At 63.6% G+C, this 228059-nt stretch carries 200 protein-coding genes, 5 tRNA genes and 4 pseudogenes (1 of these 209 only partly in view); 88 read left to right on the top strand and 121 right to left on the bottom strand.

What is annotated here, in order from left to right:
• Positions 1-184: 184 nt before the first annotated feature.
• Positions 185-919 carry a phosphoadenylyl-sulfate reductase gene (locus tag A4C63_RS18935; RefSeq protein WP_015269712.1) on the top strand — a complete coding sequence of 245 codons (735 nt, stop codon included), beginning with the start codon at positions 185-187 and terminating at the stop codon, positions 917-919.
• A 69-nt stretch (positions 920-988) separates the two neighbouring features.
• Here the strand turns inward: A4C63_RS18935 and cysB are convergent, their stop codons facing one another.
• The 3 genes from cysB to A4C63_RS18920 form a co-directional block, all read right to left on the bottom strand.
• A complete protein-coding gene (gene cysB / locus A4C63_RS18930; RefSeq protein ID WP_010953293.1) occupies positions 989-1963 on the bottom strand; it encodes an HTH-type transcriptional regulator CysB in 975 nt (324 codons plus the stop codon).
• Between the two features lie 128 nt (positions 1964-2091).
• Positions 2092-2589, bottom strand: coding sequence for a universal stress protein (locus A4C63_RS18925; RefSeq protein ID WP_063914023.1), 498 nt, complete (start codon positions 2587-2589; stop codon positions 2092-2094).
• A gap of 125 nt (positions 2590-2714) precedes the next feature.
• A complete protein-coding gene (locus tag A4C63_RS18920; RefSeq protein ID WP_063914022.1) occupies positions 2715-3662 on the bottom strand; it encodes a putative 2-dehydropantoate 2-reductase in 948 nt (315 codons plus the stop codon).
• Positions 3663-3893: 231 nt separating this feature from the next.
• On the opposite strand from A4C63_RS18920, the gene A4C63_RS18915 reads away from it, so the two are divergent.
• Positions 3894-4970, top strand: a complete 1077-nt coding sequence (locus A4C63_RS18915) for a 3-deoxy-7-phosphoheptulonate synthase (RefSeq protein WP_063914021.1) — start codon at positions 3894-3896, stop codon at positions 4968-4970.
• Between the two features lie 46 nt (positions 4971-5016).
• Here A4C63_RS18915 and A4C63_RS18910 read toward each other — a convergent pair whose 3' ends face one another.
• Positions 5017-5298 (bottom strand): GNAT family N-acetyltransferase, encoded by a 282-nt coding sequence (locus A4C63_RS18910; protein ID WP_025338432.1) that lies wholly within the window; start codon positions 5296-5298, stop codon positions 5017-5019.
• A gap of 506 nt (positions 5299-5804) precedes the next feature.
• Between A4C63_RS18910 and oprI the strand changes: the two genes are divergently transcribed.
• Positions 5805-6056, top strand: coding sequence for an outer membrane lipoprotei OprI (oprI, locus tag A4C63_RS18905; protein WP_003259780.1), 252 nt, complete (start codon positions 5805-5807; stop codon positions 6054-6056).
• A gap of 132 nt (positions 6057-6188) precedes the next feature.
• Here the strand turns inward: oprI and A4C63_RS18900 are convergent, their stop codons facing one another.
• The 3 genes from A4C63_RS18900 to A4C63_RS18890 all read right to left on the bottom strand — a co-directional run bounded on the left by A4C63_RS18900 (position 6189) and on the right by A4C63_RS18890 (position 8232).
• Positions 6189-7166: a L,D-transpeptidase family protein gene (locus tag A4C63_RS18900; RefSeq protein ID WP_063914020.1), complete on the bottom strand. Its 978-nt coding sequence runs from the start codon at positions 7164-7166 to the stop codon at positions 6189-6191.
• Between the two features lie 111 nt (positions 7167-7277).
• The gene (locus A4C63_RS18895) at positions 7278-7568 is read right to left on the bottom strand and encodes a hypothetical protein (RefSeq protein ID WP_063914019.1); all 291 of its coding nucleotides are present in this window, start codon (positions 7566-7568) and stop codon (positions 7278-7280) included.
• A 58-nt stretch (positions 7569-7626) separates the two neighbouring features.
• A complete protein-coding gene (locus tag A4C63_RS18890) occupies positions 7627-8232 on the bottom strand; it encodes an arylesterase (RefSeq protein WP_063914018.1) in 606 nt (201 codons plus the stop codon).
• A 10-nt stretch (positions 8233-8242) separates the two neighbouring features.
• Here A4C63_RS18890 and A4C63_RS18885 point away from each other — a divergent pair, with 10 nt between their 5' ends.
• Together A4C63_RS18885 and A4C63_RS18880 are read left to right on the top strand one after the other, a co-directional pair.
• Positions 8243-8926 carry an ABC transporter ATP-binding protein gene (locus A4C63_RS18885; protein WP_016714756.1) on the top strand — a complete coding sequence of 228 codons (684 nt, stop codon included), beginning with the start codon at positions 8243-8245 and terminating at the stop codon, positions 8924-8926.
• A complete protein-coding gene (locus tag A4C63_RS18880; protein ID WP_063914017.1) occupies positions 8926-11433 on the top strand; it encodes an ABC transporter permease in 2508 nt (835 codons plus the stop codon). The genes A4C63_RS18885 and A4C63_RS18880 overlap by 1 nt, the downstream gene beginning before the upstream one ends.
• 126 nt (positions 11434-11559) lie before the next feature.
• Here the strand turns inward: A4C63_RS18880 and greB are convergent, their stop codons facing one another.
• The 4 genes from greB to A4C63_RS18860 form a co-directional block, all read right to left on the bottom strand.
• Entirely contained in the window at positions 11560-12033 is a 474-nt protein-coding gene (gene greB, locus A4C63_RS18875) for a transcription elongation factor GreB (RefSeq protein WP_063914016.1), read from the bottom strand.
• An 11-nt stretch (positions 12034-12044) separates the two neighbouring features.
• Positions 12045-12353, bottom strand: coding sequence for a hypothetical protein (locus A4C63_RS18870; RefSeq protein ID WP_063914015.1), 309 nt, complete (start codon positions 12351-12353; stop codon positions 12045-12047).
• A 223-nt stretch (positions 12354-12576) separates the two neighbouring features.
• Positions 12577-13014, bottom strand: a complete 438-nt coding sequence (locus A4C63_RS18865) for a DoxX family protein (protein ID WP_015269705.1) — start codon at positions 13012-13014, stop codon at positions 12577-12579.
• Between the two features lie 113 nt (positions 13015-13127).
• Positions 13128-14534 (bottom strand): transglycosylase SLT domain-containing protein, encoded by a 1407-nt coding sequence (locus A4C63_RS18860; protein ID WP_063914014.1) that lies wholly within the window; start codon positions 14532-14534, stop codon positions 13128-13130.
• A gap of 158 nt (positions 14535-14692) precedes the next feature.
• On the opposite strand from A4C63_RS18860, the gene A4C63_RS18855 reads away from it, so the two are divergent.
• The 3 genes from A4C63_RS18855 to A4C63_RS18845 all read left to right on the top strand — a co-directional run bounded on the left by A4C63_RS18855 (position 14693) and on the right by A4C63_RS18845 (position 17631).
• On the top strand, positions 14693-15490 hold the full coding sequence (locus A4C63_RS18855; protein ID WP_063914013.1) for a TatD family hydrolase: 798 nt from the start codon (positions 14693-14695) through the stop codon (positions 15488-15490).
• A 218-nt stretch (positions 15491-15708) separates the two neighbouring features.
• Positions 15709-17187: a methyl-accepting chemotaxis protein gene (locus A4C63_RS18850; protein WP_063914012.1), complete on the top strand. Its 1479-nt coding sequence runs from the start codon at positions 15709-15711 to the stop codon at positions 17185-17187.
• Between the two features lie 75 nt (positions 17188-17262).
• A complete protein-coding gene (locus A4C63_RS18845; protein ID WP_063914011.1) occupies positions 17263-17631 on the top strand; it encodes an Mpo1-like protein in 369 nt (122 codons plus the stop codon).
• A 132-nt stretch (positions 17632-17763) separates the two neighbouring features.
• Here A4C63_RS18845 and A4C63_RS18840 read toward each other — a convergent pair whose 3' ends face one another.
• The 3 genes from A4C63_RS18840 to A4C63_RS18830 all read right to left on the bottom strand — a co-directional run bounded on the left by A4C63_RS18840 (position 17764) and on the right by A4C63_RS18830 (position 19714).
• Positions 17764-18561, bottom strand: coding sequence for an acyl-CoA thioesterase II (locus A4C63_RS18840; protein ID WP_063914010.1), 798 nt, complete (start codon positions 18559-18561; stop codon positions 17764-17766).
• A gap of 77 nt (positions 18562-18638) precedes the next feature.
• Entirely contained in the window at positions 18639-19418 is a 780-nt protein-coding gene (locus tag A4C63_RS18835; RefSeq protein ID WP_063914009.1) for a CHAD domain-containing protein, read from the bottom strand.
• Positions 19419-19435: 17 nt separating this feature from the next.
• Positions 19436-19714: a hypothetical protein gene (locus tag A4C63_RS18830; RefSeq protein ID WP_056800193.1), complete on the bottom strand. Its 279-nt coding sequence runs from the start codon at positions 19712-19714 to the stop codon at positions 19436-19438.
• A 178-nt stretch (positions 19715-19892) separates the two neighbouring features.
• On the opposite strand from A4C63_RS18830, the gene A4C63_RS18825 reads away from it, so the two are divergent.
• Complete coding sequence (locus A4C63_RS18825; RefSeq protein ID WP_063914086.1) at positions 19893-20933, top strand: patatin-like phospholipase family protein; 1041 nt, start codon at positions 19893-19895, stop codon at positions 20931-20933.
• Positions 20934-21092: 159 nt separating this feature from the next.
• Here A4C63_RS18825 and A4C63_RS18820 read toward each other — a convergent pair whose 3' ends face one another.
• From A4C63_RS18820 to A4C63_RS18770, 11 genes are all read right to left on the bottom strand, one after another.
• On the bottom strand, positions 21093-22964 hold the full coding sequence (locus A4C63_RS18820; protein ID WP_063914008.1) for a SurA N-terminal domain-containing protein: 1872 nt from the start codon (positions 22962-22964) through the stop codon (positions 21093-21095).
• Positions 22965-23147: 183 nt separating this feature from the next.
• Complete coding sequence (locus tag A4C63_RS18815) at positions 23148-23420, bottom strand: HU family DNA-binding protein (protein WP_003259401.1); 273 nt, start codon at positions 23418-23420, stop codon at positions 23148-23150.
• A gap of 152 nt (positions 23421-23572) precedes the next feature.
• Positions 23573-25969 (bottom strand): endopeptidase La, encoded by a 2397-nt coding sequence (gene lon, locus A4C63_RS18810; RefSeq protein WP_015269697.1) that lies wholly within the window; start codon positions 25967-25969, stop codon positions 23573-23575.
• 164 nt (positions 25970-26133) lie between these two features.
• Positions 26134-27417: an ATP-dependent Clp protease ATP-binding subunit ClpX gene (clpX, locus tag A4C63_RS18805; protein WP_025338419.1), complete on the bottom strand. Its 1284-nt coding sequence runs from the start codon at positions 27415-27417 to the stop codon at positions 26134-26136.
• A 108-nt stretch (positions 27418-27525) separates the two neighbouring features.
• Positions 27526-28167, bottom strand: a complete 642-nt coding sequence (gene clpP, locus A4C63_RS18800) for an ATP-dependent Clp endopeptidase proteolytic subunit ClpP (protein WP_003250240.1) — start codon at positions 28165-28167, stop codon at positions 27526-27528.
• Positions 28168-28258: 91 nt separating this feature from the next.
• Positions 28259-29572 carry a trigger factor gene (tig, locus tag A4C63_RS18795; RefSeq protein ID WP_063914007.1) on the bottom strand — a complete coding sequence of 438 codons (1314 nt, stop codon included), beginning with the start codon at positions 29570-29572 and terminating at the stop codon, positions 28259-28261.
• A gap of 246 nt (positions 29573-29818) precedes the next feature.
• The gene (locus tag A4C63_RS18790) at positions 29819-30118 is read right to left on the bottom strand and encodes a DUF6388 family protein (protein ID WP_063914006.1); all 300 of its coding nucleotides are present in this window, start codon (positions 30116-30118) and stop codon (positions 29819-29821) included.
• Between the two features lie 453 nt (positions 30119-30571).
• Positions 30572-30647 (bottom strand) — tRNA-His (locus A4C63_RS18785).
• 44 nt (positions 30648-30691) lie between these two features.
• A tRNA-Leu gene (locus tag A4C63_RS18780) sits at positions 30692-30776 on the bottom strand.
• Between the two features lie 52 nt (positions 30777-30828).
• Positions 30829-30904 (bottom strand) — tRNA-His (locus tag A4C63_RS18775).
• Between the two features lie 41 nt (positions 30905-30945).
• Positions 30946-31022 (bottom strand) — tRNA-Arg (locus A4C63_RS18770).
• 271 nt (positions 31023-31293) lie between these two features.
• Here A4C63_RS18770 and folD point away from each other — a divergent pair.
• Positions 31294-32148 carry a bifunctional methylenetetrahydrofolate dehydrogenase/methenyltetrahydrofolate cyclohydrolase FolD gene (folD, locus tag A4C63_RS18765; protein ID WP_063914005.1) on the top strand — a complete coding sequence of 285 codons (855 nt, stop codon included), beginning with the start codon at positions 31294-31296 and terminating at the stop codon, positions 32146-32148.
• A 185-nt stretch (positions 32149-32333) separates the two neighbouring features.
• Here the strand turns inward: folD and A4C63_RS18760 are convergent, their stop codons facing one another.
• Genes A4C63_RS18760 through A4C63_RS18735 form a run of 6 tightly spaced genes read right to left on the bottom strand, consistent with a single transcriptional unit; the run spans position 32334 to position 38253 of the window.
• Complete coding sequence (locus A4C63_RS18760) at positions 32334-34073, bottom strand: ABC transporter substrate-binding protein (RefSeq protein ID WP_063914004.1); 1740 nt, start codon at positions 34071-34073, stop codon at positions 32334-32336.
• A 39-nt stretch (positions 34074-34112) separates the two neighbouring features.
• A complete protein-coding gene (locus A4C63_RS18755) occupies positions 34113-34385 on the bottom strand; it encodes a DUF2160 domain-containing protein (RefSeq protein ID WP_013971877.1) in 273 nt (90 codons plus the stop codon).
• A gap of 12 nt (positions 34386-34397) precedes the next feature.
• Complete coding sequence (locus A4C63_RS18750; RefSeq protein WP_063914003.1) at positions 34398-35198, bottom strand: carbohydrate ABC transporter permease; 801 nt, start codon at positions 35196-35198, stop codon at positions 34398-34400.
• 3 nt (positions 35199-35201) lie between these two features.
• Positions 35202-36065: a carbohydrate ABC transporter permease gene (locus tag A4C63_RS18745; protein WP_063914002.1), complete on the bottom strand. Its 864-nt coding sequence runs from the start codon at positions 36063-36065 to the stop codon at positions 35202-35204.
• Positions 36062-37159, bottom strand: coding sequence for an ABC transporter ATP-binding protein (locus A4C63_RS18740; protein WP_063914001.1), 1098 nt, complete (start codon positions 37157-37159; stop codon positions 36062-36064). Before A4C63_RS18740 ends, A4C63_RS18745 begins: the two co-directional genes overlap by 4 nt.
• Positions 37159-38253: an ABC transporter ATP-binding protein gene (locus tag A4C63_RS18735; protein ID WP_063914000.1), complete on the bottom strand. Its 1095-nt coding sequence runs from the start codon at positions 38251-38253 to the stop codon at positions 37159-37161. The genes A4C63_RS18740 and A4C63_RS18735 overlap by 1 nt, the downstream gene beginning before the upstream one ends.
• Positions 38254-38478: 225 nt before the next feature.
• Here A4C63_RS18735 and A4C63_RS18730 point away from each other — a divergent pair, with 225 nt between their 5' ends.
• From A4C63_RS18730 to A4C63_RS18720, 3 genes are all read left to right on the top strand, one after another.
• On the top strand, positions 38479-40227 hold the full coding sequence (locus A4C63_RS18730) for a sigma-54-dependent Fis family transcriptional regulator (protein ID WP_063913999.1): 1749 nt from the start codon (positions 38479-38481) through the stop codon (positions 40225-40227).
• Between the two features lie 182 nt (positions 40228-40409).
• Positions 40410-41474, top strand: a complete 1065-nt coding sequence (locus A4C63_RS18725) for an ornithine cyclodeaminase (protein WP_063913998.1) — start codon at positions 40410-40412, stop codon at positions 41472-41474.
• Between the two features lie 180 nt (positions 41475-41654).
• On the top strand, positions 41655-42134 hold the full coding sequence (locus tag A4C63_RS18720) for an Lrp/AsnC family transcriptional regulator (protein WP_063913997.1): 480 nt from the start codon (positions 41655-41657) through the stop codon (positions 42132-42134).
• 7 nt (positions 42135-42141) lie between these two features.
• Here the strand turns inward: A4C63_RS18720 and A4C63_RS18715 are convergent, their stop codons facing one another.
• The 3 genes and pseudogenes from A4C63_RS18715 to A4C63_RS27085 form a co-directional block, all read right to left on the bottom strand.
• Positions 42142-43830 carry a bifunctional diguanylate cyclase/phosphodiesterase gene (locus A4C63_RS18715; protein WP_063913996.1) on the bottom strand — a complete coding sequence of 563 codons (1689 nt, stop codon included), beginning with the start codon at positions 43828-43830 and terminating at the stop codon, positions 42142-42144.
• Positions 43831-43843: 13 nt separating this feature from the next.
• On the bottom strand, positions 43844-44890 hold the full coding sequence (locus A4C63_RS18710; protein ID WP_370464287.1) for a methyl-accepting chemotaxis protein: 1047 nt from the start codon (positions 44888-44890) through the stop codon (positions 43844-43846).
• A 237-nt stretch (positions 44891-45127) separates the two neighbouring features.
• A pseudogene (locus A4C63_RS27085) lies at positions 45128-45409 on the bottom strand (PAS domain-containing protein); the annotation flags it as partial.
• A 492-nt stretch (positions 45410-45901) separates the two neighbouring features.
• Between A4C63_RS27085 and A4C63_RS18700 the strand changes: the two are divergent.
• The 4 genes from A4C63_RS18700 (at position 45902) to A4C63_RS18685 (ending at position 49803) form a co-directional block, all read left to right on the top strand.
• On the top strand, positions 45902-47212 hold the full coding sequence (locus A4C63_RS18700; protein ID WP_003260726.1) for a C4-dicarboxylate transporter DctA: 1311 nt from the start codon (positions 45902-45904) through the stop codon (positions 47210-47212).
• A 44-nt stretch (positions 47213-47256) separates the two neighbouring features.
• Positions 47257-47961 (top strand): FadR/GntR family transcriptional regulator, encoded by a 705-nt coding sequence (locus tag A4C63_RS18695; protein ID WP_063913993.1) that lies wholly within the window; start codon positions 47257-47259, stop codon positions 47959-47961.
• A 16-nt stretch (positions 47962-47977) separates the two neighbouring features.
• The gene (locus tag A4C63_RS18690; protein ID WP_063913992.1) at positions 47978-48646 is read left to right on the top strand and encodes a GntR family transcriptional regulator; all 669 of its coding nucleotides are present in this window, start codon (positions 47978-47980) and stop codon (positions 48644-48646) included.
• Positions 48647-48741: 95 nt separating this feature from the next.
• Positions 48742-49803, top strand: coding sequence for a hypothetical protein (locus tag A4C63_RS18685; protein ID WP_063913991.1), 1062 nt, complete (start codon positions 48742-48744; stop codon positions 49801-49803).
• Positions 49804-49924: 121 nt separating this feature from the next.
• Here A4C63_RS18685 and A4C63_RS18680 read toward each other — a convergent pair whose 3' ends face one another.
• Positions 49925-50353 (bottom strand): PACE efflux transporter, encoded by a 429-nt coding sequence (locus A4C63_RS18680; protein ID WP_063913990.1) that lies wholly within the window; start codon positions 50351-50353, stop codon positions 49925-49927.
• Between the two features lie 102 nt (positions 50354-50455).
• Between A4C63_RS18680 and A4C63_RS18675 the strand changes: the two genes are divergently transcribed.
• The 3 genes and pseudogenes from A4C63_RS18675 to A4C63_RS27075 all read left to right on the top strand — a co-directional run bounded on the left by A4C63_RS18675 (position 50456) and on the right by A4C63_RS27075 (position 53363).
• A complete protein-coding gene (locus A4C63_RS18675; RefSeq protein ID WP_063913989.1) occupies positions 50456-51334 on the top strand; it encodes a LysR family transcriptional regulator in 879 nt (292 codons plus the stop codon).
• A gap of 97 nt (positions 51335-51431) precedes the next feature.
• Positions 51432-52508, top strand: a pseudogene (gene mcpA / locus A4C63_RS27080) (methyl-accepting chemotaxis protein McpA); the annotation flags it as partial.
• A gap of 114 nt (positions 52509-52622) precedes the next feature.
• Positions 52623-53363: a methyl-accepting chemotaxis protein gene (locus A4C63_RS27075; protein ID WP_370290711.1), complete on the top strand. Its 741-nt coding sequence runs from the start codon at positions 52623-52625 to the stop codon at positions 53361-53363.
• A 98-nt stretch (positions 53364-53461) separates the two neighbouring features.
• On the opposite strand, the gene A4C63_RS18665 is transcribed toward A4C63_RS27075, so the two are convergent.
• From A4C63_RS18665 to A4C63_RS18655, 3 genes are all read right to left on the bottom strand, one after another.
• Entirely contained in the window at positions 53462-54526 is a 1065-nt protein-coding gene (locus A4C63_RS18665; RefSeq protein ID WP_063913987.1) for a hypothetical protein, read from the bottom strand.
• A gap of 67 nt (positions 54527-54593) precedes the next feature.
• On the bottom strand, positions 54594-54971 hold the full coding sequence (locus A4C63_RS18660) for a RidA family protein (protein ID WP_063913986.1): 378 nt from the start codon (positions 54969-54971) through the stop codon (positions 54594-54596).
• 12 nt (positions 54972-54983) lie between these two features.
• Complete coding sequence (locus A4C63_RS18655) at positions 54984-56120, bottom strand: FAD-binding oxidoreductase (protein ID WP_063913985.1); 1137 nt, start codon at positions 56118-56120, stop codon at positions 54984-54986.
• A gap of 115 nt (positions 56121-56235) precedes the next feature.
• Here A4C63_RS18655 and A4C63_RS18650 point away from each other — a divergent pair, with 115 nt between their 5' ends.
• Both A4C63_RS18650 and A4C63_RS18645 read left to right on the top strand, forming a co-directional pair.
• Positions 56236-56829, top strand: a complete 594-nt coding sequence (locus A4C63_RS18650) for a helix-turn-helix domain-containing protein (protein WP_063913984.1) — start codon at positions 56236-56238, stop codon at positions 56827-56829.
• Positions 56830-57090: 261 nt separating this feature from the next.
• On the top strand, positions 57091-57876 hold the full coding sequence (locus A4C63_RS18645) for a sulfite exporter TauE/SafE family protein (protein WP_063913983.1): 786 nt from the start codon (positions 57091-57093) through the stop codon (positions 57874-57876).
• Between the two features lie 3 nt (positions 57877-57879).
• On the opposite strand, the gene A4C63_RS18640 is transcribed toward A4C63_RS18645, so the two are convergent.
• Together A4C63_RS18640 and A4C63_RS18635 are read right to left on the bottom strand one after the other, a co-directional pair.
• Positions 57880-58419, bottom strand: coding sequence for a histidine phosphatase family protein (locus tag A4C63_RS18640; RefSeq protein ID WP_063913982.1), 540 nt, complete (start codon positions 58417-58419; stop codon positions 57880-57882).
• Positions 58420-58608: 189 nt separating this feature from the next.
• Positions 58609-60843, bottom strand: coding sequence for a TonB-dependent siderophore receptor (locus A4C63_RS18635; protein WP_063913981.1), 2235 nt, complete (start codon positions 60841-60843; stop codon positions 58609-58611).
• 333 nt (positions 60844-61176) lie between these two features.
• Here A4C63_RS18635 and A4C63_RS18630 point away from each other — a divergent pair, with 333 nt between their 5' ends.
• Positions 61177-62406 carry an MFS transporter gene (locus tag A4C63_RS18630; protein WP_063913980.1) on the top strand — a complete coding sequence of 410 codons (1230 nt, stop codon included), beginning with the start codon at positions 61177-61179 and terminating at the stop codon, positions 62404-62406.
• On the opposite strand, the gene A4C63_RS18625 is transcribed toward A4C63_RS18630, so the two are convergent.
• Complete coding sequence (locus tag A4C63_RS18625) at positions 62403-64211, bottom strand: ABC transporter ATP-binding protein/permease (protein WP_063913979.1); 1809 nt, start codon at positions 64209-64211, stop codon at positions 62403-62405. The two genes, A4C63_RS18630 and A4C63_RS18625, sit on opposite strands and share 4 nt — an antisense overlap.
• A gap of 902 nt (positions 64212-65113) precedes the next feature.
• Between A4C63_RS18625 and rhtA the strand changes: the two genes are divergently transcribed.
• Together rhtA and A4C63_RS18615 are read left to right on the top strand one after the other, a co-directional pair.
• Complete coding sequence (rhtA, locus tag A4C63_RS18620) at positions 65114-66001, top strand: threonine/homoserine exporter RhtA (RefSeq protein WP_063913978.1); 888 nt, start codon at positions 65114-65116, stop codon at positions 65999-66001.
• 190 nt (positions 66002-66191) lie between these two features.
• Positions 66192-66473, top strand: a complete 282-nt coding sequence (locus A4C63_RS18615; protein WP_025338390.1) for a hypothetical protein — start codon at positions 66192-66194, stop codon at positions 66471-66473.
• A 38-nt stretch (positions 66474-66511) separates the two neighbouring features.
• Here the strand turns inward: A4C63_RS18615 and A4C63_RS18610 are convergent, their stop codons facing one another.
• Positions 66512-68320, bottom strand: a complete 1809-nt coding sequence (locus A4C63_RS18610) for an aminopeptidase P family protein (RefSeq protein WP_063913977.1) — start codon at positions 68318-68320, stop codon at positions 66512-66514.
• 211 nt (positions 68321-68531) lie between these two features.
• On the opposite strand from A4C63_RS18610, the gene A4C63_RS18605 reads away from it, so the two are divergent.
• Entirely contained in the window at positions 68532-69644 is a 1113-nt protein-coding gene (locus A4C63_RS18605; RefSeq protein WP_063913976.1) for a DUF3182 family protein, read from the top strand.
• Positions 69634-70404, top strand: a complete 771-nt coding sequence (locus tag A4C63_RS18600) for a S9 family peptidase (protein ID WP_063913975.1) — start codon at positions 69634-69636, stop codon at positions 70402-70404. The genes A4C63_RS18605 and A4C63_RS18600 overlap by 11 nt, the downstream gene beginning before the upstream one ends.
• On the opposite strand, the gene A4C63_RS18595 is transcribed toward A4C63_RS18600, so the two are convergent.
• The gene (locus A4C63_RS18595; RefSeq protein WP_063913974.1) at positions 70383-70763 is read right to left on the bottom strand and encodes an antibiotic biosynthesis monooxygenase; all 381 of its coding nucleotides are present in this window, start codon (positions 70761-70763) and stop codon (positions 70383-70385) included. The two genes, A4C63_RS18600 and A4C63_RS18595, sit on opposite strands and share 22 nt — an antisense overlap.
• A 107-nt stretch (positions 70764-70870) precedes the next feature.
• Positions 70871-71854: a GlxA family transcriptional regulator gene (locus A4C63_RS18590; RefSeq protein WP_063913973.1), complete on the bottom strand. Its 984-nt coding sequence runs from the start codon at positions 71852-71854 to the stop codon at positions 70871-70873.
• 82 nt (positions 71855-71936) lie between these two features.
• Here A4C63_RS18590 and A4C63_RS18585 point away from each other — a divergent pair, with 82 nt between their 5' ends.
• On the top strand, positions 71937-72485 hold the full coding sequence (locus A4C63_RS18585) for a cysteine hydrolase family protein (protein WP_063913972.1): 549 nt from the start codon (positions 71937-71939) through the stop codon (positions 72483-72485).
• A 145-nt stretch (positions 72486-72630) separates the two neighbouring features.
• Here A4C63_RS18585 and A4C63_RS18580 read toward each other — a convergent pair whose 3' ends face one another.
• A complete protein-coding gene (locus A4C63_RS18580) occupies positions 72631-73194 on the bottom strand; it encodes a helix-turn-helix domain-containing protein (RefSeq protein ID WP_063913971.1) in 564 nt (187 codons plus the stop codon).
• Positions 73195-73278: 84 nt separating this feature from the next.
• On the opposite strand from A4C63_RS18580, the gene A4C63_RS18575 reads away from it, so the two are divergent.
• From A4C63_RS18575 to A4C63_RS18545, 7 genes are all read left to right on the top strand, one after another.
• Positions 73279-74229 carry a DMT family transporter gene (locus A4C63_RS18575; protein WP_063913970.1) on the top strand — a complete coding sequence of 317 codons (951 nt, stop codon included), beginning with the start codon at positions 73279-73281 and terminating at the stop codon, positions 74227-74229.
• A 150-nt stretch (positions 74230-74379) separates the two neighbouring features.
• The gene (locus A4C63_RS18570) at positions 74380-77295 is read left to right on the top strand and encodes a monovalent cation/H+ antiporter subunit A (RefSeq protein WP_063913969.1); all 2916 of its coding nucleotides are present in this window, start codon (positions 74380-74382) and stop codon (positions 77293-77295) included.
• Entirely contained in the window at positions 77295-77639 is a 345-nt protein-coding gene (locus tag A4C63_RS18565; protein ID WP_013971840.1) for a Na+/H+ antiporter subunit C, read from the top strand. The genes A4C63_RS18570 and A4C63_RS18565 overlap by 1 nt, the downstream gene beginning before the upstream one ends.
• Complete coding sequence (locus A4C63_RS18560) at positions 77636-79315, top strand: monovalent cation/H+ antiporter subunit D (protein WP_063913968.1); 1680 nt, start codon at positions 77636-77638, stop codon at positions 79313-79315. The genes A4C63_RS18565 and A4C63_RS18560 overlap by 4 nt, the downstream gene beginning before the upstream one ends.
• A complete protein-coding gene (locus tag A4C63_RS18555; RefSeq protein ID WP_025338379.1) occupies positions 79312-79800 on the top strand; it encodes a Na+/H+ antiporter subunit E in 489 nt (162 codons plus the stop codon). The genes A4C63_RS18560 and A4C63_RS18555 overlap by 4 nt, the downstream gene beginning before the upstream one ends.
• The gene (locus tag A4C63_RS18550; protein WP_003259015.1) at positions 79797-80075 is read left to right on the top strand and encodes a K+/H+ antiporter subunit F; all 279 of its coding nucleotides are present in this window, start codon (positions 79797-79799) and stop codon (positions 80073-80075) included. The genes A4C63_RS18555 and A4C63_RS18550 overlap by 4 nt, the downstream gene beginning before the upstream one ends.
• A complete protein-coding gene (locus A4C63_RS18545) occupies positions 80072-80437 on the top strand; it encodes a Na+/H+ antiporter subunit G (protein WP_063913967.1) in 366 nt (121 codons plus the stop codon). The genes A4C63_RS18550 and A4C63_RS18545 overlap by 4 nt, the downstream gene beginning before the upstream one ends.
• Before the next feature lie 12 nt (positions 80438-80449).
• Here A4C63_RS18545 and A4C63_RS18540 read toward each other — a convergent pair whose 3' ends face one another.
• The 13 genes from A4C63_RS18540 to A4C63_RS18475 all read right to left on the bottom strand — a co-directional run bounded on the left by A4C63_RS18540 (position 80450) and on the right by A4C63_RS18475 (position 99925).
• Positions 80450-80662 (bottom strand): hypothetical protein, encoded by a 213-nt coding sequence (locus A4C63_RS18540; RefSeq protein ID WP_003259019.1) that lies wholly within the window; start codon positions 80660-80662, stop codon positions 80450-80452.
• Positions 80659-81129, bottom strand: coding sequence for a hypothetical protein (locus tag A4C63_RS18535; protein ID WP_063913966.1), 471 nt, complete (start codon positions 81127-81129; stop codon positions 80659-80661). The genes A4C63_RS18540 and A4C63_RS18535 overlap by 4 nt, the downstream gene beginning before the upstream one ends.
• Positions 81130-81537: 408 nt before the next feature.
• Positions 81538-81732, bottom strand: coding sequence for a hypothetical protein (locus A4C63_RS18530; protein ID WP_063913965.1), 195 nt, complete (start codon positions 81730-81732; stop codon positions 81538-81540).
• A 178-nt stretch (positions 81733-81910) separates the two neighbouring features.
• A complete protein-coding gene (locus A4C63_RS18525) occupies positions 81911-82315 on the bottom strand; it encodes a TraR/DksA C4-type zinc finger protein (protein WP_003259022.1) in 405 nt (134 codons plus the stop codon).
• A gap of 564 nt (positions 82316-82879) precedes the next feature.
• A complete protein-coding gene (locus A4C63_RS18515) occupies positions 82880-83653 on the bottom strand; it encodes an enoyl-CoA hydratase (protein ID WP_063913963.1) in 774 nt (257 codons plus the stop codon).
• A 13-nt stretch (positions 83654-83666) separates the two neighbouring features.
• On the bottom strand, positions 83667-84794 hold the full coding sequence (locus A4C63_RS18510; RefSeq protein WP_063913962.1) for an acyl-CoA dehydrogenase: 1128 nt from the start codon (positions 84792-84794) through the stop codon (positions 83667-83669).
• Positions 84795-84802: 8 nt separating this feature from the next.
• Positions 84803-85996 carry an acetyl-CoA C-acyltransferase gene (locus A4C63_RS18505; RefSeq protein ID WP_063913961.1) on the bottom strand — a complete coding sequence of 398 codons (1194 nt, stop codon included), beginning with the start codon at positions 85994-85996 and terminating at the stop codon, positions 84803-84805.
• 11 nt (positions 85997-86007) lie between these two features.
• Positions 86008-86775 (bottom strand): SDR family NAD(P)-dependent oxidoreductase, encoded by a 768-nt coding sequence (locus tag A4C63_RS18500; RefSeq protein WP_063913960.1) that lies wholly within the window; start codon positions 86773-86775, stop codon positions 86008-86010.
• 13 nt (positions 86776-86788) lie between these two features.
• Positions 86789-88435, bottom strand: coding sequence for an acyl-CoA synthetase (locus A4C63_RS18495; protein ID WP_063913959.1), 1647 nt, complete (start codon positions 88433-88435; stop codon positions 86789-86791).
• A gap of 128 nt (positions 88436-88563) precedes the next feature.
• Complete coding sequence (locus A4C63_RS18490; RefSeq protein ID WP_063913958.1) at positions 88564-93111, bottom strand: NEL-type E3 ubiquitin ligase domain-containing protein; 4548 nt, start codon at positions 93109-93111, stop codon at positions 88564-88566.
• A gap of 255 nt (positions 93112-93366) precedes the next feature.
• Positions 93367-97896 carry an NEL-type E3 ubiquitin ligase domain-containing protein gene (locus tag A4C63_RS18485; protein ID WP_063913957.1) on the bottom strand — a complete coding sequence of 1510 codons (4530 nt, stop codon included), beginning with the start codon at positions 97894-97896 and terminating at the stop codon, positions 93367-93369.
• A 78-nt stretch (positions 97897-97974) separates the two neighbouring features.
• Complete coding sequence (locus tag A4C63_RS18480; protein WP_063913956.1) at positions 97975-98997, bottom strand: AraC family transcriptional regulator; 1023 nt, start codon at positions 98995-98997, stop codon at positions 97975-97977.
• Between the two features lie 64 nt (positions 98998-99061).
• The gene (locus A4C63_RS18475) at positions 99062-99925 is read right to left on the bottom strand and encodes a LysR substrate-binding domain-containing protein (protein WP_063913955.1); all 864 of its coding nucleotides are present in this window, start codon (positions 99923-99925) and stop codon (positions 99062-99064) included.
• Positions 99926-100037: 112 nt separating this feature from the next.
• Between A4C63_RS18475 and A4C63_RS18470 the strand changes: the two genes are divergently transcribed.
• Positions 100038-101144: a 2-aminoethylphosphonate--pyruvate transaminase gene (locus A4C63_RS18470; RefSeq protein ID WP_063913954.1), complete on the top strand. Its 1107-nt coding sequence runs from the start codon at positions 100038-100040 to the stop codon at positions 101142-101144.
• Between the two features lie 34 nt (positions 101145-101178).
• The gene (gene phnX / locus A4C63_RS18465) at positions 101179-102006 is read left to right on the top strand and encodes a phosphonoacetaldehyde hydrolase (protein ID WP_063913953.1); all 828 of its coding nucleotides are present in this window, start codon (positions 101179-101181) and stop codon (positions 102004-102006) included.
• Between the two features lie 115 nt (positions 102007-102121).
• Here the strand turns inward: phnX and A4C63_RS18460 are convergent, their stop codons facing one another.
• Positions 102122-103186, bottom strand: coding sequence for an AI-2E family transporter (locus tag A4C63_RS18460; protein WP_063913952.1), 1065 nt, complete (start codon positions 103184-103186; stop codon positions 102122-102124).
• Between the two features lie 133 nt (positions 103187-103319).
• Between A4C63_RS18460 and yegQ the strand changes: the two genes are divergently transcribed.
• From yegQ to A4C63_RS18445, 3 genes are all read left to right on the top strand, one after another.
• Complete coding sequence (gene yegQ / locus A4C63_RS18455) at positions 103320-104654, top strand: tRNA 5-hydroxyuridine modification protein YegQ (RefSeq protein ID WP_063913951.1); 1335 nt, start codon at positions 103320-103322, stop codon at positions 104652-104654.
• Between the two features lie 106 nt (positions 104655-104760).
• A complete protein-coding gene (locus A4C63_RS18450; RefSeq protein WP_063914085.1) occupies positions 104761-105189 on the top strand; it encodes a DUF411 domain-containing protein in 429 nt (142 codons plus the stop codon).
• The gene (locus tag A4C63_RS18445; protein WP_063913950.1) at positions 105189-105623 is read left to right on the top strand and encodes a YqaA family protein; all 435 of its coding nucleotides are present in this window, start codon (positions 105189-105191) and stop codon (positions 105621-105623) included. The genes A4C63_RS18450 and A4C63_RS18445 overlap by 1 nt, the downstream gene beginning before the upstream one ends.
• A 100-nt stretch (positions 105624-105723) precedes the next feature.
• Here the strand turns inward: A4C63_RS18445 and A4C63_RS18440 are convergent, their stop codons facing one another.
• From A4C63_RS18440 to A4C63_RS18415, 6 genes are all read right to left on the bottom strand, one after another.
• Positions 105724-106305 (bottom strand): DinB family protein, encoded by a 582-nt coding sequence (locus A4C63_RS18440; protein WP_063913949.1) that lies wholly within the window; start codon positions 106303-106305, stop codon positions 105724-105726.
• A gap of 14 nt (positions 106306-106319) precedes the next feature.
• Positions 106320-107426 carry a cell division protein ZapE gene (zapE, locus tag A4C63_RS18435; RefSeq protein ID WP_063913948.1) on the bottom strand — a complete coding sequence of 369 codons (1107 nt, stop codon included), beginning with the start codon at positions 107424-107426 and terminating at the stop codon, positions 106320-106322.
• 190 nt (positions 107427-107616) lie between these two features.
• A complete protein-coding gene (locus A4C63_RS18430) occupies positions 107617-108765 on the bottom strand; it encodes a PQQ-dependent sugar dehydrogenase (protein WP_063913947.1) in 1149 nt (382 codons plus the stop codon).
• Positions 108766-108788: 23 nt separating this feature from the next.
• Positions 108789-109106, bottom strand: coding sequence for a hypothetical protein (locus A4C63_RS18425; RefSeq protein WP_063913946.1), 318 nt, complete (start codon positions 109104-109106; stop codon positions 108789-108791).
• Between the two features lie 208 nt (positions 109107-109314).
• Positions 109315-110280 carry an agmatinase gene (gene speB, locus A4C63_RS18420; RefSeq protein WP_063913945.1) on the bottom strand — a complete coding sequence of 322 codons (966 nt, stop codon included), beginning with the start codon at positions 110278-110280 and terminating at the stop codon, positions 109315-109317.
• A 25-nt stretch (positions 110281-110305) separates the two neighbouring features.
• The gene (locus A4C63_RS18415; RefSeq protein ID WP_063913944.1) at positions 110306-111385 is read right to left on the bottom strand and encodes an extracellular solute-binding protein; all 1080 of its coding nucleotides are present in this window, start codon (positions 111383-111385) and stop codon (positions 110306-110308) included.
• Positions 111386-111487: 102 nt separating this feature from the next.
• On the opposite strand from A4C63_RS18415, the gene A4C63_RS18410 reads away from it, so the two are divergent.
• Entirely contained in the window at positions 111488-112378 is an 891-nt protein-coding gene (locus A4C63_RS18410) for a LysR family transcriptional regulator (protein WP_063913943.1), read from the top strand.
• A gap of 114 nt (positions 112379-112492) precedes the next feature.
• On the opposite strand, the gene A4C63_RS18405 is transcribed toward A4C63_RS18410, so the two are convergent.
• Positions 112493-114919: a TonB-dependent receptor gene (locus A4C63_RS18405; RefSeq protein WP_063913942.1), complete on the bottom strand. Its 2427-nt coding sequence runs from the start codon at positions 114917-114919 to the stop codon at positions 112493-112495.
• Positions 114920-115150: 231 nt separating this feature from the next.
• Positions 115151-116272, bottom strand: coding sequence for a sigma-70 family RNA polymerase sigma factor (locus A4C63_RS18400; protein ID WP_063913941.1), 1122 nt, complete (start codon positions 116270-116272; stop codon positions 115151-115153).
• 135 nt (positions 116273-116407) lie between these two features.
• Between A4C63_RS18400 and A4C63_RS18395 the strand changes: the two genes are divergently transcribed.
• A complete protein-coding gene (locus tag A4C63_RS18395) occupies positions 116408-116890 on the top strand; it encodes an LEA type 2 family protein (RefSeq protein ID WP_063913940.1) in 483 nt (160 codons plus the stop codon).
• An 18-nt stretch (positions 116891-116908) separates the two neighbouring features.
• On the opposite strand, the gene A4C63_RS18390 is transcribed toward A4C63_RS18395, so the two are convergent.
• The gene (locus A4C63_RS18390; RefSeq protein ID WP_025338356.1) at positions 116909-117172 is read right to left on the bottom strand and encodes a hypothetical protein; all 264 of its coding nucleotides are present in this window, start codon (positions 117170-117172) and stop codon (positions 116909-116911) included.
• A gap of 129 nt (positions 117173-117301) precedes the next feature.
• Here A4C63_RS18390 and A4C63_RS18385 point away from each other — a divergent pair, with 129 nt between their 5' ends.
• A complete protein-coding gene (locus A4C63_RS18385; protein ID WP_063913939.1) occupies positions 117302-117622 on the top strand; it encodes a YqjD family protein in 321 nt (106 codons plus the stop codon).
• Positions 117623-117644: 22 nt separating this feature from the next.
• On the opposite strand, the gene A4C63_RS18380 is transcribed toward A4C63_RS18385, so the two are convergent.
• Positions 117645-118262 (bottom strand): tRNA-(ms[2]io[6]A)-hydroxylase, encoded by a 618-nt coding sequence (locus A4C63_RS18380; RefSeq protein WP_063913938.1) that lies wholly within the window; start codon positions 118260-118262, stop codon positions 117645-117647.
• A gap of 154 nt (positions 118263-118416) precedes the next feature.
• Here A4C63_RS18380 and A4C63_RS18375 point away from each other — a divergent pair, with 154 nt between their 5' ends.
• Complete coding sequence (locus tag A4C63_RS18375) at positions 118417-119280, top strand: universal stress protein (protein ID WP_063913937.1); 864 nt, start codon at positions 118417-118419, stop codon at positions 119278-119280.
• A 131-nt stretch (positions 119281-119411) separates the two neighbouring features.
• On the opposite strand, the gene A4C63_RS18370 is transcribed toward A4C63_RS18375, so the two are convergent.
• The 9 genes from A4C63_RS18370 to A4C63_RS18330 form a co-directional block, all read right to left on the bottom strand.
• On the bottom strand, positions 119412-119615 hold the full coding sequence (locus A4C63_RS18370) for a formate dehydrogenase subunit delta (RefSeq protein ID WP_063913936.1): 204 nt from the start codon (positions 119613-119615) through the stop codon (positions 119412-119414).
• Complete coding sequence (fdhF, locus tag A4C63_RS18365) at positions 119612-122494, bottom strand: formate dehydrogenase subunit alpha (RefSeq protein ID WP_063913935.1); 2883 nt, start codon at positions 122492-122494, stop codon at positions 119612-119614. The genes A4C63_RS18370 and fdhF overlap by 4 nt, the downstream gene beginning before the upstream one ends.
• Positions 122491-124059: an NADH-quinone oxidoreductase subunit NuoF gene (locus tag A4C63_RS18360; protein ID WP_063913934.1), complete on the bottom strand. Its 1569-nt coding sequence runs from the start codon at positions 124057-124059 to the stop codon at positions 122491-122493. The genes fdhF and A4C63_RS18360 overlap by 4 nt, the downstream gene beginning before the upstream one ends.
• A complete protein-coding gene (locus tag A4C63_RS18355; RefSeq protein WP_063914084.1) occupies positions 124053-124535 on the bottom strand; it encodes a formate dehydrogenase subunit gamma in 483 nt (160 codons plus the stop codon). The genes A4C63_RS18360 and A4C63_RS18355 overlap by 7 nt, the downstream gene beginning before the upstream one ends.
• Positions 124536-124999: 464 nt before the next feature.
• Positions 125000-125575, bottom strand: coding sequence for a hypothetical protein (locus A4C63_RS18350; protein WP_063913933.1), 576 nt, complete (start codon positions 125573-125575; stop codon positions 125000-125002).
• 117 nt (positions 125576-125692) lie between these two features.
• The gene (locus A4C63_RS18345; protein WP_063913932.1) at positions 125693-125980 is read right to left on the bottom strand and encodes a DUF3077 domain-containing protein; all 288 of its coding nucleotides are present in this window, start codon (positions 125978-125980) and stop codon (positions 125693-125695) included.
• A gap of 103 nt (positions 125981-126083) precedes the next feature.
• Positions 126084-126341: a hypothetical protein gene (locus A4C63_RS18340; protein ID WP_063913931.1), complete on the bottom strand. Its 258-nt coding sequence runs from the start codon at positions 126339-126341 to the stop codon at positions 126084-126086.
• A gap of 413 nt (positions 126342-126754) precedes the next feature.
• A complete protein-coding gene (locus A4C63_RS18335; protein WP_063914083.1) occupies positions 126755-127387 on the bottom strand; it encodes a hypothetical protein in 633 nt (210 codons plus the stop codon).
• A gap of 11 nt (positions 127388-127398) precedes the next feature.
• Positions 127399-127689, bottom strand: a complete 291-nt coding sequence (locus A4C63_RS18330) for a hypothetical protein (protein ID WP_063913930.1) — start codon at positions 127687-127689, stop codon at positions 127399-127401.
• A 288-nt stretch (positions 127690-127977) separates the two neighbouring features.
• On the opposite strand from A4C63_RS18330, the gene A4C63_RS18325 reads away from it, so the two are divergent.
• The 5 genes and pseudogenes from A4C63_RS18325 to A4C63_RS18310 all read left to right on the top strand — a co-directional run bounded on the left by A4C63_RS18325 (position 127978) and on the right by A4C63_RS18310 (position 131635).
• A complete protein-coding gene (locus A4C63_RS18325) occupies positions 127978-128538 on the top strand; it encodes a nucleotidyltransferase family protein (protein WP_063913929.1) in 561 nt (186 codons plus the stop codon).
• A 108-nt stretch (positions 128539-128646) separates the two neighbouring features.
• Positions 128647-129723 carry an FAD-binding oxidoreductase gene (locus tag A4C63_RS18320; RefSeq protein ID WP_063913928.1) on the top strand — a complete coding sequence of 359 codons (1077 nt, stop codon included), beginning with the start codon at positions 128647-128649 and terminating at the stop codon, positions 129721-129723.
• A gap of 110 nt (positions 129724-129833) precedes the next feature.
• Complete coding sequence (locus tag A4C63_RS25885) at positions 129834-130340, top strand: GNAT family N-acetyltransferase (protein WP_082888368.1); 507 nt, start codon at positions 129834-129836, stop codon at positions 130338-130340.
• 331 nt (positions 130341-130671) lie between these two features.
• Positions 130672-131271 (top strand): annotated as a pseudogene (locus A4C63_RS18315) (N-acetyltransferase family protein); the annotation flags it as partial.
• Positions 131272-131275: 4 nt separating this feature from the next.
• On the top strand, positions 131276-131635 hold the full coding sequence (locus tag A4C63_RS18310; RefSeq protein WP_063913927.1) for a cupin domain-containing protein: 360 nt from the start codon (positions 131276-131278) through the stop codon (positions 131633-131635).
• Positions 131636-131849: 214 nt separating this feature from the next.
• On the opposite strand, the gene A4C63_RS18305 is transcribed toward A4C63_RS18310, so the two are convergent.
• Positions 131850-132710 carry an OST-HTH/LOTUS domain-containing protein gene (locus A4C63_RS18305; RefSeq protein ID WP_063913926.1) on the bottom strand — a complete coding sequence of 287 codons (861 nt, stop codon included), beginning with the start codon at positions 132708-132710 and terminating at the stop codon, positions 131850-131852.
• Positions 132711-133006: 296 nt separating this feature from the next.
• On the opposite strand from A4C63_RS18305, the gene A4C63_RS18300 reads away from it, so the two are divergent.
• Both A4C63_RS18300 and A4C63_RS18295 read left to right on the top strand, forming a co-directional pair.
• On the top strand, positions 133007-133879 hold the full coding sequence (locus A4C63_RS18300; RefSeq protein ID WP_063913925.1) for a GNAT family N-acetyltransferase: 873 nt from the start codon (positions 133007-133009) through the stop codon (positions 133877-133879).
• Complete coding sequence (locus A4C63_RS18295) at positions 133879-134772, top strand: polysaccharide deacetylase family protein (RefSeq protein ID WP_063913924.1); 894 nt, start codon at positions 133879-133881, stop codon at positions 134770-134772. The genes A4C63_RS18300 and A4C63_RS18295 overlap by 1 nt, the downstream gene beginning before the upstream one ends.
• A gap of 18 nt (positions 134773-134790) precedes the next feature.
• On the opposite strand, the gene A4C63_RS18290 is transcribed toward A4C63_RS18295, so the two are convergent.
• The gene (locus A4C63_RS18290; protein WP_063913923.1) at positions 134791-136320 is read right to left on the bottom strand and encodes an FAD-dependent oxidoreductase; all 1530 of its coding nucleotides are present in this window, start codon (positions 136318-136320) and stop codon (positions 134791-134793) included.
• Positions 136321-136655: 335 nt separating this feature from the next.
• The gene (locus A4C63_RS18285) at positions 136656-137693 is read right to left on the bottom strand and encodes a sterol desaturase family protein (RefSeq protein WP_063913922.1); all 1038 of its coding nucleotides are present in this window, start codon (positions 137691-137693) and stop codon (positions 136656-136658) included.
• Positions 137694-137936: 243 nt separating this feature from the next.
• On the opposite strand from A4C63_RS18285, the gene A4C63_RS18280 reads away from it, so the two are divergent.
• The 5 genes from A4C63_RS18280 (at position 137937) to A4C63_RS18260 (ending at position 146126) form a co-directional block, all read left to right on the top strand.
• On the top strand, positions 137937-140348 hold the full coding sequence (locus tag A4C63_RS18280) for a TonB-dependent receptor (protein ID WP_063913921.1): 2412 nt from the start codon (positions 137937-137939) through the stop codon (positions 140346-140348).
• Positions 140349-140658: 310 nt separating this feature from the next.
• The gene (locus A4C63_RS18275) at positions 140659-141528 is read left to right on the top strand and encodes a GyrI-like domain-containing protein (RefSeq protein WP_063913920.1); all 870 of its coding nucleotides are present in this window, start codon (positions 140659-140661) and stop codon (positions 141526-141528) included.
• A gap of 202 nt (positions 141529-141730) precedes the next feature.
• Complete coding sequence (gene dusA, locus A4C63_RS18270) at positions 141731-142741, top strand: tRNA dihydrouridine(20/20a) synthase DusA (RefSeq protein ID WP_063913919.1); 1011 nt, start codon at positions 141731-141733, stop codon at positions 142739-142741.
• Positions 142742-143142: 401 nt separating this feature from the next.
• A complete protein-coding gene (gene tal, locus A4C63_RS18265) occupies positions 143143-144069 on the top strand; it encodes a transaldolase (protein WP_063913918.1) in 927 nt (308 codons plus the stop codon).
• 206 nt (positions 144070-144275) lie between these two features.
• Complete coding sequence (locus tag A4C63_RS18260; protein ID WP_063913917.1) at positions 144276-146126, top strand: alkaline phosphatase D family protein; 1851 nt, start codon at positions 144276-144278, stop codon at positions 146124-146126.
• A gap of 266 nt (positions 146127-146392) precedes the next feature.
• On the opposite strand, the gene rssC is transcribed toward A4C63_RS18260, so the two are convergent.
• Both rssC and rssB read right to left on the bottom strand, forming a co-directional pair.
• A complete protein-coding gene (gene rssC / locus A4C63_RS18255) occupies positions 146393-146875 on the bottom strand; it encodes an anti-sigma factor antagonist RssC (protein WP_051098867.1) in 483 nt (160 codons plus the stop codon).
• Positions 146872-148056, bottom strand: coding sequence for a two-component system response regulator RssB (gene rssB / locus A4C63_RS18250; protein ID WP_063914082.1), 1185 nt, complete (start codon positions 148054-148056; stop codon positions 146872-146874). The genes rssC and rssB overlap by 4 nt, the downstream gene beginning before the upstream one ends.
• A gap of 281 nt (positions 148057-148337) precedes the next feature.
• Here rssB and A4C63_RS18245 point away from each other — a divergent pair, with 281 nt between their 5' ends.
• Positions 148338-148637 carry a PilZ domain-containing protein gene (locus A4C63_RS18245; protein ID WP_063913916.1) on the top strand — a complete coding sequence of 100 codons (300 nt, stop codon included), beginning with the start codon at positions 148338-148340 and terminating at the stop codon, positions 148635-148637.
• Positions 148638-148790: 153 nt separating this feature from the next.
• Here A4C63_RS18245 and A4C63_RS18240 read toward each other — a convergent pair whose 3' ends face one another.
• Positions 148791-149498, bottom strand: coding sequence for a VacJ family lipoprotein (locus A4C63_RS18240; RefSeq protein ID WP_063913915.1), 708 nt, complete (start codon positions 149496-149498; stop codon positions 148791-148793).
• Positions 149499-149699: 201 nt separating this feature from the next.
• On the opposite strand from A4C63_RS18240, the gene A4C63_RS18235 reads away from it, so the two are divergent.
• A complete protein-coding gene (locus A4C63_RS18235) occupies positions 149700-150266 on the top strand; it encodes a hypothetical protein (protein ID WP_063913914.1) in 567 nt (188 codons plus the stop codon).
• 122 nt (positions 150267-150388) lie between these two features.
• A complete protein-coding gene (locus A4C63_RS18230; protein WP_063913913.1) occupies positions 150389-150652 on the top strand; it encodes a DUF4404 family protein in 264 nt (87 codons plus the stop codon).
• A gap of 125 nt (positions 150653-150777) precedes the next feature.
• Here the strand turns inward: A4C63_RS18230 and queF are convergent, their stop codons facing one another.
• Complete coding sequence (queF, locus tag A4C63_RS18225; protein WP_063913912.1) at positions 150778-151608, bottom strand: NADPH-dependent 7-cyano-7-deazaguanine reductase QueF; 831 nt, start codon at positions 151606-151608, stop codon at positions 150778-150780.
• A 264-nt stretch (positions 151609-151872) separates the two neighbouring features.
• On the opposite strand from queF, the gene cinR reads away from it, so the two are divergent.
• Together cinR and A4C63_RS18215 are read left to right on the top strand one after the other, a co-directional pair.
• Positions 151873-152553 carry a two-component system response regulator CinR gene (gene cinR, locus A4C63_RS18220; protein WP_063913911.1) on the top strand — a complete coding sequence of 227 codons (681 nt, stop codon included), beginning with the start codon at positions 151873-151875 and terminating at the stop codon, positions 152551-152553.
• Positions 152550-153944, top strand: a complete 1395-nt coding sequence (locus A4C63_RS18215; protein ID WP_063913910.1) for a heavy metal sensor histidine kinase — start codon at positions 152550-152552, stop codon at positions 153942-153944. Before cinR ends, A4C63_RS18215 begins: the two co-directional genes overlap by 4 nt.
• A 133-nt stretch (positions 153945-154077) precedes the next feature.
• Here the strand turns inward: A4C63_RS18215 and A4C63_RS18210 are convergent, their stop codons facing one another.
• From A4C63_RS18210 to A4C63_RS18200, 3 genes are all read right to left on the bottom strand, one after another.
• Positions 154078-155319 (bottom strand): lipoprotein-releasing ABC transporter permease subunit, encoded by a 1242-nt coding sequence (locus tag A4C63_RS18210; protein ID WP_063913909.1) that lies wholly within the window; start codon positions 155317-155319, stop codon positions 154078-154080.
• 61 nt (positions 155320-155380) lie between these two features.
• On the bottom strand, positions 155381-156064 hold the full coding sequence (gene lolD / locus A4C63_RS18205) for a lipoprotein-releasing ABC transporter ATP-binding protein LolD (RefSeq protein ID WP_169774647.1): 684 nt from the start codon (positions 156062-156064) through the stop codon (positions 155381-155383).
• Positions 156065-156071: 7 nt separating this feature from the next.
• A complete protein-coding gene (locus A4C63_RS18200) occupies positions 156072-157322 on the bottom strand; it encodes a lipoprotein-releasing ABC transporter permease subunit (protein ID WP_015269543.1) in 1251 nt (416 codons plus the stop codon).
• Positions 157323-157415: 93 nt separating this feature from the next.
• Between A4C63_RS18200 and A4C63_RS18195 the strand changes: the two genes are divergently transcribed.
• Both A4C63_RS18195 and A4C63_RS18190 read left to right on the top strand, forming a co-directional pair.
• A complete protein-coding gene (locus tag A4C63_RS18195; RefSeq protein WP_063913908.1) occupies positions 157416-158000 on the top strand; it encodes a PilZ domain-containing protein in 585 nt (194 codons plus the stop codon).
• A gap of 31 nt (positions 158001-158031) precedes the next feature.
• Positions 158032-158748, top strand: coding sequence for a glycerophosphodiester phosphodiesterase (locus tag A4C63_RS18190; protein WP_063913907.1), 717 nt, complete (start codon positions 158032-158034; stop codon positions 158746-158748).
• 48 nt (positions 158749-158796) lie between these two features.
• Here A4C63_RS18190 and sthA read toward each other — a convergent pair whose 3' ends face one another.
• From sthA to A4C63_RS18175, 3 genes are all read right to left on the bottom strand, one after another.
• Positions 158797-160191 (bottom strand): Si-specific NAD(P)(+) transhydrogenase, encoded by a 1395-nt coding sequence (gene sthA, locus A4C63_RS18185; RefSeq protein WP_063913906.1) that lies wholly within the window; start codon positions 160189-160191, stop codon positions 158797-158799.
• A 202-nt stretch (positions 160192-160393) separates the two neighbouring features.
• On the bottom strand, positions 160394-161392 hold the full coding sequence (locus A4C63_RS18180; protein WP_063913905.1) for an FAD:protein FMN transferase: 999 nt from the start codon (positions 161390-161392) through the stop codon (positions 160394-160396).
• A 210-nt stretch (positions 161393-161602) separates the two neighbouring features.
• Positions 161603-163066 (bottom strand): glyceraldehyde-3-phosphate dehydrogenase, encoded by a 1464-nt coding sequence (locus A4C63_RS18175; RefSeq protein WP_031324543.1) that lies wholly within the window; start codon positions 163064-163066, stop codon positions 161603-161605.
• A 167-nt stretch (positions 163067-163233) separates the two neighbouring features.
• Between A4C63_RS18175 and mfd the strand changes: the two genes are divergently transcribed.
• The 3 genes from mfd to A4C63_RS18160 are packed head-to-tail and all read left to right on the top strand — an operon-like array spanning position 163234 to position 170578.
• A complete protein-coding gene (gene mfd / locus A4C63_RS18170; RefSeq protein ID WP_063913904.1) occupies positions 163234-166683 on the top strand; it encodes a transcription-repair coupling factor in 3450 nt (1149 codons plus the stop codon).
• Positions 166684-166692: 9 nt separating this feature from the next.
• Positions 166693-167265 carry a CsiV family protein gene (locus A4C63_RS18165; protein ID WP_063913903.1) on the top strand — a complete coding sequence of 191 codons (573 nt, stop codon included), beginning with the start codon at positions 166693-166695 and terminating at the stop codon, positions 167263-167265.
• 4 nt (positions 167266-167269) lie between these two features.
• Positions 167270-170578, top strand: a complete 3309-nt coding sequence (locus A4C63_RS18160) for a DEAD/DEAH box helicase (RefSeq protein WP_082888367.1) — start codon at positions 167270-167272, stop codon at positions 170576-170578.
• 195 nt (positions 170579-170773) lie between these two features.
• Here the strand turns inward: A4C63_RS18160 and nagZ are convergent, their stop codons facing one another.
• From nagZ to A4C63_RS18145, 3 genes are read right to left on the bottom strand one after another with little or no spacing between them, the layout of a single operon-like run.
• The gene (nagZ, locus tag A4C63_RS18155; RefSeq protein ID WP_172827539.1) at positions 170774-171772 is read right to left on the bottom strand and encodes a beta-N-acetylhexosaminidase; all 999 of its coding nucleotides are present in this window, start codon (positions 171770-171772) and stop codon (positions 170774-170776) included.
• A gap of 22 nt (positions 171773-171794) precedes the next feature.
• Positions 171795-172319: a L,D-transpeptidase gene (locus A4C63_RS18150; protein ID WP_063913901.1), complete on the bottom strand. Its 525-nt coding sequence runs from the start codon at positions 172317-172319 to the stop codon at positions 171795-171797.
• A gap of 40 nt (positions 172320-172359) precedes the next feature.
• Positions 172360-173073: a TetR/AcrR family transcriptional regulator gene (locus A4C63_RS18145; RefSeq protein WP_063913900.1), complete on the bottom strand. Its 714-nt coding sequence runs from the start codon at positions 173071-173073 to the stop codon at positions 172360-172362.
• A gap of 215 nt (positions 173074-173288) precedes the next feature.
• Here A4C63_RS18145 and lexA point away from each other — a divergent pair, with 215 nt between their 5' ends.
• Positions 173289-173897 carry a transcriptional repressor LexA gene (gene lexA / locus A4C63_RS18140; protein WP_063913899.1) on the top strand — a complete coding sequence of 203 codons (609 nt, stop codon included), beginning with the start codon at positions 173289-173291 and terminating at the stop codon, positions 173895-173897.
• A 13-nt stretch (positions 173898-173910) separates the two neighbouring features.
• Positions 173911-174387, top strand: a complete 477-nt coding sequence (gene sulA, locus A4C63_RS18135) for an SOS-induced cell division inhibitor SulA (RefSeq protein ID WP_063913898.1) — start codon at positions 173911-173913, stop codon at positions 174385-174387.
• A 49-nt stretch (positions 174388-174436) separates the two neighbouring features.
• Here the strand turns inward: sulA and A4C63_RS18130 are convergent, their stop codons facing one another.
• From A4C63_RS18130 to A4C63_RS18100, 7 genes are all read right to left on the bottom strand, one after another.
• Positions 174437-174670: a hypothetical protein gene (locus A4C63_RS18130; RefSeq protein ID WP_004376430.1), complete on the bottom strand. Its 234-nt coding sequence runs from the start codon at positions 174668-174670 to the stop codon at positions 174437-174439.
• Positions 174671-174720: 50 nt separating this feature from the next.
• The gene (locus A4C63_RS18125; protein ID WP_063913897.1) at positions 174721-175236 is read right to left on the bottom strand and encodes a DUF6586 family protein; all 516 of its coding nucleotides are present in this window, start codon (positions 175234-175236) and stop codon (positions 174721-174723) included.
• 188 nt (positions 175237-175424) lie between these two features.
• On the bottom strand, positions 175425-178034 hold the full coding sequence (gene topA / locus A4C63_RS18120) for a type I DNA topoisomerase (protein ID WP_063913896.1): 2610 nt from the start codon (positions 178032-178034) through the stop codon (positions 175425-175427).
• A 100-nt stretch (positions 178035-178134) separates the two neighbouring features.
• The gene (locus tag A4C63_RS18115; RefSeq protein WP_023661154.1) at positions 178135-178386 is read right to left on the bottom strand and encodes a DUF1653 domain-containing protein; all 252 of its coding nucleotides are present in this window, start codon (positions 178384-178386) and stop codon (positions 178135-178137) included.
• Positions 178387-178462: 76 nt separating this feature from the next.
• Entirely contained in the window at positions 178463-179638 is a 1176-nt protein-coding gene (fadA, locus tag A4C63_RS18110; RefSeq protein WP_013971712.1) for an acetyl-CoA C-acyltransferase FadA, read from the bottom strand.
• Between the two features lie 31 nt (positions 179639-179669).
• Positions 179670-181817, bottom strand: a complete 2148-nt coding sequence (fadB, locus tag A4C63_RS18105) for a fatty acid oxidation complex subunit alpha FadB (RefSeq protein WP_063913895.1) — start codon at positions 181815-181817, stop codon at positions 179670-179672.
• Positions 181818-182428: 611 nt separating this feature from the next.
• Positions 182429-182866 (bottom strand): hypothetical protein, encoded by a 438-nt coding sequence (locus A4C63_RS18100; protein WP_063913894.1) that lies wholly within the window; start codon positions 182864-182866, stop codon positions 182429-182431.
• A 110-nt stretch (positions 182867-182976) separates the two neighbouring features.
• Here A4C63_RS18100 and A4C63_RS18095 point away from each other — a divergent pair, with 110 nt between their 5' ends.
• Positions 182977-183417, top strand: coding sequence for a universal stress protein (locus A4C63_RS18095; protein WP_056806485.1), 441 nt, complete (start codon positions 182977-182979; stop codon positions 183415-183417).
• A 125-nt stretch (positions 183418-183542) separates the two neighbouring features.
• Here A4C63_RS18095 and A4C63_RS18090 read toward each other — a convergent pair whose 3' ends face one another.
• Positions 183543-185471 carry an ATP-binding cassette domain-containing protein gene (locus A4C63_RS18090; RefSeq protein WP_063913893.1) on the bottom strand — a complete coding sequence of 643 codons (1929 nt, stop codon included), beginning with the start codon at positions 185469-185471 and terminating at the stop codon, positions 183543-183545.
• A gap of 221 nt (positions 185472-185692) precedes the next feature.
• On the opposite strand from A4C63_RS18090, the gene A4C63_RS18085 reads away from it, so the two are divergent.
• Positions 185693-187618, top strand: coding sequence for a transglycosylase SLT domain-containing protein (locus A4C63_RS18085; protein WP_063913892.1), 1926 nt, complete (start codon positions 185693-185695; stop codon positions 187616-187618).
• Between the two features lie 129 nt (positions 187619-187747).
• Here the strand turns inward: A4C63_RS18085 and A4C63_RS18080 are convergent, their stop codons facing one another.
• Entirely contained in the window at positions 187748-188551 is an 804-nt protein-coding gene (locus A4C63_RS18080; RefSeq protein WP_063913891.1) for an MOSC domain-containing protein, read from the bottom strand.
• A 56-nt stretch (positions 188552-188607) separates the two neighbouring features.
• Positions 188608-189543 (bottom strand): chemotaxis protein CheV, encoded by a 936-nt coding sequence (locus A4C63_RS18075; RefSeq protein ID WP_063913890.1) that lies wholly within the window; start codon positions 189541-189543, stop codon positions 188608-188610.
• Between the two features lie 351 nt (positions 189544-189894).
• Here A4C63_RS18075 and A4C63_RS18070 point away from each other — a divergent pair, with 351 nt between their 5' ends.
• The 3 genes from A4C63_RS18070 (at position 189895) to A4C63_RS18060 (ending at position 192222) form a co-directional block, all read left to right on the top strand.
• Positions 189895-190404, top strand: coding sequence for a hypothetical protein (locus A4C63_RS18070; RefSeq protein WP_063913889.1), 510 nt, complete (start codon positions 189895-189897; stop codon positions 190402-190404).
• A 272-nt stretch (positions 190405-190676) separates the two neighbouring features.
• Positions 190677-191573, top strand: a complete 897-nt coding sequence (locus A4C63_RS18065; RefSeq protein WP_063913888.1) for a sensor histidine kinase — start codon at positions 190677-190679, stop codon at positions 191571-191573.
• Positions 191563-192222, top strand: coding sequence for a response regulator transcription factor (locus tag A4C63_RS18060; RefSeq protein WP_063913887.1), 660 nt, complete (start codon positions 191563-191565; stop codon positions 192220-192222). The genes A4C63_RS18065 and A4C63_RS18060 overlap by 11 nt, the downstream gene beginning before the upstream one ends.
• Here A4C63_RS18060 and yegS read toward each other — a convergent pair.
• Complete coding sequence (gene yegS / locus A4C63_RS18055; RefSeq protein ID WP_063913886.1) at positions 192206-193093, bottom strand: lipid kinase YegS; 888 nt, start codon at positions 193091-193093, stop codon at positions 192206-192208. The genes A4C63_RS18060 and yegS overlap by 17 nt on opposite strands.
• Positions 193094-193418: 325 nt before the next feature.
• Here yegS and A4C63_RS18050 point away from each other — a divergent pair, with 325 nt between their 5' ends.
• Entirely contained in the window at positions 193419-194666 is a 1248-nt protein-coding gene (locus A4C63_RS18050; protein WP_063913885.1) for a glycosyltransferase family 4 protein, read from the top strand.
• Here A4C63_RS18050 and glp read toward each other — a convergent pair.
• Entirely contained in the window at positions 194655-195842 is a 1188-nt protein-coding gene (gene glp, locus A4C63_RS18045) for a gephyrin-like molybdotransferase Glp (RefSeq protein ID WP_172827538.1), read from the bottom strand. The two genes, A4C63_RS18050 and glp, sit on opposite strands and share 12 nt — an antisense overlap.
• Before the next feature lie 22 nt (positions 195843-195864).
• Positions 195865-196404, bottom strand: a complete 540-nt coding sequence (gene moaB, locus A4C63_RS18040) for a molybdenum cofactor biosynthesis protein B (RefSeq protein WP_063913883.1) — start codon at positions 196402-196404, stop codon at positions 195865-195867.
• A gap of 188 nt (positions 196405-196592) precedes the next feature.
• Between moaB and A4C63_RS18035 the strand changes: the two genes are divergently transcribed.
• Both A4C63_RS18035 and A4C63_RS18030 read left to right on the top strand, forming a co-directional pair.
• Positions 196593-196814: a YgdI/YgdR family lipoprotein gene (locus tag A4C63_RS18035; RefSeq protein ID WP_063913882.1), complete on the top strand. Its 222-nt coding sequence runs from the start codon at positions 196593-196595 to the stop codon at positions 196812-196814.
• 81 nt (positions 196815-196895) lie between these two features.
• Positions 196896-196972: transfer RNA gene (locus A4C63_RS18030), tRNA-Pro, on the top strand.
• A gap of 112 nt (positions 196973-197084) precedes the next feature.
• Here A4C63_RS18030 and mqo read toward each other — a convergent pair.
• From mqo to A4C63_RS18015, 4 genes and pseudogenes are all read right to left on the bottom strand, one after another.
• Positions 197085-198659 (bottom strand): malate dehydrogenase (quinone), encoded by a 1575-nt coding sequence (mqo, locus tag A4C63_RS18025; protein ID WP_063913881.1) that lies wholly within the window; start codon positions 198657-198659, stop codon positions 197085-197087.
• Between the two features lie 307 nt (positions 198660-198966).
• Positions 198967-199671, bottom strand: coding sequence for a methyl-accepting chemotaxis protein (locus A4C63_RS27070; RefSeq protein WP_371106105.1), 705 nt, complete (start codon positions 199669-199671; stop codon positions 198967-198969).
• 228 nt (positions 199672-199899) lie between these two features.
• Positions 199900-200010: pseudogene (locus tag A4C63_RS27065) on the bottom strand (hypothetical protein); the annotation flags it as partial.
• Between the two features lie 765 nt (positions 200011-200775).
• Positions 200776-202539 (bottom strand): ABC transporter transmembrane domain-containing protein, encoded by a 1764-nt coding sequence (locus A4C63_RS18015; protein ID WP_063914080.1) that lies wholly within the window; start codon positions 202537-202539, stop codon positions 200776-200778.
• A gap of 213 nt (positions 202540-202752) precedes the next feature.
• Here A4C63_RS18015 and A4C63_RS26585 point away from each other — a divergent pair, with 213 nt between their 5' ends.
• Positions 202753-202926 (top strand): PA1571 family protein, encoded by a 174-nt coding sequence (locus A4C63_RS26585; protein WP_170929323.1) that lies wholly within the window; start codon positions 202753-202755, stop codon positions 202924-202926.
• 176 nt (positions 202927-203102) lie between these two features.
• Here the strand turns inward: A4C63_RS26585 and pdxB are convergent, their stop codons facing one another.
• From pdxB to rlmM, 3 genes are all read right to left on the bottom strand, one after another.
• Entirely contained in the window at positions 203103-204245 is a 1143-nt protein-coding gene (gene pdxB / locus A4C63_RS18010) for a 4-phosphoerythronate dehydrogenase PdxB (protein ID WP_063913879.1), read from the bottom strand.
• A gap of 60 nt (positions 204246-204305) precedes the next feature.
• Positions 204306-204548 carry a sulfurtransferase TusA gene (gene tusA / locus A4C63_RS18005; RefSeq protein ID WP_016500764.1) on the bottom strand — a complete coding sequence of 81 codons (243 nt, stop codon included), beginning with the start codon at positions 204546-204548 and terminating at the stop codon, positions 204306-204308.
• 411 nt (positions 204549-204959) lie between these two features.
• Complete coding sequence (gene rlmM / locus A4C63_RS18000; RefSeq protein ID WP_063913878.1) at positions 204960-206024, bottom strand: 23S rRNA (cytidine(2498)-2'-O)-methyltransferase RlmM; 1065 nt, start codon at positions 206022-206024, stop codon at positions 204960-204962.
• Between the two features lie 216 nt (positions 206025-206240).
• Between rlmM and acnA the strand changes: the two genes are divergently transcribed.
• The 3 genes from acnA to A4C63_RS17985 all read left to right on the top strand — a co-directional run bounded on the left by acnA (position 206241) and on the right by A4C63_RS17985 (position 211707).
• Positions 206241-208982 carry an aconitate hydratase AcnA gene (acnA, locus tag A4C63_RS17995; RefSeq protein WP_063913877.1) on the top strand — a complete coding sequence of 914 codons (2742 nt, stop codon included), beginning with the start codon at positions 206241-206243 and terminating at the stop codon, positions 208980-208982.
• 184 nt (positions 208983-209166) lie between these two features.
• Positions 209167-209943, top strand: coding sequence for a CPBP family intramembrane glutamic endopeptidase (locus A4C63_RS17990; RefSeq protein ID WP_063913876.1), 777 nt, complete (start codon positions 209167-209169; stop codon positions 209941-209943).
• A 198-nt stretch (positions 209944-210141) separates the two neighbouring features.
• Complete coding sequence (locus A4C63_RS17985) at positions 210142-211707, top strand: PAS domain-containing methyl-accepting chemotaxis protein (RefSeq protein WP_063913875.1); 1566 nt, start codon at positions 210142-210144, stop codon at positions 211705-211707.
• Positions 211708-211948: 241 nt separating this feature from the next.
• Here A4C63_RS17985 and A4C63_RS17980 read toward each other — a convergent pair whose 3' ends face one another.
• The 5 genes from A4C63_RS17980 to A4C63_RS17960 form a co-directional block, all read right to left on the bottom strand.
• Positions 211949-212833, bottom strand: coding sequence for a pseudouridine synthase (locus A4C63_RS17980; protein ID WP_063913874.1), 885 nt, complete (start codon positions 212831-212833; stop codon positions 211949-211951).
• A 51-nt stretch (positions 212834-212884) separates the two neighbouring features.
• Entirely contained in the window at positions 212885-213193 is a 309-nt protein-coding gene (locus A4C63_RS17975) for a hypothetical protein (RefSeq protein ID WP_063913873.1), read from the bottom strand.
• Between the two features lie 65 nt (positions 213194-213258).
• Positions 213259-213690: a D-Ala-D-Ala carboxypeptidase family metallohydrolase gene (locus A4C63_RS17970; protein ID WP_063913872.1), complete on the bottom strand. Its 432-nt coding sequence runs from the start codon at positions 213688-213690 to the stop codon at positions 213259-213261.
• 87 nt (positions 213691-213777) lie between these two features.
• Positions 213778-214017, bottom strand: a complete 240-nt coding sequence (locus tag A4C63_RS17965) for a glutaredoxin family protein (RefSeq protein WP_063913871.1) — start codon at positions 214015-214017, stop codon at positions 213778-213780.
• Positions 214018-214089: 72 nt separating this feature from the next.
• Entirely contained in the window at positions 214090-215298 is a 1209-nt protein-coding gene (locus tag A4C63_RS17960) for an ammonium transporter (protein ID WP_063913870.1), read from the bottom strand.
• Between the two features lie 313 nt (positions 215299-215611).
• Between A4C63_RS17960 and A4C63_RS17955 the strand changes: the two genes are divergently transcribed.
• The 8 genes from A4C63_RS17955 to dacB all read left to right on the top strand — a co-directional run bounded on the left by A4C63_RS17955 (position 215612) and on the right by dacB (position 224727).
• A complete protein-coding gene (locus A4C63_RS17955; RefSeq protein WP_063913869.1) occupies positions 215612-215926 on the top strand; it encodes a YqjD family protein in 315 nt (104 codons plus the stop codon).
• A 9-nt stretch (positions 215927-215935) separates the two neighbouring features.
• The gene (locus A4C63_RS17950) at positions 215936-216310 is read left to right on the top strand and encodes a phage holin family protein (protein ID WP_013971683.1); all 375 of its coding nucleotides are present in this window, start codon (positions 215936-215938) and stop codon (positions 216308-216310) included.
• Positions 216307-216636 carry a hypothetical protein gene (locus tag A4C63_RS17945; RefSeq protein WP_063913868.1) on the top strand — a complete coding sequence of 110 codons (330 nt, stop codon included), beginning with the start codon at positions 216307-216309 and terminating at the stop codon, positions 216634-216636. The genes A4C63_RS17950 and A4C63_RS17945 overlap by 4 nt, the downstream gene beginning before the upstream one ends.
• Before the next feature lie 189 nt (positions 216637-216825).
• Positions 216826-218157, top strand: a complete 1332-nt coding sequence (locus A4C63_RS17940) for a deoxyguanosinetriphosphate triphosphohydrolase (RefSeq protein WP_063913867.1) — start codon at positions 216826-216828, stop codon at positions 218155-218157.
• Between the two features lie 282 nt (positions 218158-218439).
• Positions 218440-219057: a response regulator transcription factor gene (locus tag A4C63_RS17935; protein ID WP_063913866.1), complete on the top strand. Its 618-nt coding sequence runs from the start codon at positions 218440-218442 to the stop codon at positions 219055-219057.
• A gap of 8 nt (positions 219058-219065) precedes the next feature.
• Positions 219066-222698, top strand: a complete 3633-nt coding sequence (locus A4C63_RS17930) for an ATP-binding protein (RefSeq protein WP_063913865.1) — start codon at positions 219066-219068, stop codon at positions 222696-222698.
• Between the two features lie 41 nt (positions 222699-222739).
• Positions 222740-223084, top strand: a complete 345-nt coding sequence (locus tag A4C63_RS17925) for a YggL family protein (protein WP_004376110.1) — start codon at positions 222740-222742, stop codon at positions 223082-223084.
• A gap of 185 nt (positions 223085-223269) precedes the next feature.
• Complete coding sequence (dacB, locus tag A4C63_RS17920; protein ID WP_063913864.1) at positions 223270-224727, top strand: D-alanyl-D-alanine carboxypeptidase/D-alanyl-D-alanine-endopeptidase; 1458 nt, start codon at positions 223270-223272, stop codon at positions 224725-224727.
• Between the two features lie 130 nt (positions 224728-224857).
• Here dacB and A4C63_RS17915 read toward each other — a convergent pair whose 3' ends face one another.
• On the bottom strand, positions 224858-227248 hold the full coding sequence (locus A4C63_RS17915) for a diguanylate cyclase (RefSeq protein ID WP_063913863.1): 2391 nt from the start codon (positions 227246-227248) through the stop codon (positions 224858-224860).
• Positions 227249-227342: 94 nt separating this feature from the next.
• On the bottom strand, positions 227343-228059 hold the 3' portion of the coding sequence (rlmKL, locus tag A4C63_RS17910) for a bifunctional 23S rRNA (guanine(2069)-N(7))-methyltransferase RlmK/23S rRNA (guanine(2445)-N(2))-methyltransferase RlmL (RefSeq protein ID WP_063913862.1). It continues 1476 nt past the right edge of the window; 717 of the gene's 2193 nt are visible here — the last part of the coding sequence; the start codon falls outside the window, past its right edge — the gene reads right to left on this strand; the stop codon is at positions 227343-227345.

Here is a 228059-nt window from a genome sequence, read left to right as displayed (position 1 = left end):
CTTCGCGGGCACGCCCGCTCCCACAGGGTACAGCGCACATCTGTCATGCTTGCACGCATCCTGTGAGAGCGGGCGAGCCCGCGAAGCAGCCACCACCGACTCCAAGTCCGTCTACCCCGCCATTTTTTGTTACCATCACCTTACTACGAGCGCACAGCGCCACAGCCACGATGGAAACCGCCTGATGAGCCAACCCTTCGACGTCGCCGCCTTGGCCGCGACCTATGCCAACAAGTCCCCGCAGGACATCCTCAAGCTTGCCTTCGAGCACTTTGGTGATGACCTGTGGATCTCCTTCAGCGGCGCCGAGGACGTGGTGCTGGTGGACATGGCCTGGAAGCTGAACAAGCAGGTCAAGGTGTTCAGCCTCGACACCGGCCGCCTGCACCCGGAGACCTACCGGTTCATCGACCAGGTGCGCGAGCAGTACAACCTGCCGATCGAAATCCTCAGCCCCGACCGCGCCAAGCTCGACCCGTTCGTCAAGGAAAAGGGCTTGTTCAGCTTCTACAAGGACGGCCACGGCGAATGCTGCGGCATCCGCAAGATCGAGCCGCTGCGCCGCAAGCTGGCCACCGTAAGCGCCTGGGCCACCGGCCAGCGCCGCGACCAGAGCCCGGGTACCCGTAGCCAGGTGGCGGCAGTGGAAATCGACAGCGCCTTCTCCACCCCCGAGCGCACCCTGTACAAGTTCAACCCGCTGGCGCAGATGACCAGCGAGGAAGTGTGGGGTTATATCCGCATGCTGGAGCTGCCGTACAACAGCCTGCATGAGCGCGGCTTCATCAGCATTGGCTGCGAGCCCTGCACCCGCCCGGTGCTGCCAAACCAGCATGAGCGCGAAGGGCGTTGGTGGTGGGAAGAGTCGACGCAGAAGGAATGCGGGTTGCACGCTGGCAACCTGATCAGCAAGGCATAAACGACTGGGGCCGTTGTGGGAGCGGGTTCACCCGCTCCCACAGGGGCCTGAGGCCCCTATATTTCTGGATCAGTGCACCGGCAGTTCGACGCCTTCGAACAGTTCTTCCAGCTCTTGCTTGTTATGGCACTGAATGGCCTTGGCCATCACTTCACGGGTCAGGTGCGGGGCAAACTTCTCGATAAAGTCGCACATGAAGCCACGCAGGAAAGTGCCACGGCGGAAACCGATCTTGGTGATGCTGGCTTCGAACAGCTCGCTGGCATCCAGGGCCACCAGGTCGCTGTCCAGCTTGGCGTCCACGGCCATGCCCGCGACGATACCCACGCCCAACCCCAGGCGCACATAAGTCTTGATCACGTCGGCGTCTGCCGCAGTGAACACCACCTTCGGCGTGAGACCACGGTGGTTGAAGGCCTCGTCCAGCTTCGAGCGCCCGGTGAACCCGAATACATAGGTGACGATCGGGTATTCGGCGACGGCTTCCAGGGTCAGCTTCGGCAGCTTGGCCAGCGGGTGCCCTTGCGGCACCACCACGCAGCGGTTCCACTTGTAGCACGGCATCATGATCAGGTCGCCGAACAGTTCCAGCGCCTCGGTGGCGATGGCGAAGTCGACGGTACCGTCCGCGGCCATCTCGGCAATCTGCATGGGCGAACCCTGGTGCATGTGCAAGGACACTTCCGGGTACTGCTTGATGAAGCTGCTGATCACCGGCGGCAAGGCATAACGCGCCTGGGTGTGAGTGGTAGCGATGGACAGCGTGCCCTTCTTCTCGTTGGAGAACTCCTGGGCAATCTGCTTGATGCTTTCGACCTTGCGCAGGATTTCGCCGGCGGTATTGATGATGCGCTCACCTGCCGGAGTGACGCGGGTCAGGTGCTTGCCGCTGCGGGCAAAGACTTCAACACCCAGTTCATCCTCGAGCAGGCGGATCTGCTTGCTGATACCTGGCTGGGAGGTATACAGGCTCTGCGCCGTCGCGGAGACGTTGAGGTCATGGTGCGCCACTTCCCAGATGTAGCGCAGTTGTTGAAGCTTCATAGGTTCCCCTCGGTTCAGCGATGAGTCCGCGGCAGCAGGCGGCGACGATATATAACTATATTAGTGGTTCTGGAAAGAAATCTAGAACTATTTTGTTACATACCCCCGGAAATAGCCTACGGCTATCTTCATGCTTTCCTACGCCCCAAATGCTGCGCCAGCGGCACCATGTACACCGGCACCGGCGACAGCTGCAGCAGCCGCACCGCCGTGCGCCCCAATGGCACATCCACGCCGGCGCCGGCACTGTGGCTACCGAAAATCAGCAAGTCGACACTCAGCCGCTGCGCCTGCTCGAGGATCACCTGCGCCGGGTCGCCCTGACGTACCCGCACGGCCCTGATCACCGCCAGGTCGGCCTCCTCGCCCAGCTCGTCTCGAAAGTTTTCCAGCACGCGCTGCTCGATATTGGCCATCACCGTGTTCACCCCCTGGCTGTGCAGCTGGTCGAGCGTCTGTTCATCAAGGTAGCTTTGCAGGAGGGATTCAGCGAACTGACCCATGGGTTCTACCGCGTGGATCACATACAACTCGGCGCCGAATGTGCGCGCCAGCGCCAGCGCGTGCTGCATGACAAAAGGGGCGTAGACACCGAGGTCGGTGGCGTACAGCATGGAGTGGATCATTCGACCTCCTCGACTGCCACTGCGGCAGAGCAAGCTTCAGCTTAGCAGCGCGCCGGACACGCGCTTTGCCGTCCGGCGTGCTGCTGCCGCGGGCTGCAGAGCCCCGGCGAGGCCAACGCCCCCCCTTAGCGGGGCTGCTTGCCGCGGTCGATAAAGGCCAGCGCCTGATACAGCATTTCCATTCGCGGCAAGTGGCAGCCTGCCGCACGCGCCTGCGCCAACGGCTCGGCATAGATGGCCTGCAGCTCCAGCGGGCGCTTGTGGACATGGTCGTGGTACATGCTGGGCCAGTAGTCGGGCATGCGCTCGGTCACCTGGAACAGGTGCTCGGCATACCCCTCGGCCAACACATGGCCACACGCCGCCGCGCCCTGCACCACCTCGGCCATCAAGGCCTGGACAAGGGCGCGACTATGGCTGTCTGCCATCAGTGGCGCGGTACTGGCGCCGAGCAGCACCGACAGGCCGTTGTAGGGCACGTTCCACACCAGCTTCTGCCAGCGTGCCTGGGCCAGGTCGGGCATGGCCTGCGAGTCGATGCCAGCGGCCTGGAACAGCCCCGCGCCTTCATTGACCAGCGCGACACCGCCATCGCTGGCCGGCCCGCTGTGGTAACCGAGGTTGACCGCGCCCAGGGCCTGGTGGCGGATCACGCCGGGCGCCTGGCGGTTGACGCAGATGAAACACAGACCGCCAAGCAGGTGCATGTCACTGCGCAAGGCGGGGCGCAACTGCTCCTCCACGCCCAGGCCGTTCTGCAGCAGTACCACCTTGGCGCCCGGCGCGGCCACCTGCACGATCAGCGGCGCCAACTGGTCATTGCTGGTGGCCTTGGCCCCTACCAGCAGCCAGTCGCAGGGCGGCATGTCGGCGGCACTGGCATAGGCCTGCACCTTCATTTGCAAGGTGCCGTGAACGGCACTGTCCAGCGCCAACCCTTGCTCGCGGACAACCTCGTACTCGCTGCGCAACAGGAAATGCACATCGAAGCCGGCCCGGGCCAGCATCAACCCATAGAAGCCGCCGATGGCGCCACTGCCAATGATGCCGATACGTGGTGTGTGCGGATGCATGCCGATCTCCAGGTAAAAGTCAGCCCTCTTTTTACACAGGTTGTGCAGCGCTGGGCAGCCCGTGCGCGGCAAACACCTGCCATCTCGGAAAAACCCCACACGGACTGGGCCTGGCCCATTGTCGCGCCACCTGTAACGCGCTAAGGTTCGGCTCCCCGCTGCGATTATTCTTGCTGCTGGGCCGCACGGGGATAGTTGGCGGCCGGCACCCGTGACCTGACGAGTAACACGATGGCTGATTTACCGATCGATGACTTGAACGTTGCCTCCAACGAGACCCTGATCACACCCGATCAGCTCAAGAAGGAAATCCCCCTCAGCGCCAAGGCCCTGCAGACCGTGACTGCCGGCCGTGAAGTGGTGCGCAATATTCTCGACGGCAAGGACCATCGCCTGTTCGTCGTGGTCGGCCCTTGCTCGATCCACGACATCAAGGCCGCCCACGAGTACGCCGAGCGCCTGAAAGTGCTGGCCGAGGAAGTGTCCGACACGCTGTACCTGGTCATGCGCGTGTATTTCGAAAAACCGCGCACCACCGTCGGCTGGAAAGGCCTGATCAACGACCCGTACCTGGATGACTCGTTCAAGATCCAGGATGGCCTGCACATCGGCCGCAAGTTGCTGCTGGACCTGGCCGAAATGGGCCTGCCGACCGCCACCGAAGCGCTCGACCCGATTTCCCCGCAGTACCTGCAAGACCTGATCAGCTGGTCGGCCATCGGCGCCCGCACCACCGAATCGCAGACCCACCGCGAGATGGCTTCGGGCCTGTCCTCGGCAGTCGGCTTCAAGAACGGCACCGACGGCGGCCTGACCGTTGCCATCAACGCCCTGCAGTCGGTGTCCAAGCCGCACCGCTTCCTCGGCATCAACCAGGAAGGCGGCGTGTCGATCGTCACCACCAAGGGCAACCCGTACGGCCACGTGGTACTGCGCGGCGGCAACGGCAAGCCGAACTACGACTCGGTCAGCGTCGCCCTCTGTGAACAGGACCTGGCCAAGGCCAGGATCAAGGCCAACATCATGGTCGACTGCAGCCACGCCAACTCCAACAAGGACCCGGCCCTGCAACCGCTGGTAATGGAGAACGTCGCCAACCAGATCCTCGAAGGCAACCAGTCGATCATCGGCCTGATGGTCGAAAGCCACCTGAACTGGGGCTGCCAGTCGATTCCGAAGAACCTGGACGAGCTGCAGTATGGCGTGTCGATCACCGATGCCTGCATCGACTGGTCGGCTACCGAGAAGACCCTGCGCAGCATGCGTGCCAAGCTGAAGGATGTGCTGCCGCAGCGTAAGCGCGGCTGATACAAGAAAGCGGGGCGCGAAGCGGCCCCGCTTTTTTTTTACACAATCAAACCTTGCTCGAATGCCGCTGCTGGCGCTCCATGTAGCGCTCCACGTACGAGCAGGACGGAATCACCGTGTAGCCCATCTGCTCTGCGTACTCCAGGGCCCGCTCGGTCAGGGCGGCAGCAATCCCGCGGCCTCGCAGGGCGTTGGGTACGAAGGTGCGATAGATGTCCAGCGTCTGCTTACCCAGATCCATGTACGTCAGATAGGCACGATGACCGTCCACGTTGGTCTCGAACTGATGACCGGCCTGGTCATGGTGGATGGTCAGCGCTTCGCTCATCACTACTCCTCGCAGGTCTTCTCGGCAGACCCATACCTTAACCGATGGTGGTTTATCCGGCACAGAATCCTCTACGCCACCTGTTGCCCCTTCGACCACTGGACGATTGCAATCGTTCGGATCCTCTGGCACTCACAAGATAGTAGGCGCCGCAGGCGGGATTGCTCAAGGTGGTGGCGGTTAAAAATGGCGACAACGCAGCCAGAGCGACTCTTGCTTGCACGCCAGCAGCCACCGGATGTACTAGGGCTTAAGACGCTGAAGGACAGTTAAAGTCACCGTTAGTTCAGCAAAAAAGTTCCTGTACTACAATCGCTTGCGATCCCTGTACGTTTTTTTCACAGACGTGTCGCAAATCTTGTCGGAAAGGCGTCAAGCAACATTTTTTTTGCAGTTCTTGCGCTTAGTCAGTTTACTTACTACAAGTAATGGGTACTATGTACGCCGGCCAGTTTCTCTTTTCCGAGAGATGGCTATTTAATAGAAAGTCCTTGAAGGGGAACACGATGAACAACGTTCTGAAATTCTCTGCTCTGGCTCTGGCCGCAGTTCTGGCTACCGGTTGCAGCAGCGTATCCAAAGAAACCGAAGCTCGTCTGACTGCGACTGAAGACGCAGCAGCTCGCGCTCAAGCTCGTGCTGACGAAGCCTACCGTAAGGCTGATGACGCACTGGCAGCCGCTCAGAAGGCTCAGCAGACCGCTGACGAAGCCAACGAGCGCGCTCTGCGTATGCTGGACAAAGCCAGCCGCAAGTAATAGTCCTCACGGATTGTTATGGAGCCGACCCACTTGTGGGTCGGCTTTTTTATTGCCCGCGCACAAGGCAAACACGCCAGACAGAAACAAAAAGGCCTGCACTAAGGCAGGCCCTGATGCGTCGCAAAAACCCTACTGCAGTTCGGGCGGAATGCTCGAAACCATCGGTGCACCACCCTGGCTTGCGGTCGGCACGGCAATTTCCACCGGCATGCCATCTTCTGCCGCGACCACGTCACGCACCATATCCCAGTTCATGCGTAGGTTATTGGCCAGGTCTTCACGCTTGAGCAAGGCGTTGATAACAGCGGTATGTTTGTCGACCACCGACGGATTACCCTGGTCGTCCAACGGCGTGTGCGCCTCCAGATAGACCTTGCCGCCACTGATACCGAACTTGTAGGGCTCGTTGATGATGCGCACCGGCGTACCCACCGGCACCATCTTCGACAGTTCCAGCACGTTGTTGTTGAGCATGCGGAAGCAACCGTGGCTGGTACGCATGCCAATGCCGAACTTCTTGTTCGAGCCGTGGATCAGGTAGCCCGGCACGCCAAGCGTGAACTTGAACGGCCCCAGCGGGTTGTCTGGGCCGGCCGGCACCACGCTCGGCAGGATGTCACCGTCCGCCGCATGCTCTTTGCGGATCGACGCTGGCGGGGTCCAGGTCGGGTTCGGCGTCTTGGCAGTGATCTTGGTGTTGGCGATCGGCGAACCCCAGCCTTCACGGCCAATGCCCAGCGGGAAGGTATGCACCACGCTCTGCCCTTTCGGGAAGTAGTACATGCGGTATTCGGCCAGGTTGATGACGATGCCCTCACGCGGGCCCGGCGGCAGGATATAGCGGGTCGGCAGGACAATCTCGGTGCCCGCACCTGGCAGCCATGGGTCTACGCCCGGGTTGGCGGCGATCATTTCCAGGTAGCCGAGGTCGTTGGCAGTGCCGATATCGGCGAACGTGTCCTCGTACTTTGCCTTGATCACCTGCACCTGGCCGATGATGTCTTCACCGGGGGGTGGCAGTGGCAGCTCCAGCGCAGCAGCGGGGCCTGCTACCAGCAGGGCGGCCAGGGACAGGCTACGGGTGACGGCAGGAAAGCGCGGCAACATCCGGTAAATCCTTCGAAAGGTGGGTCAAGAGAATCGATTGTACACCCGCGCCGATGCAAGCGGGAGGCATTGGCGCCATGCAAGCGTTTCAGATGATGAAAGGCGTGGCGTTCAGCCGCCCTGCAGCTCCGGCCACACCGGGCGCATGCCACGCCGCTGGGCATCGAGGATGGCGCGGCACAGGTCGCACAGGCGGCCGTCGCGGTAGATCGAGCGCGGCACCCCCGACCAGCGCGGTTGCGCCGGCAGCAGGCCACCGCACAGGGTACGGTCGACCGGCACGCCCAGCTCGAGCTGGCGGGCCACCAGATGGACGCGGATTTCCTGGCAGGCGAACAGGTCGAGCTGCTCATCGGGCTCGATCAGTTGGTAGGCATACAGGGACCAGGCAGGGCGCGGCATCGGTGGCACTCGAAACGGGGGGCGCAACATTAGCCGAAAGCCGGCGCCGTTTAAAGCGTCACAGCAAGGGTTTTATCGCCGGCCAGGCATTTTCCAGCAGGCGTTGCTGGGCGGCCTGGGCCGGGTGAATGCCATCGGCCTGCATCAATTCAGGCACGCCCCCTACCCCCTCGAGGAAAAACGGCACCAACGGCACCTGCTTTTCTGCCGCCAGCTGTTCATACACCTGGGCGAAGGCGGTGGTGTAGCGCACGCCATAATTGGGTGGCAGGCGCATACCCAGCAGCACCACCTTGGCACCGGCCTTGCGCGCACTCTCGATCATCGAGGCAAGATTTTGTTGCAATTGCGCTGGCGGCTGCCCGCGTAGGCCATCGTTGCCCCCCAATTCCAGCAGCACCAAGCTCGGCTTGTGCACTGCAAGCAGCGCCGGCAGCCGCGCCTGGCCACCTGCACTGGTGTCGCCGCTGATCGATGCATTGACCACTTTGTCGTCGAAACCTTCGTCCCGCAGGCGGGTCTGCAACAGGGACACCCAACCCTGGCGGGTATCCAGGCCAAAACCGGCGCTGATACTATCGCCGACAACCAGCAGTGTTCCCGCCGCCGCGCTCTGGGCCAGGCAATACAGGGCCAGGCCGGCACTCAACCACCACACTCGCATCGGATTCTCCATGGGCCCCAGCATTCTCGTTGCGCAGAACCTTAGCAAAGTGGTCCCCAGCGCGGAAGGTGACCTGACCATCCTGCACGCGCTGTCCCTCGACCTGGCCCAGGGCGACAGCCTGGCCATCGTCGGTGCCTCGGGCTCGGGCAAGTCGACCCTGCTCGGCCTGCTCGCCGGCCTCGACCAGCCCAGTGCCGGCAAGGTCATCCTCGCTGGCCACGACCTGGGGCCGCTGGATGAAGACCAGCGCGCGCGGGTGCGCGCCGAACATGTGGGCTTCGTGTTCCAGTCGTTCCAGCTGCTCGACAGCCTCAACGCCCTGGAAAACGTAATGCTGCCGCTGGAGCTGGACGGCCGCCGCGATGCCCGCGAACACGCGCGCACCCTGCTCGAACGGGTCGGCCTGGGCAAGCGCCTGAGCCACACCCCGCGCCAGCTGTCGGGCGGCGAACAGCAACGGGTGGCCATCGCCCGTGCTTTCGCCGCGCAACCGGCAGTGCTGTTCGCCGACGAGCCCACCGGCAACCTCGACAGCCACACCGGCGAGCGCATCAGTGACCTGTTGTTCGAACTGAACAAGGAGCGCGGCACCACCCTGGTGCTGGTTACCCATGATGAGCGCCTGGCACGGCGCTGCCGCCGCCAGATCCGCCTGGATGCGGGCCGCCTGGTGGCCCCGGTGGAGGCCTGATGACCCACATGCCGCTGTCCCGCCTGTGCGGCCTGGCCCTGCGCCAGTTGCTGCGCGACATTCGCGCCAGCGAAGTGCGCGTGCTGTTCTTCGCCCTGCTGGTGGCAGTCGCGGCCAGCACTGCCATCGGCTATTTCGGTGCCCGCCTCAACGGCGCCATGCAACTGCGCGCCAGCGAGTTTCTCGGTGCCGACCTGGTGCTGCAGGGCAGCGCCCCGGCCCGCGACCCGCAGATTGAGGCTGGCAAGGCGCTTGGCTTGCGCCACGCCCAGGTGGTCGAATTCACCAGTGTGGTCGGCGGCGACAACGGCATCCAGCTGTCCAGCGTCAAGGCTGCCGATGGCGCCTACCCGTTGCGCGGGCAAGTGCGCAGTGCCGCGGCGCCCTATGCCGCCGAAACCCCGGGCGGCGGCCCGGCACCTGGCGAGGCATGGGTCGAACCGCGCCTGCTGGCGGCACTGGGGCTGAAGGTTGGCGACAGCATCGACGTGGGCATGAAAACCCTGCGCATGAGCCGCGTGCTGACCTACGAACCGGACCGCGCCAACAACTTCTACAGCCTTACCCCACGGGTAATGATGAACCTGGCCGACCTGCAAGCCACCGGCGTGGTCCAGCCGGGTAGCCGGGTCACCTACCGCGACCTGTGGCGCGGCGATGCCGAAGCGCTGGTCCAGTACCGCGAGGCACTGAAAAAAGACCTGGCCGCCAACCAGCGCCTGCGCGACACCCGCGATGGCAACCAGCAGATCGGCGGCGCCCTGGGCAAGGCCGAACGCTACCTGAACATGGCCAGCCTGGTGGCAGTGCTGCTGGCAGGCGTCGCCGTGGCCCTGTCGGCCAGCCGCTATGCCGCACGCCGCCTGGACGCCAGCGCCCTGCTGCGCTGCCTGGGCCTTTCGCGCCGCCAGGCACTGGGCCTGTACTGCCTGCAATTAGCCATGCTCGGCCTGGCCGCCGCGCTGGCCGGCGCCCTGCTCGGCTGGCTGGCCCAGCTGGGCCTGTTCCGCCTGCTGCATGGCCTGCTGCCAAGCGTGGTGCCCGCAGGCGGCATCGTCCCGGCCCTGGCCGGCATCGCTACCGGGCTTGTGGCCCTGGCCGGTTTTGCCCTGCCGCCAATTGCCGCCCTGGGCCAGGTGCCGCCGCTGCGCGTGCTACGCCGCGACCTGCTGCCGATACCGCCCAGCAGTTGGCTGGTGTACGGCGCGGCGTTGTTCGCCCTGGGCCTGATCATGTGGCGCCTGAGCCTCGACCTGCTGCTCACCTTCGCCCTGCTCGGTGGCGGCCTGGTCGCCGCGCTGCTGCTCGGTGGCCTGCTGCTGCTCGGCTTGCGCAGCCTGCGCCAGTTGCTGGCCGGGGCCCCACTGACCTGGCGCCTGGGCCTGGGCCAACTGCTGCGTCACCCCATGGCCGCCGCCGGCCAGGCCCTGGCCTTTGGCCTGATCCTGCTGGCCATGGCCCTGGTTGCCCTGCTGCGCGCGGAACTGCTCGATACCTGGCAAGCGCAGCTGCCCAAGGATGCGCCCAACCATTTCGCCCTGAACATCCTGCCGGATGACCGTGAGCCCTTCGCCCAACGCCTGCAGCAGGTCAACGCCACCTCGGCGCCGCTGTACCCGGTGACCCCCGGCCGCCTGGTGCGAATCAATGAGCAACCGGTGCAGCAGGTGGTCAGCAAAGACTCGGCAGGCGAGCGCGCCGTGCAGCGCGACCTCAGCCTGACCTGGGCGGCCGAACTGCCCGAAGGCAATGCACTGACGGCCGGCAACTGGTGGCAGGCGTTGCCAGCCGAAAATGAAATCCCCGGTGTGTCGGTGGAGGCGGAACTGGCCAACAGCCTGAAGCTGCAACTGGGTGACCTGCTGACCTTCGACATCGGCGGCCAGCAGCGCCAGGCGCGGGTAAGCAACCTGCGCAGCGTGCACTGGGACAGCTTCCAGCCGAACTTCTACATGATCTTCCAGCCCGGCACGCTGCAGGGACTGCCGACCACCTACCTGACCAGCTTCTACCTGGCACCGGGTCATGACCTGGATGTGGTGGCGCTATCACGGGCATTCCCGGCGGTGACCATCCTCCAGGTGGACGCCTTGCTCGAACAGCTGCGCAGCATCCTCGCCCAGGTGACCCTGGCGGTGGAGTATGTGTTGCTGTTCGTGCTGGCAGCCGGGCTGGCAGTGCTGTTCGCTGGCTTGCAGGCGACACTGGACGAGCGCATCCGCCAGGGCGCCTTGCTGCGTGCGCTCGGCGCGGCGCGGCCATTGCTGGTCAGGGCGAGACGGATCGAGTTCGGCTTGCTCGGGGCGGCGAGCGGCTTGCTGGCGGCGGTCGGGTGTGAGCTGATTACCCTGGTGCTGTACCGCTATGCCTTCGACCTGCAATGGAGCCCACATCCTTGGTTGCTGGTATTACCGCTGGCAGGGGCGCTACTGGTGGGCGGTGCGGGGGTGCTGGGGACGCGGCGGGCGTTGAATGCCAGCCCGCTGGCGGTTTTACGCGAGAGTTGATGACAGCCTGTGCCGGCCTCTTCGCGGGTAAAACCGCTCCCACAGGTCCGACACAGGTTTCAAGTCATGTGGTGAACCTGTGGGAGCGGGTTTACCCGCGAAGAGGCCGGCACAGTCAATATCAACTCACTGGCCGTAAGTGATGCTGTTCACGTACCAGGTCGCTTCACCAGTAGGCGTGTGCACCACCACCTCGTCACCCTCCTCCTTCTTCAGTAAGGCGCGGGCCATGGGCGAGTCGATCGAGATGTAGTCATTGCGCCCATAGATCTCGTCATAACCGACAATGCGAAACTTCATGGTCTCGCCCTCGTCGTTCTCGATCTCTACCCAGGCACCGAAAAACACCTTGCCCTCCTGCTGCGGCGAGTAAGCCACCACCTTCACATCTTCAAGACGCTTGCGCAGGTAACGCACCCGACGGTCGATCTCGCGCAGCAGCTTCTTGTTGTACTGGTAGTCGGCGTTCTCGCTACGGTCGCCCAGCGACGCCGCCCAGGTAACCTTCTGGGTAATCTCCGGGCGATACACCCGCCACAGGTGGTCCAGTTCTTTCTTCAGCGCCTCATGGCCTTCCGTGGTGATGATGTTGGTACTCAACAGCGCGCTCCTCAGCGGCGGGTAATCAGGCCCTGGCGCGCAATGCGGGTGATGTGGCCGATGATTTCGGCGGCCTCGTCCGGCGCCGGGGCCTGGATCACGGCCAGGTCGAAACGGTCATTGCCATACTGCGCGAGGTGGCAGCCGGTATCGGCAAACTGGATCAGAAAGGCACGCGCCTGGCCCTTGCGCCGGGACAGGCCTTCGAGGTGACGTAAAAGAGTGGGCTGATGCTGGCCGCCGAGCAGGATGCGCGGTGTGCGGGACGCCTGGCTGGCAGGCAAAGGGCTCAAACAGACACTGGTACGTGGGCAACTCATGGAGCTTCTCTCCGCCTCGCGAATCCCGCTGGGCAGCGGTGGGAGGCGTCACCGAACCAGCGCTTTAGCGGTATTTCGGATGACCCGCAGAGGGGCTTTCCTGCGCCCCGCAAGTAGCTGTTTAAATCGGCGCAGACGGTATGCTAGAGCTACAAGCGGCAAGATACAAGCCTCAGGTCGAAAGTGATCGGCCTGGGGCTTGTAGCTTGCTGTTTGCGGTGTATCAGCGGGCGATCAGGCGGTCCAGCGAGAAGCGGCCAGCGCCTTCGATCAGCACCGCGACGGTGCCGGCCAGCAGGGCCAGACCGAACTCATAGCCGTTGTTGGACATGAACAGGCCGTTGCCGATGTGCACCGAGAGGATCGCCACTACCAGGGTTACAGCCAGCACCAAGGCCGCCGGGCGGGCCAGCAGGCCGATCACCAGGGCCAGGCCGCCGAAGAACTCGGCACTGCCGGACAGCAGCGCCATCAGGTAACCCGGGGCCAGGCCGATGCTCTCCATCCACTGGCCGGTGCCTTCCAGGCCATAGCCACCGAACATGCCGAACAGTTTTTGCGCACCATGCGCGATGAAGATGATGCCGACCAGGATACGGATGACGCTCAGGCCAGCGCCGGCGCGGGTAGAGAACAGGGCGTTGAGGGTAGCGTTGTTCATGTCTTAGTTTCCTTGAAGCGGGGAAGTTGTGTTGGGATGGGCGCCATCATAATCAATTCAATAGATATGAAAATCGCAAAAAACCCAACACAACAATCGATAAAATCGATTTATTAACGCTTCGCCACACGCTCAAGCGCGGCACGCTCCCGGTTGAACGCTACAAAGTACTTGTTGACGCTGTTGACGAAGTTGACTGGCCCCATGCCCACCTGCTCCATGGCGATGCGTTCGGTCTGAAAGAACCACTGGTCGCCATTCAACCCACGCCGCCGCGCCTCTGCGCGCATGGCCTGAACCCGCTCGGGCCCCAGGTTGTAGGCCGCCAGTACGAAAGCCATGCGCTCGCGTTCGTTGATCTTGGCGCTGGCAAAGAACTTGCGGCGGATCAGCGCCAGGTAGCGGGCGCTGGCCTGGACATTGCCATCCACCGTGGCGGTGTTGCTCACCCCTACGCGCTGCGCTGCCGAAGGGGTGATCTGCATCAGGCCATGGGCCCCGCCGGTACCGCGCGCAGCCGGGTTGAGCGTCGATTCCTTGAAAGCCAGCGCGGCCAGGTTGAGCCAGTCGATCTGCTGCGCTTCACCGTGTTTCTGCAGCACCGCCCGCAGCGCGGTCAGGCGCTGGCGATTCTTGCTGGCCAACGGGTCGCGCACCCGATACTGGCGGCGGTAGATGCGCTCGAACGCGGCATCCTGGTTGTCCGGCGCGCGGTAGCCCTGCAGAAAGCGATCGACCGTGGCCAGCAACTGCGGCGCATCGCGCCCCACATACCAGCGCATGGCTTGGGGCGCCCCCAGTTGCACGCGGCTGTCCAGGCGCAGGCGCGGCATCACCCGGGCCCAGCGCCGGGCGATCGGCTGCTCGACCACGGTCAGGTGATAAATGCCGGCCTGGACCATTTCCAGCACATCCTCCACCGCCAGGGTCGAGTCGACCCACTCCACCTTGATCGGCGCGCGCTTGCGCAGCGCCAGTTGCTGATTGACCTGCTGGATCAACGGGCCGGCGGCACTGGCGCTGGTCAAGGCCACGGTACGCCCGGACAACTGCTCGACATGGCTGAAACTGCGTTCGCCCTTGCGCCCCACCAGCAGCAGCGGCACCTGGTCGAGCACCGGCGCGCTGCTGCTGACCCCGCGCACCATGCCGGGGTCGAGCAGCTCGCCCGGCGCGGCCAGGTCACCCTCGCCACGGGCCAAGGCGCCCAGCAGCTGCTCCTTGGCCCGCGGAATCAGTTTGAGTTGGATCTCTTGGCCGTCGGCAGCGCGGGCATTGAGGTAATGCTCCAGGGCACGCAGGCGATAGTATTCGATGCCAACCGGCTCGCCCTTGACCTCACCAGAGCTGTTGCGGCTCTGGTTGACCAGCACCCGCAGCACCTGGCTGGTGCGAATCTGTTGCAGGTCGCGGACCTTGGCCGACGGGATGTTCTGCTGCGGCCCTGGCGCGCGCGCGTTGGCAGGCCCGGTCAAGGTCAGCCCAAGCGTCAGCAGGAAAATGAGCCAGCATCGCAGCATGCGAAAACGTGTCCGTGGTCGGTGGGCGGCATCCATGGGGTTGCACCGCCAAGAGAGAAATGACGGTAAAAGACCACGGCAACAGCATGAAGTTCTTGGTTTTTTCAGAAAAACGCGGTTTTTGCTATGCTGGCCGCCCCGCGGCACGAGGTAGCACCATGCAACTGATCGATATCGGCGTCAACCTGACCAACAGCAGTTTCCACGACCAGCAGGCGGCAATCGTCGAGCGTGCCCTTGAGGCCGGGGTCACGCAGATGGTGCTGACGGGCACCAGCCTGGCGGTCAGCGAACAAGCGTTGGAACTGTGCCAGCAACTGGATGCGAGCGGCGCACACCTGTTCGCCACGGCAGGCGTACACCCCCATGATGCCAAGACCTGGGATGCCGGCAGCGAGCGCCAGTTGCGCCAACTGCTGAATGAACCGCGGGTGCGTGCCGTGGGCGAATGCGGCCTGGACTTCAACCGCGACTTCTCCCCTCGCCCGTTGCAGGAGAAAGCCCTGGAGGCCCAACTGGCATTGGCTGCCGAGTTGCGCCTTCCGGTGTTCCTGCACGAACGCGACGCCAGCGAACGCCTGCTGGCGATCCTCAAGGATTACCGCGACCACCTGGCCGGCGCGGTGGTGCATTGCTTTACCGGCGAGCGCGACGCGTTGTTCGCCTACCTGGACATGGACCTGCACATCGGCATTACCGGCTGGATCTGCGACGAACGCCGCGGAACCCACCTGCATCCGCTGGTGGGCAACATTGCCGAGGGGCGGCTGATGCTGGAGAGCGATGCGCCTTACCTGCTGCCACGCAGCTTGCGGCCCAAGCCGAAGAACGGGCGCAACGAGCCGGCGTTCCTGCCGGAGGTATTGCGCGAAGTGGCCTTGCACCGGGGTGAGTCGGCCGAGCATACGGCGGCGCATACCACGGCAACGGCGCGGGCTTTTTTCCAACTCCCCTGAACCTGACGCGATCCTTTGTAGGAGCAGCCTTGTGCTGCGAAGAGGCCATAGAAGCCACAACATTCGGTTCACCTTACCGACCCCTTCGCAGCACAAGGCTGCTCCTACAAGGGCTGGTGCTGGCTGTTGATATACATCAACAAACTCCATGGCGAATGCAGGCACAATGATGGCACCTTGCCAATATTGTTTCCGCTCAACTCAGAGAAGACCTGCCCATGGGTGCCTGGCTTAGCAATGTTTCCCTGAAGTACAAGTTCTGGGCCGTCAACGCGGTGGCCTTTGTCACGACCTTGATGCTGGTGCTCTATGCCGTGCACCTGGAGCAGCGTGCCCGCGCCGAGGCCGCGCAAGCCCAGGCGGCCGCGCAGGCCCAACTGCTGGCTGCCTGGCCGGCCGGGCAGCCGCTACCCCGCCTGGCCAATGTCATCAGCTGGTCGGCCGGGCAAACGCCTACCTTCGCGGGTGCCCCCCTCGAGGCCCTGCGCAACGCCCAAGGCTGGGTCGAACTGCCCGCCGCCCAGCTCTTCGGCAACAACCCGTTACAGGGTGCGCAGGTGCTGCGCAACGGCGATCAGCAAATGGCCGTGCTGGCCCAGTCGCCGAGCCTTCGCCAGGTGTTCTTCGACCGTTTCAGCAACTACGCAGTGTGCGTACTGGTCCTGATGCTGGCCATGCTCGGCGCCTCACAGCTACTGATCCGCTTCCTGCTCAGCCAGCTCAACACCCTCAAGGACGTGATGCTGCACGTGGAAAAAACCGGCGACCTGTCGGCCCGCGTGCCGCTGGCCTGTGGCGACGAGGTCGGCCAGATGGCCGGGGCTTTCAACGCCATGCAGGCGACCTATCACCGTGTGGTCAGCACCGTCGCCCACACCGCCGCGCAACTGGACTCCGGTGCCGCGCGCCTGGCCGCGAGCATGAGCGACGTGCGCCACGGCATGCTCGGCCAGCAAAGCGAAACCGACCAGGCCGCTACCGCCATCAACGAAATGTCGGCGACGGTGCACCATATTGCCCAGCATGCCGGCGCCACCCGTGACCTGTCACAAACAGCCGACACCCTGGCCGGTAGCGGCCAGGAAGTGGTCAGCCGGGTGCAGGATTCGATTTCCGGGTTGTCCAGCGGCGTGCAGCAAACCGCCGAGATGATTCGCCAACTGGCCGAAGACAGCCAGAAGATCAACGGCGTGGTCAGTGTAATCCATAGCATCGCCGAGCAGACCAATCTGCTGGCGCTCAATGCCGCCATCGAAGCAGCGCGCGCCGGTGACCTGGGCCGCGGCTTTGCCGTGGTGGCCGATGAAGTGCGCAACCTGGCCAAGCGCGTACAAACCTCCACCGACGAGATCACCACCATGGTCTCGGCCCTGCAGTCGGGCACCCGCGATGCAGTGGAGTTCATGCAGGAAAGCTCGTACAAGGCCGACGACTGCGTCAGGCAGGCCCAGGAGGCCGGCGAAGCACTGGCCGAGATTACCGGTGCCGTGGCGCAGATGCGCGAAAGCAACACCCAGATTGCCGTGGCCGCCGAGCAGCAAAGCCAGGTGGCCGAAGAAATGAACCGCGCCGTGGTGAGCATTCGCGATGTCACTGAACAGACCGTGCAGCAGACCGTGGGCTCGGCGACCACCAGCAGCGAACTGGCGACCCTGGCCGGCGAACTGAACAAGGCCATCGGCCAGCTCAAGCTATAGTCACCATAGCCAGCCTCGATTGGCCCACACCCGGGGGCCGCACTAAGCTTTGGGCATGACCGAGAGGAAATGCCCATGAGCAAACGTCTGCCCAACCTGCCCACCTGGCAATGGCGCGGCTACCACCATAACCACCGCCACCCGACCAACCTGGTGCTGCACCTGATCGCCGTGCCGCTGTTCATTCTGGGTGCGTTGCTGATCTTGTCTGGCCTGTTCGGCCTGGATCTGGGCCAGATTGCCGTTGGCATCATTGCCTTGATCGCCGGCCTGGGCCTGCAGCGCCAGGGCCATCGCCTGGAAGCCGAGCAGCCCGAGCCCTTCGCCAACCGCAAGGACGCCGTGCAACGCTTGCTGACCGAGCAGTTCATCACCTTTCCGCGCTTCGTGCTGAGCGGGGCCTGGTGGAAGGCCTGGCGGGAACGGCATAAACATCGGCGCTGATGCCATTGGGGCTGCTCTGCTGCCCAATCGCGACGCAAGGCCGCCCCCACAAAATCGCGCATGGCCTGAAATTTACGCGATCCCTGTGGGAGCGGCCTTGTGTCGCGAAAGGAGCGCAACGCGCTCCCCCGGTCAGGCAAACACGGTAACCGTCTGCCGGCTCAAGGCCAGCAACTCGCCCTGCGCCGTCCTCAAGGTAGCAGCGGCATGCCCATAACCATCCCGCGCATGTTCGGTTTCCACGCAGTAACGGCACCAGTCCAGGGTCGACAACTGCGCCGTGGGCTGCATGAATTCGATGGTCCAGGTCAACGTACTGCCGGCAGCGGGCTGTTTGAGAAATGGCATCAGGCTCGGTGGCCAGGCATCGACCAGCGCCAGCAGGTGCGCCTCGTTGACCGGCTCTTCGGTCACCCCGCGCAAACGCACCCAGCCACCCATCTGGCGCGATTGATTGCCACTGAACGGCAACCCGCCCACCGCCCAGCGCAAGGCCACATGCTGCATGAACTCCGGGGTAACGCCTTTGATATGGGGTAGCTCGGGGGCCGCGTCTTCGAGCGCTTTCATTTCCATGGCCGGCAACGCCGGTACATCGACCACCGACGGCCGCCCTGCGCCGAAATTGCCCTGCACCAGGGTCACCACCTGGCCGTCCTGAACGGCGCGACCCAGCAAGGTGCTGACTGCCTTGCCTTCACGCAGCACCTCCACGTCGAAGCGGATTGGCACATCCGCCGCGGCCGGCGCCACAAAGCTGATGGCCAACGAACGCACGGGGCGGTCATCGGAGATTTTCTGGCGCATGGCTTCATACACCATGGCCGCCATCAGCCCGCCAAAGGCAGCGCGGCCCTGGGCCCAGCTGGGCGGGACGCTGACAGCATCTGGGTTGGCCCGCACGGCGTCGAGCAGTTGGTTGAAATTCATTGGCCGGCTCCTGCCTACAGCGAAAAAGGTCTGCCCATCCTAGCCAGCAAACCCTTGCCGATCAGCCCGCATATCGGTCATTTTTCGGGCTTTCGCCGCGCCAACGCCTGCTGCAGGGCATCCAGCGTCACATCCGATTGGCGCTCGGCCTCGAGCAATTCCTGCTCCCAGGCGACCTTGCACGGTGCCAGGTCGGCATGATCGCGCGCCTGCAGCAACCATTGCAGGCGATCATGCCAGTCGCCCAGGTCGCCCTGGGCCTGCTTCAGCAAGCGCCGCAATTGCTTGCCCGCATGGTCGAGCTGCGGGTAGGCCTCGTCGCCGTAGCGCACACGCTTGATCAGCAAGCGCAGGCGGTGGCGGTCGTGGGCCGGGTCCTGCAGCGCTTCGTGCAACGTGCGCCACTGTTTGACCAGGCGCTTGTCGATACGCTTTTCCAGCGCCTTGACCAGGCCCTCGCGGCCGGCTGCACGCAGGAACAGCGGAAACGCGTCGACTATCGCCAGCACCCGCGCCAGCTGAGGGCTGACGGCAACGCTGGCGAAGGTCCTGCCACGCCCTTCCAGGCGCCGCTGCCCGGCCTCGGCAAAACCACGCCTGATCAGTTCGGCCGCCAGCACCTCTTGGTCACGCAACGGCGTGGTCAGGGTACCCAAGGACTTGGCGGCGTCCTCCAGTTGCTCCACCCCCGGCAGCCCACGCAGCGGCCGCAGCAGGCTGCGCAGGCGCCGCAGGGTGGTGCGCAGGTCGTGCAAGGCCTCACTGTCGGTATCGGCAGCCAGGCGCTCGCGGCAGGCCAGCAGGCGCACCTGCAAGGCCACTATCTGGGCGACCACATGATCGAGCATGGCAGACATTGAAAGACGCTCCTTGGTCAGCGCCCGGCGCGAGACTCACGAATGTAGAAGCGCGCCTTTTCGGCTTTGTTGGTACAGCTTTCATAACCTTCGAACTGCTGCTGGGTCTTGGCTCCGGTCAGCAGCGACAAGGCCTTGGAGTAACTCACGGCACCGGCAAAGCCTTCGGCCTTGGCAAGATCCAGCTCCTTCCAGGCGGCATCCAGTTGGGTCGCACAACTCTCGCGGTAGGCCGTCTTGCCCGCGCAGCCAGCAAGGGCCAAGGCAATCAGTGGAAGGCAGATCCAGGCTTTCATCAGTAATACCTCAATGGAAAAAACGGTGGCTGTTCGACGCCCCGGCAGCTGAAAAGTGCCCTGCCCAGCCAGTTTTGCCTAGCCAGTTTTATTACAGTAGCTCAGCGCGATGTACATTGAAGCACAGGCAGCGATGGGTGCATTGTAGGACCATGGTTGCACTGGCCGGGGAATGTTCATGAGCAAACGCGTGGCACTGGTACTGGGATCGGGCGGAGCCCGGGGGTATGCACACATCGGCGTGATCGAGGAAATCGAGCGCCGCGGCTATGACATCGCCTGCATCGCCGGCTGCTCCATGGGCGCGGTGATTGGTGGCATCTATGCCGCCGGCAAGCTGGAAGACTACCGCAACTGGATCGAGAGCCTCGACTACCTGGATGTGTTGCGCCTGGTCGATGTCAGCTTTCGCCTCGGCGCGATTCGCGGCGACAAGGTGTTCGGGCAAATCCGCAAGATCGTCGGCGAGATCAACATCGAGCAATTGCGCATCCCCTACACGGCGGTTGCAGCCGACCTCACCAACCAGCAGGAAATCTGGTTCCAGGAGGGCTGCCTGCACCAGGCCATGCGCGCTTCGGCGGCCATCCCCAGCCTGTTCACGCCGGTGATGCAGGGCAACCGCATGCTGGTCGACGGCGGCATCCTCAACCCACTGCCGATCGTGCCGGTAGTGTCCAGCCACTGCGACCTGATCATCGCGGTCAACCTCAACGCCACCAACCAGAAGCAGTACCAGTTACCGGTGATCGAACGTCCGGCGGCGTTCAAGATGCGTTTCGATGCCCTGCTGAGCTCACTGGGGTCGCGCTTGCCGTTCCGGCGCAAGCCGGCGGAGGAGCTGATCCGCATCGAGCAGGAAATCGTCGCCGAAGGGCTGGCGCCGCCGAACCCGTGGCTGGCCGATGCCGCCGCCCCGGAAGGCCAGCAACCGGCGGCGGCGCCGGAGCGCGAAGGCGCGCCGAAGTCGGCGACCGGCTCGTTCATCGTCGACAACGTGGGGCCCGCTTCGCTGCTGGATTTGATCAACCAGAGTTTCGAAGTCATGCAAACCTCGCTGGCGCAGTACAAGATCGCCGGCTATCCGCCGGATGTGCTAATCAACGTGCCCAAACGGGTGTGCCGGTTTTTCGAGTTCTACAAAGCGCCGGAGCTGATTGCTTTGGGGCGGGAGATTGCGCGGGATACGCTAGATAACTATGAAGGGGTGAAGCGCTAGGCCTTGTGCTGCCTGTGCCGGCCTCTTCGCGGGTAAACCCGCTCCCACAGGTATTGCGCCGCGTTCAAGGTCAACGCGGTACCCGCGAAGAGGCCGGTACAGACAACAGAAACGAAACAGGCCGCACTGGGCGGCCTGCTCGTTCATGCATCCATCACCTTAGTAACGGGTGATGTCCGCCTTGGCTTCCAGCTGCTTGCGGTACGCCGCAAAGTCCTGCTGGCCAGCACGCGACGCGAGGTAGCGGCGGATCTGCTGCTTCTCTTCGTCGGTGGCAGCAGCGCCTTCGTTGACACCCTTGAGCTGCAGTACCACCAGGCTACCGTCACGCAGCACCACGCTGCCATATACCGGCTTGTCCTTGGCCTGCGGCTTGCCCAGGCGGAACAGCGCCTGCAGCTCGGCCGGGTCGATACCGTCCTCACCACGGGTGACTGCTTCATAGGCCTTCCAGCCCTGCCCTTCGTGCACGCTGCCCGCAGCGACGGAACCGTCACGCAGGCCGGCAATCAGCTTGTCCGCCTTGGCCTTGAGTTCGGCAGTTGCCTTCTCCTTGGCCAGGTGTTCGCTGATGTTCTTGGCCACGGCTTCCAGCGGCAGTTGCTCCGGCTTGCGGTGCTCCTTGACGCGCAGCACCACGGTGGTTTCCGGGTCGAGCTCGATGGCGGTGCTGTTGGCACCCTCCTCCAGCACTTCTTCGGAGAATGCGGCCTGCACTACCGAACGGTTGGCAGTGATGCCTTCGCCACCCTCGCGGCCGAAGGCTGCAGAAGTTTGCACCTTCAGGTTCAGGTCCTGGGCAGGCTGGGCCAGGTCGGAAGCCTCGTAGGCGGCATCCTGCAGCTGCTTGCTGGCATCGACGTAACGCTGCTCGACCAGCGGGATCTTCAGGTCACGGGTCAGCTTGTCCTTCAGGCTGGCGAAGCTCGGCACTTCCGGCGCCTGCACGCCCAGCAGCTTGATCAGGTGGTAGCCGAACTCGGTGCGCACCGGCGCCGAGACCTGGCCATCCTGCAGCTTGTACAGCGCATCCTCGAACGCCGGGTCGTAAACGCCCGGGCCGGCGAAGCCAAGGTCACCACCGCTATTGGCCGAACCCGGGTCCTGGGAGAACTCCTTGGCCAGCGCGGCGAAGTCTTCACCCTTGGCCAGGCGCTGTTCGATCTCTTCGGCGCGGGCCTTGGCCTGGGCGTCGGTGACCTTGTCGTTGACCTCGATGAGGATGTGCGCGGCATGGCGCTGCTCGGCGAGGTTGGCGATTTCCTTCTCGTAGTGGGCCTTGAGTTCTTCGTCGGTCACCTTGACCTGGTCGAAGAACGCCGACTTCTTCAGCTCGACATAGTCGATCACCACCTGGTCAGGCGACATGAACTCCTTGGCGTGCTGGTCGTAGTGCGCCTTGACCTCTTCATCGCTGACCTTGACCGCGGCCGGGTCGGCCTTGAAGGTCAGAGAGGCGAAGTCACGGGTCTGCTTCTCCAGGCGGGCAAAGGCATCGACCTGTTGGTCGGTGACGAAGCTGCTGCCAGCCAGGCCGGTGCGCAGCTGGCCGATGAGCATTTCCTCGGCGAGCATGTCGCGGAACTGCATGCGGCCATAGCCCATCTGGCGAATGACCTGGTCGAAACGGTCGGCACTGAACTTGCCGTCCACCTGGAATTCCGGCGTCTGCAGGATCACCTGATCCAGCGCGGCCTCGGAGAAGGCAAACTTGGCATCCTCGGCGCCTTGCAGCAGCAACTTGCGGCTGATCAGGCCCTTCAGTGCCTCTTCGCGCAGCAATTTGTCATCCAGCAGCGCCGGGTCGAAATCCTTGCCCAACTGTTGCATCAGCTGACGGCGCTGCATGTCGGCTGCCTGGCTCAGCTCGTTCTGGCTGATGGTCTGGCCGTTCACCTTGGCGGCGTCCTGGCTATGGGTGGCGGCCTGGAAAATGGCTTCGAAGCCGGTCAACGCCATCAACACGACGATAAGGCCGATGATGGTCTTGGCAATCCAACCTTGTGAATTGTCCCTGATATTTTGCAGCATGCGTCCCCCAGAAACGGCTGTACCACTGCGTCGACAACCGCGGAGCGTGGGTAGAAACCTGATAAAAGAAAGGCGCATCCGAGGATGCGCCTTTTCTTAGCAAACGTGTCAGGCGGGAACATTTGCGCCCCGCCATCACCGTGCTCGGACCTGGCAAGGCCAGGTCCGGCTGAAAGAGACGACTTAGTTGACGGCGTCTTTCAGGCCTTTGCCAGCCTTGAAGCCTGGAACCTTGGCGGCAGCGATCTTGATCGCGTTACCGGTTTGCGGGTTGCGGCCGGTGCGCTCTGCACGCTCCTTGACCGAGAAGGTACCGAAGCCAACCAGTACCACATCGTCACCTTGCTTCAGGGCGCCGGTGACGGATTCGATGACTGCGTCCAGCGCACGGCCGGCTACAGCTTTCGGGATGTCAGCAGATGCGGCGATAGCGTCAATCAGTTCCGACTTGTTCACTCTAAGTCCCCTTATTTCTCAATTGAGTTTGTTTCTAAGTATGTAATGAAAAGCTTATGAAACGTGCGCTGGGTGGCCTGATGACAATAGCGTGCCGCTTTATAGCAAGGCCCCGAAAAAACTGTCAAGGAAAGCCCCCCAGCCAAAAACTACTAATGCGTGCTGATTCTTTCCTTAGCATCGCCGTCGCGCTTTTCATCTTTCGCGACAATCTCCGGAGCCACATCTGGCAAGGGCTCCGGGGCGTATTGCAGCGCAATTTGCAGGACTTCGTCAATCCATTTGACTGGTTTGATCTGCAGATCCTGTTTGATATTTTCCGGAATCTCCTTCAGATCGCGAACATTCTCCTCGGGAATGATCACCGTCTTGATCCCGCCACGGTGTGCCGCCAGCAGTTTTTCCTTCAACCCGCCAATGGCCAGCACCTGGCCACGCAGGGTGATTTCGCCGGTCATGGCCACGTCGGCACGTACCGGAATCTGCGTCAGCGCTGACACCAGCGCGGTGCACATGCCGATACCGGCACTCGGGCCGTCCTTCGGCGTGGCGCCTTCAGGCATGTGGATATGCACGTCGTGCTTCTCATGGAAGTCGGCGGCGATCCCCAGGCTGCGGGCGCGGCTGCGTACCACGGTCTGCGCGGCGGTGATCGACTCGACCATGACATCGCCAAGAGAGCCGGTCTTGATCAGCTGGCCCTTGCCGGGGATGACCACGGCTTCGATGGTCAGCAATTCGCCGCCCACCTGGGTCCAGGCCAGGCCGGTAACCTGGCCGATCTGGTCCTGCTGTTCGGCCAGGCCGTAGCGGAACTTGCGCACGCCCAGCAGGTGCTCCAGCTGCTCGCTGGCCACCTTGACCTTGACCTGCTTCTGCCCGGTATGTTCCTTGACTACCTTGCGGCAGACCTTGGCGATTTGCCGCTCCAGGCCACGCACACCGGCTTCGCGGGTATAGAAGCGGATGATGTCGCGGATCGCCGAGACGTCGACTTCCAACTCGTCCTTCTTCAAACCGTTGGCCTTGACCTGCTTGGGCACCAGGTACTTGACCGCGATGTTGATCTTCTCGTCCTCGGTGTAGCCCGGCAGGCGAATGACTTCCATCCGGTCGAGCAGCGCCGGCGGGATGTTCATCGAGTTCGAGGTGCACAGGAACATCACGTCCGAGAGATCGTAGTCGACCTCCAGGTAGTGGTCATTGAAGTTGTGGTTCTGCTCCGGGTCGAGCACCTCGAGCAGTGCCGAGGCCGGGTCGCCACGCATGTCGCTGCCCATCTTGTCGATTTCGTCCAGCAGGAACAGCGGGTTGCGCACCCCCACCTTGGTCATCTTCTGGATCAGACGGCCAGGCATGGAGCCGATGTAGGTACGGCGGTGGCCACGGATCTCGGCCTCGTCACGCACACCACCCAGGGCCATGCGCACGAACTTGCGGTTGGTGGCAGCGGCGATCGACTCGGCCAGCGAGGTCTTGCCGACGCCGGGCGGGCCGACCAGGCACAACACCGGGCCGCGGATTTTCTTGACGCGCTTTTGCACGGCAAGGTACTCGAGTATGCGTTCCTTTACCTCTTCCAGGCCATAGTGGTCGGCATCGAGGATTTCCTCGGCCTTGGCCAGGTCCAGGCGCACCTTGCTCTGGGCCTTCCACGGCACCTGCACCAACCAGTCGAGGTAGGAACGGACCACGGTGGCCTCGGCCGACATCGGCGACATCTGCTTGAGCTTGTTCAGCTCAGCCTGGGCCTTGGCCAGCGCGTCCTTGGGCAGGCCAGCGGCTTCGATGCGCTTTTTCAGCTCCTCGACTTCGTTGTGGCCTTCGTCACCATCGCCGAGTTCTTTCTGAATGGCCTTCATCTGCTCATTCAGGTAGTACTCGCGCTGGCTGCGCTCCATCTGCTTCTTGACCCGACCGCGAATGCGCTTTTCGACCTGCAGCAAGTCGATTTCGGCATCCAGCAGCGCCAGTACGTGCTCGACACGGGTCGGCAGGTCGACGATTTCGAGAATTTCCTGTTTCTGCTCGATCTTCAGGGCCATGTGCGCGGCCATGGTATCGACCAGGCGCCCAGGCTCTTCGATGCTGTTCAGCGAAGACAGCACTTCGGCAGGGACCTTCTTGCCCAGCTGCACGTACTGCTCGAACTGCGACAGCAGCGTGCGCACGAACACTTCCGACTCGCGCTCGGCGGCGTCGACTTCGTCGATCAGGGAAACTTCGGCACGGATGTGCCCTTCTACTTCGCTGAAACGCTCGACAGCGCCGCGCTGCTCGCCCTCGACCAGCACCTTGACGGTGCCATCGGGCAGTTTCAGCAATTGCAGCACTGTGGCAACGGTACCGACGCGGTACAGGGCGTCCTCGCCCGGGTCATCGTCGGCCGGGTTTTTCTGGGCCAGCAGGAGGATCTGCTTTTCGCCCGTCATCGCCGCCTCAAGGGCTTCGATGGACTTTTCGCGCCCCACGAACAGCGGGATGACCATATGCGGGTAAACAACGACATCGCGCAATGGCAAAAGAGGCAAGTCGAGGGTGGTCTTCATGATTTCGCCTCTACAGCGGCCTTATGGCCGGAAACCGGTGGAAATGATGCTTGGACCTAATGTGGGGGCACGCTTGGGAAATTACAAGCGCTAGCGCAGGAAAAGCAGAAAGGGGCCCGTAGGCCCCCTTCTTGCTTGCAACCGTCAACCGGCCATTGCCTGGATCAGGCGTCTGGCGCGGCCTTGGCTTGCGGCTCGCTGTTCTCGTAGATCATCAGCGGCTGCGAGGTGCCATCGATGACGCTCTCGTCGATCACCACCTTGCTGACATCCTTCTTCGAAGGAATCTCGTACATGGTGTCGAGCAGCACGCCTTCGAGGATCGAACGCAGGCCACGGGCGCCAGTCTTGCGCTCCAGGGCCTTGCGCGCTACGGCCTTGAGCGCATCGCTGCGGAACTCGAGGTCGACGCTTTCCATCTCGAACAGCTTGGCATACTGCTTGGTCAGGGCGTTCTTCGGCTCGGTGAGGATCTGCATCAACGCAGCCTCGTCCAGTTCGTCGAGGGTTGCCAGTACCGGCAGACGGCCGACGAATTCCGGGATCAGGCCAAACTTGACCAGATCGTCCGGCTCGACCTCACGCAGGGACTCGCCAACCTTCTTGCCCTCTTCCTTGCTGCGTACTTCGGCGCCAAAACCGATGCCACCCTTGGTGGAGCGGTTCTGGATGACCTTTTCCAGGCCCGAGAAGGCGCCACCGCAGATGAACAGGATGTTGCGGGTATCGACCTGCAGGAATTCCTGTTGCGGGTGCTTACGGCCACCTTGCGGCGGAACCGAAGCCACGGTGCCTTCGATCAGCTTCAGCAGTGCCTGCTGCACCCCCTCGCCCGAGACGTCACGGGTGATGGACGGGTTGTCCGACTTGCGCGAGATCTTGTCGATCTCGTCGATGTAGACAATGCCCATCTGGGCCTTTTCCACATCGTAGTCGCACTTCTGCAACAGCTTCTGGATGATGTTCTCGACGTCCTCACCCACGTAACCGGCTTCGGTCAGGGTGGTGGCGTCAGCAATGGTGAACGGTACGTTCAACAGGCGTGCAAGGGTTTCGGCGAGCAGGGTCTTGCCCGAGCCGGTCGGCCCGATGAGCAGGATGTTGCTCTTGCCGAGTTCGACTTCGTCACCCTTCTTGTCACGCTGGTTCAGGCGCTTGTAGTGGTTGTACACCGCTACGGCAAGCACCTTCTTCGCGCGCTCCTGGCCAATGACATACTGGTCCAGGATACCGCTGATTTCTTTCGGCGAAGGCAATTTGTGCGCGCTGCTCTCGGCCTGGGCTTCCTGCACCTCCTCACGGATGATGTCATTGCACAGGTCGACGCACTCGTCGCAGATAAATACCGAGGGCCCGGCAATCAGTTTGCGCACTTCGTGCTGGCTTTTGCCGCAGAAGGAGCAATAAAGCAATTTGCCGCTGTCCTCGCCGTTACGGGTGTCAGTCATTCGATCGATCCAATCCGGTAGGCTTGCAACACAAGATGAAGGCAATTGCGGGCTTTTTCAAGTCCGCAGGTAGGCGCTTTCCGCGCCCACCTGCTCTGGCACCCCGGTTCAGGAGGCCAGTTGCCGCTTGTCGTAGACCGAGTCGATCAGGCCGTACTCGGCCGCGCGCGAGGCGCTCATGAAGTTGTCACGTTCGGTGTCGCGCTTGATGGTCTCGAGCTCCTGGCCGGTGTGGTAGGCCAGCAGTTCGTTCAGACGGGCCTTGATATTGAGGATTTCCTGGGCGTGGATCTCGATATCGGTGGCCTGACCCTGGAAGCCGCCCAGCGGCTGGTGGATCATCACACGCGAGTTCGGCAGGCAGTGACGCTTGCCCTTGGCACCTGCAGCCAGCAGGAAGGCACCCATGCTGCAGGCCTGGCCGATGCAGATGGTCGAGACGTCCGGTTTGATGAACTGCATGGTGTCGTAGATCGACATGCCGGCGGTGACGGAACCGCCCGGCGAGTTGATGTACAGATGGATATCCTTGTCCGGGTTTTCCGCTTCAAGGAACAGCAGTTGCGCCACGACGAGGTTGGCCATGTAGTCCTCTACCGGGCCAACCAGGAAGATCACACGCTCCTTCAACAGGCGCGAGTAGATGTCGTAAGCGCGTTCGCCACGGGCGGACTGCTCGATAACCATCGGGACCAGGCCGCCTGCGGCCTGGATGTCAGAGCTCTGCTGAATATAAGAATTGCGGGACATGTCCTGCGCTCACTCCCAAATAGTCATGGCTTGAATACGCACAAGCCAGCGCGAAGGCTGGCTTGTGGGGGTTTCCTACGAGAGAAGCCTGTTACTCAGCGGCGGCTGGAGCCTGTGCTGGTTTAACGGCATCTTCGTACGAGACCGACTTGTCGGTCACAGTCGCTTTCTGCAGAACAGTATCTACAACTTGTTCTTCCAGCACAACCGAACGGACTTCGTTCAGTTGCTGGTCGTTCTTGTAGTACCAGGCGATGACCTGCTCAGGCTCTTGGTAAGCCGAAGCCATTTCCTCGATCATTTCGCGAACCTTGCCTTCGTCCGGCTTCAGCTCGAACTGCTTGACCACTTCGGCCACGATCAGGCCCAGGACCACACGGCGCTTGGCTTGTTCTTCGAACAGCTCGGCCGGCAGTTGCTCAGGCTTGATGTTGCCACCGAACTGCTGAACAGCCTGCACGCGCAGACGGTTGACTTCGTTTTCCAGCAGGGCTTTTGGCACTTCGATCGGGTTGGCAGCCAGCAGACCGTCCATGACCTGATTCTTCACCTTGGCCTTGATGGCCTGGCGCAGTTCACGCTCCATGTTCTTGCGAACTTCGGTGCGGAAGCCTTCCAGGGTCGATTCCTTGATGCCGAACTGGGCGAAGAACTCTTCGTTCAGCTCTGGCAGCACAGGAGAGGCAACGCTGTTGACGGTGATGGTGAACTCGGCGGCTTTGCCAGCCAGGTCCAGGTTCTGGTAGTCCTCAGGGAAGGTCACGTTGACTACGCGCTCTTCACCACCCTTGGCGCCAACCAGGCCGTCTTCGAAGCCAGGGATCATGCGGCCGGAGCCCAGTACCAGCTGGGTGCCCTTGGCCGAACCACCGGCGAACACTTCACCGTCGACCTTGCCGACGAAGTCGATGTTGACCTGGTCGTCATTCTGCGCAGCGCGCTCGACGGCCTCGAAGCGGGTGTTCTGCTTGCGCAGCACTTCCAGCATGTTGTCCAGGTCGGCGTCAGCCACTTCGGCGCTCAGGCGCTCGACGTTGATCGACTCGAGGCCGCCAACGGTGAATTCCGGGAACACTTCGAAGATGGCGACGAATTCCAGGTCCTTGCCCTTTTCGAAGGACTTGGGCTCTACTGCAGGGGCGCCAGCCGGGTTCAGCTTCTGCTCAACGATGGCTTCGTAGAAGGAAGCCTGGACCAGGTCACCGAAAGCCTCTTGGCGAGCATCGGCCTCGAAACGCTGACGGATCACGCTCATCGGCACTTTGCCCGGGCGGAAGCCGGCAACCTTGGCGCGCTTGGCAGTCTGCTGCAGACGCTTGTTGACTTCGTTCTCGACGCGCTCGGCCGGAACGGCGATGGTCATGCGGCGCTCGAGAGCGGAAGTGTTTTCAACAGAAACTTGCATGGATATTCCTCGTTGCACAGACGTTAGCCGGCGTTTGCCCGACTCCAGAATCAAGGGCAAGCATTCTAGTGAGTCGCGCAGCAGAAGTCACCCCACTCGGGACGACGGGAAACCACGCCGGTCGATTAACTTTCAAGGCCCGTACGACTTAGCGCCGGGCCTGCTTCAATGGGGGCCGCACGACGCCCGGGGCGACCTGCAGCCGAAATACCTTGTCAAACAACTGCCACCACCGAATTCGCTTCCTTATTCAGGATCGATTTCATTGAACTGGCAGTACTCCTCCCACTCCATCCCCAGCGCCTCGGCGACCTCGCGGTGCGTCTCCAGGCGCATGGCCTGCAGTTGCTCCGGGGTTTCGGCGATCAGTTGCAGGGCCAACTCCCAAGGCTGGATACCCTGCTCCTCGGCCGCATCCTCGAACGCCCACTCGATCTGCTGGGCCTGCTCGCGCGGATCCAGCTCGCGGATCTCTTCGAGCAGCTGCGGGCTGGCCTCGGCAAAGCGCTGTAGCGCCAGGGCCTGACGGGCTTCTTTTGCGATCATCGGGTTGTTCCTCTGCCGGCCAATTGGGCCGGTGTTTCAACCGGCTGAAATCTAACAGCTTTTATTGGGGTGTCACCAGAGGATTGCAAGGGGCGGGATGCGATTTGGCCGAGAGGGAGTTCGCCAGGGCATTTTCAGCGCCTGGGAGACCGAGCGCCGCCCGCGCGGCGCTTCGCAGCACAAGGCTGCTCCTACATTTGTTTCGGGCCAGTTAATCCTGAGGCGGTGGCGCGCACCCCTTGGCGTTCACCTTGATATCGTTTCGGGCAAACAGGGCGGTCGCGTGCATTGGCACAGGCCTGACTGGCCCGAAACAGATGTAGGAGCAGCCTTGTGCTGCGAAGCGCCGCGCGGGCGGCGCTCGATCTCACAGGCGCCAGAACCCTCAAGCCATACACCCAGCGCAAAACAAAAAGGCGCCTGATCTCACGATCAAGGCGCCTTTCAAGAATATGGGGTGGACGATGGGAATCGAACCCACGACAACTGGAATCACAATCCAGCGCTCTACCAACTGAGCTACGCCCACCATATTGCGGTCTTGCGATGTTGCGGTACAACCTTACAGAAGCATGGTGCGGACGAAGAGACTCGAACTCTTACAGCTTGCGCCGCTGGAACCTAAATCCAGTGTGTCTACCAATTTCACCACGTCCGCGTAACGCTTAAAACAAAGGCGCCAGATGCTATCGAGGCGCCTTTGAAGAATATGGGGTGGACGATGGGAATCGAACCCACGACAACTGGAATCACAATCCAGCGCTCTACCAACTGAGCTACGCCCACCATATTGCATTACAGCCTACTTGCTTGCCAAAGCTGCCTAATGGCGCACCCGGCAGGACTCGAACCTGCGACCATCCGCTTAGAAGGCGGATGCTCTATCCAGCTGAGCTACGGGCGCTTAAGCTTGAAGCCTAACCGAACGAGACATTAACAGATAACTGCTAAACCACTCATTCTGCCCGACTTCGCCAACCAGTGCTAGGCTGTGCCCGACAAGTGCGGCGAATCTTATAGGCGAGCCTGAAAGTCGTCAACACCTTTCTCAAAAAAATTTAAATTATTTAAGGGCTTAGGGGATTTGCCCGACCACCCGCCTTTGCCCTTGGCCCGTGTCGTGCGAGAATGCGCCCTCTTTAATTGTTTCCTTCTCGATGGTTAATCACGCGTCTATGACTGCACACCTAATCGATGGCAAGGCGATCGCCGCCAGCCTGCGCCAGCAGATCGCTCAACGTGTCGTGGAGCGTCGCCAGCAAGGCCTGCGCACGCCGGGCCTGGCGGTGATCCTGGTCGGCACCGACCCCGCCTCCCAAGTCTATGTCTCGCACAAGCGCAAGGACTGCGAAGAGGTCGGCTTCATTTCGCAGGCGTTCGACCTGCCTAGCGAAACCTCGCAGCAGGCCCTGACCGAGCTGATCGACCGCCTCAATGACGATCCGGCCGTCGACGGCATCCTGCTGCAGCTGCCGCTGCCGGCGCACCTGGACGCCTCGCTGCTGCTCGAGCGCATCCGCCCGGACAAGGACGTGGATGGCTTCCACCCGTACAACATCGGCCGCCTGGCCCAGCGCATCCCACTGCTGCGCCCGTGCACGCCGAAGGGCATCATGACCCTGCTGGAAAGCACCGGCCAGGACCTGTACGGCATGAACGCGGTCATCGTCGGTGCGTCCAACATCGTTGGCCGCCCGATGGCCATGGAACTGCTGCTGGCCGGCTGCACCGTGACCGTGTGCCACCGCTTTACCAAGGACCTTGCCGGCCACGTCGGCCGCGCCGACCTGGTGGTCGTGGCCGCAGGCAAGCCGGGCCTGGTCAAGGGTGAATGGATCAAGGAAGGCGCCATCGTCATCGATGTGGGCATCAACCGCCAGGAAGACGGCAAGCTGGTCGGCGATGTGGTCTACGAGACCGCCCTGCCGCGCGCCGGCTGGATCACGCCGGTGCCAGGTGGCGTCGGGCCGATGACCCGGGCATGCCTGCTGGAAAACACGCTGTATGCGGCGGAAGAGCTGCACAAGTAATACCGCGTGAATGAAAACGGCACCTCTGGCAGGTGCCGTTTTTTTTGGCTGAAGTTTCTTGATGGCTGCACCGTCCTCTTCGCGGGTAAACCCGCTCCCACAGGGGACATCACAGCCTTCGTGGACTGCACGGTCCCTGTGGGAGCGGGTTTACCCGCGAAGAGGCCCGCGCGGTATTCAGCCGATCACTTCCTGGCCGCCTCCCACGACTTCAGCAGTTCGCTGTAGCTGACCGTCTCGCCCTTGGGCTTTTCGTTGGCCAGCTTCGGTTTCGGCGCACCGGGCTGGTCGAACCAGTACTGGGCATCCTTCTCCGGGTTCAGCTTCGGTGCGCACGTGGCCTGAGCGTTGGACCGCTGCAAGCGCTCCATCATCCGGTCCTGGTCGCGGGCCAGGCCGTCCAGCGCTTCCTGCGGGGTCTTCTCGCCACTGGCCACTTCGGCGATGTGGCTCCACCACAACTGCGCCAAGCGCGGGTAATCCGGAACGTTGGTACCGGTTGGCGTCCACTGTACCCGCGCCGGGCTGCGGTAGAACTCCACCAGCCCGCCCAGCTTGGGCGCCAGCTCGGTCATGGCCTGGGAGTTGATGTCCGATTCGCGAATCGGCGTGAGGCCAACGATGGTCTTTTTCAGCGACACGGTCTTGGAGGTGACGAACTGGGCGTACAGCCACGCCGCCAGGCGTTGCTTCTCGGGAGTGGACTTGAAGAAGGTCCACGAGCCAGTGTCCTGGTAGCCCAGCTTCATCCCCTCCTCCCAGTACGGCCCCTTCGGCGAAGGCGCCATGCGCCACTTCGGCGTGCCATCGGCATTCACCACCGGCAAACCGGGCTTGGTCATGTCGGCGGTAAACGCGGTGTACCAGAAGATCTGCTGGGCGATATTGCCCTGGGCCGGCACCGGGCCGGCTTCGGAGAAGGTCATGCCCTGGGCCTCCTTGGGCGCATAGGCACGCATCCAGTCCACGTACTTCTGTGTGGCATAGACGGCGGCCGGGCCGTTGGTGTCGCCGCCTCGGGTCACGCTGGAACCCACCGGGTGGCAGTCCTCCACGCGGATGCCCCATTCGTCCACCGGCAAACCATTGGGCAGGCCTTTGTCGCCGCCACCCGCCATCGAGAACCAGGCATCGGTGAAACGCCAACCCAGCGACGGGTCTTTCTTGCCGTAGTCCATGTGGCCATAGACGCGCTTGCCGTCGATTTCCTTGACGTCTTCGGTGAAGAACCTGGCAATGTCCTCGTAGGCTGACCAATTCACCGGTACGCCAAGCTCGTAGCCGTACTTTTCCTTGAACCTGGCCTTCAGCTCGGGCCGTTCGAACCAGTCGGCACGGAACCAGTAGAGGTTGGCGAACTGCTGATCGGGCAGTTGGTAGACCTTGCCATCCGGCGCGGTGGTGAAGGAAATGCCGATGAAGTCCTTCAGGTCCAGGGTCGGCGAGGTGTAGTCCCTGCCTTCGTTGGCCATCAGGTCGGTGATCGATTCCACCTTGCCGTAGCGAAAGTGCGTACCGATCAGGTCGGAGTCGTTGACCCAGCCGTCATAGATGTTCTTGTCCGACTGCATCTGTGTCTGCAGCTTTTCCACCACGTCGCCTTCCTGCAGCAAATCGTGGGTCAGCTGGATACCGGTGATTTCGCTGAAGGCCTTGGCCAGCACCTTGGACTCGTATTCATGGGTGGTGATGGTTTCCGACACCACGTTGATCTTCATGCCACGGAACGGCTCGGCAGCCGTTATGAACCACTTCAACTCGGCCAACTGCTGTTCAGGGGTAAGGGTCGAAGGCTTGAACTCGCTGCCGAGCCACTTCTTGGCCGCGTCCTCGTACTGGTCTGCCCAGGCTGTGCCCTGCACGCTGGCCAGTACCAGCAACGCGGCCAGGGTCAAATGTCGCCTGTTGTACTTGTTGTCGAACATTGTGATCTCCCGTTTCAGTTATCCCACAGGGCCGCTCGCTCAGCCCCAGCGCAGCACCACCACCAGCCACGCCAGCGACAGCAGCGAGGCCACCCACAATGGCCACTCGCTGACGCCAACCACCAGCAAATGCAGGTAGGCGCTGGCCAGCAGGCCGATGAACAAGCGGTCGCCACGGCTGGTGACCAGCGGCAGGAAGCCACGCCGCTCCACGCAGGGGCGGCGCAATTCCAGCAGCGTCATGCCCAGCAGCAGCACGCCGACGGCGGCGAAGAACAGCGCCGTCGGCAAGGTCCAGGCCATCCACTCCATGCCTTGCCCTCCTCACACCCGGCCCAGGGCGAAGCCCTTGGCCACATGGTTGCGCACGAACCAGATCACCAGCATGCCCGGCAAGATGGTCAGTACCCCCGCCGCCGCCAGCACACCCCAATCGATGCCCGAGGCCGACACGGTTCGGGTCATCACCGCGGCGATCGGCTTGGCATTCACCGAGGTCAGGGTGCGCGCCAGCAGCAGCTCGACCCAGGAAAACATGAAACAGAAAAACGCTGTCACGCCGATGCCGGAGCCAATCAGCGGAATGAAGATTTTCGCGAAGAAGCGCGGGAAGCTGTAGCCGTCGATGTAGGCCGTTTCGTCGATTTCCTTCGGCACACCAGACATGAACCCCTCGAGGATCCACACCGCCAGCGGCACATTGAACAGGCAGTGGGCCAGGGCCACGGCGATATGGGTATCGAACAGGCCGATCGACGAATACAGCTGAAAGAAGGGCAGCAGGAACACCGCCGGTGGCGCCATGCGGTTGGTCAGCAGCCAGAAGAACAGGTGCCGATCACCAAGGAAGCGGTAGCGCGAGAAGGCATACGCCGCTGGCAACGCCACCAGCAGCGAAATCAGCGTGTTCAGGCACACGTAGTACAGCGAATTGATGTAGCCGCTGTACCAGCTGGCATCGGTGAAGATCACCCGGTAGTTGTCGAGGGTGAACGCCTGTGGCCACAGGGTCAGGCCGCCGAGGATCTCGGTGTTGCTCTTGAACGACATGTTCAGCAGCCAGTAGATCGGCACCAGTAGGAAAAAGAAGTACAGCAGCAGGGCCAGCGATTTGCGTGTGCTCATGGCCTAGTCCTTGTCGGCATGGGTCATGGCTGTGTAGAACAGCCACGACACCAGCAGGATGATCAGGAAGTACACCAGCGAGAACGCCGCCGCCGGGCCCAGGTCGAACTGCCCGACAGCCATGCGCGTGAGGGTCTGGCTGAGGAAGGTGGTGGCGTTGCCGGGCCCGCCACCGGTCAGCACGAAGGGCTCGGTGTAGATCATGAAGCTGTCCATGAAGCGCAGCATCACCGCGATCAGCAGCACGTTCTTCAGCTTGGGCAACTGGATATGGCGGAACACCGCCCAGGCCGAGGCGCGGTCGATGCGCGCAGCCTGGTAGTACACATCGGGAATGGCGCGCAGCCCTGAGTAACAGAGCAACGCCACCAGCGACGTCCAGTGCCACACATCCATCACCAGCACGGTCAGCCAAGCGTCGAACGGGTCGCCGGCGTAGTTGTAGCTGACCCCGAGTTTGGCCAGGGTGGCGCCGAGCAGGCCGATATCGGCACGGCCGAAAATCTGCCAGATGGTGCCGACCACGTTCCACGGGATCAGTAACGGGATGGCCATGACGATCAGGCACACCGAAGCCATGCGCCCCTTGGTCGGCATGGTCAGGGCAATGGCGATGCCCAGCGGGATCTCGATCAGCAGCACGCAGGCGGAATAGATGAACTGGCGCAGCAGTGCATCGTGCAGCGCCGGGTCGCGCAGCACCTGGCGGTACCAGTCGGCGCCGACGAAGTAGCGGTTGGACTGGTCGAAGATGTCCTGCACCGAGTAGTTGACCACCGTCATCATCGGCACCACCGCACTGAATGCCACCAGCAGGAACACCGGCAGCACCAGCCACCAGGCCTTGTTGTTCGGCACCTTGTTCATGGCCCGGCCTCCAGCAGCACATCGTCCAGGTACAGCATCAGCCACTGCGCCGGCAGGCTGACCCAGGCCTGGTCCACCGGCAGCGGGCGGTCCTCGCCCAGGCGCGCCTTGAGCGCGACACCGCCCAGTTCAAGGGTGACGATGCGATAGGTGCCCAGGTCCTCGATGTCCAGCACCCGTGCCGGGTAGGCGTCATCGAACGGGCTGTCCCACAGCTGCACGAATTCCGGGCGGATGCCCACCTGCAGGCGCCCGCCCGCCGTCGCTGCCAGGCGCTCGCGCAAGCCGTCGGGCAGCTCCAGGTGAATATCGCCGAACACCACCCCGTCCGCTTCGGCGCGCACCTCGATCAGGTTCATCCCCGGGCTGCCAATGAAGTAACCGACGAAGGTATGCCGCGGGCGCTCGAACAGTTCGCGCGGGGTACCGAACTGGACAATGCGCCCGCCATGCATCACCGCGATCTTGTCGGCGAACGTCGAGGCCTCCAACTGGTCGTGGGTGACGTAGATCATGGTGATGTTGAACTGCTCGTGGATCTGCTTGAGCTTGCGCCGCAGCTTCCACTTCAGGTGCGGGTCGATCACCGTCAGCGGCTCGTCGAACAGGATCGCCGACACGTCATCGCGCACCAGGCCACGGCCCATGGAGACCTTCTGCTTTTCGTCGGCACTGAGGTTGCGCGCCTTCTTGCGCAACACGGCCGACAGGTCGAGCACCTCGGCAATCTCCTCCACCCGGGCCTGCACCCGGGCTTCGTCCAGCCCCTGGTTGCGCAAGGGAAACGCCAGGTTGTCGAACACCGTCATGGTGTCGTACACCACCGGGAACTGGAACACCTGGGCGATGTTGCGCGCCTGCGGTGACAGCTGGTTGACCGGCTTGCCGTCGAACAGCACCTCGCCGTGGGACGGTGTCAGCAGCCCGGAAATGATGTTGAGCAAGGTCGACTTGCCGCAACCCGACGGCCCGAGCAAGGCGTAGGCACCGCCCTGCTCCCACACATGCTCCAGCGCGTGCAGGGCGTAGTCCGCCTCGCTGGCGGGCTGGCGGCTGTAGCTGTGCGCCAGTTGGCGCAGGCGAATTTCGGCCATCACCCTCTCCTTGCCTGGCGCAGCCCCGGGGCCTGCACCAGCGCCCCGGCGCTGTCGAACACGAACAGCTTGTGGGTGGGGATGAACACACGGATCGGCGTATCCACCTGGTATTCGTGCACCCCTGGCAGGTGCAGGATCATGCGCCAGTGTTCGTTGCGCACATGCAGGAAGGTTTCTGAACCACTGATCTCGGCCAGCTCCACCAGCACCGACAACTCCAGGTCGTCGTCGTGGGCCGGCACCAGGCTGATGTGGCTGGGCCGTACGCCAAAGCGGTAGTCACCCTCGGCAAGCGGCCGCAAGTCGGCATTGCGGGCAAAGTGCACGGCCTGGGCCAGGCTCACATCGTTGCCGCTGATACGGCCAGGCACCAGGTTGATCGGTGGTTCGGAAAACAGCTCGGCAGCCAGCACGCTGCCCGGGCGCTGGTAGACCTCGGCAGTAGGCCCGCTCTGGACGATACGGCCCTCATGTACCAGGGTGGTGGTGCCGCCCAGTGCCAGCGCCTCGTTGGGCTCGGTGGTGGCATACACGGCAATGCAGTGGCGCGCCGCGAACAGTTCGCGCAGCTCCTGGCGCAGGCCCTCGCGCAGCTTGTAGTCGAGGTTGACCAGTGGCTCGTCGAACAGGATCAGCGAGGCATCCTTGACCAGCGCCCGAGCCATCGCCGTGCGTTGCTGCTGGCCACCGGACAGCTCCAGCGGCAGGCGCTGCAGGTAGGCTTCGATGCGCAGCATCTCGGCAGTTTCCTGCACCCGCCGGCGAATCTCGGGCTCGGCCATGCGCGCCTGGCGCAGCGGTGACGCAATATTCTCGTACACGCTGAGGGTCGGGTAATTGATGAACTGCTGATACACCATCGACACATTGCGCTGGCGCACCGGCACACCCGTCACGTCCTGGCCATCCATCAGCACCCGCCCCCGGTCCGGGCGGTCGAGCCCGGCCATCAGGCGCATCAGGCTGGTCTTGCCGGCCAGGGTGCGGCCCAGCAGCACGTTGAACGAGCCGGGCTCGAAACGCAGTGAGGCATCGACGATCCAGGCCTGGTTGTCGACGCTGCGGCTGACCTGTTCCAGCACCAGAGACATGGCGTGGCCTTCTTGTGGTTATTGTCTGCCGGGTACAGCCAGTTCCGTGCCAGTTGCACCGCGACCGTCTGGCCCGGGGCCTGGCAGGCAAGCCCTGGCCAATCGCAGGTTCACAAGTGAACACAAGCACTGAACAACTGAACACTTGCCGGTTTGACATTGAACAACCGTGCACAACACTGAACAGCGGTCGGCCCCATGACAACAATCACACAGGACAGGCCCATGGCCGCATCCGCTTCGCCCCATGCCCAACTGATCCAGGCCTCCTGGGCCCGCTGCCGCGACCACGGCCTGCAACCCCAGCACGCCCCGGACTTCGACTGCCTGACCCGCGCCGAGCTGAGCGCCCTGCTGGAGCGGCGCCAGGCCCTGCTGCGCCTGACCCGCGAAGCGGTGCTGCCGCAATATGCGCACCTGCTGGGCAATGCCAGTTACCTGGTGATGCTGGCCGATGCCAGCGGCTGCCTGCTCGACAGCTGGGGCTCGCGGCGTTTCATCGAGCCGCGCCAGCAGCATGGCTTCAGCGCGGGTGCCCACTGGCACGAGCGCGGTGTCGGCACCAATGCTCTTGGCACCGCGCTGGTCTGCGCCGAGGCGATCCACGTTGGCCAGGACGAGCATTTCCTGCGCCAGAACCGCTATATGTCCAGCGCCGCCGCGCCGCTGTTCGACGCCGCGCGGCAACTGGTCGGGGTGCTCGACGTAGCCAGCGACGGCTATCTGCCCGCCAGCCAGACACTGGGCTTGGTGCGCATGATGAGCCAGAGCCTGGAGAACCGCCTGATCCTTGCCGAGCATGCCGACCAGCACCCGCAACTGATCTTCAACAGCGCCTGCGACAATCTCGACAGCCCGTGGGCCGGCCTGCTGGTGTTCGATGAGCACGGGCAGGTGCTGGCCGCCAATCACCGCGCCGACAGCCTGCTCGGCGGCAACCCGGTAAGGCAGAATATCGAGCAACTGTTCCAGCTGCCCCTGCAAGCGCTGCTCAGCCATCCCCGGCAACAGCCCTTCGCCCTGCAAGCCACCGGGCGCAACCGCTTTCATTGCCAGTGGCAGCCGCCGCGCGAGGCCCCTGGCCGCCCCGCCGCCAGCAGCGCTGAGCCACGCCTGGATAAGGCGCTGGCACAGGCCGGCCTGCTGTTGGAAAAGGACATCCCGGTGCTGGTGCAGGGTGAAACCGGCGTGGGCAAGGAAGTATTCGTCGACACCCTGCACCGGGCCAGCAGCCGCGCCAGTCAGCCGCTGGTCGCGGTCAACTGCGCGGCGATCCCGGCCGAGCTGGTGGAGTCGGAGCTGTTCGGCTACGACAAGGGCGCGTTCACCGGCGCCCACCAAAAGGGCAACCCGGGGCTGATCCGCAAGGCCCACCACGGCATCCTGTTCCTCGATGAAATCGGTGACATGCCCTTGCCCACCCAGGCCCGCCTGCTGCGCGTGCTGCAGTCGCGCAGCATCCAGCCATTGGGCAGCGGCGAACCGGTGGCGGTGGATATCCGCGTGGTGTCGGCGAGCAACCGTGACCTGGCCGAAGAGGTGCGCGCCGGGCGCTTTCGCCAGGACCTGTATTACCGCATCGCCGGGCTGGCGGTGGTGTTGCCGCCGCTGCGCGAGCGCAGTGACCGCCGGCAGCTGATCGAGCAGGTGCATGCGCGCTACCGCGAACCCGGGCAGCCCGCGCGGCTGCCTGCGGCCATTATCGAGCTTTTCGATCAGCACCCCTGGCCAGGTAATGTGCGCGAACTGGTGAGTGTGCTGCAGGTGGCACTGGCCTTGGCGGGTAATGGGCCGGTCGGCCTGGAACACTTGCCTGCGGGTTTTCTCGCCGAGTCGCAAGTGCCTGTGCCGGTCGCGACCGAAGAGGCAGACCTGCACGCGCTGGTGGAGCAGGCCAACGGCAACCTGTCGGCGGTGGCACGCGGGCTTGGGATCAGCCGCACCACGCTGTACAAGCGGTTGCGTGAGCGATGATTGCCTTGGCCTGTGCCGGCCTCATCGCCGGTACAGGCACCCACAGCCGATTCGGCTGCCAGCGCAGCGAAATCAGCCAAAGCCGCTGCCGCCAAAGCCCATTACAGCCAGCTTTACCTCCCCTCCCGCCGCACAATTAAACCAGAGCCCACTCTGGAAGCGTCGCCGCAGGGAGACCCCTCATGACCCGCTATATCGATGTGCAAGACCTGGCCCGACTGGTCAACCGCAAAGGCCTGCCCACGTGCCTGCTGGAAATGGCCGAGTATATCCGCCAGGACTACCAGCGCTGGCCCGCCTTCGAAAAATGCGCCCGGGTGGCCAACCATTCAATGGACGGCGTAATCGAGCTGATGCCGGTCTCGGATGCCAGCCTTTACGCCTTCAAGTACGTCAACGGCCATCCGAAGAACACCCGCCATGGCCTGCCCACGGTGATGGCCTTCGGCGCCCTGGCCAGCGTCGATACCGGTGCACCGCTGCTGCTCAGCGAAATGACCCTGACCACCGCCATCCGCACCGCGGCCACCTCGGCCTTGGCCGCCCGCTACCTGGCGCGTGAAGACAGCCGCAGCATGGCGTTGATCGGCAACGGCTCGCAGAGCGAGTTCCAGGCCATCGCCTTCAATGCCCTGCTGGGCATCGATGAAATCCGCCTGTACGACATCGACCCGGCCGCCTCGGCCAAGCTGGTCGCCAACCTGGCCAATCGCCCCGGCCTCAAAGTGAGCATCGCCAGCTCCGTGGCCGAAGCGGTGCGCGGGGCCGATATCGTCACCACGGTGACCGCCGACAAGGCCTACGCCACCATCCTCACCCCGGAGATGATCGAACCGGGCATGCACCTGAACGCCGTGGGCGGTGACTGCCCGGGCAAGACCGAGCTGCACCGGGCGATTGTCGAACGGGCCCGGGTGATCGTCGAGTACGAGCCGCAGAGCCGGGTGGAGGGCGAGATCCAGCAGATGCCGGCGGACTCGCCAGTGACCGAGTTCTGGCGGGTGGTTGCCGGGGAAGCCAAGGGCCGTGAGAGCGCCGAACAGGTGACGCTGTTCGACTCGGTGGGGTTTGCCCTGGAGGATTACTCGGCGTTGCGCTATGTGCTGGATACTGCGCAGGCGCTGGGTATCGGCACGGATATCGGGCTGGTGCCGGTGCTGGAGGATCCGAAGGATTTGTTTGGGTTGTTGCAGCCGCGGGTGGTGGAATTGCGGGCGGTAGACAAGGCTGACTCCATCTGCGCCTGATAGACCTTGGGGCCGCTGCGCAGCCCTTTCGCGACACAAGGCCGCGCCCACAAAAGGCCGCCGCCATCCTGAAGGTTGCGCGATCCCTGTGGGAGCGGCCTTGTGTCGCGATGGGCCGCGCAGCGGCCCCCTTTACCGCCTAACCTTTCCCATGCCCTTTTCTGAACGAAGCCCAAGCGCATGGACACCAAGGACGCCAACGCCCAGCCCCTCGATCGCATCGACGAAGCGATCATCGACATCCTGCGCCACGACGGCCGCATCACCTTCGAAAAACTCTCCAGCCTTGTCCACCTTACCCCGCGCCCCTGCCTGGAGCGTGTACGCAAGCTGGAGCGCCGTGGCGTGATCCGCGGCTACGGGGCGATCATCGACCTGCAGAAGGTTGCGCCCGGGGTGTCGCTGCTGGTGCTGGTCGCCCTGTCCAACCAAAGTGGGCGGGCCGCGCAGAGGGCCTTCGAAGCCACCCTGCGCAACTGCCCGGAAGTGCACGAATGTCAGCTGATCAGCGGCCACTTCGACTACAGCCTGCGCCTGCGCTGCCGCGACATGGAACACTACCGGCTACTCAGCGAAAGCTGGATGAACGACGACACCCTGCACATCGACAAGCTGGTGGCGCACCCGGTGCTGGCCGAGGTCAAACCAATGGCCCGCTGACGCGCTTTCAAGGGTCGCGCCATTGCGCCGGCTGCCGATAGGCCTGCGCCCAGGCTTGCACCGCACTGGCCGGCATCGGCCGGGCGATGCAGTAACCCTGCGCCAGCTCGCAGCCCAGGCCCATCAGCACCCGGCCGTGCTCGACGCTCTCCAGCCCTTCGGCAATCACCTCACGGCCAAACGCCCGCGCCAGGCCGATCACTGCCCTGGTCAGCGCCAGGTCGTCCTGGTCATGCAGGATGTCGCGCACGAACGACTGGTCGATCTTGATCGTCTGGGTCGGCAAGCGCTTCAGATAACTCAGCGACGAATAGCCGGTGCCGAAGTCGTCCAGGGAGAAACGCACACCCTGCGCGCGGCAGGCATCGAGGCAGCGGCTGACATGCTGCAGGTTGTCGATGGCCACCGACTCGACGATTTCCAGGTCCAGCCGCGCCGGGTCCACCTCCGGGTGCGCCGCCAGCAACTGCTGCAGGCGTTCGGCAAAGTCACTGCGCTGCAAATGCCGCGCGGCGATATTCACGCTCAGTGACCAGGGCCGCCCCTGGCGCTGCCACACCTGTAGCTGGTTCAGCGCCTGGACGAGCACCCACTCGCCGATTTCCACGATCAGGTCGGTCTGCTCCACCCAAGGCAGGAAATCGCCAGGCGGTACCAGGCCACGGCCTGGCCGCTGCCAGCGCAACAAGCCCTCGAAACCCAGCACCTGGCCGCTGCGCAAGTTGACCTTGGGCTGGTAATACAGGCACAGCTCGCCGTTGTGCAGGGCCCGGCGCACCCGCGCCACGGTCTGATGGGTAGCCTTGAGCTCCTGTTCCTGGGACACGTCGAACAGGTGATAGCGGTTGCGCCCACGCTGCTTGGCAACGTACATGGCCTGGTCGGCATGGCGCACCAAGGTGTCGGCGTCCTCGTCGTCCTGCGGGTACAGGGTCACGCCAATACTGGCGCTAAGCGACAGGCGGTGCTCGCGCACCACATAGGGCGCCGCCAGTGCCTGCAGCACCCGACGCAGCGCCGCATGCAGCTGGCGGTCTTCGTCGACGTCGCGCAGGATCAGCACGAACTCGTCTCCCGAGAGCCGGGCCACCGCGTCGCCACCGCGCAGTATGTGCTTCAGCCGCTGCGCCACCTCGACCAGCAGCAGGTCGCCAATGGCATGCCCGTAGCCGTCGTTGACCGCCTTGAAGCCATCCAGGTCGAGCATGCACACCGCCAGCGGAATGTCTTCACGGCGCGAGTAGGCCAGGGCCTGGTTCAGCAGGTCGGACAGGTAAGCGCGGTTGGGCAGGCCGGTGAGCACGTCGTGGCCCACCCGCCATTGCAAGGCATGCAGCAGCTGGCGCTTCTCGGTGACGTCGAAACGGATCGACACGTACTTGCGCACCAGGCCGGTAAGCGGGTCGACCAGCGGCACCATGGTGCTGTCGACCCAGTACAGCGAGCCATCCTTGGCGCGGTTGCAGATCTCGCCCTTCCATACCCGGCCGGCGGCCAACGCCCGCCACATGCCGACGAAGAACTCCGGCTCGTGCAGGCCGGAGTTGAGGATGCGGTGGTTGGCGCCCAGCAGCTCCTCGTGGCTGTAGCCCGAGATGCTGCAGAACTGCTGGTTGACGTAGGTGATGGTCCCACGCAGGTCGGTTTCGGAAAAAATCGCGGCCGCGTCCACGGCCGCACGATAGATGTCATCCATAAAGCATCCTGCCTTAGCGGTTGAAGCGCTCCACAAGGGCGCGCAATCCGGCGCACACCTCTTCCAGTTCGGCGCCACGCGAAGCGGCAGCGTTGGCGCTGTGGGCGCTGTGCTGGGCAATGCCGGCCACGCCATTGATCTGCCGTGAAACGTCTGCGGCCACTGCCGACTGCTGCTGCGAGGCCGTGGCCATCTGCTGGCTCATGTCGCTGATGCGCTGCACCGCGTCACGAATGCCATGCAGCGCCTGCCGGGCTTCCTGCACCTGGGCAACGCCCTGCTCGGCACCGTCGATGCCCTGGCTGGCGATCGCCACGGCTTCCTCGGCGCCACTGCGCAGGGCATCGATGATGGCCTGGATGTGCAAGGTAGACTGCCGGGTCTTGTCGGCCAGTGCCCGCACTTCGTCGGCGACCACGGCAAAGCCGCGGCCCTGCTCGCCCGCACGGGCCGCTTCAATGGCTGCGTTGAGGGCCAGCAGGTTGGTCTGCTCGGCAATGCCGCGGATCATCCCGGTGGCCTCGGCGATTGCACCGGTCTGACCAGCCAGGTGGCTGACCGCCTGGTTGATCTGGGCCACGGTACCGGCCAGGGTGCGAATCGCCGCGCCACTGGCATCGGCCACCTGGCTGCCCTGCTCGGCCAGCAGATGCGCGGTGTGGGCCTCGGCGGCAGTCAGCTGCACATGCCTGGCCACTTCACCGATGGACGCTGCCATCTGGTTCATGGCGGTGGCGCTCAGGTCGGTTTCCGCACGCTGCTCCAGCAAGGCCGACTCGGTACTGCGGGACAACTGCCCGGCATCATGGGCGGCCACGGCCATTTGCGCCGCGAGGTCGCTCAACCGGGTCAGCGCGGTTTTCAGCCGTGCCTCCTCACTGATCAGCATCAGTTGCAGTTGCCCGGCGGCACCGGGCAGGTCGCTGTAGGTCAAGGCCGCGATCGGGTCGGCGAAAGTGCCGGCGGCCCCCTGCACAACCTGCTGCATCTGCCGCCCGACGGCATCGCGCGCCCACAGGCCATAGGCCACGAACAGCCCTACGGTCAGCCCCTGCCCCACCAGGCCTGGCCACAGCTGGTTGGCGCCAAGCGCCAGCAGCCCGCTCGCCAGCGGCAGGGCCAGGGCCTGTGCCAGCAACGTCAGCCGACGTGGCCACGACAACACCGCCTGGCCATTGCGCAAGCGCGCATACAGGGCCTCGGCACGGGCCACCTGCTCACGCGTGGGGCAGACCCGCACCGACTCATAGCCAACCACCCGCCCGGCTTCGAGGATGGGTGTGACATAGGCATTGACCCAGTAGTAGTCGCCGTTGCGGCAGCGGTTCTTGACGATGCCCATCCAGCTCTTGCCGGCCTTCAGGTAGCGCCACATCAACGCGTACACCGCTGGCGGCATGTCCGGGTGGCGCACCAGGTTGTGCGGGCTGCCGATCAGTTCGGCCTCGCTGTACCCGCTGATGGCGGCGAATTCGGGGTTGCAGTAAGTGATCAGGCTGGCGGTGTCGGTAGCGGAAATCAGCCGTTGATCAGGTGGGAAACGTTGCTCGACCGGGGTGACCGGAAGGTTGAGACGCACAATGAGACTCCATTCATTTAAACGCCAGGAGCCTGCTCGCGGGCGATTACCAGGATGAATACCCCATAATCGGCCCTTTAGTGACTTCCCGGTCGGGCGCGGATTCTACGAGGTCAGCCACATAATGCAAATAAACCTTACGAATCATAGCGTTATCAAAAATTTTGAAGTCGGCGTGGCGCTTGGCAAGCTGATTGCAGCTGTGCACAGGCACTGGCCAAAGCCTGATCTGATTCATGTGCGCAGTCCCTGTGGGATCGGCGGTTCGCCTGCGAACTGCCGATCCAACCCCATGCACCGAACCAGAGCCCGGCAGGCCGGATTGCCCCATAACTGGTCAGACCGGTAAGGCCAAAAATCCTTGCAATGTAGGATTTTTCGCGCTTTCATGGCTTCGCGCTGAACAAACCGGTAAGACCACAATAATTAAGTCCTGCGCTCTTTCGCCCCGTGCGGCTACCGAAGCAAGGACACCGATCAGAGATCCCTCCCATGCTCAAATGGTGCTCGCGTTCGATCTTCCTGCAAGTCGTGCTCGGCCTTGCCCTCGGCATCGCCTGCGGTCTCAGCTTCCCCGACCTCTCCCTGCAACTCAAACCCCTTGGCGACGGTTTCATCAAGCTGATCAAGATGCTCATCGGCCTGATCGTGTTCTGCGTGGTGGTCAGCGGCATCTCGGGCGCCGGAGACCTGAAAAAGGTCGGGCGCATCGGCCTGAAGTCGGTGATCTACTTCGAAGTGCTGACCACCCTGGCACTGGTGATCGGCCTGGTGTTCGCCTTCACCAGCGGCATCGGCAGCGGCGCCAACATCCACCTGGACCAACTGTCCAGCGCCGACGCCAGCAGCCTGGCCGAGCGCGGCCAGCACATCCATGGCGCGACGGCGTTCTTCATGGACCTGATCCCCACCTCGGTGATCGGCGCCTTCGCCGACAACAACATTCTCCAGGTGCTGCTGTTCTCGGTACTGTTCGGCAGCGCGCTGAACCTGGTGGGCGACTCCGCAGCCGGCATCTCGCGGCTGATCAACGAACTGAGCCACGTGATCTTCCGCATCATGGGCATGATCGTGCGCCTGGCCCCCATCGGCGTGTTCGGCGCCATCGCCTTCACCACCAGCAAGTACGGCCTGGAATCGCTGCAACACCTGGGCGGGCTGGTGGCGCTGTTCTACCTGACTTGCGCCGGCTTCGTACTGATCGTGCTGGGCACGGTCATGCGCCTGTCGGGCCTGAAGCTGCTGCCGCTGATCAAGTACCTGCGTGAAGAGCTGACCATCGTGCTGGGCACCGCCTCGTCCGACGCCGTACTGCCACAGATCATGCGCAAGCTGGAGCACCTGGGCATCGGCAGTTCCACCGTCGGCCTGGTGATCCCCACCGGCTATTCGTTCAACCTCGATGGCTTCTCCATCTACCTGACCCTGGCCATCGTGTTCATTGCCAACGCCACCGGCACGCCACTGGCAATGACCGACCTGCTGACCATCCTGCTGGTGTCGCTGGTGACTTCCAAGGGCGCTCACGGCATCCCAGGCTCGGCGCTGGTGATCCTCGCTGCTACCCTGACCGCCGTGCCGGCGATCCCGGTGGTCGGCCTGGTACTGGTATTGGCGGTGGACTGGTTCATGGGCATCGGCCGGGCGCTGACCAACCTGATCGGCAACTGCGTGGCCACCGTGGCCATCGCCCGTTGGGAGAAGGACATCGACCTGGAGCGTGCGCACAACGTGCTCGATGGCAAGCCCGGCTTCGCCCCCACGCCACGCAAGCAGCCCAACCCCCATCAACAGGAATTCTGAGCGAACGTGGCCGGCACTGATGCCGGCCCTTCCAGGAGCGAACCGTGATCAGCTCATCGACCGTCGTCAACTCAGTGGTGGAAAAACTGCGCCAGGCCCTCGCCCGCGGCCAATGGCGTACCGGCGACATGCTGCCAGGCCAGCGCGAGCTGGCTGAACAACTGGGCATCAGCCGCCCCAGCCTGCGCGAAGCGGTGACCGTGCTGGAAACCCTGGGCCTGGTGCGCTCGCTGCCGGGCAAGGGCGTGCTGGTGCTGGATGCCGACGCTGCCGCCCAGGAACCGGGCCTGGACACCAGCACCGCAGCCAGCCTGGCCGACGTGCTGGAGCTGCGCTACACCCTTGAACCCTTCATCGTCGGCCTGGTGGCGCAGTCGGCCAACAGCCAGGACATCGGCCAGCTGCGCCTGACCCTGATGGACATGCGTGAAGCGCTGGAGGCCGATGACAGCGAAGCCGGAGTCAGGGCCTACATCGCCTTCCATGAAGCGCTGTTCGCCCTGACCACCAACCCGATCTTCCAGAGCGTGGTGCAACAGACCGGCAATGCCCTCAAGCAGAGCGCCGGCATGTTGCGCAATTCGCCAGAGCACCTGGCCGCACGGCTGAAGGAAAACGAAGCGGTGGTGCGCGCCATACGTGAACGCAGTAGCGCCCAGGCCAGTGCCCAGATGCGCCAGCACATCCTGGCCGAAGGGCTGCGCATGGGCATCCCGTTGAACATCCCGGACGAACACCCGCATCCATGACCCCAGGAGAGCGACCATGAACGCCGCCCCCCACTTGCCAGCCCTGCTCGCGGCCGGCGAAACCCGCCTGTCGGCCGAGCAGATCTACCCGCGGCTGTTCGATGCCATCCTCGAACAGCGCCTGCCACCTGGCAGCCTGTTGCCCGAACAGGCGCTGGGCCATGCCTTTGGTGTCAGCCGTACAGTGATCCGCCGCGTGCTCGGGCGCCTGTCCGACCAGCAGGTGGTGGTGCAGCGCCCCAGCCACACTGCGCATTTGGCCGCGCCCGACCCGGAGCAGGCACGCCAGGTGCTCAGCGCCCGGCGCCTGGCCGAAACCACGCTGATCACCCTGGCCGCGCAACGCGCCCGACCGGTGCAGATTCGCCAACTGCGGCAACTGGTGGAACGCGAGCGCCAGCACCATGAAAACGGCGAGCGTTGTGCGGCGATCCGCCTGGGCGGCGAGTTTCACCTGAAACTGGCGCAGGTGGCCGCCAATGCGCCACTGGCGCGATTTCTCAATGGCCTGGTGCCGATGACCTCGCTGATCATCGCCCGCTACGAGTCGCCGTGCTGCGACCACTGCGCGTGGGAGGAACATGCGGCGATCATCGATGCCGTGGAGCACGGTGATGCCGAGGCGGCGCTGGGGCTGATGCACAAGCACCTCGACCGCCTGGAAGAAAAGCTCGACCTGGATTGACCCGGGCCGCTGCCGGCGATGGGCTGCACGGCAGCCCCCTCAACCCCACCCTATACTCCGAGAACCACCCCAGCCTCTATCAGGGAGGCGGTTGCGTGAGCACTCGAGTCCTCCTGCTGCTGTGCCTGCTGCTGGTCCTGGCCGGCTGCGCAGGCAAGCCCCCACCTGCCCCGCCGCCACCCGTGGTGCTCACCCCCGCCACCTGGCAACGCATCGACCAGGAACTGATCGACGCCTCGGTCGGCGCCGCCAGCTCGGCCAACGACTATGCCCGGCGCTCCATGCGGGTGTGGAAGGAACAGGTACAGCAGCGCACCGAAAGCGACTTCATCCCCTGGTTCACCGGCTACTGGACCCAGCAGTGGCTGACCCTCAAGGTGGCCTGGTACAAGATCGACAGCGGTGAAGGCCGGGAGCCGGCGGAAAAACGCCTGGCACTGTACCTGCAGGAGCAGTACCACAAACGGGTGATCGAGCCGGTGGCCGAACAGATCAACCCCGAAGGCATCCGCGACCGTGCCTGCGAGCTGTACCTGCAACTGCTCGGCCAGCAGCTGCCGGCCATCATCAGCCGCTACAACGCGCCCCCCGAGCAGTTCAGCCAGCGCCTCAACCGCATTCCCACCATCGCCCTGGGGCCGCCAGATGCGCGTAATGCCAGCCTGTATCAACTGCTGCGGGCCAAGTCGCTGGCCCAGCAACCGGCCTGGCAAGCCATGCGCCAACACCTGCACCAGCAGGCTGGCAAAGGCCCCGGCAAGACCGATGTCGGGCTGAACTCGGTAGCCAACCAGGCCAGCGAAAAACTCGGCGCCACCCTGGCCCCGCGCGGCATCGCCAGCGCCGTGGCGTCAGCGGTGGGCAAGGTGGCGGGGGCGATGATTTCGATTGCGGCAGCCGGCTACGGAATCATGACCCATGACCGCGAACACCCGCAGATGGTCGAGCAGCTGCGGGTGATCCTCAACGTGGCGCTGAGCCAGGAATGGCAGGAACTGATGGAGAACCGCCAGAGCGGGGCAATGGCAGGGGTGTATTACCTGTCGGGGCAGGTCGAGGACAGTTTGCTGGCCAGTGCGCCGCGGCCGGCTGAACAACCGGTTGAACAGCAGGTGAAGCAACAGCAGGAGCCTTTGATCATTCGCCTGCCGCCTTAGCCATTGTCTGTACTGGCCTCTTCGCGGGCTCGCCCGCTCCCACAGGGGTATCACAGGTCTTGAGAATTGTGGAAATCCTGTGGGAGCGGGCGTGCCCGCGAACAGGGCGGCACAGGCTGAATCAGGCTGTCGCCATTGCCGAACTGGGCAACCCGAACACCCGGTCGAACGCCCAGTTGTAGGCAAAGGTGTAGCACGGCACCAGCACGATGAACGCCATGTCCACCAGCAACGCCTCCAGCAAAGTCATGTCCAGCCACCAGGCAATCAGCGGAATCAGGTACACCACCAGGGTCAGCTGGAAGCCGATGGCATGCGCCACCCGCCGCGCCACGCTACGCCCGCGCTTTGCCTGACGACTCTCCCACCACTCGAACAGGGTGTTGTAGATCAGGTTCCAGAGCATGGCGATGGTGGTGATCATCACCGCCAAAGGCCCGGTATGGGAAGCTTGGCTGTCCGACAGGTAGGCCAGCCCGAGGGTCGACATGCACAACCCGATCAGTTCATAGAAAGTCACATAGACCAGTTTGCGTTTGAGTCCCTGCACCCGGGGTTACCTCCAATGACAAAAGCGATGGGGCGCGATCATGCTTCATCGTGCTTGACAGCAAAAGTCAGCAGCTGTCAGATCTACTGACAGGAGGCTGCCATGAACTTTTCCAGCGACAATATCCAGCTGTTTCTCGCCGTGCTCGACCGCGGTTCGTTTTCCGCCGCCGCGCGCGCCCTGCAGCGGGTACCTTCGGCCGTGAGCATGGCCATCGGCAACCTTGAGGCCGAACTGGGCTACACCTTGTTCGAACGCGGCCCGCGCGAAGTCCGCCCTACCGCACAGGCCATTGCGCTGGAACCCCATGCCCGGCTGATCGCCGAGCAACTGGGGCTGCTGCAGGTGCATGCCCTGGAGCTGTCCCAGGGGCTGGAAAGCAGCCTGACCCTGGCCGTGGTGCCGGACATCGACCACCGCCCGCTGCTGGCGGCCATCGCTTGCCTGGGTGAGCGCCACCCGCTACTGGACATCGCCCTGCTCAGTGCCCCGCAGGAAGAAGCCCTGCACCTGCTGGACAGCGGCCGCGCCGACCTCTGCATCGCCTTTGCCGGGCTGCAGGTCGATGCCCGTCGTGGCTTCCAGCACATCGGCATGGAGTCGCTGATAGCCACCCTGTCCCCCGCCCACCCGGCCTTGCGCGAAGGGCGTATCCACTACCTCGAGGACCTGACCCGGGTGCGCCAGATACTGGTACGCAGCCGTGACTTGCCGCTGACCGATCCACGCCCGCTGATAGGCGCCACGCACTGGTCCACCGACAGCTTCGACCTCGCCCTGCAGATGGTGGAAGCCGGCCTGGGCTGGGGTGACTTGCCGCTGTCGCGGGTCGCGCCTCTGCTGGCCAGCGGGCGCCTGGTGCGCCTGGATTTTCGCAACACCCGCAACGAACTGCAGTTGCCGGTACACATCTTGTGGCGCAAGCAACAACCGTTGCAGCAGGCTGCACGCCTGTTGATAGAGCAGTTGTGTAACCCTTGAATACCGTCCGTCGAAACGACCGTAAGAATTTTCTGTAAGAGCATCAATCTTTTACCCCCTGAGCCGATATCCCGATCGATAGGTTCCGCAATGCGTCATGAGCGCGCTGCGCCCTCCCCTCACTGGCCCAAGGTCTCGAAACATGAACCTGAAATTTCGCCACAAGATCCTGCTCAGCGCCTGCGGCGTCGTGGTCCTGGCATTTGCCCTGTTCACGCTCTACAACGACTACCTGCAACGCAATACCATCCGCCAGAACATCGAAGCTTCGGTGCAGCAGTCCGGTGCACTGACCGCCAGCAGTGTGCAGAACTGGATGAGCGGGCGCATCCTGGTCCTGGAAAACCTGGCCCAGGACATCGCCCAGCAAGGCGCTGGCGACACCCTGGACGGGCTGATCGAGCAGCCGTCCTATACGCGCAATTTCCTGTTCACCTACCTGGGCCAGGCCAACGGTGCGTTCACTCAGCGCCCCAATGCGCAGATGCCCGCCGGTTACGACCCACGTCAGCGCCCGTGGTACGGCGCCGCTGCCAGCGCCGGGCAGTCTGTGCTGACTGCCCCGTACCAAGGCGCTGTCGGCGGCCTGATGGTAACCATCGCCACGCCTGTGAAAAGCAAGGGCAATGGCGAACTGATGGGAGTGGTCGGCGGTGACGTCACCCTCGACACCCTGGTCGAGATCATCAACTCGGTCGATTTCGGCGGCATCGGCCACGCTTTCCTGGCCGACAGCAATGGCCAGGTGATCGTCAGCCCCGACAAAGACCAGGTGATGAAGAACCTCAAGGACATCTACCCCGGCAGCAACCTGCAGGTTGCCGCCGGCATGCAGGATGTCACCCTCAATGGCCAGGACCGCATCATCTCCTTCGCCCCGGTGGCCGGCCTGCCTTCGGCACAGTGGTACATCGGCCTGTCGATCGACAAGGACAAGGCCTACGCCGCCCTCAGCCAGTTCCGCACCTCGGCGATCATCGCCATGCTGATTGCCGTGGCCGCCATCGCCGGCCTGCTCGGCCTGCTGATCCCGGTGCTGATGAACCCGCTGACCACCATGGGCCGCGCCATGCGCGACATCGCCGAGGGCGAAGGTGACCTTACCCGCCGCCTGACCGTACAGAACAAGGACGAATTCGGCGAACTGGCCACATCGTTCAACCGCTTTGTCGAGCGCATTCATGCGTCGATCAGCGAAGTGTCCTCGGCCACCCGCCTGGTGCACGACCTGTCGGAGAAGGTGGTCAATGCCTCCAATGCATCGATCATCGGCTCCGAAGAGCAAAGCATGCGCACCAACAGCGTGGCCGCAGCGATCAACGAACTGGGTGCCGCCACCCAGGAAATCGCCCGCAACGCCGCCGATGCCTCGCAGCATGCCAGCGGTGCCAGCGAGCAGGCCCACGGTGGCCGTGAAGTGGTCGAAGAAGCGATCAGCGCCATGACCGCCCTATCGCAGCGCATCAGCGAGTCCTGCGCACAAATCGAAACGCTCAACGCCAGCACGGACGAAATCGGCAAGATCCTCGACGTGATCAAGGGCATCTCGCAGCAGACCAACCTGCTGGCGCTGAACGCCGCCATTGAAGCGGCCCGTGCCGGTGAAGCCGGCCGTGGCTTTGCCGTGGTGGCCGACGAGGTCCGCAACCTGGCGCACCGCACCCAGGAATCGGCGGAAGAAATCCACCGCATGATCACCAGCCTGCAGGTAGGCTCGCGCGAAGCGGTGCACACCATGAACACCAGCCAGGTTTCCAGCGAGCAGACCGTGCAGGTGGCCAACCAGGCTGGCGAACGCCTGGCCAGCGTTACCCAGCGCATTGGCGAGATCGATGGCATGAACCAGTCGGTGGCTACGGCTACCGAAGAGCAGACCGCCGTGGTCGAGAGCCTCAACCTGGACATCACCCAGATCAACGCCCTGAACCAGCAAGGGGTGGAGAACCTCAACGAGACCCTGCGCCATTGCGACCAACTGGCCCAGCAGGCCGGGCGCCTGAAGCAATTGGTGGGCAGTTTCAGGATCTGATGGACCAGGGGGGCGCTCTGCGCCCCAATCGCGACGCAAGGCCGCTCCCACAGGTGCGGTGCGGTCCTTGTGTCGCGATTGGGCTGCGCAGCAGCCCCCTACGCCACCGCCGCTTTAACCACTTTGCCCCGCCGCACCCAGCCCAGCAGCACCGCAGCCATCAGCACAAAGCCCAGGTAGCCGAACAACGGGTACACCTCGCCCACCAGGCTGATGAAACCCACCAGGCTGCAGCCGAACGCCACCACCCCGGTCACCGCCGAGCCCCAGCGAAACTTCGCCGTGCCTGCCGGCAACAGCCGCGAAAGGAACGAAAACAACGTACCCACCGCGGTGTTGACGATCATGCCGAAGATGATCAGACACATCACCAGCCCCAGCAGCGGTGACACTTCGTTGGCAATCGACAGCATTGGCATCGGCAGGTCAGCCACGCTGTCCAGGCGCGACAACAGCCCGGCACTCATCACCAGCATCAGGCCGCCCAGTGCTGCGCCACCGAGCAGTCCACCCCAAACCGCGGTTTTCTCGCCCTTGGCCGAGCCGCCCAGAATGGCCAGGATCGGCGCGCCGGCAACGATGTTATAGGACACGTACAAGAACGCCCCCAGCAGCCAGTGACGGGTGCCGGCCTGTTGCTGGCTGGCCAGCTGGTCAAGCTGGGCAAAACTCTGCTCACGGGTGAATACTGCGTACAGCGCAATCGCCGACGCCACCAGGATCAGCAACGGCGTGATGGCGCCAATGGCGAGGATCACCTTGCGCACGTCCAGGCACACGATGCCCACCACCACAAGCGTCACCAGCACGCTGCCAGTCAGTGCCGGGATGCCGAACTGCTGCTCCAGCAAGGCACCACCGCCGGCCAGCATGACCACGGTGACGGCGAACATGAAAAAGGTGATCAGCCAGTCGACGAACAGGCCCAGGTGACGGCCACAGATGGCCTGGATCACATCCTTGTGCGAGGTGGCCTGCTGGCGATTGCCCAGTCCCGCCAGGGCCATGCCGAGGAAGGTGAACAAGGCCGCGCTGACCAGCGCACCGGCCAGCCCCCACACACCGAAATCGACAAAGAACAACAGCAGTTCCCGCCCTGAAGCGAACCCCGCCCCCACGATCACGCCGACAAATGCGCCTGCAATCTTCAGCTGCTCTTGCATGTGAACCTCTGGATTTATTGTTGTTGTCTTACTGCCACCGCATCGCTTTTTGGGGCTATTTGTTCGGTCACGAATCGCCGACAAACGCCTGCACTTCGATCTCCACATCCACCCCCAGCGCCAATGCCGAGGCCACGGTCGAGCGCACCGGCAGCGCTGCGCCGAAGAATTCCTTGTACACCTCGTTGAAGCCGGCGAAGTGGCTCATGTCCGACAGCCATACCGTGGCCTTGACCACCTGGTCGAAACGCGCGTCACAGGCCGCCAGGCTTTCGGCGATGCGCTCGCAGGCGGCGCGGGTCTGGGTCTGGATGTCCCCGCGCACCACTTCGCCGCCGGCACTCATCGGCACCTGGCCGGAGAGGAACAGGAAGCCGCCGGCTTTCACCGCACGGGAAAACGGGAACGGCAGGCTGCTGGGGAAACGCTGGATATCATTGCTCATGGAGTGCTCCTTTCAGGGTTGTTGGAAACGGGCCGGGGACAGGCGCTCGGGCACCACCCCCTGGCTGACAAGACCGGGACACAGGGGTTGCCCCAGCAACAGGTCGGCAGCCAGGCGCGAGGCGCCCGCAGCCGACTGGATGCCATAGCCACCTTGTGCCGCCAGCCAGAAGAATGCTGGTGCATGCGCATCGAAACCGATCACCAGGTCGCCGTCGGCGACGAACGAGCGCAGCCCGGCCCAGGTGTGGCTCGGCCGGCGGATCGCCAGGGTGGTCATGGCTTCGATGTTGTAGATGCCCAACGCCACGTCGAACTCCTCGGGGGCGGCGTCCTGGGGTTCGACCGGGTCGGCATTGGCCGGCGAACCCAGCAACTGGCCGGCGTCGGGCTTGAAGTAGAAACTCTCGTCAACCCCGATCACCGCCGGCCAGCGGGCGAAGTCCTGATCTGCCGGGCCGGGGAAGGTAAAGGCACTGCGTCGGCAGGGTTGCAGGCCGATACGCGCGACACCGCACTGCTCGGCCACGCGGTCGGCCCAGGCGCCTGCGGCATTGACCAGCTGGCGCGCCTGCACGCGACTGCCATCGCCCAGCTCCACCTGCCACAGGTTATCCAGGTACCAGGCCTGGATCAGCTCGGCGTTGCAGCGCAGTTCACCGCCAGCGGCGCGATAGCCGCGCAGGAAGCCCTGGTGCAGGGCATGTACGTCCAGGTCCATGGCGCCCGCTTCGAGCACCGCGCCAGCCAGGGTCTCGCCACGCAGGCTCGGCACCAGGGCCAGGGCGGCGTCGCGGTCAAGCAGGCTGACCTCGGTGCCATTGGCCAGGTTCTGCGCATAGGTCTGCTCAAGCAGCGCGCGCTGTTCCAGGCTGGCGACGTACAGGCAGCCGCGCGGTTCCAGCAGCGGGTGCTCGCAGAAGCCCTGCGGTGGTGCTTCGTAGAAAGCCCGGCTGGCGCGGGTCAGCGCCTGGATCTGCGGAGTGCCGTAGGCCTCCATGAACATGGCTGCCGAACGCCCGGTGGAATGGTAGCCAGGCTGTGCCTCGCGCTCGAGCAGCAGCACCTTCTGCTGGCCGCCCAGGCGATAGCCCAGGGAGGCACCGGCAATGCCAGCGCCGATGATCAGGGTGTCGTAGATCGGGGTCATGCACGCTCCTGCCAGGCAAATTATCATTTGTGAGAATTCTAATATATGAGAATTTATGAATGCGCAAGGGTCCAAGGTAAGATGCCCGACAAACGCCGCATGCCGAGATCCCCGAATGCCCGCTGCCCTACCCCTGCTGGACCGTGCCATAGTCGGCCAGCGCCTGCGCCAGGTGCGCAAGGCGCGCCAGATGACCCTCAAGCAATTGTCCGAAGCCAGTGGCGTACCGCTGTCCACCTTGTCGAAGATGGAGCTGGCGCAGGTCTCGGTCAGCTACGAAAAACTCGCCGCCGCCGCCCGGGCGCTGAATGTCGACATTGCCCAGCTGTTGCGCGCCAGCGGCACGGTCACGGCGCCGGTACCGGTGACCGTGGTGGTCGAGTCGCTGCCGGGCGCGGCGGGCTACTCGACCGGCACCTATGAATACCACCCGATCGCCGGCGACTTCCCGGAACGGCGCATGACCCCCGCCTATGCCCGCATCATTGCCCGTGAACGCGGCCAGTTCGACGATTTTATCCGCCACCCTGGGCAAGAGTTCGCCTTGGTGCTGAGCGGGCGCGTTCGTATCGAGTTCGAAACCGGCGAAGCGGTGAGCATCGGGCCGCAGGAGACGGCATATTTCGACAGCCAGGTGGGGCATATCTACCTGTCGGAAAGTGACGATGGCGCAGATGCACATGTGATGGTGGTGATGACTGATCGCTGACAGGCCCTCAGGAAGAAACTGCCTTGCTAAAAATCCGAAAACTGGCGCGATCCCCTGTGGAAGCGGGTTTACCCGCGAACACGGGCGAAGCCCGTGCCATCCACCGCGGCGCCTGCTTCGCGGGTAAACCCGCTCCCACAGGGAACCTATTCAGCCCCTGACTCGGTTATAACCTAATAACGAACAAGTCTATTTGGCTATAAAAAAATCTATATGCTGGCTGCATCCGATAACGGGCAAAGTTGGGCAGTCGAGTAGCGTATGGATGTAGGTTCTTTCGGTTTCACCATTGCAGGCCTGATCGTAGGTTTCATCGTCGGCATGACCGGCGTCGGTGGCGGCTCGTTGATGACCCCGATCCTGTTGTGGTTCGGCATCAGCCCGGCAACGGCCGTCGGCACCGACCTGCTCTATGCCGCCATCACCAAGGCCAGTGGCGTCTGGGTGCATGCGCGCAACAAGAACGTCGACTGGAAGATCACCGGCCTGCTCAGCCTGGGCAGCGTGCCCGCGGCGGCACTGACCCTGTGGTTCCTCAGCACCCTGCACACCGACACCTCGGCGCTCAACGCCGTCATCAAGCAAGGCCTGGCGGTGGTGCTTATCCTGACCGCGCTGGCCATCCTGTTCAAATCGCGTCTGCAGGCCTTCGCCAGCCGGCACGCCGGTGACCACTACCACCTCAGCGACCGCAGCCTGAACACCCTCACCGTGCTCACCGGCGTGGTGCTGGGGGTGATGGTCACCCTCACCTCGATTGGCGCTGGCGCACTGGGTACCGTGGCGTTGTTCCTGCTGTACCCCTTCCTGGTCACCCGCCGCCTGGTCGGTACCGAAATCGCCCATGCCGTGCCACTGACCCTGGTAGCGGGCCTGGGCCATGCGGGCATGGGCAACATGGACTGGTCGCTGCTGGGCTACCTGCTGCTGGGCTCACTGCCAGGCATCTACCTGGGCAGCCACCTTACCGGGCGGATTTCCGACCGCGTACTGCGCCCGTGCCTGGCAGCGATGCTGCTGCTGATCGGCTACAAGCTGGCGTTCTGACCTTCAGCCCAGGCGCAGGCGCCACTGCCCGGTCAGGCTCAGCTCCAGACGCGACAGCGGCAACACGTCGATCCGCTGGCTGGCACTCATCGGGCAGCCAAGCACCTGCACCAGCACGGCGCGCATGACCATCGGGTGGGTAACCGCCAGCCATTCACCCGGCCTGTCGAAAGCCGCCAACCAGGCGGCCATGCGCTGGCAAAGCACGGCGAACGACTCGCCGCCGTGCACCTCACTGGCCGGGTCCTGCAGCCATTCGGTCAATGCCTGCGGTTGCTCGGCCTGCAATTGCTTGAGCGTCAGCCCTTGCCAACGCCCCAGGTCGCAATCGGCCAGGGCCGGCTCGACCTGAGCCTGCCCCGAAAACCACGCCGCCGTCTCACAGGCTCGCCGCTCTGGCGCAGTCAGCACCGGCACACCGGAAAGGTCGGCGAAAGGCTGTTGGAGCAACGGCAGGATGCCGTCGTCCGCACGGTGTAGGCGCCCGGTCTTCTGAGCCTGGGTCAGGGCGTGGCAGATCAGGGTCAGGTGGACGGCTTTCACCGGGTTTATCTCGCAGCGGGCTGGGGCGCATGGTTTAGCATGCTGTGGCATTTTTTGCTGCAACATTATGGCACCGGCTGCTTCGGTGTTCGCAGGCAAGCCCGCTACCACAGGGATAGCGCATGGCTTGAGGTCGATGCGCTCGAGGTGGGGCTTGCCGGCGAATGGGCCGCACAGCGGCCCGTGGTGTCAGAAGTTGATGTTCAGCGCAGCGAACACCGCCCGGCCCGGCTGGTTATAGGTATTGGCGCCCGAAGTACTGGCGTTGCCGCCACGCAAGATCTGCTTGTCGAACACGTTGTTCACCCCCACCCGCATGTCGTAGTTGGCGTTGAACCTGTACCCGGCGCTGACATCCACCAGGCCGTAGGCTTCCACATCCTGTTGCGCGGCCTTGTCGTAGGCTTGCTGGGTACGGTCGTTGTAGGCCGGCGACTTCTGCTTGCCGAAGTAAGTACCCGCCACCTGGAACGACAGCTTGTCGGTAGCGCGCCAGTCGAGGGTGGTGTTAACAGTGTATTCCGGGATCACCGACAGCGGCTCGCCGGTCTCGCGGTTGTCGTTGTCGAGCATCCAGGTCAGGTTGGTGTTCCAGTCCAGGGCCGGTGTCAGCTCGATGAACAGGTTGCCTTCGATGCCTTCCACCCGCGCCTTGCCGGCGTTGTCCCACTGGGTCACGCGGCTGCCGGTGCCGATGGTGTACAGCACATCGGTATCACCGATGATCTTGTTCTTGTAGTCGTTGCGAAAGTACGTGGCACTGGTGCGCCAGGTACCCCGGTCGTACAGCAGGCCGATTTCCTTGTTGACGCTGATCTCGGGCTTGAGGTCGGCGTTGCCCTGCAGGTAGCAGCCACCGTTGTTGGTCTGCTGCACGCTGCAACCGTTGCCACGGCTGTACAGCAAGTAGTTGGGGTTGGACTGGTACAGGTTCGGGGTCTTGTAGGCGCGCGCGATGCCGCCTTTGACCGACAGCGCTTCGGTCAGCTTGTGCGACAGGTTAAGGCTGGGGCTGAAGTTGTCGCCGAAGGTTTCGTGGTGATCAAAGCGCAGGCCCGGGGTAATGGTGGTGTCACCGACAATGATGTTGTCCTCGACGAACAGCGCATAACTGCGGGCGGTCGTCTTCGAGCTGCTGCGGTCGAAACCGACCAGCCCGTCATTACCCGTGGGGTCCGAGCTTTGCGGGCGCAGCGAGCCCTGGTCATTGAGCGTTTCGTACAGGTATTCGCCGCCCAGGGTCAGCACATGCTCGGTGCTGCCCATTGCGAATGGCAGGTTCACTTCACTGCTCAGGCGTGTGTTGCGCAGGCGCGACATGGCGGCGCCTTCGGCATTGGGGGCACCTTCGGTGCGGCCTGCCAGGCCCTCGTTGAGGCGCCAGTTGCGCACGTACTCGTAGGCCAGCACGGTCTTGCTGGTACCCCAGGTGAAATCGCCCAGGTGGGTCAGGTCGTAGGTACTGCGCTGCATCACATTGGTTTCGTGGCCGTACAGGCTGGACACGAACTCGACGTCGCCACCACCGTTGCTGTTCATGGTGTCGCCGGCAAAGATATTGCCCTGGCGGCTGTAGCCGGCGCTGGCCTCGAGGCGGTGCTCGTCATTCAGCTTCCAGCTCAGCAGCCCATTGATGTCCTTGTTGCGCACCCCTTCGCGGCCCGCCACCAGCGCACTGGTGGCATGCCCGGCGTTGATGTCCAGGTCGTCGGCGTCGGTCTTGGCCAGGCCGCCGTACAGGCGGAAGCCGAGGTTGTCGGTCAGGCCGCCACCCAGGTTGAAGTTGGCCCGGCGGCTGGCGCCCTCGGCGCTGTCTTCCGGCAACTGGGTGTACAGGCTGACGCTACCCTTGAGTGCGTCGGTGGGGCGCTTGGTGATGATGTTGACCACCCCGCCCATGGCGCCGGAGCCGTAGCGTGCGGCCGCCGGGCCACGCAGGATCTCGATGCGCTCGACCGCTTCGGCCGGTACCCAGTTGGTTTCACCGCGGGTATCGCGGTCGCCGTTCCAGCCATAGCGCACGGCATTGCGTGCGCTGGATGGCTTGCCGTCGATGAGGATCAGGGTGTTTTCCGGGCCCATGCCGCGCAGGTCGATCTGCCGGTTGTTGCCCCGCGCGCCGCTGGCGCTGTTGCCGGTCAGGTTGACCCCGGGTTCGCGGCGAATGATGTCGGACAGGTCATTGGCCGGCGGGTGGCGCTTGATGTCTTCGGCGGTGATGATCGACGTGCCCAGGGCCTGGCGCGCCTCGCGCTCGGCGGTGACCAGGGTGTCCTCGATCACCAGCGCGTTGTCGGCAACCGGCATCTCCAGCACCTCACCCGTGCGCTTTTCTTCTGCCTGAGCCGCGCTGGCCACCATGACCGGTGACGCCAGCGCGACGAACGCCAGGGCCAGGCTGTTGGGTGAAGTCTTGCACTGCATGGGTACATCTCCTGCGATTCATGAGCGAAACGGCACATCCCTGTCGGAAACCGGGGGCCCTCGCCCACCGGCCTCGCAAACACAGTTTGGTGGCCAACAGGGATGGTAAATATAGAGATTCCTAAATGAGTTTGAATCTTATTTACGAAGTTTACATGTTTGTAACGGAACTTTGCCGACAAGATTGCGTTGCTGGCACATACCCCCTTGAATCAGCGGGGCCCCTGTGGGAGCGGGCCGCTTGCGAATTCAGTTCTCCACGCGACAGCGCAGCCCAAAGGGCTGGGCAATCTCCTACAGTTTCGAAGGTAGCCCTCTGCCGAGTCCCCCCTGATGCGCAGCCACGAAGAATGCCGCCCCACGAACACCACCAGGCCCCTGGTGAAGATCCCTCGCAGCGTCTGGGCGTTGGGCTTCGTGTCGATGTTCATGGACATTTCCTCGGAAATGATTCACGCCCTGCTACCGCTGTACATGGTCACCGTGCTCGGTACCTCGGTAGTGGCGGTGGGCTTTATCGAAGGCATCGCCGAGGCGACTGCCTCGATCACCAAGGTTTTCTCCGGCGCTCTCAGCGACCGTCTGGGCAAGCGCAAGCTGCTTACGGTTCTGGGCTATGGCCTGGGGGCGCTGAGCAAACCCGTGTTCCCCATGGCCTCCGGGCTGGAGTGGCTGACCGCGGCACGCTTCGTCGACCGGGTCGGCAAGGGTATTCGTGGGGCGCCGCGCGACGCACTGGTGGCGGATGTCACGCCCGCTGAACTGCGTGGTGCAGCCTTCGGCCTGCGCCAGGCGCTGGACACCGTGGGCGCCTTCCTTGGGCCGTTGCTGGCGATCCTGTTGATGTGGCTGACCGCAAGCCATTTCCAGACGGTGTTCTGGGTGGCAGTGATCCCGGCGTTCGTGGCGGTGTACATCCTCATCGCCTGCGTGCGCGAACCTGAAACGCCGGCCACCGCCCGGCCGGTACGCTCACCGTTGGCAGTGCACGAACTGGCTCGCCTGGGCCCGGCCTACTGGCGCTTGATCGGCCTGGCCACGCTGTTCACCCTCGCCCGCTTCAGCGAGGCGTTTCTGCTGTTACGCGCCCAGGACATGGGCCTGGCGCCGCTGTGGGCGCCGGCAGTGCTGGTGCTCATGGCCTTGGCCTACTCGCTGTCGGCCTACCCGGCCGGGGCGCTGTCGGACCGCGTAGGCCGCCATGGCGTGCTGATGACCGGGCTGGGGCTGCTGGTCACCGCCGACCTGCTGCTGGCCCTGCTGCCGGGCTGGGCCGGGCTGGCCATGGGGGTGGCCGCCTGGGGCCTGCACCTGGGCTTCAGCCAAGGCATCTTTGCCGCCATGATCGCCGACAGCGCCCCCGTCGACCTGCGCGGTACGGCCTTCGGCCTGTTCAACCTGCTGACCGGGGTGGCGCTGCTGGTGGCCAGCGTGGTGGCCGGGCTGCTGTGGGACGGGGCCGGTTTTCAGGCGACATTCCTGCTTGGCGCAGCATGTGCCGGCGGCACCTTGGTCGGGGTCGCATTGCTCAGATCAGGCCCGACCACCGGCAAGCCGAACTAGACCAGCGCTGGCTGCTGTTCCAGTAACGACCAGCCGCCATGCCCATCCACCTCCAGCCGGTGGGTATGGAACCCTGCCAGCGTGCTGCGGTGCCCGACACTGACCAGCAGCGCACCCGGCATTTCCGTGCGCAACAGCGAATACAGAGCATGCTCCAGACCTTCGTCCATGGCCGAGGTGGACTCGTCAAGAAACACCACCTGAGGCCGGTTGAACAGCACCCGGGCAAACGCCAGGCGCTGCTGTTCACCGACCGAGAGAATGTGTGACCAGTCACAACTGACGTCCAGCCGCTCGGCCAGGTGGGCCAGGTTGACCTGGCGCAAGGCCTGCTGCATCCGCGTTTCGTCCTCAGGCTTGCTCGCCGCCGGGTAGGCGATGACGGTGCGCAGATCGCCCAGCGGCAGGTACGGCCGCTGCGACAGGAACAGCGCCTGGTGGCCCAGCGGCCGCCTGACCTCACCCTCGGCATACGGCCAGAGGCCCGCCAGCGCACGCAGCAGCGTGGTTTTGCCGCTGCCCGACGGGCCCTTGATCAACAGCGCCTGGCCGGCGTGCAGGTCAAGGTCCAGGTCGGCGATAAGGGCATGCCCGTCGGGGCGCAGCACCTGCAGACGGCTGATCGCCAAGGCATGCGCCTGGTCCTCGGTGATGACACGCGGCAAAGCGCTCGCCTGCTCGTTGGCATCGAGGAACCCGGTCAGACGGTCGAGGGTGGCCCGGTACTGGGCAAACGCATCATACGACTCGCGGAAGAACGACAACGAATCCTGCACCTGGCCAAAGGCCTGTGAGGTCTGCATGACATCGCCCAGTTTGATCGCCCCACTGAAGAAGCGCGGTGCCTGGAGAATGAACGGGAACACCACTGCAACCTGGCTCACGCCCAGGTTGAAACCACTGAATTTGAGGTTCCGGTACACCAGCGCCCAGGCATTCACGATCAAGGCACCAAAGCGGCCCAGCAAGGTGCCCCGCTCAACTTGCGCGCCTTGGTAGAAGGCGATGTTCTCGGCGTTCTCGCGCAGGCGCATCAGCGCGTAACGGAAGTTGGCGGTGAGCTTTTCGTTGAGGAAGTTCAGGCGGATCAGCGGTCGCCCGAGGCGGAAGGCGATCCAGGTGGCGACGATGACATACAGGTACACGGCAAACACCATCGCCCGGGGGATCTCCACACCGGCGACAGCCAGCGGTGCCGACAGCCCCCAGAGGATCCCGGTGAACGCCACCAGCGACACCAGCGCGCTGACCGCACCCAGGGCGAGGGTCACCGAGTTGCTGACAAAGGCGTTGACGTCCAGTTCGATACGCTGGTCGGGGTTGTCCACCGGCTCGGCGAGGAACTGGCCACGGTAGTAGGCATCGCCGTGCATCCAGTCGTGGGTCAGGCGCTCGGTCAGCCAGACCCGCCACTGGATGCTGAAGGCCTGGCTTACATAGAAGGTGAACAGCGAACGCAACACGTGGATGGTGGCCAATACCGCGAAGACACCGAGCAGGTACCAGAATGCGGCTTGATCAAGGCCCTGCAAGGCGCTGTAGAAGCCGTTGTACCAGAACGAGAACAGCACGTTCAGGCGCACCGAGAATAGCGTCAGTACCAGCAGCAGGGCGAACACCAGTAACGGCCGCCAACTGCGCCTGAAACTGAAATATGGCCCGGCAAGCTGCCAGAACTGGCTACCCCAGCGCGTACAACGTACGGCCAGTGTGGCGGCTGCAGTGAAGCAGACAAGGGTGATGAACGAGGCGATTGCCAGCCAGCTCAGGCTCTCTTGCAGGGCCTGGTGCCAGTTCATTTCCATGATGGGTATCCGTGCTGAGTATTTCCGCGAGCGTAGCATTGACCTGTGATTCGTCAGGCATAAATGACGCACATTTCATGAATGCTTCCGGGTGTTGCTGGAAGCTCGCGCACTCCCTGTGGGAGCGGGCATGCCCGCGAAGCAGACGACGCGGTGAATGGCACCGGCTTTGCCGGTGTTCGCGGCGGTTCGACGCCTCGACTCGCCCGCTCCCACAAGGGATCGCGTATGCCCGGAAATTTTTGCGCCACAAAGACAAAACCCCTACCTGCATGGTGTTAGGCCTGCCGCCAGCGTTCAATCTGAGCCATGATCAAACTCTTCAGTTCAATACTGCTTGGGTTTTTAAGAAACCCTAAACTTGGCTCAGCAATCTCAAATGACTATGTGATTTCTCGCATGGTCACTTGTGATGCTGATAATCTTTGTGACTATCAGTCCGTACTCACAAGCACCCACACGAATTGCTTGATTCGATTTGTTAAAGAGCGTTTGGTTAAGAGCTTTTCGTCTCAACCGAGGCGCGCATTCTACGCTTTCCTCATTTGCTGTCAAGCGTTTATTTTGAAGTTTTTTGCGAGAAACTCGTTTAGCTTCAAACACTTGACTCAACAGGGTGACTTGCTTTGCTTCGTTACCGCGTTGGAGTGGTGCGCATTATAGGGCGGCTTTTCAGGGGGTCAACCTTTAATTTCAATAATTTAGGTTTTTTTTGAAAAGACCGCGTCAGGGCCACCAGGTGCTCGCCACAACACCTTCTGCGCCTGTGAGATCGAGCGCCGCGCGGGCGGCGCTCGATCTCACAGGCACCGAAATAACAACGCCGGGCACCTTGCCCCCACACGCCGTAATTGCGCACTATATTGCTCACTCCAATCCCACTCAAGGATCGCCGCACAGAAATGAACACCCAGCCCCGCAGCCTGGCCGCTACTCTCTTCCCGATCGGCCTGCTGCTCATCGCCATGGCATCGATACAGTCCGGTGCCTCCCTGGCGAAAAGCATGTTCCCCCTCGTCGGCGCCCAAGGCACCACCACCCTGCGCCTGATCTTCGCCAGCATCATCATGCTGCTGATACTGCGCCCGTGGCGTGTGCGCATGACCCGCAACACCCTGCGCAACGTCATCATCTATGGCATGGCGCTAGGCGGCATGAACTTCCTCTTCTATATGGCCCTGCAAACGGTTCCGATCGGCATTGCCGTGGCACTGGAGTTCACCGGCCCGCTGGCCGTGGCGATCTTCTCTTCGCGCCGGCCGATCGACTTCCTGTGGATTGCCCTGGCCATCGTCGGCCTGCTGCTGTTGCTACCTGCCGGCCATGGCGGACAGGCCCTCGACCCGGTCGGCGCCGCCTATGCCCTGGGCGCAGGGGTGTGCTGGGCGCTGTACATCCTGTTCGGGCAGCGTGCCGGGGCTGAGCACGGTATCCAGAGTGCCGCTCTGGGCGTTGTGGTCGCCGCACTGTTCGTTGCCCCCATCGGTATCGCCCACGCCGGCAGCGCATTGCTCACGCCCGCCCTGATCCCCATGGCCCTGGGCGTCGCAGTGCTGTCCACTGCCCTGCCCTACAGCCTGGAGATGGTTGCCCTCACGCGCATCCCGGCACGCACCTTCGGCACCCTCATGAGCATCGAGCCCGCATTTGGTGCACTGTCTGGTCTGCTGTTCCTGGGCGAGGTGCTGACGTTCACCCAGTGGCTGGCTATCCTGGCGATCATTACCGCGTCGGTCGGCACCACCCTGTCCATGCGCACGGAACCCAGCCCAGCCGTCGCAGCAGACTGATATGAGAAATATTTTCATTTGAGACAGGATTAGTGATTGTAGCGGCCCGCCTCGCTGATTAAGCTGTCACCGAATCATCATCTTTGCGCTATCTACTGGACCGAACACGGACGCTGGGGAAATTTCAGGAAGAACCAAAGCGATAACGACGGGGCCAGACAGCTGATCCGCCCTGCATTTAAGGACAGGAATGAAACGTATTTTGCTCATCCTGGCCATCTTGGCTATTGCTGGATGTGCCGCCACGGCCAAGACTGAGGTCAAAAGGGGCAAGAAGGGCCTGCATATCAATTGCTCCGGCCTTTCTTCCTCGTGGGACAACTGCTACAGCAAGGCCGCAAGCTCCTGCAGCACGCGCGGCTACCGGGTCATTGCACGCTCGGGCGATAGCGATGAAGAACCCGGTGACTACTTGTTCGGCATCAACCCGGCGGGTTACACCAGCCGTAGCATGATCGTCATCTGCAAGTAGAAAAAAGGGCAGCTCGCAAGCTGCCCTTTTCATTTGCCTTACAACGGCGCGGTACGCGCCTCCAGCCAGGCCAGCGCGTCACCCTTGAGCAAGGGCGCAAGGCGCTCGCGTACCCTGGCGTGATAGCCGTTCAACCAGTCCAGCTCTTCCCTGGCCAGCAGCTCGGGTACCAGGCAACGAGTGTCGATCGGGCACAGCGTCAGGGTCTCGAACTTCAGGAAGTCGCCGAAGGCGCTGTTGCCAGCCTCGCGGTTGACCACCAGGTTCTCGATGCGCACACCCCACTGTCCTGGGCGGTACGTGCCCGGCTCGATCGAGCTGATCATACCCACCTGCATCGCGGTCTGCGGCGTGGGCGCCGCCTGGTAGGCAATGACTTGCGGCCCCTCGTGCACGTTCATGAAGTACCCCACCCCATGCCCGGTGCCGTGGCCGTAATCAACCTGGTCAGCCCAGATCGGTGCCCGGGCAATGGCGTCGAGCAACGGCGACAGCACGCCACGCGGGAAGGTGGCGCGCGACAGAGCGATCATGCCTTTGAGCACGCGCGTGCAATCCTGCTTCTGCGCAAGGCTGGGGTTGCCCACCGGCACCATGCGGGTGATGTCGGTGGTGCCGCCCAGGTACTGCCCGCCCGAATCGATCAGCAGCAAACCATCGCCCTCGATTACCGCATGCGACTGCTCGGTGGCACGGTAATGTGGCATCGCCCCGTTACCATTGAAGGCGGCAATGGTCGAGAAGCTCAACGACACATAATCCGGGCGTCGGGCTCGCGCGGCGCTCAACTGCTCGTCAACCGTCAATTCGGTGATCACCTGCTGACCGAGGCTGGCCTCGAACCAGGCGAAGAATTCGCACAGGGCGGCGCCGTCCTGCTCCATGACCTGGCGAATGTGCATCAGGTCGTCTTCACCTTTGCATGACTTGCTCAGGGTGGTGGGGTTGAGCCCCTCGACCAGCAGCACATCTGCCGGCAGGTTACCCAGCAAGCCGCAGGTTACCCGGGCCGGATCCACCAGCAGCCGGCTCTTGGCCGGAACCGCGCCTAGCGCCTTGCCTGCTTCGCTGTAGTCGCGCACCTCGATGCCGTCGACCGCCAGCACCTGACGCAGGTGCGCATCCATCTTGTCCTGGCCAACGAACAGGATGGCCTGCTGCTGATTGATCAAGGCAAAGGCCAGGAAAACCGGGTTGTAGGACACATCACTACCGCGCAGGTTGAACAGCCAGGCGATGTCATCGAGGGTAGCGATGAAGTGCCAGTCGGCCCCCTTGACCTGCATATCCTGGCGCAGCTGTGCGAGCTTTTCCGCCCGGCTCACCGAGGCGTGTGGCGGCAAGTGCTGGTACACCGGGTTGGCGGGCAGCGCCGGGCGCCCTTCCCAGACCCGGCCCAGCAAGTCCTTGTCGGTGACCAGCCGCGCCCCACGCGCCTTCAGCCGCTCGCCCAACTGGCGCGCCGAGGCCAAGGCCATGACCGCGCCATCCACCGCGACGCTGCCGTTGGACTCAACGTTTTCGCCCAGCCATTCCAGCGCACCGGGCTTGCCCGGCAATAGTTTCATCAGTTCGATACCACTGCCGGCCAGCTCGTGATCCGCCTGTTCCCAGTAGCGGCTATCGACCCACAACCCGGCAAACTCAAGCGTGACCACCAGTGTGCCGACCGAACCGTGGAAGCCCGACAGCCACTGGCGCCCCTGCCAGTAACCGGGCAGGTATTCGGAAAGGTGGGGGTCTGCCGAGGGCACCAGCAAGGCATCGATGCCCTCTGCGGCCATGGCCTGGCGCATGCGCGCCAGTCGCTGCGGCACGCTTTGCTCAAGGGTGGTCTGAACGTTCATGCGCTCTCCTGCGGCTACATCACGGTTGATCCAGTGTGCCGATAATGGAACAGCCGCCGAAGCCCTGCAATCGTGGCGACCGACGCACGGCACGCATTGCCCTGCGCAAACCGGACATTTCCTACAGCAGGGCCAGGACCATCGATCATGTTCCGCTGAACTTCCCCAAAGCACCGGCTTCACACACTGTACATTCATTGCACACAGGCAGATGACCATGCCCAATGCCTGCTCCCCTAAAAGCGGCGTGGTGCTGCTCGACACCCGCGCGCGCACCCCTGACCACGAGCATGCCGTGCACCTGAAGCTTGCCGACGGCCTGGCCCGCCTGCTGGGCTGCACGTACGTGCAACCCAGCCAGCCACCAGGCGCCGCCGATGGCTACTACTACCTGCCCACCGAAACCCTGGTCGACCCCAAGCGCCATGCCGCCCTGGGCATCTGCAGCGAGCACGACCTGTTCGGCGGGCTGGTCGCACACCCCTACATGGCGACCAAGGCAATCTCCCACCCGCTGCCGGCCGGAGCCAGTTTCCCGCCAGGCTGGACCGATGCCTTCGCCCGGCAAGCCAGCGACGCCCTGCTGCGCGGCTACACCGTGTTCAGCAAGGCCGATGCGCGCACCGCCGCACAGCTGTTGCTGGCGGACGGCCCGCTGCGGGTCAAGCCGGTACTGGCCTGTGCAGGCCGAGGGCAACAGGTCATCACCACGATGGATGAACTGCAACCACTGCTGGCCGGCATGGATGCCCAGGACCTTGCGCTATGGGGGCTGGTGCTCGAAGAAGACCTGAGCGAAGTGCAAACCTTCAGCGTCGGCCAGGTACGCGTCGCCGGTCTGACCTGCAGCTATCACGGCACCCAGCAACTGACCCGTGACCATCAGGGCACGGAAGTGTATGGCGGCTCCGACCTGGTGGTGGTGCGCGGTGATTACCAGGCACTGCTGCAACTGCCGTTGGACGAGCCGCTGCGCCTGGCCATCAACCAGGCGATGGCCTACGAACAGGCCGCCGAGCAGCACTTCCCCGGTTTCATCGCCTCACGGCGCAACTACGACATCGCCCGCGGCATGACCCCCCAGGGTCGCCTGCGCAGCGGCGTGCTCGAACAATCCTGGCGCCTGGGCGGTGCCAGCAGTGCCGAGCTGCTGGCGTTGCAGGCGTTTGCCGACGACCCGGCATTGCAACGGGTGCGTGCCTCCACCCATGAAGTGTTCGGCACCCCCGAACTGCCCACTGACGCCACCCTCTTTTACCAAGGAAACGACAGTGAACTCGGACAACTCAGCAAATTTGCGCGGATTCGCGAACATGGCCATTGAGAGTGAAACCGTTGAACTGCAGGTCGAGGATGACAGCATCGTCGGCACCCTGGTCAGCCCCGGCAGCAAGATGCCGGGCATTCTCTTCGTGCACGGCTGGGGTGGCAGCCAGCAACGCGACCTGGCACGTGCCCGGCATATCACCGGGCTGGGCTGCGTGTGCATGACCTTCGACCTGCGCGGCCACGAAAAAACCGAAAGCCAACGGCTGACGGTGACCCGCGAACAGAACCTGACCGACCTGCTGGTGGCCTACGACCGGCTGGTAAGCCACCCGGTCGTCGACAGCAGTGCCATCGCCATCATCGGCAGCAGTTATGGCGGCTACCTGGCCACCCTGCTGACCCGCGTGCGGCCGGTCAAATGGCTGGCCCTGCGAGTACCCGCCATGTACTGGGACGATGAATGGAACCTCCCCAAGCAAACCCTCGACCGGCAACGGCTGAACGCCTACCGCCAGCGCCCGCTCGGCCCGGCGGACAACCGCGCACTGGCAGCCTGTGCCGAGTTCGGTGGTGACGTACTGCTGGTGGAGTCCGAGCAAGACGACTACGTGCCGCACAGCACGCTGATGAGCTACCGCTCGGCATTCGTCAGCGCCCATTCGCTCACCCACCGCATCGTCGACGGTGCCGACCACGCGCTGTCCAGCGAAGAGAGCCAGAAAGCCTACAGCTCGATCCTGGCGGCATGGGTCAGCGAAATGGTCATTGGCGCCCGCCTGGACCGTTACCCGCACTACGCGCCCTGGTATGCCTGAGGCTCCCCCACCTGGCAATGCAGGCCGCCATCGGCGCCACGTACCAGGCTGCGCAGGGTCTGGTAGGCGGAAAAGTTGACGCTACGCGCCTGATGCTGGCCAAGCAGCTCAAGGAACGGCTCCTCGACAAAAAGCACGGCCGCCGCCGCCCACGCCTGGCGGGACTGCCATTGCAGGTACTGCAGCACCCGGCTGCCATCGTCACTGGCCTGGATGCTGACACCCTGCAACCCTTCGCAGCGCGCGGCCAGCTCTTCGCTGCGCGCCACCAGCGCCTGGGCCAACGCCTGCTGGCACCTGCCGGGCACTTCATATTCGATCATCTGGGTAAACCACAGGGGATGAGATGTTGCCGTCATGAAAGGTCTCCTGGCGACGGACGCATGCAGCGCGACGCCGTGCAGGGTAAAACCTCAAGTTATGTCAAGGTCAAGCGGTTTTCCACCCTGGGAACGCCCCTCTCGCCCTAACCCGATACCGCGAAGCGCCGCCGGTAATCACTCGGGGTCAGACCGGTGATGCGCTGAAACACCTTGCGAAATGCACCCGGGTCCTGGTAACCGACGCCCCAGGCAATCTGCTCGACATTGCGCCGGGTGAACTCCAGCAAGCGGCACGCCCGGCCCACCCTCACCTGCTGGCAGTACTCGGTAGGCCGTAGCCCCGTGGCAGCACGAAAACGCCGCAGGAAGGTGCGCTCCTCCAGCCCCGCACATGCGGCCATGCTGGCCAGGTCGGCATCCTGCCCTCCGTTGCCCTGCAACCAGTGCTGCACTTTCAGCACTGCCTCATCGCCATGGTCCAGGCGCGGGTTGAACACTGCGCCGGGCAGCGGCGCCGCGACCGGATCGACCGCCAGGTAACGGGCAGTTTCCCGCGCCACCGTCGCGCCCATGAAGCGCTCCAGCAAGCGCAAGCCCAGCTCGGTCCAGGCCATCAACCCGGCCGAGGTGACGATGTCTCCATCGTCCAGCAACGGTTGCTGGGCCTCGACCCGCACCTTGGGAAAACGCTGGGCAAGCGAATGCACGTAGTTCCAGTGAGTACAGGCCGGGCGCCCGTCGAGCAGGCCACTGGCGGCGATGAAGAACACCCCGATGCACACCGACGCCAGCACCGTGCCGTGCCCGTGCAACTGGCACAACGAAGCGCGATGGCGTTCAAGCAGCTCACCTTGCGGGGCAGACTCCAGGCTCGGCGGAATGATCAGTACCCGCAGCTCGGACGCGACGGCAGGTGGGCTCTCAGGGGCAGGCTGCAACTGCCCCGCCTCATCTGCCTGCCAGAAGCTGATACGCACCGCTGGCAACTCGACGGCCCCCAGTTCGGCAGCCACCCGGTTGGCCACCAGGAACAGGTCGGCCAGCCCATGCACGGCAGCACGCTGCGCGCCGGGGTAAAGCAGCAGGCCGATGTCCAGGCTGGCGGGGTTGTCAGTTTTTGCCCGCATAGTGTCGTTCGCGCCAATCCTCAGGTCAGTGCACACAGCCTATAACTAACGTCATCCAACGACTACTGCCACAGGAGGCAGCATGAGCAAGCAGGCGCTGATCATCATCGACATCCAGAACGACTACTTTCCGGGCGGCAAATGGACCCTCGATGGCGCCGACCAGGCGGCCGACAATGCCGCCCGCCTGCTGGCGGCAGCGCGTCAACGGGGCGACCTGGTGGTGCATGTGCGGCATGAGTTCGACAGCGCCGATGCGCCGTTCTTCGCGCCAGGCTCACAGGGTGCGGCCATCCACGCCAAGGTCGAGCCGATGGCGGGCGAGCCAGTGGTACTCAAGCACAAGGTCAACGCCTTCCTCGGCACAGACCTTGAGCACACGCTGGACCGGCATGGCGTCGAAGCCCTGACCATCGTCGGCAGCATGAGCCACATGTGCGTCGACGCCGCCACCCGTGCCGCGGCCGACCTGGGTTATGACGTGACCGTGGCGCACGATGCCTGTGCCACGCTGCCACTGGAGTTCGATGGCAAGCGGGTGCCGGCGGCGCAGGTGCATGATTCAGTGATGGCGGCGTTGGCGTTTGCCTATGCCAAGGTGGTCAGGACCGATGAGTTGCTGAATAGCTGATCAGTGGAATTTGGGGGCGCTTTGCGCCCCATCGCGACGCAAGGCCGCTCCCACAGGTGCCGCGCAAATCTGATGTCTGGCACGGTACCTGTGGGAGCGGCCTTGCGTCGCGATGGGCTGCGCAGCAGCCCCAAAACCGGCTACCTCAGATCACCACATTGCGCACAAACCGCACCGCCACCGCCCCATCGTTGCGATACGCATACCGGCAGTTGCTGGGAAACACATGGAACTGCCCGACCTGCAGGCGATGCTCGACCCCTTCGATAATCAGCGTCAGTTGCCCTTGCGCTACATAGATCTGCTCGCTCCAGCCTTCGGCATCAGCCTCGCTGGAATAGCACTCGCCCGGCGCCAACGTCCATTCCCAAAGCTCCACCTCGCGTCTTGCCATACTGCTGCCCAGCAGCACCGCCCGGCTCTGCGGGTGCTCACCGGCCCAGGCCAACTCGTCGATGCGCCCGGGGTCGCGCTGGTCAGGCGCCTGGATCAGGGTACTGAAAGCCACGCCCAAGGCTTCGGCAATCAGGTCAAGGGTGGTCAGGCTGACATTCCTTTCGCCCGCTTCGATCGCCACCAGCATGCGCCGGCTGACCCCGGAGCGCTCGGCCAGCGCCGTCTGGCTCATACCCGCAGCGTTGCGCAGGCTGCGTACATTGAGGCTGACATGTTGCAGCACCGATGCCCGGTGCGAGGAATCATTGTGCACTATATTGCTCACTGGTCGATATTGCGCAGTATACTGCCCACTTTGCGGCGATTGTGCGCCGCCCCCCTCCGAGTGCGCAAGACCATGAACCAGCCCAGCAGCAAGCCGACCCCTGCCACTACCTTTCGCCTGAGCAAGGCCGAACTTGTACTGGTTTTCATCACCATGCTGTGGGGCGGCACCTTCCTGCTGGTGCATAACGTGATGACCGTCAGCGGCCCGATGTTCTTCGTCGGCCTGCGCTTCGCTGCAGCCGCCCTGTTCGTTGGCGTGGTCTCGGCGCGGGCGCTGCCGGGGCTGACCTTCACCGAGCTGAAAGCCGGCATGCTGATCGGCGTGTCGATCATGCTCGGCTACGGCCTGCAGACCATGGGCCTGCAAACCATCAGCAGCAGCCAGTCGGCGTTCATCACCGCGCTGTACGTGCCGTTCGTGCCGCTGTTGCAGTGGCTGGTACTGGGCCGGCGCCCCGGCCTGATGCCCAGCATCGGTATCGGCCTGGCGTTCATCGGCCTGATGCTGCTGGCCGGGCCGGAGGGCGGCAGCCTGCACTTCAGCGAGGGCGAGTTGGTCACCCTGGTAAGCGCCGTGGCCATCGCCGGCGAAATCATCCTGATCAGCCGCTACGCCGGCCAGGTCGATGTGCGCCGGGTCACCGTGGTGCAACTGGCAACCGCCTCGCTGCTGGCGTTCCTGATGATCGTGCCGACCCAGGAGCGCCTGCCCGACTTCTCCTGGCTGCTGCTGGCCAGCGCCGTGGGCCTGGGCGCCATGAGCGCGGTGATCCAGGTGGCAATGAACTGGGCGCAGAAGTCGGTCTCGCCCACCCGCGCCACCCTCATCTATGCCGGTGAACCGGTGTGGGCCGGGATCGTCGGGCGCATCGCCGGTGAGCGCCTGCCGGGCGTGGCACTGCTCGGTGGCTTGCTGATCGTGATCGCGGTGGTGGTCAGCGAACTCAAGGTGCGCCGCCCGCGCGAAGCGACCGAAGCACCAGAAGTGCAGGATGAAGGCGAACGCCAGGCCGGCCTGTAAAGCCGCCAACTGCGGCTATGCTTTGTAAAAAACTGTTATAAAAAAACAGCTTGTCACAGCCTGTTTGTAGGATTCTGCGACAGCTTGCGTGTTGGTGATCACCCCCTCGACACGTATGATTCTTTGCAAACTTCTCCAGAATAGAACGCTATGTCATTGATAGTGCTATTGCTTCTGCCGTTCGTGGGCAGTTGCCTGGCAGCCGTGCTGCCGCACAACGCACGTAACGCGGAGTCCATTCTCGCCGGGCTCGTGGCCCTGGTCGGCACTGTCCAGGTAGCACTGCTGTACCCTCAGGTTGCCCACGGTGGCGTAATTCGCGAAGAGTTCCTCTGGCTGCCCAGCCTGGGGCTGAACCTGGTGTTGCGCATGGACGGCTTCGCCTGGCTGTTCTCGCTGCTGGTGCTGGGCATTGGTGCGCTGGTGTCGCTGTATGCCCGCTACTACATGTCGCCGCAAGACCCGGTACCGCGCTTCTTCGCCTTCTTCCTCGCTTTCATGGGCGCCATGCTCGGCCTGGTGATCTCCGGCAACCTGATCCAGTTGGTGTTCTTCTGGGAACTCACCAGCCTGTTCTCCTTCCTGCTGATCGGCTACTGGCACCACCGTGCCGACGCCCGCCGCGGCGCCTACATGGCGCTGATGGTCACGGGCGCAGGCGGTTTGTGCCTGCTGGTGGGTGCCCTGCTGCTCGGCCATGTGGTCGGCAGCTACGACCTGGACAAGGTCCTGGCTGCCGGCAACACCATCCGCCAGCATGCACTGTACCCGGTGCTGCTGCCGCTGATCCTCATCGGCGCCCTGAGCAAGAGCGCACAATTCCCCTTCCAGTTCTGGCTGCCCCACGCCATGGCGGCTCCCACCCCGGTATCGGCTTACCTGCACTCGGCGACCATGGTCAAGGCCGGGGTGTTCCTGCTGGCGCGACTATGGCCGGTGCTGTCGGGCAGCGAGGAGTGGTTCTGGATCGTCGGCGGTGCCGGCGCCCTCACCCTGCTGCTCGGCGCCTTCGCCGCCATGTTCCAGAACGACCTCAAGGGCCTGCTGGCGTACTCGACCATCAGCCACCTGGGCCTGATTACCCTGCTGCTGGGCCTGAACAGCCCGCTGGCCGCCGTCGCAGCGGTGTTCCATATTCTCAACCACGCCACCTTCAAGGCCTCGCTGTTCATGGCCGCCGGCATCATCGACCACGAAAGCGGCACCCGTGACATCCGCCGCCTCAGCGGGCTGATCCGCCTGGTGCCATACACCGCCACCCTGGCCATGGTGGCCAGCGCCTCGATGGCCGGCGTGCCATTGATGAACGGCTTTCTGTCCAAGGAAATGTTCTTCGCCGAAACGGTGTTCATCAGCTCCACCGCCTGGGTCGAGGCTACGCTGCCGGTGATCGCCACCCTGGCCGGCACCTTCAGCGTGGCCTATGCCCTGCGCTTCACCGTCGATGTGTTCTTCGGCCCCACTGCGCAAGACCTCCCGCATACCCCGCACGAACCGCCACGCTGGATGCGTGCGCCGGTCGAACTGCTGGTGCTCACCTGCCTGGTGGTGGGCATCTTCCCTGCCCAGTCGGTCGGCCCGCTGCTGGCCGCCGCTGCCCTGCCGGTGGTAGGCGGCACCCTGCCGGAATACAGCCTGGCCATCTGGCATGGCTGGAACGCGCCGCTGATCATGAGCCTGGTGGCCATGAGCGGCGGTATCGTGCTGTACCTGTTGCTGCGCAAGCAGCTGCGCCTGGGCCGCTTCCCCTACCCGCCGGTGATCGAGCGCTTCAACGGCAAGCGCCTGTTCGAACACGGCCAGGTGCAACTGATGCTGCTGGCCCGGCGCATCGAGCGCCTGCTCACCAGCCGCCGCCTGCAGTCGCAGCTGTTCATGCTGGTGCTCGCCGCCTTCCTCGCCGGCCTCACACCTATGCTCTACAGCGGCCTGAGCTGGGGCGACCGGCCGAAGATTCCGGGCTCGGGCGTGTTCGTCGCGCTGTGGCTGATCGCCATTGCCTGCGCCATCGGCGCCGCCTACCAGGCCAAGTATCACCGCTTGGCGGCATTGATCATGGTCAGCGTCTGCGGCCTGATGACCTGCATCACCTTCGTCTGGTTCTCCGCGCCCGACCTGGCCCTGACCCAGCTGGTAGTGGAAGTGGTCACCACCGTGCTGATCCTGCTCGGCCTGCGCTGGCTGCCGCGGCGGATCGAAGGCGTATCACCACTTCCGGGCAGCCAGGAGCGCGCACGCATGCGCCGCCTACGCGACCTGTTGCTGGCGGTGCTGGTAGGTGGCGGCATGGCCGTGCTGTCCTACGCCATGCTGACCAGGCCGACGCCCAACGACATTTCCTCGTTCTACCTGAGCCGGGCGCTGCCCCAGGGCGGTGGCACCAACGTGGTCAACGTCATGCTGGTCGACTTCCGTGGCTTCGATACCCTTGGTGAAATCACCGTGCTGGTGGCCGTGGCGTTGACCGTGTTCGCCCTGTTGCGGCGCTTCCGCCCGCCGAAGGAAAGCATGCAACTGCCGGCGCAGCAGCGCCAGCTGGCACCCGACGTGGTCACCGACCTGATCAACCCGCGGCATGCCACCGACACCGCCCTGGGCTTCATGATGGTGCCCGCGGTACTGGTGCGCCTGCTGCTGCCGATCGCCCTGCTGGTGTCGATGTACCTGTTCATGCGCGGCCACAACCAGCCCGGTGGCGGCTTTGTCGCCGGCCTGGTGATGTCGGTGGCGTTCATCCTGCAGTACATGGTGGCCGGCACCCAGTGGGTCGAGGCGCAGATGAGCCTGCGCCCGCTGCGCTGGATGGGCACCGGGCTACTGTGCGCAACCCTGACCGGGGTGGGCGCCATGCTGCTGGGCTACCCGTTCCTCACCACCCATACCGCCCACCTGCACCTGCCGTTGCTCGGTGATGTGCACGTGGCCAGCGCGCTGTTCTTCGATGTCGGCGTGTTCACCGTGGTGGTCGGCTCGACCCTGCTGATCCTCACTGCCCTGGCGCACCAGTCGGTGCGCGCCTACCGCCCGGGCAACCCGGCGAAAACCAGCCAAGCAGGAGCCGCCTGATGGAAGAAGTGATTGCAGTTGCCATCGGCGTCCTGGCCGCCTCGGGGGTGTGGCTGATCCTGCGCCCGCGAACCTACCAGGTGATCATGGGCCTGTGCCTGCTGTCGTACGGGGTCAACCTGTTCATCTTCAGCATGGGTAGCCTGTTCATCGGCAAGGAACCAATCATCAAGGACGGCGTGCCCCAGGACCTGCTGCACTATACCGACCCGCTGCCGCAGGCCCTGGTGCTCACCGCCATCGTCATCAGCTTCGCCATGACCGCGCTGTTCCTGGTGGTGTTGCTGGCATCGCGCGGCCTGACCGGTACCGACCACGTGGATGGCCGGGAGCGTGACGAATGAGTGGCATGAGCCAACTGATCATCGCGCCCATTCTGTTGCCGCTGGTGACGGCGGCAGTGATGTTGCTGCTGGGCGAGAAACACCGACAGATCAAGGCCCGGCTGAACCTGCTGTCGACCTTCGCCGGCCTGGCCATCGCGGTCAGCCTGCTGCAGTGGGTGCGCACCCAGGGCCAGGCGGAATCGATCGGTGTCTACCTGCCGGGCAACTGGCCAGCGCCGTTCGGCATCGTGCTGGTGGTCGACCACCTGTCGGCCCTGCTGCTGACCCTAACCGGCATCATCGGTTTCAGCGCCCTGCTGTTTGCCCGCGCCCGCTGGGACGGTGCCGGGGCCAGCTTCCACGCACTGTTCCAGATCCAGTTGATGGGCCTGTACGGCGCCTTCCTCACCGCCGACCTGTTCAACCTGTTCGTGTTCTTCGAAGTGCTGCTGGCCGCTTCCTATGGCCTGCTGCTGCATGGCTCGGGCCGCGCCAGGGTGCGTGCCGGCCTGCACTACATTGCCATCAACCTGTTCGCTTCGTCGCTGTTCCTGATCGGTGCAGCGATGCTGTATGGCGTGACCGGCACACTGAACATGGCCGACCTGGCCCTGAAGATTCCGCTGGTGCCGGAGGCAGACCGTGGCCTGTTGCACGCTGGCGCGGCGATCCTGGCCATGGCCTTCCTGGTCAAGGCAGGCATCTGGCCGCTGAACTTCTGGCTGGTACCGGCCTATGCCTCGGCCAGCGCGCCGGTGGCGGCGCTGTTTGCCATCATGACCAAGGTCGGCCTGTATGCCGTGCTGCGCCTGTGGACGCTGCTGTTCTCCGGGCAGGCCGGGGCCTCGGCACACTTCGGTGGTGAATGGCTGGTGTACGGTGGTCTGGTCACCCTGGCGGTGGCGGCGGTATCGATACTGGCCGCGCAGCGCCTGGAGCGCATGGCTGCCCTCAGCATCCTGGTCTCGGCCGGCACCCTGCTCGGCGCCGTCGGTTTTGCTCAGTCGGCGCTGACCGGTGCGGCACTGTTCTACCTGGTCAACTCGACGCTGGCGCTGTGCGCGCTGTTCCTGCTCGCCGAGTTGGTCGAACGTTCGCGTTCAGCCAACGAAGCGCCACTTGAGGACGAAGAAGGCGCCATGCCGCCACCGCTAGAGTCACTGCACCCGCCCAAGGGCATCAACCTCGACGATGAGCAAAAGGTGGTGATCGGCCAGATCATCCCGTGGACCATGGCCTTCCTCGGCCTCAGCTTCATCGCCTGCGCCCTGCTGATCATCGGCATGCCGCCGCTGTCTGGCTTTGTCGGCAAGCTCAACCTGATCAGCGCGCTGTTCAACCCGCAGGGGCTGGGTGTGCCACCCGAGCAACCGCTGGGCACGGCGGGCTGGGGCCTGGTGGCGTTGCTGATCCTGTCTGGCATGGCCTCGCTGATCGCCTTCGGCCGCGTCGGCATCCAGCGCTTCTGGAAGCCCGAGGAGCGCCCATCGCCGGTGCTGCGCCGCTATGAATGCCTGCCCATCGTCATCCTGCTCGGCCTGTGCATCATCCTCAGCGTCAAGGCTGAACCGCTGCTGCGCTACACCCAGGACACCGCCGCCAGCCTGCAGGCCCCCGACGCCTATATCGAAGCCGTGATGGCCGCCCGGCCGATTCCTGGCCCCACCTCGCTCGACGTACAGGTGCAGCCATGAATCGACTGTTCCCCGCACCGCTGTTATCGGTTTCACTGTTCGGCCTGTGGCTGTTGCTGAACCTTTCAGTCAGCCCCGGCAACCTGCTGCTGGCTGCCGCGCTCGGCGTGCTGGCGCCGCTGCTGATGGCACCGCTGCGCCCGCAGCATGCCCATGTGCGGCGGCCGCTGGCCATCGCCCGGCTGATTGGCCGGGTCGGCATCGATGTGATCATGTCCAACCTGCTGGTTGCCCGTGGCGTGCTGCGGGCCGGCAAGCAGCCGCCACGCTCGGCGTTCGTGCACATCCCGCTGGCCCTGCGCGACCCGCATGGCCTGGCGGCGTTGTCGATGATTACCACGGTGGTGCCCGGCACGGTCTGGTCCGAACTGGCGCTGGACCGCAGCGTATTGCTGCTGCATGTGTTCGACCTGGACGATGAGGCGGCCTTCATCCAGCACTTCAAGGACACCTACGAACGCCCGCTGATGGAGATTTTCCAATGACAGGCCTGCTCGCCAATGCTGTCCTCGCCAGCCTGTTCATCTTCGCCCTGGCCATGGCCCTGGCGCTGATCCGGCTGTTCCGCGGCCCGTCCGCCCAGGACCGGGTGCTGGCGCTGGACTACCTGTACATCCTGGCCATGCTGACCATGCTGGTGCTGGGAATCCGTTATGCCAGTGACACCTACTTCGAAGGTGCCCTGCTGATTGCGCTGTTCGGTTTCGTTGGCTCGTTTGCCCTGGCCAAGTTCCTGCTGCGCGGTGAGGTGATCGAATGACTGAAACCCTGCAACTCCCCTTCTGGCTGGAGCTGGTCACCGCCGCGCTGCTGCTGACCGGCAGCCTGTTCGCCCTGATCGGTGCCGTTGGCCTGTTGCGCCTGAAGGACTACTTCCAGCGCATGCACCCGCCGGCACTGGCCTCGACCATTGGTGCCTGGTGCGTGGCACTGGCCTCGATCATCTACTTTTCCTGGCTCAAGGAAGCGCCGGTGCTGCACGCCTGGCTGATTCCGATCCTGCTGTCGATCACCGTACCGGTGACCACGCTGTTGCTGGCGCGGGCAGCGCTGTTCCGCAAGCGCATGGCAAACGAGCCGGTACCTGAAGAAGTCAGCAGCGGCCGCGATCGCGGTAACTGAAAGGTCGCCGCGTCACCCTTGGGCAAGGCGCTGCAACTCGCGCCGGACCATGGCCGCATAAGGCGGCGGGCCGAGGCGGTACAATTCGCCTGCCACCCAGTTCAACCAGGCGCCTTGCAGTTCTTCGCGCCTGGCCAGCAAACGCTCGGCCTCGGCCACGGCATCCGCCTGGTGCTGCCGATGGAACTCGGCACGCGTTGCAGGCGCGTCGTCACTGTGGGTCATTCACTGGCCTTGAAGGTGGTCAGCTCACCTTTGCGCCATTTGGCAACCTTGCCGGTCACCGCCTTGAGCAACTTGCCCAGGCCTTCCTGCACTTGTTGCTGGGCGGCGAACACCAGCATCACACCGTGGCCTTCACGGAACACGATGCCCTCGCCTTCGGGTACCGACACAAAGGCGTAATCGCCCACGCCATATACGTTCAGCTTGATTTCGCGAAAGCGCATTTCCAGTTTGCCGCCTTCGCGGCTGGGCAGTACGGCGGCACGAAAGTGGTCGCCGACCTTCAGCTCCAAACGCTGCTTGTCATCGACCACCAATGCACTTTCGGTGTCGATTTCGGCCATGTACAGGCCTTCAGGATTCTGTTCGGTGACATAGACAAAGCGGCCCTGAAACAGCTGGGCCAATTTACCGCGCAAGTCGCCCAGGGCGAACAACGCATGAGTATCAAGAGTGCTGACTGCCAATGAAGTAATCCTCAACCGGTTACAACCCGCCCTCACCCAAGCTCGGTGAGACACGGTCATTTCTAATCGATAGGCGAAAAGAGTAATAAAACGATATGCGAAATGTCTGTGCCCGCTAGCGATGCAGCGCGCAGGATTCTTTACTCTGGCTTGCCAGATATGGCCTCAATACAGGCTTTCGGCATATTCCCGATTCGGGAAGCGTAATGTCTGACAGCAAAACCGCCAGGAAAGATGCGGCAGGCAATGCCAGAGCGCACGTGAGAACGGGCCCTGCAATTCATCAGCGCATTACTGGGGGAAGAATATGCACGAAAACACCGAAATCCGTCGAGAGGCAAAGTGCATTTCTTACAGGAGAATGCCCGGAACAACACTCCGCTCACTCGCCGGAAGCACTCAATGCGCTCAGGCAGCCAAGCCCTTCTTCAACTGCTGCTGCCAGGCCGTCTGGCACTCCAGCGCCTCTTCGCGTGTGGCGAATGCAGTACCACGGCGCTCGCCATTGACCAGCACTACCCAGCAGATACGTTTACCCAATGCCCGCAGTGTGGCCGGCACACCCGAACCAATCATCACGGCTACATCGACCCGGCTATTCATCATTCCCTCCGGAATTTAATTAGCACCCTAACGATAAAGCCATGATACGCCTGCTCGCGGCGTGGAAACAGCACATCCCGGTACAGCAGTGTTACGTGCGGGGCAACAAAACCGCCGCCGACAAGAAATGCAAAAAGCCCCAGGGATCGCTCCGTGGGGCTTGGCACACCGCGCGGGGTTACACCTGGCGCTGGTGGCGGTCGAGCTGCTCGTGGCGCTCCTGGGCTTCGATGCAGTACTTGGTGGTCGGGCTGATCAGCAGGCGCTTCAGGCCGATCGGCTCACCGCTGTCATCGCACCAGCCGAAGCTTTCGTCGGCAATACGGTCCAGGGCCATTTCCAACTGCGGCAGCAGGCGCTGGTCACGGTCGATGGCATTCACCAGCCAGCTACGCTCTTCTTCGACCGAAGCCACGTCGGCAGGGTCCGACGGGGTGTCCAGGCCTTCGATGGTGGCACGGCTCAGCTCGATGCGTTCATGGGTTTCGACTTTCATCGCCTGCAGCAGGCCAGCAAAGAAAGCCAGCTGGTCAGCGTTCATGTAGTCATCGGCCGACATGGCCAGCAACTGTTCCTTGGTCATCGATTTCTCTATGAAAAAATGTGCATTTGGGCGATTCGGGTGCCGCCGACGCCTTGGCATCGGCAGCGGAATTCTTCAAGCGCCAACCGGCACTCTTTTACAGGGGGCGGCAGTCTAAGGCGCTGCGTCGCGTGGAGCAACTGCAAATGGGTGTGAATTTGCTTCTATTGCTCGGAATCCGCTGGTCGGTGCAAAGAAGATGCTTGGTAGGGGCCGTGGAGCATGGCGGGGAATTGGGCCAGGGCCGCTAGGTGCTCGCCACAGCATTTGCAGCGTCTGGAAGATCGAGCGCCGCCCGCGCGGCGCATCGCGAGCGAAGCTCGCTCCTACATCTGTTTCGGGCCAGTCGATCCTGAGGCAGAGGCGCGCGGCCCTTTGGTGTCCACCTCGATATCGTGAGGAACAAACAAGGCGGTCGCGCGCGTTGGCGCAGGCGTTACTGGCCCAAAACAAATGTAGGAGCGAGCTTCGCTCGCGATGCGCCGCGCGGGCGGCGCTCGATCTCACAGGCGCCGGACCTCTCAAGGCATGCACCCAGAGGCCCAGCGCAAATCCCCAACCAGATCAACAATCCTTGAACTGCGCCTCACGCTTGGCAATGAACGCAGCCATCCCCTCTTTCTGGTCTTCAGTGGCAAAGGCGGCATGGAACACCCGTCGCTCAAAGCGCACACCCTCGCTAAGGGTGACTTCGAACGCACGATTGACGCTCTCTTTCACCATCATGCTCACCGGAATCGACTTGCTGGCAATGGTCGCCGCCACCTTCAGCGCCTCTTCCACCAGCTCCGCCTGCGGCACGATACGTGCCACAAGGCCAGCACGCTCGGCTTCCTCAGCCCCCATCAGGCGACCAGTCAAGCACAGTTCCATGGCCTTGGACTTGCCCACCGCACGGGTCAGGCGCTGGGTGCCGCCCATGCCCGGCAGCACGCCAAGGTTGATTTCCGGCTGGCCGAACCTGGCATTGTCCGCCGCCAGGATGAAGTCACACATCATCGCCAGCTCGCAGCCGCCGCCCAGGGCAAAACCGGACACTGCAGCAATGATCGGCTTGCGCCGGTTGGCAATACGGTCGGAATCGCTGAACAGGTCGTCAACGTAGATTTGCGGGTATTGCAGCTCGGCCATTTCCTTGATGTCGGCGCCAGCGGCAAAGGCCTTGGCGGAGCCGGTCAGCACCACGCAGCCGATGTTCGGGTCACGCTCGAGCTGGTCCAGGGCCTGGTTGATCTCGCCGACGATCTGCGCGTTCAGCGCGTTCAGCGCCTGCGGGCGGTTGAGGGTGATCAGGCCGACCTTGCCGTGGATGTCCAACAGGATGGTTTCGAATGCCATGCAGACTGCTCCTTCAAAGATTGCGCGCAATGACCATGCGCTGAATGTCGCTGGTGCCTTCGTAGATCTGGCAAACCCGAACGTCGCGGTAGATCCGCTCCAGCGGGAAGTCACTCAGATAGCCATAACCGCCCAGGGTCTGCAAGGCATCCGAACAGACCTTTTCGGCCATCTCCGAGGCAAACAGCTTGGCCATCGAGGCCTCCACCAATGCCGGGCGCCCGGCATCACGCAGTGCGGCAGCATGCAGCACCATCTGCCGGGCCACAGCAATTTTCGTCGCCATGTCGGCCAGGCGGAAGGCCACCGCCTGGTGTTCGATCAGCGCCTTGCCGAAGCTCTGTCGCTCGTTGGCATAGTCGCGCGCCACTTCGAACGCAGCACGGGCCATGCCCACCGCCTGCGAGGCGATGCCGATGCGGCCGCCTTCGAGGTTGGCCAAGGCGATCTTGTAGCCTTCGCCTTCGGCGCCCAGGCGGTTGGCCACCGGCACACGCACATTGTCGAAGACGATCTGGCAGGTGTCGGAGGCGTGCTGGCCGAGCTTGTCCTCGACCCGCGCCACCTGATAGCCGGGCGAATCAGTAGGCACGATAAAGGCACTGATACCGCGCTTGCCGGCGTCCGGGTCGGTCACGGCGAACACGATCACCATCCCGGCGTTCTGCCCGGAGGTGATGAACTGCTTGCTGCCGTTGAGCACGTAGTGGTCGCCATCCAGACGAGCACGGGTCTTCAGGCTGCTGGCGTCGGAACCGGCCTGCGGTTCGGTCAGGGCAAAGGCACCGAGCATCGCACCGCTGGCCAGCGGGGTGAGGAACTGCTCCTTCTGCTGCTCGCTGCCAAAACGCAGGATCGGCACACAGCCCACCGAGTTGTGCACGCTCATGATGGTCGAGCAGGCGCCGTCACCGGCAGCGATTTCCTCCAGGGCCATGGCATAGGCCACGTAGCCGGTGTCGCTGCCGCCCCACTGCTCCGGCACCAGCATGCCGAACAGGCCCAGCTCGGCCATCTCCTCGATGGCCTCCTTGGGAAAGCGGTGCGCCTTGTCCCATTGCTCGGCAAACGGCTTCAGGCGCTCCTGGGCAAAGGCGCGCACCGCGTCGGCGATCTGTTGTTGCTCGTCAGTTACCAGCATGGTTCACCTCAGTACAGGCATTCGACGGCCATGGCCGTGGCCTCGCCACCGCCAATGCAGATGGCCGCCACGCCGCGGCGCAGGTTGTTCTGGCGCAGGGCCGACAGCAGGGTCACCAGGATGCGCGCGCCGGAAGCGCCGATCGGGTGGCCGAGGGCACAGGCACCGCCATGAATATTGACCTTGTCGTGCGGCAGGTCGAGGTGCTTCATGGCCGCCAGGGTGACCACGGCGAAGGCCTCGTTGATCTCGAACAGGTCGACCTCGGCCAGGTTCCAGCCGGTGCGTTTCATCAGCTTGTCGATGGCACCGATCGGTGCGGTCGGGAACAGAGCTGGGGTGTCGGCGAAGGCGGCGTGGCCGTGGATCACCGCCAGCGGCTTGAGGCCGCGCTTGTCGGCTTCGGATCGGCGCATCAGTACCAGCGCCGCAGCGCCGTCGGAAATCGAGCTGGAGTTGGCTGCGGTTACCGTGCCGCCTTCGCGGAACGCCGGCTTGAGCTGCGGAATCTTGTCCAGGCGCGCCTTGGGCGGCTGTTCGTCGTCCTTGATGACGCGTTTTTCCTTACCCTCGGTGACCTCCACCGGTACGATCTCGGCGGCAAACCGGCCGCTCTTGATCGCGTCCTGGGCACGGGTCAGCGAGGCAATGGCGAACTGGTCCTGAGCCTCGCGGCTGAAGGCGTTGGCCTGGGCGCAGTCTTCGGCAAAGGTGCCCATCAGGCGGCCTTTGTCGTAGGCGTCCTCCAGGCCATCCATGAACATGTGGTCGATGATCTTGCCGTGGCCCATGCGGTAGCCGCCACGGGCCTTGTCCAACAGGTATGGCGCGTTGGTCATGCTTTCCATGCCACCGGCCACAACCACATCGGCGGTGCCGGCCAGCAGCAGGTCATGGGCCATGATCGCCGCCTGCATGCCCGAGCCGCACATCTTGTTCAGGGTGGTGCATGTGGTGTGCTTGTCCAGCCCGGCGCCCAGCGCGGCCTGGCGGGCCGGGGCCTGGCCCTGGCCCGCCGGCAGCACGCAGCCGAACAGCACCTGTTCGACACTGGCGGTATCGATGCCGGCGCGCTCCACGGCGCCACGGATGGCCGCGCTGCCCAGTTGTGGCGCAGTCAGGCTCTTGAGGTCGCCCTGCAGGCCACCCATGGGTGTACGCACGGCGCTGACGATAACGATCGGGTCATTGGCGAGGGTCATGTTCGTTCTCCTTACTTGGCAGCCATGCGCAGTGCACCGTCGAGGCGAATCACCTCACCGTTGAGCATGCTGTTCTCGATGATGTGACGGGCCAGCGCGGCGTATTCCTGCGGGCGACCCAGGCGCGGCGGGAACGGCACACCGGCAGCCAGCGAGGCGCGCACTTCCTCGGTCATGCCGGCCATCATCGGCGTTTCGAAGATGCCAGGGGCAATGGTCATTACACGGATGCCGAAGCGCGCCAGTTCACGGGCAGTCGGCAGGGTCAGGCTGGCGATGGCGCCCTTGGAAGCTGCGTAGGCGGCCTGACCGATCTGGCCGTCATAGGCGGCGATGGAGGCGGTGTTGATGATCACCCCGCGCTCGCCCCCCTCATCGGCAGCCCCTTCGGCCATGGCCGCAGCGGCCAGGCGCAGCAGGTTGAAACTGCCGATCAGGTTGACGTTGATGACCTTGGCGAAGCTGGTCAGGCCATGCGGGCCCTGTTTGCCCAATACCTTTTCGGCACCGACGATGCCGGCGCAGTTGACCAGCCCGTGAATGCTGCCAAAAGCGCTGACGGCCGCATCGACCGCAGCCTGCGCCGCTTGCTCGTCGCTGATGTCGGCCACCGCGAAACGGGCGTTGCCGCCCAGCTCGCGTGCCTTGGCCTCAACGGCCTGGGCATTGAGGTCGACCAGCATGACCTTGGCGCCGGCCTCGACCAGCATCTGCGCGGTGGCAGCGCCCAGCCCGGAGGCAGCGCCGCTGACGATGAAGTGTTTGTTGGCTATTTGCATGATCGATTTCCTTTCAGGCGCTGGCAGGGGTGGCCTGTTGCGCTTGTTGTTTGGCGACTTCCTGGTTGCGCAGGATGAAGCGTTGCAGCTTGCCGCTCGGGGTCTTGGGCAGCTCGCTGACGAATTCGATTTCTCGTGGGTAAGCATGGGCGTACAGGCGCTGGCGCACGTGCTGGCGCAAAGCCTCTTCAAGCTCGGCACTGCCCTGGTAACCACTGGTCAATACCACGAAGGCCTTGATCAACTCGGTACGCTCGGGGTCCGGTTTGCCAATCACCGCCGCTTCGATCACCGCCGGGTGCTCGATCAGTGCGCTCTCCACATCGAACGGACCAACCCGGTAGCCGGAGGTGGTGATCACATCGTCGCTACGGCCGACGAAGCTGATGCTGCCGTCCTGGTTCAGCTCGACGGTGTCGCCGCTGAGGTAGTACTGGCCGACAAAGGCTTTGGTCGGCAGGCCGTGGTAGCCCGCGAACCAGCACAACGGCGACTGCTCGCGGTCGACCGCGAGGATGCCCGGCTGGCCGGCGGGCAGTTCGTTGCCCTGCTCGTCCAGCACCACGATGCGGTGGCCAGGGATGGCGAAGCCTGCCGAGCCCAGGTGTACCGGGTGCTGCAGGCCATGGTGGTTGCACAGCACCATGCCCAGCTCGGTCTGCCCGTAGTGATCGTGGATGGTCACACCCAGTTCGTCGGCGAACCAGCGGATCACCTCCGGGTTGAGCGGTTCGCCGGCACTGCTGACTACCCGCAGGCGGCCCTTGATCGGCGCGGCGAAGCCATTCCCGGCAGCAATCAGCAGGCGGTACGCGGTGGGCGAGCCGGCCAGGTTGGTGATGCCCAGTTTGTCGATCACCCGCGCGCAGCTTTCAACACTGAACGGGCCATCGTAGAAGGTGGTGGCATGGCCCAGCGACAGCGGGCCAGTGACTGCGTAATACAGGCCATAGGCCCAGCCCGGGTCGGCCAGGTTCCAGAAGTTGTCCTCGGGGCGCAGGTCGATGGCATCGCGCATGTAGCCCTGGAACGCGACGATGGCGCGCAGCGGCACTTCCAGCGGTTTGGCCGGGCCGGTGGTGCCGGAGGTGAACATCAGCAGGAACGGGTCGTTGCCCGAGCGCATCACCGGCTCGCATACGTCTGCGGCACTGTCCAGGCACTGCTGGAAGTCCAGCTCGCCGCTGCGGGCCTTGACAGTGATGATGGTAGGGCAGGCGTGCACATCGTCGAGCTTGGCGCGGTTGTGGCTGTCGGTGATGACCACGCGGGCATGGGATTGCTCAAGCCGGTGCTCGATAGCCTTGGGGCCGAACGCAGTGAACAGCGGCTGGTATACCGCGCCGAGGCGCCAGGTAGCGAGAATGGTAACAAGCAGCTCGGGGGTTCGCGGCATCAACCCGGCAACCCGATCACCGGGGCCTACGCCCTGCGTCTTGAGCACGTTGGCGAAGCGGGCGGCCTGTTTTTTGAGCTGATCGAAGCTGTAGCGGGCACTGTTGCCATCGCGGTCTTCGTAGATCAGCGCCAGCTTGCCCTCACCTGCATGGCGGTCACAGCATTCGACACAGGCATTGAGGGCTTCGAGGTTGCCATGCAGTGCCGCCGCAGCGGCCTGGGCATGGTCGAACGCACGAGCGGCCTCGGCGTAATCGCGCATCGTCGGACTCCTGGTTTCTTGTTTTTGGAGTGAACCATCGGTCCGATGATGTTCGCGCCGCCCGGGCGTGGCGACAATGGCCAAAGCTGTCAATCTGGATGATCGGTTTGGCCGCTTGTACAGAATTGCTACACAGGGGTTTCCAAGGCTTCGCGGGTCAGTCTCAAGGCCAGTGCGGCTAACGCCATCTCGCGCTCCCTTCGCAGGTCCGTGGCCTGACGCAGGTACTCCTGATGACCCAATGCTGCTTCACTGGTGGCTGCCGACTCCCACTGGCTTTCGACAGCCTGCCATCGTTTCTGGAACGCATCATCGATGGCTGAGAATGCCTCGGCGTGCTGTTCACGCAAGGCTGCTACCCAGAAGTCGCGCTGACTGATGAAGACAGCCCGCTCCTCGCCCGTTTCGGCGCTCAGTACCTGCTGATAAGCGTTGTCCAGATCCGCTTGGGTGACACCTGCCAGAGAGCCGAACAGCATGTTTCTCGGCTGCCCCAGCAGGTTCAGGCGCTCGGCCAGGCCGGTGCGGAAGGCCAGGCTCACCTCCACCTCCTCCTCTGCGTGCGTAACTTGCCACTGCCCGCTTCCGTAACGTTCATCCATGAACGCCCGGGCCAGGGCATTGACCCTCTCCAGGCGGAACAGCCGCTGGGCAAGTTGCATGCGCTCGACGCTGGTGGCACCGGGCGCGCCGTTGTGAGTGAACTGCGACACGTGCATCTGCACCTCAAGGTTGCTGAAGCAATGAGCCACACTGTCGGCGCACGTACGCGGATCTGCGGCAATGTCGAACAAGTCCTGACGAATGCGTGGGTCGTCAGCGGCCGCTCCGACAACGCGCCAGACCCGCTCGGCAGTAGCCTGCGCAGCGGCCCTGAAATCGGCACTCTCGACCAACTCGTCGAGCAGACCGAAGAACGCGTCACTGCCCGGCGTGGCACGTAGCGTGTCCCACTGCGTACTGCGGGCCGTGTATTCAGCTGCATCAAGGGTCGACAGCCACCTGTTGGCGGACAGTGCAGGCTCGACATTCTCGATGGGCGCCAAGCGATGTCGAAGCAATTGACTGTCAAGTGTCGCAACAACCGGGTTGCCAGTTAGGACCATCACCTGACGCCGCATCACGCGGGAGCGCAGCAGTGCGGGTGGCAGGGCTTCGATCTGGTTATTGCGAAAATCGATGAACGTGAGCCGTTCACAGCGCTCGAGCTCTTCGGGCATCGCCCGCAGGCCGGCACTTCGCATGACCAGCGCATGCAAGTCAGCCAGTCGCCCGACCCGCAAGGTAGCAGCGCCGAGCGGGTTGTCACTCAGGTCGAGGTGGCGCAACGCGGTAAGACCGGCCAGCACATCGGCCTGTGCCTGTGTCAGACGCAGACGGTTACCGGCCAGGGTCAGCTCGCGCAGATCGTGAAGGCGTTCCAGCCCCTGTGGCAGCGCGTGAAGTTCGTTGAAACTCAGGTCGAGGTTCTGCAGGGAGGGGAAATTTTCAAGGAAGCCCGCGGGCAACACCGTGAGCCGCAAATTGACCAGGGTCAAACGCGTCACATGAGAAAAGTCAGTGCCCGCAGGAATATCGGGCAAGTCCCCCAACGGCCAACTGGAAAGGGACAAACGCATGCTCCAGCGTGGGTCCTCCTCGTTTTCGCCCTCCACGTCATCCTCGATCCGCGGCCCCTCCAGGCGCCAGACGCGGCGAATTTCGTCGCCAGCCGACGTGCGCAGCCTCCACTGCCCGGCATCCCCCTGTCGTGCCCAGGCTCTCAAGCTGCGGTCCAGCGCTGCATATTCCATTTCCTGCCGCAGCAAGGTGGTAAAGGGAGAGGACCTGCGTAGAAGCAAGAAGTGAATGAACCGCTCGACCTGTGCTTCGCTGAAACCGGGGTAAAGGCTACGCACCCGACGCCGCAGGGTACACGCCGGTGACTCCAGGCACGACAGCACAGGGCCCAGGGGGTAACCCACCCTGCCATCACCCAGGCGCTGGATCGAAGCGCCCAACGGCCTGGCTTCTCGCCAGTCCAGCAATGCCAGCAAGGCCTTGCGATCACCCGGCAACCAGGCCTGCATACTGGCCCGGATGAGGCCAGGCACATCTTTACCAACCCAACCCGAACGCTGAAGGAAACTTTCAGAAAGTACTGCCGCCAGTACTTCGAACACACCTTGCGGCTCAGCCACCTCAAGATCGCTGGCCAGGCCTCTTTCGTCATACAGTTGGAAGCTGCCGTCTTTCCATACCAGGTCGAAGGCCTGAGTGGCATCACCAAAGGCTGGCAACAACCGCTCCTGCACAGCGCCGGTGGCGGTCCGGTCGCGCAACACCAGGTTCATCTGCTCTGTGGCAACGCCTTGACGTCGCAGAAGCGCAAAGACCAGGCGCACCAGCTCGGCACAATAGCTGCCCTGCAGGTACAAGGCCTCGCGCATTCTTACCAGCCGCACCTCCAGCAGCAGGAGCCGCGCCTGCTGGGCCAAAGCCAACGGCAAGCGGAAATCCTCGACCATCCGCTGGCGCATGAGAGGCGAAGCGGCTTTAAGCAGATCCAGCGCATACGCCTTGGGCAGGCCGGGGAAGTCGCGCCGGATCACAGCCATCGCCGGGTCGTCTGGCAGGCTGGCTTCGGCAAAATGATCAAGCATGGGCTGGCGCAAGCGCTGTGCAGCCTCGTGGATTTCATCCATCTGTTCGGCCGGGTCCTGGCCCTGCAGCGACAACTCTTCGATGCACCAACTCAGGCGCTCGGCGTACTGCTGCCCTTCACTGGTCTGAGCAAAAAATGCTTCATTCTCAGCCTGCACCGCAAACCGCTGCAGCGTGTCTCGCAGCGCGACCGGCAGCGGCCGGCTTTCCACCAGTAACTGCCGCAGCATCGCCTCATCCAGCCCGGCCACTGTCAGGATTTGCCCAACCTGCTCGTCAGACAGTGCCCTAGCAGCTGGCCACAGGGCGGTCAACAGCCTCGCATTGCCCTGCCACTCCAGGGGACGGTCAATGCGCAGCCACCAGCCACGCTCGCCATTGCCTCGCAAAGCCGGGCCGAACCGTTCGGTGCCATCCTGATGCAGCAACCGCCAGCTACCTTCGCTGTCCTGGCGCACAGCGTAGAAGGTGCCCTGGTCATGCCACCAGAGCTGGTCGTCCCCAGAAAACAAGCCATCGTGCCGCTCGGTCAGCGAAATGTCGGAGCCTGCCGTACGATAAGAGCTCAGGGTATTCTGCCAGAGCCGCTGCGAGCCCGACTCGGTGGTAACGGGCTCGAGGGTGTCGGCAAAGGCGCAGCGGACGGTATGTATTCCCGCTGCGGCCGTTCCCAGCACGGCTACAGATGCGACGAGGTCCACCAGATGCTCCAGCGCCTCATGCTGATGCCCCTGCGCCCAGTGGCTGGCGCCTTCATATACCTGGGTCAGCAACTGCCTGGCAAAGTCGCCCAGCAGCACGGCATTGATGGCTGGCACGAACAGCCCTGCCAGGCCAACCAGCGCCAGCCCCGCCTCCTCGAGCGCTGCCAGCCGGTCAGCGCTGGCGCGGCGGTCCACTTCGGCGGTTGGTACCGCCAGGAAGCGAGCGTCTTCCCTGATGCGCCATGTATGTCGCCTGGCTGCATCGATGAAGATGTTGCCCTTTACCGTAAGCCGGGATGGCTGCAGGTCCGGTTGATCGTCACTCATGCGCTTATCCAGCAACATCAGGAATTCAGCCCGCTGGCTTAATGCGATGCGCTGGACGAACGCGCTTCTGAATGACGCGTCCCGCATTTGCCCTACCAGCGCATCATTCACGGCATCCCAGTCAGCAAACCGCCGCAAGGGCTGCTCATGGTCGTCCGGCAAGTACAGAATCACGCCCTTGAGACTGCCTGGCGGGCCAGCCGGGACATCACTCTGCCGACGTGGTGGTTCGACCAGTTCGAAGGCCATGGCACCCTCCACTCGGCAATCGAGAACGCGCAAGGCCCTGGCAACGCCGTTCCAACCCTGAGCATGGCGAGCGACCTTGCCCTGGACAAGCAGGCGAAGCATGTCCAGATCACTGTTTTTGAGCTGTGCCCGCAGCGCGGCGGTTTCAATCACCAACGCCAGACCGGTGCGTTGGTCATTGCCCAGTGCCGTGGTCAGTTCCGGCGTCAGCACCTGGTCAAGGTGGAGCTGGTAAGCCCCACCGACATCGGTATCCCGACACAAGGCGACCAGGTCATCGATCTGCCAGCTCAGCACCTGTGCCGATGAGCCCTCGGCCGGTTGCTGCCTGATGACCGCCGTCTGTTCGAAGAACGACTCGCCATCCGTGAAGTTCTGCAACAGTTTCTGCAACAACGGCTCGTAGACCAGCACCTGCTGCAGGTCCGGGGGCAACAGTCCTGGTACGGGGTCGAAAGGCCGAGCGATGACGCGAAGACGCTCTTCGCGCCACACCGCCTTGTCCAGATCGAGTTGCATCTCAAGTTTCGCTTCGATGGCGGGACCAAGGCGCTCCTTGGCGAATTGATCGAGCGGCAGCAAGCGGCCCAATAACGGTGCCAGCTGCTTGCGGCTCGCCAGGTGGGCAGTCGACGCTGCACGCAGTGCATTGATCGATTCCTTCCTGGCCTTCTTCAGCCATTCAGGCAGTATCTCGACAATGAAGTCGTTTACCGGGTAGGCAAGCTTGGCATGTTCGTGCAGTTCAGGCATGGCGATCTCCAGGCGACAGGGAAGGCGATCACCCTCCTCCTGCACGAGCGCTTCGTGCAGGAGGAAATTCGGCTAAGCAAGATCGAGCCTGGACGCATGGGAGGTTGCCTTTGGGCTGCGCTGTCGCGTAGATAACTGAAATTGCAAGCAATCCACGTACTCTGTGGGCTTTAGCCGCGAAGAATCCAACGCGGTGCATGGCACCGGCTGCGCCGGTGTTCGCGGCTAAAGCCGCTCCTACAGGGGCCCCCTGAATCAATGACTTATGTGTTGTTCTGCAAGAGGTGCCGACACGTTCATTTCATCCTGGGTGAGCCGCAAGGCAAGCGCATCGAAGGCTTGCTCGGTATCCCGGCGCAGTTGCTCGCAGCGCTGGACATAAGCGCCGCTGCCCAAGGCTTCTTTCTCTTCCTCAAGCAAGTCCAGTTGCTTGCTGAAGTCACTGGAGATCTGCTCGAACGCCTCGGGGTAGCGTTCACGCAGGTACGCCTGCCAGTAGTCTCGCTGGCTGATGTAGCGAACCCGCTCATCACCCGCTTCGGCGTTCAAGACAGCCAGGTAGACGCGATCCAGGTCCTCACTGGCCACACCAGCAACCTGGCGGAACTGCATGCTGCGCGGTTGCCCGATCAGGTTCAGGCGGCTTGCCAGACCTGTACGGTAGGCCAGGCTGACCTCGACCTCATCCACCCCTCGCCCTTCGGCCAGCCGTGCCTGGAAATCGGCACGGGCAAAGTGCTCCACCTGATCGAGACGGAACAGGCGCTGTGCCAACTGCAGGCGGGCATTACGCGTGGCGACCGGGTTTTCACCATGAGTCACCTGCAGTACCCGCATACGGACTTCGAGCTGACTGAAACAGTGCGCCACGCTGTCGACACAGGTACGCGGGTCTGCAGCCCGCTCGAACAGTTCATCACGAATCAGTGTATTGCTGGTCGCAGCGTCTATCATCGCCCACACCCTTCGCGACAGGTCGTCACGGGCCACACGAAAATCGGAACTCTCGGTCAGCTCAGCCAGTAGCTGGAAGAACTGCACGTGCCCAGGTTCACCCTGCAGGGCATCCCACTGTGCGGCCTTGGCCGCCTGCTCGGGATCGGCGAGCGCCCCAAGCCAGGTGGTTCGTGCCCGCAAAGGATCGGCAGCTTCAGCAGGCTCTTCAGCATCGGGAACCTGGCCATGGGCATGTTCCGCCTCCGGTACAAGGAGACGCTCACGATCGGCCACCGTCAGCGGATTACCATCGACCCACACCGCCCGACGCAAGGCCAACGGCGCATCGAGTAACGCCTGTGGCAGGCTGGATATCTGATTGCCGCGCAAATCGGCATACTCGAGCAGGCCACACCACTCCAGCCCCCTTGGCACCGCCTGCAGACCTGCCCGGCTCAGATGTAGCTCTCGCAGGCGCGATAACTGATTGAAGCGCAGGCTGATCGAGCCCAGCATGTTTTCACTCAGGTCCAGGATGCGCAGACGGGCCAGGCCCGCCAGCGCGTCGACATGAGGTGCCGTCAGCCGGATCCGGTTGCGGGGCAGCCGCAGATGGCGCAGGCGCGTCAGCCCGGCGAGGCCTTCCGGAATCGCACGCAAGGCATTATTGCCAAGGTCCAGTCGGCGCAGCTCGGGGAAGGTGCGCAGAAAGCCGGTTGGAAGAGACTCCAGGCGCATACCGACCAGTACCATGTCCGTAATGTGGGTAAAATCCGTCCCCTCCGGCAGGGTCGGCAGGTTGCCCACCGGCACGCCGATGATGCTGAGCCGCATTCCTCCGGGCTCACCATTGCGATAGATCACCCTCTCCCCTTCAAGGCGCCAGGCGCGGCGAAGTGCATCGGCAACCGCCTGCCGGTGGCCACGGGTTGTCTCGGCAACAGCGTCAGTCCAAAGCCGCAGGGCTTGATCCAGCCGTCGATAGTCCCCCTCCTGACGCAACAGCGTGGTATAGGCCGAGCTCGATTGTGCCAATAGCAGCTGCAGGTATCGCTCTACCTCCTCATCATCGAAGGAGGGATAGAGGCTGCCGATGCGACGCCGCAGAACCTGCCCATGCGTATGACTGGAGGCGCCCCTGCCACTGAGCAGATAACCTGCCCGCCCATCGGCCAGACGATGCATGAGGGGCGCCATGGGCCTGGCCTCACGCCAGCCAAGCAGTCTTATCAGTTCCAGGCGCTCACGTGGCAGCCATGCCTGAAACGATGAACGGATACTCCCTGCAACGTCCTCGCCCGTCCACCCTTGCCGTTGCAGGAACGCAGACGGTAGACAAGCCGCAAGTACCTCGAAAAGGCCCTCAGGCTGAGCGACCTCGATGCCGCGGGTACGGCCCATGTCGTCGAACAGTTCGAAGCGGCCTTCACGCCATACCATTTCCGTGACGGCTTGCGCACCACTGCGTTCAGGGAACAGCCGATCCAGCACCGGCCCGGTTGCAGAACGCTCGCGCAGTACCAGGTTCACCCCACCTGGCATCAAGCCACGGCGGCGGAGCAAGGAGAACGCCAGGGATACTGCATCGGCACGATAGCTGTTACGTAGATAAAGTACTTCGCGCACCCTGGTCAGGCGCGCCTGTTGCAGCGCGCCACGCGCCCGCTCGGCCAATGCCAGCGGCACTCGCGCTTCGTTGGTCATGCGTTCGCGCAATCCGGCACTGGCGCTTTTCAGCAAATCCAGCGCATAGGCATCTGGCAGTCCGGGGAAGCTGCCCTTGAGCGTGGCCAGCAGTGGATCATGGGCAAGGTAACGCTGGGCGAAATGCTCCAGCATCGGCCCGCGTAACCGTTCGGCTGACTGGCGGATCGACCGGGTTTGCTCTTGCAGGTTCTCCCCTTGCAGTTCCAACGTGTCGATACACCACTGCAACGCTTCGGTGTCGTCGCCTGCCACATCCACTTGCGCAAAGAACGCATCGACCCGGGCATCGGCAGCAAAGCGTTCCAGCGTATCGCGCAACCTTATGGGCAGGGGCCGGCCTTCCACCCACAGCCCGCGCAAATGCGCCTCGTCCACATCCGCTACCACCAGGATCTGAGTGATCCGCTCCGCATCCAGCTCTGCTAGGCCAGGCCAGAGACCTTTGACCAGCCTCTGCGCCCCCTGCCAAGCCAGCGGACGCTCCCAGGCAAGCCGCCAGGCACGCTCACCATTGCTTTCCAGCGCCGGCCCGAACACGCCTGGCCCGTCGCGATGCAGCAATCGCCAAGTGCCCGCCGCATCGCGGCGTACCCTGTAAAGCACAGCGTCGCGCCGCCACCAGTAGGCCTGGCCATCGCTGAGCAGCCCATTGTCCAGTTCAGTCAAGAATGCCGTAGTCGAGCGCTGCTCGTAAGGCTGCAGGTCGTAGCGCCACAGTCGCTGCTCGCCCGCCTCGGTGGTAACCGGCTCCAGCTGCTCGACAAAGGCACTGCGCAGCACCTGACCACCTGCTGTGACGGTGGCGCCAGTGGCCAGTGTCGCTGCGACCTGCAGCAGGTGCTCCGTCGCTTCGTGCTGGTGCCCCTGCAGCCAGTCGCCGCTCCCCTCGAACACATGACCAAGCACCTGTCGGGCCAGGTCAACCAGCAGCAAGGTGCCAACGACTGGCACGAACAGCCCCACCAGGTTCAGCAATGCCAGGCCCGCCGTTTCCAGTGCCTGCAATCGCGCTGCGGCCGACCGGGCATTCGCCTGTGCCGTCGGCACGGCCAGGAAAGCAGCATCCGCCTCGATACGTCGCACGTGTCTGGCAGCCAAGCTTGCAAAAAGCTCACCGTCACTGGCAAGCATGCCGGGCTCCAGGTCCGGCTCGTCATCCTGCATGCGCTTGCGCAGCAGCAGTTGATAGTCCACCTGCTTGTCCAGGGGGATGCGTCGGGCAATTGCCTTTCGAAAATCGGCACCGCACATCAACCTGGCCAAGGTACGGTTTGCTGATGCCCAGTCGTCGAACCGTTGAAAGGGTTGCTCCCGATCATCTGGCAGATAGAGCAGCACCGCCTGCAAGCGATCCGGATTGAAAACCAGGCCAGGTATGCCGCTAACGGTACCAGTCAACTCGAATGCCAGTGCGCCGCCTACTGCTTGCCCGAGCACCTGCAAGGCGCCCATACCCAGGCGCAGGCTCGAAGGCAACTGCACAGGTTCGCCCTTGCCTAACTGGCGTAGCATCCGTAGATCGCTGCCCGCCAATTGCCCTTTCATGGCCGCGATCTCGACAGCTGCCGCCATGCACAGCCGCGTATCCTTGGCCAACTGGCGCCTGAAGGCTGACGTCAGCGTTTGCTTCAAGTGCTCCTGGTAAGCTTTACCCACATCCACCCTGCGGCACAGACTGACGATTTCATCGATCCGTTGGCTGAGAACCTGCTCAGCACCATCTGGTGCTTGCCCCTCACGGATCACCGCTGTCTGCTCGAAATAGGACTCGCCATTCTTGAAGTTCTGCAAGAGTTTCTGCAGCAGCGGCACCGTCACGAAATACGACTCGAAATTGCGCACCGAGCCCTGCACAACCTCCAGCCGGCGGCGTTCTTCCCGCCATCGGTCGTGGGTCACATCGATGTCCAGCTTCAGCTGATCCTTCAGCGCCTGCTCCAGGCGCTGGGCGGCAAACTGCTCGAGCGGCTGCAACGCCTGCAGGGCCGCAGCCATGTCCTTCTGGCTCTGCAGATGCGCCGTCATGCTGGCACGCAAGGCCTGGACCTGCTCATGCGCAGCGTTTTTCAGCCATGGGGGCAAGTGTTCGCCAATGAAGTCATCAGCCGGGTGCAGCAGTTTTGCGGGGATCCTGTCGGGCATGGTCGAATACCTCTGAATGGTTCGACCTGCCAGCCTGCGCCTGCTCAGGGCATCCCGGCAGCGGGAAGGGCTGGCTCCTCAGCGCAGCCCATCTCGCGCCTGGATCACGGCACGGTAGTGCCCTGGGTTGCAGCCGAACCATTTGCGAAATGCCTTGTAGAACGAGCTGCTGTCGGCAAAGCCCAGGCGCTCGGCGATCTCGGCCATGGGCCGTTCACCCTGGCTGAGCCAGGCGATGGCCAGTTCGCGCCGCACACTGTCCTTCAACCCTTGGTAAGTCTGCCCTTCCTCCCCCAGGCGTCGGCGCAGTGTCGAGGCCGACAGACTCAATTGCCGGGCCACGGCATCGGCATCGGGCCATGCGCCAGGGTCCAGGTGCAACAGGTTGGTACGGATACGCCGCCCCAGGCTGGCCGGGTCACGATATTTGACAAGAATGTTGCCAGGCGCCTCGGCCAGAAAGCGCTGCAGGTCATCTACCGAGCGCCGCAGCGGCAGGTCGAGGCAGTCGGCGGCGATGATCATGCGCGTGCGTGGGCGGCCGAATTGCAGGTTTTCCGAGAACATCACCCGGTAGTCATCGCAGAACGGCGGTTCGGCGCAACGCAGGTCCACGGCCAGGATCGGAATTCGCCGCCCCGCCAGCCAGCAGGCCACGCCGTGCACGATCATCCAGAAGGTGAAATAGGTGAAGGCACGCCGAGGTTGGTCACGCGGCTCGTTGATGACGATCTCGGCCAGGCTCTGCTGGCGTACCAGGCCCGGCTGCAAGTCTTCGAGCATCAGGGACAGAAAGGCCAACAACGTTTCCAACCCTTCAGCCAGGGTTGGTTGGGCCATGCTCGCCCGGCACATGAACGCCAGGCTGCCAGTGCGCAGGCCACGCGGGTCCATGGCGAAAAATTCGTCATTGCAGCGACGGGCCAGCAGCCGCCAGAGGTTTGCGTAAGATTCGGCACTGACCCGGGCCTCGGGCAATTCAAGTTGCCGGATGTCGATACCGGCACGGGCCAGCAAGCCAGCATCGGGTTGCCCGGCCGGGCAGGTCTGCAACAGCGCTTCGCGCACCAGTTGCATGGAGATGGTGTCTTTCTCGCTCATCGGCCATCCAGTCTGCTCTATGCCGGCCATCTTAGGCCTGCTCGCAAAAAACACCAGCCCTGACCTACAGGCTGGCAGCCAAACCCAGGAAGGCCTGGATCAGGCGCAATTCACGACGGCGCTCCAGGCAGCCGACCATATGCTGATTGACCAGCCCTGCACCGGCCAGCGGGCGTGCCACAACCCTCGGGTCATTGGCCACCTCGGTGGATGACACCACACCAATGCCCAGCTCCGATGCCACCGCCTCGGTAACCGCCTCACGGCTATCCAGTTCGAGCAACACCTTGGGCTGCACTGCCGCCCTGATACAGGCCTTGTCGAAAGTACGCCGGGTAGTCGAACTCGGCTCGCGCAGCACCATGATCTGCTGGTGCAGCTCGGTCAGTGGCAAGTCGCCTTCGGCGCTGACCCAGGCGTGCCCCGCCGGCAGCAAGGCGCACAGCCGCGACTCGCAAAGAGGCTGCAGGTGCAGGCCCTTGCGCGGCTCGATTTCGGTCAGCACCGCCACATCGGCATGCTCGCCAAGCAGCGCGGCCAAGGTTTCCTGGGCATTGCCCAGGCGCAGGTTCACCGTGATGCCCGGGTAACGCTCGCGCAGCATAGCCAGCATCGGCATGACCCGGTGCGGGCCATCGGCGGCCACCTCAAGACGCCCGGTCAGCAACTGGCGGTTGGCTTCGAGCATGGCCTGCGCCTCTTCGGCAAGGCCGAACATGGCGCGGGTTATCGCCGCCAGGCGGGTGCCCTCTTCGGTCAGTTCCACCCGCCGGGCAGTGCGGCGCAGCAAGGTGATCTGGTAGTGCTCCTCCAGCGCCTTGACGTGGCCAGTCACTGCCGGCTGGCTGATGAACAGCCGCGCCGCAGCGCGGGTGAAGCTGCCTTCACGGGCAACGGCGTCGAAGGCACGCAGCTGGAACAGATTCATTTCTATCGGCCTGACTTATAGCTCGGATAACAACAAACAATTTGATTGATACAACCGGGAATTGCAACCTAGGCCCCGTAGTTTCAGCCCACCGCTTGTGAGGAATAACGGAATGAGCAACGCCCCGATTCTGCTTACCCCCGGTCCCCTGACCACATCAATCCGCACCCGCCAAGCCATGCTGGTGGACTGGGGCTCCTGGGACCGCGACTTCAACCAACTGACTGCCAGTGTCTGCGAGCAACTGCTGGCGATCATCGACGGCAGCGCCAGCCACCACTGCGTGCCCCTGCAAGGCAGCGGTACCTTCGCCGTGGAGGCGGCTATTGGTACCTTGGTGCCGCGTGACGGCAAGGTGCTGGTGCTGATCAACGGCGCTTATGGCCAGCGCCTGGCAAAGATCTGCAAGGTACTGGGCCGCGCCCACAGCACCTTCGAAACCGCCGAAGACCAGCCGACCACCGCCGCCGACGTCGACCGCCTGCTGGCCGCCGACCCGGCCATCAGCCATGTCGCGCTGATCCACTGCGAAACCAGCACCGGTATTCTCAACCCGCTGCCCGAGATCGCCCAGGTGGTCAAAAGCCACGGCAAGCGCCTGATCATCGACGCCATGAGCTCGTTCGGTGCGCTGCCGATCGACGCCCGCGAAATCCCCTTCGAAGCCCTGATCGCCGCTTCCGGCAAGTGCCTGGAAGGCGTACCCGGCATGGGCTTCGTTTTCGCCGAAAAAACCGCCCTGGCTGCCGCCGAAGGCAATGCCCATTCGCTGGCCATGGACCTGCACGACCAGCACACCTACATGGCCAGGACCGGCCAGTGGCGCTTCACCCCGCCGACCCATGTGGTCGCCGCCCTGCACGAAGCGCTGCAGCAGTACAACGAGGAAGGCGGCCTGCCGGCGCGCCACCAGCGCTACGCCGACAACTGCAAGACCCTGCTCGACGGCATGGCTGCCATCGGCCTGCGCAGCTTCCTGCCCGCCGAGATCCAGGCGCCGATCATCGTCACCTTCCACGCACCGAAGGATGCCCGCTACCAGTTCAAGGACTTCTACGAGCGGGTCAAGGCCAAGGGCTTCATCCTCTACCCGGGCAAGCTGACCCAGGTGGAAACCTTCCGCGTCGGCTGCATCGGCGTGGTCGGAGCGGATGGCATGCAGGCCGCCGTGAATGCCGTGGCCGAGGTGCTGCGGGAAATGGAAGTGCTGGACATCTGACCCTTTGCCCACCCGATCTCAGGAACAAGCGCACATGAACTACAGCAACCCCACCCAGCTGCAAGCCGCCATCCTCGACTGGGCCGGCACCGTGGTCGACTTCGGCTCCTTCGCCCCGACCCAGATCTTTGTCGAAGCCTTTGCCGAATTCGATGTGCAGGTGTCCATCGAAGAAGCCCGCGGCCCGATGGGCATGGGCAAGTGGGACCACATCCGCACCCTGTGCGATGTGCCGGAAATTGCCGAGCGCTACCGCAAGGTATTCGGCCGCACCCCGACCGACGATGATGTCACCGCCATCTACAACCGCTTCATGCCACTGCAGATCGAGAAGATCGCCGTGCACTCGGCGCTGATCCCCGGCGCCCTGGAGACCCTCACCGGGCTGCGCCAGGACGGCCTGAAGATCGGCTCGTGCTCGGGCTACCCGAAGGTGGTGATGGACAAGGTGGTGGAGTTGGCCGCGCAGAACGGCTACGTGGCCGACCATGTGGTGGCCACCGACGAAACCCCGAACGGCCGCCCATGGCCGGCCCAGGCCCTGGCTAACGTGATCGCGCTGGGTATCGACGATGTGGCGGCGTGCGTGAAGGTCGACGACACCGTGCCGGGCATTCTCGAAGGGCGCCGCGCCGGCATGTGGACCGTAGCCCTGGTGTGCTCGGGCAATGCCCTGGGGCTGACCTGGGAAGGCTACCGCGCGCTGAGCACCGAGAAGCTGGAAAGCGAGCGCCAGCGCATCCACGCACTGTTCGCCGGCAGCCGTCCGCACTACCTGATCGACACCATCAACGAACTGCCCGAAGTGATCGCCGACATCAACCGGCGCCTGGCCAAGGGTGAGATGCCACAAACATCCTGACCCGGCCATTGGGCTGGGTAATCTCCGACAGGTACAGCGACAACCTCGAGAGCAACGCTGTACCTGTGGGAGCTGGCTTGCCGGCGATGGGCTGCAAAGCAGCCCTGTCAAAGCCTTACTCCGGCAACTGCACCTGCGGCTTGGTCGCGGCAAAGATCGCCCAGCTCGACACGAACAGCGCCGCGATCAACGGCCCGATCACGAAGCCGTTGAGCCCGAACACCGCCAGCCCGCCCAGCGTCGACACCAGAATCAGGTAGTCCGGCATGCGCGTATCCTTGCCCACCAGGATCGGCCGCAGCAGGTTGTCCACCAGGCCGATCACCAGCACGCCGAACGCGGTCAGGATCACCCCCGGCAATATCGCCCCGGTCAGCAGGAAATACGCCGCCACCGGCGCCCACACGATCCCCGCCCCTACCGCTGGCAACAACGACAGAAACGCCATCAGTACCGCCCACACCAGCGCACTCGGGATATCCAGCACCCAGAAGATGAAACCGCCCAGCGCCCCCTGGGTAATGGCCACCAGCACGTTGCCTTTCACCGTCGCCCGCACCACACGGTTGAACTTCAGCTGCAAACGGCGCTTCTGGTGCTCGGGCAGCGGCACCGCCAGACGCACCTGGCGAGCGACCTCCGCGCCTTCGCGCAGGAAGAAGAACAACAGGTACAGCATGATGCCGAAGCTGATCACGAACTCGAACGTTCCCTGCCCAAAGTTGAACGCCTGGCTGGCCAACACCTGGCTACCCTGGGTGGCCCACTTGCTGATCTTGTCGCGCAGCCCGTCGAGGTTGCCCATGCCCATGCTGTCCAGTCCCTGCTGGGCAAACGCCGGAAGCATGTCCTTGCCGCGCTCGACATAACCGGCAATATCCAGCTCCCCGTGCTCGATGCGCTGGTACAGGGCGGCGCCCTCCTGCACCAGCAGTGCGCTGGTGATGATCACCGGCAGGATCGCCACCAGCAGGCACACCAGCAAGGTGGTAGCCGCGGCCAGGTTGCGCCGGCGGCCGAAACGCAGCAGCAGGTGACGCTGCAGCGGGGCGAACAGGATGCCGAGTATCACCGCCCAGAAGATCGCACCGTAATACGGCAGCAGGATCCAGACGAAGGCAATGGTCACCAGCGCCAGCAGTACTGCCAGGGCTTTGTTCTGCAGGGCGGTCTGGTTCATCGCGGGTCCTCGCATGGCTTATGCGGTATTAGTGCGCCGCGCCTGGGCAAAAGTGCCGCTATTTCCTTGATGCAAATCAATACGCGCCGTGTCTGCCAGCCCTAGCATCCGCGCCTTTTGCCCCGGTGCGCACATGACCCCTACCGCCAAGCCCGAACTGCTGGCCCCCGCCGGCACCCTCAAGACCATGCGCTACGCCTTTGCCTATGGCGCCGACGCGGTCTACGCCGGCCAGCCGCGCTACAGCTTGCGGGTACGCAACAACGAGTTCGACCATGCCAACCTGGCCCTGGGGATCCAGGAGGCGCATGCCCTGGGCAAACGCTTCTACGTGGTGGTCAACATCGCCCCGCACAATGCCAAGCTCAAGACCTTCCTCAAGGACCTGGCACCGGTGATCGAGATGGCGCCGGATGCGCTGATCATGTCCGACCCCGGCCTGATCATGCTGGTGCGCCAGCACTTCCCGCAGATGCCGGTGCACCTGTCGGTGCAGGCCAACACGGTCAACTGGGCCAGTGTGCGGTTCTGGCAGCAACTGGGCCTGAGCCGGGTGATCCTGTCGCGTGAGCTGTCGCTCGAAGAGATCGAGGAAATCCGCCAGCAGGTGCCGGACATGGAGCTGGAGGTGTTCGTCCACGGCGCCCTGTGCATGGCCTACTCCGGCCGCTGCCTGCTGTCGGGCTACCTCAACAAGCGCGATGCCAACCAGGGCACCTGCACCAACGCCTGCCGCTGGAAGTACGACGCCATCCCAGCCACCGAGAACGCCACCGGCGACATCGTGCGCGAAGTGCAGCCGACCCTGGGCCTGGGTGCGCCGACCGAGCAGGTATTCCTCCTGCAGGAGAGCAACCGCCCCGGCACCGAAATGCCGGCGTTCGAGGATGAGCACGGCACCTACATCATGAACGCCAAGGACCTGCGCGCCATCCAGCACGTCGAGCGCCTTGCCGGCATGGGCGTGCACTCGCTGAAAATCGAAGGCCGCACCAAGTCGCACTTCTACTGCGCCCGCGCGGTGCAGTCGTATCGACAGGCGATCGACGACTCGGTGGCCGGGCGGCCGTTCGACCGCACACTGATGGACAACCTCGAATCCCTGGCCCAACGCGGCTACACCGAAGGTTTCCTGCGCCGCCATGTGCACGACGAATACCAGAACTACCAGCGCGGCAACTCGGTTTCCGAGCGCCAGCAGTTCGTCGGCGAACTGACCGGCCTGCGGGTCGACGGCCTGGCCGAGGTCAAGGTGAAGAACCGTTTCGCCGTGGGTGACCACCTGGAGCTGATGACCCCGCGCGGCAATTACCACTTCGACCTGCACCGCCTGTGCGATCGCCAGCAGCAGGCCATCGAGGTGGCGCCGGGTGACGGCCACGTGGTGTACCTGCCGATCCCGGAACAGGTCGCACTCGACTACGCCCTGCTGATGCGCGATCTCAGCGACGACGAGGAGGCCAGCTGACAATCCTGTAATGTGCGCCTCAGCTACCTGACAGGTGCCAGCGGCGAACATCATTCAAGCCGCTTACGCTATGCTGCTGAACTACCGCTGGAAGGAGTGCTTCACCATGCTGCGCAAACACTTGCTGACCCTGGGCCTGCTGGCCGTCACTGGCCTGGCCCAGGCCGCCGAGACCATCGACGTCTACCGCGACCCCAACTGCGGCTGCTGCAAAGCCTGGATCAGCCACCTGCGCGACAACGGCTTCACCGTCAACGACCATGTCGAGCCGAACATGAGCGAGGTCAAGCAACGCCTGGGCGTGGCACCACGCCTGGCGTCGTGCCATACCGGGGTGATCGACGGCAAGTTCGTCGAAGGCCACGTGCCGGCCGAGCAGGTGCGCCTGCTGGCCAAGCGCAACGACCTCAAGGGCCTGGCCGTGCCGGGCATGCCCATGGGCTCGCCCGGCATGGAAATGGGTGACCACAAGGATGCCTACCAGGTCATCGGCGTGACCCAGGACGGCAAGGACACCGTGGTCGCCAACTACTGATGCTCAGCCTGTGGGCGCTGTTCCTCAGCGCCTTTGGCGCCGCCACCCTGCTACCGCTGCAATCGGAGGCTGTGCTGGTCGGCCTTTTGCTGCGCCAGCCCGAGGCCTGGGCCACCCTGCTGCTGGTGGCTACCCTGGGCAATGTGCTGGGCTCGGTGGTCAACTGGGTGCTGGGGCGGGCCATCGAGCACCTGCGTGACAAGCGCTGGTTTCCGTTCAGCCCTGCCCAGCTGGAGCGCGCGCAGCAGCGCTACCAGCGCTGGGGGCAATGGTCGCTGCTGCTCAGCTGGATGCCGGTGATCGGCGACCCACTGACGCTGATCGCTGGCATCATGCGTGAGCCGTTCTGGCGCTTCCTGCTGCTGGTGACCCTGGCCAAGGCTGGCCGCTATGCGGTACTGACGATGGTCACCCTGGGCTGGTGGTGGGCCTGAACAAGGGCCTGCAATAACCCTGTCGGAGCGGGCAAGCCCGCGAAGAATGCCACGCGGTGGCAGGCACCGGCTACGCCGGTGTTCGCGGGCATGCCCGCTCCTACACTTTCCAGATCTGCTCCTCGGTCCAGCCCAGCTCGGCAAAGTCCGCCGCCCGCAACCCCGCCTCTTCCTCGCAGAAAAACTCATCCAGTTGCGGCGGCCTCACCGCCGTATCACTGAGCATCGCATGCACCTGCCCGCGGTGATGCACCTGGTGCTCGAACAGGTGCGCCAGCAGGCGCAGCCGTTGCTCGCGCTGTACCCGCTCGGGGTGCACGATGTTCACATAGCGCCCCAACTCAGCATCGCGCAGGCCCCGGCAATAGGTGATCAGCCGGTGATCGGCCTGGGCCTGCTCGGCATGCAGGTCGGTGCAGGTGGCGAAGGGCTGTTCCGGCTCGAAGAAACGCTCGCCGTCGGCACCGGGCTGCTCGCCACGCTGCTCGCACTCGAGCATGTGCAGGTAGAACCAGTCCACCGTCAGCAGGTGGTTGAGGGTGGCCTTGATCGACGGGAAAAAGCTGCAGCGCGGGGCGACGAATTCGTCCTGGGTCAGTTGCAGGCAGGCCTTGTACAGGCGGTGATTGGCCCAGCCATTGTTGTAGGCCTGGGTCAGCAGATGATGCGACAACGGCTCCATGGTCAGGCTCCTTTTCAGGCGAAGCGTTGCAGTTGCATCTCCCGTAGCCGGCTCAGGGTCCGTTGGTACGGGAACGCCAGATACCCTTGAGTGTAGAGGGCATCCAGCGGCACCTGCGCCTCCAGGTACAACGCCACCCGGCGGTCGTAGCATTCGTCGACCAGGGCAATGAAGCGGCGCACCGCGTCGTCCTTGGGCGATAGCGCCGGCAGTTCGCGGTCGCCCGCCGCCACCCGCGCCGCAGCATCCTCGGTGCCACGGGCAATGCGCCCGGCCCGCTGTTCACCACCCAGCGCAGGAATGCCCGACACCAGGATGGCTGGAAAACGATCGCACAGGGCCATGAACTCCATGGCCGCCAAGGGTTGTTCGCACAGGTCGGTGAAGCGGCACCAGATGGCCTGCGCGCTGCGCCGCACCACCTGCACCTGCCGGGAGCCGATGGCCAGGGGCTGATCGTGGCCCGCATCACTCGGGCTGAGCTGGCGGAACACCTCGCCCAGCTGGCTGGCCTGCCCCGCTTGCGCCACCCAGTAGCGCTGGCGCTCGGCACCGGGGTGCAGGCGGTGGTCCTGCTCGCCGGCTACCGGCAGTACCTGCATGTGCCGCTGGATGGCGGCGATGGCCGGCAGGAAACGCTCGCGGTTGAAGCCGTCGCGGTAGAGATGCTCGGGTGGCTGGTTGGAGGTGGCGACGATCACCACGCCCTGGTCGAACAGTACCTGGAACAAGCGGCCGAGGATGATCGCGTCGCCAATGTCGTTGACGAACAGCTCGTCGAAGCACAGCACGCGAATCTGCCCGGCCAGCTCCCCGGCCAGCGCCAGCAGCGGGTCGGCGGTGCCGTTGAGCTGGAATAGGCGCTGGTGGACCCAGGCCATGAAGTGGTGGAAATGCTGACGCCGACTGGGTACCCGCAAGCAGCGGTGGAACTGGTCCATCAGCCAGGTCTTGCCGCGACCGACCGGGCCCCAGAGGTAGATACCCCGGGTGGGGCGGCCCTGCTCGACAGCCTGGAAACAGGCCTGCAAGGCCTCGACGGCACGGGCCTGGGCAGGGTCGGCGACATAACCCTGGGTACTCAGGGCCTGCTGGTAGAGGGAATGGGGATCGATAGCCATGCGGCATTCTACACGGCTGACACCCCGCGGACCTCGTAGGAACAACCGTCTGCCCCACATTCAAAAGGCTGCCGCGATCCCTGTGGGAGCGGGCGTGCCCGCGAACACGGGCGAAGCCCGTGCCATCCACCGCGGCGCCTGCTTCGCGGCACGCCCGCTCCCACAGGGGGCCGCGTACAGCAGTAAGTAATCAGGCGTCGCCCAAGCCTACCTTGAGCAGCGCGCCGTCCTTGTCATCGGTCAGCACATACAGGTAGCCATCCGGCCCCACCCGTACATCGCGGATACGCGCCTTCAGCTCACCCAGCAAACGCTCTTCATGCACCACTTTGTCGCCATCCAGCTGCAGGCGGATCAGCTCCTGGGTCGCCAGCGCACCAATGAACAGGTTGTGGTCCCAGGCCTTGAACGTGGGGCTGTCGTAAAACGCCATGCCGCTGATGCCTGGCGATTTCTCCCACACATGGTGTGGGTCGACCATGCCCTGCACATGCTTGCCCTTGGACTCGGGGATGGGCAGAAGCGAGTAGTTGATGCCGTGGGTCGCAATCGGCCAGCCATAGTTTTTGCCGGGCTCGGGAATGTTGATCTCGTCGCCGCCACGCGGGCCGTGCTCGTGGGTCCACAGCTTGCCGGTCCAGGGGTTGAGCGCGGCGCCTTGCTGGTTGCGGTGGCCGAACGACCAGATCTCTGGCCGCACGTTGTCCTTGCCGACGAAGGGGTTGTCCCTGGGCACCTCGCCGTCCGGCAAGATACGCACGATCTTGCCTTGCAGTTTGTCCAGGTCCTGGGCAGTCGGGCGCTGGTTGTTCTCGCCAAGGGCGATGAACAGGTAGCCGTCGCGGTCGAACACCAGGCGCGAGCCGAAGTGGTTGCCCTCCGACAGCTTGGGCTGCTGGCGGAATATCACGCTGAAGTTTTCCAGCCGGGCGCGGTCCTGGGACAACTGGCCACGGCCGACCGCCGTGCCGGCCTTGCCGTCGCTGCCCTCTTCGGCGTAGGACAGATAGACGGTGCGGTCCTTGGCAAATTCCGGCGACAACACCACATCCAGCAGGCCGCCCTGGCCCTCGGCCCAGACCTTGGGCACACCGCTGACAGGCGGGCCGACCTTGCCTTCGGCATTGACCACCCGCAAGTTGCCGGCGCGCTCGGTGACCAGCATGTCCTTGCCGCCCGGCAGGAATGCCAGGGCCCAAGGGTTGCGCAGGCCATCGGCCACTGTGCTGACGGTCAAGGTGCCTTCTTCACTGCGGAACTGCTGTTCGGCCGCCGCCTGCGCCAGCAGGGGCAGCAGTGCGGCGGTGGTCAGGGTGACAAGCCAGGGTGCTCGAAGCATGCAGGATTCCTTTCGTAGGGCGCTCACGGCGCGCGCGGGTTGCCGCGGGGTGGTCGAGTGGGCTCCAGGTTCGGGGTTTGCTGCTGGCGGCGCAGGTTGTCGCCGTTGCCGATGCCGCGGTTGTCCAGGGTTGGCGTGCGCTGGTACGGGTCGGTGGACGGGCCGCGCACCGGCGGTGTGGCCGGCATGCTGCCCTGGCGGCTGTTGGGGTTGGCGCGCTGGATCGGGCTGTTGTAGGGGTTGTTGTTGCCGGCGGCGAGTTGCAAGGGCGGTTCGGGGGCCGCTTGCACAGGCAGGTACAGGGCCAGGCCGAGGGCCAGGATGGGCAATGTCGGGGTCATGCTTCACCTCCTGTACGAAAATGCCGCGCCTGGTGGGTTTGATAGCCTAAGGCGCGAAGGGTTCGCGGCAAAAGTGTGAATATGGGTGGAGATGATTCCTGATGTTTCAGTATGGGCCCATTCGCAGCACAAGGCTGCTCCTGCAGAAGCACGCATTCCCCTGTAGGAGCAGCCTTGTGCTGCGAATGGGCCGCAAAGCGGCCCCAGGTTACTGGCCCTTGTCCACCTTGTGCCGCGCCGCATACAGGCACAGCATTTCCATCGCCAGGGTCGCCCCCGCCAGCGCGGTGATGTCGGCATGGTCATAGGCTGGCGCCACCTCCACCAGGTCCATGCCCACCAGGTTGATGCCGCGCAGCCCACCGAGGATTTCCAGCGCCTGCACCGTGCTCAGCCCGCCGCACACCGGTGTGCCGGTACCGGGCGCATAGGCCGGGTCGAGGCAGTCGATATCGAAGGTCAGGTACACCGGCCGTTCGCCCACCCGCTGGCGAATCGCCGCAATCACCGCCTCGGTGCCCTGCCGGTGCACCTGGCGGGCGTCGAGGATGGCAAAGCCCTGGCTGTCGTCATTGGTGGTGCGCAGGCCGATCTGCACCGAGCTGGCCGGGTCCACCAGGCCTTCGCGGGCGGCATGCCAGAACATGGTGCCGTGGTCGATACGCTGGCCTTCCTCGTCCGGCCAGGTGTCGCTGTGCGCATCGAAGTGGATCAGCGCCAGCGGACCATGGCGGCGGGCATGGGCCTTGAGCAGCGGGTAGCTGATGAAATGGTCGCCGCCCAGGGTGAGCATGGCGCAGCCTGCTTGCAGAATATGCGTGGCATGGGCCTCGATGCTGTCCGGTACCGACTGCGGGGTGCCGCTGTCGAAGGCGCAATCACCATAGTCGATCACCGCCAGGTGGTCGAACGGGTCGAACGCCCACGGCCAGTGCCGGGCCCAGGCCTGCTGCACCGAGGCGGCGCGGATCGCCCGTGGGCCGAAGCGCGCACCAGGGCGGTTGCTGGTGGCAGTATCGAACGGCACACCGCTGACCACCACATCGACGCCACGCAGGTCGCGGCTGTAACGGCGGCGGGAGAAACTGGTTATGCCGGCGTAGGTACTCTCCGCAGCGGTGCCATACAGGCTGTCGCGGGTCATGGCCTGGTCGTTGTTTGCTGCTTGCTCCACGGTCGGGCTCCTTTGTCGTCATGGGTTACTGGCGGCTGCGGAACGCGGTCCACAGGCGGTTGCGCTGGCGCAGGTCGGCCAGGGCCATGCTGCGGTCGGCATACAGGCGCTGGCGCACCGCGGCCGGCGGGTAGATGTCCGGGTCGTTGCGCACCGCTTCATCCACCAGCGGCGTGGCCGCCTGGTTGGCGTTGGCGAAGAACAGCGTGTTGGTCAGCGCGGCCACCGACTCGGGCTTGAGCATGAAGGCGATGAACGCCCGCGCGGCCTCGGGGTGCGGGGCGTCCTTGGGGATGACCAGGTTGTCCTGCCACACCAGCGTGCCTTCGCGGGGGATGCGGTAGATCAGCTCGAACGGCTTGCCGGCGCGGCGCGCCTGGTCGGCGGCCATCGCCGCATCACCGTTGTAGGTCAGCGCCAGGCACACGCTACCGTTGGCCAGGTCGCTGATCTGTCGGCCATTGGCGACGTAGCTGATCGACGGCTGCAGCTGGCTCAGCAGGTTCTGCGCGGCGGCCAGGTCGTCCTTGTTCTGGCTGTAAGGGTCCTTGCCCAGGTAGTTCAGGGCCACGCCGATCACCTCCTGCGGCGAGTCGGGCATGGCGATGCCGCAGTCCTTCAGCCGGCTGGCGTACTCGGGCTTGAACAGCAGGTCGAGGCTGTCCAGCGGCACATCGCCCAGGCGCTGGCGCACGGCCTCCACATTCACCCCCAGGCCCAGTGTGCCCCAGGTGTAGGGCACGGCATGGCGGTTGCCGGGGTCGGCCTCGGCGAGCTTGGCCAGCAGGTCCTTGTCGAGGTTGGCATAGCCGGGCATGGCCTGGGGGTCGAGCGGTTGCAGGGCGTTGGCCTTGAGCGCCCGGGCCAGCACGGCCGACGACGGCACCACCACGTCATAGCCGCTGCCACCGGTCAGCAGCTTGGTTTCCAGTACCTCGGTGGTGTCGAAGGTGTCGTAGCGGACCTTGTAGCCGGTTTCCTGCTCGAAGCGCTGGAGGGTTTGCGGGGCGACGTAGTCGGCCCAGCTGTAGAGGTTGACGACCTTTTCTTCGGCCTGCAGCGGCAAGGCCAGGACCAGGGACAGCAGGCACAACGATCGACGCATGGCGGACACCTCGGCAAATGGGTGGATGCCGCGAGCATGCCAGCCGGGTTACATTGCAGGAATGGCAAGTTTGTAAAGCTGACATTCATCAGGAGCAATGTAATGCTCGGACAAGTGCACGACCCCGACCTGCACCTGCTGCGGCTGTTCGTCACTGTAGTCGAGGCCGGTGGCTTCAGTGCCGCGCAAGGCGTGCTGGGCCTGAGCCAGCCCACCATCAGCCAGCGCATGGCGCAGCTGGAAACGCGGCTGGGCTACCGCCTGTGCAGCCGCGGCAAGGGTGGTTTTCAGCTGACGGAAAAAGGCGCGTTGTTGCTGGACGCCGCCCGTGGGTTGCTGCTGAACATCGAGCAGTTTCGCCAGCAGGCCAATGGCGTTGCCGGGCGGCTGCTGGGGACCGTGCGGATCGGCATGGCGGAGCACCAGGACAAGGCGGTAAGCCTGAAACTGGCGGCGGCCATTGCGGCGTTTCGCAGGCGCGAGGAGGCGGTGCAGCTGGAACTGATCAGTGCCCCGCCGGCAGAGCTGGAGCGGCTGTTGCTGGAGCAGCGGCTGGATTACGCCATCAGCTACTTTTCCGGCAACCAGGCAGCCTTCGATTACCAACCGCTGTTCGAGGAACGGCAACGGCTGTATTGCGGCAAGGGGCATGTGCTGTTCGGTGAGGCTGGCGTTGGGCGGGAGCGGTTGCTGGCGATGGACCAAGTGCGCCATCCGTACCGGTTGCTCAAGGGCGGCGAGCCGTTCCAGAGCCAGCGCAGCATGGCGGTGGCGGAGCAGATCGAGAGCGTGCTGACGTTCATTCTGTCGGGGCGGCATATTGGCTATCTGCCGTGCCATTGCGCGCAGGGGTGGGAGGCTGAGGGGATGCTGTGGGCGCTGGACCCTGGGCTGGACTTTGTGGTGCCGTTTACCCTGGCCAGGCACCGGGCGCAGGCGGTTGGCGAGGCACAGCAGGCATTTGCGCAGGATTTGCTGGCGGCGTTTGCCTGACCCGGCCTCTTCGCGGGTAAACCCGCTCCCACAGGGTTCTCACACAGCCTGAGGGCTGCGCCGTGCCTGTGGGAGCGGGTTTACCCGCGAAGAGGCCGGGACAGACAACACCCATCAGTAAGCCATGCTCCAGGTCAGGGTGTAGGTACGACCGCGCCCTTGGTAGTCATACAGGTACGCCGGCCCGTAGGTTGGCGAGTAGAACAGCGTCGCACGCTGCCCCCAGACCGTACTGTACTGCTTGTCCAACAGGTTCTGGATGCCGGCGCTGAAGGTGCCGAAGCCGGTATCCTGGCTGCCCAGCAGGTCGAAGGTGGTGTAGCCGTCGATCTCGTGGTCGGCATCGTCCTTCAGGCTGAAGGCATGGTTGGCCTGCAGCCGGGCACTGCGGCCATCGCCCTTCCAGCCGACGAACGCGGTAGCCTTGGACAGCGAGGCATAGCGGGCATCGCGCTTGATCCAGCCGCCATCGGCAGCTTCTTCCTCGGAGCGGGTCAGGTGCAGGGTGCCACCGGCTTCCCAACCCGTCTGGAAGTGCCGGGTCAGCGCGCCTTCAAAGCCGAAGTCACGGCTTTTCTGCTCTTCCACATTGATGGTCAGCGTCTGCGAATCGACGTTGATGATCTTGTCCGACCAGATGTAGTACAGCGCCGCCTGGGCATCCCAGTCCAGGTCGGCATAGCGCCAGCCCAGCTCAACCTGGCGGCTCTTGATGCCGGCCAACGGGTTGTCGGCCACGCTCAGGCCGGGCTTGCCGTAGTACTTGGCCGGGTCGGGCAAGTCGAAGCCTTCGCCGTAGTTGGTCCATACCTGGTGGCCATTCTTGAAGTCGTAAATGGCACCGACGTTGAACAGGTTGACCTGGTAATCGTTGCTGCCGCCCGGCACGCCCTTGAAGTCGCTGACGTCCACGTCCATCTGCTGGCGCCGGGCGCCGCCGGACAAGGTCAGGTTATCGGTGGCATGCCAGTCCAGCTGGGCGTACACCGACACGCCATCGACCCGGTAGCTGGGGTAGCGGGCGGCCTTGCTGTCCTTCTCCAGCTCCAGCCCGCCCGACTCGGACGACGTCTGGGCGTTGAAAGTGGTCTGCTCGGCGTTGAAGCGCTCCCGGTCCAGGTCGACGCCGTAGGTCAGCTTCAGCGTATCCCACTGCTTGGCGAACAGGCCCTTGAGGCTGGTGACCTCGAAGTTCTGCTGCGAGGCGGCGAAGTACACCCCGCGCGAGCCGGTGGGGGTGGCGCGGTTGTAGTACGGGAACGGGTAGAAGTTGTCGTCTTCCTTGCGGTACGAGGCCTGCAGGTAGAAATCCTGACCCAGCACGTCGGTGTGGTGGTAGTTGGCGTTCAGCAGCAGGCGCCGGGTACGCGGCTCCAGGTCTGACGAGTAGCCGCTGCGCAGCTCGGCGTCCTCCAGGTCAGACGGGGCGTTGTAGTTCAGGTGGGGGAAGTAGATGCCAGTGCTGCCGTGGTTGCCCGAGTCATAGTACTGGGCCAGCAGGTCGAGGCTTTGCTGCTCGTTCAACTGCATCCCCAAGGTACCGAGCACATCGATGGTGCGGTTGTACTGCAGGTCGGTCTGGGTGTTGTCGATGAAGATCTGGTCGCCGGCGCCGTCGTAGAAGGCTTCGTTCTGCTCACCGGAAACCCCCAGCCGGGCATTGACCCGCTCGTTGCCGCCGCTGACCGACTGGGCGAAGCGGGTGGCCAGGTCGTCGCTGTTGTTGAAGCCGCTGCTGGCACCGAGCTGGGTCTCGAAGCGCGCCGGGCCGGGTTCGCCCTTCTTGGTCACGATGTTGATGATGCCGCCGGTGGCGCCGCCGCCGTAGATGGCACTGGCACCGGACAGCACTTCGACGCGCTCGACGTTGAACGGCGAAATGCTGTCGAACTGGCGCGACAGGCCGCGCGAGCTGTTCTGGCTGACCCCGTCGATCATCACCAGCACGTTGCGCCCGCGCATGTTCTGGCCGTAGTTGGTGCGCCCTTCCGGCGCCAGGTCGAGGCCTGGCACCAGCTTGCCGATGGCTTCCTTCAGGCTGACGCCGCTGTCGATCTGCTCGCGCAGCTGCTGCTGGTCGACCACCCACACGGTGCCGGGGATTTCGCTGATCGCGGTGCTGGTGCGCGAGGCCACGCTGACCTCGATCGGCTTGAGGTTGACTGCTTGCGGCGCAACCTCGGCCTTGCGCAGGGTCACCGTGCGGGCATCGCTGAAGTGCCAGCTCATGCCACTGCCGGCCAGCAACTGTTGCAGTGCCTGCTCGATGCTGTAGCTGCCCTGCAAGGCCGGGCTGGCCTGGCCGGCGACATCGCCGGTGGTGTACAGCAGGTGCAGGCCGGCCTGGTCGGCGAACCTGGTCAGGGCATGGTCCAGCGGCTGGGCTGGCAGGTCGAGCTGGACCTGGCGAGCCTGGGTCTGGGCCTGTTCGGTGGCGGTCGAGGCCGACGCCTGCAGCGGGCCGACCAGCATGGCCAGGGCACTGCAGGACATCAGGGCATGGTGAAGAGGGCCGCGGCGGCGGTGCAAGGGCTTGAGCATCAGAGGCACGAATGAGCTTCCTGACAAGTCGTAAATGAGAATGGGTTGCTGATCAGTCCCACTACGACGATCTGGCTGGCAGGAACTTGCAGTGCCAAATGGAAAATATTTTTATTTCTGTGCCGGCCTCTTCGCAGCACAAGGCTGCTCCTACAGGGATCGCACCCGTCTGCAGGCTGTGCGTTCGCTGTAGGAGCAGCCTTGTGCTGCGAAGAGGCCGGCACAGGCGAATCAATGAACCACGGCCAGCCACGGCAGGTAGGTCACCTTCAGCCCATAGCGCTGTTCAAGTGTCTGCAACAGGGCCTCCGGCTCATCGAGGTCGAACACCCCGCTCACCTCCATCGCCGCGAGCTTGCTGTCCGACAGCACAATGCGCCCATGCCGGTAACGCTCAAGCTCCGCCAGCACCTGCCCCAGCGGCTTGCCGTTGAAGATCAGCTTGCCGCGCTGCCAGGCCATCTGCGTGCCGGCATCGGCCGCTACTGCCAGTTCATGCTCGCCAACCTTGGCTTCACCCTGTGCCAATACCACGCGGCCATCGCGACGCACGCTGAAGGTGGCCGCACGCCCCTGCACCCGCTCACCGGCCGTATCGACCACAAAGGGCCGTGAATCATCGGTGGTCTCGAACAAGGCCTCGCCAGACGCCAGCACCACTCGCCGCTCACGGTCGCTGAACACCACGCTCAGGGCAGTGGCGCTGTTCAATGTCACCCGCGTGCCATCGCCCAGGGTCACCACCTGCCGCTCCCCCACCCCGGTGTGGTAATCCGCCAGCAGCACCGGCGCCTGCTGCCAACCCGCCACACCAACGGCCAACACCAGCGCAGCAGCCACCCCCGCCTGTTTGAGCCAGCCTCGGCAATGGCGCAGGGCCTGGCCGATGTATTTCGCCACCATGCTTTCGGAAACCCCCAGGCGTTGCGCGATCTGCGCCTGGGTCAGGCCTTCGACGCGGTTGAGCAACAGCGCCTGGCGGGCATTGTCGGACAGTTGCAGCAGCGCCTGGTCGAGAATCTGCAGACGCTCCCGGGCCAGCAACGCCGCCTCGGGTGCCGGCGCCGGGCAGGCCACCTCACCTGCCCGCTCGCAGTCGTCGTGGCTGGCGGCGATGCGCTGCTCGCGGCGCAAGGCATCGATCGCCAGGTTGCCGGCCACGCGGAAGATGAAACTGCGCGCGTGCAGCACCGGCACTGCCTGCTGGTCGATGCTCACCAGCTTCAGGTAGGTTTCCTGCGCGACGTCGGCAGCGCGCTGGCGGTCGCTCATGCGCCGGGTCAGGAACTGCAGCAGGTCGTCGTAGTGCTCCTGGAAACTCGCCAGCAGGCCCGACACGGGTGAGGTCAGCATGGGTTTGGGAACAGCCAGTAGGAAAGTTTATCGGGCGTTAATGAGAAACAGTATCTTTCATATGGAGGGAGACTTTCAACGCCGACGCGCATTTGCCACACTGCCCATTCGCCCACTCTGGCAAGGTCGCAACCCATGGCTGCCCGTCTGCAACGCTACGCCCGCCTGTTCCTGGTCCTGCTGATGGCCTACGGCCTGGGGGCCTGCGCGCTGTTCCAGGCACGCGACCCGGTCAATATCAGCGTGATCGGTATCGAGCCGCTACCGGGGCAGGAGCTGGAACTGCGCATGGCGGTGAAGATGCGGGTGCAAAACCCCAACGAGGCGCCCATCGACTACAACGGCATCGCCCTGAACCTGGAAGTGAACGGCCAGCCGCTGGCTGCCGGGGTCAGCGACCAGCAGGGGCACATTGGCCGTTATGGCGAAGCAGTGATCGTGGTGCCGGTGAGCATCACGGCGTTTTCCTTCCTGCGCCAGGCCTATGGGCTGGGCCATGTGGATTCGCTGCAGGGCCTGCCCTATGTACTGCGCGGCAAGCTGGCCGGCGGGCTGCTGGGGACCGTGCGCTTCACCGACGAGGGCAAGCTGGACCTGCCCAAAGGCGCCTACCGGTAAGCGCCTGGCGGGGTGTGATCAGCGGTTGGCGCTGGCCGCGGCCATCAGCTTGTTGACTTCGCTGCGCACCATGTTGGCGTATTCGGGCGGCGACATGCCGTCCAGCTCGGCGCGCACCCACTCGGCCCACTTGCCTTTGCGCCGTGGTTTTTCGGCGATCAGCCGCGCCGCTTCGCCCTTGGCCTTGCCCAGGTTGTTCTGCCACAGCTCGAACAGCCGGGCCTTCTCTGCCTCGATCTGCGCCCGTTCCTCGAAGCTCATGTTGGCCAGATTGAAACTCATGAAGGTACCTGCAGGTTTGAAAATGGCCGCTATCTTACACCCAGGTACTGCAACAGCCCAAAGCCGCCGCAACTTTCCCGACGCGCCGGCATCCATTGTTCAAACCACACCATCGACGAGGACGAGTTCATGGCCCGTAAAAACGCCACGCTGGCCGACAGCGATCAGATCAAGGACCAGGTATTCAGCGAACTGCAGGCGCTGATCGAAGAATCGGAAAAGCTGCTGAACGACAGCGCTGCCCTGGTGGGCGACGAGGCCGAAACCCTGCGCGCGCAGGTAAGCCTCAAGCTACGCCAGGCGCGCCATGCCGCCAACAAGGTGCGCAGCAAGGCGCAACCGGTGGTGGAGGCTACCCAGGACTACATCGGCGGCCACCCGTGGCAGACCGTGGCCATTTCCGCGGGCCTCGGCCTGGTAGTCGGCCTGCTGCTGGGCCGCCGTCACTGACGCCAGGGCCGCCTGGTGCGAATCAGGCGGCCTGTGCCAGCGGGATACCGCTGTGGAAGCGCAGCTCCTGATCCGGTGACTGGATCAGCTCCACCTCCGCTGCGCGCACCAGCTCCACCCGGCGGGCAATGTCTGCCTCATCGCCGTAGTTGTGCGCCAGTTTCAGGTAACCCTGGTAGTGGCGCGCTTCGCTCTTCAGCAGGCCGTGGTAGAAACGGCCCAGTTCCTCATCCAAATGCGGTACCAACGCGGCAAAGCGCTCGCAGCTGCGCGCCTCGATAAATGCCCCCACCACCAGCGTATCCACCAGCTTGACCGGCTCGTGGGCGCGCACCAGGCGCCGCAGCCCCGACGCATAACGCCCCGCCGACACCGGGCGCAGCGGCACGCCACGGCGCTTCATCAGGCGCAGCACCTGCTCGTGGTGCACCAGCTCCTCGCGGGCCAGGCGCGACATCATGTTGATCAGGTCGAGGTGGGTGTTGTACTTGGCGATCAGGCTCAGGGCGGTGCTGGCAGCCTTGAATTCGCAGTTCTTGTGGTCGATCAGCAGGGTTTCCTGGTCGGCGAGCGCCGCTTCGATCCAGGCATCTGGCGTCGGGCAACCAAGAAAGGCGTCGATTTCGGGGATCAGGGACATAAGCGTGCAACCACACAGAACAGGCAGGGCCGGCGATTATACCGGCGGCGGCGGGCGGCGCCAGTGACTATGCTTGATGTACATCAAGCGCCAGCGGGGGAAGCGCCGACTATAGTCAGGCATTGGTCGCCACCTTTGAAGGGAGCTAACGCCCATGCAAGCCGTCCGCAGCATCCTTGTCGTTCTCGACCCCGAGCACGCCCACAGCCGGGCACTGACCCGGGCCAAGCTGATCGCCGGCCTCACCGGCGCGCGCCTGCACGTGCTGATGTGCGACAGAAGGCATGACCACAGCGCGCTGCTGAGCCTGCTGAGCAGCCAGTTGCATGATGACGGGTACGACAACGTCACCCATGAAGAGGCCTGGCGCGACAACCTGCACGACACCATCATCTACGTGCAGCAGGCCGAGGGCTGCGAGCTGGTGATCAAGGAACACCGCCCGGACAACCCGCTGAAAAAGGCCCTGCTCACCCCCAGCGACTGGAAGCTGCTGCGCCAGTGCCCGTGTGCCGTGCTGATGGTCAAGAGCGAGCGGCCGTGGACCGGCGGCAAGATCCTGGCTGCGGTGGACGTAGGCAACCAGGACGAGGACCACCGCCGCCTGCATGCCAGCATCATCGACCATGGTTTCGAAATTGCCAAACTGGCCAAGGGCGAGCTGCACGTCATCAGCGCCCATCCCTCGCCGATGCTGTCGGCGTCGGACCCGGTGTACCAGTTGACCGAAACCATCGAGAAGCGTTACCGCGAGGCGTGCAAGGCATTCCAGGCCGAGTACGGCATCAGCGACGAGTGCCTGCATGTGGCCGAAGGGCCGGCTGATGTACTGATCCCGTATACCGAGCAGAAGCTCGATGCGGTGGTGACGGTGATCGGTACCGTGTGCCGCACGGGGATTTCCGGGGCGTTGATTGGCAATACCTCGGAAGTGGTGCTGGATTCGCTGGAAGGCGATGTGCTGGTGCTCAAGAGCGAGGAAGCAATTGCCCACCAGGCGGAATTGGCCCGCGGCTGAATTTGCGGACACAGGATTCCTTGAAATTGCAGGGCCCCTGTGGGAGCGGGTTTACCCGCGAATGCGTCGTTGGACTTACCGCCGCCTTCGCGGGTAAACCCGCTCCCACAGGGATTTCTTACAAGAAACCTCTAGGCCAACGCCTCCCGCACCTTCGGGTCCAGGCCCTCCCCTGCATTGGCCTCGGCCCATTGCGCCAGCTGCTGGCGCATTGCCGGCGTCCAGAAACTCTGCAGATGCTGCCGTACCCCTTGCACCGCCAGCGCCCGGTCTGGCTCGCTGTCAAAGTAATGGGCAATCTGGTTGGCCATCTTGACCAGGTTCTCACTACTCATCGGCGCACCTCGGTTTTCTCCGCAATACGGCGTTCCTTCAGCAAGCGCCGCTGCTCGTCACTGAAGTCCTGGTAGCGCTTCTGCCACTGCGAAGGCTGGAACACCTTCACTACCTCCACCGCCGTCACCTTGTACTCAGGGCAGTTGGTGGCCCAGTCGGAGTTGTCGGTGGTAATCACGTTCGCCCCCGATTCAGGGAAGTGGAACGTGGTGTACACCACCCCCGGCGCCACCCGCGTGCTGACTTTGGCGCGCAGCACGGTCTGCCCGGCACGGCTGCCGATGCCGACCCAGTCGCCATCCTGGATGCCACGGCTTTCGGCGTCGGTCGGGTGAATTTCCAGGCGGTCGGCGTCATGCCAGGCGACGTTGCCGGTGCGCCGGGTCTGGGCGCCGACGTTGTACTGGCTGAGGATGCGCCCGGTGGTCAGCAGCAGCGGGTAGCGGGTGTTGACCTTCTCGTCGGTGGGCACGTAGCCGGTGAGCATGAAGCGCCCCTTGCCGCGCACGAACTGGTCGATGTGCATGGTCGGCGTGCCATCGGGCGCGGCGTCGTTGCACGGCCACTGCAGGCTGCCGTGGCGGTCGATCTCGGCGTAGCTGACGCGGTGGAAGGTGGGCGTCAGGCGGGCGATTTCGTCCATGATCTCGGACGGGTGGCGGTAGTTCATCGGGTAGCCCAGGGCATTGGCCAGGGCCACGGTCGCCTCCCAGTCGGCCTTGCCGGCCAGCGGTTCCATGACCTTGCGCACCCGCGAAATGCGCCGCTCGGCATTGGTGAAAGTGCCGTCCTTCTCCAGGAACGAGCTGCCCGGCAGGAACACATGGGCGAACTTGGCCGTTTCGTTGAGGAAGATGTCCTGCACCACCACGCACTCCATGGCCAGCAGGGCCGCGGTGACGTGCTGGGTGTTGGGGTCGCTCTGGGCAATGTCCTCGCCCTGGCAGTACAAGGCCTTGAAGCTGCCGTCCAGCGCCGCCTCGAACATGTTGGGGATGCGCAAGCCCGGGTCGGGCTGCAGGGTCACGCCCCAGGCACGCTCGAACTCGGCGCGCACACCCTCGTTGGAAATGTGCCGGTAGCCGGGCAGTTCGTGGGGGAACGAGCCCATGTCGCACGAGCCCTGCACGTTGTTCTGCCCGCGCAGCGGGTTCACCCCTACCCCTTCACGGCCGATGTTGCCGGTGGCCATGGCCAGGTTGGCGATGCCCATCACCGCGGTACTGCCCTGGCTATGCTCGGTGACGCCCAGGCCGTAGTAGATGGCCGCGTTGCCGCCGGTTGCATACAGGCGGGCGGCGGCACGGATTTGCTCGGCAGGTACGCCGCAGACCGGGCCAAGCACTTCGGGGGCGTTTTCCGCCAGGCTGACGAAGTCGCGCCAGCGGGCGAAATCCTCGGTTTCGCAGCGGGCATCGATGAAACGCTGGGCCAGCAGGCCTTCAGTGACGATCACGTGGGCCAACGCATTGAGCATGGCCACGTTGGTGCCCGGGCGCAGTTGCAGGTGCAGCTCGGCGCGGGCATGCGGCGAATCGACCAGGTCGATGCGCCGGGGGTCGATCACGATCAGTCGCGCACCCTGGCGCAGGCGGCGCTTGAGCTGCGAGCCGAATACCGGGTGGGCGTCGGTGGGGTTGGCGCCGATCACCAGCACCACGTCGGCCTGCATCACCGAGTCGAAGCTTTGCGTACCGGCCGACTCACCCAGGGTCTGCTTCAGGCCATAGCCGGTAGGCGAATGGCATACCCGTGCGCAGGTGTCGACGTTGTTGTTACCGAACGCCGTGCGCACCAGTTTCTGCACCAGGTAGGCTTCTTCGTTGGTGCAGCGGCTGGAGGTGATGCCGCCGATGGAGTCGCGGCCGTACTTGAGCTGGATACGGCGGAACTCGCTGGCGGCGTAGGTCACCGCCTCGTCCCAGCTGACTTCCTGCCACGGGTCTTCCAGGCGCTTGCGGATCATCGGCTTGGTGATGCGGTCCGGGTGGGTGGCGTAGCCCCAGGCAAAGCGGCCCTTGACGCAGGCGTGGCCGTGGTTGGCGCCGCCGTTCTTGTCCGGGACCATGCGCACCAGCTGGTCGCCCTTCATTTCGGCGCGGAACGAGCAGCCGACGCCGCAATAGGCGCAGGTAGTGATGACCGCACGCTCGGGTTGGCCCAGCTGCACCAGGCTCTTTTCCGTCAGGGTCGCGGTCGGGCAGGCCTGCACGCAGGCGCCACACGACACGCACTCGGAAGCGAGGAAGTTTTCACCACCCGCCGCTGCCACCCGCGATTCGAAGCCGCGCCCGGTGATGGTCAGGGCGAAGGTGCCCTGGATGTCCTCGCAGGCACGCACGCAGCGGCTGCAGACGATGCACTTGCTCGGCTCGTAGTCGAAATACGGGTTGGATACGTCCTTTTTCTCGGCCAGGTGGTTGGCGCCGTCGTAGCCGTAGCGCACCTCGCGCAGGCCCACCTGGCCGGCCACGGTCTGCAGCTCGCAGTTACCGTTGGCCGAACAGGTCAGGCAGTCCAGCGGGTGGTCGGAGATGTACAGCTCCATCACGTTGCGGCGCAGGCCGGCCAGGCGCGGCGTTTCGGTGTGTACCACCATGCCTTCGCTGACTGGGGTGGTGCAGGAGGCCGGGTAGCCGCGCATGCCTTCGATTTCCACCATGCACATGCGACACGAGCCGAAAGCTTCGAGGCTGTCGGTGGCGCACAGTTTGGGGATGCTGGTGCCGAGCATGGCCGCAGCACGCATCACCGAGGTACCGGCGGGCACAGTGATGGCACGGCCATCGATGCTCAGGCTGACCTGTACCTCGCTGTCACGGGCCGGAGTGCCGAGGTCGCTGCTTTTATCAGAAGCGGGGTCGAAGAAATTGATCACTGCGCGGCCTCCGTGTGGGTCAGCCCGAAATCGGCGGGGAAGTACTTCAGCGCGCTGGCCACCGGATAAGCGGTCATGCCGCCCATGGCGCACAGCGAGCCGTATTGCATGGTGTCGCACAGGTCACGCAGCAACAGGGCCTGGTCATGCCGCTCGGTCATGTCGCTGGTGGCGATCAGCCGGTCGACCACTTCCATGCCCCGGGTCGAGCCGATGCGGCACGGGGTGCACTTGCCACAGGACTCTTCGGCACAGAACTGCAAGGCGAAGCGCGCCATGCTGGCCATGTTCAGGGTGTCGTCGGCCACCACCACACCACCATGGCCGAGCATCGCGCCCATGGCGGCGAAGGCCTCATAGTCCAGCGGCGTGTCGAAGTGGCTGGGCGGCACCCAGGCACCGAGCGGGCCACCGACCTGCGCGGCCTTCAACGGCCGGCCACTGGCCGTGCCGCCGCCATAGCCTTCCACCAGTTCGCGCAGGGTCAGGCCAAAGGCGCGTTCCACCAGGCCGCCCTGGCGGATGTTGCCGGCCAGCTGGAACGGCATGGTGCCCAGCGAGCGGCCCATGCCGAAGTCGCGGTAGAACGCCGCGCCCTTGGCCATGATGATGGGAACCGAGGCCAGGGTAAGCACGTTGTGCACCAGCGTCGGCAGGCCGAACAGGCCCTGCAGCGCCGGCAGCGGAGGCTTGGCGCGGACGATGCCGCGTTTGCCTTCGATGGATTCGAGCAGTGCGGTTTCTTCGCCGCAGATATAGGCGCCGGCGCCGACCCGCACTTCCAGGTCGAAGGCCTGGCCGCTGCCGGCCACGTCGCTGCCGAGATAGCCGGCGTCACGGGCGATGGCGAAGGCCTGGTCGAGCACGCGGATGGCGTCGGGGTATTCCGAGCGCACATAGATGTAGCCCTTGTCGGCCCCCACGGCGAGGCCGGCAATGATCATGCCTTCGATCAGCAGGAACGGGTCGCCTTCCATCAGCATGCGGTCGGCGAAGGTACCGGAGTCACCCTCGTCGGCGTTGCACACCACGTACTTCTGCCCGGCCCCGGCGTCACGCACGGTGCGCCACTTGATGCCGGCCGGGAACGCCGCACCGCCGCGGCCGCGCAAGCCGGAATCGAGCACGGCGGCGACCACTTCGGCACCGTCCAGGGCCACGGCCGCTTCAAGGCCGGCAAAACCGCCATGGGCGCGGTAGTCGTCCAGCGACAATGGGCGGGTGATGCCGGCACGGGCGAACAGCAGGCGTTGCTGGGTCTTGAGGTAAGGGATGTCTTCGACCGGCCCCAGCGCCAGCGAGTGGCCTCCGGGTTCGCCGGGCTCACCGGTCAAGGCGTCGAGCAAGGACGGCACGTCTTCCGGGGTGAGCGGGCCGAAACCCAGGCGCCCTTGCGCGCTGTCGCACTCCAGCAACGGCTCCAGCCAGTACAGCCCGCGGGAGCTGGTGCGCTGGATGTCCAGCGGCAGCTGGCGGCGCTCGGCCTCACGCTGCAAGGCATCGGCGACCTGATCGGCGCCCACGGCACGGGCTACCGAATCGCAGGGGATATACAGCTTCAGCATGCTGCGTCCTCCCGGCAAGCGTTGACCAGTGCGCGCAGGCGCTCAGGGGTAAGGCGCGCATGCACCTGGCCGTCCAGTTCCAGCGCTGGCGAGCAGGCACAGGCGCCCAGGCAGTACACCGGGCGCAGGCTGATGGCGCCGTCGGCGCTGGTGCCATGGTCGTCCAGCGCCAGCTGTTCGCGCAGTTGTGCGGCCAGTGCCTCGGCGCCCCGGCTCTGGCACGACTCGGCGCGGCACAGGCGCAAGGTGTGGCGCGCCGGTGGCGTGGTGCGAAAATCGTGGTAGAAGCTGATCACCCCGCGCACCTCGGCCAGGCTGAGGTTCAAGGCATGGGCAATTTCGGCGACAGCGGCATCGGGGATGTAGCCGATGTCGTGCTGGATGGCATGCAGGATCGGCAACAGGGCGCCGGGGGTATTCTTGTCACGGGCCAGAATGCGGTGGATCACAGGCAGGTGGAGCAATTCATCAGGCATACAGCGGACCTCGGCATCACGGACCCTGCCTGAATTGTTGTGAGGGCAGGTATCCGGCGTGTTCTGCTGCGGCGCGCCGGCCACGTCACGGTTGCGTGGTGCCAGCGGCCTCCTTGCCTACGACCGCACGTCTGCGCGCGCTGGTCCGAAGGCATCCTGCAAGCATGGCACTTGTGGCGTCGGGGGGTTGCGTGCGAACGACCAGGCGCATCCTGAAACCGACGCGGGCTGTTTCTGGCCTTATTCTGCTGCGCTGTCGCTTAGAGAACTGAATTCGCAAGCGGTCCGCGTAACCTGTGGGAGCGGCTTTAGCCGCGAAGAATCCAACGCGGTGCATGGCACCGGCTGCGCCGGTGTTCGCGGCTAAAGCCGCTCCCACAGGGTCCCTGCCAATTCAATGAGTTATGTGCAGTCCCATGAATGCATGGTATGCGCAAGGCTTAAAAGCTGCCCGGCTTTGTCGATCAGTGCTTGCCTTCCACCGCCTTGGCCGTCTCGATCAGCTTGTCGAACTTGCGGTTCAGTTGAGCAAAGCGCTTGTCACTCTCGGCCCGCGCCTTGATGTTCTTCTCCGAGCTGGCCTTGTCGGCGATGGTCACCACTGTCCAGTCCCGGTCCTTGGACACCCAATACACCAGTTCACCATCAGCGGAAAACGCCTCGAGCCGGCCGCCGCTATTCGGCACAGGCTTGGCCTGCCTGGTCATCGGCAACAGTTGCTGGACCCGCGCCTCGTCGGTGCCGGCCAGCCGCACCTCCAGCTGGCGAAGCTGGTCGGCTTCGTTGAACGACGCCTTCACTTGCGTGATGGCAATACCGCCCAGGTTGTAATTGCCCTTCGGGTCATTCCCCTGAAAGAACTCGGTGGGCACCTGGTAGTGATAGCCGGTGAAATGCTCAACCTCACCGAACTGCTGCTGCAGAATGGCAATGGCCTGGGGCTTGGGCATGCCCAGGGTGAACTGGCCGACTTCCAGCGCCGACCAGGCTTGCAGGGGGAAAAGCGCGCAGGCGAATGCCAGAGGTAGGGTCCGTTTCATCGGTCATCTTCCTTGAAATGAGCCTTGCAACCTAACCCCTGCATGCCAATCAGACAATACTGGCAGGGTGCCAAGCCCACCCTGCCAACACCAGGGGGCCAACATCGCCGCCCATGGCTATCGGTTCTTGCGCATACCCATGTGGGCGTCATCCATCAGCGCCTTGGCCATGTCGCAGAGAAAGTGCGAAGCCCAGACCAGCACCGGTTCGTTGTCCATCACCCCGATGAACGACGCTCGCCGAGAGCAGTCCATCAATACCGACGCTTGTTCGATGGCATGGTCGCAGCAGTTTCCCGGTTCTACGCGGAACAGTTTCTTGCCATCCAGCACACCATCCAGGAACGTGGCCGCACCTACGGTCAGGCCCAGTGTGCCGGTGTCGTCATCCATTTCCTTGTCCATCTGAAACCCTCTTGTGAATCTGCCGGCCAGTGCGATTTCCCGGTTGCAGTCGCTGGTAGGAAAAACGCACCGCCCAGGCTCGCCAAATTTGAAAATCAGCCCATCAATGCAATGTATGCACCGGCTGCCTGCCCCTGAGCTGCACCTGCGCAATCGCCGATTCCAGCAGCGTGCGCACAGCCTCCATTTCATGCACGACCGCCAGGGTCATGATCGTGGCGGGAGACCTGGGGAGCGAGGCTACGGCGTGATGGCCTACGGACAAGGCGCAGAGCACGTATTCCGTGGCCTGGGTCAGGGTGTCTTCCAGGTGATGGGATGGGTTGGTGGAGAAAGGTGGATCGGGAACGAGTTTCAGCATGACAGCCTCCAGACAATAACAAGTCGGACCGTCGCCAGATCACTTGCAGATGATAGGGTGGCGGCTACATGCGGGCCTGCAAGACCGGGCTTGGAGGTCGATTCCCGGCTGGCCCGAAGACCACCCGCACGCAGCCACCGTTGAACGAAGCCAACAGCAAACTGAGACCAAACCAAGCATCGGGCTTGCAGACCCGGTCGTTGAATTTGCAACGACAAGGCGAGACTAGGGGGCTCAGGTTTCCATCGCAATGGTGAAACGGCTTGAAAAGGATGATTCAGAAATGGACTACGAGGAAGGGGAAAAATCTGATTAGTTCTTGTAGGAACCGATATGAGTTTCTCTAAAAAGACTCAAGATCCGTGTGTGAAGCACAGCGCTTGGCGGTACGCTGTGCTTCTTTCAAATGCTCACTACAACGCCAACCGCGCCAGCCGCTGCAAAGCTCGAATCACCTCCTGATCCTGATTCTCCAGCACATCCGCCTGAATACGCGCGATAACAGCCTTCAGCAATTCGGTCTGGTTCATCGCTGTATGCTGCTGAAGCGCAAGCATGTCCTCCGCCATGTACGGATTGACCTTCATCGACAAGCGCCGAGTAGCATTGGAACGCGCAAGCCCGCGCTGCTCTCGCTGTTCATCCAGCGCCTGCAGGAACGTTTGATGCGCCGCATGCAACTGCCCACACTGCTGCGCCTGCACCAACTGTTGGAAATAGTGGGCAAGAAACAACTTGCGCAAATTTGCCCCCGCCTCATTACTGACCGCATGCATGGCCGCATCGAGCACATCCAGATAGACCGCCGGCAAACGCGCCTCGATCGACTTGAGCTGCTGCTTGCGCGCCTCGCGGATGGCCGGTGTGGATTGCGATGGAATGGCGACCACACCATCACAACGGGCGCACACACCCACCAGAATGTCCTTGGCCACCCCTTGGCCATCGCTAAACGGCACATCCCGGCGAGCATAGTGCGTGGGCACCACTGCCTGGCAATGCTCGCAAAGCGCTTTTCCTCTGTCGCCTTCGAAAAAGATCTTCATGATCTGGGTACTCACTGGTGAACGCTGATGAACCAGGTGTCTGGCTCGATGAAAAAGAACTTTATGTACCAACCATCCCGCTTGAGCACATGCACCTCGATGGCTGCGACGGCATGGTGAGGGGTGCTGACGTGATGAATACCCCGGCATGAGCGAACGACTTCGGCAACCTCACCGGCTGACACTTCCCCTGTAGCCAGCAGGTTCTTTACGTCGATATCCCTGCGTGAAACGTGTTGATACTCCCCTGACTCAAGCGCCGCTATCACCGCTTGCTGAGCCTCCCTGAAGCCGAATTTCATAGCTCACCCCTGCCAATACGAAAATCATCGTACAAAACCCGAATCAAATCTACCGTTTGCCGAGCCTGGGCGACCAGTGGCACCCCGGCCAGCTCAAGACAGCGATCCGGAACACGCATGAACTATGGTCCCATCGACCACAGGGCGGCATAGAGCAATGTAACCAACGCTTTCATGGCCTTTTCCGAGTGCTCGTTCGAGGGCAAAACCTGCTCCCACGAACACATCACCGAGGCGTCATTCAGGTAAGCTCAGCCCAGCGCAATGCAACCACCAAGGACGGTACCCATGCATTCACTGACGAACGAACAGGTGCTGGCAATCATCCGCGAGAACCCGATAAACCGGGCATTGCTGGCGACCCTGCCAACGCTGGATATCCCACACTGCATGTTGACGGCAGGCGCCCTGTTCCAGACGTTCTGGAACCACCGCGCCGGGCTACCTGCCGAATGGGGCATCAAGGACTATGACGTCGCCTATTTCGACGCCGACTTGTCCTGGGAGGCAGAGGACCGTGTCATCGCCCGGGTTCATCAGGCGTGCGCGCACCTGGGCATCAACGTGGAAGTGCGCAATCAGGCCCGTGTTCACTTGTGGTACGAAGCGAAGTTCGGCGGCACCTATTCGCCATTGCGCAAGGTCACGGATGGCATCGACCGGTATCTGATCCGGTCGACCTGCCTGGGGGTCGATGTCGGCACTGGCGAGCTTTACAGCACGCATAGTCTGGACGACCTGCAGAACGACCTGCTCAGGATGAACGAGCTGAACCCACGGCCAGGCTTGTTCAGGGAGAAAGCTGCCAGCTACCAGGCACGTTGGCCGTGGCTTGCCTTGGTTGAGTGAACCTGCGCTTTTGACCTGTAGGGGCCGCTTTGCGGCCCCAAACTGCTTACCTGACAGGCATTCCCCCCGCTGCCTTACCATTGGCACATCGACAGAACGGAGGTTGGTATGACAACTGGGCAGGGCAAACGGGTCGTTGTCATTGGTGCAGGCATCGTGGGCGCATCACTGGCATATCACCTGGCCCGTAAAGGTGCGAATGTCACCGTGGTCGACGCTGAAAACATAGCGTCGGGCGTGACTGGCCGTTCATTCGCATGGATCAATACCTCATCCTCCGAATCGGACCCCATCGCGCAACTGCGCAGTGCTGCAATCGAGGCATACCGCCAACTCGAAACCGAGCTACCGGGCCTGACGGTGCGATGGACTGGCGCCTTGTCTTACAACGGGACGTCGAGTGGCGCGCCGTCGGCTGCAAGTACCCCGTCTGCGCCTGCCAGGGTCTCTCGATCACGGATTCTCGAGCTTGAGCCCAATCTCAAACACCCACCTGAGTCTGCTTCATATGCGCCAGCAGAGGGGGCGCTGGACCCCGTGACCGCTGTGCATGCGTTAATCGCAGGTGCCAGGGCCTATGGGGCGAAAGTGCTCACTCAAACGCCAGTGCTCGGTTTTGCAACCCAGCATGCAACGATAACCGGCGTAGAAACAACAACGGGCATCATCGATGCCGATGTTGTGGTAGTGGCAGCTGGGACAGGCATCACGAAGCTGACGGACAGGTTGGAAGTGTCACTTCCAATTGAGGCCTCACCTGCCGTTCTCATCCGCTACAAGGCACAACCCAACCTTGTGCGCACAATCATCTCCGGCCCTGAAATGGAAGTAAGGCAAACTACGGATGGTGCGCTGGTGGCAGCAGAAGATTATCTGGACGACGCAGTGGAGAATCAGCCGGCAGCGATAGCGCTGCGCACGGCCAAGGCGATTCAGAACGAGCTCCATGGGGCTGCTTCGATAGAGCCGGAGTGCGCTTGTGTCGGGCTCAGGCCCATGCCTGCCGATGGTATTCCCATCATCGGTTATCTACCAACAGTGGGTGGCGTCTATGTGTGTGCAGTACACCCTGGCATTACGTTGGCGGCGATAGTGGGGCGCCTTGCCAGCGAGGAGATTATCGATGGCGAGGTTTCCAGTATTCTTGGTCCATGCCGGCCAGATCGATTTTTCCGGCAGGTGTGAAGCGACCATTCGGTGAGAGCTGCGGAGGTCATCCACAGTAATCCTTGGGTAGTCGAGCAGCAACTTGCATACTTATGTGATCGTTAGCGGGAAGGTGCAGGGAAGCCAAGATGGAACGGTCTTACACCACTTATTACTTGGAAATGATTTCAGCGTCCGAGCTGAAGGAAAAGCCACAGCGTCACGACCTCCAAATCATCGAATGTGAAGTGCCTCAGGCGGAATTTAATCGGTTCCTATACGAGCTTGTTGGCACGCCTTGGGAGTGGGGTGATCTTGATTCCTGGGGTCTTTCTGACTGGCAGGCACTCGTCGAACAGGATTGCCACCGTACTTGGGTTGCCTATCACCGTGGTGCGATAGCAGGCTATTACGAGCTTTATCGCCCCGATGGCTGTAACAGCGAAATCCGCTACTTTGGGCTGGCACCACAATTTGTGGGGTGTGGGTTCGGCGGAGCGCTATTAAGTCACGCTGTTCGATCCGCATGGGGGTGGCAAGGTACAGAGCGGGTTTGGGTACATACATGCACATTTGACCATCCTGCCGCGCTTCTAAACTATCAAGCGCGCGGATTCCGTATTTTTAAGCAGGAGGAGACGGAGCCAAGCCGGTGAGTGCCGGGGCCACAGCTGCTGGCTGCGAAAGGCAGCTCTCTCAGTAGCTGCCTTTCGTGAAATACGACCTCATATGGAGGCAACCCTGCTCTGATTCCAGCCATCCCACCATGGAAGTACAGGTCGTCCCGCTTCTCGCCTCACCACCTCCGGCAACTGCACGATCGATTCCCCAGGCATGAGCCATTGGACGGCCACGTGCCTTTGAGCATGGGGCAGCGTCGCACGCTGTGCTGACGGTGTTCGCCCAGAGCATGATGGGAACCGTTGAACCCGCCTACCCTGCCACCCTGTCAAAGGCGTAATCCTTGAAAACCAACCACCCGACGCCATGGGAGCACTGTACATGCCTATCGACTTCAGACCCGCTCAAGCCTCGGACGCGCACGATATTGCACGCTTCTTTCAACTGACATCGGAGGGCATGGCCGATTACATATGGAGCAAGCTTGCCGCACCTGGAGAAGCATTGCTGAGTGTCGGTGCGTCTCGCTATGCCAGGGAACAGGGCGACTTTTCCTACAAGAACTGCCTGATGGCCACTTTCGAAGGGCGCGTCATCGGCATGATGCATAGCTATGTCTTGCGCGAGACCCCTGACAGGCCTGTCGAGACAGACCCGGTCCTCGCGCCTTATTCCGACATGGAAATACCCGACACCTTGTACATATCCAGCCTGGCCCTGGATGAGGCCTGGCGCAGCCAGGGGCTGGGCGTCCAGTTTCTTCGCCACGCCCAGCAGCGCGCTGAGGACTCTGGCCTGGATGGGCTATGCCTGATCGATTATGCAGAAAACCACGGTGCACGCCGCTTCTACGAACGTCACGGTTTTCAGATTGTTAAAACCTGCCAGATCGTTCCGCACCCGATGCTGGGCGTAACCGGTGAAGCCTATTTGATGTATCGCCCTACCCACAACGTACTCGAGAAAAACCATGAACAAGAAACTGACCGTGTTCCGCGAACTGGATATCCAACCGGTGCGCGACCTTCCCTTTTTTGAAGAGGTCGTGGAAGGCAACCCTCATACGCTGACGTCCAAGTACTATCACGATGAACAGCAAGGTCGCATTTCCGGAGAGTGGGAAGCCAGCACCGGAGCGTGGCGCATCGACTACAAAGTCTGGGAGTTCTGCCATGTTCTGAGTGGATGCTGTGTCATCGAGCTTGAGGGTTGCGCCCCCATCACACTGGCCGCTGGCGACACGTTCATTATCGAACCGGGCGCCAAGGGCAAATGGACCGTGCTGGAAGACATGAAAAAGAACTTCGTGATCCTCTTGCCCGCTAACTAGGCAAGGGGTCGCGTTTCATCGAGCGCAGTGCAAGGACAGTTTGCATGCTTGCCGGCTGGCGGCCTATACACTGTTCAGTGTCTGCTTCGGGTCGATAGCGGTCAGTCATGACCATCTGCTTTCGACCCTCGGCTTACCCTTGGCGGAGGGCAGCTAACGGTCAGAAGCAGTCCCTCAACGCGCTGACAAAAAGAGTGACGATCCAGCAGCCCATTCAACTGACCTTGCTGCGATACCAAACGGTCGTCCGTTCACTATCAGCGTGGGATTTTCGTATTTCAAACTGCCGTGATTCGTGCAGGACCTGATTCCAGCTATTGCAACTGTAGCGCTTGGGCGTCTGCTCTGGATTGGCATCACTCATCCAGCGGATCGCTGCTTCCAGTCGAGTCCAGCCACCTTCGGCAAGCTTGGCTTCTGCTTCACGTAAACAGGAGCAGATCCCGCTGTCAGGCCAATCGACCGAGCCGTCCTCCCGTATGCCGTCGAGCGCATCTTCAAATGTCTGGCTCTGTATAAACAACGCCAATTTAGCTCGTGCCTCAACCATGGTCTTGGCCCAACATTGCAAGTTCAAACAATGCCGATTGATGGTCTGGTAGCTTTCCTCCAGATAACCATCCGCAGCCTGGCAGCCTGACTCTGACCAGAGATCGAAATGCTCAATGAAGTGGTGAACTAGCTTGTTACGCAGGTCGACCAACGCCTTGATAGCCACCTTCGTGGCCTCATAGTGCTCGACTGGCATTTCCAACTGGTTTCGATAGCTGAACCCGATCTGGTCACCAGCATCGGCTTCCGTCTGTGACTCTTCATTTTGGGGCGACTGGATCAGAAAGCTGTCGGTCAGCATTCCGACCAACATGCCCATGGTTTTTTTCTCGGTACATGCGACCTTCTGCTCACGGAGGGTATGCAGCCGATCCACAGGGCCGCTCAACTCAGCATGCGCGACCATGTCTTTCAGCAGCTGTTCGTATTGTTGCAGACGCAACAGACACCGTCCGAGCTTGCGCTGCACCACAGCTTGAAGGCCAGGTACATCATTTGCGGGCATAGTAGTGACTTCATCCATGATCAACGACTCACGCAAAAATGGCAGGGCTGGAGTAATTCACTGCAATGCGCTGCCCTGCAAGGAGGGTCTGCAATGCGAAAGACTGACGCATTTCAAGCGTGAGTATAGGTTGAGGATCTTTTTACCCGCATCGGTCGGCAGCTAGCCCAGGCGCTCAGGACAATTCAATGGCAATGAGCCTGTTCTGCTGGTGGCGTAACGGCCTGGATCAATACTCGGGTTGAAGCTATACCCTAAGAGTTCAGCTTGGCGATGGACCATACGCCCGCTTAACAACTGGGGAGAACTTCGCGGTGTCGAATCAGCTGGTCATACGCAACATGACCCGTCCCGAACTGGACGAGCTCGTCGATTGGGCTGCCCGTGAGGGGTGGAATCCCGGCGTTCACGATGCCGAGCTGTTCTGGGTTACGGACCCTGCCGCCTTCATCGCAGCGTCCCGGGGCGACGAATTGATCGGTGGCGGTGCCATCACTTCCTACAACGGCGAATTCGGTTTCATGGGTTTTTTCATCGTCCGGCCTGAGTATCGTGGTCAAGGCCTGGGCAATACCCTCTGGCACGCACGCCGCGAGCGACTCCTCGCCCGCCTTCGCCCAGGCGCGAGCATTGGCATGGACGGCGTCTTCGCGATGCAGGACTACTACGCCAAGGGTGGGTTCGTCTTCTCCCATCGCAACCTGCGTTTTCGTGCCAAGGCCACCGAACGCCCGGCGACTTCGCAGGTAGACAATCTGGACATCGTCCCGTTGGCCACCTTCCCGTTCGATGAGGTGGTCGATTACGACCGCATCTGCTTCCCCGCCGCGCGCGCAGCCTTCCTGAGCGGGTGGATAACCCAGGCTGATGCACTCGCCGTGGGTTGCCGACGCGAGGGCAGGCTTAGCGGCTATGGCGTGGCAAGGCGCTGCCGGGAAGGCTACAAGATCGGCCCCTTGTTCGCCGATGACGCCCTTGCAGCCAATGCCCTCTACGCGCGCCTGGCAGCATTTGCGCAAGGTCACCCGCTGTTTCTGGATGCCCCGGAGAACAACCCCGCCGCGATGGCGCTCGTGCGCCAACAGGGCATGATCGAGGTTTTCGGCTGCGCACGCATGTACCTCGGCCCGCCCCCGGCGATCGCACACGAACGTGTGTTCGCCGTCACGACCTTCGAGCTGGGCTGATGTCCGTTCGCGATCTCATCGGTTATGGCGGCTGCCCACCCCACCCGCGATGGCCCGGTGAGGCGCGCGTCGCGGTCCAGTTCGTACTCAACATCGAAGAAGGCGCGGAGTCTTGCATCCTCAATGGCGATGCACAGTCGGAGGCCTGGCTTCATGAACTACCGGGCCGCCCGCCGCGCGTGGGGGAACCGGACCTGAGCGTCGAGGGCATGTACGAATACGGATCGCGCGCAGGTGTGTGGCGCATTCTGGAGCTGTTCGGCGCCAGGGGCCTGCCGCTGACCGCCTTCGCCGTTGGCCGAGCACTGGAACTGACCCCGGCGATTGGCCATGCGCTCTACGCGGCCGGGCATGAGATTTCCGGGCATGGCTACCGTTGGATGGACTATCGCAACATGCCTGAGGACCAGGAGCGACACCATATCCGCCTTACCATCGACGTGATCGAGCAGACCTGCGGTAAACGCCCCGTAGGTTGGTATACAGGAAGGGTCAGCCAGAACACCCGCCGCCTGCTGCGTGAGGAAGGTGGGTTTCTCTATAGCTCGGACGCCTACAACGATGATCTGCCCTACTGGCTTCCCGGCTCGCCCGCCCACCTTGTGATCCCGTACACACTGGTCAACAATGACGCCCGCTATCTGTTGCCGAATGGTTTCGCCTGCGGTGAAGACTTCTTCCGGCTGCTCAAGGATGCTTTCGACCTGCTGTGGCAGGAGGGTGCGCACCACCCGAAGATGATGAGCGTGGGCCTGCATGGGCGGATCAGTGGCCATCCTGGTCGTGCGATGGCGCTGGCGCGCTTTCTCGATTACGTGCAAGGCCATGACGGGGTGTGGGTCTGCCGGCGCGAAGAGATTGCCAGGCACTGGATAGCCCAGTTCCCCGCCTGAGTGATGGCAACCGATTCCTCAAGCGGGCAGCATAACGCCGCGCTCCTCGAAATATCGGTTCAACGTGGATGCTTCCCCCTCGGGATCAGCCAGCGCGACATAGGTATCCGGCCGCAACAGATAAGTTGCATTTCTGGCAATGCCGGCTTTCTCGTACGCATGCTCCCAAGCGAAAACATGCAGTGCAATGCCGTGCTTTGTGCACCATTGGGCCAGGTCTGCCTTGGCCTCACCGTAAACCTGCACCTGCCACTGAATGGCTGTCAGTGGATCGTAGTTGTCTGCAATGGCCCCTGGTAGCCAAGGCAGACGATCGCCGCCCTGAACCTCACCTGCCTTACCTTGACTCAGCGGACTGTGGCGGTAATCAAGGGACGTTTGCGAAACCACCCGGAACAGGAACTCACGCACGCTCCCGCTCTTGTACGCAACGCTGGCGAAGATCGGCGCGATGCGCGTGCGCACAAAGTCCGCGAACCCGCCCTGAGCGGTAACGAACGTGAACAGTTTGTCGGTTGTTTCCACCAGCTTGCGGGCAAATGCCTGGCGTTCGATCTGGTAGCTGTCGAGTAACGTATCGGGCGCCTTGCCTTTGACCACCGCTGCCAACTTCCAGGCCAGGTTGTTCGCGTCCAGAATGCCGGTGTTCATGCCCTGCCCGCCTGCCGGGCTGTGGACATGCGCAGCATCGCCGAGCAAAAAAGCTCTGCCACGGCGGAAGTGATCCGTGACACGATGATGAACCCGGTAGGTGGAAAACCAGTTCACCTCGGTAATCTTGAGGTTCAAGCCGTTGATGGCATCGTGGGCAACGTCCGCGAACGTCAGGTGCTCAGGATGCTCGGCACGCTCGTCTCGCACGGTACCGATCAGGCGGTATTGGTCCTTTTCGCCATAGCACAGCAGCAGTACAAAGTCGGACTTGTCAAAAGCGATGTGTGCCTCACCCGCAGGCTCGATGCCCGTTACCCTGACATCCGCGACATAGAACAGGTGTTTATAGGTGCCGCCCTCGAAACCGCTGCCGATCTGATGCCGAACGAGCGACCGAGCGCCATCACATCCTGCCAGGTAAGCCGCAGTCAAGGCCTCTTCCCGCCCATCTGCCTGTTTCAGGAGGGCAGTGACGTGGCTTTCACCCTCTTCGAACGACAGCAGTTCAGTCTGCCATTCCACGTCCACGCCGAGTGAATGGAGCTGCTGCACCAGTAATCGCTCATGGCGGTCCTGGGGATAGATCAACACGAAGGGATATGCCGATATCTCTGCACCTGCATCCTTCAAGGGGATGCGCGCTCTGTGGCTGCCTCGGGCCCACATGTTCATGGCAGGTGTTTTGTAGCCGGCATCTATCACTGCCTCGGCCATATCGAGCTGGCGATAGAGCTCCAGCGTGCGGGCTTGAACAGCCATGGCGCGAGAGGCTTCGCCTGGACCATGGCTCTTGTCGACGATCCTTACGGCGACGCCTTGCCTGTTGAGCCAAAGCGCCAGAGCCAGCCCGGTAGGGCCAGCTCCAACAATGAGAACGTCGGTTTGCGCCGCCATGATCTCACCTCAAAAACAAATGACTACAGAGCCATAAATGTTCTTGAGCGCACGCAAAGTCAACCAGTCATAGGTCGTTCGCAATCACTGCCTGGGCTGGCCTCATCGCGGGCACGCCCGCTCCCCCAGAACCGCACATAACTTATTGAATCAGCAGGCCCCTTGTGGGAGCGGCTTTAGCCGCGAACACCGGCGCAGCCGGCGCCATGCACCGCGCTGGATTCTTCGCGGCTAAAGCCGCTCCCACTGGCTACGCGGAGCGCTTGGGAAATCAGTTCTTTTGGAGAGCCGCTACGGGACTTCCTTGGCGAAGAATTTGCCAACAGCGGGATCAGCTAACGGCCCGCCCTGCCGGACGCGCCGAGCACAGCCTTGCGCTGGCGTTTCGCCAGGACCTTACGGCCTGTGTCGACAAAGGGCGTGACGATCAGGCTATAGACCGTCAGGTAACGCTGGTGGTCTTGTGCTCCGGTGCCGAAGCGGATGTTTTCGGGCTTTGATGTGGTGACATAGAGCGTGCCGAACATCCAGTCCCAGAGGGACAGGTTGGTGCCGAAGTTGCGGTTGAAATGGCGAGGGGCGTCACTGTGATGGATCTGGTGCTGGGCCGGGCTGTTCAACACATGTTCCAGCTGCGGGCCGAACGACAACCAGACATGGCTATGCCGCAGGTTGGCCGCCAGGCTGTTGAAGATGAACACCAGGTAAGTCACGCCGAACAGGGTGTAGCGGCTGACTTCACCGCCGCAAACGTACCAGAAGCAGCCGGCGAAGAGGCCGATGCCAATGCCGGTGCTCAGCTTCTCGACGATCTTTTCCACAAAATGCACCCGGCTCGCCGTCGCCGGCACCAGCACGGGCGCCGAATGATGGACCTTGTGAAAGGCCCAGAGCCAGCGCGAGTGAAAGGCCCGGTGCGCCCAGTAATGGATGAAGTCCTTGAGCAGGAACACCCCCAACCCGTAGAGCAGAGACAGTGCCAGGTTCTCGCCCAGACGCGGGCGTGCGCCCCAGAGCTTGCTGAAAAAGGCCAGGTAATCGCCGGAGCGCAGGATGTAGGGGTCGACCAGATGGACGATGGGCAGCACCAGCGCGACCTTGAGAATGGCGCGCACGAAGTAGTAGCGGTAATCCAGCAGCGCCGAGGCATGCAGGTGTACCCGGGCGCCGCCGATGAATTGCCAGAACGAATGGGCATCGCTCAGGCCGCGCTGCTTCCTGAAGCGGAACAGGCCATAGGCGACGCCATAGGAAATGCAAAGGAACAAGACCCCGAAACGGCCGTTCAGATTGAAAATGCCGAGGAACTGGTCGGTAACGGGCGTAATTACCCACTCGGTCAGGTGCTCAAAGACAAGCGACAGGGCATCCACGAAACGTCAGCCTCGGCAAAAGGGACGCAATTGTAAATCAGATTTATTTACTCAAGTGGTTTTATCCATGCCCTGTGGCTTCAAGCACGTGGCAATGGCTTGCCCCTACCCGCAATAACTCAAGCCACCGATTGACATCTGCAGGAGGAAAGATAACTATCCGGCCGAATTTATGAGACGCATTATTATTATCAATACGCTTCTCATAATGGTGCCCGCCTATCCATCGAAAGGAGCCAATGGATGTCCGCCTGTTTTTCTCCCCCCGCCTTCAGCATTCGCCAAGCCGCGCTGGTGGCGAGCCTTTCGGGCTCGCTGCTGGCCAGTGCCAATGCCTGGGCCGTGCCTGTCAGCTACAGCATCCCGGCGGGGCCGCTAGGGGCTGCCATCAACCAGTTCGCCACGGCGAGCGGGGTGATTGTCAGCTTCGCCAACGAAGAAATCGCTGGCCTGCGCAGTGAGGGGCTGCAGGGCAGTTACGAGCTGGAGCAAGGCCTTGCGCACCTGCTGCAAGGCAGTGGCCTGCAGGTGCAGCAAGCGGGAGCCAAGCACTACATGCTGGCCCGCCCCAGCCGGGATGGCACGATGGAGCTCGCTGCAACGACGGTCTCCAGCGTGGGGCTGGGTGCCACCACCGAAGGCACCGGCAGCTACACCACAGGTTCGGCCAACACGGCAACCGGGCTACGCCTCTCGGCACGCGAGACACCACAATCGATCAGCGTGGTGACCCGCCAGCAGATCGAAGACCAGAACCTGAACGATGTTGCCCAGGTACTGGAACAGACCCCAGGCGTGGTCGTCGACAGCATGGGGCCGGCCGGCAGCGACGCCAACCATATCTACGTACGTGGCTTCGAGGTCGGCACCATCCAGGTCGACGGCCTCAACCGGCCCGACAGCTTTGGCTTTCGCGATGACCTTGCCGACATGGTGTCGTATGACCGGGTCGAGGTGGTACGCGGGGCCACGGGGCTGATGTCCGGCACCGGTGACCCCGGTGCGACCGTCAACCTGATTCGCAAGAAGCCGACGTTTGAAACACAACGTAAACTGACCCTGAAAGCAGGCTCGTGGGACACCTACCGCACCGAGCTGGACGTGTCCGGCAAGTTGTCGGAAAGCGGCAATGTGCGTGGGCGCCTGGTCGCCTCGAACACCGACAGCCAGAGCTACATCGACCGCCAGTCCCTGGAACGGCAAGTGGCATACGGGGTGCTGGAATGGGACATCACCGACAGCACGATGCTGACCGTGGGGGCGGAGTATCAGGAAATGGACAACGACGGCGCCGGTAACCATGGCTTCCCGATGTTCAACTCCGATGGCAGTCACTTCAGCCCTTCCCGCTCCTTCAATTCGGCTTCGGAATGGAGCTATCACAAGCGTCGCACCAAGACACTGTTCACCACGCTGGATCACGACCTGGCCAACGGCTGGCACCTGAAATTCAACGCTGAGCACAGTCGCCGAAGCTATGACGACGTATTTGCCACCGCCGCCAGCGGCACCGTCAAACCTGATGGCAGCGGCATCCAGACCTGGACTGGCCGTTGGGCAGGCGAGCCCCGGCAGACCTCGTTCGACCTGTCGGCTTCGGGCCCGTTCGAACTGTTGTCGCGCGAGCACCAGGCGTACGTCGGGCTCAGCCACTACCGGGCCTACTTCCGCAACCACGGCTACGATCTGTGGACGTATCAGGATATCGACAACATCCATGACTGGGATGGCTCGTTGCCAATACCTGACGCTATCTACAACAAGACGACAAAGGATGCGCTGGATGAAACCCAGGACGGCCTGGTGGCTTCGGTGCGCTGGAGCCTGACCGATGACCTGTCGCTGATTACCGGCGCCCGGGTGATCGACTGGCAACGTGACGAAACTCACGAGACGCTGGCGAGCGGTGCAACCAAACGCACCTCACGCAGCGAAACCGGGGTCGTCACCCCTTACGTTGGCCTGGTTTACGACATCGACGACAACTGGTCGGCCTATGCCAGTTACACCACCATCTTCAATCCGCAAGACAAACAGACAGCAACGGGCAGCTACCTCGACCCATTGGAGGGCGTTAACTATGAGCTGGGCCTGAAGAGCGAATTCTGGGACAAGCGCCTGACTGCTGCGCTCAGCGTGTTCGAAGTGCACCAGGACAACCTGCCCGTGCAGGACGGCGACAACAAGGCGCCGAACGGCAACCAGGCCTACCGTGCCGAGTCCAACACCAAGACCCGCGGTTTCGAGATGGAAGTGGCGGGCGAGATCCTGCCTGACTGGCAAATGTCGGCCAGCTACACCTATGCCGTAAGCAAGAATGCGGATGGCGACCGCCTGCTCACCGAAGTGCCGCGCGACACCCTCAAACTGTTCACCAGCTACCGCCTGCAGTCACTGCCACAGGTGAAAGTGGGCGGTGGTGTGCGCTGGCAGGGCGCGGAGTACAAAAAATACGCAGGCCCCCACCGCGAGACCTTCACCCAGGACGCCTACAGCGTGGTCAACCTCATGGCGCAATATGCCTTCACACCACAAACCAGCGTCTCACTGAACCTCGACAACGTGTTTGACAAGACCTACTACACGGCAATTGGCTCGCGTGGCTGGTATGGCAGCCCGCGTAGCGCCACGGCCACGTTGGTGTACGCGTTCTGACCCAGGCGGCCTTCAGCGATTCTGGCGAAAGCATTGCGGTGGCCAGCGCGCATCATTGATCGGGGTGAACCACCCGCTGCGCCCAGTCGACTGATCATGCAGGGGCAGTTACGCTGGCGCTTTCGACCTGCACGGAAGCGCCAGTGATCGTACTGTACTCACCCTCCTGCCCTCCCCTGCGAACACCGGCAACGCCGGTGCCATCCACAGCATGGTCAAGACAATCCCCGATAGAGCAATCACGGCTAGGCACCTCCATGCCTGAACAACGGATGCTAGCGCTCACCGCACCTTCCGGAGATTCCGTTCGTTGACTGACTCACAGCACAACCCAACCTACGCAAAGCGGTTCGAAGCCGTGCTTGCCTACATCGACAGCCACCTCGAAGGTGACCTGTCGGTAAATGCCCTGAGCCGCATCGCCCACTTCTCGGCATTTCACTTCCATCGGCAGTTCACGGCATACATCGGCGTTCCGGTTTCACGGTATGTGCAACTGATGAGGCTTCGACGCGCGGCGCATCAACTGGTCGCCTCGCCTGCCATCTCCGTACTGGAAGCAGCTTTCGGCGCCGGCTTCGAAAGCCCCGAAGCCTTTTCCAGGGCTTTCAAGCGTGCGTTTGGCATGGCGCCGAGCGTATTCGCCAAGGCCCCGAACTGGCAGGCCTGGAGTGCGGTTTTCGTTGTTCCCCACCATTCCAGGAGCATCACCATGCAGATCCGTATCGTGGATTTCGCCGAAACTCATGTGGCCGCGCTCGAACACCAAGGGGCGCCCGGCCTGGTCAGTGAAAGCGTCGCGCGTTTTCGCCAATGGCGCATTCAAAGCGGCCAATCACCGGTGGCCAGCAGCCGAACCTTCGGCATTCCCTACGACAACCCCGACACCACCCCGGCGCACGCCTTTCGCTTCGCCGTGTGTGGCGAGATAGGCGAAGCCGTGCAGCCCAATGATTTCGGCGTGCACGAACGCGTCATCCCGGCGGGCCGCTGCGCTGTGATCCGGCATACCGGGTCGCCTGACTACATTGGTGAAACCATCTATCCGCTTTATCGGGACTGGCTGCCTTCGAGCAACGAGGAACTACGGGATCATCCGTTGTTCTTTCACTACTTGAGCGTGTATCCGGAAACGCCGCTGGAGCAATGGCAAACGGATATCTACGTGCCGCTCAAGTAGGTTGGCTGGTGGCTAATCTGGGTAGAAGGCTGTAGGGCTGCGCATAGATCGAGTCCAGACGGATACCCGGCTCTCTTGGTAAACTAGCCGCCTGCCTTGGCAATCACCGATCTCCCGGCGCCGACTTTTGCTACGTCGCGCCCTCGGTTTGCTGCAAACACCCTCGAAACTGCTGAATTTGGTACAAGACACGTTGAACGATATGACCACAAACCCAGGCTCTAACCCAGCAACCACGCGCTCTGAGCCTTCCCGTCGCTTCAGCGTTGCGCCCATGATGGACTGGACAGACCGCCACTGCCGGTTCTTCCTGCGCCTGCTTTCCAAAAACACCCTGCTCTACACTGAAATGGTCACCACCGGTGCCCTGCTGCACAACGACGCCCACCGTTTCCTGCGCCACGACGTCTCCGAGCACCCGCTGGCGCTGCAACTGGGCGGCAGCGTGCCGGCCGACCTGGCCGCCTGTGCCCGCCTGGCCGAGGAGGCTGGCTACGACGAGGTCAACCTCAACGTTGGCTGCCCGAGTGACCGGGTGCAGAACAACATGATCGGTGCCTGCCTGATGGCCCACCCGGCGCTGGTGGCCGATTGCGTGAAAGCCATGCGTGATGCGGTATCGACCCCGGTGACGGTCAAGCACCGCATCGGTATCAATGGCCGCGACAGCTACGCCGAGCTGTGCGACTTCGTCGGCCAGGTGCGCGAGGCAGGCTGCCGGAGTTTTACCGTGCACGCGCGCATCGCGATCCTGGAAGGGCTGTCGCCGAAGGAGAACCGTGAGATTCCGCCCCTGCGCTATGACGTGGCAGCGCAGTTGAAGGCGGACTTCCCGGACCTGGAGATCGTGCTCAACGGCGGGATCAAGACCCTGGCCGAGTGCCAGGCACACCTTGAAACCTTCGATGGGGTGATGCTGGGGCGTGAGGCGTACCACAACCCTTACCTGCTGGCCGAGGTGGACCAGCAGCTGTTCGGCAGCGAGGCGGCGGTGGTCAGCCGCTGCGAGGCGCTGGCGCAGTTGCGGCCTTATATTGTCGCGCACATGGAAAGTGGTGGCGCGATGCACCACGTTACCCGGCATATTCTGGGGCTGGCCCAAGGGTTCAAGGGGGCGCGGCGCTTCCGCCAGTTGCTGTCGGCGGACATTCACAAGGCGGCGGAGCCGTTGGCGGTGTTCGACCAGGCGGTGGAGCTGTTGCAGGGGCGGTAACCCGGCCCTGACAAGCGCCGCATTATCTGTGGGAGATTGCCCAGCCCTTTGGGCTGCGCTGTCGCACAGGGAACAATGTTCGACAGCGTGCCACATTCCCTTGTGGGAGCGGGCGTGTCGAGGCGTCGAACCGCCGCGAAGCAGGCGCCGCGGAGTATGGCACCGGTTCCGCCGGTGTTCGCGGGCTTGCCCGCTCCCACAAAAGCCGCGTCGCGCTTACGAACCGAGTTCTCGTCATTACAGCGCACGCCGTTTCTGTGCATACGGAACCTCGGGGCCGCTAGCGACTCGAATCTTCACCTTTCGCACCGCCCTTCGCGGGCAAGCCCGCTGCCACAGGCCCTTGAGTGGCCGTCGGGGCTCGGGTAATGTCGAGTCATTACACAGGACAGAGCACGCCCATGACCTCCAAGCTGGAACAACTCAAGCAGTTCACCACCGTGGTCGCCGACACCGGGGACCTGGACGCCATCACCCGCCTGAAACCGGTCGATGCCACCACCAACCCGTCACTGCTGCTCAAGGCTGCGGCCATCCCGGGCTATGCCGAGCTGCTCAGGCAGGTCAAGGCCGATGCCAAGGGTAATGTCGACCTGGCTTGCGACAAGTTCGCGGTGGCCGTGGGCTCGGGCATCCTCAAGGTCATTCCGGGGCGTATCTCCACCGAGGTCGATGCCCGCCTGTCGTTCGATGAACCCGCCCTGCTGGCCAAGGCGCGCAAGCTGATCGAGTTGTACGAAGCCGCCGGTGTTGGCCGCGACCGCGTGCTGATCAAGCTGGCCTCCACCTGGGAAGGCATCCGCGCCGCCGAAAAGCTGGAGAAGGAAGGCATCCAGACCAACCTCACCCTGCTGTTTTCTTTCGCCCAGGCACAGGCCTGCGCCGATGCCGGGGTGTTCCTGATTTCGCCGTTCGTGGGCCGTATCTACGACTGGTACAAGAAGAGCACCGGCAAGGAATACGTAGGCGCAGAAGACCCGGGCGTGCAGTCGGTCACTCGCATCTACAACTACTACAAGGCCAACGGCTACAACACTGTGGTCATGGGCGCCAGCTTCCGCAATATCGGCCAGATCGAGCAGCTGGCCGGCTGCGACCGCCTGACCATCAGCCCAGAGCTGCTGCAGCAGCTCAGCGATGACCAGGGCGACCTGCCACAGGTACTGAAGCCGGGCAATGCCGGCGAGCCCAAGCAGCAGCTGAACGAAAGCCAGTTCCGCTGGGCCATGAACGAAGATGCCATGGGTACCGAGAAACTGGCCGAGGGTATTCGCCAGTTCGCGCGGGACCAGGAGAAGCTGGAGAAGTTGATGGCTGACAAGGCCTGATACATTTCGGGTTTGCCTGACGGGCGGGAAGTGTTCAGCATTTTCCGCCCGCTTTGTTTTACCTGGCCTTAGATGTGTATTGAATTCCAGGGCCTCTTCGCGGGTAAACCCGCTCCCACAGGGATCCCCACACGCCAGAAGTTGGCGCTGTACCTGTGGGAGCGGGTTTACCCGCGAAGAGGCCCGAGAAGCCACCCGAGCTGTCGATGACCTCCCCTACCCCCTTGCCCCTCGTACTCGCCGGTCCGGTACTGCGCCGCCTGGAACCCCAGCGCCTGGCCATCTGGCTGGTCGCCACGCAACCGCTGCAACCCGAATTCATCTTTCCGGCAAGCGAGGCCCAGGTCGATTGCCAGGTGGTCGCGGTGGGCCAGCACGCCTTCATCCATCTGCTGGACATCCACTTCACCCACCCCCTGCCCTGCAACCAGTTGCTCGACTATGACCTGCTCATCAACGGCCAGGGCATCGCCGGCTGGGCGCCGCACCTGCTCTACACCGGCGCCGATCGCCCAAGCCTGGTGCTGCGCGATCGGCTCGACCACCTCCTGCACGGCTCCTGCCGCAAGCCGCATTACCCGGCCGCCGACGGCCTGCTATGCGCCGACCGCCTGCTGCAGGCCTGCAAAAAACCCGCAGACCGCCCCGCCGTGCTGCTGATGACCGGCGACCAGGTCTATGCCGACGACGTCGCCGGCCCGATGCTGCGCGCCATCCACAGCCTGATTGCACGCCTGGGCCTGTTCGACGAGCAACTGGAGGGCGCGGTGGTGCCCGACAGCCAAGCGCTGTACCAGCACCCGGCCTGCTATTACCACCGCGCCGACCTGCTGCCGGCGCAGGAACGCAACGAAACCCTGCGCGAGCGTTTTTTTGCCGGCAAGCGCAAGCCGATCTTCTCGTCCAGCAACGCCGACAACCACCTGGTGACCTTCGCCGAGGTCATGGCCATGTACCTGCTGGTGTGGTCACCAGTGCCCTGGCAGCTAGTGAACCTGGACATGCCCAATGGGCTCAGCGCTCCGCGCCAGGCCCGTTACCGGCAGGAGCTGCCGCTGATCCAGGCGTTTGCCGACGGCCTCGGCCAGGTAGCGCGGGTGATGGCCCACCTGCCGTGCCTGATGATCTTCGACGACCACGACATCACCGACGACTGGAACCTCTCGGCGCAGTGGGAAGAAACCGCCTACGGTCACCCCTTCTCGCGGCGGATCATCGGCAATGCCCTGCTCGGCTACCTGCTGTGCCAGGCCTGGGGTAACGACCCGCAGGGCTGCAAGCCCCTGGTCGGGCAATGCCAGACATTGAACAGCCAGACCCAGGATGAGTTGATCGGCGCGCTGCTGCGCTTTCAGGGCTGGCAGTTCAGCCTGCCCACCAACCCGCCCTTGCTGGTGCTGGACACCCGCACCCGCCGCTGGCGCAGCGAAAGCAGCCTGGCCAAGCCCTCCGGCCTGCTCGACTGGGAGGCGCTGAGCGAGTTGCAGCAAGCATTGCTGGACCACCCGTCGGCAATCATCGTGTCGCCTGCGCCGATTTTTGGCGTGAAGCTGATCGAGACAGTGCAGAAGCTGTTCAGCTGGCTGGGCTACCCGCTGCTGGTGGATGCCGAGAACTGGATGGCCCACCGCGGTGCAGCGCAGGTCATCCTCAACATCTTCCGCCACTCGCGCACGCCGGGGCACTACGTGGTGCTCTCCGGCGATGTGCATTACTCGTTCGTCTATGAAGTGCTGATCCGCCACCGCCAGCGCAGCCCGCACTTGTGGCAGGTAACCAGCAGCGGGATCAAGAACGAATTCCCGCGGCGCTTGCTGGATGTGCTCGACCGGCTCAACCGCTGGCTGTATGCGCCGCGCTCGCCGCTAAACTGGTTTACCAAGCGGCGGGAAATGCAGGTGGTGCCGCGTACGCCCAGCCATAGCAAGGCTGGCGAGCGGTTGTGGAATGGCGCGGGGTTGGGGCAGGTGTTTTTCGATGAACAGGGGCGACCGGCGCGGGTGTATCAGCTGGATGCGGGTGGGGGTGAGGCGACCGAGTTTACGCGGCGGGAGTGATCAGGCAGGTAATGCTTGCGTTGGCCTTGCCGGCCTCTTCGCGGGTAAACCCGCTCCCACACGATCACCATAGTATTCGAATGCAGCGCAGTACCTGTAGGAGCAGCCTTGTGCTGCGAAGAGGCAGATATGACAAAAGATGCTCTGTGGCAGTGCTGGCCTCTTCGCAGCACAAGGCTGCTCCTACAGGTGAGTGCATGACTCAAGACCGGTGCATAACCTGTGGGAGCGGGCGTGCCCGCGAAGAGGCCGGTACAGGCTGAAGATCAGGTCCGCTCCAGCGCACTGACCAGGTCATGGAAAGCTTCGCGGTTGGAGTCGTTCAGGCCCATGAGAATCTTGTGCGCCTCCAGCACCTTGGAACGCACCACGTCTTCGTTCTGGTCCTGGGACGGCAGGTCGGTCAGGCATTCCGGGCACGGAATCGGGCGATCGACGATGTTGAACACCTGATCGAAGCCCATCGACTGCAGCAACCGGGAAATGTCCGGGTTGGTGGTGACCACGGTCGGCAGCAGGCCCACCTTCTGGCGCGACAGGATCGACAGCTTGGCCAGCAGGCCCAGGGTGGTGCTGTCGATACTCTCGGTTTCGGTCAGGTCGATGACAATCGCCGAGAAGTTCAACGCGGTGAAAATCTTCTCGATCGTCGCATCCAGCGCCGAACACAGGGTCAGGCGCACTTCACCGACGAATTTCAGGACGAAGGTACCACTCTGCTCGGCGAACTGGATTCTACCGGTACTCATTGAAGGTTCCTGCTCAACACCAATAGGGCGATATCATCCGGCATCTCCCCAAGCGTAGCCAATCCAAATCGTTGACGCAGCCCATCCAGGCTGCCACCTGCGGCCCTGACGATTTCCGGCAGGGCGGCTTCTTTATCTTTGAGCGTGTCACCCGGCAAAAGGTCCAGAATGCCATCGGACATAAGGCTGAGGCTGAACTGCGGCGGCAGCTCCACCACCAGGTCCTGGTAGGTAGCCTCGTCGAACAGCCCCACCGGCAGGCCGCGGCCTTCCAGGTAGCGGGTGTGCTCAGGGGTGTGCAGCACCGGCAGCGGCAGATGGCCGCCAACGGCGTAGGTCAGCAGGCCGGTGTCTTCGTCGATCACCCCGCCAACCATGGTCACGTGCTTGCCCAGCTTGCAGTTGATCAGCCCGCGGTTGATGTGGCTGAGCACCTGCGAGGGTTTGAACTCGCGCATTTTGCTGCCGCGCTTGAATTCGAACAACAGCCGTGTGGTCATGAACTTCAGCAGCACCGTGACGAACGCTGACGACGCGCCATGCCCGGAGACATCGGCGAGATAGAACGCGATGCGCCGTTCGTCCACACGGAAGTAATCGGCAAAATCACCCGACAGGTACAGCGACGGGATGATCTGGTGCTCGAAGGCGAACTCGCCGGCCACCCAAGGGCTTTCCGGCAGCATGTTCATCTGCACCTGACGACCGGCGGTCTGGTCCTCCTGCAGCAGGTGCAGGCTGGCTTCCAGTTCGCGGTTGGCAGCTTCGAGCTTGTCGCGATAGCGCTGGTTTTCCAGCACCAGGCGCGAGCGGTCGAGGGCTCGGCGCACCGAATGCTCGAGCACGGCCAGGTCTTCCAGCGGCTTGATCAGGTAGTCGGCGGCGCCCAGGCGCAACGCTTCCACCGCATCACTCATGACGCCGGCACCGGACACCACGATCACCGGCAACTGCGGGGCGCGCTCGCTGACCTGGCGGATCAGTTCGAGGCCGCCCATCTGCGGCATGCGCAGATCGCAGATCACGAGGTCGGGCTGGTGTTCTTCGAAGACCTGAAGCCCCTGCTGGCCATTGCCGGCCTGGAGGACGCTGAAGCCACTGTCTTCAAGATAGGCGGCGAGGCTTGCACGGACCACGTCGTCGTCATCGATGATCAGCAGCGTTGCACTGGTTTTCTGCATGTGGGCGAACGGCGCCGATTTGGGTTGGTGCAGCGGTGTCGGCAAGGCAGACGGCCAGCTACGGGAATTCTTTATGGTCACACTCTACTTGAGTTGTAGGACAAGAACACCTGCCCGGCAACTGTCTGGCAACTGTGAGAGCTACCTTGTAAGGCGCAGACGGTACTCCCATCCGCCAAGCGTTTCAAGCATGCAAGGGTCGACCTCGCCGCACTTTACAGGGCAAATCACCGGGAGTTATAAGAAAGTCGACCAGTGCAACCCGATGAGAAGGATGCAGCATGCCCCACACGCCCTCCAGCCATGGCGAGAAACGCGATTTCATCCGCATGCGCATCGACACCGAAGTCAGCCTTCTGCACGAAGGCCAGGTGATCGCGGCCGTGTGCCTGGATCTGTCCAGCAGCGGCATGCAGGTGCAGGCACCACAGCGCTTCCAGGTGGGGGACCCTATAGAGGTGCGGATCGAATCCGACCACCCGGCGCTGAAGGGGCTGCATGCCAGTACCGAAGTGGTGTGGATTGCCGACCAGCCGGGCGGGCAGCAGAAGTTCGGGTTGCGGATCCTGGCGATGCATTGATCGGCCCTGTGGGAGCAACTGTCTTGCTCAAAATTTATAAGCACATGCGCTCACTGTGGGAGCGGGCTTGCCCGCGAACACGGGCGAAGCCCGTGCCATCCACTGCGTCGCTTGCTTCGCGGGCAAGCCCGCTCCCACACGGACCGCGCAGGATCAGAAGTCGTCTTCGACTTCGCCATCCTTGACCTTGAACTCGCGGTTCTGCAGGTAGGCATTGCGAATGAAGATGTACTTGTCACCCTGGATCAGCTTCTCGGCCGACAGCAGGTCGGCGCGGGTGTCGATGATGTCCAGGGCGAAGATCGAGTTGCGCGTCGGCACATGGTCGATGTAGCGGTAGGGTTCGGTGTAGGTGTCCGGGTACTTGGCCACGCCGTCACGCACGGTGCTCGGGCCCAGCAGCGGGATGACCACGTACGGGCCGCTCGGCACGCCCCAGTAGCCGAGGGTCTGGCCGAAGTCCTCGTCGTTGCGCTGCAGGCCCATCTTGGTGCCCACGTCGAAGAAGCCGCCCAGGCCGAAGGTGGTGTTGACGATCAGCCGCGCCGTGTCCACGCCCGCCGCATGGGGCTTGAACTGCAGCAGGTCGTTGGCCAGGTTGGTCACGTCACCCAGGTTGCGGAAGATGTTGTGGATGCCATCTTCGAGGAACTGCGGGGTGACCGCCTGGTAGCCCTTGGCCAATGGCTTGAGGGCATAGGTGTCGAGGGTATCGTTGAACCGGAAGATCGGGCGGTTGACTGCTTCCCAGGGATCTTCCTCGGTGGCGGCCTGGGTGGCTGCCACGGGCGCCAGCAGCAAGCTGGCGCAGACACAGGCCTGGGTGACTCGTTCGATCACACTGGCACCGATCCTACGCATAGGTGTTTCTCCATCGAATTTCTCGGCCGCAAGCGCAAACGGGTCGCGCTGCTGTACGGCGGCAGTATAGAGGCTTGCGGGCTGATAAACAGCTTTACACATCTCTGCTCAATATTTTGTGAACAACTGTTGCGCGGCGCCCGCTGTCACAGGGTGGTAACAATCGCCGAATAGCCTGCGGACTATTTGAGGGAAGTTGCCATGGACGCTGCACCCGCCTTCACCGCTGTGCTGTTCGGCTTGCGCGGCTGCCTGGTGCAAGCCGCCAATGGTGGCGCCCCCTCCCCCGCCCCCGGCGCTCTGGCCACCCTCGCCAGCCTGCGCCAGCGCCAGGTGCCGTGCATCTGGCTGGATGACCTCAACGCCAGCCAAAGCAGGCGCCTGGCCCACGTTTTGCCTGCCTGGCTGCCGGGGCACTCGGTGAACGGCGTGCGCTGGCCGGCGCCGAACGCCTGCTGGCAGGCCCTGATGACGCTGGACAGCGAACGCCTGGACGGCTGTGTGCTGGTCAGCGGCGACCCACGCCTGCTGCAGTCTGGCCTCAACGCGGGGTTGTGGACGGTAGGGCTGGCCGCCTGCAGCCCCTTCTGCGACCGCAGATCGCGGCAATGGCAAGCGATGACCCCGCAGGAACAGGACCTGGCCCGTGGCAAGGCGACGCTGGAACTGTTCAGCCTGGGCGTGCACTCGGTGATCGATCACCTCGAAGCGCTGGACACCTGCCTGCAGGACATCGCCCAGCGCCGGCGCAAGGGCGAAAAACCCTGATACAGCACCTTTGACGCGGATCATGCAAAGCAACGGCAGGTGGATTACGCTGAAGACAGGCCAGAACCTTTGCCGCTTCGCTGAGGTCCATGGCTTGCCAAGCCATTGATGGAGAACTGCCAATGCCTGCCCGCGAATTGCAAGAGCGCCTGAACAGCTTGCGCGAGCAACTGGATCGCAACGTGCCGCTTTCGGACGAGGAGATGGCCGCGCTGCACGAAGAAGCGCGCCAGATCGAGGCGCAACTGAAGCTTGAGGAAGCCACGCCAGACCATAACCTGGTGGACGGCGTGAACCTGGCGATCGAACGCTTCGAGGCCGACCACCCCGACCTCACCGCCACCCTGCGCAGCATTGCCAACTCGCTGCACAGCATGGGGATCTGAAAAAGCCGGGGCTGCGTCGCAGCCCATTCGCCGGACAAGGCTGCTCCTACAGGGAAGCGCATAACCCCTGTAGGAGCAGCCTTGTGCTGCGAATGGGCCGCAAAGCGGCCCCGGCGTACTTGAACTTACTGCCGAACCAGGCGCTGGTTCTCCGGGCTGATCGCCCCAGTGCTGCGATACGGGTTGATATCCAGCCCACCCCGGCGCACATAGCGTGCATACACCGTCAAATGCTCCGGCTGCAGCAGCTTCTTCAGGTCCAGGTAGATCCGCTCCACACACTGCTCATGGAAGTCGGCATGCTGGCGGAAGCTGATCAGGTAGGTCAGCAGGCTGGCATGGTCCAGCGCTCTGCCCTTGTACTCGACCACCACGCTACCCCAGTCCGGCTGGCCGGTGACCGGGCAGTTGGACTTCAGCAGGTGGCTGTGCAAGGTTTCTTCCACCAGCCGCTGCGGGTTGCAGTGCAGCAGCTCTGGCTGCGGCTGTTCGTAGTTGCTGATGGCAACGTCCAGCACATCGATGCACTGCCCTGGCAAGGCCACCACGCCTTGGGCCTCGACCTCACCCAGGGTGCGCACCTTCACGCCAACCGGCTTGCCGGCGGCGGCGGACAGGTCTTTCTCCAGGCACGCCTGCAGCTCGCCAAGCGAGGCGAACACCGTCTGGTTCAGCGAGTTCAGGTACAGCTTGAACGACTTGGACTCGATGATGTTCGGCGAATCGGCGGGGATGGCGAACTCGCCGATCGCCACCACCGGCTTGCCCGACGGCAACAACCAGCTCAGCTCGAAGCAGTTCCAGTAATCCACACCCTGCCAGGGCAAGGTCTGAGCGGTAACGCCCAGCTCGGCCCACTTGGCGGCACGCGGAATCGGGAACAGCAGCTCCGGGGAGTAAGTGGCAATGTATTCGCTGGACTTGCCCAGCGGGGAATGTTCGGCAGCGGGATGCATGGAAACTGACCTGAAGGTTCGAAATTGCCCCTAGTCTACCGGTTTTGCCCCCTGCCTTGCAGCGCAAGTCAGCGGGATTACAACTTCGTCAGTTTGGGGCGAGCGAGTGCATCGTCACGTATCATCTCAGCATCACCCGGTCCCTGTGGGAGCGGGCGCGCCCGCGAACACCGGCGAAGCCGGTGCCATACACCGAGTTGTATGCTTCGCGGGCACGCCCGCTCCCACAGGTTCCCACGCCGCCATCTGGAGCCCTGCCACTTAATGAAACTGCTGATCGTCGAAGACCAGGCCCGTACCGGCCAGTACCTGAGCCAGGGCCTGAACGAGGCCGGCTTCGCCACCGAACTGGCCATAGATGGCGAGACCGGCCAGTTCCTCGCCCTGACCGGCGACCACGACCTGCTGATTCTCGACGTGATGCTGCCCGGCCGTGACGGCTGGCAGATCCTCCAGGCCGTGCGCCAGGCCGGCCTGGACACCCCGGTGCTGTTCCTCACCGCTCGCGATGCCGTGGAAGACCGGGTCCACGGCCTGGAGCTGGGCGCCGATGATTACCTGGTCAAGCCGTTCGCCTTCTCCGAACTGCTGGCCCGGGTGCGCAGCCTGCTGCGCCGGGGCACCAGCCCCAGCCAGGACACCACCCTGGGCCTGGCCGACCTGCGTCTGGACCTGATCCGCCGCCGCGCCGAGCGTGCCGGCCAACGCATCGACCTGACCGCCAAGGAGTTCGCCCTGCTTGAACTGCTGCTGCGCCGCCAGGGCGAGGTACTGCCCAAATCGCTGATCGCCTCGCAGGTGTGGGACATGAATTTCGACAGCGACACCAATGTGATCGAAGTGGCAATCCGCCGCCTGCGTCTGAAGATCGACGACCCGCACCCCAACAAGCTGATCCACACCGTACGCGGCATGGGCTACGTACTCGAAGAGCGCGCAGAGTGATGCGCCGGGTCTCCCTCGGCAACCGCCTGGCCCTGCTGTTCGCCGCCTGCACCGCCGCTGTCTCGCTCGGCGCCGGCCTGATATTCAGCCGGGCCAGCGAGCAGCACTTCGTCGAACTGGACCAGCAACTGCTGGACTCGCGCCTGTCGCTGTTCCGCACCCAGCTGGCCGGTATCACCACCCCGGCCGAACTGCAGGCGCGCCTGCCCGAACTGCGCGATGAACTGGGCCACCAGGCCGACCTGGCCCTGCGCATCAACGGCAGCGACGGCGCCACCTGGTTCGAAAGCCGCACAGGCCTGCCCCTGGCACCACTGCCCGACGGACTGGCAACCCTGCACGCGCAAGGCACCGACTACCGCAGCCTGGCCGTACACCTGGCGCAAGGCGCCCCGCAGTCGCCACAACTTACCCTTTACCTCGACATCACCCACCACCAGCATTTCCTGCAGGGCATGCAACGGTTGATCTGGCTGACGGTAGGGCTGTCGGCGCTGGCCACCGCACTGCTCGGTGCCTGGGCTGCACGCCGCGGGCTGCGCCCGTTGCGGCAGATGGGCCAGGTGGCCGCCAGCGTATCGGCGCGCTCGCTCACCACCCGCCTGCCGGTGGCACAGATGCCCGAAGAGCTGGCCGAGCTGGCCGGCAGCATGAACGCGATGCTGCAGCGCCTGGACGATGCCTTCCAGCGCCTGTCGGCATTCTCCGCCGACATCGCCCACGAACTGCGCACGCCGCTGTCCAACCTGCTGACCCATACCCAGGTCACCCTCACCCGCCCGCGCAGCCTCGAAGAGTACCGCGAGGCCCTGCACGGCAACCTCGAGGAGCTGCAATGGATGGCGCAGATGATCAACGACATGCTGTTCCTGGCCAAGGCCGACCATGGCCTGCTGGTGCCGGGCCAGACACCGCTGGTACTGCATGACGAAGTGGATGCGCTGATGGAATACTACGCGCCGCTGGCAGAGGACAGCGGTGTGCAGATGCTGCGCGAGGGTCAGGCGCTGCTGCAGGGCGACCGGCATATGCTGCGCGAGGGTCAGGCGCTGCTGCAGGGCGACCGGCATATGCTGCGCCGGGCGCTGTCCAACTTGCTGGACAACGCCTTGCGCTTTACCCCGGCGGGAGGGCAGATACGAGTGACCTTGGGGCCAGGGCTGAGGATTAGCGTGGCCAATACCGGGGCGGCTATCGAAGCAGCAGCGCTACCGCGGTTGTTCGACCGCTTCTACCGGGTGGACCCGGCACGGCGGGAAGGCAGTAGCGAGCATGCCGGGCTGGGGTTGGCGATTACCCGGTCGATCGTGCAGGCCCATGGCGGACAAATCAGGGCGGAGTGTGCGGACGGATGGACGCGATTCGTGATCGACTTCACTGAAGATCGGTGACATCAGGGCTGGCACGCCACCCTGTGGGAGCGGGTTTACCCGCGAACACCGGCGCAGCCGGTGCCATGCACCGTGCTGGATTCTTCGCGGGTAACCCGCTCCCACAGAGCCACTCGATAAGCTGAAGTAGACATTAAACCGCCAGGCCAATCGCCGGCTGCACCTGCGATGCCCGATAAGCCGGGTAAATGGTCGCCAGGAAGCTCATCACCAACCCGGCCGTGCAGATGATCGCCACATCGCCCCACTGCAACTGCGACGGCAAGCTGCTGACGAAGTACACATCCGAAGTAAAGATGTGCTGCCCGCTCACCCGCTCCAGCCAACCGACGATCTGGCTGACGTTGAACGCCGCAACCACCCCCAGCACGCCACCGATCAGCGTACCGACAATGCCGATCAGGCTGCCCTGGACCATGAACGTGCCCATGATCTGCGCCGGCGTGGCGCCCAGGGTGCGCAGGATGGCGATGTCCGGCCCCTTGTCGTTCACCACCATCACCAGGGTGGCGATGATGTTGAACGCGGCCACCGCGATGATCATCATCAGCAGCAGGCCGATCATGGTCTTTTCCATCTTCATGGCGCTGAACAGGCTACCTTGGGTATGCGACCAGTCATCGGCGCGGTAGGCGTCGCCCAGCCCGGCAGCGATGGCCTTGGATACCTGCGGCGCGGCATACAGGTCGTGCAGTTTCAGGCGCACGCCCTGCACCTGGCCCGGTGCCCAGCGCTGCATGGCGCCAGCATCGGCCACGTGAATGTAAGCCTGCGAGCCATCCAGCTCGGCGCCGACCTTGAAGATGCCGACCACGGTCAGGCGCTGCATGCGTGGGGTGATGCCACCTGGTTCCTTGCTGATTTCCGGCACGATCAGGGTCAGTTTGTCGCCGGTGTTCAGGCGGAAGCGCCGCGCAGTCAGCTCACCGATGACCACGCCAAACTCACCCGGCTGCAAATCCTGCAAGCGGCCCTGGACGATGTGCTGGCCGACGATCGAAACCTTGCCCTCTTCGGCCGGGTCGATACCGCCGACCTGGATCGGCTGCATCGCGCCCTTGTACGACAGCATGCCTTCCATTTCGGTAATCGGCGCCGCCGCCATCACCGCCGGGTCGCGCATGGCCGCGTCGGCCACCTTGTGCCAGTCGTCCAGGGGCTGCACGCCGAGGATGGCAGCATGCGGCACCAGGCCGAGGATGCGCGAGCTCATTTCGCGCTGGAAGCCGTTCATCACCGACAGCACCACGATCATCGCCAGCACGCCCAGCGACAGGCCGATCATCGAGGTCATCGAGATGAACGAGATGAAGTGGTTGCGGCGCTTGGCTCGGGTGTAGCGCGCGCCGATGAAGATGGGCAAGGGTCTGAACATGTACGAAAACACCCAATGAAAACAGGAAAACGGGGCGACACCGGCCACCCCGTGCAGTCGATCAGATCGCCACCAGGTGGCCGTCGTCGAGCTTCAATACACGGTCCATCTGGCGCGCCAGGTTGAGGTCGTGGGTAACCACCAGGAACGCCGTACGCGACGCGCTGGACAGTTCCTGCATCAACTCCTGGATGCCTTGGGCCGTGTGGTGGTCGAGGTTGCCGGTCGGCTCGTCGAGCATGACCAGGCCGGGGCGGTTGACCAGTGCCCGGGCAATCGCCACGCGCTGGCGCTCACCACCGGACAGCTCGGCCGGCTTGTGGTTGAAGCGGTGCGCCAGGCCCACGCGCTTGAGCAGCGCCTCGGCACGCTCACGGGCCTCGGGGATGGGCGTGCGACCGATCAGCAACGGCATGCACACGTTCTCGATGGCAGTGAATTCCGGCAGCAGGTGGTGGAACTGGTAGACAAAGCCCAGCTCGCGGTTGCGCAGCAGGCCACGGGCACGCTCGCCCAGTGCCGACAGCTCCTCGCCGGCCAGCCAGACGCTGCCCTGGGTCGGCCGGTCGAGGCCTCCCAGCAGGTTGAGCAAGGTACTCTTGCCCGAGCCGGAGCTACCCACGATGGCCACCCGCTCACCGGCGTGCAGCTCGAGGTTGAGCCCGGACAGCACCTGCACCGACTCCGGGCCCTCGTCGTAGGACTTGCCCAGGTTGCGGCAACTCAGAACGGCTTTATCACTCATGCGCGACTCACTCATAACGTAGCGCCTCTGCAGGCTGGGTGCGGGCCGCACGCCAGGCCGGGTACAGGGTGGCGAAGAAACTCAGGACCAGCGCCGCACCACAGACCATGTACACGTCCTGGGCCTGGATCTGCGACGGCAGATAATCGATGAAGTACACGTCGGCGTTGAGGAACTTGTGCCCGATCAGTTTCTCGATGCCGGCGATCACCGCGCTTACGTTCAGCGCGGCGACGATCCCGACCACGGCGCCGATCAGGGTACCGATCACCCCGATCACCGTGCCCTGGACCATGAAGATGAGCATGATCTGCCCGGGCGTGGCGCCCAGGGTACGCAGGATGGCGATGTCGCCGCGCTTGTCGTTGACCACCATCACCAGGGTGGAAATGATGTTGAACGCCGCCACCGCCACGATCAGCAGCAACAGCAGGCCGATCATGGCCTTCTCCATGCGGATCGCCTGGTACAGGTTGCCGTGGGTACGAGTCCAGTCGCGGCTGTAGAACTCCTGGTCACCCAGGCGCTGGGCGATGTCCCAGGCCACCCGCGGCGCCTGGAACAGGTCGTCGAACTTCAGGCGCAGGCCCTGGACCTGGTCGGGCTTCCAGCGGTGCAGGCGGGACAGGTCGCTGATGTTGGTCAGGCCCAGGTAGCCGTCGATCTCGCCCGCACCTACGTGGAAGGTGCCAACCACGGTGAAGCGCTTCATGCGCGGGAACATGCCGGCCGGGGTCACACTGACCTCGGGGGCGACGAAAGTGAGCTTGTCGCCGATGCCCACGCCCAGCTTGGCCGCGGCCTTGTCGCCGATCATGATGCCCCACTCGCCCGGCGCCAACTGGTCGAGGCGGCCTTGCAGGACGAACTTGTCGATGATCGACACCTCGCGCTCGCGGGCCGGGTCGATGCCGTTGAGCAGCACCTTCTGCACCTTGCCTTCATGGGTCAGCAGGCCCTGCATCTGGGTGAAGGGCGCAACCGCCACCACCTGCGGATTCTGCTTTACTTGTTGGGCAAGGGCCGGCCAGTCGGCAATGGGCTGGCCGCTCTCCAGCGTGGCATGGGGGATCATGCCCAACACGCGGGTACGCATCTCGTGGTCGAAACCGTTCATGACCGACAGCACCACGATCATCACCACCACGCCCAGGGCGAGGCCGATCATCGAGGTCAGGGAAATGAACGAGACGAAGTGATTGCGACGTTTGGCACGGGTATAACGCGTGCCGATGAATGCGAAAAGAGGTCTGAACATGTCGGGGCTTGTTCGGATGAAAGGGAACGTCCTTGTGGCGAGGCGCCTACGGCGGCTTTACACTCGGACCACCGCCGCTACCTTGGGTTCGCCATGACGACATTAGACGAAGAAGATCGCCGCGAATACTACCGCATCGAAGATCGGATCGCACTTCAAATCAGCCCCCTTAGCGCGGCCGAAGCCCTTGACCCAGATGTGTTGCAAGATGATTCACCACTATTCAACCTGCTCAGCGAACTGCACCTGTCCGACTTCGAGTCGCAGCACCTGCTGCGCCAGCTGAGCGAAAAGGACCGCACCCTCGCCGCCTTCCTGCGCGCGCAGAACAAACGCCTCGACCTGCTTAGCGCGGTGGTTGCCCAGACCCTGATCGGCGAAGTTGGCCAGCCCCAGCCGGTGATCATCTCCGAGGGCGGCATCGAATTCGCGCAAGCTACAGCGGTTGCCCCCGGCACCCGGGTGAAGGTGAAGATGGTGCTGATGCCGCGCGCCCATGGCCTGCTGCTGCGCGGCAAGGTCACCCACTGCGACCCGCACCCGGAGGGCGGCTTCGAAGTCGGCACCGAATTCATCGACATGACCGACGCCCAACGGCAACTGCTGGCCCGCTACATCCTGCAGCGCCAGCAACAACAACGGCGCCAGCAGCTGGAACAGAACGCCCCTGCCTCCTGAGCCCATTTTTCTCTGATTTGAAGGAACGAACGTGACCCTGATCTACGGCCATCGTGGCGCCAAGGGCGAAGCGCCCGAGAATACCCTGAAGAGCTTCCAGCAATGCCTCGCCCATGGCGTGACCCGCTGCGAGCTGGACCTGCACCTGTCGGCCGACAACGAGCTGATGGTGATCCACGACCCCACCCTCAAGCGCACCACCGGCAAACGCGGCAAGGTGGTCGAGCACCCGGCCGCCGACCTGGTCAAGATCGATGCCCGCAAAGGCGGCCCGGGCCACGTACAGCCCTGCCCGATCCCGAAACTGGAAGAACTGTTCCAGAAGTGCCCGTTCGAGCACTGGCAGCTGGAAGTGAAAAGCGCCTCGCGCACCCGTGCCGCAACCACCGTGCTGGCGATCCGCGAACTGGCCCAGCAATACGGCCTGCTGGACAAGGTGACCATCACCTCCAGCTCACGCGAAGTGCTGGGCGCTGCCCTGGAACTGGTACCGGATGTCAAACGCGGGCTGGTGGCCGAATACGCCTGGCTCGACCCGTTGAAGGTAGCTCAGAACTACGGCTGCGAGCTGCTGGCATTGAACTGGACACTGTGCACCCCCGAGCGCCTGCTGAAAGCTCAGGCCCAGGGTTTGCACGTGTCGGTGTGGACGGTCAACGAACCGGCACTGATGCGCCGGCTCGCTGACTTTGGCGTGGACAGCCTGATTACAGACTTTCCCGGTTTGGCCAAGACCACCCTCGGGTAGGGTTGAAATCGGTCTCTCCGACCGGCTCAGGCCACCGGTCGGAGCCGCTCAAAAAAGCCGGTTCAGGCCGTCGTAGGCAGCTACCCGATAGGCTTCGGCCATGGTCGGGTAGTTGAATGTGGTGTTGACGAAGTACTTCAGGTTGTTCAGCTCGCCCGGCTGGTTCATCACCGCCTGGCCGATGTGAACGATTTCCGAAGCCTGGTAGCCGAAGCAGTGTACGCCCAGTACTTCCAACGTTTCGCGGTGGAACAGGATCTTCAGCATGCCTTGCGGCTCGCCGGCGATCTGCGCACGGGCCATGCTCTTGAAGAAGGCTTTGCCCACTTCGTACGGCACCTTGGCCTGGGTCAGTTCCTGCTCGTTCTTGCCGATCGAGCTGATCTCCGGAATGGTGTAGATGCCGGTCGGCACATCGTTGACGAAGCGCCAGCTGCCATTATCCACGATGCTGCCAGCGGCAGAGCGGCCCTGGTCATGGGCGGCACTGGCCAGGCTCGGCCAGCCAATCACATCGCCGGCACCGTAGATGTTCGGCACGCTGGTGCGGTAGGCCTCGTCGACCTCGATCTGGCCACGGCTGTTGACCTTGATACCGATGTTTTCCAGGCCCAGCTTGTCGGTGTTGCCGGTACGGCCGTTGCACCACAGCAAGGCATCGGCCTTGATCTTCTTGCCCGACTTCAGGTGCAGGATCACCCCGTTATCCAGGCCTTCGACGCGCTCATACTCTTCGTTGTGGCGCACGGTGATGTTGTTGTTGCTGAAGTGGTAGCTCAGCGCCTGGGAAATTTCCGAGTCGAGGAAGCTTAGCAACTGGCCACGGTTGTCTACCAGTTCTACCAATACACCCAGGCCGCTGAAGATCGAGGCGTATTCGCAACCGATCACGCCGGCCCCGTACACGATCAGCTTGCGCGGGGTGTGGCTGAGGCTGAGGATGGTGTCGCTGTCGTAGACACGCGGGTGGTGGAAGTCGATGTCGGCCGGGCGATACGGGCGCGAGCCGGTGGCGATGATGATGTGCTTGGCGTTGAGCTTTTCCACCACACCGTTCGGGCAGACCACTTCGACGGTTTGCTCGTCGGCGAAGCTGCCGGTGCCGACGAATACGTCGACGCGGTTACGGGCGTAGTAGCCGGTGCGCGATGCTACCTGCTTGGCGATGACTTTCTCGGCGCTTTTCAGCACGTCCGGGAACGAGAACCAGCGCGGCTCACCGATGGCACGGAACATCGGGTTGGTGTTGAACTGCATGATCTGCCGCACCGAGTGACGCAGTGCCTTGGACGGGATGGTGCCCAGGTGGGTGCAGTTGCCCCCGACCTGACGACGGCTATCGACCATCGCCACCTTGCGCCCTGCTTTGGCGGCGTTCATTGCCGCACCTTCTCCGGCCGGGCCGGAACCCAGCACCACTACGTCGTAGTTGTAGACAGCCATGCGTACTCCTTCAGAACTGGCCCGCAAGCCACGGTCGCTCGCGGGGCGCGATCATGCCGCCGGGGCGCCATGAGAAAATTCGGGTGCAGTCTAATCAAGCGTGAACGCCGCGCACATTAACCCTTGGTCGCGTCGTAGGCCAATTTTGCCCGCACTACATGTGTGAACCATTCCCTGGCGGCGATCATCCCTGTTTGTGCTTTCACTCGCCTTTCACTGCCCGTTCGAATGCGGGCGTAGCTCGGGAGACGAAGCCACCCTCGGCCCGAGTCACCAATACTGCGGCCAGGCCATGCGCCACGGCAAAATCCCAGCCACGTTCCGGGCCGAGGATCAATAGCAGCGTCGAATAGCCGTCGGCCTGCAGCGCCGAGGCATCGAGCACGGTGACCGCAGCCAGGTCGTGCTGTACCGGGCGCCCAAGGCGGGCATCGAAGGTGTGCGAATAGCGCCGGCCATTCTGCTCGAAATAGTGCCGATAGTCACCCGAGGTTGATACTGAAAGGCCATTGACCGGGATGACCTGGCGGGCGATCTGGCGGTCTTCGCGGGGCAGCTCCAGGGCGATGCGCCAGGGGTTGCCATCGGGCTTGCGGCCGACGGCCTTGAGCTCGCCGGTGGCTTCGGCGACAAAGTTGGCCACGCCCATGGCCTGTAGGCGCGCGGCAATCAGGTCGACGGCATGGCCGGCGGCGAGGCTGTTGAAGTCGAGTTGTACCGGGGCGCCCTTGCACAGGGCCTGGCCGTCGATGTGCAAGTGCCGGTAGCCCACGCGCTGACGTACCTGGGCCAGGGCCAACGGGTCGGGCACCTGCTCGTGACGGGCCTGGGGGCCGAAGCCCCACAGGTCGAGCAAGGGCTCGACGGTGAGGTCGAAGGCGCCATCACTCTGCTCGGCCAGGTACTGACCAAGGCTGACCAGTTCGAGCATGTCGGGCGGCAGGGCCAGGCAATGGTTGGCGGGCAACTGGTTGAAACGGCTGACGATGGAGTCGCCGCGGTAGGTCGAGTAGTGCTGGTCGATGTCGTGCAGAATGGTTTCGACCGTAGCCTGCACCTGTGCCGGCGCCGGGCCACCTGGCTCGCGGACGTACTGGATGCTGTAGCTGCTGCCCATGGTCGGGCCGCCCAGGCGCTCCAGGGTGGGGCCTTGGTTGCAGGCGGTGAGCAGCATCAGCAAGAAACAAAGAAATGCGCGCAATATCGAGATCTCGAATGTCTGTACTGGCCCTTTCGCGGGCACGCCCGCTCCCACAGGTACCCCACTGCCCTCCAGCCCTGTGATATCCCTGTGGGAGCGGGCGTGCCCGCGAAAGGGCCAGTACAGGCACAGTAAATGCCCGATCAGTTAATCAGGCAAAAAAAAACGGGAACCCGAAGGTTCCCGTTTTTTCATTGCCTTACAAGCGTATCAGTGCGGAAACGCTGGCGGGTTCACACCGGCCATCTCTTCCATCACACGAACCACCTGGCAGCTGTAACCGAATTCGTTGTCGTACCAGACGTACAGAACAACGCGGTTGTCGTTGCAGATGGTCGCTTCGGCGTCAACCACACCGGCGTGGCGGGAACCTACGAAGTCGGTCGAAACCACTTCCTGCGAGCTGACGTAATCGATCTGCTTGTGCAGTTCCGAGTGCATGGCGGTCTGGCGCAGGTACTCGTTGATCTCGTCGCGGCTGGTGGCCTTCTCGAGATTCAGGTTGAGGATGGCCATCGAAACGTTCGGCGTCGGTACGCGAATGGCGTTGCCGGTCAGCTTGCCCTTCAGCACTGGCAGTGCCTTGGCGGCAGCAGTGGCGGCGCCGGTTTCGGTGATGACCATGTTCAGCGGCGCGGCACGGCCACGGCGGCTGCCCTTGTGGAAGTTGTCGATCAGGTTCTGGTCGTTGGTGAACGAGTGAACGGTTTCGACGTGGCCGTTGACGATGCCGTACTGGTCGTTGATGGCCTTGAGCACCGGCACGATGGCGTTGGTGGTGCACGAAGCGGCCGAGATGATCTTGTCATCGGCAGCGATGTCACCGTGGTTGATGCCGTGCACGATGTTCTTCAGCGCGCCCTTGCCAGGTGCGGTGAGGATCACGCGGGCAGCGCCCGGGCAGGCCAGGTGCTGGCCCAGGCCGTCGGCATCACGCCATACGCCGGTGTTGTCGACGATCAGCGCGTTTTCGATGCCGTACTGGGTGTAGTCGACTTCGCTCGGGCTCTTGGCGTAGATAACCTGGATCAGGTTGCCGTTGGCGGTGATGGTGTTGTTGGCTTCGTCGATGGTGATGGTGCCATCGAACGGGCCGTGCACCGAGTCACGGCGCAGCAGGCTGGCACGCTTGACCAGGTCGTTCTCGGCGCCTTTGCGCACGACGATGGCGCGCAGGCGCAGGCCGTCGCCACCACCGGTCTTCTCGATCAGGATGCGCGCCAGCAGGCGGCCGATGCGGCCGAAGCCGTACAGGACAACGTCGGTGCCTTTGCGCGCCGAAGCGTTCTGCTGGCCAACCACCTCGGCCAGTTCTTCACGGACGAACTGCTCGGCAGTACGGCCATTGCCTTCCTGCTTGAACTTGTTGGCCAGCTTGCCCAGGTCGACCGAAGCGGCGCCCAGTTTCAGCTCGCTCATGGCCTTGAGCAGGGGGAATGTCTCGTGGACGGACAGTTCGGTTTCGTCGGCTTGACGATGACGCGCAAAGCGGTGCGCCTTGAGGATCGAGATAACCGAACGGTTGATCAGGCTACGGCCATAAATCGAGCTCACCACATTGTTGTTGCGGTAGAGCTGACCGATAAGCGGGATCATCGCTTCAGCCAGGGCTTCACGATCGATCCACTCACCAAGACACTGGTCGGGCTTCTGAGTCACGGGAACCTTCCACATGTAGGGACAGAAAAAAGGGGCTACATTATGACGCCCCAACGCGTTGCGGGCAATGAGCGCCTGTCGCGACCACGCAAGCCAGCGTTCATGCCCTTTCGAGCCTGACAGCCGGCATCGTCACCGGTACAATCGGTCTCTTTGCCGCAACGCTTGGAGTGCGATCTCCCGTGTCAGTTCTGCGCCTACCGCAAATGTCGGCCACGGCCGGCAAACAAACCTGGGGCAATCTACCCGGTGCCGCCCTCAGCCTGGCCATCGCCGAGGCCGCCAGCAGCGCGGGCCGCTTCACTCTGCTGCTGACTGCCGACAGCCAGGCTGCCGATCGTCTGGAACAGGAACTTCGCTTCTTTGCCCCGGACCTGCCGGTGCTGCCGTTCCCCGATTGGGAAACCCTGCCCTACGACCTGTTCTCGCCGCACCAGGACATCATTTCCCAGCGCATCGCCAGCCTCTACCGCCTGCCGGAGCTGAGCCACGGCATCCTCGTGGTGCCGGTCACCACCGCCCTCCACCGCCTGGCGCCGACCCGTTTCCTGCTGGGCAGCAGCCTGGTGCTGGATGTGGGCCAGACCATCGATGTGGAGCAGATGCGACTGCGCCTGGAGGCCAGTGGCTACCGCTGCGTCGACACTGTCTACGAGCATGGCGAGTTCGCCGTCCGCGGCGCGTTGATCGACCTGTTCCCGATGGGCAGCAAGCTGCCCTACCGCATCGACCTGTTCGATGACGAGATCGAGACGCTGCGCACTTTCGACCCCGAGACCCAGCGCTCGATCGACAAGGTGGATTCGGTACGCCTGCTGCCGGCGCGCGAGTTCCCGATGCAGAAAGAAGAAGTGACCCGCTTCAAGGCGCGCTTCCGTGAACGCTTCGACGTCGACTTCCGCCGCAGCGCGATCTTCCAGGACCTGGCCAGCGGCATCATCCCTGCCGGCATCGAGTACTACCTGCCGCTGTTCTTCGAAGAAACCTCGACCCTGTTCGACTACCTGCCGGCCGACACCCAGGTGTTCTCGCTGCCCGGCGTGGAACAGGCCGCCGAACACTTCTGGAACGACGTGCGCGGGCGTTATGAGGACCGCCGTGGCGACCTGAGCCGGCCGCTGCTGCCGCCAGCCGAGCTGTTCCTGCCCGTGGAAGACTGCTTCGCCCGGCTCAAGCAATGGCCACGGGTAGTGGTCAGCACTGAAGACCTCGACCCGGGCGCGGGCCGCGAGCGCTTCCCGGCGCGCGCTCTGCCCAACCTGGCAATCGAGGCCAAGGCCAACCAGCCCTTGGCCGAACTGGCCAATTTCCTCGACCAGTTCCCCGGCCGCGTGCTGTTCACCGCCGAATCGGCGGGCCGCCGCGAAGTCCTGCTGGAGCTGCTCGAACGGCTGAAACTGCGCCCACACACCGTCGACGGCTGGGCCGACTTCATCACTGGCAGCGAGCGCCTGGCGATCACCATCGCCCCGCTGGATGATGGCCTGCTGCTGGACGACCCAGGCCTGGCCCTGGTCGCCGAAAGCCCGCTGTTCGGCCAGCGGGTGATGCAGCGCCGCCGCCGCGACAAGCGCGGCGAAACAGCCAACGACGCGGTGATCAAGAACCTGACCGAGCTGCGCGAAGGCGCACCGGTGGTGCACATCGACCATGGCGTGGGCCGCTACCTGGGCCTGGCCACCCTGGAAATCGACGGCCAGGCCGCCGAATTCCTCACCCTGGAATACGCCGAGGGCGCCAAGCTGTACGTGCCGGTGGCCAACCTGCACCTGATCGCCCGCTACACCGGCAGCGACGATGCCCTGGCACCGCTCCACCGGCTGGGCTCGGAGGCCTGGCAGAAGGCCAAGCGCAAGGCCGCTGAACAGGTGCGCGACGTGGCTGCCGAACTGCTCGACATCTATGCCCGCCGCGCCGCGCGCAAGGGCTATGCGTTTGCCGACCCGTCCGCCGACTACGCCACCTTCAGCGCCGGCTTCCCGTTCGAGGAAACCCCGGACCAGCAAGCTGCCATCGAAGCCGTGCGCGCCGACATGCTGGCGCCCAAGCCGATGGACCGCCTGGTGTGCGGCGACGTCGGCTTCGGCAAGACCGAAGTGGCCATGCGCGCGGCGTTCATCGCCGTGCACAGCGGCCGCCAGGTGGCCGTGCTGGTACCCACCACCCTGCTCGCCCAACAGCACTACAACAGCTTCCGCGACCGCTTCGCCGACTGGCCTGTGACCGTGGAAGTGATGAGCCGCTTCAAGTCGGCCAAGGAAGTGGCCAACGCCGCCGCCGACCTGGCCGAAGGCAAGATCGACATCCTCATCGGCACCCACAAGCTGCTGCAGGACGATGTGCGTTTCAAGGACCTGGGCCTGGCCATCATCGACGAAGAACACCGTTTTGGCGTGCGCCAGAAGGAACAGCTCAAGGCCCTGCGCAGCGAGGTGGACATCCTCACCCTCACCGCCACGCCGATCCCGCGCACGCTGAACATGGCGGTGGCGGGCATGCGCGACCTGTCGATCATCGCCACGCCGCCGGCGCGCCGCCTGTCGGTACGCACCTTCGTCATGGAGCAGAACAAGAGCACGGTCAAGGAGGCGCTGCTGCGTGAGCTGCTGCGCGGTGGCCAGGTGTACTACCTGCACAACGATGTGAAAACCATCGAGAAATGCGCCGCCGACCTTGCCGAACTGGTGCCCGAGGCGCGCATCGGCATCGGCCACGGGCAAATGCGCGAGCGCGAGCTGGAACAGGTGATGAGTGACTTCTACCACAAGCGCTTCAACGTGCTGGTGGCCTCGACCATCATCGAAACCGGCATCGACGTGCCCAGCGCCAACACCATCGTCATCGAGCGCGCCGACAAGTTCGGCCTGGCCCAGCTGCACCAGCTGCGCGGCCGGGTTGGCCGTAGCCACCACCAGGCCTACGCCTACCTGCTGACGCCAACCCGGCAGAAGGTCAGCGCCGACGCCGAAAAACGCCTGGAGGCGATCGCCAACACCCAGGACCTGGGCGCCGGTTTCGTACTGGCCACCAACGACCTGGAGATTCGCGGCGCCGGCGAGCTGCTGGGCGAGGGCCAGAGCGGGCAGATCCAGGCGGTGGGCTTTACCCTGTACATGGAAATGCTCGAGCGCGCGGTCAAGGCGATCCGCAAGGGCACCCAGCCAAACCTTGAGCAGCCGCTGGGCGGCGGCCCGGAAATCAACCTGCGCCTGCCGGCACTAATCCCCGAGGACTACCTGCCCGACGTGCATGCGCGGCTGATCCTGTACAAGCGCATTGCCTCGGCCGCCGACGAAGAAGGCCTCAAGGACCTGCAAGTGGAAATGATCGACCGCTTCGGCCTGCTGCCCGAGCCGACCAAGAACCTGATGCGTCTGACCTCGCTCAAGCTGCACGCGGAAAAGCTCGGCATCAAGAAAGTCGACGCCGGCCCCAACGGCGGCAAGCTCGAGTTCGAGGCCGAGACCCCGGTCGACCCGCTGACCCTGATCAAGCTGATCCAGGGCCAGCCCAAACGCTACAAGTTCGAAGGCGCCACCCAGTTCCGCTTCCTGGTGCCGATGGAACGCCCCGACGAACGCTTCAATACCCTGGAGGCGCTGTTCGAGCGCCTGACCCCACAGCCTGCTTAAGGAAGACCCATGCGTGCCATCCGTTGCCTGACCCTGCTGCTGGCGTTGTTCGCCCCGGCCGCCTTCGCCGAAGGCCTGTATCAGGTAGAAATGATCCTGGTGCGGCAGAACAGCGTGCCCGCCTTCACCAGCCCGTTCGCCCCCGAAGACTGGAGCGCCGGCGCTCCACGCCTGAAGAAGGACGCCGAGCGCCGCCTGGCGCTGGAAGACGAAGCCACCCGCCTGGAAGCCACCGCCGACTACACTGTGCTGCTGCACAAGGCCTGGCAGCAGCACGTGGGCAGCGAGCCCAGCCGCATCGCCTTGGGCGAAGGCGCCGAGCAGTTCGGCCACTTCCCTATCGAAGGCAATCTGAGCATCGCCGAGGGCCGCTTCATCGCGATCGAGGCCAACTTCTGGGTCAACCAGCTGGACGGCAACGGCAGCGTGCTGCAAAGCGAACAGTTCAAGCAGAGCAACAGCAACGTCAAGGGCGGCCAGCTGACCTTCCTCGACGGCGGGCACCTGGCGGTGCTGCTGAAGGTGACGCCACCGGGTACGCCGAAAATGCCGGTGATGGACCCGGAGATGATGGAGCAGTGATGCAATGAGTCGTGACGCTCTCCAGTTGCTGCGCGAGTACCCGAACTGGACCCAGTCGTTCACCGACCCGGTTCTGCAGCGCGGTGAGCGTTACGCCCGGGAAGACCGGGTAAAAATCGAAAAATGCAGTGGCCCGCTCATCGAAGCCACCTGCTGCGGAAGCGAAGGCAGCCCGTATCGCCAGAAGATCACGCTCAGCGCCATGGCTGGCCGCTGCCACGTACGCGGCCAGTGCAGCTGCCCCGTAGGACACAATTGCAAGCATTGCGCCGCTGCCTTGTTCGTTTTGAGCGAGCCGCAGGCAGCGCGGGACAATGGCGGTGAGACACTGCCGGCCAACCTCCAACGCTGGCTCAAGGGCCTGGAACAGCCAGCTCAGCAACCCGCCGAAGCGCAAGACAAACGCGGCCGCATGGTCTGCTATCAGCTCAGGCTGACCGACGAGCCTGGCTGCGCCTTGCGAGTGCGCAAAGGCACCCGTGAAGAAAACGGCATACGCTACAGCCGCGTGCAGTCACTGTATGAATTTCTGTACGAGCCCCCTCGCTTCGTCAGGGAAGAGGATATCCGCATCCTGCGCCTGCTTTCGGCCCTGAATCAGGTCGGCAGCCAGGACCGTGGTTACCAGCTCAAGGGCCGTGAAGGCGGCGAATTGTTCCAGCGCGCCCTGGATACCGGCCGCATGCTTTACGACGAATACAAGCCAATGCTGCGCGAGGGTGCGACGCTTGCGGCGGAATTCCGCTGGGTACGCCTGGACAACGGCCACTATCGCGGCATCTGGTATCACGGCGAAACGCCCCTGAACTGCGTGATTCCGCTACTGCCCCTTTATTATTTCAATTTCACCACCAGTGAAGTGGGCAAGATCGAACACTCACTCGATTCACACATTGCCCTGCAACTGACAATCGCCCCCGATGTCCCGGAACACCTCGTAGTCCCCCTCAGCCACAAGCTCAACGCCTTGAACCACCAACTCCCGACGCCGACAACGCTGAACGAACAACTCATCGACGATCTACCACCCAGGCCGCACCTGACCCTCGGCAGCCTCGAATTCAGCGCCTACATGCCCAAGACCGGGCGGATGCAACGGCAGATGCAACACCGTGCAGCGTTGGCATTCGACTACGACGGCCTGCGCGCCAGCGGCAGCGACGACAAACCGCTGACCCGCCTGGTCGGCGACACCAGCCAGCGCATCCGCCGCCAGCCCCAGGCTGAGCAGGCGCTGCGCAAGGTGCTACGCGACCTCGGATTCAAGGCTGCCACCCGTCAGAGCAAGGCCCTGCCTGACAGCGCCGGCGAGATGCTCCAGTTGCCCGATGACGAAGCCTGGCTGCGCTTTGCCCGCGAAGGCCTGCCGCACCTGCGCGAGGCCGGCTGGGACATCGACATCCACCGTGACTTCGCCTTCAACCTGCAGGAGGTGGACGACTGGTACGCGACCATCGACGAAGCGCCCGGCCATGAATGGTTCGACCTGGAGCTGGGCATCGTGGTCAATGGCCAGCGTCACAGCCTGCTGCCGATCGTGCTGCAACTGCTGCGCAGCAACCCGGAACTGCTGCGCCCCAGCGAACTGGCACGGCGCAGTGACGACGAGCACCTGCTGATCGACCTCAACCGCGGCCGCCTCGATGCCCCGGCCCTGCGCGTTGCCTTGCCCTATGGCCGTATCAAGGCAGTGATGGGCACCCTGGGCGAGCTGTACCTGCACGAAGACGCCGCAGGCCCGTCCCTGCGCCTGGACCGTGCCGATGCCGCACGCCTGAACGACATCGAAGGCCTGCCCCTGCACTGGGAGGGTGGCGAGCATGTGCGCGACCTGGGCCGCCGCCTGCGCGATGCCCGAGACCTGCAGGTAGAACCGCCGACGGGGCTACAGGCCAGCCTGCGGCCGTACCAGCAACAAGGCCTGAACTGGCTGCAGGCGCTGCGCGAGATGGGTACTGGCGGCATCCTTGGCGACGACATGGGCCTGGGCAAGACCCTGCAGGCCTTGGCACACCTGCTACTGGAGAAACAGGCCGGGCGCCTGAACGCACCGGCCCTGGCGGTAATGCCGACCAGCCTGGTGCCCAACTGGCTGGACGAAGCCCAGCGCTTCGCCCCCGAGCTGCGCGTGCTGGCCCTGCAAGGCCCGGGGCGCAGCAAGCATTTCACCAAGCTGCACGAATACGACCTGGTCCTGACCACCTACGCCCTGGTGCCGCGCGACCTCGAGCACCTGCGCGCCCAGGCCTGGCATGTGCTGGTGCTGGACGAGGCGCAGAACATCAAGAGCAGCACCAGCAAGGCCGCCCTCGCCGTCTGCGAGCTGCAGGCCAATCAGCGCGTCTGCCTGACCGGCACGCCAATGGAAAACAACCTGGGCGAGCTGTGGTCGATTTTCCACTTCCTCATGCCTGGCTGGCTGGGTGACCTGAAGCGCTTCAACCAGGACTACCGCACACCGATCGAGCGCCACGGCGACAGCGAGCGCATGGCCCACCTGGCCAGCCGCATCCGCCCGTTCCTGCTGCGCCGCACCAAGGAACAGGTGGCCACCGAGCTACCGGCCAAGACCGAGATGGTGCACTGGGTCGAGCTTAGCGATGCCCAGCGTGACACCTACGAGGCCGTGCGGGTGGCCATGGACAAGAAAGTCCGCGACGAAATCGCCCGCAATGGCGCCGCGAGCAGCCAGATCATCATCCTCGACGCCCTGCTCAAGCTGCGCCAGGTCTGCTGCGACTTGCGCCTGGTCAAGGGGGTGGAAAGCAAAGGCAACCAGGCCGACAAGGGCAAACTGGGCGCACTGCTGGAAATGCTCGAAGAGCTGCTCAGCGAAGGGCGCCGGGTGCTGCTGTTCTCGCAGTTCACCTCGATGCTGGCGTTGATCGAGCAAGAGCTGGAGAAACGCAAGATCCGCTACAGCCTGCTGACCGGCGACACCCGCGACCGGCGCACGCCGGTGCAGCAGTTCCAGCAGGGTGATAGCGAAGTGTTCCTGATCAGCCTCAAGGCAGGTGGCGTGGGCTTGAACCTGACGGCCGCAGATACGGTGATCCACTTCGACCCTTGGTGGAACCCGGCCAGCGAGAACCAGGCTACCGACCGCGCCTACCGCATAGGCCAGGACAAGCCGGTGTTCGTGTTCAAGCTGATCACCCGGGGGACGGTGGAAGAAAAGATCCAGCTGTTGCAGCAGGAGAAGGCAGCGCTGGCGGCGAGCCTGCTCGATGGCGGGCAGGCCGGGCAATGGCGGCTGGGGGATGAAGAGATCGAAGCGCTGTTTGCGCCGCTGCCCGGCAAGCGCGGGCGGTAGCCCAGAATCTTCTGCTGCCTGTACCGGCCTCTTCGCGGGCACGCCCGCTCCCACAGGGATATCAGCGCCCTCAAAGGCGGTGCCATACCTGTCGGAGCGGGTTCACCCGCGAAGAGGCCGGCACAGGTACAACACCAATATCAAACCAGCACCGCCCCCGTGGGAGCGGGCATGCCCGCGAAGAGGCCAGCGCGGTCAATCGACCAGTTGCGCCTCCCGCAACGCCCCCAACGCCTCCAGCCACCGTGGCTGCTGGCGATAGTCAGTCCGCGCAAACCCTTGCCCGCGCATGCCTGCGATGCGTGGCGAAGGTTTGACCTTCATGCGCTGTGCCGCACTCAGTGCCAGTTCCGCCGCCGCCCGATCATTGCAAACCAGGCCCATATCACAACCTGCGCTCAATGCTGCTTCGATGCGGCTGGCCGCATCTCCGACAACATGTGCGCCGGCCATCGACAAATCATCACTGAAAATAACCCCGTCGAAACCCAGCTCGCCACGCAGGATGTCCTGCAACCAGCGCCGCGAGAAGCCAGCCGGCTGGTTGTCGACCTGCGGGTAGATGACATGCGCCGGCATCACCGCCGCCAGCTGCCCGCTCAGGCGGCTGAACGGCACCAGGTCGGCCTGGCGCAGCTGCTCGAGGCTGCGCTCATCGGTGGGGATGGCCACATGCGAGTCCGCTTCGGCCCAGCCATGCCCCGGGAAGTGCTTGCCACAGGCCGCCATGCCCGCCGCATTCATGCCACGGATGAACGCCCCGGCCAGTTGCGTGGCGCGTAGCGGGTCACCCTCGAAGGCGCGGCTGCCAACCACGGCGCTGCGCTGGTGGTCCAGGTCGAGCACCGGGGCAAAGCTGAGGTCCAGGCCAACCGCCAGTACCTCGGTCGCCATCAACCAACCGCACTGCTCGGCCAGGTACTCGGCGTTGTCATTGTCGGCCAGCGCACGCATGGCCGGCAGGCGCACAAAGCCCTGGCGCAGGCGCTGCACACGGCCGCCCTCCTGATCCACCGCCAGGATCAGGTCGGGGCGGATGGCGCGGATCGACGCGCACAGCTCACGCACCTGGCGCGGGCTGTCGATGTTACGGGCAAAGATGATCAGGCCGGCCACTTCAGGCTGGCGCAGCAGGTGACGATCTTCGGCGGTCAGCCATTTACCGGCGATATCCACCATCAGGGAGCCTTGCAGGCTGACAGTCATGGGTAATCCTTCATTGAAGACTGAGAGAAGCCCACTGGGGGCAGGCGGCCTGCTCGATGCGTACCGGGCAATGGGCCGGCACCTGCTCGAACAGGCTTAGCAAATCGGTGTTGCGCAGGCGTATGCAACCATGGGACAGCGCTACGCCCATGGGTTCCGTATCCGGGGTGCCGTGCAAGTAGATATAACGGCGGAAGGTGTCGACCGCACCCAGGCGGTTGACGCCCCGCTCACAGCCACTGAGCCAGAGAATACGGGTAAGGATCCAGTCCCGGCCGGGGTATTGCGCGTGCAAGGCCGGCGACCACACCTCGCCGGTCCAGCGCCGCCCGGCCAATACTGCATTCAGCGGCAAGCCCGCGCCGATCTTAGCCCGCACCTGGTGCAAGCCACACGGCGTGCAACCCGAGCCGATGCGTTCGCCGGCACCATTGCGCGCCGTGGAAACCGGTAGGCGCACGCGCAGCTGGCCATGGGCAAAGCCATAAAGGCGCTGGTCGGCAAGGGAAATGTGCAGGAAGTCGAGGTCAGGCATGGGCGCTAGCTTAGCCGAAGCGCCCTGCCCCGCCCAGCCTTCAGGCCTTGGCGGTAGTGGCGCTTGCACTGGCCTTGGTGCGCGGGCGCAGTTGCGCGGCGGCCATGGCGTCGTCGGTAACTCCGCTATCGGCACGCATGCCTGCAGCCAGGAACGGTACCATCAGGCGCATCACCTGCTCGATCGAGGTGTTGATACCGAAATCGGTCTCGGCAATCGCCCGCAGGGCCTTGATGCCGGACATGCTGAAAGCGGCGGCACCGAGCATGAAGTGGACGCGCCAGAACAGCTCCAGTGGCGGGATGCGCGGCGCGGCCTCGTTGACCAGCAGCATGTAGCGGCGGAACACCTTGCCGTACATGTCTTCCAGGTAACGCCGCAGGTGGCCCTGGCTCTGGCTGAAGGCCAGGCCCAGCAGGCGCATGAAGATCGACAGGTCGTTGTTGCTGCGTGGCTGCACGGCCAACGCCTGCTCCACCAGCATTTCCAGCAGCTCTTCGAGGCTGGGCTTTTGCTCGGGCCTGGCCTGGCGCCGCTCCAGCTCACGTTCGAGGCTGGCGCAGAACGGCCCCAGGAAACGCGAGAACACCGCCTGGATCAGGGCCTTCTTGGAGCCGAAGTGATAGTTGACCGCCGCCAGGTTGACCCCGGCCTTGCTGGTAATCAGCCGCAACGAGGTTTCTGCGAACCCCCTTTCCGCGAACAGCTGCTCGGCAGCATCGAGAATGCGTTCAACGGTTTCCGATTGGGCCATGACTACTCCGACTACTCCGCCAGACAAACAGGTGTTTGAAACATACGTTTCAGCCCTGCTTCTGTCAAGGCTCGGTGACCGGTCGGTCGCCATTTAAAAGCGCCAGACGGGCCGCTGCAAGCGCCATTCCTACTGTTTATTGCAGGTTTTGGCTTGCAGCTCATCCAGTACTGTATATAATCCCAGTCACTGTACAAAAAGACAGAGCGCTCACCATGTTGAAACTGACGCCACGCCAAGCCGAAATTCTCGCGTTCATCAAGCGCTGCCTGGAAGACAACGGCTTCCCGCCGACGCGCGCCGAGATCGCTCAGGAACTGGGCTTCAAGTCGCCCAACGCCGCCGAGGAACACCTCAAGGCCCTCGCCCGCAAGGGTGCGATCGAGATGACCCCGGGCGCCTCCCGTGGCATTCGCATCCCCGGCCTGGAAGCCAAGGCTGAAGAAAACGGCCTGCCGATCATCGGCCGGGTTGCCGCCGGCGCGCCGATCCTTGCCGAGCAGCACATCGAGCAATCCTGCAACATCAACCCTGACTTCTTCCACCCCCAGGCCGACTACCTGCTGCGCGTACACGGCATGAGCATGAAGGACGTCGGCATCTTCGATGGCGACCTGCTGGCGGTACACACCTGCCGCGAAGCCCGCAATGGCCAGATCGTCGTGGCCCGTATCGGCGACGAAGTCACCGTCAAGCGCTTCAAGCGCGAAGGCAGCAAGGTCTGGCTGCTCGCCGAGAACCCCGAATTCGCCCCCATCGAAGTTGACCTGAAAGAACAGGAGCTGGTGATCGAGGGCTTGAGCGTCGGCGTCATTCGCCGCTGATCCAGGAGGCGTCATGCAGCAGTTCATTCACGCACCCGAGCAAGCCCAGTTGCCATTGTTCGAAGCATTCCTCGCCCAGCCCGTACTGCCTGGACTGAAAGCCAGCGAAGTGGCGCGCAAGAGCAGCCAGCCAGAGCTGTTCAGCGAACTGTCGCTGCGCGGAGCCCCCGGGCACTGCCAAAGCCTGCTGGCACCGGTGCTGCGCGAACTGAGCGAAGAGGACGAGACACGCTGGCTGACTCTGATCGCCCCGCCGTCGAGCCTGACCCAGGCCTGGCTGCGAGATGCCGGGCTCAACCGTGAACGTATCCTGCTGCTGCAACCTCGCGGCAATCAAAGCCCGCTTCAACTGGCCTGCGAAGCCTTGCGCCTGGGCCGCAGCCACACCGTGGTCAGCTGGCTGGGCAACGTCAACGCCACTGCACGCCAGCAATTGCTGCGCGCTGCCGGTGCCGGAAACGCACAAAGCCTGAACATCCGCCTCGGCTGATGTTCAGGCTTTGCCTGTCACTGCATAAAACCTGATGCCCTGCTGCACATCAGTGCAGCACACGGGGCCCTTCATCACGCTCAAGCTCGCCATCCATCAGGCGACCGGCCATCTGCACGCCCACGCTGAGCATGGCCTTGGCCACTTCCACATGCTGGCCCTGCAGGAACGCCTTGGCGTCTTCCGAGAAATCCAGGGTTACCAGAGAGCCCTCATCCTCGGCGCGACGCAGTTCGATGCGGCCATCAGGCAACTCGACAATTTCCAGAAACGACGTAGACATAAATGGCAGTTCTCCGCGAAAGGCCAGCATTGTACCAGCCGTAGCAGCTATCAGCACTCACTCAACGCGTCGCGGAAACGTCTCACCAGGCCCTTGAGGTTGTTGCGCCAGCTTTCCAGTTCGGCACGCGACAGCGCCGGATGCTCGGGCTCATCGAGATTGACGGCCTGGATCAGTGGCTGGGTGACGTCGGTTTTCGGCGCTTTTTTCGCGACCGGTGGTCGGAACAAATCGGCATAAGCACCGAGCATTTGCGCCAACCAGGTTTCGCGCTGGCGGGCCAGCTCCAGCAGTTCGGCCACTTCCGGAATAGCGATGCCGTTCAGGGCGTCGTCAGCCAGTGCTTGCTCAACCGTTGCAACCACAGGCAGGCGGTAGAAGCCACCAATTTCATGACACAGGCCCAGCAGTGCGCCGTACAGGTGGAACAGCGCCGACTCGCGCTCGGCCTGGACCAGGCCTTGGGCATTCATGGCCTGGCTTTGTTCGGCCTTGGCCATGGATTCCAGGGCGAGGCCGGCAAAGAACAGTTTCTGGTTGGTGCGGGTGTAGAGTTCCTGGGCCATTTCTGTGCCCTCCCATGAGGCTGCAAGGCGGATAGCTGCATCATAAATGATTGGGGCCGCTTTGCGCCCCTTCGCGAGCTTGCCCGCTCCCACAGCAATTGCATCAAGCCCAAGGCCTGCGCTGTACCTGTAGGAGCGGGCAAGCCCGCGAAGGGGCGCAAAGCGGCCCCAATTACAGCACTGACAGATCAGCGCTTGTCTTCAACCTTCCACGCATTGCCGTCGTAGAACGCCTTCCAGCCGGTCGGCTTGCCATCAACCTCGGACTGCACGTACTGCTCCTTGGTCTTGCGGCTGTAACGGATCACCGCCGGGCGGCCATCCGGGTCTTTCTGCGGCGCATCGCACAGGAAGTGGTACTTCGGGTCGATCTCATGCTTGTGCGGCACGATCTCCAGCACCAGCGGCGCACGGGTTTCGCGGTTCTTGGGGAACTGGCTGGCGGCCAGGAACAACCCCGAAGCGCCATCACGCAGCACGTAGGTATCGTCGACCTTCTCGCACTTGAGCTCTGGCATGTCCACCTTGTCCATTTTCGGTGGCGCCGCCTCGCCGCTCTTGAGCAGCTTGCGGGTGTTCTTGCACGCCGGGTTGGTGCAACCGAAGAACTTGCCGAAGCGGCCTGTCTTCAACTGCATCTCGCTGCCACACTTGTCGCACTCCAGGCTCGGCCCTTCGTAGCCCTTGATGCGGTAGTTGCCTTCCTCGATCTCGTAGCCAGTGCAATCCGGGTTGTTACCGCAGATGTGCAGCTTGTGCTTTTCGTCCAGCAGGTAGGCATCCATCGCCGTGGCGCAGATAGGGCAGCGGTGCTTGCCCAGCAGCACGCGGGATTCCGATTCACCCTCGTCGTCGGCGGCAATCTCGTCGCCCGGCACCAGGTTGACGGTGGCCTTGCAGCGCTCTTTTGGCGGCAGGCTATAGCCCGAGCAACCGAGGAACACGCCGGTGGAGGCGGTGCGGATCATCATCGGCCGGCCACATTCCTTGCACGGAATGTTGGTCATGGTCGGTTGGTTGGCGCGCATGCCGTCTTCGCTGGACTCGGCGGTCTGCAGCTTTTTGCTGAAGTCGCCGTAGAACTCGTCGAGCACGTTCTTCCAGTCACGCTCGCCCTGGGCCACGTCGTCGAGGTTCTCTTCCATGTCGGCGGTAAAGCCGTAGTCCATCAGGTTGGAGAAGCTCTCGGACAGGCGCTCGGTGACGATGTCGCCCATCTTCTCGGAATAGAAGCGGCGGTTGTGCAGGGTCACATAGCCACGGTCCTGAATGGTCGAGATGATCGCTGCATAGGTCGACGGGCGGCCGATGCCGCGCTTTTCCATTTCCTTGACCAGGCTGGCTTCGGTGAAGCGCGCCGGTGGCTTGGTGAAGTGCTGACTCGGGTCGATCTGGATCAGCTTCAGCGCTTCGCCCTGGACCATTTCCGGCAACACGTCGTCTTCGCCCGGCTTGCTCTGCTGCGGCAGTACACGGGTGTAACCGTCGAACTTGAGGATGCGGCCCTTGGCACGCAGCTCGAAGTCACCCGCGGCCACGGTGACGCTGGTGGACAGGTACTGCGCCGGCGGCATCTGGCAGGCCAGGAACTGGCGCCAGATCAGCTCGTACAGGCGCTCGGCGTCGCGCTCCATGCCACTGAGCTTGGTCGGGTGGGTGTTCACGTCGGAAGGACGGATCGCCTCGTGCGCCTCCTGGGCGCCTTCCTTGCTGCCGTACACCAGCGGTGCCTCGGGCAGGTACTGCTTGCCGAACTCACGCTCGATGTAGCTGCGTGCCATGTCCAGGGCGTCGGCCGACAGGTTGGTCGAGTCGGTACGCATATAGGTGATGTAGCCCGCTTCGTACAAGCGTTGGGCCATCATCATGGTTTTCTTCACACCGAAGCCCAGGCGGTTGCTGGCCGCCTGCTGCAGGGTGGAGGTAATGAACGGTGCCGATGGCTTGCTGCTGGTCGGGCGGTCTTCGCGCTTGACCACGCTGTAGCTCGAAGCCTTGAGCTTCTCCAGCGCTGCCATGGCCTGGGCTTCGTTCAGCGGCTTGAAGGCCTCCCCCTTCTCGCGGGCCACTTCGAAACGCACCTTGGCGTTCTTGGCGGTGCCGAGGTCGGCGTGGATTTCCCAGTATTCTTCCGGGATGAACGCACGTATTTCACGTTCGCGCTCCACCACCAGCTTCACCGCCACCGACTGTACACGGCCGGCGGACAGGCCACGGGCGATCTTGGCCCACAGCAGCGGCGAAACCATGTAACCGACCACGCGGTCGAGGAAGCGCCGTGCCTGCTGGGCGTTAACCCGGTCGATATCCAGCTCGCCTGGCTGCGAGAAGGCATCCTGGATGGCCTTCTTGGTAATTTCGTTGAACACCACGCGCTTGTAGCGGGTGTCGTCGCCGCCGATGGCCTCGCGCAGGTGCCAGGCAATGGCCTCCCCTTCGCGGTCCAAGTCGGTTGCGAGATAGATGGTGTCGGCATCCTTGGCCAGGCGGCGCAGTTCTTCGATCACCTTTTCCTTGCCAGGCAGGATCTCGTACTTGGCCTTCCAGCCGTGATCGGGGTCGACGCCCATGCGCGCCACCAGCTGGCGGCGGGCCTTTTCCTTCGGCGACAGGGCCGGAGCCTCACCCGCGGCCTTGCCACGCTTGGCGGCCGGCTCTTTGCTGGCGCTGGCCGAACCGCTGGTGGGGAGGTCTCGGATATGGCCGATACTCGACTTCACCACGTACTGGTTGCCCAGGTACTTGTTGATGGTCTTGGCCTTGGCCGGGGATTCCACAATGACCAGCGATTTGCCCATGGATCGGAGTATTCCTGAATCTGAAGATGAAAAACGCGTCAGGTGCCAGACGCGGCACCGCTATATATAGTGGCAAAAGTGTGAGGTCAAGTTCGGACTATCACTCGTGAGACTTGCCCAGCAACCCGGGCAGCCCCTCTTCGGCCTTGACCAAAGCAAAGCGTGGCACCTGCTCGCCGTCAACCTCGACGGACTCCTGGAACATCGAAAGTGGCCGTACCCAGAAGCTGTAGTCACCATACAGGCATTGGTAGAACACCATCCACTCTTCGCTCTCGGAGTGCCGCGCAACACTGAAGACACGGTACTCAGGCCCTTTGTAATGCCGGTATACGCCTGGTTGTATCTGCATGTTGCCCACCCTCTTGAATAAAACCTGAAAAAACAAAACCGGGGCACAAGGCCCCGGTCGCTGTCCCGCTCCGCGATCAGACGCGTTCGAAGACAGTGGTGATACCTTGGCCGAGGCCGACGCACATGGTCGCCACCCCCAGGGTACCGCCATTCTGCTTCATGACGTTGAGCAGGGTGCCGGAAATCCGTGCCCCGGAGCAACCGAACGGGTGGCCCAAGGCAATGGCGCCGCCGTGCAGGTTAACCTTCTCATCCATCTTGTCGAGTACTTTCAAGTCCTTCAGCACTGGCAAGGCCTGTGCGGCAAAGGCTTCGTTGAGCTCGATGAAGTCGATGTCGGCCATGGTCAGGCCGGCACGCTTGAGGGCTTTCTGGGTCGACGGCACCGGGCCATAGCCCATGATCGCCGGATCGACACCGGCCACCGCCATGGAGCGGATGACCGCCAATGGCTGGATCCCCAGGTCCATGGCGCGCTGGCCGGACATGACGATCATGCACGACGCACCGTCGGTGATCTGCGACGAGGTACCGGCAGTGACGGTACCGCCTTTCGGGTTGAACGCCGGCTTCAGCGACGCCAGGCCTTCGAGGGTGGTTTCCGGGCGAATGGTTTCGTCGAAATCGAACACCTTCAGGAAGCCGTTCTCGTCATAACCCTGCATCGGGATGATTTCGTCCTTGAACTTGCCTTCGACCGTGGCCTTGTGGGCCAGCTGGTGTGAACGCAGGCCGAACAGGTCCTGCTGCTCACGGGTGATGCCGTGCATCTTGCCGAGCATTTCCGCGGTCAGGCCCATCATCCCGGAAGCCTTGGCGGCATGCAAGGACAGGTGCGGGTTGGGGTCGACGCCATGCATCATGCTGACGTGGCCCATGTGCTCCACGCCACCGACCACAAACACATCACCGTTGCCGGTCATGATCGCCTGGGCGGCGGTGTGCAGCGCGCTCATCGACGAGCCGCACAGGCGGCTGACGGTCTGCGCCGCGGAGGTGTGCGGGATCTGGGTCATCAGCGAGGCCATGCGGGCGATGTTCCAGCCCTGCTCGAGGGTCTGGTTGACGCAGCCCCAGATCACATCCTCGACCTCTTTCGGGTCGACCTTGTCGTTGCGTTCCAACAGCTTGCTGATCAGGTGCGCCGACATGTCTTCGGCGCGGGTATTGCGGTGCATGCCACCCTTGGAGCGGCCCATCGGCGTGCGACCGAAGTCGACAATCACCACGTCTCTTGGATTCAGGCTCATATCAAATCTCTCGCTCTAGCTCGTTGACCGCTCAGTTGAAGAAGCGCTGGCCGTTCTTGGCCATTTCACGCAGCTTGGCGGTCGGGTGGTACAGCGGCCCCAGATCGGCGTACTGATCGGCCAGGGCAACGAATTCGGCCACACCGATCGAGTCGATGTAGCGCAGCGCACCACCGCGGAAGGGAGGGAAGCCAATGCCGTAGACCAGGCCCATGTCGGCTTCGGCGGCGGTTTCGACAATGCCGTCTTCCAGGCAGCGCACGGTCTCCAGGCACAGCGGGATCATCATCCAGTTGATGATGTCTTCGTCGGTGACTTCGCGCTGTTCGAAGACGATCGGCTTGAGCACGTCGAGCACGCTGGCGTCGGCGACCTTCTTCGGCTTGCCGCGCTTGTCGGTTTCGTAGGCGTAGAAGCCCTTGCCGTTCTTCTGGCCCAGGCGGTTGGCCTCGTACAGTGCGTCAACGGCCGAGCGGCGCTCGTCCTTCATGCGGTCCGGGAAGCCTTCGGCCATCACGTCGCGGCCGTGGTGGCCGGTGTCGATGCCGACCACGTCCATCAGGTACGCCGGGCCCATCGGCCAGCCGAACTTTTCCATGACCTTGTCGATACGCACGAAGTCGACACCGGCGCTGACCAGCTTGGCGAAGCCGCCGAAGTACGGGAACAGCACGCGGTTGACCAAAAAGCCCGGGCAGTCGTTGACCACGATCGGGTTCTTGCCCATTTTCTTGGCGTAGGCCACGGTGGTGGCGACCGCCACTTCACTGGACTTCTCGCCACGGATGACTTCCACCAGCGGCATCATGTGCACCGGGTTGAAGAAGTGCATGCCGACGAAGTTTTCCGGGCGCTTGAGCGCCTTGGCCAGCAGGTTGATGGAGATGGTCGAGGTGTTGGAAGCGAGGATCGCATCGTCCTTCACCTGGCCTTCCACTTCGGCCAGCACGGCCTGTTTGACTTTCGGGTTCTCGACCACGGCCTCGACGACGATGTCGACATTGGCGAAATCGCCATAGGACAGGGTCGGGCGAATGGCGTTGAGTGCCTCGGCCATCTTGGCCGGGGTCAGGCGGCCCTTCTCGACGCGGTTGCCGAGCAGCTTGGAGGCCTCGTTCAGGCCCAGCTGGATGGCTTCCTCGCGGATGTCCTTCATCAGGATCGGGGTACCCTTGACCGCCGACTGGTAGGCGATGCCGCCACCCATGATGCCGGCGCCGAGCACGGCGGCCTGCTTCACGTCATGGGCGATTTCGTCATGCGCCTTGGCCTTGCGCTTGAGTTCCTGGTCGTTGAGGAACAGGCCGATCAGGCTTTCGGCAACCGAAGTCCTGGCCAGCTTGGCGAAGCCTGCGGCCTCGACTTCCAGGGCCTTGTCACGGCCGAAGTTGGCGGCCTTCTGGATGGTCTTGATGGCTTCGACCGGGGCCGGGTAGTTCGGGCCGGCCTGGCCGGCGACGAAGCCCTTGGCGGTCTCGAAGGCCATCATCTGCTCGATGGCGTTGAGCTTGAGCTTTTCCAGCTTGGGCTGGCGCTTGGCCTTGTAGTCCAGCTCGCCACTGATGGCGCGCTTGACCAGGTCAAGGGCACCGGCCATCAGCAGTTCAGGCGCGACCACGGCGTCGACGGCACCCACTTTCAGCGCGTCTTCGGCACGGTTTTCCTTGCCGGAGGCAATCCACTCGATGGCGTTGTCCGAACCGATCAGGCGCGGCAGGCGCACGGTACCGCCGAAGCCCGGGTAGATACCCAGCTTGACTTCCGGCAGGCCGATCTTGGCGCTGCTGGACATGACCCGGTAGTCGGCGGCCAGGCACATTTCCAGGCCGCCGCCCAGGGCGATGCCGTTGATGGCGGCGACGGTCGGCACTTCGAGGTCTTCGAAGGCGTTGAAGATGCGGTTGGCTTCCAGGTTGCCGGCGACCAGTTCGGCCTCGGGCAGCTTGAAGTTGTCGACGAACTCGGTGATGTCGGCGCCGACGATGAACACGTCCTTGCCACTGCTGACGATCACGCCCTTGACCGAGGCGTCGGCCTGGATGGCATCGACGGCCTGGCGCAGCTCGTTCAGGGTCAGGCGGTTGAACTTGTTGACGGACTCACCCTTGAGGTCGAACTTGAGCTCGACGATGCCACTTTCAAGAGCCTTAACCGTGATGGCTTTACCTTCGTAAATCATCAACTGATCTCCACGATATGGAAGCTGAACTGTACACGCCGATCGCTGCAGCAAAAGCAGGTTTAGCTGCCCTGCCCCAGGCACACCCGTCAGCGCGCTAGTCGGAAGTATGGCTTGGCGTCATGACATACAAACGCTCAATTCATACGCCCGTTTGATTTGGGTGTGCACACATTCTCCGAAAAGATCGGCGTTGTCAAATGCTCGCAAGCAAGGTGAAAACACGACTTTCCGGTCATTTTGTAGCGTCCAGGTACTAAACATGCTGACGGTGATCGCTGACCATTCATGTCGGCGATTGACCATGAACCGCAGGAGAATGCTGCAGCTTTTGCCTTGCGCGGCGACTTCGAACGGCTACACTGGCACTTGCTTGAATGCATACCCGGCCTGCCTGGCCTTTTCTGCGCAGCAGAACGCAAAGCGGCGACTTGGCACCCCACCCCTTCAGGGTTCTGCCAAGCCGCCGCTTTGTCGTTCATAGCTATTGAAACCTCCGCATTCCCTGTGGGAGCGGGCATGCCCGCGAAGAATTCAACGCGGTGGCTGGCACCGGCTGCGCCGGTGTTCGCGGGCATGCCCGCTCCCACAATGACCGTGCCAGACAGGTATCAGGCGAGTGCTTCGAGGACGTAGGCAACATCCTGCAATACAGCCGTATCGCCCCGCTCGGTCCAGTACAGCGCGATCATTCGGGCATCGGCCTCGACCTTGTAGACACTCGCCGGCAAGCGCGCCAGGGGCTCCATGAAGCGGGGGTCCTCGCAGGGCTCACGCCACTGGTTGCACCACACCCCTGGGGTGATCTGCCAGAAACTGAAGCTGTCCTCATGCCCGCGACGGCGTGCCCGATGGTATTGCGGGCACGGGCTTGGCGGCTCCTTTTCCAGCCAGTGCGGCCACTGCTGCGGCGCCAACTGCATGGCCAGGCCCATGCGCCGCGCCTCCAGGCGCAGCTTCATCTGCTCACTCTGCTTGCGCGAGGTGCGCAGCCAGGAAAGCGGGCTGAGAATCAGCGCAAGGATTGACACCACCAGCAATACCGTCATATCAGTAGTTCCCATAAAACGTTGCAAATGAGCTGGTTAGCCATTTTTCACGGAAGACCCGCCCGAAAGCGACCATACTTCTTCTATCGCGATTGTCAGGAGTTCCGCTCATGCAATACGAACATTTGTTGGTCGCCGTCGACCTGACCGAAGAATGCGACCCGGTGATCAAACGCGCCATGGCGCTCGCCGCGCCGTCGAATGCCAAGGTTTCGCTGGTACACATCGTCGAGCCGATGGCCATGGCGTTCGGCGGTGACGTGCCGATGGACCTGTCGCAGCTGCAACAGCAGCAGTTCGACCAGGCCAAGGAGCGCATGGAGCGCCTGTTCAACAAATACCCGGACATCCACCGCGGCGACTCGCACCTGACCTATGGCCAGCCGCGCCAGGAAATTCACCAGCTGGCCAAGGACCAGAAGTGCGACCTGATCGTGGTCGGCAGCCATGGTCGTCATGGCCTGGCGTTGCTGCTGGGCTCCACGGCCAATGACGTGCTGCATGGCGCGCCGTGCGATGTGTTGGCGGTGCGGTTGCAGAAGAAGGAATGATTCAACCGGTGCCGGCCTCTTCGCGGGCTTGCCCGCTCCCAAAGGATCCCCACAGGCCTTGAAAGCTGTGGTAATCCTGTGGGAGCGGGCAAGCCCGCGAAGAGGCCGGATCAGGCTAACGCCAATCAGCCTTCCAGCTCGGCCCAACGCTCCACCAGAACATCCAGCTCGCCCTGCAGCTTCTCGATTTTCGCCAGCACCGCCGAGGTTTCCGCAATCGGCCGCTGATAGAAGCCCGCCGCATTCACTTCTTCCTGGGCCTCGGCCATGCGCTGCTCCAGCTCGTCGATCTGCCCCGGCAGCATTTCCAGCTCACGCTGCAGCTTGTAGCTGAGCTTCTTCTTCGAACCATCGGCCACCGCGGCAACAGGCGCAGGCGCTGGCTTGGCCTCGACCTTTTCAACCACCGCGCTGTTGAGCTCGGACTTGCCGCCCTTGCTCTCGGTCACGCCCAGCAGCTTCGGCGAGCCACCCTGGCGAATCCAGTCCTCGTAACCACCGACGTACTCACGCACCTTGCCCTCGCCTTCGAACACCAGGGTGCTGGTGACGACGTTGTCGAGGAAGGCCCGGTCGTGGCTGACCATCAGCACGGTGCCCTTGTAGTTGGACAGCACCTCCTCGAGCAGTTCGAGGGTTTCCACGTCCAGGTCGTTGGTCGGTTCGTCAAGCACCAGCAGGTTGGCCGGTTTGCTGAACAGCTTGGCCAGCAACAGCCGTGCACGCTCGCCACCCGACAACGCCTTGACCGGCGTGCGGGCACGCTGAGGGCTGAACAGGAAGTCGCCCAGGTAGCTCAACACGTGGCGGTTCTGGCCGTCGATCTCGATAAAATCGCGGCCTTCGGCCAGGTTGTCGATAACGGTCTTTTCCAGGTCGAGCTGGTGGCGCATCTGGTCGAAATAGGCCACTTCCAGCTTGGTGCCGCGCTCGACCTTGCCAGCGGTCGGCTCCAGGTCGCCGAGCATCAGCTTGAGCAGGGTGGTCTTGCCGGTACCGTTGGCGCCCAGCAGGCCGATACGGTCCTCACGTTGCAGGACCATGGAGAAGTCCTTGACCAGCACAGGCCCTTCGGGGTGATGGAAGCTGACATTCTCCAGCACCATCACCTGCTTGCCGGACTTTTCCGCCGCCTCGATCTGGATGTTGGCCTTGCCCTGGCGCTCGCGGCGCTCGCTGCGCTCCACGCGCAGGGCCTTCAGCGCACGCACGCGGCCTTCGTTGCGGGTACGGCGGGCCTTGATGCCCTGGCGGATCCACACTTCTTCCTGGGCCAGGCGCTTGTCGAACAGCGCGTTGGCGGTTTCCTCGGCGGCCAGCGCGGCCTCCTTGTGCACCAGGAAGCTGGCATAGTCGCCGTTCCAGTCGATCAGGCCGCCGCGGTCCAGTTCGAGGATGCGGGTGGCCAGGTTCTGCAGGAAGGAACGGTCGTGGGTGATGAACAGCACCGCGCCGTTGAAGCCGCGCAGGGCCTCTTCAAGCCAGGCGATGGCACCAATGTCCAGGTGGTTGGTCGGCTCGTCGAGCAGCAGCAGGTCGGGCTCCGACACCAGAGCCTGGGCCAGCAGCACGCGGCGGCGCCAGCCACCGGACAGCTCGGCCAGGGTCTTGTCGGCCGGCAGCTGCAGGCGGCTGAGGGTGCTTTCCACCACCTGCTGCAGGCGCCAGCCGTCACGGGCTTCCAGCTCGTGCTGGACGTGCATGAGTTTTTCCAGGTCTTCATCGCCCTGAATGTTCAGGCTCAGGTGGTGGAACTGCGCCAGCAACTCGCCCACGCCATCCAGGCCTGCGGCCACCACATCGAACACCGTGCGCTCGTCGGCCACCGGCAGCTCCTGTGGCAGCTCGCCGATCTTCAGGCCCGGGGCACGCCAGATTTCGCCGTCGTCGCCCTTCTGCTCGCCCTTGACCAGGCGCAGCATGCTCGACTTGCCGGTGCCGTTGCGGCCGATGATGCACACCCGCTCGCCACGAGCGATCTGCCAGGACACGTTGTCCAGCAGCGGCATGGCGCCGAATGCGAGGGACACATCGCTGAATTTGAGCAGGGTCATGTTGGTCTCCATAAATCGGGCGCGCATTCTACCTGACTTGGCCCCCGACGGCATCCGCCTGGCCACCCGGCGAGGGTATTGCGACATCTGGTCGAACTTAATCTCCCGATACAAGCACAGTGCTTTCACCCGCCGCCGGCAAACAGCTAAGCTAAGGCAATAGCTTCCAACAGTGCTGGCTCCGCCGTCACTTTCCCATGGTTCAACTGCCCGGACGTATCATGCGCAGCCGCCTGTTACATATTGCATCCTGCCTGCTGCTTACCGCCGCCACCTGCGCGGCGCAGGCCGCCGACCTTACCCTGCAACGCCAGTACTATGACGAAGCCAAGCGCGCGCTGGCCAAAGGCGACAAAGGCCCGTACCTGCGCTATGCCCAGGCCCTCAGCGACTACCCGCTGACGCCCTACCTGGCCTACGACGAGCTCACCGCCCGCCTGAAAACCGCCAGCAACCAGGAAATCGAAGGCTTCCTCGCCAAGCATGGCGACCTGCCCCAGGCCAACTGGATGAAACTGCGCTGGTTGCGCTGGCTGGCCGAGCGCGGCGAATGGAACACTTTCGTCAAGTACTACGACCCCAAGCTCAACTTCACCGAGCTGGACTGCCTCAACGGCCAGTACCAGCTCAGCCACGGCCTGCGCGCCGAGGGCTACGCCACGGCCGACAAACTGTGGAACGTCGGCAAGTCGCAGCCGGCCACCTGCGACACGCTGTTCGGCATGTGGGCGGCCGAAGGCCAGCTGACCGAGGCCAAGCGCTGGCAACGCACCAAACTGGCGGCCCAGGCGCGCAACTACGGCCTGGCCAACAACCTGGTCAACACCCTGACTACGCTCGGCCCGCAGGGGCGCCTGCTGGTCGATGTGGCGCAGAAGCCCGAGCTGCTCAACCAGCCGTCGCGTTTCACCCCGGTCAACGAAGCCATGTCCGACGTGGTCAGCCTCGGCCTGCGCCGCCTGGCCCGGCAGGACCCGGAGCGGGCCATGGCGCTGCTCGACGACTACGCCCAGCGCATGCACTTTTCCCGTGACGAGAAGGTGGCCATCGCCCGCGAAATCGGCCTGACCCTGGCGCGCCGCTACGACCCGCGCGCGCTCGACCTGATGACCCGCTACGACCCAGAGCTGCGTGACAACACCGTCAGCGAATGGCGCCTGCGCCTGCTGCTGCGCCTGGGCCGCTGGGAAGACGCCTACGAGCTGACCCGCCGCCTGCCCCAGGACCTGGCCAGCAGCAGCCGCTGGAAGTACTGGCAGGCCCGCAGCCTGGAGCTGGCGCAGCCGAACAACCCGCAGATCCCGCTGCTGTACAAGACCGTGGCGCGTGAGCGTGACTTCTACGGCTTCCTCGCCGCCGACCGGGCACAGACGCCTTACCAGCTGAACAACAAGCCGCTGGTGCTCAGCCCGCAGCTGGTCAACAAGGTGCGCAACACCCCGGGCATCCGCCGTGCCCTGGAGTTCCACGCCCGTGGCCAGATCGTCGAGGGCCGCCGCGAGTGGTACCACGTCAGCCGCCACTTCAGCCGCGACGAAATGGTCGCCCAGGCGCGCCTGGGCTACGACCTGCGCTGGTACTTCCCGGCCATTCGCACCATCAGCCAGGCGCAGTACTGGGACGACCTGGACATTCGCTTCCCGATGGCCCACCGCGACACCCTGGTGCGCGAGGCCAAGGTCCGCGGCCTGCATTCGAGCTGGGTATTTGCCATCACTCGTCAGGAAAGTGCCTTCATGGAAGATGCCCGCTCGCCGGTGGGTGCCAGCGGCCTGATGCAGCTGATGCCGGCCACGGCCAAGGAAACCGCCCGCAAGTTCAGCATTCCGCTGGCGTCACCGGCGCAGGTGCTCAACCCGGACAAGAACATCCAGCTGGGCGCGGCCTACCTGAGCCAGGTGCACAGCCAGTTCAACGGCAACCGGGTGCTGGCTTCGGCGGCCTACAACGCTGGGCCGGGGCGTGTGCGCCAGTGGCTGAAAGGCGCCAAGCACCTGAGCTTCGATGTGTGGGTAGAGTCGATCCCGTTCGACGAAACGCGCCAGTACGTGCAGAACGTGCTGTCGTATTCGGTGATCTACGGGCAGAAACTGAACTCGCCGCAGCCGCTGGTGGATTGGCATGAGCGGTACTTCGATGACATGTGATTGTCGCTGAGCCTGTGCCGGCCTCTTCGCGGGCTTGCCCGCTCCCACAGGAATTGCACCAGTCCTGAATGCGGTGCAGTACCTGTGGGAGCGGGTTTACCCGCGAAGAGGCCGGCACAGGCAACACAGCTACTCCAGAATTTCGACCGGCATCCCTGCCTCCAGCCACCCACAACCATCCACCGCCAGGTTCTGCCCGAACAGCACATCCCCCTCCTTCTCGCGGAAAGTCCTGAGCGTGGCCATCGGCTCGCGATCCTCACTGCGCTCGCCGGTAGCCGGGTCGATGGTGGTAAAGATGCAGCGCACGCTGGGCTTGAGCACGCGAAACTCCAGGCTGCCGATACGAATCCGCTTCCAGCCATCCTCGGCAAACGGTTCCGCGCCCTGCACCACCAGGTTGGGCCGAAAGCGCAGTATCTCCATGGGCCGGCCAATTCGCCGGTTGAGCTCGTCCAGCGAGCCCTGGCCGATCAGCAACAAGGGGAAACCATCCGGGAACGCCGCCCGGTCACTGTTGAAGCCATAGCCATTGGGCAGATAACGCGCGCGCTGCTCCGGGCAATGCACCAGGCGCACTGCCTTGCCCAGCAGCTGGCTCAGCCAGGCCGCCGCAGCATCGCCCGCATCCGGCACGCGCAAGGTATCGCGCCAGATGGTCACGCCGCGCAGGGCGTCATCGGCAGGTGGCACAGGCACCCGCAACGGTGCCTGCCCAGGTGTTTCCAGCAGCAACTGGCCGCGATCATCATCGCTCGCCTTGATCAGGCCAAGCCGTGGCCAGACGCGCTGGGTCAGGAAGCGTCCGTTTTCTTCCTCCACCACCATCCAGCGCCGGTCGCCCTGCAACCCTAGCAACCCCACCGGTGAAGCCTGCAAGCTTTGCGCCCGCCCCGACTTCACCGGGTACCGATACAGCTCACTGAGAAACATCCCTGCCGCCTCACGCCATGCCAAAACGCCAAGCTTATACCCGGCAGGGGCCGGGATCACGCAGTGGCAACATCCAGCAACAGGCGTTGCTTGACCACGTCAACCAGGCGATCAGGCTGGAACTTGGACAGGAAGTTGTCGCAGCCCACCTTCTTTACCATCGATTCGTTGAAACTGCCTGACAGCGAGGTGTGCAGCACCACGTACAGCCGGCGCAAACGGGCATCGCCACGAATCTCGGTGGTCAACCGGTAGCCGTCCATTTCCGGCATCTCGGCGTCGGTGAACACCATCAGCAGCTTCTCGCACACGTCCTCACCAGCGTCGGCCCAGGCCTTGAGCATGCGCAGCGCCTTCAGGCCATCACTGGCCACGTGCAGCTTCACGCCCAGCTGGGACAGGGTGTCGCGCAATTGCGCCAGGGCCACGCTGGAGTCGTCCACCAGTAGCACTTCGCGGCCGCGGGCCCGGGCCAGCACCGGGTCGGCGAGCTTGTCGCCGGAAACCCGGGCGTTGTACGGCACGATCTCGGCCAGCACCTTCTCCACATCGATCACTTCCACCAGCTTGTCATCGACCTTGGTGATGGCGGTCAGGTAATGCTGGCGTCCGGCGCTGGACGGCGGCGGCATGATCGCCTCCCAGTTCATGTTGACGATGCGGTCGACACCGCCGACCAGGAAGGCCTGCACCGAGCGGTTGTATTCGGTGACGATGATGGTGCTGTCCGGTCCCGGCTGCAGCGGGCGCATGCCGATCGCCTGGGACAGGTCGATCACCGGCAGGGTCTGGCCGCGCAGGTTGACCACCCCGCAGACGAAAGCGTGGCGCTGGGGCATCAGGGTCAGCTTGGGCAGCTGCAGCACTTCCTGCACCTTGAACACGTTGATCGCGAACAGCTGGCGGCCAGCCAGGCGAAACATCAGGATTTCCAGGCGGTTCTCACCCACCAGTTGCGTGCGTTGGTCTACCGTGTCGAGAATGCCAGCCATTGGAAAACCCCCAGCCTTGAGTCGGAAAATGTGAAATCATCCACCCTGTATCGGCGGCTTCACGCACACCTTGACCCTTACGGGAAAATGCCGTGAAGGCAATTGATATCACTTTACCATCATGCTTTACTGCGAGCAGCTTGGGGTGAGCCAGCGGGACTGCAAAAATTCCCCACCTGAGCCGAGTATCAGGGAAACCCTTAGCCACAATCGGGTGCAACCTGATGTTCGCGATATCCTTTAGCCATTAATGTGACGCCATTCTCATTGCATGAATGGAGTCAGGCTTTTGCTAGCTATCGTTTTGGCGTGCCCGCCACCTGCGCCTGCCCCACGCGCGGGAGCATCATGATGGACAGCGCCTTATCGTTCGATGACGCCCTGCAGGGGTTTCTGCTGGATGCCCAGGTGCTGCTGACCCAGGCCCAGGAATGCCTGCAGCACCTGGAACTGATCGATAACGACCCGGATGCCTGCCACTGCCTGGACAATACCCTCGGCAACCTCGCTCGACAGGCCACACACCTGGGCCTGCGCGAAGTCGCCCATTACACCACCGCCCTGCAGCAGTTGCTGGCCCCGGCCTGCCATGGTGGTTGCCTGCAGCGCGAAGCCCTGCCCGCAGTAGGGGCCTGCCTGACCCTGCTGGCCTGGCAGCTGGAACTGGTCGATCCGTGTACCGGGCGGCTTAACCTGGACATCGGCGAGCAACTGGTGCTGCTGGGTGAACTGGCCAAGGTCGTGCGGCAACCCTTTACGCAAGCCTGCATGCCCTGCGACGACCAAGGCAGCGTATTCATCCACCCGCACACCGAGATGGCAGACGGCACGCAGCCAGGCCGCTCATCTCCCAGATATTGACCCGACGCGAAGTGCAACCAGGCGCGTTGCGAGATCAAGCCGGGTGGCACTTTGCTACCCGCCAGCGCCCGTCTGGCAGGCGTTTCAAAGCGCTACCCGACCGCGACCGATGCAGTGCAAAGTGGTAATATGCGCCCCCACAAACGCTTGCAACCTGCAGCGAGCTCGCAAGGTCTCGTGTACGAAAAAAACAATCGAAAGTACTGCACCAAAGCCTCTGACAAGGATTGTGCAAGGCCTCCATCAGCAATACTTCAGTGGCTTCCCTACTTATGTTCCCACGCTTGAAGACTCCTTTGCGTTGCGGCTCCCGCACTCCCCTGCTGCGCTGGGCGACGGTCGGGCTGTGCGTGGCCTCGCTGGTCGCCAACCTGTTGCTGTACCTGGCCGACCAGTCGATCCCGGCCAGCCTGCTGGTGCTGCAGCTGGCCGCCACGCTGGGCGCCGCCGTGCAGCTGGGCCTGCGCGCCAGGTCGATCAGCCTGCGCCCGGCGGAACTGGCCGAGCGCATGCTCAAGGTCCAGGAAGACGAGCGCCAGCACCTGAGCCGGGAACTGCACGACGACATCGGCCAGCTGCTCACCGCCGCCAAGCTGCAGCTGCAGTGGCTGCAAAGGCGCATGCCCGATGAGCTGCAAGGCCACTGCGACGCCCTGCGCAGCACGCTGGATGACACCCTGGGTAACGTGCGCGATGTCTCCGCCCTGCTCAACCCGCGGCAGTTGGCCAGCCTTGGCCTGGAAGCCAGCCTGCGCGCGCACCTGATGCGCACCTTGGGCAACAGCGGTGTGAACTGGAGCCTGGCGTGCAACCAGCGCCTGGGCGGCATCGACGAGGCCGTGGCCATGGCGGTGTTCCGCATTACCCAGGAAGCCGTTACCAACATGCTGCGCCACGCGCAGGCACACAACCTGGTCGTCCGTCTGCAGCGCACCCCCAAAGGGTTGGCGTTGTCGATCCAAGACGATGGCCGTGGTTTCGTACCCGCCAGGCAACCGGCCGAAGCTGGCCAGCGCGGCTTGGCCGGCATGCAGGAGCGGGTAACCGCGTTGCAGGGCAGCCTCGACATCACCAGCCAGCTCGGCCTGGGCACGCGCATCGAGGCGGTGTTCCCATGGCCACCGCGCACCCAGCAACGCGCCAGGAGTACTGCCACCCATGACCTGTAGACTGCTGCTGGTAGACGACCACTCGCTGATCCGTGCCGGGGTGCGCGCACTGGTCTGCGACATCCCTGGTTATGATGTAATCGGTGAAGCCGACGACGGCAGCCAGTTGCTCGAACAGGTACGCAAACTGGCGCCGGACATCGTCTTGCTGGACATCTCCATGCGTTCGACCAGCGGCCTGGATGCCCTCACCCAACTGCGCGCCAGCGGCAGCACCTGCAAGGTGCTGATCCTGTCGATGCACACCGACCCGGACTTGATCATGCGGGCCCTGGAAAGCGGCGCCCACGGCTACCTGCTCAAGGACACCAGCGCCACCGAACTGGAGCAGGCCCTGGCCGCGGTGCGCAACGGCGAGCGCTACCTCAGCCCAGCCATCGCCCATACGGTCATCAACCAGGCGCTGCAGCGCGCCAGGCAGGGCAAGCAACCCGCTGGCGAGCGGCATAACCTCACGGCGCGACAGCTGGAGATCCTGCGCCTGATCGTGCGCGGCAAGGCCACCCGGGAAATCGCCACCGGCCTGGGCCTGTCGATCAAGACCGTGGAAACCCACCGCTCGCAAATCATGAAACGCCTGCAGATCCATGACGTGGCCGGCCTGGTGCTGTTCGCCGTGCGCGAGAAAATCATCAGCCTGGACGACTGAGCAACGGCGACCCGGCCGGCAGGTGCAGGCGCAGTGCAGCAGGCCTGGCCTGGAAGCGCAACGTGTCTGCCTGTGCCGGCTCACCATCGAGGTTGATGTCCAGCCCCTGTGAGCACTTGATCTCGACCCAGGGCAACCGGGCCCGGACGAACAGCCCGTTACCGGCCAACAGATCACGCAGCGCCCCGACCATCTCCTGTGGTGCTGGCAGGATGGCAATGTCGAGCAAGCCATCGTCCACCACCGCCTCAGGGCACAGCACCTGCCCGCCCCCGGCCTGGCGGCCGTTGCCGATCCCCAGCGCCAGCAGGTCACCCTGCCAGTGGAAGTCCGGCCCTTGCAGCGCCACCGAGGCCGCCTGCAGCTCGCTGAAACGCGACAACCCGGTGAACAGGTAGGCGGCGGCACCCAGCACTTTCTTCAGGTCTTCGGAGGTATTGGCCGTGACCTGGCTACCAAAACCGCCCGTGGCCATGTTCAGGAACAACTGGTCGCCGGCCTGGCCCAGGTCTATTGGCTGTGCAGGTATGTTCAGCAAGGCCAGCGCCGTGGCGGGCTCCAGGGGTATGCCGGCAGCCCTGGCAAAATCGTTGGCCGTGCCGAGTGGCAACAACACCAGGCTGGCCTGGGTACCCGCCAGGCCCATGGCCTCGGCAACATCGCGCAGCGTGCCATCCCCGCCTCCGGCGACGATATGGTCGTAACCGGCAGCCAGCGCCTCGTTGACCAGGCGCTGAGCGTCACCGGCCTCCCAGGTGACCCGCACATCCAGTACCCAGCCGCTATCGCGCAGGCCGTGCACGGCGCTGCGCAAGTCTTCGTTCATGGCCTGCTTGCCGTGCAGGATCAGCATTGCCTTGCGCCCTTGCATGTGCGCGCCTCCGTGAAGTGATCAACCCAGATCTCGACCCTCTGCAATCAGGGATCGTTGCATGCTCCCCCAAAATAGCAGGCCAACGCGGTCAATCTTGTGGGAGCGCCCCTATCGCGACACAAGGCCGCTCCCACAAGATTGACCGCGTTGGCCGGACATTAATTGATTAGCGCTGGCCAGTCTTTCCCACACGCCTGGCAATGCACGGCTATGCTCAGCAGATACACCTTTCTTGCCATGGACGCGCCCCGGCAGTGGTTTTTACCACTGCCGCCTACGGGCGCGTCTTGTTATCCGCAGCCTTTAGCGAGGATTCCGGGTCATGCGCATTCTCTGGACACTGCCTTACTTGCCCTGGCCGACCACCAGCGGCAGCAAGACCCGGCAATACCACCTGATACGCGCACTGGCACAGCGGGGCCACCGGATTACCCTGCTGGTGCAATCGAAGACCCCCCTCGGCGATGCTGCCCGCGAGGCCCTGGAACCCTTGCTCGAACGCCTGATCGTGCTGCCCCGTCGGCCCCTGCACAGCCCACTGAACCTGCTGGCCTCGCCGATCTTGGACTACCCCATGCGGGCAATCATCAATGGCCTGGCCCCTCGCCTGCGGCACCGCTTCGAGCAATTGCTGGACGAGCCCTGGGACGTGATCCAGATCGAGCACAGCTACAGCTTCCAGCCGTTCGAGAAGGCCCTGCAGGCACGCGGACTGCCGTACATGCTCAGCGAGCACACCCTGGAATCGGTGATGGGTGGCGCCAGCCACGATCGCCTGCCGCTGTGGTTGCGCCCGCTCAACGCCTTCGACCGCTGGCGCTATCGACGCTGGGAACAGCGGGTATTGCGCCAGCCCACCGAACTGGTGGCGGTCAGCGCCCACGATGCCGAGCTGATCGCGCAGATCAGCGGGCGCCCGGTGAATGTGGTGGTCAATGGCGTGGACTGTGATTTCTACCAGCACGTGCAACCTGCACTGCACAGCCAGCGCCTGCTGTTCGTAGGCAACTTCGAGTGTGGCGCCAACCTGGAGGCCATCGAATGGGCGCTGGAAGACATCATGCCGCAGGTATGGATGAGCAATCCGGCGGTGCGCCTGGCGATTGCCGGGCATGCCATGCCGGCCAGCTGGAAACTGCACTGGAACGACCCGCGTATCGAATGGTTCGGCTACCGCCCCGACCTGCGTGAACTGCAGCGGCGTTCGGCACTGTTCTTCGCACCGCTGCGCTATGCCGGTGGTTCCAAGGTGAAAATCCTCGAAGCGATGGCCGCCGGCTTGCCAGTGATCACCACCGGCAGAGGCGTTTCAGGCCTGGCTGCGAACAACGGCGAGCACTACCTGGGCAGTGAGGATGGCGACCAGCTGGCCCTGCTGATCACCCAGTTGCTCAACCAGCCCTGGCGCATGAGCCAGTTGAGCGACGCCGGGCGCCAGTTCGCCCGCCAGCGCCACGACTGGAGCGTGGCCGCCCAGCAACTGGAGAACGTGCACATGCGCCTGGCCCAGGCGGCACCGGCCGAGGCCGCGCCGCTGGCCAGTGCCTGGCTGGGCCGCTCAGCCAAGTAGCTCGCTGAAGGGAATGAACGGCACGCTGTCACCCTGCTTCGGCGTACTGCCTTCGCGCACTTCCACCAGCCCCTCGGCCCAGGCCGCGCTGCGCAGCACGCCAGAGCTCTGGTTCTTGTAGATGCGCACCTGGCCCTGTTCGATGCGGGCGCGCAGATACTCGCGGCGCGTGCCGGGCTTGGGCCAGTCAAAACCGGCCGGCATGTCGAAACGCAGCGGCGTGACATCGGCCACGCCCTGACGCCGCAACAGGTAGGGCCGGGTCAGCAGGCCGAAGGTGACCAGGGTCGAGGCCGGGTTGCCCGGCAGGCCGATTACCGGCACGCCCTGGAAGTGGCCGAAGGTCAGTGGCTTGCCCGGCTTGATCGCCAGCTTCCACAAGGCCAGCTCGCCGGCTTCGCGCAGGGCGGCACCGAGGTAGTCGGCTTCCCCCACCGAGACACCGCCGGTGGACAGGATCAGGTCGACATCACCCAGCTCGGCCAGGCAGGCGCGGGTGCGTGCCAGGTCATCCGGCAGGATGCCCGCATCGACCACGTCACAGCCCAACCGCTGCAACCAGCTGACCAGCAACCGGCGGTTGCTGTTGTAGATCTGCCCCGGCCCCAGCGGCAGGCCGGGCTCGACCAGTTCGTCACCGGTGGACAGCACCGCCACCCGCACCTTGCGCACAACATCCAGGCGGCCGTGGCCCAAGGTCGCAGCCAGGCCCAGCTCGATCGGCCCCAGCCGGGTGCCGGCGCTCATCACCTGTTCGCCCTTGCGGGTTTCCTGGCCCTGAGGACGAATGTTCTGCCCGGTTTTCAACGGTTCGAGAAAGCGTACCCGGCCATCCTCCGCCACTTCGATGTTTTCCTGCATCTCGACGCAGTCGGCACCTTCGGGCAGCGGTGCCCCGGTGAAGATGCGCGCGCAGGTACCCGGTTGCAGCGGCTGCGGCGCATGGCCGGCGAAAATCCGCTGGCTGACCGGCAGTGGTTCGCCCTGCCAGTCGGCCAGGCGCAGGGCGTAACCGTCCATGGCGCTGTTCGGCCAAGGCGGCAGGTCGAGCGAGGCCACCAGATCGGAGGCCAGCACACGGCCCTCGGCTTCGGCCAGAGGCAGGTTCTCGGTGTCGCGGATCGGAGCCGCTTCAGCCAATGCCAGCAGTTGCTCCAGGGCCTGTTCTACCGGCATCAGCGGCCGGGCCTGGCTGACCTCAGCCACGGCTGTCACAGGCCACTGCCTGCTTCAGGTGCGGCACGAAGTTGCACGGGCGATGGCGGGCATCCAGCTGCTCGGCGAGGATACCGTCCCAACCGGTGCGCACCGCGTTTGTCGAACCCGGCAGGCAGCACACCAAGGTACCGTTGGCCAACCCGGCCAGGGCGCGCGACTGCACGGTGGAGGTGCCAATGTCGGCCACGGAAATCTGCCGGAACAGCTCACCAAAGCCTTCTACCTGCTTGTCCAACAAGCAGGCCACAGCCTCGGGCGTGCTGTCGCGGCCGGTAAAGCCGGTGCCGCCGGTGATCAGCACCACCTGCACGCTGTCATCGGCAATCCAGGTGGCGACCTGGGCGCGAATCTTGTACAGGTCGTCTTTCAGCAGCACGCGCTCGGCAAGGCGATGGCCGGCCGCGCTCAGGCGGTCGACGAACAGCTGGCCGGAGGTATCGGTGTCGAAGGTGCGGGTGTCGCTGACGGTGAGCACGGCGATGTTCAGCGGCACGAAGGGGGTATCTGCCTTGGCTTTCATGGGGGTCCGTCACAAGAAGATGGGATGGCCGCAGTTATAACACAGCGCGCGCCCATCAAAGCGTGACGCCCGTGGCCCTTGCCTTCGATCAATGCCCCGGCTTTGCCGCTATGCTGCACTGTAGACGGAACTTGCGTAGACGCCCTGCGTCTTAATGTCATCTAGCACCATCGCACTGGAGAAACACGATGATTCAACGGACCCTACCCGCCTTCCTGCTCGTCTTGGGCCTGGGCGCCCTCGCTGGCTGCGCATCGCCAACTGTCATTACCCTGAATGACGGTCGCGAAATCCAGGCCACCGACACACCGAAGTACGATGAAGACTCGGGCTTCTACGAATTCGAGCAGCTGGACGGCAAGCGCACGCGCTTGAACAAGGACCAGATCCGCACCGTCAAAGAGCTCTGATCGCACCCTGTTTTTTTGCAAAGGCCCTTTCAACAACAAGGGCTTGCGTGCAAAAAAAGGATGCAGTAGGATTTCTTTCATCGGAGTGTAGCGCAGCCAGGTAGCGCGTCTCGTTCGGGACGAGAAGGCCGCAGGTTCGAATCCTGTCTCTCCGACCAAATCCTTATCAAAAAGCCCGCCTTGTGCGGGCTTTTTGTTATGCCTTGGAAGGTGTCCCACCCCCAGCGCGGCCCCTCTTGTGGGAGCGGCCTTGGGCCGCTCCCACATGTGTCAGTGCGACACCTCAGCCGCCACCGGCACATACAGCAACTGCAGGCGCTCGCTGCTCCACTCACGGGTCTGGTTGGTCAGCGCCAGGTTGTTGTTCAGCTTCTGCCCATAGCTCGGCACGATTTCCTTGAGCCTGGCCTGCCAGGCTGGCGACTGGATACGGTCCTTGAAGGTCTTTTCCAGCACGGTCAGCATGATCGGCGCCGCGGTCGAGGCACCCGGCGAAGCGCCCAGCAACGCAGCGATGCTGCCGTCCTGCGCCGCCACCACTTCAGTACCGAACTGCAGCACACCGCCCAGTACCGGGTCCTTCTTGATCACCTGCACCCGCTGGCCGGCCTGCAGCAGCTTCCAGTCTTCGTTCTTGGCGTTGGGGAAATACTCGCGCAGGGCGTTCATGCGGTCATCGAAACTGAGCATCAACTGCCCCATCAGGTAGGTGCTGAGGTCGATGTTGTCGATACCGGCATTGACCATCGGCAGCACGTTGTGACTGTTCAGCGAGGCGAACATGTCCAGCAGCGAGCCATGCTTGAGGTACTTGGTGGAGAAGGTGGCGAACGGGCCGAACAGCAGCACCTGCTTGCCATCGATCATCCGCGTGTCCAGGTGCGGTACCGACATCGGCGGCGCGCCGACCGAGGCCTTGCCGTACAGCTTGGCCTGGTGGCGGGCGACCAGGTCGGGGTTGTCGGTCATCAGGAACTGGCCACCGACCGGGAAGCCGGCATAGCCTTCGGCTTCGGGGATGCCCGACTTCTGCAGCAGCTTCAGCGCGCCACCACCGGCACCAATGAACACGAAGCGGGCGTTGACGGCCTTTTCCTTGCCACCGTTGGCCAGGTCGGCCACCCGCACCTGCCAGGTGCCGTCGTCGTTGCGCACGATGTCGCGCACTTCATGACGCAGGTTCAGCGACACGTTGGGGTTGCGGGTCATCGCGGCGAACAGCTGGCGAGTGATTTCGCCAAAGTTCACGTCGGTGCCGATGGCCATGCGCGTGGCGGCGACCTTCTGCCCCGGGTCACGGCCTTCCATCACCAGCGGGGCCCACTTACGGATCTGCTCGTGGTCTTCGGAGATTTCCATGCCGCGGAACAGCGAACTGTGCTGCAGGGCGTCGACGCGCTTGTGCAGGAAGGCGACGTTGTCGTCACCCCAGACAAAGCTCATGTGCGGCACGTTGTTGATGAACGACTTCGGGTTGCTCAGCACGCCCTGCTCGACCTGGTAGGCCCAGAACTGCTTGGATACCTCGAACTGCTCGTTGACCCCCACAGCCTTGCTGATGTCGATGCTGCCGTCCTTGCCGACGCTGGTGTAGTTCAGCTCGCAGAACGCGGAGTGACCGGTACCGGCGTTGTTCCAGGCGTTGGAGCTTTCTTCGGCCACCTGGTCCAGGCGTTCGTAGACGTCGACCTTCCAGGAGGGCTCCAGCTCGGTGAGGTAGGTGCCCAGGCTGGCACTCATGATGCCACCGCCGATCAGCAGCACGTCGACGGTCTTTTCCGGTTCCGCAGGTTTGGAGCAGCCGATGACGCCCAGGCAGAGGAACGTCAGCAGGAATTTCTTCATTGATGTTATCCAGTTGTTGTGTACACGCGCGCCGCCTTGAGCAGGGAACGTGCCAACTGGGTTTCGAGCAATGAATACGGGGGGCTCGCGACGGGGAGCGTGGCGACAATCCGCCACAGGGCATAGGATGAAGCAGTGAAAGTGGCGGGTTTCCCCAGCAGCCAGCCCGGCGCAGCCTCTTTGTGGGAGCGGCCTTGTGTCGCGAAAGGGCCGCGCAGCGGCCCCAGGATATCAGCGTCCATGCAGAGATTGCCGGGGCCGCTTTGCGGCCCTTTCGCGACACAAGGCCGCTCCCACAAGGACTGCGTCAGGCAGTGAGGCGGGAGGTGACTTCGCCCAGTTGCCCCGACAACCCATGCAGGCGCTGCCCCGCCTGCTCGGTATGTTGTACGGCCTCCTGGTTGGCCGTGGCGATGCGGGTGATTTCGATCAGGTTGCGCGAGATGTCCTCGGCCACGCTGGTCTGCTCTTCGGCCGCCGTGGCGATCTGCCGGTTCATGTCGCGGATTGCCTCCACCGCCAGGGTGATGCGCTGCAGCATCTGCCCGGCCTGCTGCACCTGTTCGGCACCCTCCTCGCTGCGCTGCTGGCCGCTTTCGATGGCCTTGACCGCTTCCAACGCCCCCGACTGCACCGCTTCGATGATCTGGTGGATCTCGGCAATCGAGGCCGCCGTACGCTGGGCCAGGCTGCGCACCTCATCGGCGACTACCGCAAATCCACGCCCGGCCTCGCCGGCACGGGCCGCTTCGATGGCCGCGTTGAGCGCCAGCAGGTTGGTCTGCTCGGCAATGCCACGGATCACTTCGAGGACTTTGCCAATGCGCGTGCTGTCATGCTCCAGGTCGCGAATCACCGCCGCCGTACCGGCAATTTCGCGGTTGACCACGCCGATGATATCGATGGTCTGTTGCATCACCTGCTCGCCCGCCTGGGCACTGTGGTCGGCGTCGTCCGCCGCGCGGGCAGCCTCGGCGGCGTGGCGCGCGACCTCCTGGGCGGTGGCGGACATCTCGTGCATGGCCGTGGCCACCTGGTCGGTGCGCTGGAACTGGTCATGGGTGCCACGGGCCATGTCGCCGGCGATGCTGCGCAACCGGCCGCTGGCACCCTCCAGTTCCTGGGCGTTGTCCTGCAGCCGGACGACGGTGTCGGCGAGGAAGTCGCGCAGGGTGTTGGCGGCCCGCGCCAGGCGACCCAGTTCGTCCTCGCGGCGGCTGTCTACCCGGGCGGCAAAGCGGCCCTGGCTAAGCTGCGCGACATACTCGATCAATTGACGAATCGGCTCGATCAGGCTGCGGTTGACCAGCCACAGGCTGAGCAACCCCACCAACACCGCCGAGGCCAACATCACCAGCAAGCCCAGCCATACCGTGCGCTCGGCACCGGCACTGAGGCTGGCGGCTTGCTGATGGGCATCGGCACGCAGTTGCTCGACCAGTTCGCTCATCTGCTCGCTGGCGGCGCGGTCCACGCCCTTGACCGCCTGATCGCCAGCAACCGGGTCGCCGCCCGCTGCCAGGAATGCCTGGCGCCCCTGCGCATAGGCCTGGCCCAGCTGCCGGTGGCTGTCACGCAGTTGCTGCAATGGCGCCTTGAGCCTGGCGTCGCTGCTGTCGATCAATTGCCCGAGCAGTTGCTGCACCTGCTGCTCGCGAGCCTGGAACTGTTGCCAGTACTTGTCCATGTCAGCCGGCTGGCGCCCGCGCAACAGCACGTTCTTCCATTCCTGCACCTGGATCTTGAACTGCAGGTTGGCTTCATCGATCAATTGCGAGGCCCGCAGCGGCCCGTCAACCAGCTCGGCGTAGCCGCGCACGCTGGACGAGAGAAACTGGAAGCACACCAGGGCGATCAGCAACATCGCCACCAGACTGCCGCCGAGCAGGGAGAGAATTTGCACTCTGAGGGATTTACGCAACATCTTGGATCTCGGAAAGCAGGAGGAAGACCGGGGGGCCGCGCAAGCTGGCAATGGGGTGCAACGCAGCCCGGTTACTGGCAGGCCAAAAAAAGGCTGCCATCAAGCAATGGCAGCCAGGTCGAGCACTTACGCAACAGTTGAGCTAGATACTCTCAGGCAAATACTACAGAAATGTTACAAGGCCACTACCAGCTACCCCGTAGTGAACTGCAAGGCCGCCAGCCGCGCATACAGCGGGCTCTCTTCGATCAACTGGCGATGCGTCCCCACCGCCACCAGCCGGCCCTTGTCGATGACCGCGATACGGTCGGCGTGCTGTACCGTAGCCAGACGATGGGCGATAACCAGGGTGGTGCGCCCGGCCATCAGGCTGGGCAACGCCTGCTGGATCAGGTGTTCGCTTTGCGCGTCGAGGGCGCTGGTGGCTTCGTCCAGCAACAGGATCGGTGCATCGACCAGCAACGCACGGGCGATGGCCAGGCGTTGCCGCTGCCCGCCGGACAGGCCGATACCACCCTCGCCCAGCGGTGTCTGGTAGCCCTGCGGCAGTTGCCGGATGAATGCGTCGGCATGGGCACCACGGGCCGCTGCCTCGACCTCTGCCAGGGTCGCCTCGGGCCGGCCATAGCGGATGTTGGCCTCGACCGTGCCGCGAAACAGCGAAGGGTTTTGTGCCACCAGGGCGAACTGCTGCCGCAGTTGATCAGGGTCGAGTTCGGTAATCGCCCGGCCATCGAGCAGGATGCGCCCTTGCTGGGGGTCGTAGAAGCGCAGCAACAAATCGAACAAGGTCGACTTGCCCGCCCCCGATGGCCCAACCAGCGCCACGGTCTGCCCCGGCTCAATGGCCAGGCTCAGGCCATCGACAGCCGCCACCGAGGGCCGTGACGGATAAGCGAACACCAACTGCTGCAACTCGATACGCCCACTGGCCCGCTGCTGCGGCAGCACCTGCGCCACGGCCGGCGGCAGGATTGCACTGCGCGCCGCTAACAGTTCGGCAATGCGCTCGGCCGCACCCGCCGCCCGCTGCAGCTCGCCGATGACCTCGCTGAGGGTACCGAAGGCACTGCCGACGATCAGGCTGTAGAATACGAATGCGGCCAGTTCGCCCGCGGAAATACGCCCGGCGATCACATCCATGCCGCCAACCCACAACATCACCCCCACCGCCCCCAGCACCAGCACGATCACCAGGGTGATAAGCCAGGCACGCTGGGCAATCCGCTGCCGGGCCACGGCAAACGCCGCTTCGACCGTGCCGGCGAACAGCTCGCGGTCATGCGCCTGATGGTTGTAGGCCTGCACGGTCTTGATCTGCCCAAGGGCCTCGGCCACATAGCTGCCCACATCGGCCACCCGGTCCTGGCTCTGCCGCGACAGGCTGCGTACCCGGCGGCCGAACAGCAGGATCGGCGCCAGCACCAGCGGCAGGGCCACTACCACGATGCTGGTGAGCTTCGGGTTGGTGATGAACAGCAACACCACGCCACCGATGACCATCAGCGCGTTGCGCAGGAACATCGACAGCGATGAACCGATTACCGATTGCAGCAAGGTGGTGTCGGCGGTCAGCCGCGACTGGATCTCGGAGCTGCGGTTGTCTTCGAAAAAACCGGGATGCAAGCCGATCAGGTGGTCGAACACGGCCCGACGGATATCAGCCACGCAGCGCTCGCCGATCCACGACACCAGATAGAAGCGGCTGAAGGTACCCACTGCCAGGGCCAGCACCAGCAGCAGGAACAGCCCGATAGTCTGGTTGAGCTGATGCGCGGAACGGGTCATGAAGCCCTGGTCCACCAGCAGGCGAATGCCCTGCCCCATGGACAGGGTGATGGCGGCGGTGACAACCAGGGCCAGCAAGGCCAGCAGCACCTGGCGACGGTACGGACGGACGAACTGCCAACCCAGGCGCAAGGCACGGCGTTGGCGCGGGGAAACCGATTCGGGCATGGCGCTGACCACAGTGGTGGGGAAACCGCAGCCTACCACTCATCCAGGCCAGGGGAACCCTTGTACGGTTGCTATAGCCTATCGGTCTAACCAAGCTATGGAGCTTTACTGCCGTTTCTGTTGGACTGTGCCTGCCGTGACCCTGCAGGAACTGTCACAGGCCAGTCACGGCACAGGGTTACCCTGCGCTTGAACCTGATGAGGAGACAATACATGAGCTTGCAGCATGGCAGCGACAACCAGAAGCCCCGGACCACCCCACAACCGCAGGTGTGCGGGTCGATCATCGACGCCCAGGGGCGCGAAGTACCGATCACCGAACAGATGATCCAGCAGGCCTGCAAGGCCCTGGAAGAAAGCCGGGTCGAGCGCGTACGCAAAGGTTGATCGGCGAGTTTCTTGCAACCCGGCGCTTGCGCCGGGTTTTTATTTGCCTGAATCCTGTGCTGGCCCTTTCGCGGGTAAACCCGCTCCCACAGGGACCACACCAGCCTTGAGATCAGCGGGGCACCTGTGGGAGCGGGTTTACCCGCGAAAAGGCCGGTACTGCGCTCAACATACCGTCAGACCAGCACCCCACCCAAGGCACTGACCAGCTGCGCCAACTGCGGCGACTCCCCACGCAAGCGCACCCCTAGCCCCTCGATCTCGCGCCGTGGCGGGTACTGCTTGCGCAACTGGTCGAACGCTGCACGCTGCTGCTGCGGGTCGTCGCTGAGGCTGCGGCGGAAATCGGCATCGTCGCGGCGCGGGTCGTACACCGCGCGGCACAGGGTGGCCATGGCCCAGGCCGGGTCGGTGCTGGCATCCAGCTCGATCTGCGCAAGCGGCGGCCGAGGCAGCAGGTCGGCCAGTTGCACCTGTTCATCCACACCGAGGAAGCGGCACAGCGCCTGGTAGATCTGCGCCGTACCACGCTGGCGACCGTCAAGGCTATAGCCGGCAATGTGCGGCGAAGCCAGCGTGCACAGGTCGGCCAGTTGCAAGTCGACCTGCGGCTCACCCTCCCACACATCCAGCACCGCATGCACGTCTTCGCGGTCCAGCAGCAGTTCGCGCAGGGCCGCGTTGTCCACCACCGGGCCACGGCTGGCGTTGACCAGCCACGCACCCGGGCGCAACTGCGCCAGCTGCGCCTGGCCCAGCAGGTGCCAGGTCGGGTGCTCGCCGCCACGCTGCAAGGGGGTGTGCAGGCTGATCACATCGCACTGTTGCAGGATAGTCTCGAGGCTGACGTAGTCGCCGCCCTCGGCGGCCTGGCGCAGCGGGTCGCATACCAGTACCTTCCAGCCCAGGCCGTGCAGCACCCGCACCAGGCGGCCACCCACTTCACCTGCGCCCACCACGCCATACACGCGCTCGGGCAGTGCCACGCCATCCAGCTCGGCCAGGGTCAGCAGGCTGCCCAGCACGTAATCGACCACGCCGCGGGCATTGCAGCCCGGCGCGCTGCTCCAGCGGATCCCGGCCTCGGCAAAGTAGTTCAGGTCGAGGTGGTCGGTGCCGATGGTGCAGGTGCCGACAAAGCGCACACGGCTGCCTTCGAGCAGCTGGCGGTCGACCTTGGTCACCGAGCGCACCAGCAGGATGTCGGCGTCCTTGACGCTGGCGGCATCGAGGCTTCGGCCCGGGTAACGGCGGATTTCGCCGAAACCCTGGAAGAAGGCATCGAGCAGCGGGATGTTCTCGTCGGCAACTATCAGCATGGCGCTCTCCTGTCTGGGGAACGCAGTTTAGGCGCAACGCCGGGCGTGTTCCAGAGCGCTTCAGTCGGCTTTCTTGCGGATCCAGTAAAGGAAGGTACCGGCGTCCTCCTGCTGCTGCAGCAGTTCGTGGCCGAGGAAGTTGCAGAACTTGGGGATGTCGCGGCGGGTCGAGGGGTCGGTGGCGATGACCTTGAGCAGGCCGCCAGCGGCCAGGTCACGCACGTGCTGGTGCAGCATCATCACCGGTTCCGGGCAGTTCAGGCCAGTGGCGTCGAGGATGGCGTCGGGGGTGAAATCGGTCATGGGGGGCTCCGCAAATGATCGCTATTGTCGCGCATCGCGCCATTTCGACCAAGGGGCCTCAGACGCATGCCTTAAGGTTTGTGTGTGCGTCGAAATCGAGCGCCGCCCGCGCGGCGCTTCGCGGGACAAGCCCGCTCCCACATCTGTTTCGGGCCAATTACTCCTGCGCCAGATGGGTTGCAGCCCTGGGGCATGGCTGAAGATCGATGAAGAGCAGTCGCGCCCCCTCGATATCGAATGGAACAAACAAGGCGGACACAGGTGCCCTCACAGGAGTGACTGGCCCGAAACAGATGTGGGAGCGGGCTTGCCCCGCGAAGCGCCGCGCGGGCGGCGCTCGATCTCAACACCAACCAAAAACTCAAGCCATGCACCTGCAACCCCACAGAACCCAAACCCTGCGCCCGAAACTCAGCGCGGCTTCAAGTCCAACCGGCGCAGATGGCAGGTCACTTCCTCACGGTCGTGGTACAGCTGCTTGCAGGCAATCGACACCTTGATCTTGCGCGCCTTGAACGTCGCCTCCATGCGGTCGAGCAGCCGGCGTACCTCGGCATAACGCTGCTTCATCGGCAGCTTCAGGTTGACCACCGCCTCACGGCACAACCCCTCACCCAGCCAGGTTTCGATCAGCGAAGTGGTACGCGCCGGCTTCTCGACGATGTCGCATACCATCCAGTCCACCGGCTGCTTCGGTTGCCAGGTGAAACCATCGGCCATCAGGTGCTGGACCAACCCGGTGTCCATCAGGCTTTCGGCCATCGGCCCGTTGTCGATGGCAGTCACCAGCATGCCCCGGCGTACCAGCTGGTAGGTCCAGCCACCCGGCGAAGCCCCCAGGTCAACACCGGTCATGTCATCACCCAGGCGCTGCTCCCACTGCTCGCGCGGAATGAACTGGTGCCAGGCTTCTTCCAGCTTGAGGGTCGAGCGGCTGGGCGCCTCGCGGGGGAATTTCAGGCGCGGGATGCCCATGGGCCACAGCGCGCTGTTGTTGGCAGGGGCAACGCCAGCGAACACCCGGCGGCCGCTGATGAAGGTGAGCAACAGGCGTGGGCGGCTGGCATCGTCGACCAGGCGGCCGGCCTTTTCCAGGGCCTTGCGTAGCGGCACCTCGAACTTGCGGCAGAAGGTGGACAATTCCTTGCCTTCGTTGCTGTCCAGCACTTCCAGCCACAGGCTGCCGAACACCGGGAACTCGGCCAGGTGCGCCAGCAGCACACTGATACGGTCGCTTTCCGGCAGTTCGACATAACCGCCACGGGCCCACTGCCGCGGGAAAATCAGTTGGTTGAAGCGCAGCTCCCCCATCAAGCGCTCGGCACCGCCCTCCTCGCTACAGACAAACTCGGCACTGGCACTTTGCGGCTTGCCTTTGGCATAGCCGGCAACGCCCAGGCGGGCGGCATGTTCGCTGATTTCGGCGCACACCTCACCCTCGAAACCGGGCCGGCAATGCATGAACAGGGTATTCATCTCTCACTCCACTACGGCTGGCGCGCCACAGGCGCCGGCAGGGCGGCGATGATAAAGGAAGATCGGAACCTGCGACACGCCCCGCCGGTCCAGAAAAGGGTCAGGTGGCGCAAAGCGGTCTAACCTGACCTTTCAGCCAGGTCCGTGCCGTGCGGATCGATACAGAGCGGTGCCACCGGCAAACCTTGCCAGGCACCGGTGCAGAAGGAGTTGGCAATGCCCTCGCTCGATAGCCTGAACACCCTCAGATCCCTCAAGGTCGGCGACCAGACCTACCACTACTTCAGCCTCACCGAGGCCGCCCGCCAGCTGGGCGACCTGCAGCGCCTGCCCATGTCGCTGAAGGTGCTGCTGGAAAACCTGCTGCGCTGGGAGGACGGCAAGACCGTCACCGGCGACGACCTGCGCGCTCTCGCCCAATGGCTGGGCGAGCGGCGCTCCGACCGCGAGATCCAGTACCGCCCCGCGCGGGTGCTGATGCAGGACTTCACCGGCGTGCCGGCCGTGGTCGACCTGGCCGCCATGCGCGCAGCCATGGCCAAGGCCGGTGGCGACCCGCAGCGGATCAACCCGCTGTCACCGGTAGACCTGGTGATCGACCATTCGGTGATGGTTGACCGCTACGGCACGCCGCAGGCCTTCAGCGAGAACGTCGATATCGAAATGCAGCGCAATGGCGAGCGCTACGCCTTCCTGCGCTGGGGGCAGAGCGCCTTCGACAACTTCCGCGTGGTACCGCCGGGCACCGGTATCTGCCACCAGGTCAACCTGGAATACCTGGGCCGCACCGTCTGGACCCGTGAGGCCGATGGCCGCACCTACGCCTTCCCCGACACCCTGGTCGGGACCGATTCGCACACCACCATGATCAACGGCCTGGGTGTGCTCGGCTGGGGCGTGGGCGGCATCGAAGCGGAGGCAGCCATGCTCGGCCAGCCGGTGTCGATGCTGATCCCCGAAGTGATCGGCTTCAAGCTGACCGGCAAGCTGCGCGAAGGCATCACCGCCACCGACCTGGTGCTGACGGTGACGCAGATGCTGCGCAAGAAGGGCGTGGTGGGCAAGTTCGTCGAGTTCTATGGTGATGGCCTGGCCGAGCTGCCCTTGGCCGACCGTGCGACCATCGCCAACATGGCCCCGGAATACGGCGCCACCTGCGGCTTCTTCCCGGTCGACCAGGTGACCCTGGACTACCTGCGCCTGTCAGGCCGCCCCGAAGCGACGGTACAACTGGTCGAGCAGTACTGCAAAGCCCAAGGCCTGTGGCGGCTGCCGGGCCAGGAGCCACTGTTCAGCGACAGCCTGGCGCTGGACATGCAGGAGGTCGAGGCCAGCCTGGCCGGGCCCAAGCGGCCGCAGGACCGGGTGGCCCTGGGCCAGGTCAGCCAGGCCTTCGACCACTTCATCGAACTGCAACCCAAACCGCTGGCCAAAGAGGTCAGCCGCCTGGAAAGCGAAGGTGGCGGCGGCGTGGCGGTGGGCAACGCCGACCAGGCCGGGGAGATCGACTACAGCCATCAAGGCCAGACCCACACCCTGCGCGATGGCGCCGTGGTGATTGCCGCGATCACCTCGTGCACCAATACCTCCAACCCCAGCGTGATGATGGCCGCCGGGCTGGTGGCGAAAAAGGCCCTGGAAAAAGGCCTGCAACGCAAGCCCTGGGTCAAGAGCTCGCTGGCGCCAGGCTCCAAGGTGGTCACCGACTACTTCAAGGCCGCCGGGCTCACCACCTACCTGGACCAATTGGGGTTCGACCTGGTCGGCTATGGCTGCACCACCTGCATCGGCAACTCCGGCCCTCTGGATGATGCGATCGAAAAAGCCATCGGCAGCGCCGACCTCACCGTGGCCTCGGTGTTGTCGGGCAACCGCAACTTCGAAGGCCGCGTACACCCGCTGGTCAAGACCAACTGGCTGGCCTCGCCGCCGCTGGTGGTGGCCTATGCCCTGGCCGGCAGCGTGCGCCTGGACCTGACCTGCGACCCGCTGGGCACCGGCAAGGATGGCCAGCCGGTGTACCTGCGCGACATCTGGCCCAGCCAGCAGGAAATCGCCGCCGCCGTGGCCAAGGTCGACACGGCAATGTTCCACAAGGAATACGCCGAAGTGTTCGCCGGCGATGCACAGTGGCAGGCCATCGAGGTACCGCAGGCGGCCACCTACGTATGGCAAGCCGACTCCACTTATATCCAGCACCCACCATTCTTCGACGACATCGGCGGGCCACCCCCGCAGATCACCGACATCCAGGGTGCGCGGATCCTGGCGCTGCTGGGTGACTCGGTGACCACCGACCACATTTCCCCGGCCGGCAACATCAAGGCCGACAGCCCGGCCGGGCGCTACCTGCGCGAGCAGGGCGTGGAGCCACGCGACTTCAATTCCTACGGCTCGCGGCGTGGCAACCATGAAGTGATGATGCGCGGCACCTTCGCCAACATCCGCATCCGCAATGAAATGCTGGCGGGCGAAGAAGGCGGCAATACCCTGCACGTGCCCAGTGGCGAGAAGCTGTCGATCTACGACGCGGCCATGCGCTATCAGCAAGAAGGCACCCCGCTGGTGGTGATCGCCGGCCAGGAATACGGCACCGGTTCGAGCCGCGACTGGGCGGCCAAGGGCACCAACCTGCTGGGGGTCAAGGCGGTGCTGGCGGAAAGCTTCGAGCGCATTCACCGATCCAACCTGGTTGGCATGGGTGTGCTGCCATTGCAGTTCAAGGCCGGGCACAACCGTAAGCAACTGGGGCTGACCGGCAAGGAGCGGATCGATGTGCTGGGCTTGAACGGCGCACAGATTCGCCCGGGCATGAGCCTGCCATTGCGCATCACCCGCGAGGATGGGCAGCAGGAACAGATCGAAGTGCTATGCCGGATCGATACCCTGAATGAAGTGGAGTACTTCAAGGCGGGGGGGATATTGCATTATGTGTTGCGCCAGCTGATTGCGGGCTGAGGCGGGTATGCTTGGGGCCGCTTGTAGGAGCGGCCTTGTGTCGCGATGGGGCGCGCAGCGGCCCCACTCGATTTCGGCAGCGAAGCTGAGATGTGGGGCCGCTCCGCGCCCCATCGCGACACAAGGCCGCTCCTACAGGTGACGCGTAGCGCTCCCAATTCTGTTTACCCGAGAAGGACCACTCGTGCCCCGCTCCCACCTGCTCGCCCTGCTCCTGCTGGCGCTCGGCTACACCCTCGGCCTGGCCCACGGCAACCTCGGCATCGCCACCCTGCCCACCTTCCTCGCCCTGCTCACCAGCGCCCTGCTTGCTCGTCGCCCGCAGCGCTGGCTACAAGCCCTGGGCCACACGTTGTTCATCCTGCTGGCCATCGCCCTGGCACTGCACTGGCTGCCCGGTTTCAACTCAGCCAAGGTCTTCGACAGCGTCATCTTCAGCCCCGGCGCTCTGCCCTTCACGATGTACCTGAACCTGGACAAACCGCTGATCGGCGCCTGGCTGCTGCTGGCCTGCCCTTGGCTGATCCTGTGGCGCAGCCAGGGCCTGGTGACCAGTCTGCTGTACGCCCTGCCCCTGACCCTGCTTGCCTGCCTGGGTGGTGCCTGGGCACTTGGCATGCTGGCCTGGGCCCCGAAATGGCCCGAGCAGGCCTGGCTCTGGCTGCTGAACAACCTGCTGCTGGTAAGCCTGACCGAAGAACTGCTGTTCCGCGGTTACATCCAGGCCGGCCTGCAACGGTTGTTGCGCCACCAAGGGCTGGCATTGTTCGCCGCCGCCTTGCTGTTCGGCCTGGCCCACCTGGGGGCCGGCTGGCAATGGGGGTACCTGGCCACCCTTGCCGGTATCGGCTACGGCCTGGCGTACCGCTGGGGCGGCGTGGCGGCCGCGGTGCTCTGCCATTTCGGCCTGAACCTGGTGCACTTCACCCTATTCAGTTATCCGATGCTGGCTCTTGGCTAGCCAATCGGTCATCATTCGACTTATAGGTCATTAAACAGCAGTAAAAACGCAATAATGACGCTAACTTTCTTGAACGTGCTCGCTGACTAATCCATACAAAATGATGGCTTATTGCCACAGATCAAGCACGTTAAATATTCATTCAATAAAACCAGCGACTTGCCGATACCTGTCGAAAGCCCTGCGGACTATCAACCCATGCGTAACAACCAGCCGATTACCCAGAGAGAACGGACTTTCCCTGCCCAGCAGCGGTTGATCTCCACCACCAATGCCAAAGGTGTGATCACTTACTGCAACGATGCCTTCATCGAGATCAGTGGTTTCACCCGCGAGGAGCTGACCGGTGCGCCGCACAACCTGGTACGCCACCCCGACGTGCCGCCTGCCGTGTTCGCCCACATGTGGCAAACCCTCAAGCAAGGGCAGCCGTGGATGGGCATCGTCAAAAACCGCTGCAAGTCCGGCGACCACTACTGGGTCAACGCCTATGTCACGCCGATCTTCGACAACAATCAGGTCGTCGGCTTCGAGTCGGTGCGGGTCAAGCCCACCGCCGAACAAGTCCGCCGTGCCGAGGCGCTGTACCAGCGCATCAACCAGGGCAAGCCGCCGGTACCGCGCCGGGACAAGTGGCTGCCGGTACTGCAGGACTGGCTGCCGTTCATCCTGATCAGCCAGGTGGGCTTCCTGATCGGCAACTGGCTGGGCCATTCCTGGGGCTTCGCCCTGGCCGCCGGGCTTTCCGTACCGCTGGGCCTGCTGGGCCTGGGCTGGCAGCAGCGCGGCCTCAAGCGCCTGCTGCGCCTGGCCGAACAGACCACCTCCGACCCGCTGATCGCGCAGATGTTCACCGACAGCCGTGGCGTGCAGGCGCGCCTGGAAATGGCCATGCTCAGCCAGGACGCGCGCATGAAAACCTGCCTGACCCGCCTGCAGGACAGCGCCGAACACCTCAGCGAACAGGCGCGCCAGTCCGATGTCCTGGCACACAAGAGCTCTTCGGGCCTGGAACGCCAGCGGGTGGAGACCGAGCAGGTCGCCGCTGCGGTCAACCAGATGGCCGCCACCACCCAGGAAGTGGCCAACCACGTGCAGCGCACTGCCGATGCCACCCAGGAAGCCAACCGCCTGACCAGCCAGGGCCGGCAGATTGCCGGAGAAACCCGCGAGGCCATCGAACGCCTGTCGGCAGCGGTAGGCGAGACCGGCCAGACAGTGACGCAACTGGCCAAGGACAGCGACGAGATTGGTGGCGTGGTCGATGTGATCAAGGGCATCGCCGACCAGACCAACCTGCTGGCGCTGAACGCGGCCATCGAAGCGGCACGAGCCGGTGAAATGGGCCGTGGCTTTGCCGTGGTGGCTGACGAAGTACGCCAGCTGGCCCAGCGCACCGCCGAGTCCACCGGGCAGATCCACGGCCTGATCGCCAAGCTGCAACAAACCGCCAGCAATGCCGTGCTGACCATGGAAACCGGCCATCGCCAGGCGCAGGAAGGCGTCGACCGTGTGATGCAGGCCGACGAGGCCCTGGTTGGCATCAGCGAAGCGGTGGCCAACATCACCGACATGGCCACACAGATTGCCGCCGCAACCGAGGAGCAGACTGCAGTGGCTGACGAGATCAGCCGCAACATCAGCACCATTGCCGAACTGGCCGACCAGACCGCCGAACAGGCGCAGCACTCGGCACTGCTCAGCGAAGAGCTGACCAGCACGGCAGGTACCCAGTACTCGCTGGTGGAGCGCTTCAACCGCTAGGGCAGCTTCCAAAGGTACGGCATGCACTTTTTACGTGCGCCGTACTTGTGGGAGTAAATGTCTTGCTCAAGATCTAAAAGATTGCGTGGTCACTGTGGGAGCGGGTTCACCCGCGAACACCGGCGAAGCCGGTGCCATCTACCGCGCAGGCTTCTTCGCGGGTGAACCCGCTCCCACAGGGGACCGCGCAAGCTTTCAGAGTGCATTTACAGCAGTTGTTCCTGCGATGAGCGTGTGAGCATTACCAGTCCAGCTGCAAGCGGCTCTCGAAGTAGCGCTCTTCCCCACTCAGCGGGTCTGCAAAACGCAGGCTCTGCGCCAGCAGTTTCAGCGGCCGCTGGTAGTCGTCCTCGTCGTTGAGCAGTTGCGGATAGAAGGGATCATTGCTGATCCCCGCCCCCAATGCCGCCATGTGCACGCGCAACTGATGGGTCTTGCCGGTCACCGGCGACAACCCGTAACGCCACAGCTCGCCATTCTTCTCCAGCACTTCGGCCAGGGTTTCGCTGTTGGCCTCCCCTTCTACCTCATGCATGCGGAAAAACGGCTCGCCATGCACCAGGCGGCTTTTGTGCACCAGCGGAAATTCATGCTGCGGCATGGCCGCGGCAATGGCCTGGTAGCGCTTGTCGATGCGTCGTTCGGGGAACAGCCGCTGGTAGGCACTGCGGCTCTGCGGGTTGGCGGAAAACAGCACAAGCCCGGCGGTATGCCGGTCGATACGGTGCAACGGCACCAGGTGCGGGTTGCCCAGGCGGCGGATCAGGCGGCGCAGCAAGGTCTGCTCGACGTATTCCCCGGTCGGCGTCACTGGCAGGAAATGCGGTTTGTCGGCCACCACCAAGTGCTCATCCACATGCAGCACCGACTCCTGCACCGGGATCGACCGCTCGTTCGGCACTTCGCGGAAGTAGTGCAAACGCATGCCGCGCTTGTAGGGCAGCTCGGCCGACACCGCCCGCCCCTCGGCATCCAGCACCCGACCACGGGCAAAGCGGTCGAGCCATTGGGCCCGATCAATGGCCTTGAAATGGTCACACAGGCAGTCGAGCACTGTCGCCCAGTTACCGGGTGGCAGGCACACCGTGCTGGCTTGCTGGCGGGCGGGGTCGAAAGGCGTGGTCATGGCAGGGCTCGAAACGTTCACGGCCGCGCATTATCCCCCAAGCCCACGCCATCAACCAGCCTGGGCCATCGCCTCGCTGCGCTCCTTGAGCCAGCGCAGTACCTGCACGGGCTCCCAGCGGCCCGGGTCGTAGAGGGCATACAGCACCCCCTGGTAACCCACCACATCCAGCCCACGGTGGTAGCCGGCACGCTGGAACAAGGCCTCGATCTCGGCGAAGCAGGTATTGAAGTGGACCTTGCCGAACGGCGTGCGGTCGTCGGTCACCAGGCCTTCGAGGCGCAGTTCCAGAACGGCGTCGGCCACCCGCTCGACGGGCATGCGGTTGACGCTGTACTTGAGTTGCTCGACATTGAGCATGGCTTCACCTTGATACTGTACTTATATACAGCATACGAACATCCCCTTGCTGGCGTCAATGCGCTTCATTGCAGCCCCGGCAGGTAGCCGCTGCCTTTGCGAATGGTCAACACCTGCCGCCGCGGCGTGTCGCGCGTTACCGACAGGTGCACCCACCTGTCGAATTCCAGGATGAGTTGATCGAAGGGCACGGCACTTTCGCTGATCCGCCGCACAGTTTCCCGCGGGCTGACTTCGATCACCGTGAAGTCTGCCGCCAGCCCCATTACATGCTGGCTATTGGAGGCACCGCCAATTGCCCGGTTGACCCTCTCACTGCGGTAACCGCTGCTGACGATGATTGGCGCGTCGAACAGTGCCCGCACCTTTTCCAGCGCACAACACAGCAATTGGAGGTTGGCCCTGGCTTCAGGGGGGGGTGTGTTATCGAACCCGTCCCTGGCGGCGAGTTGGGAAACGATCATTTCATCAAGCGTGAAATGCGGGGTGATCAACATGGCAAGGCTCCCGATGACTGAATGTGGCACGGGATCATCAGCTCACATGCATCACCTTGGAGCAGGGTTGCAGCTCCTCTGGAGCCATTACTGCGCGAGAAACGCCACCACTTGTTCGGCATCGAACGGCCAGTGCAGTTCGGCGCCGTTGTCACAGCGGCGCAGCACGGGAATGATCAGGCCATAGCGTTCGAACAGGGCTTCGTTCTCGGCAATGTCGACCAGCTCCACCAGCAGGCCATGATCGACGAAGGGCATCAGCACGGCCTCGGCCACTTCACACAGGTGGCAGCCGAGGGTGCCGAACAGTTGGCATTCAGGCAGCATGGGGGCAAGTCCGGTTTGGCAGGGAGAAAGCCTATTCTAGGTCCGTCCTGCCCACCGTGCACCTGACCTGGCTCAATCCTGGCTGGTGGCGCCGATCCGGTGCAGCGACAGGTCTGCCCCCTGGAACTCCTGCTCATGGCTCAAGCGCAGGCCATGCAGCGCGCGGATCGCACCGTAGACGGCGAAACCACCGGCCAATGCCACCAGCACACCCATCAGGCTGCCCAGCAACTGGCTGGCCAGGCTGACGCCGCCCATGCCGCCCAGGGCCACCTGGCCGAACACGCCGCAGGCAATGCCCCCCCATACTCCGCACAGGCCATGCAACGGCCACACCCCCAGCACATCGTCGATCTTCCAGCGGTTCTGTGCCGCGGTGAAGGTCCAGACAAACAGCGCGCCCGCCACCAGACCGGTGGCCAGCGCACCGATCGGGTGCATCAGGTCGGAGCCGGCACACACTGCCACCAGCCCGGCCAGCGGCCCGTTATGCAGGAAGCCCGGGTCGTTGCGCCCGGCCAGCAAGGCCGACAGGGTGCCACCGACCATGGCCATCAGCGAGTTGATCGCCACCAGGCCGCTGACGCCCTGCAGGGTCTGGGCACTCATGACGTTGAAGCCGAACCAGCCGATGATCAGGATCCACGATCCCAATGCCAGGAAGGGAATGCTCGACGGCGCAAACGCCACCAGCCGGCCATCGCGGTAGCGTCCACGGCGCGCCCCCAGCAGCAGCACCGCCGCCAGCGCCAGCCAGCCGCCCATGGCATGCACCACCACCGAGCCGGCAAAGTCATGGAACGGCGCGCCGAAGCGTGCCTGCAACCAGGCCTGTACGCCCAGGTTGCCGTTCCACACCACACCCTCGAAGAACGGGTAGATGAACGCCACGATCAACGCCGTGGCACACAGTTGCGGCACGAAGCGCGCCCGCTCGGCGATGCCCCCGGAGATGATCGCCGGGATCGCCGCGGCGAAGGTCAGCAGGAAGAAGCACTTGACCAGTGCATAGCCATGGTCGGCCGCCAGTGCCGCCGCTGGCTGGAAGAAGCTGACCCCGTAGGCGATCCAGTAGCCGATGAAGAAGTACACCAACGCCGAGATGGCGAAGTCGCTGAGGATCTTCGACAAGGCGTTGACCTGGTTCTTGTAGCGCACCGTGCCCACTTCGAGAAACGCGAAGCCGGCATGCATGGCCAGCACCAGAATGGCACCCATGAGAATGAACAGGGTGTTGGAACCGTGGACCAGGGAGTCCATCGCGCTGTGCATGTTTTCCATGAAATAGGCAGACCTGCTGAAAAAGGCACCAGGACAGTTCAAGAACCTGCATCCCTGCACCGAATCGGTGCCAGCCCCCTGCCCTGTTTCGGTGAGCCGGGCGGAGCCTGCGTGGTTTTTTCTTGGGTTTGTCGTGGATTGGGTTAAGGTTTATCGGTATCCGCTGCGCTGGCGCCCTGTATCGGCGCAATACCCGACCGGGGCGCCCCGCAACGTGGCAAAGCCTTAGCAAGGCCCATACCAGCGCCGGCACTTGAACCTTCCGCGCGTGCTATCACTCGAACTACCAACACTCATAGACAGGGAGACACCCATGGCCAGCAAATCGGCAAAGACTGCACAAGAGATATTGATGGCTGACTTCCAGGCACTGGTCCGCGACACCGAGAAACTGCTGGCCGACACCGCCAACCTGGCCGGCGACCAGGCAGACGAGTTGCGTGAACAGATCCACGACCGCCTGGCCCAGGCCCGCGAAACATTGCAACTGACCCAGGACTCGGTGCGTGAGCGCGGCCAGGCAGCGCTGGGCAGTGCCGAGCAGTACGTGCAGGAAAAACCGTGGCAGGCGATCGGCATTGCCGCTGGCGTCGGCCTGTTGATCGGCCTGCTGGCCAACCGGCGCTAAGGGGTCCCCATGGAGAATGACGCCAACGGCGCCAGCGCCTCGGGCAAGCGCCTGGGCGCGGCTGCGCTGGGGCTGCTGCACAGCCATATCGAACTGTTCGGCATCGAGTTGCAGGAGCAGAAGGGCCGCACCTTGAGCCTGCTGCTGTTCGCCGGCCTAGCCCTGGTTTTTGCCCTGCTGCTGCTGACGGCACTGTCCGGGCTGTTGCTGGTGCTGCTGTGGGACAGCTATCGCCTGGCCGGCATCATTGGCCTGTGCGTGTTCTACGGCATCGCTGCGCTGTACTGCGGGTTGCGCCTGAAGGCAGCGGTGTTCGACGAGTCGTCGCCCTTTGGCGCCACCCTCGAGGAACTCGCCAAGGACCGGGAGCGCCTGTTGCCATGAGCCTGCCAGAACTGCCAAACACCCGTAACCCGCGTGAACTGCGCAAGGCGTTGCTGCGCCTGCGCATGGAAATGCACCGCCAGGAAATCCGCCACGAGTCCGCGCAGCTGCTGAAGCCGCTGCGCCGCGTGCGCGGCATGGGCAACTCGCTACACGAAGGGCTGGGCATCAAGCATGCACCGCTGTGGGGGATTGGCGCCGTGGTGGCGCTGGGCTTCCTCACCGGCAAGGGCGTGCGCAGCGGCAACCTGGCGCGGCTGTTGCGTCTGGGCACCAGCCTGCTGCCGCTGCTGCGCCTGTACCTGCAAGGCAACCGCCGCCCCTGAGCGTTTTCCGTCGACTGCACCGGCCCTATCGCCGGCAAGCCGGCTCCCACCTCGACCGCATCGGCCTCAAGCCATGTGCAATCCCTGTGGGAGCTGGTTTGCCGGCGATAGGGCCATTGCAGGCTTACCCCTTGCGCTGCCCTTCCGGACACCGGAAGCTATACCCCTCGATCCACAGGAGACCGCGCCTTGGACTGGCACACCCTGCTAACCCGCGAACGCCTGGGCAAAGCCCTGTACAGCGCCGATGAACTCGGGCGCAGCCCCTTCCACAAAGACCACGACCGCATCATCTTCTCCGGTGCCTTCCGCCGCCTAGGGCGCAAGACCCAAGTGCACCCGGTTTCCAGCAACGACCATATCCACACCCGCCTGACCCACTCGCTGGAAGTCAGCTGCGTCGGCCGCTCGCTGGGCATGCGCGTCGGCGAAACCCTGCGCGACAGCCTGCCGGACTGGTGCGCCCCCAGCGACCTGGGAATGATCGTGCAGTCGGCCTGCCTGGCCCACGACATCGGCAACCCCCCGTTCGGCCACTCTGGCGAAGACGCCATCCGCCACTGGTTCCAACAGGCCGCCGGGCGTGGCTGGCTGGACGACATGAGCGACGACGAGCGCGCCGACTTCCTCAACTTCGAAGGCAACGCCCAGGGCTTTCGCGTACTCACCCAGCTGGAGTACCACCAGTTCGATGGCGGTACCCGGCTGACCTATGCCACCCTCGGCACCTACCTGAAGTACCCGTGGAGCGCGCGCCACGCCGACGCCCTGGGCTACAAGAAGCACAAATTCGGCAGTTACCAGAGCGAACTGCCGCTGCTCGAGCAGATCGCCCGCAAGCTCGGCCTGCCGCAACTGGAACACCAGCGCTGGGCGCGCCACCCGCTGGTCTACCTGATGGAAGCCGCAGATGACATCTGCTACGCGCTGATCGACCTGGAAGACGGCCTGGAAATGGAGCTGCTGCAATATGCCGAAGTCGAAGCGCTGCTGCTCGACCTGGTCGGTGATGACCTGCCGGAAACCTACCGCCAGCTCGGCCCTGGCGACTCCCGGCGGCGCAAGCTGGCGATCCTGCGCGGCAAGGCCATCGAGCACCTGACCAACGCTGCCGCCCACGCCTTCGTCGAGCAGCAGCAGGCCTTGCTGGCCGGGCAACTGGCGGGCGACCTGGTCGAGCACATGCACGGCCCGGCCAAGCGCTGTGTGCTGCAGGCCAAGGACATGGCACGCAACAAGATCTTCCAGGACAAGCGCAAGACCCTGCACGAGATCGGCGCCTACACCACTCTGGAGATTCTGCTCAACACCTTCTGTGGCGCCGCCCTCGAACAGCACGGTGGGCGCACGCCCTCGTTCAAGAGCCGCCGGGTACTGGACCTGATCGGCAACAATGCCCCCGACCCGCACGGTTCGCTGCACAGTGCCTTCCTGCGCATGATCGACTTCATCGCCGGAATGACCGACAGCTATGCCAGCGAAATGGCCCGGGAAATGACCGGGCGCTCCAGCCCGACCTGAGCCTGCCGGTGCCGCCCGGGCATCGCCCGGAGCTGCACCGTGTATTGTGGGAAACTTCCTACATATACTGGAGACAAGTTAAACAGCACGAATAAAAATCAATGAAAAGTTACCAATCACGTTTTGACATCGAGTAAAACGCGCCTGTTTCGTAGCCCGTTTTGTTTTATCTTGTAAGCCATTTCCCATATAGGGCTAATAGCCCTTCCTCGCATGCCCGATGACTTCCAACTGCGATAAGGTTCCGCCTGTCACCCTCAGTCGCCCGTAGGGAAGTTGAACATGCATTCCATATTTATTGTCGACGACCATCCCGTCATCCGCCTGGCCGTCCGTATGTTGCTGGAGAACCAGAATTACAAGGTTGTCGGCGAGTCGGACAACGGCGTGGACGCCATGCAGATGATCCGCGAAACCGCTCCCGACCTGGTCATCCTCGACATCAGCATCCCCAAGCTAGACGGGCTGGAGGTGCTTGCCCGCTTCCAGGCCATGGCCCTGCCCCTGAAGGTGCTGGTACTGACTGCGCAGTCTCCCGCATTGTTTGCGGTGCGCTGCATGCACTCGGGTGCCGCGGGCTACGTGTGCAAGCAGGAAGACCTGAGCGAGCTGCTCAGTGCAATCAAGGCCGTGCTGGCCGGTTACAACTACTTCCCCAGCCAGGCAATAAAGCATAACCAGGCGGTAGATGCCGACCTGCAACTTTTCCGTCAGGTGAATGACCGCGAACTGATGGTGCTGCAACTCTTCGCCCAAGGCCGCAGCAACAAGGAAATTGCCAAGGGCATGTTCCTCAGCAGCAAGACCGTCAGCACCTACAAGAAGCGCCTCATGCACAAACTTCAGGTCAATACACTGGTCGACCTGATCGAAATGGCCAAACGCAACGCGCTGGTCTGAGGGTCGTCATGGCGCGCCCTATCGTTCGCCTGCTGCTCACCCTGCTCCTGCTCAGCGGCGTGGCACAGGCTACCCATCACGAGGCCTCGTCCTATGCCTTGCTGGCACGGTCATCGGCCAGGCCGGCACCGCCTACACTCACGGACGAACAACGGCAATGGCTCGAAAGCCGTCAGGAACTGGTGCTGGGTACCTCGGCACCGGACTACCCGCCGTTCGACATCACCAGTGGCGGCCGCGACTACCAGGGCCTTACCGCCGAGTACGCGAGCCTGATCGGCAAGGCCCTGCAGTTGCCCGTGCGGGTGCTGCGCTTTTCCAGCCGGCAGGCGGCGGTGGAGGCGCTGCGGCACGGTGATATAGACCTGCTTGGCAGCGCCAATGGCTACGAAGCTACCAACGATGGCCTGGCGCTGTCGCACCCCTATGCCATCGACCAACCGGTGCTGGTAACGCGCGAGGACGAAAGCCGGGCGCTGGACATGGGCCTGGCCGGCATGCGCCTGGGCATGCTCTACCACTATCTGCCCAGGCAGGAGGTGAACAGGGCCTACCCCAAGGCCGAACTGCTGGCCTTCGGCTCGTCCAGCCAGGCCCTGAATGCCGTGGCGTTCGGCCAGGCCGACGTGTTCATCGGCGATACCATTTCCACCCACTACCAACTCAATCGCAGCCACCTGCCGCGCCTGCGCATGGCCAGTTTCGGCAAGCACGAAGCCATCGGCTTCGGTTTTGCCCTGCGCCACCAGGACAAGCTGCTGATGGAGTTGGTAAACGCCACCCTGGACAACCAGACCCCGGCCATACGCGCCAGCATCTTCAAGCGCTGGAGTGCCGGTAGCGACCTGCTGCTGACCGACCGCAGGCTGCAACTGACCGACGCCGAACAACAATGGCTGCAGGACCATCCGGTGATGCGCGTGGCGATCGATGAAACCGCTGCACCGGTTTCCTATTTCGATGGCTCGGGGCATTTTCGCGGTATCACCGCCGACCTGCTCGAGCTCATTCGCCTGCGCACTGGCTTGCGTTTCGAAGTGCAGCGCGCCAGCGGCCTCGCCGACATGATTGCCCGCCTCAAGGATGGCCGCGCCGATGTCATCGCCGCACTGGCCACCGGCGGGGTGAGCGAAGACGACCTGCAAATCAGCCGGCCCTACCTGGAAAGCGCCTATGTGCTGGTCAGCCGCAAGGACAAAAGGCCCTTCACCTCGCTGGAGCAGCTGCAGGGGCATCGCATCGCCATTACCCGCTACAGTGCCATGGACGCCATGCTGTCGCGGCACTATCCACAAATCGGCTGGGTCGAGACCGAAAGCGCGTACTATTCCGTGGCGTTGCTCAACAGCGGTGCCGTCGATGCAGTGATCACCACCTTGATCGACGCCAACCACGCCCTGGCCGGCAACCCCGAACTGGTCATCCGAACCACCGTCGGCAGCGAACCTGCCAACTTCGCCATGGCCACCAGTGCCTCGTCCCAGGCGCTGGTGTCGATCCTCGACAAGGCGCTGCTGAGCATCTCGCCGGAAGAACTGGGGGTAATCAACAACCGCTGGCGCGGCTTCAGCCTGCACGAGGATGGCAACGACCAGGGTTATCGCCGGCTGGCGATACAGGTGGTACTGGGCACCGCCGTACTGTTGCTGCTGGCCTTGCTGTGGAACGCTCGCCTGCGCCTGCAGATTCGCCAGCGGCAACGCGCCGAACGGGCGCTGAACGACCAGTTGGCGTTCATGCGCGCCCTGCTCAACGGCACGCCCCACCCCATGTACGTGCGGGACCGCGAAGGCTGCCTGCAAAGCTGCAACTACAGCTACCTGGAAGCCGTGCAGGCCCGCTCCGACGAGGTCATCGGCAAACAACTGGAGGGCAGCCTGTTCGCCGATTGCGAGCAGACCCGGCAGATCCACGCCGATTACCTGAAGGTGATGGCCGAAGGCTCGCCGCTGATCATGGACCGGCCGCTACGGATCAAGGGCCGCGAGATGACCATCTACCACTGGATTCTGCCGTACCGCGACTCACTGGGTGAGGTGCAGGGCATCATCGGTGGCTGGATCGACATCAGCGATCGCCGCCACCTGGTCATGGAACTGCGCCAGGCCAAGCAGCAGGCCGACGATGCCAACCGCGCCAAAAGCACGTTCCTGGCTACCATCAGCCACGAAATCCGTACCCCGATGAATGCAGTCATCGGCATGCTCGAGTTGGCAGTCAAGCGTGCCGACCAAGGCCGGGTAGATCGCGGCGCGCTGGAGCTGGCCCACCATTCGGCCAAGGACCTGCTGGGCCTGATCGGCGATATCCTCGACATCGTGCGCATCGAGTCCGGGCATTTGTCCCTCGCCCCGGAGGCCGTCGACCTGGCGGCCCTGGTCGAATCGGTGGGGCGCATTTTCGAGGGCCAGGCGCGGCAGAAAGGCCTGGCCCTGGAGGTGATGATCGCGCCGGCCGCACGCTGCCATGCGCTGCTCGACCCGCTGCGTTTCAAACAGGTACTGTGCAACCTGGTGAGCAACGCCATCAAGTTCACCGAGCATGGCCAGGTGCGCATCTGCGTCAACCTGGTGGTGGACGGCACCAGTGCCCCCGCAGTGCTGGAGCTGGAAGTGCGCGACAGTGGCATCGGCATCCACCCCGACGACCTGCAACGCCTGTTCAACCCGTTCATCCAGGCCAACCCACATAGCCAGGGCGCCCGCGCGGGTACCGGGCTGGGCCTGGCCATCTGTCGCAACCTGTGCGAAATGATGGGCGGCAGCCTGACCATCAAGAGCCTGGAGGATGTCGGCACCCAGGTGCGCCTGAAGATGCCGCTGCAGCGGGTTGATGGCGCAGCGCAGCCGGCCCCGCTGATCGAGAACCTCGACGTGCCCGACCCACGGCTGAACGTACTGGTGATCGACGACCACCCGGCCAACCTGCAACTGATGGCACAGCAGCTTGGCTACCTGGGCCTGGAGCACACCAGCGCCCGCGACGGTCGCGAAGGCCTGGCTACCTGGCGGGCGGGCGATTTCGATGTGCTGGTGCTCGACTGCAACATGCCGCACATGAACGGCTACCAGCTGGCCACCGCCGTGCGTACCGAAGAACGCCATGGCAAGCGGCCGCGCTGCACCATTCTTGGCTACACCGCCAACGCGCAGCCGGAGGTACGCCGCAAGTGCCTGAGCGCCGGCATGGACGACTGCCTGCTCAAGCCTATCAGCCTGGGCACGCTCAGCCAGCGCTTGGCCGGCATCCGCCCGCGCCGCCAGCAAAAACGGCGGCGCAAGCTGTACCACCTGGACGGCCTTGCCGCAGTGGTCGGGCATGACCCGATCGACCGCCAGCGCTTCCTGCAGGCCTTGCAACAGAGCCTGCAAGCCGATCTGGCCACCTTGATGGCACTGCATCCGCAGCACGACAGCGCTGCCATTGCCGAACAGGCGCACAAGGTGCTCAGCGCCGCGCGTATGCTGGAAGCCCCCGAGCTGATGACGGCCTGCGAAGCCCTGGAGGCCAGCGGCTTGCCCATCGCCCAGTTACGCCTGCGGCGCCAGGCACTGGCGCGGCATATGTGCCGGGTAGAACGCGCCCTGGCCAAGGAACTGGCCACAGGTACCTGCACACAGGCAGGCAGCCAGGCGTGTTAACTGGTAGACTGCGCGGCGTTATTACCTAAGAGGATTGTTTCATGGCCACAAACCGCTCCCGTCGTCTGCGCAAGAAGCTGTGTGTCGACGAGTTTCAGGAATTGGGCTTCGAGCTGAACCTGGAGTTCAAGGAAGATCTGGACGACCAGGCAATCGATGCTTTCCTCGACGCGTTCCTGGCAGAAGCCATGGACGCCAATGGCCTGGACTATGTAGGCGGTGACGATTTCGGCCTGGTATGCTCGGTCAAACGCGGCTCGGTCAGCGAAGAACAGCGTGCAGCCGTTGAAGCCTGGCTCAAAGGCCGCAGCGAACTGACCAAGATCGAAGTCAGCCCGCTGCTGGACGCCTGGTACCCGGAAAAGCCGATCAACAAGGCCGAGTAATTCCGGCCCGGCTCGATCGCTGAAAAGGCCACCCCTACGGGTGGCCTTTTTTATTGGCGTGCTTTTCCGTCGAACGTGGCGCATCGTCGCTGCGCTTGGGGCATAATGCGTATTCTTTCATCCTGGGGCCATCATCCCTTACAGCCCCAATGCCCTTTTCCCTCGCCGTAGGGTATTTATTCATTATGATCAAAACGCTTCGTCCCCTCGTTCTTGCCGGCCTGTTGTTGCCACTCGCCCTGCCCAGCCAGGCCGCCGCCGTAAACACCACGCTGCCGGTCAAAGTGCAGCAGGCCCTCAAGGCCAACAAGCTGCAGGATTCGGCCCTGTCGCTGGTGATGCTGCCGTTGGACGGCCCCGGCACACCGACCGTGTTCAATGCCGATGTCTCGGTGAACCCGGCCTCGACCATGAAACTGGTCACTACCTACGCCGCCCTCGAACTGCTCGGCCCGACCTTCCAGTGGAAAACCGAGTTCTACACCGACGGCACCCTGAGCAACGGTGTACTCAACGGTAACCTGTACCTCAAAGGTGGCGGCGACCCGAAACTGAACATGGAAAAGCTGTGGCTGCTGATGCGTGACCTGCGCGCCAATGGCGTGCGCACCATCACCGGCGACCTGGTGCTGGACCGCAGCCACTTCGTGCAGCCCAACCTGCCGCAGTTCAACGACGATGGCGGTGATGAGAACAAGCCGTTCCTGGTCAAGCCCGACTCGCTGCTGGTCAACCTCAAGGCCCTGCGCTTCGTGGCCCGCAACGATGGAGGCAAGGTCACCATCGCGGTCGAACCGCCGATTGCCAGCATCCGCATCGACAACCAGGTCAAGGCGGTGGCCTCCAAACAATGCTCGGGGGATGTGCGCTACAACCCGGTGCAACAGGCCGATGGCATCAGCGTAACGGTCAGCGGCCAGCTGGGTGACGGCTGCAACTCGCAGACCTACCTGTCGCTGCTCGACCACCCGACCTACGCCGCCGGTGCCGTGCGCGCGATCTGGAACGAACTGGGTGGCAGCATCCAGGGTGGCGACCGCTTCGAGAACGTGCCCAAGGGCGCACGCCTGCTGGCCCGCGCCTTCTCGCCAGACCTGGTGGAAGTGATCCGCGACATCAACAAGTACAGCAACAACACCATGGCCCAGCAGCTGTTCCTGAGCCTTGGCGCGCAGTTCCGCACCGATGCCGACGGCGACGACGCCCGCGCCGCCCAGCGCGTGGTGCGCCAGTGGCTGGCGAAGAAGGGCATTACCGCGCCGCACCTGGTGATGGAAAACGGCTCCGGCCTGTCGCGCGCCGAACGGGTCAGCACCCGGGAAATGGCCGCCATGCTGCAGGCCGCCTGGAAGAGCCCCTATGCTGCCGAGTTCATGAGCTCGATGCCGCTGGTGGGCATGGACGGCACCATGCGCAAGCGCCTGAAGCGCACCGCCATGACCGGTGAAGGGCACATCAAGACCGGTACGCTGAATACCGTGCGGGCGATTGCCGGCTTCAGCCGTGACAGCAACGGCCATACCTGGGCGGTGGCGGCGATCCTCAACGACCCGAAACCATGGGGCGCCTCGCAGGTGCTCGACCAGGTGCTGCTGGACCTGTACCGCCAGCCGAAACTGGCCGGCAGCACGGCAGCCAACTGATCGTCAGCCAGTAATGGCCTCTTCGCGGGCTTGCCCGCTCCCACAGGTACTGCACCGTTATTGAATTCGGTGCCATACCTGTGGGAGCGGGCAAGCCCGCGAAGAGGCCGGTACCGACAACCGCGAACGCTCAGGCCAACTCCCCCTCCACCCGGTCCCGCCCGCCCTGCTTGGCCGCATACACCCCTGCATCAGCCCGCAACAGCAAGGCATCGGCACCTTCCCCCGGTCGCCATCCCGCCACACCAAAACTCGCGGTCACCCTGCCCACGCCTTCCACCGGCACATTGCGCACCCCTTGCCACAGCTCGAGCGCCAGCAGCCGCGCCTGCCTGGCATCGCTGCCCGGGCACAGCACCATGAATTCCTCGCCACCCAGCCGGCAGAACACATCGGTACGCCGCAGACGCTGGCCGATACGCAAGCACAGGCTACGCAGCACGTGGTCGCCTACAGCATGGCCGAAGCGGTCATTGATGCGCTTGAAGTGATCGATGTCGAGCATGATCACCGCCAGCGCCAGGCCTTCGCGCTGGGCCCGTTCCAGTTCGACCTTGAGCCGCTCCTGGAAGTAGCGACGGTTATGGATGCCGGTCAGCGAGTCGGTGACCGACAGCGCACGCAACTCTTCCTCCACACCCTTGAGATCGGAGATGTCCGTCAGGTAGCCATGCCACAAGGTGCAACCCTGCTCGCCCACCTCCGGTGTCGCCTCGCCACGCACCCATCGCAGCCCGGCACGCGGCAGGCAGACCCGGTATTCCTCGCGCCAGGGCGACAGGTGTTCGGCCGAGTAACGCACCGACCGGCGCACGCGCTCCAGGTCATCCGGGTGGATGCGCTCGAACACCACCGTGGCATCTTCGCGCAACTGCTGCAGGTCGACTTCGTAGATGTCATACAGGCCCATGCTGGCGTACGGAAAGCAGGAATGGCCGTTGCCATCCAGGCGGTACTGGTAGATGCCCCCCGGCACCTCGGCACTGAGCTTTTCCAGCAGGCGGTCACGCGCCGCCAGCGCCTCATGCACCCGACGCCGTTCAGTGACATCGATACAGATCGCCAGGTAACCAATCCATAACCCCTGTTCATCGAGCATGGCGGTGACCAGCATGTTGGCCACCAGTTGGCTGCCATCGGCGCGTAACAAGGTCCACTCCCCCGGCTCGGTGCCATGTTCCTGCACCGTTTCGGCGAACATGGCCTGGCCGCCTGCAATCGGCCGGCCGTAACGCAGGCTCAAGGCATGGGCACGCAGGCTCAACTCCTCGGGCAGCACCAGGTCCTCCAGGCGTAGCTGGCCGATCGCCTCGCTGGCCGGGTAGCCGAGCATGCGCTCGGCGCCGGCATTGAAGGTGCTGACCACGCCCTTGAGGTTGGTAGCGATGATCGCCACCTGGGTTGCGGCATCCAGCACGCTGCGTAGCTGGTTGTGGGTGCCACGCAGGGACTGCTCGCTGACCCGCAGTTCGGCGGTGCGCTGCTCGACCAGGGCCAAGGCGCGCTGGCGCTGGCTGAACAGGCTGTAGAGCAAAAAACTGAGCAGCAGGCTCAACAAGCCGCCCAGCAGGCTCACCGCCAGCACCGGGGAGGAACGGTTGGCCTGCACGAAGGCCAGGCTCGGCCGGATACTCAGCTGGAAGTGGTGGTCAGCCAGGTGCAACAGCTGGTTGCTGGCCAGCGGCAGGGGGGCAACCGGGTTCTGCGAATCGAACATCACTTCGGGGCCATGCAACCCGGTGGGGTCGACGATGCGCACGACCAGGTTGTCGTCTGCCGCCACCGGGCGCCCGTCACTGACCAGCTCACGCATGCTCAGCAAGGCCACCACATAGCCCACTGCCGCGCCGCGGGGGTTGGCATCGGAAAACACCGGCGCCACCATCAGCAGGCCGCGCGCATCCGAGCTGGTATCGAACATGGCCAGTGGCTCGGACACTGCCATGCTGCCCGGCCCCAGCGCCCGCGCCAAGGCCGCCAAGGGCACATCCTGGCCGGCGAGGTCCAGCCCATAGGGCAGCCCGGGCAAATCACCCGACTGGGTATAGAGTACCGGGAAGTAATGGTCGCGCTGGGGGGATGGGCGCCACTGGCCTTGCTCATCCTGGTCGCGGATCACATAGCCCGGGCCGGAATACGCACTGGCCTGGCGCTCGAACTCGGCGCGTTGCGCGGCTTCGACACGCGGCGCCCAGGCGTAGGCCAGGGTCCGCTGCAGCAATGGCCGGGCGTAGCCGTCGAACTCGTATGGGGTGATTTCGTTGGAAAAGCTGAAAAAACGTCGCAGCCCGTCCAGGCGCTGCTGCTGTTCGTCAAACCGCTCGGCGATACGGCTGAAACGCTCGCTGGCCAGCAACTCGAAGCGCTGGCGCAGCTGCTGCTTGTAGAAGGTTTGCGCGGCAAGCGCCAGGACGGCCGTCAACAGGCCGCCCGCGACCAGGGCGACCAGCGCCACCGCCCAGGCGGACACCACCTCTGCGCACAGGCCAAGCAACCGCGCACGCACGCCACCCTTTGACATACACCCATCTCGTCACGTCAGCGTCCTGCGGATTATCTTGCCCTGCCCTCAGTTATAGCCATTGGCCATTAGCCGCGCAATGTACCTCGTCGCCTTAACGAAGCTGCAAACGCCAGGCACGGTGGATACGGTTATTGCGGGCGAAGTCCGGGTCCAGGGTCTGGGCCGTGATTTCCTCCACCGCGTAACGTGCCATCAGGTGCTCGTCCAGCTGGAACTTGCGGAAGTTGTTGGAGAAGTACAGCACGCCACCCGGCGCCAGGCGGGCCATGGCCAGGTCCAGCAGCTGCACGTGGTCACGCTGCACGTCGAACACGCCTTCCATGCGCTTGGAGTTGGAGAAGGTCGGAGGGTCGATGAAGATCAGGTCGTAGCTGTCGCGGTTGCCTTCCAGCCAGGCCATCACATCCCCCTGCTCCAGGCGGTTGCGCTCGGAGAAGCCATTGAGCGCCAGGTTTCGCCGCGCCCAGTCCAGGTAGGTTTTCGACAGGTCGACGCTGGTGGTGCTGCGCGCGCCCCCCTTGGCTGCATGCACGGTGGCCGTGGCGGTATAGCAGAACAGGTTGAGGAAGCGCTTGCCAGCGGCCTCGCGCTGGATGCGCATGCGCATCGGGCGATGGTCGAGGAACAGGCCGGTATCGAGGTAGTCGGTGAGGTTGACCAGCAGCTTGACGCCACCTTCGCTCACTTCCTGGAAGCGGCCTTCGGTAGCCTGGCGCTCGTACTGGCGCGTGCCGCTCTGCCGCTCGCGACGCTTGAGCACCACACGCTGCGGCGAAATGCCCAGGGCCTGCGGGATCGCTGCCAGCGC

It is taken from the genome of Pseudomonas sp. p21 (genome assembly GCF_001642705.1).
Classification (GTDB): Bacteria; Pseudomonadota; Gammaproteobacteria; order Pseudomonadales; family Pseudomonadaceae; genus Aquipseudomonas.
Note: the sequence above shows the minus strand (reverse complement) of the source record. Positions and strands in the feature narration are given on the sequence as shown.

Coding starts and splice junctions, on each gene's coding strand:
- A4C63_RS18935 (WP_015269712.1), top strand. CDS start 185: ATGAGCCAACCCTTCGACGTCGCCGCCTTGGCCGCGACCTATGCCAAC.
- cysB (WP_010953293.1), bottom strand. CDS start 1,963: ATGAAGCTTCAACAACTGCGCTACATCTGGGAAGTGGCGCACCATGAC.
- A4C63_RS18925 (WP_063914023.1), bottom strand. CDS start 2,589: ATGATCCACTCCATGCTGTACGCCACCGACCTCGGTGTCTACGCCCCT.
- A4C63_RS18920 (WP_063914022.1), bottom strand. CDS start 3,662: ATGCATCCGCACACACCACGTATCGGCATCATTGGCAGTGGCGCCATC.
- A4C63_RS18915 (WP_063914021.1), top strand. CDS start 3,894: ATGGCTGATTTACCGATCGATGACTTGAACGTTGCCTCCAACGAGACC.
- A4C63_RS18910 (WP_025338432.1), bottom strand. CDS start 5,298: ATGAGCGAAGCGCTGACCATCCACCATGACCAGGCCGGTCATCAGTTC.
- oprI (WP_003259780.1), top strand. CDS start 5,805: ATGAACAACGTTCTGAAATTCTCTGCTCTGGCTCTGGCCGCAGTTCTG.
- A4C63_RS18900 (WP_063914020.1), bottom strand. CDS start 7,166: ATGTTGCCGCGCTTTCCTGCCGTCACCCGTAGCCTGTCCCTGGCCGCC.
- A4C63_RS18895 (WP_063914019.1), bottom strand. CDS start 7,568: ATGCCGCGCCCTGCCTGGTCCCTGTATGCCTACCAACTGATCGAGCCC.
- A4C63_RS18890 (WP_063914018.1), bottom strand. CDS start 8,232: ATGCGAGTGTGGTGGTTGAGTGCCGGCCTGGCCCTGTATTGCCTGGCC.
- A4C63_RS18885 (WP_016714756.1), top strand. CDS start 8,243: ATGGGCCCCAGCATTCTCGTTGCGCAGAACCTTAGCAAAGTGGTCCCC.
- A4C63_RS18880 (WP_063914017.1), top strand. CDS start 8,926: ATGACCCACATGCCGCTGTCCCGCCTGTGCGGCCTGGCCCTGCGCCAG.
- A4C63_RS18870 (WP_063914015.1), bottom strand. CDS start 12,353: ATGAGTTGCCCACGTACCAGTGTCTGTTTGAGCCCTTTGCCTGCCAGC.
- A4C63_RS18865 (WP_015269705.1), bottom strand. CDS start 13,014: ATGAACAACGCTACCCTCAACGCCCTGTTCTCTACCCGCGCCGGCGCT.
- A4C63_RS18860 (WP_063914014.1), bottom strand. CDS start 14,534: ATGCTGCGATGCTGGCTCATTTTCCTGCTGACGCTTGGGCTGACCTTG.
- A4C63_RS18855 (WP_063914013.1), top strand. CDS start 14,693: ATGCAACTGATCGATATCGGCGTCAACCTGACCAACAGCAGTTTCCAC.
- A4C63_RS18850 (WP_063914012.1), top strand. CDS start 15,709: ATGGGTGCCTGGCTTAGCAATGTTTCCCTGAAGTACAAGTTCTGGGCC.
- A4C63_RS18845 (WP_063914011.1), top strand. CDS start 17,263: ATGAGCAAACGTCTGCCCAACCTGCCCACCTGGCAATGGCGCGGCTAC.
- A4C63_RS18840 (WP_063914010.1), bottom strand. CDS start 18,561: ATGAATTTCAACCAACTGCTCGACGCCGTGCGGGCCAACCCAGATGCT.
- A4C63_RS18835 (WP_063914009.1), bottom strand. CDS start 19,418: ATGTCTGCCATGCTCGATCATGTGGTCGCCCAGATAGTGGCCTTGCAG.
- A4C63_RS18830 (WP_056800193.1), bottom strand. CDS start 19,714: ATGAAAGCCTGGATCTGCCTTCCACTGATTGCCTTGGCCCTTGCTGGC.
- A4C63_RS18825 (WP_063914086.1), top strand. CDS start 19,893: ATGAGCAAACGCGTGGCACTGGTACTGGGATCGGGCGGAGCCCGGGGG.
- A4C63_RS18820 (WP_063914008.1), bottom strand. CDS start 22,964: ATGCTGCAAAATATCAGGGACAATTCACAAGGTTGGATTGCCAAGACC.
- lon (WP_015269697.1), bottom strand. CDS start 25,969: ATGAAGACCACCCTCGACTTGCCTCTTTTGCCATTGCGCGATGTCGTT.
- clpX (WP_025338419.1), bottom strand. CDS start 27,417: ATGACTGACACCCGTAACGGCGAGGACAGCGGCAAATTGCTTTATTGC.
- clpP (WP_003250240.1), bottom strand. CDS start 28,167: ATGTCCCGCAATTCTTATATTCAGCAGAGCTCTGACATCCAGGCCGCA.
- tig (WP_063914007.1), bottom strand. CDS start 29,572: ATGCAAGTTTCTGTTGAAAACACTTCCGCTCTCGAGCGCCGCATGACC.
- A4C63_RS18790 (WP_063914006.1), bottom strand. CDS start 30,118: ATGATCGCAAAAGAAGCCCGTCAGGCCCTGGCGCTACAGCGCTTTGCC.
- folD (WP_063914005.1), top strand. CDS start 31,294: ATGACTGCACACCTAATCGATGGCAAGGCGATCGCCGCCAGCCTGCGC.
- A4C63_RS18760 (WP_063914004.1), bottom strand. CDS start 34,073: ATGTTCGACAACAAGTACAACAGGCGACATTTGACCCTGGCCGCGTTG.
- A4C63_RS18755 (WP_013971877.1), bottom strand. CDS start 34,385: ATGGAGTGGATGGCCTGGACCTTGCCGACGGCGCTGTTCTTCGCCGCC.
- A4C63_RS18750 (WP_063914003.1), bottom strand. CDS start 35,198: ATGAGCACACGCAAATCGCTGGCCCTGCTGCTGTACTTCTTTTTCCTA.
- A4C63_RS18745 (WP_063914002.1), bottom strand. CDS start 36,065: ATGAACAAGGTGCCGAACAACAAGGCCTGGTGGCTGGTGCTGCCGGTG.
- A4C63_RS18740 (WP_063914001.1), bottom strand. CDS start 37,159: ATGGCCGAAATTCGCCTGCGCCAACTGGCGCACAGCTACAGCCGCCAG.
- A4C63_RS18735 (WP_063914000.1), bottom strand. CDS start 38,253: ATGTCTCTGGTGCTGGAACAGGTCAGCCGCAGCGTCGACAACCAGGCC.
- A4C63_RS18730 (WP_063913999.1), top strand. CDS start 38,479: ATGGCCGCATCCGCTTCGCCCCATGCCCAACTGATCCAGGCCTCCTGG.
- A4C63_RS18725 (WP_063913998.1), top strand. CDS start 40,410: ATGACCCGCTATATCGATGTGCAAGACCTGGCCCGACTGGTCAACCGC.
- A4C63_RS18720 (WP_063913997.1), top strand. CDS start 41,655: ATGGACACCAAGGACGCCAACGCCCAGCCCCTCGATCGCATCGACGAA.
- A4C63_RS18715 (WP_063913996.1), bottom strand. CDS start 43,830: ATGGATGACATCTATCGTGCGGCCGTGGACGCGGCCGCGATTTTTTCC.
- A4C63_RS18700 (WP_003260726.1), top strand. CDS start 45,902: ATGCTCAAATGGTGCTCGCGTTCGATCTTCCTGCAAGTCGTGCTCGGC.
- A4C63_RS18690 (WP_063913992.1), top strand. CDS start 47,978: ATGAACGCCGCCCCCCACTTGCCAGCCCTGCTCGCGGCCGGCGAAACC.
- A4C63_RS18675 (WP_063913989.1), top strand. CDS start 50,456: ATGAACTTTTCCAGCGACAATATCCAGCTGTTTCTCGCCGTGCTCGAC.
- A4C63_RS27075 (WP_370290711.1), top strand. CDS start 52,623: ATGCGCACCAACAGCGTGGCCGCAGCGATCAACGAACTGGGTGCCGCC.
- A4C63_RS18665 (WP_063913987.1), bottom strand. CDS start 54,526: ATGCAAGAGCAGCTGAAGATTGCAGGCGCATTTGTCGGCGTGATCGTG.
- A4C63_RS18660 (WP_063913986.1), bottom strand. CDS start 54,971: ATGAGCAATGATATCCAGCGTTTCCCCAGCAGCCTGCCGTTCCCGTTT.
- A4C63_RS18655 (WP_063913985.1), bottom strand. CDS start 56,120: ATGACCCCGATCTACGACACCCTGATCATCGGCGCTGGCATTGCCGGT.
- A4C63_RS18650 (WP_063913984.1), top strand. CDS start 56,236: ATGCCCGCTGCCCTACCCCTGCTGGACCGTGCCATAGTCGGCCAGCGC.
- A4C63_RS18645 (WP_063913983.1), top strand. CDS start 57,091: ATGGATGTAGGTTCTTTCGGTTTCACCATTGCAGGCCTGATCGTAGGT.
- A4C63_RS18635 (WP_063913981.1), bottom strand. CDS start 60,843: ATGCAGTGCAAGACTTCACCCAACAGCCTGGCCCTGGCGTTCGTCGCG.
- A4C63_RS18630 (WP_063913980.1), top strand. CDS start 61,177: ATGCGCAGCCACGAAGAATGCCGCCCCACGAACACCACCAGGCCCCTG.
- A4C63_RS18625 (WP_063913979.1), bottom strand. CDS start 64,211: ATGGAAATGAACTGGCACCAGGCCCTGCAAGAGAGCCTGAGCTGGCTG.
- rhtA (WP_063913978.1), top strand. CDS start 65,114: ATGAACACCCAGCCCCGCAGCCTGGCCGCTACTCTCTTCCCGATCGGC.
- A4C63_RS18615 (WP_025338390.1), top strand. CDS start 66,192: ATGAAACGTATTTTGCTCATCCTGGCCATCTTGGCTATTGCTGGATGT.
- A4C63_RS18610 (WP_063913977.1), bottom strand. CDS start 68,320: ATGAACGTTCAGACCACCCTTGAGCAAAGCGTGCCGCAGCGACTGGCG.
- A4C63_RS18605 (WP_063913976.1), top strand. CDS start 68,532: ATGACCATGCCCAATGCCTGCTCCCCTAAAAGCGGCGTGGTGCTGCTC.
- A4C63_RS18600 (WP_063913975.1), top strand. CDS start 69,634: ATGGCCATTGAGAGTGAAACCGTTGAACTGCAGGTCGAGGATGACAGC.
- A4C63_RS18595 (WP_063913974.1), bottom strand. CDS start 70,763: ATGACGGCAACATCTCATCCCCTGTGGTTTACCCAGATGATCGAATAT.
- A4C63_RS18590 (WP_063913973.1), bottom strand. CDS start 71,854: ATGCGGGCAAAAACTGACAACCCCGCCAGCCTGGACATCGGCCTGCTG.
- A4C63_RS18585 (WP_063913972.1), top strand. CDS start 71,937: ATGAGCAAGCAGGCGCTGATCATCATCGACATCCAGAACGACTACTTT.
- A4C63_RS18575 (WP_063913970.1), top strand. CDS start 73,279: ATGAACCAGCCCAGCAGCAAGCCGACCCCTGCCACTACCTTTCGCCTG.
- A4C63_RS18570 (WP_063913969.1), top strand. CDS start 74,380: ATGTCATTGATAGTGCTATTGCTTCTGCCGTTCGTGGGCAGTTGCCTG.
- A4C63_RS18565 (WP_013971840.1), top strand. CDS start 77,295: ATGGAAGAAGTGATTGCAGTTGCCATCGGCGTCCTGGCCGCCTCGGGG.
- A4C63_RS18560 (WP_063913968.1), top strand. CDS start 77,636: ATGAGTGGCATGAGCCAACTGATCATCGCGCCCATTCTGTTGCCGCTG.
- A4C63_RS18555 (WP_025338379.1), top strand. CDS start 79,312: ATGAATCGACTGTTCCCCGCACCGCTGTTATCGGTTTCACTGTTCGGC.
- A4C63_RS18550 (WP_003259015.1), top strand. CDS start 79,797: ATGACAGGCCTGCTCGCCAATGCTGTCCTCGCCAGCCTGTTCATCTTC.
- A4C63_RS18545 (WP_063913967.1), top strand. CDS start 80,072: ATGACTGAAACCCTGCAACTCCCCTTCTGGCTGGAGCTGGTCACCGCC.
- A4C63_RS18540 (WP_003259019.1), bottom strand. CDS start 80,662: ATGACCCACAGTGACGACGCGCCTGCAACGCGTGCCGAGTTCCATCGG.
- A4C63_RS18530 (WP_063913965.1), bottom strand. CDS start 81,732: ATGAATAGCCGGGTCGATGTAGCCGTGATGATTGGTTCGGGTGTGCCG.
- A4C63_RS18525 (WP_003259022.1), bottom strand. CDS start 82,315: ATGACCAAGGAACAGTTGCTGGCCATGTCGGCCGATGACTACATGAAC.
- A4C63_RS18515 (WP_063913963.1), bottom strand. CDS start 83,653: ATGGCATTCGAAACCATCCTGTTGGACATCCACGGCAAGGTCGGCCTG.
- A4C63_RS18510 (WP_063913962.1), bottom strand. CDS start 84,794: ATGCTGGTAACTGACGAGCAACAACAGATCGCCGACGCGGTGCGCGCC.
- A4C63_RS18505 (WP_063913961.1), bottom strand. CDS start 85,996: ATGACCCTCGCCAATGACCCGATCGTTATCGTCAGCGCCGTGCGTACA.
- A4C63_RS18500 (WP_063913960.1), bottom strand. CDS start 86,775: ATGCAAATAGCCAACAAACACTTCATCGTCAGCGGCGCTGCCTCCGGG.
- A4C63_RS18495 (WP_063913959.1), bottom strand. CDS start 88,435: ATGCGCGATTACGCCGAGGCCGCTCGTGCGTTCGACCATGCCCAGGCC.
- A4C63_RS18490 (WP_063913958.1), bottom strand. CDS start 93,111: ATGCCTGAACTGCACGAACATGCCAAGCTTGCCTACCCGGTAAACGAC.
- A4C63_RS18485 (WP_063913957.1), bottom strand. CDS start 97,896: ATGCCCGACAGGATCCCCGCAAAACTGCTGCACCCGGCTGATGACTTC.
- A4C63_RS18480 (WP_063913956.1), bottom strand. CDS start 98,997: ATGAGCGAGAAAGACACCATCTCCATGCAACTGGTGCGCGAAGCGCTG.
- A4C63_RS18475 (WP_063913955.1), bottom strand. CDS start 99,925: ATGAATCTGTTCCAGCTGCGTGCCTTCGACGCCGTTGCCCGTGAAGGC.
- A4C63_RS18470 (WP_063913954.1), top strand. CDS start 100,038: ATGAGCAACGCCCCGATTCTGCTTACCCCCGGTCCCCTGACCACATCA.
- phnX (WP_063913953.1), top strand. CDS start 101,179: ATGAACTACAGCAACCCCACCCAGCTGCAAGCCGCCATCCTCGACTGG.
- A4C63_RS18460 (WP_063913952.1), bottom strand. CDS start 103,186: ATGAACCAGACCGCCCTGCAGAACAAAGCCCTGGCAGTACTGCTGGCG.
- yegQ (WP_063913951.1), top strand. CDS start 103,320: ATGACCCCTACCGCCAAGCCCGAACTGCTGGCCCCCGCCGGCACCCTC.
- A4C63_RS18450 (WP_063914085.1), top strand. CDS start 104,761: ATGCTGCGCAAACACTTGCTGACCCTGGGCCTGCTGGCCGTCACTGGC.
- A4C63_RS18445 (WP_063913950.1), top strand. CDS start 105,189: ATGCTCAGCCTGTGGGCGCTGTTCCTCAGCGCCTTTGGCGCCGCCACC.
- A4C63_RS18440 (WP_063913949.1), bottom strand. CDS start 106,305: ATGGAGCCGTTGTCGCATCATCTGCTGACCCAGGCCTACAACAATGGC.
- zapE (WP_063913948.1), bottom strand. CDS start 107,426: ATGGCTATCGATCCCCATTCCCTCTACCAGCAGGCCCTGAGTACCCAG.
- A4C63_RS18430 (WP_063913947.1), bottom strand. CDS start 108,765: ATGCTTCGAGCACCCTGGCTTGTCACCCTGACCACCGCCGCACTGCTG.
- A4C63_RS18425 (WP_063913946.1), bottom strand. CDS start 109,106: ATGACCCCGACATTGCCCATCCTGGCCCTCGGCCTGGCCCTGTACCTG.
- A4C63_RS18415 (WP_063913944.1), bottom strand. CDS start 111,385: ATGCGTCGATCGTTGTGCCTGCTGTCCCTGGTCCTGGCCTTGCCGCTG.
- A4C63_RS18410 (WP_063913943.1), top strand. CDS start 111,488: ATGCTCGGACAAGTGCACGACCCCGACCTGCACCTGCTGCGGCTGTTC.
- A4C63_RS18405 (WP_063913942.1), bottom strand. CDS start 114,919: ATGCTCAAGCCCTTGCACCGCCGCCGCGGCCCTCTTCACCATGCCCTG.
- A4C63_RS18400 (WP_063913941.1), bottom strand. CDS start 116,272: ATGCTGACCTCACCCGTGTCGGGCCTGCTGGCGAGTTTCCAGGAGCAC.
- A4C63_RS18395 (WP_063913940.1), top strand. CDS start 116,408: ATGGCTGCCCGTCTGCAACGCTACGCCCGCCTGTTCCTGGTCCTGCTG.
- A4C63_RS18390 (WP_025338356.1), bottom strand. CDS start 117,172: ATGAGTTTCAATCTGGCCAACATGAGCTTCGAGGAACGGGCGCAGATC.
- A4C63_RS18385 (WP_063913939.1), top strand. CDS start 117,302: ATGGCCCGTAAAAACGCCACGCTGGCCGACAGCGATCAGATCAAGGAC.
- A4C63_RS18380 (WP_063913938.1), bottom strand. CDS start 118,262: ATGTCCCTGATCCCCGAAATCGACGCCTTTCTTGGTTGCCCGACGCCA.
- A4C63_RS18375 (WP_063913937.1), top strand. CDS start 118,417: ATGCAAGCCGTCCGCAGCATCCTTGTCGTTCTCGACCCCGAGCACGCC.
- A4C63_RS18370 (WP_063913936.1), bottom strand. CDS start 119,615: ATGAGTAGTGAGAACCTGGTCAAGATGGCCAACCAGATTGCCCATTAC.
- A4C63_RS18360 (WP_063913934.1), bottom strand. CDS start 124,059: ATGCTGAAGCTGTATATCCCCTGCGATTCGGTAGCCCGTGCCGTGGGC.
- A4C63_RS18355 (WP_063914084.1), bottom strand. CDS start 124,535: ATGCCTGATGAATTGCTCCACCTGCCTGTGATCCACCGCATTCTGGCC.
- A4C63_RS18350 (WP_063913933.1), bottom strand. CDS start 125,575: ATGAAACGGACCCTACCTCTGGCATTCGCCTGCGCGCTTTTCCCCCTG.
- A4C63_RS18345 (WP_063913932.1), bottom strand. CDS start 125,980: ATGGACAAGGAAATGGATGACGACACCGGCACACTGGGCCTGACCGTA.
- A4C63_RS18340 (WP_063913931.1), bottom strand. CDS start 126,341: ATGCTGAAACTCGTTCCCGATCCACCTTTCTCCACCAACCCATCCCAT.
- A4C63_RS18335 (WP_063914083.1), bottom strand. CDS start 127,387: ATGAAGATCTTTTTCGAAGGCGACAGAGGAAAAGCGCTTTGCGAGCAT.
- A4C63_RS18330 (WP_063913930.1), bottom strand. CDS start 127,689: ATGAAATTCGGCTTCAGGGAGGCTCAGCAAGCGGTGATAGCGGCGCTT.
- A4C63_RS18325 (WP_063913929.1), top strand. CDS start 127,978: ATGCATTCACTGACGAACGAACAGGTGCTGGCAATCATCCGCGAGAAC.
- A4C63_RS18320 (WP_063913928.1), top strand. CDS start 128,647: ATGACAACTGGGCAGGGCAAACGGGTCGTTGTCATTGGTGCAGGCATC.
- A4C63_RS25885 (WP_082888368.1), top strand. CDS start 129,834: ATGGAACGGTCTTACACCACTTATTACTTGGAAATGATTTCAGCGTCC.
- A4C63_RS18310 (WP_063913927.1), top strand. CDS start 131,276: ATGAACAAGAAACTGACCGTGTTCCGCGAACTGGATATCCAACCGGTG.
- A4C63_RS18305 (WP_063913926.1), bottom strand. CDS start 132,710: ATGGATGAAGTCACTACTATGCCCGCAAATGATGTACCTGGCCTTCAA.
- A4C63_RS18295 (WP_063913924.1), top strand. CDS start 133,879: ATGTCCGTTCGCGATCTCATCGGTTATGGCGGCTGCCCACCCCACCCG.
- A4C63_RS18290 (WP_063913923.1), bottom strand. CDS start 136,320: ATGGCGGCGCAAACCGACGTTCTCATTGTTGGAGCTGGCCCTACCGGG.
- A4C63_RS18280 (WP_063913921.1), top strand. CDS start 137,937: ATGTCCGCCTGTTTTTCTCCCCCCGCCTTCAGCATTCGCCAAGCCGCG.
- dusA (WP_063913919.1), top strand. CDS start 141,731: ATGACCACAAACCCAGGCTCTAACCCAGCAACCACGCGCTCTGAGCCT.
- tal (WP_063913918.1), top strand. CDS start 143,143: ATGACCTCCAAGCTGGAACAACTCAAGCAGTTCACCACCGTGGTCGCC.
- A4C63_RS18260 (WP_063913917.1), top strand. CDS start 144,276: ATGACCTCCCCTACCCCCTTGCCCCTCGTACTCGCCGGTCCGGTACTG.
- rssC (WP_051098867.1), bottom strand. CDS start 146,875: ATGAGTACCGGTAGAATCCAGTTCGCCGAGCAGAGTGGTACCTTCGTC.
- rssB (WP_063914082.1), bottom strand. CDS start 148,056: ATGCAGAAAACCAGTGCAACGCTGCTGATCATCGATGACGACGACGTG.
- A4C63_RS18245 (WP_063913916.1), top strand. CDS start 148,338: ATGCCCCACACGCCCTCCAGCCATGGCGAGAAACGCGATTTCATCCGC.
- A4C63_RS18240 (WP_063913915.1), bottom strand. CDS start 149,498: ATGCGTAGGATCGGTGCCAGTGTGATCGAACGAGTCACCCAGGCCTGT.
- A4C63_RS18235 (WP_063913914.1), top strand. CDS start 149,700: ATGGACGCTGCACCCGCCTTCACCGCTGTGCTGTTCGGCTTGCGCGGC.
- A4C63_RS18230 (WP_063913913.1), top strand. CDS start 150,389: ATGCCTGCCCGCGAATTGCAAGAGCGCCTGAACAGCTTGCGCGAGCAA.
- queF (WP_063913912.1), bottom strand. CDS start 151,608: ATGCATCCCGCTGCCGAACATTCCCCGCTGGGCAAGTCCAGCGAATAC.
- cinR (WP_063913911.1), top strand. CDS start 151,873: ATGAAACTGCTGATCGTCGAAGACCAGGCCCGTACCGGCCAGTACCTG.
- A4C63_RS18210 (WP_063913909.1), bottom strand. CDS start 155,319: ATGTTCAGACCCTTGCCCATCTTCATCGGCGCGCGCTACACCCGAGCC.
- lolD (WP_169774647.1), bottom strand. CDS start 156,064: ATGAGTGATAAAGCCGTTCTGAGTTGCCGCAACCTGGGCAAGTCCTAC.
- A4C63_RS18200 (WP_015269543.1), bottom strand. CDS start 157,322: ATGTTCAGACCTCTTTTCGCATTCATCGGCACGCGTTATACCCGTGCC.
- A4C63_RS18195 (WP_063913908.1), top strand. CDS start 157,416: ATGACGACATTAGACGAAGAAGATCGCCGCGAATACTACCGCATCGAA.
- sthA (WP_063913906.1), bottom strand. CDS start 160,191: ATGGCTGTCTACAACTACGACGTAGTGGTGCTGGGTTCCGGCCCGGCC.
- A4C63_RS18175 (WP_031324543.1), bottom strand. CDS start 163,066: ATGTGGAAGGTTCCCGTGACTCAGAAGCCCGACCAGTGTCTTGGTGAG.
- A4C63_RS18165 (WP_063913903.1), top strand. CDS start 166,693: ATGCGTGCCATCCGTTGCCTGACCCTGCTGCTGGCGTTGTTCGCCCCG.
- A4C63_RS18160 (WP_082888367.1), top strand. CDS start 167,270: ATGAGTCGTGACGCTCTCCAGTTGCTGCGCGAGTACCCGAACTGGACC.
- A4C63_RS18150 (WP_063913901.1), bottom strand. CDS start 172,319: ATGCCTGACCTCGACTTCCTGCACATTTCCCTTGCCGACCAGCGCCTT.
- A4C63_RS18145 (WP_063913900.1), bottom strand. CDS start 173,073: ATGGCCCAATCGGAAACCGTTGAACGCATTCTCGATGCTGCCGAGCAG.
- lexA (WP_063913899.1), top strand. CDS start 173,289: ATGTTGAAACTGACGCCACGCCAAGCCGAAATTCTCGCGTTCATCAAG.
- sulA (WP_063913898.1), top strand. CDS start 173,911: ATGCAGCAGTTCATTCACGCACCCGAGCAAGCCCAGTTGCCATTGTTC.
- A4C63_RS18130 (WP_004376430.1), bottom strand. CDS start 174,670: ATGTCTACGTCGTTTCTGGAAATTGTCGAGTTGCCTGATGGCCGCATC.
- A4C63_RS18125 (WP_063913897.1), bottom strand. CDS start 175,236: ATGGCCCAGGAACTCTACACCCGCACCAACCAGAAACTGTTCTTTGCC.
- topA (WP_063913896.1), bottom strand. CDS start 178,034: ATGGGCAAATCGCTGGTCATTGTGGAATCCCCGGCCAAGGCCAAGACC.
- A4C63_RS18115 (WP_023661154.1), bottom strand. CDS start 178,386: ATGCAGATACAACCAGGCGTATACCGGCATTACAAAGGGCCTGAGTAC.
- fadA (WP_013971712.1), bottom strand. CDS start 179,638: ATGAGCCTGAATCCAAGAGACGTGGTGATTGTCGACTTCGGTCGCACG.
- fadB (WP_063913895.1), bottom strand. CDS start 181,817: ATGATTTACGAAGGTAAAGCCATCACGGTTAAGGCTCTTGAAAGTGGC.
- A4C63_RS18100 (WP_063913894.1), bottom strand. CDS start 182,866: ATGACGGTATTGCTGGTGGTGTCAATCCTTGCGCTGATTCTCAGCCCG.
- A4C63_RS18095 (WP_056806485.1), top strand. CDS start 182,977: ATGCAATACGAACATTTGTTGGTCGCCGTCGACCTGACCGAAGAATGC.
- A4C63_RS18090 (WP_063913893.1), bottom strand. CDS start 185,471: ATGACCCTGCTCAAATTCAGCGATGTGTCCCTCGCATTCGGCGCCATG.
- A4C63_RS18085 (WP_063913892.1), top strand. CDS start 185,693: ATGCGCAGCCGCCTGTTACATATTGCATCCTGCCTGCTGCTTACCGCC.
- A4C63_RS18080 (WP_063913891.1), bottom strand. CDS start 188,551: ATGTTTCTCAGTGAGCTGTATCGGTACCCGGTGAAGTCGGGGCGGGCG.
- A4C63_RS18075 (WP_063913890.1), bottom strand. CDS start 189,543: ATGGCTGGCATTCTCGACACGGTAGACCAACGCACGCAACTGGTGGGT.
- A4C63_RS18070 (WP_063913889.1), top strand. CDS start 189,895: ATGGACAGCGCCTTATCGTTCGATGACGCCCTGCAGGGGTTTCTGCTG.
- A4C63_RS18065 (WP_063913888.1), top strand. CDS start 190,677: ATGTTCCCACGCTTGAAGACTCCTTTGCGTTGCGGCTCCCGCACTCCC.
- A4C63_RS18060 (WP_063913887.1), top strand. CDS start 191,563: ATGACCTGTAGACTGCTGCTGGTAGACGACCACTCGCTGATCCGTGCC.
- yegS (WP_063913886.1), bottom strand. CDS start 193,093: ATGCAAGGGCGCAAGGCAATGCTGATCCTGCACGGCAAGCAGGCCATG.
- A4C63_RS18050 (WP_063913885.1), top strand. CDS start 193,419: ATGCGCATTCTCTGGACACTGCCTTACTTGCCCTGGCCGACCACCAGC.
- glp (WP_172827538.1), bottom strand. CDS start 195,842: ATGCCGGTAGAACAGGCCCTGGAGCAACTGCTGGCATTGGCTGAAGCG.
- moaB (WP_063913883.1), bottom strand. CDS start 196,404: ATGAAAGCCAAGGCAGATACCCCCTTCGTGCCGCTGAACATCGCCGTG.
- A4C63_RS18035 (WP_063913882.1), top strand. CDS start 196,593: ATGATTCAACGGACCCTACCCGCCTTCCTGCTCGTCTTGGGCCTGGGC.
- mqo (WP_063913881.1), bottom strand. CDS start 198,659: ATGAAGAAATTCCTGCTGACGTTCCTCTGCCTGGGCGTCATCGGCTGC.
- A4C63_RS27070 (WP_371106105.1), bottom strand. CDS start 199,671: ATGTCCGCCACCGCCCAGGAGGTCGCGCGCCACGCCGCCGAGGCTGCC.
- A4C63_RS18015 (WP_063914080.1), bottom strand. CDS start 202,539: ATGCCCGAATCGGTTTCCCCGCGCCAACGCCGTGCCTTGCGCCTGGGT.
- A4C63_RS26585 (WP_170929323.1), top strand. CDS start 202,753: ATGAGCTTGCAGCATGGCAGCGACAACCAGAAGCCCCGGACCACCCCA.
- pdxB (WP_063913879.1), bottom strand. CDS start 204,245: ATGCTGATAGTTGCCGACGAGAACATCCCGCTGCTCGATGCCTTCTTC.
- tusA (WP_016500764.1), bottom strand. CDS start 204,548: ATGACCGATTTCACCCCCGACGCCATCCTCGACGCCACTGGCCTGAAC.
- rlmM (WP_063913878.1), bottom strand. CDS start 206,024: ATGAATACCCTGTTCATGCATTGCCGGCCCGGTTTCGAGGGTGAGGTG.
- acnA (WP_063913877.1), top strand. CDS start 206,241: ATGCCCTCGCTCGATAGCCTGAACACCCTCAGATCCCTCAAGGTCGGC.
- A4C63_RS17985 (WP_063913875.1), top strand. CDS start 210,142: ATGCGTAACAACCAGCCGATTACCCAGAGAGAACGGACTTTCCCTGCC.
- A4C63_RS17980 (WP_063913874.1), bottom strand. CDS start 212,833: ATGACCACGCCTTTCGACCCCGCCCGCCAGCAAGCCAGCACGGTGTGC.
- A4C63_RS17975 (WP_063913873.1), bottom strand. CDS start 213,193: ATGCTCAATGTCGAGCAACTCAAGTACAGCGTCAACCGCATGCCCGTC.
- A4C63_RS17970 (WP_063913872.1), bottom strand. CDS start 213,690: ATGTTGATCACCCCGCATTTCACGCTTGATGAAATGATCGTTTCCCAA.
- A4C63_RS17965 (WP_063913871.1), bottom strand. CDS start 214,017: ATGCTGCCTGAATGCCAACTGTTCGGCACCCTCGGCTGCCACCTGTGT.
- A4C63_RS17960 (WP_063913870.1), bottom strand. CDS start 215,298: ATGGAAAACATGCACAGCGCGATGGACTCCCTGGTCCACGGTTCCAAC.
- A4C63_RS17955 (WP_063913869.1), top strand. CDS start 215,612: ATGGCCAGCAAATCGGCAAAGACTGCACAAGAGATATTGATGGCTGAC.
- A4C63_RS17950 (WP_013971683.1), top strand. CDS start 215,936: ATGGAGAATGACGCCAACGGCGCCAGCGCCTCGGGCAAGCGCCTGGGC.
- A4C63_RS17945 (WP_063913868.1), top strand. CDS start 216,307: ATGAGCCTGCCAGAACTGCCAAACACCCGTAACCCGCGTGAACTGCGC.
- A4C63_RS17935 (WP_063913866.1), top strand. CDS start 218,440: ATGCATTCCATATTTATTGTCGACGACCATCCCGTCATCCGCCTGGCC.
- A4C63_RS17930 (WP_063913865.1), top strand. CDS start 219,066: ATGGCGCGCCCTATCGTTCGCCTGCTGCTCACCCTGCTCCTGCTCAGC.
- A4C63_RS17925 (WP_004376110.1), top strand. CDS start 222,740: ATGGCCACAAACCGCTCCCGTCGTCTGCGCAAGAAGCTGTGTGTCGAC.
- dacB (WP_063913864.1), top strand. CDS start 223,270: ATGATCAAAACGCTTCGTCCCCTCGTTCTTGCCGGCCTGTTGTTGCCA.
- A4C63_RS17915 (WP_063913863.1), bottom strand. CDS start 227,248: ATGTCAAAGGGTGGCGTGCGTGCGCGGTTGCTTGGCCTGTGCGCAGAG.